The organism is Akkermansia massiliensis (assembly GCF_023516715.1).
Lineage (GTDB): Bacteria > Verrucomicrobiota > Verrucomicrobiia > Verrucomicrobiales > Akkermansiaceae > Akkermansia > Akkermansia massiliensis.
This window is the reverse complement of record NZ_JAMGSI010000001.1, coordinates 456,402-687,087: the sequence shown is the minus strand read 5'-3', so window position 1 is coordinate 687,087 and position 230,686 is coordinate 456,402. Positions and strand designations below refer to the sequence as shown.

At 58.6% G+C, this 230,686-nt stretch carries 177 protein-coding genes, 4 tRNA genes, 1 other RNA gene, 1 pseudogene, 1 CRISPR repeat array and 2 riboswitches (2 of these 186 only partly in view); of the genes and pseudogenes, 91 read left to right on the top strand and 92 right to left on the bottom strand.

Features of this window, described 5'->3' with window-relative positions; genetic code table 11:
* From M8N44_RS02880 to hisD, 5 genes are all read right to left on the bottom strand, one after another.
* A protein-coding gene (locus tag M8N44_RS02880) for a tetratricopeptide repeat protein (protein WP_102728361.1) crosses the window boundary here: on the bottom strand, window positions 1–533 show its beginning. Its footprint begins 1,060 nt before the window's first position; the window shows 533 of its 1,593 coding nt (coding positions 1–533); it begins with the start codon at window positions 531–533; its stop codon lies beyond the left edge, outside the window.
* 78 nt (window positions 534–611) lie between these two features.
* Window positions 612–2,279: a tetratricopeptide repeat protein gene (locus tag M8N44_RS02875; protein ID WP_102728360.1), complete on the bottom strand. Its 1,668-nt coding sequence runs from the start codon at window positions 2,277–2,279 to the stop codon at window positions 612–614.
* Window positions 2,280–2,505: 226 nt separating this feature from the next.
* Window positions 2,506–3,402 (bottom strand): bile acid:sodium symporter family protein, encoded by an 897-nt coding sequence (locus M8N44_RS02870; protein WP_102727485.1) that lies wholly within the window; start codon window positions 3,400–3,402, stop codon window positions 2,506–2,508.
* A 23-nt stretch (window positions 3,403–3,425) separates the two neighbouring features.
* Window positions 3,426–4,070, bottom strand: coding sequence for a TetR/AcrR family transcriptional regulator (locus tag M8N44_RS02865; protein WP_102728359.1), 645 nt, complete (start codon window positions 4,068–4,070; stop codon window positions 3,426–3,428).
* A gap of 21 nt (window positions 4,071–4,091) precedes the next feature.
* Window positions 4,092–5,390 (bottom strand): histidinol dehydrogenase, encoded by a 1,299-nt coding sequence (gene hisD, locus M8N44_RS02860; RefSeq protein WP_102728358.1) that lies wholly within the window; start codon window positions 5,388–5,390, stop codon window positions 4,092–4,094.
* A 202-nt stretch (window positions 5,391–5,592) separates the two neighbouring features.
* Between hisD and sucC the strand changes: the two genes are divergently transcribed.
* The 4 genes from sucC to M8N44_RS02840 all read left to right on the top strand — a co-directional run bounded on the left by sucC (window position 5,593) and on the right by M8N44_RS02840 (window position 9,876).
* Window positions 5,593–6,774, top strand: a complete 1,182-nt coding sequence (gene sucC / locus M8N44_RS02855) for an ADP-forming succinate--CoA ligase subunit beta (RefSeq protein ID WP_102728357.1) — start codon at window positions 5,593–5,595, stop codon at window positions 6,772–6,774.
* Window positions 6,775–6,795: 21 nt separating this feature from the next.
* Window positions 6,796–7,683: a succinate--CoA ligase subunit alpha gene (gene sucD, locus M8N44_RS02850; RefSeq protein ID WP_022397860.1), complete on the top strand. Its 888-nt coding sequence runs from the start codon at window positions 6,796–6,798 to the stop codon at window positions 7,681–7,683.
* A 298-nt stretch (window positions 7,684–7,981) separates the two neighbouring features.
* Complete coding sequence (locus tag M8N44_RS02845; RefSeq protein ID WP_022397859.1) at window positions 7,982–8,974, top strand: hypothetical protein; 993 nt, start codon at window positions 7,982–7,984, stop codon at window positions 8,972–8,974.
* 62 nt (window positions 8,975–9,036) lie between these two features.
* Entirely contained in the window at window positions 9,037–9,876 is an 840-nt protein-coding gene (locus tag M8N44_RS02840; RefSeq protein ID WP_102749497.1) for a hypothetical protein, read from the top strand.
* Between the two features lie 1,454 nt (window positions 9,877–11,330).
* On the opposite strand, the gene M8N44_RS02835 is transcribed toward M8N44_RS02840, so the two are convergent.
* Window positions 11,331–11,423 (bottom strand) — tRNA-Ser (locus tag M8N44_RS02835).
* 327 nt (window positions 11,424–11,750) lie between these two features.
* Window positions 11,751–13,901, bottom strand: coding sequence for a RecQ family ATP-dependent DNA helicase (locus M8N44_RS02830; protein ID WP_102728355.1), 2,151 nt, complete (start codon window positions 13,899–13,901; stop codon window positions 11,751–11,753).
* 214 nt (window positions 13,902–14,115) lie between these two features.
* Here M8N44_RS02830 and M8N44_RS02825 point away from each other — a divergent pair.
* Together M8N44_RS02825 and ssrA are read left to right on the top strand one after the other, a co-directional pair.
* A tRNA-Arg gene (locus M8N44_RS02825) sits at window positions 14,116–14,192 on the top strand.
* 81 nt (window positions 14,193–14,273) lie between these two features.
* Window positions 14,274–14,633: a transfer-messenger RNA gene (gene ssrA, locus M8N44_RS02820) on the top strand.
* A 312-nt stretch (window positions 14,634–14,945) separates the two neighbouring features.
* Here the strand turns inward: ssrA and M8N44_RS02815 are convergent.
* The 19 genes and pseudogenes from M8N44_RS02815 to M8N44_RS02725 form a co-directional block, all read right to left on the bottom strand.
* Window positions 14,946–16,568: a hypothetical protein gene (locus M8N44_RS02815; protein WP_102728354.1), complete on the bottom strand. Its 1,623-nt coding sequence runs from the start codon at window positions 16,566–16,568 to the stop codon at window positions 14,946–14,948.
* Window positions 16,569–16,934: 366 nt separating this feature from the next.
* Window positions 16,935–18,899 carry an alpha-L-fucosidase gene (locus M8N44_RS02810; protein WP_102728353.1) on the bottom strand — a complete coding sequence of 655 codons (1,965 nt, stop codon included), beginning with the start codon at window positions 18,897–18,899 and terminating at the stop codon, window positions 16,935–16,937.
* Between the two features lie 441 nt (window positions 18,900–19,340).
* Window positions 19,341–20,471 (bottom strand): acyltransferase family protein, encoded by a 1,131-nt coding sequence (locus M8N44_RS02805; RefSeq protein ID WP_180975177.1) that lies wholly within the window; start codon window positions 20,469–20,471, stop codon window positions 19,341–19,343.
* A 25-nt stretch (window positions 20,472–20,496) separates the two neighbouring features.
* Window positions 20,497–21,588: an adenylyltransferase/cytidyltransferase family protein gene (locus M8N44_RS02800; RefSeq protein WP_102728350.1), complete on the bottom strand. Its 1,092-nt coding sequence runs from the start codon at window positions 21,586–21,588 to the stop codon at window positions 20,497–20,499.
* 50 nt (window positions 21,589–21,638) lie between these two features.
* Window positions 21,639–22,790, bottom strand: coding sequence for a WecB/TagA/CpsF family glycosyltransferase (locus M8N44_RS02795; RefSeq protein WP_215443074.1), 1,152 nt, complete (start codon window positions 22,788–22,790; stop codon window positions 21,639–21,641).
* Between the two features lie 2 nt (window positions 22,791–22,792).
* Window positions 22,793–24,031, bottom strand: a complete 1,239-nt coding sequence (locus tag M8N44_RS02790; RefSeq protein WP_102728349.1) for a glycosyltransferase family 4 protein — start codon at window positions 24,029–24,031, stop codon at window positions 22,793–22,795.
* A gap of 61 nt (window positions 24,032–24,092) precedes the next feature.
* A pseudogene (locus M8N44_RS14090) lies at window positions 24,093–24,263 on the bottom strand (DapH/DapD/GlmU-related protein); the annotation flags it as partial.
* A 344-nt stretch (window positions 24,264–24,607) separates the two neighbouring features.
* Complete coding sequence (locus tag M8N44_RS02780) at window positions 24,608–25,714, bottom strand: glycosyltransferase family 4 protein (protein WP_102728348.1); 1,107 nt, start codon at window positions 25,712–25,714, stop codon at window positions 24,608–24,610.
* Between the two features lie 3 nt (window positions 25,715–25,717).
* Entirely contained in the window at window positions 25,718–26,578 is an 861-nt protein-coding gene (locus M8N44_RS02775; RefSeq protein WP_102728347.1) for a hypothetical protein, read from the bottom strand.
* The gene (locus M8N44_RS02770) at window positions 26,560–27,408 is read right to left on the bottom strand and encodes a glycosyltransferase family 2 protein (RefSeq protein ID WP_180975176.1); all 849 of its coding nucleotides are present in this window, start codon (window positions 27,406–27,408) and stop codon (window positions 26,560–26,562) included. Before M8N44_RS02770 ends, M8N44_RS02775 begins: the two co-directional genes overlap by 19 nt.
* Window positions 27,405–28,649 carry a hypothetical protein gene (locus tag M8N44_RS02765; RefSeq protein ID WP_180975175.1) on the bottom strand — a complete coding sequence of 415 codons (1,245 nt, stop codon included), beginning with the start codon at window positions 28,647–28,649 and terminating at the stop codon, window positions 27,405–27,407. Before M8N44_RS02765 ends, M8N44_RS02770 begins: the two co-directional genes overlap by 4 nt.
* 76 nt (window positions 28,650–28,725) lie before the next feature.
* A complete protein-coding gene (locus M8N44_RS02760; protein ID WP_102728345.1) occupies window positions 28,726–29,400 on the bottom strand; it encodes an acyltransferase in 675 nt (224 codons plus the stop codon).
* Window positions 29,388–30,719 carry a glycosyltransferase family 4 protein gene (locus M8N44_RS02755; protein ID WP_102728344.1) on the bottom strand — a complete coding sequence of 444 codons (1,332 nt, stop codon included), beginning with the start codon at window positions 30,717–30,719 and terminating at the stop codon, window positions 29,388–29,390. The genes M8N44_RS02760 and M8N44_RS02755 overlap by 13 nt, the downstream gene beginning before the upstream one ends.
* Window positions 30,720–30,724: 5 nt before the next feature.
* Window positions 30,725–31,711 (bottom strand): hypothetical protein, encoded by a 987-nt coding sequence (locus M8N44_RS02750; protein ID WP_102728343.1) that lies wholly within the window; start codon window positions 31,709–31,711, stop codon window positions 30,725–30,727.
* Window positions 31,712–31,724: 13 nt separating this feature from the next.
* Entirely contained in the window at window positions 31,725–32,585 is an 861-nt protein-coding gene (locus M8N44_RS02745; protein WP_102728342.1) for a hypothetical protein, read from the bottom strand.
* Between the two features lie 4 nt (window positions 32,586–32,589).
* Window positions 32,590–34,086: an MATE family efflux transporter gene (locus tag M8N44_RS02740; protein WP_146021117.1), complete on the bottom strand. Its 1,497-nt coding sequence runs from the start codon at window positions 34,084–34,086 to the stop codon at window positions 32,590–32,592.
* Window positions 34,087–34,223: 137 nt separating this feature from the next.
* The gene (locus M8N44_RS14030; RefSeq protein WP_180976222.1) at window positions 34,224–36,548 is read right to left on the bottom strand and encodes a GumC family protein; all 2,325 of its coding nucleotides are present in this window, start codon (window positions 36,546–36,548) and stop codon (window positions 34,224–34,226) included.
* A 36-nt stretch (window positions 36,549–36,584) separates the two neighbouring features.
* Window positions 36,585–37,382 carry a polysaccharide biosynthesis/export family protein gene (locus M8N44_RS02730; RefSeq protein ID WP_102727461.1) on the bottom strand — a complete coding sequence of 266 codons (798 nt, stop codon included), beginning with the start codon at window positions 37,380–37,382 and terminating at the stop codon, window positions 36,585–36,587.
* Window positions 37,383–37,418: 36 nt separating this feature from the next.
* On the bottom strand, window positions 37,419–38,081 hold the full coding sequence (locus tag M8N44_RS02725; RefSeq protein WP_102728339.1) for a sugar transferase: 663 nt from the start codon (window positions 38,079–38,081) through the stop codon (window positions 37,419–37,421).
* Between the two features lie 272 nt (window positions 38,082–38,353).
* On the opposite strand from M8N44_RS02725, the gene M8N44_RS02720 reads away from it, so the two are divergent.
* A complete protein-coding gene (locus M8N44_RS02720) occupies window positions 38,354–38,563 on the top strand; it encodes a hypothetical protein (protein ID WP_146021116.1) in 210 nt (69 codons plus the stop codon).
* 234 nt (window positions 38,564–38,797) lie between these two features.
* Here the strand turns inward: M8N44_RS02720 and M8N44_RS02715 are convergent, their stop codons facing one another.
* The 5 genes from M8N44_RS02715 to M8N44_RS02695 form a co-directional block, all read right to left on the bottom strand.
* On the bottom strand, window positions 38,798–39,448 hold the full coding sequence (locus M8N44_RS02715; RefSeq protein WP_102728337.1) for an NUDIX hydrolase N-terminal domain-containing protein: 651 nt from the start codon (window positions 39,446–39,448) through the stop codon (window positions 38,798–38,800).
* Between the two features lie 241 nt (window positions 39,449–39,689).
* The gene (locus M8N44_RS02710) at window positions 39,690–40,388 is read right to left on the bottom strand and encodes a SanA/YdcF family protein (protein WP_180975173.1); all 699 of its coding nucleotides are present in this window, start codon (window positions 40,386–40,388) and stop codon (window positions 39,690–39,692) included.
* Between the two features lie 31 nt (window positions 40,389–40,419).
* Complete coding sequence (locus M8N44_RS02705) at window positions 40,420–41,334, bottom strand: ankyrin repeat domain-containing protein (RefSeq protein WP_180973749.1); 915 nt, start codon at window positions 41,332–41,334, stop codon at window positions 40,420–40,422.
* Window positions 41,335–41,777: 443 nt separating this feature from the next.
* A tRNA-Leu gene (locus M8N44_RS02700) sits at window positions 41,778–41,860 on the bottom strand.
* A gap of 71 nt (window positions 41,861–41,931) precedes the next feature.
* Entirely contained in the window at window positions 41,932–42,393 is a 462-nt protein-coding gene (locus M8N44_RS02695; RefSeq protein WP_102721838.1) for a RidA family protein, read from the bottom strand.
* Window positions 42,394–42,547: 154 nt separating this feature from the next.
* Here M8N44_RS02695 and M8N44_RS02690 point away from each other — a divergent pair, with 154 nt between their 5' ends.
* The 15 genes from M8N44_RS02690 to sucB all read left to right on the top strand — a co-directional run bounded on the left by M8N44_RS02690 (window position 42,548) and on the right by sucB (window position 58,637).
* Window positions 42,548–44,212, top strand: a complete 1,665-nt coding sequence (locus tag M8N44_RS02690; RefSeq protein WP_102728334.1) for a hypothetical protein — start codon at window positions 42,548–42,550, stop codon at window positions 44,210–44,212.
* Between the two features lie 98 nt (window positions 44,213–44,310).
* Complete coding sequence (locus tag M8N44_RS02685) at window positions 44,311–44,820, top strand: ferritin (protein ID WP_180970932.1); 510 nt, start codon at window positions 44,311–44,313, stop codon at window positions 44,818–44,820.
* Window positions 44,821–44,919: 99 nt separating this feature from the next.
* Entirely contained in the window at window positions 44,920–45,387 is a 468-nt protein-coding gene (locus M8N44_RS02680; protein WP_102728333.1) for a GNAT family N-acetyltransferase, read from the top strand.
* A gap of 27 nt (window positions 45,388–45,414) precedes the next feature.
* Complete coding sequence (locus M8N44_RS02675) at window positions 45,415–45,918, top strand: hypothetical protein (protein WP_102728332.1); 504 nt, start codon at window positions 45,415–45,417, stop codon at window positions 45,916–45,918.
* 135 nt (window positions 45,919–46,053) lie between these two features.
* Entirely contained in the window at window positions 46,054–46,209 is a 156-nt protein-coding gene (locus M8N44_RS02670) for a hypothetical protein (RefSeq protein ID WP_180971497.1), read from the top strand.
* A 379-nt stretch (window positions 46,210–46,588) separates the two neighbouring features.
* On the top strand, window positions 46,589–47,023 hold the full coding sequence (locus M8N44_RS02665; RefSeq protein ID WP_102721794.1) for a MarR family winged helix-turn-helix transcriptional regulator: 435 nt from the start codon (window positions 46,589–46,591) through the stop codon (window positions 47,021–47,023).
* A gap of 367 nt (window positions 47,024–47,390) precedes the next feature.
* Entirely contained in the window at window positions 47,391–48,614 is a 1,224-nt protein-coding gene (gene trpB, locus M8N44_RS02660; RefSeq protein ID WP_102728438.1) for a tryptophan synthase subunit beta, read from the top strand.
* Window positions 48,615–48,704: 90 nt separating this feature from the next.
* Entirely contained in the window at window positions 48,705–49,643 is a 939-nt protein-coding gene (locus M8N44_RS02655; protein WP_102728329.1) for an aminoglycoside phosphotransferase family protein, read from the top strand.
* Between the two features lie 18 nt (window positions 49,644–49,661).
* Window positions 49,662–51,131, top strand: coding sequence for a CHASE2 domain-containing protein (locus tag M8N44_RS02650; protein WP_022396761.1), 1,470 nt, complete (start codon window positions 49,662–49,664; stop codon window positions 51,129–51,131).
* Window positions 51,128–51,583 (top strand): low molecular weight protein arginine phosphatase, encoded by a 456-nt coding sequence (locus M8N44_RS02645; RefSeq protein WP_102728328.1) that lies wholly within the window; start codon window positions 51,128–51,130, stop codon window positions 51,581–51,583. The genes M8N44_RS02650 and M8N44_RS02645 overlap by 4 nt, the downstream gene beginning before the upstream one ends.
* Complete coding sequence (locus M8N44_RS02640) at window positions 51,580–52,071, top strand: L,D-transpeptidase (RefSeq protein ID WP_146021115.1); 492 nt, start codon at window positions 51,580–51,582, stop codon at window positions 52,069–52,071. Before M8N44_RS02645 ends, M8N44_RS02640 begins: the two co-directional genes overlap by 4 nt.
* Window positions 52,072–52,223: 152 nt before the next feature.
* Entirely contained in the window at window positions 52,224–53,603 is a 1,380-nt protein-coding gene (locus tag M8N44_RS02635; RefSeq protein ID WP_022396758.1) for a cytochrome ubiquinol oxidase subunit I, read from the top strand.
* A gap of 21 nt (window positions 53,604–53,624) precedes the next feature.
* A complete protein-coding gene (cydB, locus tag M8N44_RS02630) occupies window positions 53,625–54,662 on the top strand; it encodes a cytochrome d ubiquinol oxidase subunit II (RefSeq protein ID WP_102721798.1) in 1,038 nt (345 codons plus the stop codon).
* Between the two features lie 66 nt (window positions 54,663–54,728).
* Window positions 54,729–57,494 carry a 2-oxoglutarate dehydrogenase E1 component gene (locus M8N44_RS02625; protein ID WP_102728327.1) on the top strand — a complete coding sequence of 922 codons (2,766 nt, stop codon included), beginning with the start codon at window positions 54,729–54,731 and terminating at the stop codon, window positions 57,492–57,494.
* Window positions 57,495–57,509: 15 nt separating this feature from the next.
* Window positions 57,510–58,637, top strand: coding sequence for a dihydrolipoyllysine-residue succinyltransferase (sucB, locus tag M8N44_RS02620; protein WP_102728326.1), 1,128 nt, complete (start codon window positions 57,510–57,512; stop codon window positions 58,635–58,637).
* A gap of 87 nt (window positions 58,638–58,724) precedes the next feature.
* On the opposite strand, the gene M8N44_RS02615 is transcribed toward sucB, so the two are convergent.
* From M8N44_RS02615 to M8N44_RS02600, 4 genes are all read right to left on the bottom strand, one after another.
* Window positions 58,725–59,075, bottom strand: coding sequence for a nucleotidyltransferase domain-containing protein (locus tag M8N44_RS02615; protein WP_102721801.1), 351 nt, complete (start codon window positions 59,073–59,075; stop codon window positions 58,725–58,727).
* Window positions 59,033–59,440, bottom strand: coding sequence for a nucleotidyltransferase substrate binding protein (locus tag M8N44_RS02610; RefSeq protein ID WP_102728325.1), 408 nt, complete (start codon window positions 59,438–59,440; stop codon window positions 59,033–59,035). Before M8N44_RS02610 ends, M8N44_RS02615 begins: the two co-directional genes overlap by 43 nt.
* A gap of 53 nt (window positions 59,441–59,493) precedes the next feature.
* Entirely contained in the window at window positions 59,494–60,882 is a 1,389-nt protein-coding gene (gene lpdA, locus M8N44_RS02605; RefSeq protein WP_102728324.1) for a dihydrolipoyl dehydrogenase, read from the bottom strand.
* Between the two features lie 146 nt (window positions 60,883–61,028).
* On the bottom strand, window positions 61,029–62,351 hold the full coding sequence (locus tag M8N44_RS02600) for an amidohydrolase (RefSeq protein WP_180975172.1): 1,323 nt from the start codon (window positions 62,349–62,351) through the stop codon (window positions 61,029–61,031).
* A gap of 147 nt (window positions 62,352–62,498) precedes the next feature.
* Here M8N44_RS02600 and M8N44_RS02595 point away from each other — a divergent pair, with 147 nt between their 5' ends.
* Window positions 62,499–63,101, top strand: coding sequence for a porin family protein (locus tag M8N44_RS02595; protein ID WP_022396750.1), 603 nt, complete (start codon window positions 62,499–62,501; stop codon window positions 63,099–63,101).
* A 249-nt stretch (window positions 63,102–63,350) separates the two neighbouring features.
* Here M8N44_RS02595 and M8N44_RS02590 read toward each other — a convergent pair whose 3' ends face one another.
* From M8N44_RS02590 to M8N44_RS02580, 3 genes are all read right to left on the bottom strand, one after another.
* Entirely contained in the window at window positions 63,351–65,693 is a 2,343-nt protein-coding gene (locus M8N44_RS02590; RefSeq protein ID WP_102728322.1) for a beta-galactosidase, read from the bottom strand.
* A gap of 99 nt (window positions 65,694–65,792) precedes the next feature.
* Window positions 65,793–67,910: an extracellular solute-binding protein gene (locus tag M8N44_RS02585; RefSeq protein WP_102728321.1), complete on the bottom strand. Its 2,118-nt coding sequence runs from the start codon at window positions 67,908–67,910 to the stop codon at window positions 65,793–65,795.
* A gap of 146 nt (window positions 67,911–68,056) precedes the next feature.
* Complete coding sequence (locus M8N44_RS02580; protein ID WP_102728320.1) at window positions 68,057–70,063, bottom strand: TonB-dependent receptor plug domain-containing protein; 2,007 nt, start codon at window positions 70,061–70,063, stop codon at window positions 68,057–68,059.
* A gap of 35 nt (window positions 70,064–70,098) precedes the next feature.
* Window positions 70,099–70,238: riboswitch (cobalamin riboswitch) on the bottom strand.
* Between the two features lie 343 nt (window positions 70,239–70,581).
* On the opposite strand from M8N44_RS02580, the gene M8N44_RS02575 reads away from it, so the two are divergent.
* From M8N44_RS02575 to M8N44_RS02550, 6 genes are read left to right on the top strand one after another with little or no spacing between them, the layout of a single operon-like run.
* Window positions 70,582–73,158 (top strand): cobyric acid synthase, encoded by a 2,577-nt coding sequence (locus M8N44_RS02575; RefSeq protein ID WP_102728319.1) that lies wholly within the window; start codon window positions 70,582–70,584, stop codon window positions 73,156–73,158.
* A gap of 3 nt (window positions 73,159–73,161) precedes the next feature.
* On the top strand, window positions 73,162–74,145 hold the full coding sequence (gene cbiB, locus M8N44_RS02570) for an adenosylcobinamide-phosphate synthase CbiB (protein ID WP_102728318.1): 984 nt from the start codon (window positions 73,162–73,164) through the stop codon (window positions 74,143–74,145).
* Between the two features lie 5 nt (window positions 74,146–74,150).
* Window positions 74,151–75,191, top strand: a complete 1,041-nt coding sequence (cobT, locus tag M8N44_RS02565) for a nicotinate-nucleotide--dimethylbenzimidazole phosphoribosyltransferase (protein WP_102728317.1) — start codon at window positions 74,151–74,153, stop codon at window positions 75,189–75,191.
* Window positions 75,192–75,210: 19 nt separating this feature from the next.
* Entirely contained in the window at window positions 75,211–75,951 is a 741-nt protein-coding gene (gene cobS, locus M8N44_RS02560) for an adenosylcobinamide-GDP ribazoletransferase (protein WP_102728316.1), read from the top strand.
* A complete protein-coding gene (gene cbiR, locus M8N44_RS02555) occupies window positions 75,948–76,763 on the top strand; it encodes a cobamide remodeling phosphodiesterase CbiR (RefSeq protein ID WP_180975171.1) in 816 nt (271 codons plus the stop codon). Before cobS ends, cbiR begins: the two co-directional genes overlap by 4 nt.
* Entirely contained in the window at window positions 76,738–77,325 is a 588-nt protein-coding gene (locus tag M8N44_RS02550; protein ID WP_102728314.1) for a bifunctional adenosylcobinamide kinase/adenosylcobinamide-phosphate guanylyltransferase, read from the top strand. Before cbiR ends, M8N44_RS02550 begins: the two co-directional genes overlap by 26 nt.
* 7 nt (window positions 77,326–77,332) lie before the next feature.
* On the opposite strand, the gene M8N44_RS02545 is transcribed toward M8N44_RS02550, so the two are convergent.
* Window positions 77,333–78,343 (bottom strand): acyltransferase family protein, encoded by a 1,011-nt coding sequence (locus tag M8N44_RS02545; protein WP_102728313.1) that lies wholly within the window; start codon window positions 78,341–78,343, stop codon window positions 77,333–77,335.
* A 144-nt stretch (window positions 78,344–78,487) separates the two neighbouring features.
* A riboswitch (cobalamin riboswitch) is annotated at window positions 78,488–78,635 on the top strand.
* A 104-nt stretch (window positions 78,636–78,739) separates the two neighbouring features.
* Here M8N44_RS02545 and M8N44_RS02540 point away from each other — a divergent pair.
* Both M8N44_RS02540 and M8N44_RS02535 read left to right on the top strand, forming a co-directional pair.
* Window positions 78,740–82,630, top strand: coding sequence for an autotransporter domain-containing protein (locus tag M8N44_RS02540; RefSeq protein ID WP_180975170.1), 3,891 nt, complete (start codon window positions 78,740–78,742; stop codon window positions 82,628–82,630).
* Between the two features lie 135 nt (window positions 82,631–82,765).
* Window positions 82,766–82,848, top strand: a tRNA-Leu gene (locus M8N44_RS02535).
* Window positions 82,849–83,048: 200 nt separating this feature from the next.
* Here M8N44_RS02535 and M8N44_RS02530 read toward each other — a convergent pair.
* From M8N44_RS02530 to M8N44_RS02505, 6 genes are all read right to left on the bottom strand, one after another.
* The gene (locus M8N44_RS02530; protein WP_102727038.1) at window positions 83,049–83,618 is read right to left on the bottom strand and encodes a hypothetical protein; all 570 of its coding nucleotides are present in this window, start codon (window positions 83,616–83,618) and stop codon (window positions 83,049–83,051) included.
* 293 nt (window positions 83,619–83,911) lie between these two features.
* Window positions 83,912–84,337 carry an RHS repeat domain-containing protein gene (locus M8N44_RS02525; RefSeq protein ID WP_102721817.1) on the bottom strand — a complete coding sequence of 142 codons (426 nt, stop codon included), beginning with the start codon at window positions 84,335–84,337 and terminating at the stop codon, window positions 83,912–83,914.
* A 63-nt stretch (window positions 84,338–84,400) separates the two neighbouring features.
* Complete coding sequence (locus tag M8N44_RS02520) at window positions 84,401–85,312, bottom strand: polysaccharide pyruvyl transferase family protein (RefSeq protein WP_102749503.1); 912 nt, start codon at window positions 85,310–85,312, stop codon at window positions 84,401–84,403.
* Window positions 85,305–85,487 (bottom strand): hypothetical protein, encoded by a 183-nt coding sequence (locus M8N44_RS02515; protein WP_146021113.1) that lies wholly within the window; start codon window positions 85,485–85,487, stop codon window positions 85,305–85,307. The genes M8N44_RS02520 and M8N44_RS02515 overlap by 8 nt, the downstream gene beginning before the upstream one ends.
* 218 nt (window positions 85,488–85,705) lie before the next feature.
* Entirely contained in the window at window positions 85,706–86,116 is a 411-nt protein-coding gene (locus M8N44_RS02510) for a hypothetical protein (protein ID WP_102727035.1), read from the bottom strand.
* Between the two features lies 1 nt (window position 86,117).
* A complete protein-coding gene (locus M8N44_RS02505) occupies window positions 86,118–87,209 on the bottom strand; it encodes a hypothetical protein (RefSeq protein WP_146021112.1) in 1,092 nt (363 codons plus the stop codon).
* Between the two features lie 418 nt (window positions 87,210–87,627).
* Here M8N44_RS02505 and M8N44_RS02500 point away from each other — a divergent pair, with 418 nt between their 5' ends.
* Both M8N44_RS02500 and M8N44_RS02495 read left to right on the top strand, forming a co-directional pair.
* On the top strand, window positions 87,628–88,734 hold the full coding sequence (locus M8N44_RS02500; RefSeq protein ID WP_102727033.1) for a GntR family transcriptional regulator: 1,107 nt from the start codon (window positions 87,628–87,630) through the stop codon (window positions 88,732–88,734).
* A 374-nt stretch (window positions 88,735–89,108) separates the two neighbouring features.
* A complete protein-coding gene (locus M8N44_RS02495; RefSeq protein ID WP_102727032.1) occupies window positions 89,109–90,353 on the top strand; it encodes a 6-phosphofructokinase in 1,245 nt (414 codons plus the stop codon).
* Between the two features lie 98 nt (window positions 90,354–90,451).
* Here the strand turns inward: M8N44_RS02495 and M8N44_RS02490 are convergent, their stop codons facing one another.
* Window positions 90,452–90,784: a hypothetical protein gene (locus tag M8N44_RS02490; protein ID WP_146021111.1), complete on the bottom strand. Its 333-nt coding sequence runs from the start codon at window positions 90,782–90,784 to the stop codon at window positions 90,452–90,454.
* An 847-nt stretch (window positions 90,785–91,631) separates the two neighbouring features.
* Between M8N44_RS02490 and M8N44_RS02485 the strand changes: the two genes are divergently transcribed.
* Complete coding sequence (locus tag M8N44_RS02485; protein WP_146018126.1) at window positions 91,632–92,618, top strand: hypothetical protein; 987 nt, start codon at window positions 91,632–91,634, stop codon at window positions 92,616–92,618.
* Between the two features lie 77 nt (window positions 92,619–92,695).
* A complete protein-coding gene (locus M8N44_RS02480; RefSeq protein ID WP_022396729.1) occupies window positions 92,696–92,983 on the top strand; it encodes a putative quinol monooxygenase in 288 nt (95 codons plus the stop codon).
* A gap of 107 nt (window positions 92,984–93,090) precedes the next feature.
* Here M8N44_RS02480 and M8N44_RS02475 read toward each other — a convergent pair whose 3' ends face one another.
* From M8N44_RS02475 to M8N44_RS02465, 3 genes are all read right to left on the bottom strand, one after another.
* Window positions 93,091–94,986 (bottom strand): amidohydrolase, encoded by a 1,896-nt coding sequence (locus tag M8N44_RS02475; protein WP_102721824.1) that lies wholly within the window; start codon window positions 94,984–94,986, stop codon window positions 93,091–93,093.
* On the bottom strand, window positions 94,973–95,584 hold the full coding sequence (locus M8N44_RS02470; protein ID WP_102728306.1) for an antibiotic biosynthesis monooxygenase: 612 nt from the start codon (window positions 95,582–95,584) through the stop codon (window positions 94,973–94,975). Before M8N44_RS02470 ends, M8N44_RS02475 begins: the two co-directional genes overlap by 14 nt.
* Window positions 95,585–95,665: 81 nt before the next feature.
* The gene (locus M8N44_RS02465) at window positions 95,666–96,349 is read right to left on the bottom strand and encodes a hydrolase (RefSeq protein ID WP_102714102.1); all 684 of its coding nucleotides are present in this window, start codon (window positions 96,347–96,349) and stop codon (window positions 95,666–95,668) included.
* A gap of 57 nt (window positions 96,350–96,406) precedes the next feature.
* On the opposite strand from M8N44_RS02465, the gene M8N44_RS02460 reads away from it, so the two are divergent.
* Complete coding sequence (locus M8N44_RS02460) at window positions 96,407–96,745, top strand: hypothetical protein (protein WP_146021110.1); 339 nt, start codon at window positions 96,407–96,409, stop codon at window positions 96,743–96,745.
* Window positions 96,746–96,751: 6 nt separating this feature from the next.
* Here M8N44_RS02460 and M8N44_RS02455 read toward each other — a convergent pair whose 3' ends face one another.
* Window positions 96,752–98,392, bottom strand: a complete 1,641-nt coding sequence (locus M8N44_RS02455; protein WP_102728304.1) for a beta-N-acetylhexosaminidase — start codon at window positions 98,390–98,392, stop codon at window positions 96,752–96,754.
* Between the two features lie 172 nt (window positions 98,393–98,564).
* Between M8N44_RS02455 and M8N44_RS02450 the strand changes: the two genes are divergently transcribed.
* A complete protein-coding gene (locus tag M8N44_RS02450; RefSeq protein WP_343207013.1) occupies window positions 98,565–99,950 on the top strand; it encodes a replication-associated recombination protein A in 1,386 nt (461 codons plus the stop codon).
* Here M8N44_RS02450 and M8N44_RS02445 read toward each other — a convergent pair.
* The 3 genes from M8N44_RS02445 to M8N44_RS02435 all read right to left on the bottom strand — a co-directional run bounded on the left by M8N44_RS02445 (window position 99,945) and on the right by M8N44_RS02435 (window position 108,710).
* Complete coding sequence (locus M8N44_RS02445; RefSeq protein WP_180975169.1) at window positions 99,945–102,530, bottom strand: glycoside hydrolase family 2 protein; 2,586 nt, start codon at window positions 102,528–102,530, stop codon at window positions 99,945–99,947. The two genes, M8N44_RS02450 and M8N44_RS02445, sit on opposite strands and share 6 nt — an antisense overlap.
* A 149-nt stretch (window positions 102,531–102,679) precedes the next feature.
* Complete coding sequence (locus tag M8N44_RS02440) at window positions 102,680–106,549, bottom strand: glycoside hydrolase family 2 TIM barrel-domain containing protein (RefSeq protein ID WP_102728301.1); 3,870 nt, start codon at window positions 106,547–106,549, stop codon at window positions 102,680–102,682.
* Between the two features lie 22 nt (window positions 106,550–106,571).
* On the bottom strand, window positions 106,572–108,710 hold the full coding sequence (locus tag M8N44_RS02435; RefSeq protein WP_102728300.1) for a glycoside hydrolase family 2 protein: 2,139 nt from the start codon (window positions 108,708–108,710) through the stop codon (window positions 106,572–106,574).
* A 351-nt stretch (window positions 108,711–109,061) separates the two neighbouring features.
* Between M8N44_RS02435 and M8N44_RS02430 the strand changes: the two genes are divergently transcribed.
* The gene (locus M8N44_RS02430; protein WP_180970937.1) at window positions 109,062–110,129 is read left to right on the top strand and encodes a tyrosine-type recombinase/integrase; all 1,068 of its coding nucleotides are present in this window, start codon (window positions 109,062–109,064) and stop codon (window positions 110,127–110,129) included.
* Between the two features lie 71 nt (window positions 110,130–110,200).
* On the opposite strand, the gene speA is transcribed toward M8N44_RS02430, so the two are convergent.
* Together speA and nspC are read right to left on the bottom strand one after the other, a co-directional pair.
* Window positions 110,201–112,138, bottom strand: a complete 1,938-nt coding sequence (speA, locus tag M8N44_RS02425) for a biosynthetic arginine decarboxylase (protein WP_022396718.1) — start codon at window positions 112,136–112,138, stop codon at window positions 110,201–110,203.
* Window positions 112,139–112,161: 23 nt separating this feature from the next.
* Window positions 112,162–113,364, bottom strand: a complete 1,203-nt coding sequence (nspC, locus tag M8N44_RS02420; RefSeq protein ID WP_102728299.1) for a carboxynorspermidine decarboxylase — start codon at window positions 113,362–113,364, stop codon at window positions 112,162–112,164.
* A gap of 224 nt (window positions 113,365–113,588) precedes the next feature.
* Between nspC and M8N44_RS02415 the strand changes: the two genes are divergently transcribed.
* A complete protein-coding gene (locus M8N44_RS02415; protein ID WP_146017735.1) occupies window positions 113,589–114,332 on the top strand; it encodes a hypothetical protein in 744 nt (247 codons plus the stop codon).
* A gap of 709 nt (window positions 114,333–115,041) precedes the next feature.
* Here M8N44_RS02415 and M8N44_RS02410 read toward each other — a convergent pair.
* Window positions 115,042–116,727 (bottom strand): sulfatase, encoded by a 1,686-nt coding sequence (locus M8N44_RS02410; protein WP_249852996.1) that lies wholly within the window; start codon window positions 116,725–116,727, stop codon window positions 115,042–115,044.
* Window positions 116,728–116,911: 184 nt separating this feature from the next.
* On the opposite strand from M8N44_RS02410, the gene leuS reads away from it, so the two are divergent.
* Both leuS and rpe read left to right on the top strand, forming a co-directional pair.
* Complete coding sequence (leuS, locus tag M8N44_RS02405; RefSeq protein ID WP_102728436.1) at window positions 116,912–119,485, top strand: leucine--tRNA ligase; 2,574 nt, start codon at window positions 116,912–116,914, stop codon at window positions 119,483–119,485.
* A 23-nt stretch (window positions 119,486–119,508) separates the two neighbouring features.
* Window positions 119,509–120,162: a ribulose-phosphate 3-epimerase gene (rpe, locus tag M8N44_RS02400; protein WP_022396713.1), complete on the top strand. Its 654-nt coding sequence runs from the start codon at window positions 119,509–119,511 to the stop codon at window positions 120,160–120,162.
* Between the two features lie 98 nt (window positions 120,163–120,260).
* Here the strand turns inward: rpe and M8N44_RS02395 are convergent, their stop codons facing one another.
* The 5 genes from M8N44_RS02395 to M8N44_RS02375 all read right to left on the bottom strand — a co-directional run bounded on the left by M8N44_RS02395 (window position 120,261) and on the right by M8N44_RS02375 (window position 127,688).
* Window positions 120,261–120,947 carry a PEP-CTERM sorting domain-containing protein gene (locus M8N44_RS02395; protein ID WP_180975168.1) on the bottom strand — a complete coding sequence of 229 codons (687 nt, stop codon included), beginning with the start codon at window positions 120,945–120,947 and terminating at the stop codon, window positions 120,261–120,263.
* 618 nt (window positions 120,948–121,565) lie between these two features.
* The gene (locus M8N44_RS02390) at window positions 121,566–122,462 is read right to left on the bottom strand and encodes a phosphatidylserine decarboxylase (RefSeq protein ID WP_102728296.1); all 897 of its coding nucleotides are present in this window, start codon (window positions 122,460–122,462) and stop codon (window positions 121,566–121,568) included.
* Window positions 122,463–122,522: 60 nt separating this feature from the next.
* On the bottom strand, window positions 122,523–123,182 hold the full coding sequence (locus tag M8N44_RS02385) for a tetratricopeptide repeat protein (RefSeq protein ID WP_180970939.1): 660 nt from the start codon (window positions 123,180–123,182) through the stop codon (window positions 122,523–122,525).
* 330 nt (window positions 123,183–123,512) lie between these two features.
* Window positions 123,513–124,583: a CRISPR direct-repeat array (repeat unit 31 nt; unit sequence GTTTCAATCCACGCACCCGTGAGGGTGCGAC).
* A 491-nt stretch (window positions 124,584–125,074) separates the two neighbouring features.
* Complete coding sequence (ilvB, locus tag M8N44_RS02380) at window positions 125,075–126,928, bottom strand: biosynthetic-type acetolactate synthase large subunit (RefSeq protein ID WP_102728295.1); 1,854 nt, start codon at window positions 126,926–126,928, stop codon at window positions 125,075–125,077.
* Window positions 126,929–127,079: 151 nt separating this feature from the next.
* A complete protein-coding gene (locus tag M8N44_RS02375) occupies window positions 127,080–127,688 on the bottom strand; it encodes an HAD family hydrolase (protein ID WP_102728294.1) in 609 nt (202 codons plus the stop codon).
* Between the two features lie 161 nt (window positions 127,689–127,849).
* On the opposite strand from M8N44_RS02375, the gene rpsT reads away from it, so the two are divergent.
* Window positions 127,850–128,113: a 30S ribosomal protein S20 gene (gene rpsT / locus M8N44_RS02370; protein ID WP_022396707.1), complete on the top strand. Its 264-nt coding sequence runs from the start codon at window positions 127,850–127,852 to the stop codon at window positions 128,111–128,113.
* A gap of 79 nt (window positions 128,114–128,192) precedes the next feature.
* The gene (locus tag M8N44_RS02365; RefSeq protein WP_022396706.1) at window positions 128,193–128,414 is read left to right on the top strand and encodes a hypothetical protein; all 222 of its coding nucleotides are present in this window, start codon (window positions 128,193–128,195) and stop codon (window positions 128,412–128,414) included.
* A 161-nt stretch (window positions 128,415–128,575) separates the two neighbouring features.
* Here M8N44_RS02365 and M8N44_RS02360 read toward each other — a convergent pair whose 3' ends face one another.
* Window positions 128,576–129,775, bottom strand: a complete 1,200-nt coding sequence (locus tag M8N44_RS02360) for a 4-hydroxy-3-methylbut-2-enyl diphosphate reductase (RefSeq protein WP_022396705.1) — start codon at window positions 129,773–129,775, stop codon at window positions 128,576–128,578.
* A 70-nt stretch (window positions 129,776–129,845) separates the two neighbouring features.
* Here M8N44_RS02360 and M8N44_RS02355 point away from each other — a divergent pair, with 70 nt between their 5' ends.
* Genes M8N44_RS02355 through M8N44_RS02345 form a run of 3 tightly spaced genes read left to right on the top strand, consistent with a single transcriptional unit; the run spans window position 129,846 to window position 132,910 of the window.
* Complete coding sequence (locus M8N44_RS02355) at window positions 129,846–130,904, top strand: tRNA dihydrouridine synthase (protein WP_180976225.1); 1,059 nt, start codon at window positions 129,846–129,848, stop codon at window positions 130,902–130,904.
* A gap of 12 nt (window positions 130,905–130,916) precedes the next feature.
* A complete protein-coding gene (locus M8N44_RS02350; protein ID WP_102736288.1) occupies window positions 130,917–132,056 on the top strand; it encodes a transglutaminase-like domain-containing protein in 1,140 nt (379 codons plus the stop codon).
* Entirely contained in the window at window positions 132,053–132,910 is an 858-nt protein-coding gene (locus tag M8N44_RS02345; RefSeq protein ID WP_102722802.1) for a diacylglycerol/lipid kinase family protein, read from the top strand. Before M8N44_RS02350 ends, M8N44_RS02345 begins: the two co-directional genes overlap by 4 nt.
* 46 nt (window positions 132,911–132,956) lie before the next feature.
* On the opposite strand, the gene M8N44_RS02340 is transcribed toward M8N44_RS02345, so the two are convergent.
* The 12 genes from M8N44_RS02340 to M8N44_RS02285 all read right to left on the bottom strand — a co-directional run bounded on the left by M8N44_RS02340 (window position 132,957) and on the right by M8N44_RS02285 (window position 151,266).
* A complete protein-coding gene (locus M8N44_RS02340; protein ID WP_102749507.1) occupies window positions 132,957–133,409 on the bottom strand; it encodes a hypothetical protein in 453 nt (150 codons plus the stop codon).
* A 151-nt stretch (window positions 133,410–133,560) separates the two neighbouring features.
* Entirely contained in the window at window positions 133,561–134,343 is a 783-nt protein-coding gene (locus M8N44_RS02335) for an enoyl-ACP reductase FabI (RefSeq protein ID WP_022396700.1), read from the bottom strand.
* 66 nt (window positions 134,344–134,409) lie between these two features.
* The gene (folD, locus tag M8N44_RS02330; protein WP_102728290.1) at window positions 134,410–135,285 is read right to left on the bottom strand and encodes a bifunctional methylenetetrahydrofolate dehydrogenase/methenyltetrahydrofolate cyclohydrolase FolD; all 876 of its coding nucleotides are present in this window, start codon (window positions 135,283–135,285) and stop codon (window positions 134,410–134,412) included.
* Window positions 135,258–135,986, bottom strand: coding sequence for a lysophospholipid acyltransferase family protein (locus M8N44_RS02325; protein ID WP_022396698.1), 729 nt, complete (start codon window positions 135,984–135,986; stop codon window positions 135,258–135,260). The genes folD and M8N44_RS02325 overlap by 28 nt, the downstream gene beginning before the upstream one ends.
* 15 nt (window positions 135,987–136,001) lie before the next feature.
* A complete protein-coding gene (locus tag M8N44_RS02320) occupies window positions 136,002–137,645 on the bottom strand; it encodes a hypothetical protein (protein WP_102728289.1) in 1,644 nt (547 codons plus the stop codon).
* A gap of 21 nt (window positions 137,646–137,666) precedes the next feature.
* Window positions 137,667–140,180, bottom strand: a complete 2,514-nt coding sequence (locus M8N44_RS02315; RefSeq protein WP_180970941.1) for an Amuc_1098 family type IV pilus outer membrane protein — start codon at window positions 140,178–140,180, stop codon at window positions 137,667–137,669.
* 135 nt (window positions 140,181–140,315) lie between these two features.
* Window positions 140,316–142,085 (bottom strand): alpha-amylase family glycosyl hydrolase, encoded by a 1,770-nt coding sequence (locus tag M8N44_RS02310; RefSeq protein ID WP_102728288.1) that lies wholly within the window; start codon window positions 142,083–142,085, stop codon window positions 140,316–140,318.
* A gap of 26 nt (window positions 142,086–142,111) precedes the next feature.
* Window positions 142,112–143,494: a CCA tRNA nucleotidyltransferase gene (locus M8N44_RS02305; protein WP_218957708.1), complete on the bottom strand. Its 1,383-nt coding sequence runs from the start codon at window positions 143,492–143,494 to the stop codon at window positions 142,112–142,114.
* An 8-nt stretch (window positions 143,495–143,502) separates the two neighbouring features.
* Window positions 143,503–144,804, bottom strand: coding sequence for a TlpA family protein disulfide reductase (locus M8N44_RS02300; RefSeq protein ID WP_102749508.1), 1,302 nt, complete (start codon window positions 144,802–144,804; stop codon window positions 143,503–143,505).
* A 518-nt stretch (window positions 144,805–145,322) separates the two neighbouring features.
* Entirely contained in the window at window positions 145,323–147,563 is a 2,241-nt protein-coding gene (locus tag M8N44_RS02295) for an inorganic phosphate transporter (RefSeq protein WP_102722810.1), read from the bottom strand.
* Between the two features lie 114 nt (window positions 147,564–147,677).
* Window positions 147,678–150,263 carry an ATP-dependent helicase HrpB gene (gene hrpB, locus M8N44_RS02290; protein WP_102728285.1) on the bottom strand — a complete coding sequence of 862 codons (2,586 nt, stop codon included), beginning with the start codon at window positions 150,261–150,263 and terminating at the stop codon, window positions 147,678–147,680.
* Between the two features lie 37 nt (window positions 150,264–150,300).
* The gene (locus tag M8N44_RS02285) at window positions 150,301–151,266 is read right to left on the bottom strand and encodes a phosphatidate cytidylyltransferase (RefSeq protein WP_180975166.1); all 966 of its coding nucleotides are present in this window, start codon (window positions 151,264–151,266) and stop codon (window positions 150,301–150,303) included.
* Window positions 151,267–151,834: 568 nt separating this feature from the next.
* On the opposite strand from M8N44_RS02285, the gene M8N44_RS02280 reads away from it, so the two are divergent.
* Both M8N44_RS02280 and rpiB read left to right on the top strand, forming a co-directional pair.
* Window positions 151,835–154,048 (top strand): carboxy terminal-processing peptidase, encoded by a 2,214-nt coding sequence (locus M8N44_RS02280; RefSeq protein WP_249852995.1) that lies wholly within the window; start codon window positions 151,835–151,837, stop codon window positions 154,046–154,048.
* Between the two features lie 174 nt (window positions 154,049–154,222).
* Window positions 154,223–155,911: a ribose 5-phosphate isomerase B gene (gene rpiB, locus M8N44_RS02270; RefSeq protein WP_283938714.1), complete on the top strand. Its 1,689-nt coding sequence runs from the start codon at window positions 154,223–154,225 to the stop codon at window positions 155,909–155,911.
* A 134-nt stretch (window positions 155,912–156,045) separates the two neighbouring features.
* Here rpiB and M8N44_RS02265 read toward each other — a convergent pair whose 3' ends face one another.
* The 7 genes from M8N44_RS02265 to dnaG form a co-directional block, all read right to left on the bottom strand.
* Entirely contained in the window at window positions 156,046–157,065 is a 1,020-nt protein-coding gene (locus M8N44_RS02265; RefSeq protein ID WP_146021107.1) for a hypothetical protein, read from the bottom strand.
* Between the two features lie 5 nt (window positions 157,066–157,070).
* Window positions 157,071–157,484 (bottom strand): hypothetical protein, encoded by a 414-nt coding sequence (locus tag M8N44_RS02260; protein ID WP_102722817.1) that lies wholly within the window; start codon window positions 157,482–157,484, stop codon window positions 157,071–157,073.
* A 225-nt stretch (window positions 157,485–157,709) separates the two neighbouring features.
* A complete protein-coding gene (locus M8N44_RS02255; RefSeq protein WP_102728280.1) occupies window positions 157,710–158,114 on the bottom strand; it encodes a hypothetical protein in 405 nt (134 codons plus the stop codon).
* Between the two features lie 182 nt (window positions 158,115–158,296).
* Complete coding sequence (locus tag M8N44_RS02250) at window positions 158,297–159,349, bottom strand: TQO small subunit DoxD (RefSeq protein ID WP_215451193.1); 1,053 nt, start codon at window positions 159,347–159,349, stop codon at window positions 158,297–158,299.
* 95 nt (window positions 159,350–159,444) lie between these two features.
* The gene (locus M8N44_RS02245; protein ID WP_022396683.1) at window positions 159,445–160,176 is read right to left on the bottom strand and encodes a M15 family metallopeptidase; all 732 of its coding nucleotides are present in this window, start codon (window positions 160,174–160,176) and stop codon (window positions 159,445–159,447) included.
* A gap of 38 nt (window positions 160,177–160,214) precedes the next feature.
* Complete coding sequence (gene rpoD / locus M8N44_RS13875; RefSeq protein WP_102728279.1) at window positions 160,215–162,308, bottom strand: RNA polymerase sigma factor RpoD; 2,094 nt, start codon at window positions 162,306–162,308, stop codon at window positions 160,215–160,217.
* A gap of 59 nt (window positions 162,309–162,367) precedes the next feature.
* Complete coding sequence (gene dnaG, locus M8N44_RS02230; RefSeq protein WP_102728278.1) at window positions 162,368–164,170, bottom strand: DNA primase; 1,803 nt, start codon at window positions 164,168–164,170, stop codon at window positions 162,368–162,370.
* 232 nt (window positions 164,171–164,402) lie between these two features.
* Here dnaG and M8N44_RS02225 point away from each other — a divergent pair, with 232 nt between their 5' ends.
* Both M8N44_RS02225 and rimO read left to right on the top strand, forming a co-directional pair.
* Window positions 164,403–165,839, top strand: a complete 1,437-nt coding sequence (locus M8N44_RS02225) for an NfeD family protein (protein WP_102728277.1) — start codon at window positions 164,403–164,405, stop codon at window positions 165,837–165,839.
* A gap of 26 nt (window positions 165,840–165,865) precedes the next feature.
* The gene (rimO, locus tag M8N44_RS02220; protein ID WP_102728276.1) at window positions 165,866–167,224 is read left to right on the top strand and encodes a 30S ribosomal protein S12 methylthiotransferase RimO; all 1,359 of its coding nucleotides are present in this window, start codon (window positions 165,866–165,868) and stop codon (window positions 167,222–167,224) included.
* 110 nt (window positions 167,225–167,334) lie between these two features.
* On the opposite strand, the gene M8N44_RS02215 is transcribed toward rimO, so the two are convergent.
* Window positions 167,335–167,952, bottom strand: coding sequence for a hypothetical protein (locus M8N44_RS02215; RefSeq protein ID WP_146021105.1), 618 nt, complete (start codon window positions 167,950–167,952; stop codon window positions 167,335–167,337).
* A gap of 291 nt (window positions 167,953–168,243) precedes the next feature.
* On the opposite strand from M8N44_RS02215, the gene M8N44_RS02210 reads away from it, so the two are divergent.
* The 3 genes from M8N44_RS02210 to M8N44_RS02200 all read left to right on the top strand — a co-directional run bounded on the left by M8N44_RS02210 (window position 168,244) and on the right by M8N44_RS02200 (window position 171,947).
* Window positions 168,244–170,103, top strand: coding sequence for a 4-alpha-glucanotransferase (locus M8N44_RS02210; protein WP_215709546.1), 1,860 nt, complete (start codon window positions 168,244–168,246; stop codon window positions 170,101–170,103).
* Window positions 170,104–170,262: 159 nt separating this feature from the next.
* Window positions 170,263–171,117: a 50S ribosomal protein L11 methyltransferase gene (locus M8N44_RS02205; protein ID WP_102728434.1), complete on the top strand. Its 855-nt coding sequence runs from the start codon at window positions 170,263–170,265 to the stop codon at window positions 171,115–171,117.
* A 26-nt stretch (window positions 171,118–171,143) separates the two neighbouring features.
* Window positions 171,144–171,947 carry a hypothetical protein gene (locus tag M8N44_RS02200; RefSeq protein WP_102728273.1) on the top strand — a complete coding sequence of 268 codons (804 nt, stop codon included), beginning with the start codon at window positions 171,144–171,146 and terminating at the stop codon, window positions 171,945–171,947.
* 125 nt (window positions 171,948–172,072) lie between these two features.
* Here M8N44_RS02200 and M8N44_RS02195 read toward each other — a convergent pair whose 3' ends face one another.
* Together M8N44_RS02195 and M8N44_RS02190 are read right to left on the bottom strand one after the other, a co-directional pair.
* Window positions 172,073–172,681, bottom strand: a complete 609-nt coding sequence (locus M8N44_RS02195; RefSeq protein WP_102728272.1) for a riboflavin synthase — start codon at window positions 172,679–172,681, stop codon at window positions 172,073–172,075.
* A 24-nt stretch (window positions 172,682–172,705) separates the two neighbouring features.
* Complete coding sequence (locus M8N44_RS02190; RefSeq protein WP_022396674.1) at window positions 172,706–174,319, bottom strand: putative Na+/H+ antiporter; 1,614 nt, start codon at window positions 174,317–174,319, stop codon at window positions 172,706–172,708.
* Between the two features lie 226 nt (window positions 174,320–174,545).
* Between M8N44_RS02190 and M8N44_RS02185 the strand changes: the two genes are divergently transcribed.
* The 14 genes from M8N44_RS02185 to M8N44_RS02120 all read left to right on the top strand — a co-directional run bounded on the left by M8N44_RS02185 (window position 174,546) and on the right by M8N44_RS02120 (window position 190,993).
* Window positions 174,546–175,985 (top strand): polysaccharide deacetylase family protein, encoded by a 1,440-nt coding sequence (locus tag M8N44_RS02185; RefSeq protein WP_180975164.1) that lies wholly within the window; start codon window positions 174,546–174,548, stop codon window positions 175,983–175,985.
* 677 nt (window positions 175,986–176,662) lie between these two features.
* Complete coding sequence (gene nuoD, locus M8N44_RS02180; RefSeq protein WP_102722830.1) at window positions 176,663–177,907, top strand: NADH dehydrogenase (quinone) subunit D; 1,245 nt, start codon at window positions 176,663–176,665, stop codon at window positions 177,905–177,907.
* A 49-nt stretch (window positions 177,908–177,956) separates the two neighbouring features.
* On the top strand, window positions 177,957–178,538 hold the full coding sequence (locus M8N44_RS02175) for an NADH-quinone oxidoreductase subunit NuoE family protein (RefSeq protein WP_022396671.1): 582 nt from the start codon (window positions 177,957–177,959) through the stop codon (window positions 178,536–178,538).
* A 29-nt stretch (window positions 178,539–178,567) separates the two neighbouring features.
* Window positions 178,568–179,968: an NADH-quinone oxidoreductase subunit NuoF gene (nuoF, locus tag M8N44_RS02170; RefSeq protein ID WP_102726997.1), complete on the top strand. Its 1,401-nt coding sequence runs from the start codon at window positions 178,568–178,570 to the stop codon at window positions 179,966–179,968.
* A 51-nt stretch (window positions 179,969–180,019) separates the two neighbouring features.
* Window positions 180,020–181,756, top strand: a complete 1,737-nt coding sequence (locus M8N44_RS02165) for an NADH-quinone oxidoreductase subunit G (RefSeq protein ID WP_218957709.1) — start codon at window positions 180,020–180,022, stop codon at window positions 181,754–181,756.
* Window positions 181,757–181,791: 35 nt separating this feature from the next.
* Complete coding sequence (locus M8N44_RS02160) at window positions 181,792–183,060, top strand: complex I subunit 1/NuoH family protein (protein WP_102726996.1); 1,269 nt, start codon at window positions 181,792–181,794, stop codon at window positions 183,058–183,060.
* 32 nt (window positions 183,061–183,092) lie between these two features.
* The gene (locus M8N44_RS02155) at window positions 183,093–183,656 is read left to right on the top strand and encodes a NuoI/complex I 23 kDa subunit family protein (protein ID WP_022396667.1); all 564 of its coding nucleotides are present in this window, start codon (window positions 183,093–183,095) and stop codon (window positions 183,654–183,656) included.
* 36 nt (window positions 183,657–183,692) lie between these two features.
* Complete coding sequence (locus M8N44_RS02150) at window positions 183,693–184,493, top strand: NADH-quinone oxidoreductase subunit J family protein (RefSeq protein ID WP_102728271.1); 801 nt, start codon at window positions 183,693–183,695, stop codon at window positions 184,491–184,493.
* Between the two features lie 27 nt (window positions 184,494–184,520).
* Window positions 184,521–184,838, top strand: a complete 318-nt coding sequence (gene nuoK / locus M8N44_RS02145) for an NADH-quinone oxidoreductase subunit NuoK (RefSeq protein WP_012420642.1) — start codon at window positions 184,521–184,523, stop codon at window positions 184,836–184,838.
* Between the two features lie 23 nt (window positions 184,839–184,861).
* Window positions 184,862–186,694 (top strand): NADH-quinone oxidoreductase subunit L, encoded by a 1,833-nt coding sequence (nuoL, locus tag M8N44_RS02140; RefSeq protein ID WP_102728270.1) that lies wholly within the window; start codon window positions 184,862–184,864, stop codon window positions 186,692–186,694.
* A 21-nt stretch (window positions 186,695–186,715) separates the two neighbouring features.
* Window positions 186,716–188,140, top strand: a complete 1,425-nt coding sequence (locus M8N44_RS02135; RefSeq protein WP_102726993.1) for a complex I subunit 4 family protein — start codon at window positions 186,716–186,718, stop codon at window positions 188,138–188,140.
* A 47-nt stretch (window positions 188,141–188,187) separates the two neighbouring features.
* Window positions 188,188–189,570, top strand: coding sequence for an NADH-quinone oxidoreductase subunit N (locus M8N44_RS02130; protein ID WP_102728269.1), 1,383 nt, complete (start codon window positions 188,188–188,190; stop codon window positions 189,568–189,570).
* A gap of 377 nt (window positions 189,571–189,947) precedes the next feature.
* Window positions 189,948–190,838 carry a DUF3472 domain-containing protein gene (locus M8N44_RS02125; RefSeq protein ID WP_022396661.1) on the top strand — a complete coding sequence of 297 codons (891 nt, stop codon included), beginning with the start codon at window positions 189,948–189,950 and terminating at the stop codon, window positions 190,836–190,838.
* 2 nt (window positions 190,839–190,840) lie between these two features.
* The gene (locus tag M8N44_RS02120; protein WP_022396660.1) at window positions 190,841–190,993 is read left to right on the top strand and encodes a hypothetical protein; all 153 of its coding nucleotides are present in this window, start codon (window positions 190,841–190,843) and stop codon (window positions 190,991–190,993) included.
* Window positions 190,994–191,364: 371 nt separating this feature from the next.
* On the opposite strand, the gene M8N44_RS02115 is transcribed toward M8N44_RS02120, so the two are convergent.
* Both M8N44_RS02115 and sufT read right to left on the bottom strand, forming a co-directional pair.
* Window positions 191,365–191,838 (bottom strand): hypothetical protein, encoded by a 474-nt coding sequence (locus tag M8N44_RS02115; RefSeq protein WP_022396659.1) that lies wholly within the window; start codon window positions 191,836–191,838, stop codon window positions 191,365–191,367.
* A 4-nt stretch (window positions 191,839–191,842) separates the two neighbouring features.
* Complete coding sequence (sufT, locus tag M8N44_RS02110) at window positions 191,843–192,388, bottom strand: putative Fe-S cluster assembly protein SufT (protein ID WP_102722545.1); 546 nt, start codon at window positions 192,386–192,388, stop codon at window positions 191,843–191,845.
* A 330-nt stretch (window positions 192,389–192,718) separates the two neighbouring features.
* Here sufT and M8N44_RS02105 point away from each other — a divergent pair, with 330 nt between their 5' ends.
* The 4 genes from M8N44_RS02105 to rsgA all read left to right on the top strand — a co-directional run bounded on the left by M8N44_RS02105 (window position 192,719) and on the right by rsgA (window position 198,329).
* On the top strand, window positions 192,719–194,494 hold the full coding sequence (locus M8N44_RS02105) for a peptidylprolyl isomerase (RefSeq protein ID WP_102728268.1): 1,776 nt from the start codon (window positions 192,719–192,721) through the stop codon (window positions 194,492–194,494).
* A gap of 157 nt (window positions 194,495–194,651) precedes the next feature.
* The gene (locus M8N44_RS02100) at window positions 194,652–196,010 is read left to right on the top strand and encodes a POT-type proton-dependent oligopeptide transporter (RefSeq protein WP_102728267.1); all 1,359 of its coding nucleotides are present in this window, start codon (window positions 194,652–194,654) and stop codon (window positions 196,008–196,010) included.
* Between the two features lie 487 nt (window positions 196,011–196,497).
* Window positions 196,498–197,277: a class I SAM-dependent methyltransferase gene (locus M8N44_RS02095; RefSeq protein WP_102728266.1), complete on the top strand. Its 780-nt coding sequence runs from the start codon at window positions 196,498–196,500 to the stop codon at window positions 197,275–197,277.
* A complete protein-coding gene (gene rsgA / locus M8N44_RS02090) occupies window positions 197,274–198,329 on the top strand; it encodes a ribosome small subunit-dependent GTPase A (RefSeq protein ID WP_022396654.1) in 1,056 nt (351 codons plus the stop codon). The genes M8N44_RS02095 and rsgA overlap by 4 nt, the downstream gene beginning before the upstream one ends.
* 106 nt (window positions 198,330–198,435) lie before the next feature.
* Here the strand turns inward: rsgA and M8N44_RS02085 are convergent, their stop codons facing one another.
* Window positions 198,436–198,993, bottom strand: coding sequence for a pentapeptide repeat-containing protein (locus M8N44_RS02085; protein ID WP_022396653.1), 558 nt, complete (start codon window positions 198,991–198,993; stop codon window positions 198,436–198,438).
* Between the two features lie 556 nt (window positions 198,994–199,549).
* Here M8N44_RS02085 and M8N44_RS02080 point away from each other — a divergent pair.
* Window positions 199,550–200,173 (top strand): hypothetical protein, encoded by a 624-nt coding sequence (locus M8N44_RS02080; protein ID WP_146023803.1) that lies wholly within the window; start codon window positions 199,550–199,552, stop codon window positions 200,171–200,173.
* A 255-nt stretch (window positions 200,174–200,428) separates the two neighbouring features.
* On the opposite strand, the gene M8N44_RS02075 is transcribed toward M8N44_RS02080, so the two are convergent.
* The gene (locus M8N44_RS02075) at window positions 200,429–201,439 is read right to left on the bottom strand and encodes a polyprenyl synthetase family protein (RefSeq protein ID WP_102722541.1); all 1,011 of its coding nucleotides are present in this window, start codon (window positions 201,437–201,439) and stop codon (window positions 200,429–200,431) included.
* A gap of 201 nt (window positions 201,440–201,640) precedes the next feature.
* Between M8N44_RS02075 and larC the strand changes: the two genes are divergently transcribed.
* The 8 genes from larC (at window position 201,641) to M8N44_RS02035 (ending at window position 210,986) form a co-directional block, all read left to right on the top strand.
* Window positions 201,641–202,861 carry a nickel pincer cofactor biosynthesis protein LarC gene (gene larC / locus M8N44_RS02070; RefSeq protein ID WP_022396650.1) on the top strand — a complete coding sequence of 407 codons (1,221 nt, stop codon included), beginning with the start codon at window positions 201,641–201,643 and terminating at the stop codon, window positions 202,859–202,861.
* Window positions 202,833–203,648, top strand: coding sequence for an ATP-dependent sacrificial sulfur transferase LarE (gene larE, locus M8N44_RS02065; protein ID WP_102728265.1), 816 nt, complete (start codon window positions 202,833–202,835; stop codon window positions 203,646–203,648). Before larC ends, larE begins: the two co-directional genes overlap by 29 nt.
* The gene (gene larB / locus M8N44_RS02060; protein WP_022396648.1) at window positions 203,645–204,400 is read left to right on the top strand and encodes a nickel pincer cofactor biosynthesis protein LarB; all 756 of its coding nucleotides are present in this window, start codon (window positions 203,645–203,647) and stop codon (window positions 204,398–204,400) included. Before larE ends, larB begins: the two co-directional genes overlap by 4 nt.
* A 105-nt stretch (window positions 204,401–204,505) precedes the next feature.
* Entirely contained in the window at window positions 204,506–205,966 is a 1,461-nt protein-coding gene (locus M8N44_RS02055; RefSeq protein WP_102728433.1) for a glycoside hydrolase family 10-like protein, read from the top strand.
* A 96-nt stretch (window positions 205,967–206,062) separates the two neighbouring features.
* Complete coding sequence (locus tag M8N44_RS02050; protein WP_249852994.1) at window positions 206,063–206,827, top strand: superoxide dismutase; 765 nt, start codon at window positions 206,063–206,065, stop codon at window positions 206,825–206,827.
* 150 nt (window positions 206,828–206,977) lie between these two features.
* Entirely contained in the window at window positions 206,978–208,069 is a 1,092-nt protein-coding gene (locus M8N44_RS02045; RefSeq protein ID WP_022396645.1) for an adenylyltransferase/cytidyltransferase family protein, read from the top strand.
* A 13-nt stretch (window positions 208,070–208,082) separates the two neighbouring features.
* Window positions 208,083–209,648, top strand: a complete 1,566-nt coding sequence (gene murJ, locus M8N44_RS02040) for a murein biosynthesis integral membrane protein MurJ (RefSeq protein ID WP_102728263.1) — start codon at window positions 208,083–208,085, stop codon at window positions 209,646–209,648.
* Between the two features lie 171 nt (window positions 209,649–209,819).
* Window positions 209,820–210,986, top strand: coding sequence for a pyridoxal phosphate-dependent aminotransferase (locus tag M8N44_RS02035; RefSeq protein ID WP_102722538.1), 1,167 nt, complete (start codon window positions 209,820–209,822; stop codon window positions 210,984–210,986).
* Between the two features lie 160 nt (window positions 210,987–211,146).
* Here M8N44_RS02035 and M8N44_RS02030 read toward each other — a convergent pair whose 3' ends face one another.
* Both M8N44_RS02030 and M8N44_RS02025 read right to left on the bottom strand, forming a co-directional pair.
* Window positions 211,147–215,583 carry an autotransporter outer membrane beta-barrel domain-containing protein gene (locus M8N44_RS02030; RefSeq protein WP_102728262.1) on the bottom strand — a complete coding sequence of 1,479 codons (4,437 nt, stop codon included), beginning with the start codon at window positions 215,581–215,583 and terminating at the stop codon, window positions 211,147–211,149.
* Window positions 215,584–216,568: 985 nt separating this feature from the next.
* Window positions 216,569–218,050 (bottom strand): glycosyltransferase family 39 protein, encoded by a 1,482-nt coding sequence (locus M8N44_RS02025; RefSeq protein ID WP_215709548.1) that lies wholly within the window; start codon window positions 218,048–218,050, stop codon window positions 216,569–216,571.
* 318 nt (window positions 218,051–218,368) lie between these two features.
* On the opposite strand from M8N44_RS02025, the gene M8N44_RS02020 reads away from it, so the two are divergent.
* The 8 genes from M8N44_RS02020 to M8N44_RS01985 all read left to right on the top strand — a co-directional run bounded on the left by M8N44_RS02020 (window position 218,369) and on the right by M8N44_RS01985 (window position 227,756).
* The gene (locus M8N44_RS02020) at window positions 218,369–218,884 is read left to right on the top strand and encodes a YlbF/YmcA family competence regulator (RefSeq protein WP_022396637.1); all 516 of its coding nucleotides are present in this window, start codon (window positions 218,369–218,371) and stop codon (window positions 218,882–218,884) included.
* 383 nt (window positions 218,885–219,267) lie between these two features.
* Window positions 219,268–220,278 carry a tRNA dihydrouridine synthase DusB gene (gene dusB / locus M8N44_RS02015; RefSeq protein ID WP_102726974.1) on the top strand — a complete coding sequence of 337 codons (1,011 nt, stop codon included), beginning with the start codon at window positions 219,268–219,270 and terminating at the stop codon, window positions 220,276–220,278.
* Between the two features lie 211 nt (window positions 220,279–220,489).
* Window positions 220,490–222,136 (top strand): GspE/PulE family protein, encoded by a 1,647-nt coding sequence (locus M8N44_RS02010; RefSeq protein ID WP_022396635.1) that lies wholly within the window; start codon window positions 220,490–220,492, stop codon window positions 222,134–222,136.
* Between the two features lie 28 nt (window positions 222,137–222,164).
* Window positions 222,165–223,823 (top strand): GspE/PulE family protein, encoded by a 1,659-nt coding sequence (locus tag M8N44_RS02005; RefSeq protein ID WP_022396634.1) that lies wholly within the window; start codon window positions 222,165–222,167, stop codon window positions 223,821–223,823.
* A gap of 66 nt (window positions 223,824–223,889) precedes the next feature.
* Window positions 223,890–225,158, top strand: a complete 1,269-nt coding sequence (locus tag M8N44_RS02000) for a type II secretion system F family protein (protein ID WP_022396633.1) — start codon at window positions 223,890–223,892, stop codon at window positions 225,156–225,158.
* 19 nt (window positions 225,159–225,177) lie between these two features.
* Entirely contained in the window at window positions 225,178–225,846 is a 669-nt protein-coding gene (locus tag M8N44_RS01995; protein WP_022396632.1) for a prepilin-type N-terminal cleavage/methylation domain-containing protein, read from the top strand.
* 135 nt (window positions 225,847–225,981) lie between these two features.
* On the top strand, window positions 225,982–226,926 hold the full coding sequence (locus tag M8N44_RS01990) for a glycosyltransferase family 2 protein (protein WP_102728432.1): 945 nt from the start codon (window positions 225,982–225,984) through the stop codon (window positions 226,924–226,926).
* An 8-nt stretch (window positions 226,927–226,934) separates the two neighbouring features.
* Window positions 226,935–227,756 carry a glycosyltransferase family 2 protein gene (locus tag M8N44_RS01985; RefSeq protein WP_022396630.1) on the top strand — a complete coding sequence of 274 codons (822 nt, stop codon included), beginning with the start codon at window positions 226,935–226,937 and terminating at the stop codon, window positions 227,754–227,756.
* Between the two features lie 162 nt (window positions 227,757–227,918).
* Here M8N44_RS01985 and M8N44_RS01980 read toward each other — a convergent pair whose 3' ends face one another.
* Window positions 227,919–228,374 carry a nucleoside-diphosphate kinase gene (locus M8N44_RS01980; RefSeq protein WP_022396629.1) on the bottom strand — a complete coding sequence of 152 codons (456 nt, stop codon included), beginning with the start codon at window positions 228,372–228,374 and terminating at the stop codon, window positions 227,919–227,921.
* 103 nt (window positions 228,375–228,477) lie between these two features.
* Window positions 228,478–229,254 (bottom strand): hypothetical protein, encoded by a 777-nt coding sequence (locus M8N44_RS01975; RefSeq protein WP_146021104.1) that lies wholly within the window; start codon window positions 229,252–229,254, stop codon window positions 228,478–228,480.
* 105 nt (window positions 229,255–229,359) lie between these two features.
* Here M8N44_RS01975 and M8N44_RS01970 point away from each other — a divergent pair, with 105 nt between their 5' ends.
* The 3 genes from M8N44_RS01970 to smpB all read left to right on the top strand — a co-directional run.
* Entirely contained in the window at window positions 229,360–229,926 is a 567-nt protein-coding gene (locus M8N44_RS01970) for a pseudouridine synthase (protein ID WP_102728258.1), read from the top strand.
* Window positions 229,927–230,001: 75 nt separating this feature from the next.
* Window positions 230,002–230,223 carry a DNA-directed RNA polymerase subunit omega gene (locus tag M8N44_RS01965; RefSeq protein WP_022396626.1) on the top strand — a complete coding sequence of 74 codons (222 nt, stop codon included), beginning with the start codon at window positions 230,002–230,004 and terminating at the stop codon, window positions 230,221–230,223.
* A gap of 114 nt (window positions 230,224–230,337) precedes the next feature.
* Window positions 230,338–230,686, top strand: partial view of an SsrA-binding protein SmpB gene (smpB, locus tag M8N44_RS01960; RefSeq protein WP_022396625.1) — the 5' portion only. 110 nt of this gene lie beyond the right edge of the window; only the first 349 of its 459 coding nucleotides appear in the window; its start codon is at window positions 230,338–230,340; its stop codon lies beyond the right edge, outside the window.

Here is a 230,686-nt window from a genome sequence, read left to right as displayed (position 1 = left end):
GGCGTATTTTTCAAAATCACTTCATAAAGCTTCTCCGCCGTGGCGTCATGCTTGCGGCCTGCAAACTCCCGCGCCCAGTTCAGGCTGACGCCCAGCAGGCGGTTCCTGTCCTCCGCCGGCATGGAGGCGGAATCGGCCAGCTTCTTTTCCAGCAGGGCCGCCAGCATCGGTTCGGACTCCTTCAGCATGCCGCGCCTGTCCATTTCCACCGCCAGCAGCCACGCAAAGGAATCCCGCGCTTCCGGGGAATTCATCCATTCCACCTGCTTGTCCACGGAGGAAGCCATCTGCGCCAGCTCCGCGTCGGAACCGTTCCAGGAGGCCAGCATGCCCTGCAAATGGCCCATGGCCTGCGTCTGGCTGTGCACCTCGTGAATGGTCGGCTTGAACCACCCTTCAATCGTGGGCCAGTACTGAATGTAGCCGAACCAGAGCCCCCCCAGCAGCACCAGAAAGAGAACCGGCTTCCAATAAGACTTCTTCTTGCGTGAGGGGCGGTAGGGCTTGTTGGAAAAATGGCGCTCGGAACTCATGCAGGCATTGAGCCAAAAAGGCGGCACAAATCAAGCAAAATAAACACCTCGCAACGTCTTACGAGGACCGCCCGAAGCCTACCGCCGGGAGGATCTGGCGTTCCCGGACGGCCTGCGCCCGGGAGAGGCCATGCGCACGCGGGGAAAACCGGATTCCTTCCAGCAGGCATCCGCCTTTTCCTTCATTCCCAGTTCATCGTAACAGCGGCCAAGCTGCTTGTAATTCTCCGACCGCTGTTCCCCCTCCAGCATGGGGAGCACCGCTTCAAAAGTTTCCACGGCCTCCTTCCACTGCTCTCCGTCGCACAGGGCGTATGCCTTGCACAAATAGGACTGCACCAGCAGACTTCTGCGCTCCGGCCCCTCCCCGCATTTCAGCAGGGAATCCACTGCTCCGGCATAGGCGTGCAGGGCGCTTTCCCGGTCCCCCGCCATATCGCTGGCGAGCCCCAGGGAATAATAAACCCGGCCCAGGGACAGGACATCCGAGGCAAAGTGGGATTCCCGCAGTTGAAGGGCTTTTTGCAGGTTTTCTCTGGCCTTGTCCCCCTCCCCGGCATCCAGCCACGCTTTGCCTAGCCCTTCCAGGGACTGGGCGGAAATGACGGGGGAAGCCGCGCTGTTGGCAATCGCCTTCAGGAAATCCGCGCGGGCTTCCGGAGCGGCCTTGCGCATGATGTTCACCCACCCCCTCTGATCGTACAGCCCGGCCCAGAATGCATGGTCCGCCGGCAGCACGCCGCGAGCGGCGCCCTCCGCCTGGTAAAGATAAGCCAGGGCTTCCTCATAATTCCCCTGCTCCGTGGAAATGCGCGCCAGCCCGCGCAGGGCGTTAAGGCAGTCATTCAACAAGTAGGAGGCGTTCTCCGAACCGGTAAGGCCCTTTAAAAACAATTCCCGCGCCTCATCCTTCCTGCCGGCCTCCAGCATGGCTTCTCCCATGCTGATGCTCGCCAGGGCCAGGTCACCGGTCGTCTTGTCCGGCTGGGGGCACAGGGCCAGGGCCTTCTTGAAATAGGCGCGCGATTCCGGAATGCGCCCCGTGGCGCGCGCCAGCCGGCCCTGGGCGGCCATAAGCCTGGACCTGACCGGGAGGGCGTCCGTCCCCAGATGGGCGGCGGCGTCCACCGCGTGCTGGAGCAGCACGTTCGCCTCCTCATTCCTGTTCAGCATCTGGTCAATGGAACTCATGGTCTGGAGGGCCCGCACCAGCGGCTCGGCCATTCCCTCCTTCTCATACCCCTCCACGGCGGTTTTCAAATAACCGTAGGCCGGGGAATACTGGTGCTCCGCCAGAAGGGCCTTGGCCACGGCGTCCGCGCGGGGGGCCCACACCCGGTAGCGCCCGGAGGCATATCCGGCGTCAATCAATTCCCTGGCCGCAGGAAGGGCGCGGTCCACGCCGTCCCGGCTGATCAGCTCACGGGTGAGGCCCCAGGCCGTCTCCGTCCGCAACTCCGGATCCCTGATCCATGCCAGGCGTTCCTCCCGGTTGTCCAGAATGCCGGCCAAGCTCTCGCGTGAAGCGAAAACATCCGCCATGAAGCGGGATAAATTCTGCATGGCCTTTTCATCGCTCTTCTGCACCACCACCGGCGGTGTGGTCAGCATCCCTTCATCATAACCGATGCGGTACGCCATATGGTACGTCAGGAACTCCAGCAGCATCACGAGCGCGCACAAGCACAGGGCAATCAGCCACTTGGTGCGCGGAGACAGGGGTTTCAAAGGAGAAGGGGCCTGCATAACAAATGCATAACGTTACCCGGCGCTCCCTGAATTTCAAGCTTTTTGCATGGGGAGGAAATCTCCGCTGCACCTGAAGGCGAACAAACCAGCCGACGACAACCGTTTCCCCGCCAGTCCCCGGGACCGGCCCGGGAAAGCTTTTTCCTGCCTTTTTCCCACTTTCCGGCCCTTCTCTCCGCCTTCCGCCGGGCGCTTTTCTCCGGGCCATGCGCGGCAATTTACGTCAGCCGTTCCTGCGCTTCCGTTCGGACGCCCGGTACAACTGCCAGGCATTCCATAAATTATGCCACAGCACGTAAAACGTAGGCCCCAGCGCGGCGATGGGGCTGGCATACGTCAGCGCCAGGTAAATGGACAGCGTGGTATTCTTCTGCCCCAGGGCCTGGCTGCACTCCGCGGCACGGGTACGCCCCCCCAGCAAATGCCCCAGTCCAAAATTGATCCCGCACACCAGCAGGGAAACTGCGCCGATCTGTTCCAGCACGCGCTCCGAAATGCCGTCACGGGAGGAAATATCATAAGAGGCGTTCGCCGCGATCAAAACCAGAATCACCACCCAGATGCCGAAGGTGACGTCCTTCAGCTTCCGCGGCCACGCAATGGCCCGCGGATAAAAACGCCGCGCCGCCAGGGCCAGGACCAGCGGCAGCAGCATCACCAGGGAAATATTCTGGGCCACGTTCAGGTAAATCTCAAAGCCGCCCTGCCCCACGACCGCCGGCAGAATGAAAGGCAGCAGAGCGCAAATAATGCCGTTAAGCAGCAGGAGGGCCGTCAGCATGAACTCCACGCTGCCGCCCAGCAGCCCCATCACCACGGGAGCCGCCGTGGCCGTGGGCATGATGCCCACGAAGAAAGCGGCCTCCGCCAGGTATCCGTCTCCGAAAACGAGGCGGCACGCGCCCCACGCGGCCAGGGCGATCAGCAGGTTGGCCCCTACCAGGAGCCAGTGCGCGCGCTCCGGCTTCATCCGCTTGAAGCGGATGCCCAGGAACGTCACAAACAGCATCACGATCAGCATCCACTTGAACGTCCAGCTGTAGACGTGCAGACCGGGCATCATGTACCCCGCAATAAAAGCCGCCACGATGGCAAACGTGCGGATGAGGGATTTGAACATGGGGTACGGAGGCAGTAAAACGGTTATGAGGGCTGCCCGCACAAATGGATCAGCCCGTCCACCTGGCGGACAATCAGCTCAAACAAATCCTGCACGCTGCCCTTGGGAACCCGGTTGTTCTCCATCAGCTCCACAATCATCCGCAAACGGGTCAGCAGGCCGATCATGATGCTTTCAATAGCCAGCACCGTCCAGAAAACCTGGTAAGTGGAAGCGCCCGGAAACATGGTGCGGATGCAGTCATGCAACCGGCGGCGGATGGGGGAATACACCTCCTTGATATACTCCACCGCTATCTCCGGAGTCTGCACGTGGCAGATGCCCAGCAGGCGCAGGTAATGGGGGAAATTGCCCAGTTCTTCCAGCTTCACATGCAGGAGGCCGTGGAAGGAAGGGTAAACATAGGCGTGGGCCAGCGCCCGCACCGTGCCTTTCTCCATGGCCTCATTCATCATGGAAATCCGGAAATCCCGCGCCTGCGGCGCATACTTCATCATGACCGCCTTCCAAAGCCCTTCCTTGCCGCCAAAATAATAATTGGCGGAGGCGATGTTGACGGATGCCTGCTGGGAAATCATGCGCAAGGAAGTGCCTGTATAGCCGTGCTCGGCAAACAGGCACTCCGCCGCGTCCAGCAATCGTTCCTTGGTTCCTTGCTGTCGTTTCATGGGGGTGGGGGAAGTTTGGAATTACCGGTCAACGCGGGCGGCGCGGACCTGGAGGGAGTGGTTGTGGGCGTCCAGCCCCTCCACTCTGGCGAACTCCGCCACGTACGGGGCGGACTTGAGCACGGCGTCCCGGTTCATCCGCACCATGCTGGTGCGCCGCTGGAACTGGTCCGCCCGCAGGCCGGAAAACGACTTGCCGGCCCCGCCGGTCGGCAGGGTGTGGCTGGGACCTGCCAGGAAATCCCCGCAGGCCACCGTGGAAAGAGCGCCGGCATAAATGGCGCCCGCCGTGCGGATGCCGTCCAGTACGGCGTCTTCATCCCGCGTGACGAGCACCAGATGCTCCGGAGCGAAGGCGTTCACCAGGTCCACCCCCTCCTGGATGGAGGAAACCAGAAAACCGTAAGCGTGCTTGTCCAGCACCTCCCGGATGATGGAACCGCGGCTCAGCAGGGCGGCCTGGCGTTCCACCTCCGCTTCCACTTGTTCCAATAACGCCTCCGACGTGGTAACGAACACCACCACGCTGTCCGGACCGTGTTCCCCCTGCGCCAGCAGGTCGGCGGCCAGGAACTCCGCGTCTGCGGTCTCATCCGCCAGCACCATCACCTCACTGGGTCCGGGGAGCAGGTCGATGGCGACGGCTCCCACCAGCTGGCGCTTGGCCTCCACCACAAAACGGTTGCCGGGGCCGAAAATCTTCTCAACCGGCTTCACGCTCTCCGTTCCCAGCGCAAGGGCGGCAATCGCCTGCGCTCCGCCTATCTTGACAATCTCCGTAGCGCCGGAAGCCTTCAATGCATATAAAAGAGCGGGATTCACCCGCCCGTCCGGCCCGCAGGGCGTAGCGGCCACAATCTCCCGCACGCCGGCGGCCTGGGCAAAACCGCCCGTCATGATGGACGTGGACACCAGGGGAGCCTTCCCGCCTGGAATATAAATGCCCACGCGGTCATACGGAAGGAAGCGTTCCGCCACCTCCACACCCTGGGCGTTCACGCCGGACCAGTCCTGCCTGCGGCTGCGGTCTGAAAAATAATGGATGTTGGCCAGGGAGACGGCAATGGCCTCTTTCACGGAATCCTCCACGGCGGCTTCCGCCTCCGCCAGCTCCGCCTCCGTCACGAACAGGGAGGAAGGATCCAGATGCACCCTGTCAAACCTGGCGGCATAATCAAAAAGGGCCTCGTCCCCGCGCGCGGAAACGTCCTGGATAATAGCGTTCACGGTATCCCTTACGGAATCCTCCGGGAGAGCGCGGCGGTTCATCCGGCTCTTCATTTCGTCAAAGCAGGTGTCGGAAGGACGGTAAATTTTCATAAAAGATATAATACGGAAAAATGAGAAGGAAGTTTCACAATCTTTAAGCATGCAGTCAAGCCTTCTGTCCTCTTTGATTTCCAAAGGCACTCCATGAATCCCCCGAACAAAAAATCAAAAGACCAAACCATTCTCCCTTGACCGGCACAAAAAACAGGCATAGCTTTTCTTTCGCAAACATTTGGCCGAACGGCCCACTGTCATGAACATTCACGAATATCAAGCAAAACAACTCTTTGAGCGCTTTGGCGTGGCTACCCCCAAGGGCATTGCCGCCGCTACCGCCCAGGAAGCAGCACAAATAGCCCGGAACATGGGCCTCTCCCAATACGTAGTTAAGGCACAGGTACACGCTGGCGGCCGTGGCAAAGGCACCTTCAAAAACGGCTTCAAGGGCGGCGTGCACGTCGTTGACTCCGTGGAGGAAGTGGAAGACGTAGCCGGCAAGATGCTCAACCAGGTTCTGGTCACCAAGCAAACCGGGGAAACCGGCAAGCTGGTCAGCAAGATCATGGTGGCGGAAGCCGTGGACCTGAAGAAGGAATGCTACTTCGCCATTCTCCAGGACCGCGCCCGTGAATGCCCCGTCATCGTAGCCAGCACGGAAGGCGGCATGGACATTGAAGAAGTAGCCGCCACCCGTCCGGAAGCCATCATCCGCGAACACATTGACCCGGCCTTGGGCATCCTGCCCTTCCAGGCCCTCAAGATCGCCGTGGCCCTGGGCCTGACCGGCCCCCTGCTCCGCCAGGCCACCAAGCTCATCACCAACGTTTACAAGCTCTTCACCGCCCTGGACTGCTCCCTGGTGGAAATCAACCCCCTCGTGGTCACCACGGACGACCGCGTGTGCGCCCTGGACGCCAAATTCAACTTTGACGACAACGCCCTGTACCGCCACCCGGAAATCATGGAAATGCGGGATGAAACGGAAGAAGACCCCCGTGAAGTGGAAGCCGGCAAATATGACCTGAACTACATCGGCCTGGACGGCAACATCGGCTGCATGGTAAACGGCGCTGGGCTGGCCATGGCCACGATGGACATCATCAAATACTACGGCGGGGAACCCGCCAACTTCCTGGACGTGGGCGGCTCCGCCACGGAGGAAATGGTAACCAACGCGTTCCGCATCCTCACCAGCGACAAGAATGTGAAGGCACTTCTGGTCAACATCTTCGGCGGCATCATGCGCTGCGACGTCATCGCCCAGGGCATTGTGGCCGCGGCGAAAAACATTGACATGAAAATCCCGCTCGTCGTCCGCCTGGAAGGCACCAACGTGGAAATCGGCAAGAAAATCCTCGCAGACAGCGGCATCGCCATCATCCCTGCCGACAACCTGGACGAAGCTGCCCAGAAAGCGGTCGCAGCAGTCAAATAACCCTCACTATTTATTACGACAATGACATCTCTCATTGACAAGAACACCCGCCTGGTCGTGCAAGGCATCACCGGCAGCGCCGGCGCGTTCCACGCCAAAAACTGCATGGACTTCGGCACCAACGTGGTCGCCGGCGTGACCCCCGGCAAGGGCGGCCAGCTCTTTGAAGGCAAGGTCCCCGTCTTCGACACCGTGGCGGAAGCCAAAAAAGCCACGGACTGCAACGCCTCCATGATCTTTGTGCCGCCGCCCTTCGCCGCGGACGCCATTATGGAAGCCGCTGACGCTGGCGTGAAGCTCATCGTCTGCATCACGGAAGGCATCCCGGTGCAGGACATGCAGAAGGTGAAAGCCTTCCTGAAGGATAAAGACGTGACCCTCATCGGCCCGAACTGCCCCGGCATCGTCAACCCGGCCGCCAACTGCAAGATCGGCATCATGCCGGCCTACATCTTCAAGCCCGGCAGAATCGGCATCGTCTCCCGTTCCGGCACGCTCACCTATGAAGCCGTCTGGCAGGTCACCAACATGGGCCTGGGCCAGAGCATGTGCATCGGCATCGGCGGCGACCCCGTCCACGGCATGACCCAGCAGCAGGCCGTTCAATTCTTCACGGAAGACCCCAACACGGACGCCTTCATCATGATCGGTGAAATCGGCGGTTCCGAAGAGGAAGAAGCCGCTGAATGGATCAAGAACAACTGCAAAAAGCCCGTCGCCGCCTTCATCGCAGGAGCCACGGCTCCCAAGGGCCGCCGCATGGGCCACGCAGGCGCCATCGTGGCCGGAGGCAAAGGCACCGCCGCCGCCAAGCAGGAAGCCCTGAAGGAAGCCGGCATCGTGGTGGCCAAGACGCCCGCCCAGATGGGCGCCGCCCTGGCGGAAGCCATGAAAAACAAGGGAATGTAAGCCCTCATTTACACACTCCCAATCAAATCCTAAAGCGCCTCCTGTTCAGGAGGCGCTTTTTCTTGGAAGGACACGGCATCAATCCCATGATGCTGATTGGACCTGGATATAAGAAGACAGACATCTTTCAGGTATCTAAACAGGAGAAGCTTTCTAGTAATGCACAGAAACATTCCTATTATGTATTTTCCATATTACAAATTCACTTATATAATAATTATAATAAATATCATTATTAAAAATTAAATCATTTTTCTTTACAAAAGATTCAATTTAAAATACGTATTTTAGCATATTTATGAAATATCTCTCTCATCTTGTTTGCTTTTTAGGAATTCTGTACAGTTGCAACAATTTATTAGCAAACGATAATAATGACGATCTTGAAGAAACGGAGCAAGAAGCTTCTGCTTCTCTTAAGATCAAATCTCAAACACAATTATGTTCAGCAGATTATTATATTAAGAAAGGATTAGATAAGGAAGAAGATCGAAAAAGAACAGATATCGGTATCGGAGAAAAAATCACATTTTTACTTGTTGGAAAACCTAAAGGCGACATCAAGGAACTTACTTGGAATATTAAAGGAAACGGCTTCGAAGAAACAAAGGCCGACTTATTAAAAGGATCACAAAAGATTAGTCTAATTGCAAAAAAATCATTAACAAAAGATACGAACGTTCAAATTGTTGCCCAAACCAGTGAAGGGAAGGAAGCAAAGATTTCAATTAATATCAAAGTTCCTACAAAGATAGAGGCAAAGAAATTTAGTGGAGAAATTGAAACAGAAGATGGCAACGATAAAGTTGATACCAAAAAAATTAAATTCCCGAAAGGAAAGTATGGTCTCATAGGATTCATTGAATTAACCTTATTGCCCACTAATGTAAGTTTTAAAAAAATTAACGCTGTTGAGCGAGACGGAGGTCTTGAATGGCCTGAGAGAGACAATAATTCAAAAAAACCGGTACTAGCATCAGCACATACAGGACACGGAGTTAATAAAATTGTTAGAATAAGAGATAAAAATAATCTTTATGACATGGTTGCTGAGACAGGAGATACAGTAGTTAACCTTAACGCAATTCGCAAGTCGGGAGTGAATCCACAAAATTTCTGGTGGATATGTAAAAAATATATTAATTTAAAAGAAGAAAATAAAGATACCATTTCATTAGGGAAAACAAACCAAATATTCAATATAGAAGCAATAAAAATGTCTATAACTATAACTATTGTAAAATTTGGATTAGAATTTAAAAGAAACTCTGATGAAGGTGAAATTTTATGAAAGTACTATCATTTATGTATATATCTATCATTAGTCTACTCATTTCGTTGTGTCCTATTGTTATGGCTGATTCTTCTCTGAAAAGTCCTGCCTGCTTAGATCAATTTAAACAACCATCTGCCACTATCCAGAAACTTTCGGATTTGCTAGAATATCAGCATTTTAAATCCTTTTATAAAAATGCCGAAAAACATACATTTACCTTCGGTTTAACGACGCAAAATAATATTAATACTGAATTGAGCGACAAAATATGGCATTGTTATCTTGTCGCCTCAGCTCCGTTATTTTCCTTTAAAACATATCAGAAAACCGAACCGGAAGTTGAGATTGATGAAATGGCCGATATCAATCAAAAATCCGAGATTTGTCTATTCCTCGATAAATATATAAGACTTATTAAGGATTCGAATGATATGAAAGAATCTTCTAAAAAACAGATTATCCATCATATATTTTTGCCTTATTATGCAAAAATATTAAAACAATTCAAAGAATCAAAAGAACATAATCCCTACAGAATCACGGAATATAAAGAAACAAACGGAGAATCTAAAAACTTAAAAGAAAATAAAACTATTTATATTGAATCTCAAGAACAAATTTCAGAGCTTTGGAATCTTCTCAACGAAGTTGCTGATGGTGAATCATTTATTAACTCTAGAAATCAAGTAATCGAAGACGAAACTAAAGACCTGGAAAAATCTTTTATGGAAATTCTTGTTTCCATCTTTCCTGGTAAATATTCCAAAGTCGAAGAGTTCCTTCTTCAAGCCGGCTATACCAAAGAGGAAATTCCTAATTTGATTGATCGCACCGTCGGCAGGAACAATAAAACTGACTTTCTCTACAAAGGAAAGCATCGCCTTGCACATGACCGGCTTCTTAAGAAAAAGAAATAACTTCTCTCTTTCCGAAACAATGCATTGCCGCAAGCACACAAAGAACATTCACAAACGGACATGAAATATCCGTCATCTTAGGACATTCCTACAAGCACAGTTTTAATGCAGCAATTGCCGCCACGGCAGTACATGTACTCAAGGAACAGGGCCACACCATCCGCTTTCATGACCTCTGCCGGGAGCACTCCAACCCCGTTCGGCCGGACATGGAACTGGTCAGCGACATCCCGGGAAAACGCCTGGACAGCTCTCCATCAGCCGGAAACCAGGGAAGTTGACGGCATTGTCATCATCCATCCTAACTGGTGGGGACAGCCCCGGCTTTTAAAGACTGCATCTTCGCTTTCTGCAGCGTGCATGTTTTTGAAAGAAAAATGTTCTGCATCCTTGTAGCCAGCACTCCGGACATCCGTGCCAAATGACTTGACGAAGTGCGGGAAACGGTATGCACCCTCTTTCCCCCCTGAGAGAGAACCCCGGTAAGAGCCCGCTTCGTGCCAAGATGAGCGAGCATGGGAATTCATGAAAGCCACGGACTACTCCCCTACCGTAAACCCGGCGGGAAGGAAACTGGTTTCCCTTTAAAGCAATTACGGCCAAATTGATTTTCATACTCCCCCGTTAGGAAGGATTTCCCTTAAGGAAGTCCTTCCGGATATCGATCCTTGATAAGCTTTGGCAAAGGGAAAGATACAACGTAAATGCCGCCAAGGAGCAAATCCACATACCTCAGTGGATGGCACAACTCAATCTTGAGACGTGGCATGTAATACAGCACTTTTTCTCCTCGTCATTGCAAATGATCCCTCTCAGAGAAAAAAGCTTTTCTTTCCCTACGTCAAAAAAGTCAAGAAGATAAATAGGAATCTTTCCCTGATTTTTAAACATAAAACTGGCCAAAGCATCCGGAGACAGGGTCCTCCCACCGTTCTCCCTGCATGGAAAGTGCAATGGGGCTATCCGGAACAACCCTGTTTTTTCCGCTTGTCCCATACCACAGGAACGGTGTTCCGCTCCCGTAAGAGAGGACAAGGTAAAATGCCCACAATAAAAAAGAATGGTTTTCATAAAGAGGATACATTATCCATTTTTAATAAAAGCTTCACAGAGAAAATCAATCAATAAAAAACCATATTCGCTGCAGCAAATAATGGAAAGGGACAGCATCGCCATTTTTTAATCCTCCCCCATTAATAATTTCAGAACAATCAGGCTTCTTTCATGCTCACCTCATTCCCCGGCCTTGCCATTCATACGCTGGAAGAACTCCGGCAGAGATAGCTTGCTGAACTGTATCTCCATGCAACTCTCCCTTGCCAGTTTCTAAACCAGTGCAGCCAGGCATTTGACTAAAAGGCAAATGATCCTTTCTCTCTTCTTGCAACACCTGCCAAAAAAGCAAAAAAGAGCCTGTATCGTTAAAATACAGACTCTTAAGAAGAAAAATGTTTTGGCGGAGCGGGAGGGATTCGAACCCTCGGTACCGGTTTTGCCAGTACGTTCCTTTAGCAAAGGAGTGCTTTCAGCCTCTCAGCCACCGCTCCGTCTTGGGTAATGTGTGGAAAAGAAACTACACACTTCCCAAAATGAAGTCAATACATAAATAGTACAGGCAGGAATTACTCCAGGCAGGCATATTGGCAGGTCAGTTCCTTTTCTTCACCGGGTTTCAGCGCCACCTCCCACTGGAATTTCCCGTCCGGATTCAAGAGACGGACAAACGTCCTCCCAACATAAAATCAACCGGAAGCCGTTTTTCACCTGCAAATATAACCCCGCAGGAACATTCAGCGGCCGGACCATGGGAAAACAAGGGCCATCAGTTCCCCCACGGCGGCGCGGACATGGTGCAAGCGGTCCGGAAAACCTTTTTAAACCTCGCAATGCTCTGCGATCACTTCCAGAAAATCATCCAGATACTTCGCGGCCTTCTGCTCCCCGATGCCGTGGACGTTCATGGCTCCCCGGCGGGTGGTGGGTTTCAGCCTGGCCAACCCTTCCAGGGTGGAATTGTGGAATACGGCATAAGCCGGAATTCCGGCTTCACGGGCCAGCTCATTCCTGAGCTCCTTCAATTTCAAAAACAAATCTTCGTCAAACTCGCCCAGGGCGGCCAAATCCCCCGTGGAGCGCACCCTAGTCTGTCCCGAGGGGGCAGAAGCTTTTCCTCTGCGGGCAAGAGGCCAAATCATGGAGGCCTCCTTCCGCCCCATCATCACTTCATTACCTTTCGGGCTCAGGGTAATCAGGGGGCGGTCCGCTTCTCCGCTCATTTTGGTCAGGCCCGCCATCTGCATGGCGCGGAACAGCTGGCGGATGTCGTCCTCGCTCCACCGGGAAAGGATGCCATACGTACTCAGCCGGGCCAGGGAAGTTTTTAAAATTTCCTGATTCTTCGCCCCCTTGAGCATCTGGATGATTTTCGTCCTGCCCCACCTTCCCTGCCAGGAACCGTCCGCCATGCGCACGGACGCGCGCGCAATCCCGCTCAGCGCCTGCCGGACAACCCTGGTTTCCTCCTCGCCCAACGATTGGCCTTCCTCCACCCCCAGCGTCAGGCACTGGTCGCAGCGGCCGCACGGGGCGCCATCCTCCTCCCCGAAGTAATTCAAAATCCACTGCTGGCGGCAGCCGGTGGAATAAGCGAACTCCGTTACCGCCTTCAGTTTTTCCCGGTCCCTTACCTCTTTTTCCCGCAGGGCCTGTTCGTCCAGAGGAATCTTCAAGCCGCTTACGGCGGGGTCCGTCACTCTGGTAAGCTTCACGCGCTGCCCCGGAACGTCATGGCGGCTGATCGCGCCATTGCGCATGAGAACGGACAGGGCGGCCCCCACCTGCATGGCATTCCGGCATTTGAGGCGTTCCCCCATCTCCTCCATGGACCACGCCACATCGTGGGTTTCCGCACTGCAATGCTTCCTTAACAACTCGTACAGTTCCACAATCAGCGGAACGCCCGGATTCACCCCCTCAATAAAAAACTCCTGGGTCCGCAAATCCGCGTGGTTGAACAAAAGCTCGCAATAGGCTTCATCCCCGTCGCGGCCGGCACGGCCAGCTTCCTGGTAATAGGCCTCCACACTGCCGGGAACCTCAAAATGGGCCACAAACCTGACGTCGGCACGGTCAATGCCCATGCCAAACGCATTCGTGGCAATGACGATGTCCGCATGGCGGTTCATGAAGGCGTTCTGAGCCTCTTCCCGCTGCTCATCCGTCATGCCCGCGTGGTAAGCCGTCACGTTCAGGCCAAGTTCGGAAAGAGCCTCATGGACCTGCTCCACCTTTTTGCGGGTGGAGCAATACATAATACCCGTCTTATGGCGCTTCACCAGCTCGTACAGCCTCTTGTACTTGTCCTTGTGCGTATCGCAAGCCGTAATGCGGAAATGCAGGTTTTCCCGCGCAAACCCCCGTACAATCGTCACCGGGTCGTCCAGCCTCAAATGTTCCAGAATATCCTCCCGCACGCGGGGAGTGGCCGTGGCGGTCAGAGCCGCTACCTGCGGGCGCCCCATCGCTTCAATAGCCCTGCCCAGCTTCAAATAATCCGGACGGAAATCATGCCCCCACTGGCTCAGGCAGTGAGCCTCATCCACGGCAACCATATTCACGTCCACCTCCGCCAGAGCACGCATGAACCCCTCATGGCCGAAACGCTCCGGAGCCACATACACCAGCTTGAACGCCCCGTCCTTCATGCCGGCCAGGCGTTCCCTTTGTTCAGGAAAGCTCAGGGAGCTGTTGATCATGGTGGCGGGAATCCCTCTGGCGGCAAGGGCGTCCACCTGGTCTTTCATCAGGGCGATCAACGGGCTGACCACCAGGCAGACCCCGTCCCGGCACAAGGCGGGAAGCTGGTAGCACAGGGATTTCCCTCCCCCGGTGGGCATCACCACCAGCACGTTGCGGCCTTCCATGATGGAAGCCACCACGCGGTCCTGTCCCTCCCTCAAACTGGAAAAGCCGAAGTACTCCTTCAATGCCTCCATCGGCGACCTGATCACCTTGAACTCGCTCATTTTCTCCGTTCAGTGTGCCACAGCCCATTCCGTGACGCAACGCCTTTCCCCTCTTTCTGCGCTCCGGAATCAACGGCCTGTCTTTGAAGGACTCCTCTCCCGGGAAGAGAAAAAATGAGATTTTTTTCTCAAATCATCTTACAAACATCTTGACTTTCCCGAAGAAAAACCTATATTCCTCTCACCGCTTACGCGGTACACGACGCAAGTCAAAGCGCCCGTAGCTCAATTGGATAGAGCGTCTGACTACGGATCAGAAGGTTTGGGGTTCGAATCCCTACGGGCGTGCCACTTGCATCACCACCGGTAAATAAAATAATTCCTGCCTGAACGCCATGGCGGGATTTTTTGTCTCTACCGGTAAATACATATGGGGGCGCCATGGTTTCGACTGGAAGTCTGAGGTGCTGGCTGCATGTGAAGGTTAATCGGCTGGCCTTCTAAAAAGCCGATTAAAAAAATAAATGCAGAGTCTAACGACCTTGCTCTGGCTGCCTAATTAGTTCAGCCGCGTCAGAACCTCAACGCCTGCTAGAGGGGACGACGAACATTCAGCAGGCTGGTGCAATGCGGGGTTGCCGCGCAACGCACGAGACTTCCACAGGCAACTAGCGAGCCTGCCTAGTTGGCGCATGACGAAGCGGCCGCGAAAGCAGCAATATGCGTCTGAACATGGAGATGCCGGCATCAACGGCCTTCAGGACACGGGTTCGACTCCCGTCGCCTCCACCATTTATTTTAATCGCAAGTGCTTGAAATACAGTACTTGCGATTTTTATTTATCCAAAACTTCAGTACAAACAGTAGTACACTGTAAATCATTTTGGAAACAATGTACTGCGGGAAATTGCCGTGCACTGCGGGTATAAAGAAGCCCTCTCCTGCGGTGGGCGGGAGAGGGCTTCGGTGAGAATGTTGTCCTGGGCGTAACGGTTAGTGTGAGTGTAGCCGTCCGCGTCCCGGTACACGGCTGTCATCGTGAACTTGTCCCACTCTCCGAGACATGGAAACTGTAGCTGTAACTATCTATCTGCAATCATGGTATCAGGCTTGATCTTGAGTATCCGGATCAATAAAATCCTCTATCGTCTCGGACTTGATCGCGTTATACTCGATGGCCGAAAATCCATAATACGCAGGGTTATAACCGTCCATGTATCGCTGCATAATGCGCGGAGCGCCTATGTCCACAGTTGTGGCGTTTGTACTGTTGTAGATGTCCAGGTGGCATGCGTTAAATCCTACCGAGTTGTAGGTATGTATGCCCCGCACATTGGCGATGCGTATGCAGCAGCGATTATCGTAGCCGCCTGTCATTAGCCACAACGTCCCATAATTGTCAGTATCCCAGCCACCGTCACGGTACTGGTGATACACCAGCCCGCTGATGGATGCGGGCACGGCTGTGTTGCCGTCAAGGGGTAATAATGCCCTCGTAGTCTTGACAAACTTCCTCCCCGCTGAACGGGAGTAATAAATCTCTCTGACTCTGACCCAGTACCCTCTGGACTCAGAATCTCTTGTGTCAGATATAGTCACATCCAGCACCTCGCCAAAGTGCTCAGCGCTAGTGTGCACCCTAGTGTAATCGTCAACGTCTCTATCCGTCCTCACCGACACCTGTCCGTCACCCATGCCTAGCGTTATCTTGATAGTGGCTTTATAGGCTGACATCCGGACTGGCAGGGTAAATCCGCCAAATTTGCTGTAATTGGCGCGGCCTATAAGAGAGTGATCCAGGCCCATATTGACAGATGACGACTGTCTGGCCGGCACGGTAACCCTCATGAGCTGCCCCGACACCCGCTCCGTCACGGCAGCATTATTGGTGGTGGTAGTAATCGCGGCATCAAGGTAAATCTGCAGGTTGTATGTCTCGGCCACGGCGGCAAGCCCGGCAGCATATATCCGGTTGACGGCCGCAGTATTAGTCACGGCTCCCGCGGCAAGCGGGATGTTGATGCCTCCGTTAGCATTAACCGCATCGGAAAATGTTCCGCCCTGAGCCGTTAGTCCTCCGTCCAGCGTCATATTGCCCGCTTCATCTGTCAGTTTGTCCTGCTTGCCGTTCCACGTTTCACGTTCTTTCGCTGTTATGTGGACTACGGCATCATCCTTGTGCACATTGAAGGAAGACGCGTCGGCTTTTGCAGAAAGAGCGGCAGCATCCGCCTTGGCGTTCCACGCGGCGCGTTCGTCTTCCGTCACATGGATGGCCTTGTTCCCGGTATGCTCGTCAAGGTCTTCCTGGGTGGCAATGAGAATCCCCTTGGCCTTGACCGTGGTTTGATTATTCCATGCAGTACGCTCTTCCTCTGTAACATGGGCAGTTCCATTCTCCACATGTTCATTCAGTTCATTCAGAGAAGCTATGAGGGTTCCGTTGATAGAAGTAATTTTATTCATGATTATTTCTTGTTGTTTGTTGCGAAGTGGCTGAACAACGCCACTGCCATCCCGTCCACCATCGTGAACTCCGAAATTCTGGCTGGTGAAAAACCCGCTCCCTTCCTGGGCGGTGGCTGCTTCCACGGTCAGAGCAACCGCATCCCTGGATTCCAGAGATATTTCCCTTTCCTCCAAAGGCGAGCTGATGATCTGATCCAGCCGCACTCGGACGTGAAGCTCCTTCCATTCATCGGATAAAACGGCAACGTGTGCTACCACTTCGTTGAAAGTTTCTACCTGTTCCTGGAAAATATCATCCTGTGAAAAGCGTCGAGACTGAACGAAGCCGTTCCTGTCCGGGAATACGGCCGTCAGGATAATCTTCCTATAGAAGTTGAAGTGTCCCTGCCCCTACCTCCCACGCGCCACGATTGCAGAGCCGGCGGATATGTTAGCCGTTAATGCAAGCATGGTAAGCGGAAAAACATTTGGGGCGCTTCCTTTTTACATGGGCCGCCTGGTTGCTTCATGGAGAAACCTAGCATCCTTCTTCCTGTTGAAGCACACCGGAGCAAGAACCAAATTTCCATTTGCCTGGTTTCCCTTTCCCTCTTTTTCCTCGTAGAAAGGCCCTTATAGGCCATATTAAAGCAAATCCAACTCGGCAACAGCCGCTTTACGTGCTCCGTCGGCACCCTTTTTAGCGCTGAATTTGACGAATCTAGCTTCAACGGGAACAAAATTGACCTCCTGTTCCACCGGGTTGTTGACGATATTGCCGAAACGGCCGGAAGCCACCGGCTTTCCCCATGTTTTGCCATCCCTGCTGAGGCGGATATCATACATTTCAATATGGCCCGGCCCTCCCTCCATCACAGGCGTATATATCAACCCGGCAATTTTCTGCACTTTTCCCGTATCAATAACAATGTCGCATCCCTGGGGAGGCAGTCCCACTTCCACATAAGTATCCGTTTTCCCGTCTTTCAGCCGCTCCAACTGGGCCGCGGGAAGGTTTTTCCCGGCAACGGTTATTTTCCATTCCTTCCTGTTCAGTTTCCGGACGCCTTCCACGTTGTCCTCCGTTGAGAAAGGAGCCAGGTAATACAACGAGAAATTGCTGAATGAAATGGATTTGCGGGAATCCAGGAAGCGTATCCTCAATTGATCAGCCTTCACCGCCTTCGGCAGCCTGATCATTTTACGGAATCCGATGGTGGTACTTTCAGCCAAGGGTTTCCACTGGCCGTCCAGCCACGCATCCACGGCAAAGCGCTCCACACGCTGGCCGTAATCACGAACATTTTCCTGTAGCTTGATGACGTTGAACTCCTGTTTTCCAGACAATCGGATTTCTACCTCCGCCCGGGTGGTGCCATCAGGAGTGGCCCAGCCTGTAAAGGGGCTGCCGTCAAACAAAAGCCCGGATTCCGGATTTCCGGCCCACCCGGAAAGAGCTTTCGCCCGGGCTCCCCTGGCCAAGTCATTTTTTTTCATCTTTCCAATCACCCTGCCAAATTGGATCATCCTCCTGGCATCCGCCTCCGGAATGATTCCTTCCTTATTGGGAGAGAGGTTGGGAAGAACGTTGGAGTTTTGTCCCACGGTTGAAAAGTAACAGTCCACCAGGTAATCAAGAGATTTGATGGTTTTGTCGTCGCGTTCATGGTAAAACCAGCCTCTCCGTATGGGGAGGCCTGCACGTGAAGGGTACCAGACGAGCCGCTTTTTCCCTGCCAGGCTATCAATGGAGCCCAGATTCCTGTCTTTAGCCCGAATCCCCACATCATTTCCGCCAAACAGGCGCGACGAGGCCGTAACCCCCTGGACGCACCATTCCGTTTCCCGTCCGCGTCCCATCTCGTTTCCTCCCCACCGGACATCTGGAGCCGCCCCGGAAAGCAGAACGTCCGGCTGCAATTCCCTGGCCTTTTTAAAGATCCTCTCCCAGTCGAAGGGAGTCTGTTTCCCATTGACTTTGCTATCCACCCCGGCTCCGTCAAACCATAGAAGATAAACAGGGCCGTAATTGGTCAGCAGCTCTTCCAGTTGTTTGACGTAGAAATCATTGTACTTTTCCGTCCCAAAGCTTTTTTCATGCATGTCCCACGGGGAAAGGTAGATGCAGAATTTCATGTCCAGTTCCCGGCAGGCCGCGGAAACTTCCCGAACCAGGTCTCCTTTTCCTCCCTTGTAGGGAGAACGGGAAATGTTGTGATCCGTCCATTTGGTGGGCCACATGCAGAATCCGTCATGATGCTTCGCTACAAAGATCACTCCCGTTACACCGGCATCCTTGAACGTTTTTACCCAGGAACGGGCGTCCAGCCGGGAAGGATTGAAAATTGCAGGCTCCTCCTTTCCGGTTCCCCATTCCGCTCCGGTAAACGTGTTCATGCCGAAATGGATGAAACCCAGCATTTCCCGCTGCTGGTAATCCAGTTGCCGGCCGGAGGGCCTTACCTTGACCGCCATCTCCACCAGCTCTCCGCGGGAAGCCTGTTCCGGAACCATGACGGACACGCCTTCCTTTCCTTTTCCACACGCGACAGCCGGGTACCCCAGCAAACCACAGAGCAACAGGGCGCGAAGTTGAATAAAGGCAGTCATTTTTTTAAATCAATAAGGGGTATTTTTAGCCGTATATTGATAATACTCTGTTAACAATAATATTCTTTCATCTCCCTCCGGGCCATTCCATCATCCGGGCTGAAATGGGCATGTCTTCTGGCATCCAGACGGCGGCGGTTCCGCACGGGGTTGCCGTCAAAGATTGCCCGGGAACGTGCAGGCATCATTACGCCGTTTGACGAGTGCCGGAGGCCCTTCGGAATTGGAATCTCAAATTGCCGTTCGAATAAAAACTCCACTCTGAATGAAGCCATGAAGCGGGCCGCCAGAAAAGGTTTGTCCATGGAAGAAGGGATATTGAGCGCGGCAAAGGAGAAATGGGAAAAGGGTTGTTAACAGAGGTTCATCTGAAAAGATAATGGCGGCTCAAGCATGGAGAAACCGTTTTCCCATATAAGCCACAGAAAAATCGGAAGACCTCTAAAGAGGGGGCTCATTGATGGAAGCGGACCGGGAAAAGGCGGCGGCAACTATCTCCTTTTCCTGCCCGTCAGTCACCGGCTTTCTCCGCTTTTGGGCAAAGATCAGGTATTCCCAGCCGGGGTAATGCCGGACCACCTGCCGATGAAGAAAGAATGCTCCCGCAAATACCAGGACCGCCGCAATCATGGGAGAAGGAAGTTCTTCAGGAAGGATTCTCGAGAGGAGCGGCATCAACCAGGGAAGGATCAGGCAATGGACGGCATAAATGAAGAAAAAGAGGGGAGCGCATGCCTGAGCGATTTTACGAAAGAACGTCTTTTCCGCCAGCAGAACGCACAGGGAGCCCAGTCCCAGAATCCCCGGAATCCAGCAGGGGATGGTGTGCAGGGTTTCCGTGGAGATGACGCCGCCATGGTTCATCCACGCTATTGCCGCCCACGCGGGAAGGGAAAAGTAACTTATTTTTTTCAGGAACAGCTTAATCTCGCCCAGCGTCAGGGAGGAAAGGCAGAACCCCAGCATGAAAAAAGCCAGGGAGTCCGCCCACGGAACCCGGGGAGGGTCGGAAAACAGCGCGTTGATCTCCGGAAACAGCACTACGGAGAAGAGAACGGCTATCGTCGCGGGAATCAGCAGCTTCCTTTTTCCCAGGGCAAATAAAAGCGAAGAGAGCAGGCTCAGCGCCATCACGTATTTCAGGAACCACAGGGGGCCGTCGTAGGGGAAGGTGGTTCCCACTCCCGTCAGTTTCCAGGGCAGGCTGCTCCAGTCCCACGTGCTTGAATGGCCCAGGCTTAAATAAATCCAATGCCTGAAGAACGCTTCCAGAAAAGCCGCGCCGTTCCATGCCAGATAAAATAAAACGTACCTGCACGGGGAATGACGCCAGTCGAACATTTTCCTGCGTCCCACAAAGTAGGCCGCCGCCATGAACAGAAAAGGCACCCGCTGGAAGAAGAGAGGGAATTCCGCTCCGCTTCCCCCAGCATGAAAAAGGACGATGAAGAACAGGCCAACCACCCTGCCCAGGTCAAGCCAGCATTCCCTCGGCGGCGTCCCGGGAACGGCCCCCGGACGGGTAGCCTGCGCCTTTTCCGGCTCCGTGTCCGGAGAGTATTCTTCAACCATGGACATTTTCATTCCGGCAAAAGAATCAGAAGGGGCTTTTGCAATACGGCTCCACAGCCCTCATGCCGTCATGAAGACGCACCGCCCCGTCCCTGTCCTCCTGGGAAGCGAACAGGTACAGGGCATATCCGCCGAACCCGCCTCCCAGGTATTTCTTCGCCAGCTCCTCCCCCAGTGCTGGAAGGGGGGCCATCCCCTCCTGGAGCTGCACGCTATGGTACAGCGCCACTCCGGCAGCCAGTTCATGAATGCTGCGCTCCATCACTCCGGCGCGGGCAATCAGGGAAGACTGGGCGATGCGGGCATAGTCCCTGCACCCGTCAGCCATTCCCGGCGTATCATGGTCATGCCCGGTGTGGAAGACCGCCATTTTCCCGGCCAGAAAGTCACCGGTGCTCTTGATGTCCAGCACGGGAACGGCGCCGGAACGCCAGACGCACAGCCCCGTTTCCGCAATCACGGCCGGATCCTGCCAGCCAACCCCCAGGGCAAGTTCCGACTGGACGGGGTCCCGGCCCTGCAGCATGGCCCAGGCTCCGCTGCCTCCCAGTCCGGACCGGAGTTCATAGGGCCAGTGGTCCAGGGATACAAACGGACTGATGGCGCAGTTGACAATGTACGCCCCCTGCCGCGCATGCCTGGGAACGTCCAGCCAGCCCCCCGCAAAGTCCACGCGCAGGGGAACGCTAAGCGGGGCCTTGATTCTGTTCACCAGCTGGGTGGTGGAAATCTGTTCGGAACAGGGAGGCGTTTTGGGAAGCACCACATACCGCGCTCCAATTCTTGCGCACAGTTCCCTTTTAAGGTCGCCGTAACAGTCATCTTCCGTAACAGCCAGGATATCGGGCCGTTCTTTCAGGAAAACGTGTTCAAAATCCATTCCCGGCTCCAGATGTTCTCCGCAGACCACCTTGTCCACCATACACAGGCTTTCCAGAATCACTTTTTTATGGTCGTCCGGGATGGATGGTTTTCTGCGCTTGCTTTTCCAGAGCACCTGCCCGGAGGCGAAGGAGACGATGAGGAAATCCCCCAGCGAACGCGCTTCACGGAAGAACTGGATATGCCCGGCATGAATGATGTCGTAAAAACCGGAGACGAATATTTTGGTAGCCATCGTTGAAATGTATTAAGGTGTGGATGTTGCTGTATGGAGAGGGGTAAGCATTAAACCGGAGCGGCGGGAACCGGTGCATGGGAGGAACCGGCCTCCCATTCCAGAGCTATTGTTTCCAATTCCCGGTTCCCTTCCACATAGTCCTCAAAGAGAACCGGATATTGCGGCAGAAGCAGCGGGAGGTCCTCCGGAACGTTAATTTGATGCCGTCTTCCCAGTTTTTTCCTTACCAGGGACTGGAGTTCGCAAAAAGCCATCGGCACCAGGCTGGCGTTGAAGGGCAGGTTCCAGAACCTCGCATCGTCGCTGACAATGATGAATTTCCTGCCTTCTTCCCTGCCCCAGTCAGCCAGCAGGTCATCCATGTTGCCGGGAAGCCGGCCGAAACATGAAACCAGCGTACAGGGAAGAGGGGGCGCTTTTCTTTCCCTTCCGGAGGCGGCAGCCGGCCTGGCCGCCTTTTGCCGTTGTTTTTCACGGATAAAAATCCAGGGCAGGACAGAGATTATTTTCCAGCAGCGTTTCATTTGCTTGCGGGGTTCATTAAAAATGCGGTAGAGAAATTCCAGCCTGCAGTCCACCATCCAGGCAGGGGCCCTTCTGATATGCCGCCCGGAGGCGAAGTTAAAGACGGCGCCCACGGCCACCATAACCCCCCGTTGAAGATGGGGGCACAGCCTGTTCATGAATATTTCCTGCTTGGGAGCGCCCAGGGAAACCCAGACGATGTCCGGCAGGTATTCATTGATTCTCCCGGCAATAGCCGCGTAGTCAAATTCATCCACAGGGCAGAACGGCAATTCCTCAAAAGGCATGTGCTTCACGCGGGGATCTTCCCGTTCCAGGGTCCGGCGAAGGGCATCCAGCGTCTCGCGGTTTCCTCCCAGGAACATCATTCTGTATTTTTTCATGCCGATGGCGTCGCTGAAAATCTGGGCGCCGCAGTATTGGGGCCTGTCCGCATGCAGCAGCCATTTCAGGTAGACGGGCACCCAGCCGCTGTCGCAAATGGTCAGGAGCGCTCCATTCAGCACATTCCTGTATTCCCGGTTGCGCTGTACCTCGGAAAGTACATGGCCGTCCGCCACGCAGATGTATCCGGCGCCCCCGGAACGGAGCACTTCGTCCATGCGCCGGAAAACGCGTTCACGGTCAAATTCGTATCTGATGTTGAAATAGGTCTCCATACGGTTTTCACTCATGGTCAATGTTGACGGGCCTTCAAAACTTCGCGGTAAATGCCGGCCATCCTTTCCGCCTTGCGGTTCCAGTCCAGTTCCCTCTGCCTGGCGTAAAACGCTTCATCCATATCCCGCAGGACCTCCCTGTGATGGAAAAAGAAACGGATGCGTTCCGCAAAGTCCCGGGCGGACCGTCCGGGACGGGTCAGGGGTATCTTGCATCCCACGGTTTCATCCACGATGGTTCCCATGCCGCAGGTATCAAAGCAGAGCACGGGCAGGCGGTTCATCAGGGCTTCCACAAGCACGGTTGAGGTTGCTTCCATGATGCTGGTAAAGAAAAAGAGGTCGCTTTCCCGCATGAGTGATTGAACCTTTTCATTGGAGACTGTGCCGTGCCACACGCATTGCCCCGCCACGCCCAGCCGTTCCGCAAGGTTCCGGTAGCCCCGCCCCCTCTCCCCTCCCCCGCAGATATGCAGCTTCAGCTCCGGCAAATCCCGGAGATGGGTGAGGGTTTGTAATGCCAGGGCCAACTGCTTGCTGGGTATCATGCGGCCTGCCCACAGCAGCCTGAATTGTCCGCCGTCCGTTGCCCTCCGCACTTTCTCCTTCGGCGCGGCGCAGCCGGTTTCGCTCATCAGCAGCGCTTCCCGGCGATGGTACCGTTCCATTTTCTCCCGCACTCCCTGAACGGAAGCCAGCACGGCGTCAGCGCGCTTCATGGCTTTCCGCACCCTGGGCTGGAACCTGGCCTGCACGGTATTGATCACGTTTTTCAATGCCGTCTTCCCCACCTGCCCCCAGCCGCTTTCCCGCAAGTAGGCCACCGGCGTATTTTCCATTCCCCCCACCGGTCCCCATATGTAGGGAATTCCCCCGATTTTCCACAGCATCCCCGGCTCCCGGAAGCCTATCATGTTCAACTGGTGAATGACGTCTATGCGGTTTTCCGCCATGATGCGCCGCGCCAGCGCAAGCGCCCGTTCCTGCCATTTTTTGTAATGGCGGTAAAAACGCCAGTCCCCCTGGTCCCAGCACATCCGGCGAATTTTTTCCGGTACGGGAAGATAATGGAACACGATGTTGCCGGCCTGGGGAAGGCGGGCGAGCTCCCGTTCTATGTTTTCCCTCCATTCCCCCTCCGTAATCACATGCACCTTGCAGTGCATGGCCAGGTGGATGACCCAGTTCCACCCCATGCCGGGTTCGCTGCCCCAGTCCGGGTTGACGGCATAAGCGTTAATCAGGATTTGCATCATGGCTTGTCTATTTGATGGAATTAAGGTAGTTCCGGTGCCTTTCCTCCTCTTCCGGGGCGGCAAAGCGGCGGCGGATGACCCGGGCAGGATTGCCGCCCACCACGGTCATGGGCGGCACGTCTCCGGTCACGACGGCGCCTGCCGCTACAATGGCCCCGTCCCCTACGCAAACGCCTCCCAGGATGACGGCGCCGTGCCCAATCCACACGTCGCTGCCGATGACCGTCATGCCGTCCTCCCAATTCCGGGGAGAATCCCAGATGGCGCAACCGGGCCTGTTAAAGGAATGGTCCCTTTTTCCGATGAATGAAACGCGGGCGGCGCACAACACGCTGTTTCCAAAGCGTATATCGCAGGAGACATGGCAGTGTGGCCCCAATTGCACCCTGTTCCCGAAAATGATCCGTTTGTGAGGGGAATTCAGATGCACATGCCTTCCTATCCTGGTCATTCCCTCCACGGTGACCCAGCGTTGAAGCAGGCGGAACCGTATGAAACTGCGCACTCCGTTAGCCAGGGAACGCAGAAACAGGATGGGCCGGGACCTGCCCGGGGCGGCATTGGCGGAAGCATTCATCATACAATATGTTCCATGAGATGGTTGACGTATTCCCGGAATCCCGCAGGCATCAGGCATTCTTTCAGGCGCGGAGGGGACGGACTGCCGCCGCGGTCCAGGCAGGTTTTCCGGAGAAGAGAGGCCAGCCCCTTTTCATCTTCCGGATCGAACAATTCCCCGTTCCAGCCCCGGCGGATCAGGCAGGCGGAGCCGCAGCGCCCGGAAACCAGGCAGAAGCACCCGGCGGCCAGCGCATCATTGACAACCGCCCCAAACGGTTCCACCAGGCTGGGCAGGACAAAAACGTCGGCCAGATTGTACCAGGCCGCCAGGCGCTCGCCTTCCAGCCAGCCGGTAAAAATGGCGCTGACTTTCAGCCGGACGGCCAAATCCTGCAATTCCGGTCCCAGGCTTCCCGACCCCGCTATTACCAGAACGGCGTCCTCCGGAAGGGCCGCGGCCGCCCTGACCAGGCATTCCAGATTCTTCTCCGGGGCCAGGCGCCCCACATACAGGACCACCCGTTTTCCGTGCAGGCCGTATTCCCGCTGCATGGAATGGCTCATGGAAAGCGCTTCCCGGCATTGTTCCCGGAATGCCCGTTCATCCCTGACAATCGGAAAAAAGACGCCCTTTCCATAATGTTCCCGGTACCAGCGGCATGCCTCCCTGTCCGGGAGAATCACATCGTCCATCACCGGCATCGCCGCCTTCCGCGCCAGCGCATGCATGCGGGACAATTCATTTCCGCGGATCATGTCCATGCTGTCATCGCAAATGCTGACGATTTTGAATTTCCAGCGGCAGACCGCGCGCAGCAGGCATACCTCCAGAGCCAGAATGGAAAACTCCGGAACGATCACCAGATCGGGCTGTCCCTGCCGCAGAATGCGCGCAAGGCCGGAGGGAACGCGCCGCCCGGCCACGCGGACATGGTTCAGGTATTGGGGGCGGAACGCGCAGCGGGCTTCCATTTCCGGCCTGTTGTAGTGGTGGTCCGGAGAATTTTCATATTCGAAAAACACCTCCATCTCTCCAATCCGGGCCAGCGCATTGAAAAAATCAATGCGGTAAGGCGCCAGGTATTGATGAAAGACCATCAGTTTCCGTTTGTTGCCGTTCATGATTCAGTGCCTTTTCCTGTAATATTGCCACGCTTGCCTGAAGAAGCCGGAAACCGTCTTCCGGACGCCCGCATACCGCAGGGAAAACCGCAAGGGCCGTTGAATTGAGCCGCACAGCTCCAGCAGCTCCTCATCGGTACTCCGAAAAAGGCGGCTTAAACAGCATTTGAGGAAGGGGATTCCGTGGCGGCGGGAATGAAAGGGGATGACGTGCACTCCCCGGCAGCCGCCCAGAAGCTCCCTTTGCCTGCGGTCAATGGGAGAAAACAGGGAGTGGAAATAATAAACGGGGGTCTCCGCATGCAGAAAAGGGGCCAGGCGGTAAAAAGGCGCCCGTTCCGGGTCGTTCCCGTACCGTACCAGCAGGGGATTGATTCTGGCGGCGTCTTCCATTTCCGTTTCCGGCGCAAGGTCAAAATAGCCGTTGAAGGAGAAAACGCGTTCCGCATGCAGCAGGGAGCCGAAGAGAACGGCGGCATAGCCTCCCGAGGAACTGCCCACCATCGTTACCCGGCAGCCTTTCGTCTCGTTTTCAAGCCACTTCAGCACCTTTTCCGGAGAATTCAGGCGGCTGTTGATGCCGCCCAGGTACCATTGCTTGAAAACGTCCCGGATGAAGATGTGCCTTCCGCAGCCCGGAACCCTGGTTCCGAACCATTCAAACGTATTCCGCAGGGTGACCCGTTCATGGAACCGGGCGCGGTTGTTGGGAAAGTACAGGTCGTTGCTGCTGAAATAAACGGCGCACCGCGAATCATCCCCCTCCGGAGTGCGCTCCATGAGGTAATTGTCACGGGTCCTGTACGTCTCCAGCACCTCTTCGTCATCCGTCTGGAACACCCAGTCTATTTCGTTGCTGTCCATAAGAAGGGGAGAAAAACTCGTACATGCATGCAGATCATGGCCTTGCACGCGGCCAGCAGGCCGTCGTGCCTGCGGACGTAGTGGAAGTAATACCTGGGCTGGGCATTCCCCAGCGGGGAATACAAATTGCGGAGCCTGCCTGCCAGGGGCACCTTCCGGTCCGTCCAGGCTACGGCCTTGTCATGCCGTTCGCAGGTTCCCAGGCAGGCGGGGGCCACCCGCAGCTTTATTCCGCGTTCGCGCGCCGTACGGGAATAGTCGTAATCCCCCAGCGCGTGCAGGTAGAACCCGTCCAGAATGCCTATGCGCTCCACCACCCGCCGCGGCACCCACAGAATGTTCCCGTGGCATAATTCGCACTCCCTCAGGGTTCCATCCGGAATAACGGGCTTCCCGCCCGCCGTGCCTCCATAAGTCCACTCATCCGTGCCGGGATGGCAGGTGGAGCCGCAGATGACGGCGGCGTGTTCCATCCGGAGGGAGGCTTCCAATAGATGGCTTACGGCAAACGGATGAAGCACGGTATCATCATTCAGCCACAGGTAGAAATCCGCATCCTTCTTCAGGGCGTCCTCCCATGCCGTCCTCATTCCCCGGTTCCAGAACAGAGTTCCGTCCCCCGTGATGACGGAAACGGAGGGGTAAGCCTGCCGCACGGCGTCTCCGGTGCCGTCGGAGGAACCGTCATCCACCAAATGCACGGAGGCGTCCAGCTCCGCTTCCGGCAGTGCGGAGAACAGGGCGGCAAGGGAGCGGAACGTTTTTTCCCTGCGGTTGTGGCACGTCATCAGGACCGCAAGTTTTTTTCCGGAGGTATCATCAGTTTTCATGGAATGCGTATGGAGGGGAGAGGGTTGGAGGAACGGCGGCGGAAGATGCTTTCCACCCATTCGTGAAGCTCGCCGTCCGTCATGGCCCGGAAGCGGCTGGAATAGCACATGGCGATCATCATCCACAGGGAGATGTTCATGATATCCAGATTGAAGTTGGTATCCTCCAGCCATCCCCAGAGCCAGCGGAAGGCCACGAACACTCCCAGCAATTTCATCCAGCGGTTGTTGGAGCGGTAAATGGCCAGATAGGAGGCCTGCCAGTAAAATCCCGTGTAAAGGAAGAGCCCAACCACCCCCGTCCAGGCGAAAATATTGAGGAGGACGGGTTCGCACCAGGCGCGGCGCTTCTGGTCATGGTAGGACTGGCGCTCATCACTGGACATCTGGAAACTGGTTTCATACCCCTGCGCCGGGGTGCGCCCCAGCAAAATGCAGCCGTCCTTCAGGGAGGAAGAAGCCACCTCTTCAAAGACGATGCTGCGGGAATCCGCCAGCAGGTCGTCCTCCACGGAATTTCCCGGCGCTCCGGCGTAGGAGCCGACATCCAGGACATTGAAGACGCCGCCCAGCCCGAGGGCGAGAAAGAGGGAGGGAATTAAAAACAGGGCGTGCCGCATCATCCTGTAAAAGCAGTCCTTGAGCAAATCCCTGCCGCAATAGACGGCCAGCAGGGACAGAGCCACCAGCGCCTTTAAAATCTGGCTCCTGGCTCCCATGCTGACGCACACCATCAGGCATGCCATGACCAGCACCACCAGCTTCCATTTCCGGGGCAGCAGGGGCAGCCACGGCACCAGCATCAGCAGGGGATTCAGCAGGGAGGCGTAAAAGTCCGGATTGAGGGTGAACATGAACAGGAAAAAAACGGGGATGAACACCTTGAACCAGACGGACAGGACCTGCCGCGTCACCTCCGGCAGGCTGAACACGTAAACCAGCACGGGGATGAAAAGCGTGGGGGCATTCGTCACCAGGGCCCGCGCGGACCAGTAGCCGTCCACGGCGAAGACGCCCCGCAGGCAGCAAATGAATACCCACAGGAAATAAATGGAAAAGAGGGGATAAACGGGGGCGTCCTCCCTCCGGAAATACTTCCGCATGATGACGAAGGACACCGACAGCAGGAGGGCGGAGGAAAGGGAAATGGCCTGTTCCGTACAAACCGGGTGAAGGACGGCGGCGGACGAGTACATGGCCAGCATGATCATGGCCTTCACCAGGATGATGAAGGGGAGCACGACCCGGATGCTTGAAGGAAGGCGGGATTTCCCATCAAGGGGCGGCCTTCCATTCGCCTGACATGAAAGGGCCGTATTACGCATGCGCGCTCCTTTCCATCACCTGGGGAGCTTTCCCCTCCTCCGCCCGGCGGATGCGGCGCGCCGGATTTCCCGCCCACACCTCATTGGAAGGGATGGAACGCGTTACCACGGAACGTGCTCCCACGACGGCGTTGTCCCCGATGGAAACGCCTTTCAAAATGAAGGTTCCGGCACCCAGGAAGACGTTGTTCCCAATCCTGACGGGAGCGGACCGGCGCAGAAGCCTGTCCTCCGCTCCCCGCCTGGCTTCCGGGTCCAACGCGTGGAAATCCGTATCCATGATGTGGACTCCGAATCCGGCCTTTACATCGTCTCCGATCGTCACCGACTGCGTGCAGATAATCACGGTATTGCTGATGCCCACCCGGTTGCCGATGCGCAGCACGCCGTCCCGGTCCACGGAAATCAGGCAGCGCTGGGAGGAACGGGAGACGCCGTGGGAGCCGTTCCGCATGGTAAATTCCCTTCCTATGCGGCACGGCACGGATCGGCGGCGGCTTCCCCTGGATATCCTGACGTCCGGAATGCCGAACGAACAGAGGCCGGGGCCGTAAACCGCGTTGCCGGCATACAGGAGCCACCTGGCATACCAATTGTGGAGGGGATGCAGGCAGACGGCCCAGCAGCGGAGCACGGCTTTCCTGGCAAGATAAATCAATTGCTGCATGCGGCCCCCTCCCTTCCCTTTCCTTCATGTTCCTCCGTCCCGTTCCCGGCCTCTCCGGCGATGCTGCCGTAGATGCGCTTCAGTTGTTCCGCATTCGCGGAACGGTCATGGCGCTCCAGAGAGGCCTGCCTTCCGCGGAAGGAAAGACGCCTGCACAAATCCATGTCCCCGAACAGGCGGCACACCAGCATGGCCAGCATTTCCGTCTCTTCAAACCGGTACAGGAAACCCGTTTCCCCGTCGGACACGGAATCCATCATCCCCCCGGCATAGGACGCGATGCAGGGAGTGCCCACCATCTGGGCTTCCCCCAGTGAATTGGACTCATTTTCAATCATGGAGGGGCAAACGAAGACATGCGCCTTCCGGAATTGGCTGCCCATCTGTTCCGCGTCCAGGCGTCCCAGCCAACGAAAACGGTCCCGGACTCCCAGCCGTTCCATCAGGTTTCCCAAATAACGGGCGTAGCCGTTCCTGCGCCACGCAGGGACTGACAGGATGTCCGGTCCGGCCACCTTCACCCTGGCGTCAGGATAATGCCGCAGGACCAGGGGAAGAGCCTCCACCACTTTGTGCAGCCCTTTCAGGGGGTAGTGGGACTGGCTGAGAAAAACCGTATGCTTTTCGCATGTTCCGGCATCCCATTCATGACGGTAAAAGGGTTCCCTGAGCGTGGGCTGGAGAACATGGTACCGTGCCGCGGGGTTCATGGCCCATGCGTGGGAACGGTCCCAGGCGGTACGCCCGATCACATGGCGCACCCTGCCGAACAGCTCCCGTTCGTATTTTCCGCGCGCCTTGATTTTCCGCTGCTGGGCAAAAAGCGTGTCGCGGCGCAGCAGATCGCGGAAGGTAACGGATTTCACGAGTTCCCGGATAGGAATGCCGCCCAGATAGAACCCGGCGCAGACGGAAGACAGCCCCTGGATGGAAACGGCCGTGCGTTCCGCCCCGCAAGCCTGCACCCAGGCCAGGGAGTGCGGATATTCGGAACCGTGGATATGGACCACGTCCGGGCCGAACATGTCCCTGATTTCCCGGAAACAGGGTTCCAGTTCCTTCCTGTACCCCCCCATGTCCGCAGGGGCGGGAACCAGGTAATAGGTCATGGCCTCCCCGTCCAGGCGGCGCAGGGTGCGCCCCGGATAAAACATGACGGCGGCCAGCTTTAAATCCGGGGCGGCTTTCATCAGCTCCTGCGCTCCCGCGTACATCCAGCCTCCCAGAACCGGTTCCGGAAGCCCAAGCATCCGGCACGGTTCGGGAAACAGGATATTGGACAGCCAGAGCACGTTCATCCTTTTTTCCGGAGGGTTCATGTTCTTCACCAGTAGCACCCCCCCTCCACACGGCTGGCGTGGCCTACCGTCTCCTCTCTCCCCGGCCTAGCCCACGCGTCATTGAAAAGCCGGGAATAATCATATTTGGGAGCGCCGGGATCCGCCCCGTAGGCCGGGTCTTCCCAGCGCCTGCCCCGCAGGCCGAACAGCAGTTGAAGAGCCCCGCCGAGATGCACGGCCTGCCTGCCCCTCCTCTTGGCATGGGCCGCCAGATGAAAGCCGTAAGCCCCGCATCCGATGAGGCAGACATCGTAATCCCGGCGGTCCATCTCCCCCTCCATCCACGCCAGGGCTTCAAACCAGTCGGCAAAACGGTCCGGCCCCGCGCCCAGGCTCTGGACGGCGGCCAGCGTCTCCAGGGAAAAGGAAGGAAGGACCTCCGGGTTTTCAAAAATCCTTTCCCTGTTCCGTTCATATTGGAGCGTGATGCTTTCCGCGAAAGGATGGACCACCAGCACCTTCCTTCCCTCCAGGGCCCTGCTCCATGGCCGGGAAGACCAGTAAGGCTCCAGATTCAGCAGGCGCACGCGGGGAACGTCCCGGATCATGGGCATCACCTCCCGTTCATATGGAAGCCAGCTTCCCAGGATATCCAGTTCCTTCATGTCGCAGAGCATCAGCTCGCAGAAACGGGCCAGATACTCCGGCGCGGCCGGGAAAAAGCCGGACCACTCCCTCATCTGCCTCATGATGCTTTTATTCCACCACCACTGGTCCCTCCGGCCTGTGATGTAGTCCAGCGGATTCCTGCCCGCCTTCCCAATTTCCAGATAATTATGCAGGCAGGACATTTCCGTGCAGCCAAACCGCCCCACCATGGCGGGACGGCCGGAGCGGAGAAGGTCCTCAATCATCGCGGAAGCCGCGTCCGCGTCCAGTTCACAGGAAGGGGGGTTCAGTTTCTCCCTGCCGGAACAGCGGTCAAACATGCGGCGCAGCAAATGCAAACCCTGGTGCGTCAGTGAAATCATGGCATGGACAAGTTTAATTACCTCCGCAGGCATTCTCCTCCCGAAGGAAGCGGCGCTTCATGGACCGGAGCTCCAGCCGGCTGCGCCACGTCTTCCAGTTCCTGGCGGCATTCCTGATTCTCGCGGAGCAAGGGGGCTTTTCCTCCGGATCAAAAAAACCCCTCCTGGAAAAATCCATGGAGATGCCGTGCCGTTCAAACAGCTCCGCCACCGGCCCGTACCATTTGCCGTGGATGATGCCCGTGAAAATGTAGGGAATGATCTGGTACCCCTCCCGGGAAAACAGGGAGGGGTCCACCGTCAAAAACTCCATGCGGGAATACTTCGCCCTCCGGCTGCCGAAGCATTCGAACTTCCAGGCGGATTCTTCCTTCCTCAACAGGGAAAGCAGCGCCTCCCTGCGCCACAGGGAGCCCTGGCAGCACGCGTACCAGGGATAATCCGGGTCACTGGTGAAAAGGCCTTCATACCGCGAAGGCTCGCGGGCCGGAATTCCCTCCGGCGTCAACTGGATGCAGGGAATTTCCGGATGGGCGCGCATCTGCTCCGCATACCTTTCCACCGCCCCGCCGTCCACCGGCGCCGTCAGGAAGTAATCCTCCTGCATGTAAAGCACCGTATCCGTTTCCATGGCCTCCAGGGCCCATTTCAGGCATTCGCTCCACGTGGCCCTCCCGCGCCCCGGAATGGTGCGGCCTGCGCAGCTCCTCAGGGAAACGACGTTTTTTTCCGGACCGGAATAGGTCTTGTACTCCGTATTCAGGTAGACGCGGGCGGGGCAATCGGGCCAATAGAGGGACCAAAGCCTGAAAAAAGGCTCCCAGCAGTCTTCAAAGGAATCACAGGTATTGACGAGAATGGAATAGGATTTCATGGAATTATTTGGAAAACTGAATTTTCCTCCAGGCGCTTTTCAGGAAAAAAACAAGGGTGCCGCGCTCCCTGCCGTCCAGAGAAAAAAACCAGAGGAAAAGGAGGAAGACGACCAGGAGCGAGCAGGTGCGGAACAATACCGGAACGGGAGAAAGCGACGCATCAATCCGGGACAGGAGGATGCCCGCGGCAAACGTAGCCGCGCTGGGGACAAGGCACGGCGCCAGCACCTGGAAAGAAAAATCCCGCAGGCTGAGGCCAAGGCGCCGTACGCAGATGGAAAGGGCCAGCAGCCCCCCCGGCACGGTGACGAAGAGAATGGCGGCCACATACATCATGCAGGGAGGCGATCCCATGCGATAGAATCCCCAGGTAGCGCCCAGGAAAAGAATCCCGGAACCCGTTTTCACCAGCGTGTACAGGCGGATGTTCCCCTCCGCGTAAATGGCGGACCCCAGGCTGAGGAAAAGCTGTTCCAGCAAGGTTCTGGCAAGCTGGAGCCTGCAGAACAGGACCGCCCAGGCGGGGACGGAATGAAGCCAGAGGCCCAGGAGTCCCGGAGCCTCCAGAATCAGGGGAATGGCGAAAACCGCCATGAGCAGGTAGGCGAATTTGCAGCCGGACAGGGAGGCCCGCAGCATGAGGCCGCGGTTGCCCGCCCCCTCGCTTTTTGAAATGACCGGATTCAGGGCCTTCAGCATGGTCCCGGAAAAAGCCATGGTTTGCCCGTTGATCTGCTGGGCGACGGCCTGCGCCGCATTGAGGGCAACGCCGAAAAAGTGGTTCAGGACGATGCCGACGCCGTATTCCGACAGCATGCTGCTGGCGGAAACCGTGAAATTCCACCCCGCAAAGCTGCCCATTTCCCGGAAAACGCCGCGTTTCCAGTAACGCCGCGGCGCAATCACGCACTCCGCATAGTTCCTGCGGCAATAAACAAGCATAGCCGTCATGGCAAGGATGGAAATCCCGGCCATCAACACCCCGTACAGAACCAGCTTGTCCGCCAGCACATGAACGACAAGCAGGGCCGCCCCCAGCTTCAGGAAAGATTCCAGAACGCCTATGACGGCGAAATACAGCATATTTTCATGGGCGTTCAGCATGGCTTCACAGGGAACGCCCAGAATGCCGAACACGGTGCTGGCGATCATGGCCCAGTAAACGCACCTGGCGGCAAAAACCCGGTCCTCCGGAATATTGAGAACATGCCCGAACAGGATGGGGGCCGCAGCGTACAGCAGGATTCCGACCATCACGGCAATGGCAAGATGGAGCACCACGCTGATATTAAACACGATTTTCTGCTTCTCCGGGTCCCCTTCCCCCTCCGCGTAGCTCATGAAGCGCTGGGTAGCCGCCGCCATGCTGGCGTTGAGAAAAGCCAGCATGGCAATCACGCCCGCCACCATGTTGAAAATGCCGAAGTCGTCCACTCCCAGGGCATTCAGGACCAGGCGCGTCGCGTACAGGGAAACGAACATGGTGACGCCCATTTTCATATACAGGAATCCTGTGTTCCTTATCACTCTGGAGACGGTGTTCATGAAACGGTGGAAGAAGAAAATACCGGGAAAAAGGCTATGGGGCTAATGCTGAAGAAAAGGGAGTGATCAACGCAGAGGACAGTTCAACGACGCTATCCGTCAGTTTCGGAATATTCGTTGTAGTAATGAAAACGGGAGTTTTTGAAATTCTCCGCATTGAGGATAATAGCTCCGGAACGGAATTCGCCCTTGTCCGCCAGCCCCTGGATGGCGGGGACGTACTGCTTCTCGATCATGCCGCATCTGATGACATAAAGGACCAGGTCCGCATGGCGCGCCATGAGGGAGGCATCCGCCACGGCCTCATACGGGCAGCCGTCCAGAATGATGCGGTCATACCGGGCGCGCCAGTACCGGAGCAGTTCTTCCAAACGGCCCCGGGTCAGCAGCGCGACGGGATTGGGGGGAACGGGACCTGCCGTCACCAGGTCAAATCCCGGGAACCTTTTGCCGGATTGCAGGACGGAATCCGGAGAGGCCTGCGGATTCATCAGCAGGTGCACAAGGCCCCTGGTATTCTTCCCTCCGTAAAAGGCGGAAAGACTGGCCTTGCGGAGGTCTCCATCAATGAGAAGGACTTTTTTCCCGGTCTGGGCATACGCGGCGGCCAGGTTCAGGGCCGTAAACGTCTTCCCTTCCCCCGCCCTCGTGGACGTCAGGAACAGGACGCGGGGCGCTTCCTCCGGATTGGGCAGCAGCATAAGTTCCGCATTGTTGCGGAGGATGTGAAAGCATTCTTCCATGAAGGAACGGCCATTCGTGACGACCAGGGGCAGCTTTTTCCGCTCCTTTCCGGAAAGCAGGGGCAGTTCCCCTGCCAGCGGCAGGTCCGTCACTCCGGCAAGGTCCTTCTTATCCCGCACCTTCGTATTCAGGGCGTTCCCGGCCAGCAGGACCAAAAGGCTTGCAAAGGCGCCTCCGGCCATGCCGCCCATCGTCATCAGGGACAGTTTGGGCGCTACGGGAGCATTGGAGCCGAACGCAGGTTCCAGAATGCGGGCGCTTGGTTCCGTCGTGGCCAGAGCCAGGGCGTTTTCCTCCCTCTTTTTCAGCAGCATCAGGTAAAGTTCCTCCATGACCTTCTGCTCCCGGAGAAGAGGGACCAGGCCTTCATCCTTGGAGGCCATGTCCGACAAAAGCCGGTTGAGTTCATTCCGCTCCTTTTCCAGTTCACCCATCCTCACTTCCAGCGCGTTGCAGTAATTGGCGATGGAACGGCCAATGGATTCGCGCATCTCCTTCATGTTCTCCGCCAGCGAGGAAACCATGGGATTCTGCCTTCCCGCGCTGGCGAACAACTTTTTATGCTGGAGGAAATTGTCATTGAAAAGTTCGATCTGCTTGGCAATTCCCGCATCCTGAATGCCTATATTGGCGGGGATCATGTCCTGCTGGCGGCTCCGGTCCGCCAGCAGCCTGGCGAGCACCTTCACCTGGATCAACTCCGTCCTGGTGGAGAAAAGTTCCGTCCCTATTTCCTGCACCCTGTTGAACGTGGCATCCAGCGTCGTATCCATATCCTTGACGATCCGGCTGTTGCGCTTGTAGTCAATCACCTGCTTGTCCACGCCGCCGAGCTGGCCGCCAAGCTTTCCAATGCGCTTGACGATGAACTCCTCCGCCCGCGAGGCGGCCATTTGCTTCTCCCGCCTGGAATGGTCATTGTAAACCTCAATAAGATAATTCAGGGCGTCTTCCGCCTTTTGCGGATGGGAAAGCCTCAACGTCAGCTCCAGCAGGCTGCTTTCCTTGGAATCGGGCCGCGTTACGCTCAGCCGGCCCAGCATTCCGTCGGTGGCCTCCTTCACGGAAACGCGCTCCACGAAAATGGTCCTTCCCATGCTGCCTGAAGAAAAATAAGAAGTAGGGCATACATTCACCGTGGCGAAGGGAAGCTTCAGCGGAACGCCGAACTTTCCGTGCAGAACGTTTTCCCCGCTCTCCTTCGCCCGGTAAGACAGGGAAAATTCCCGGCCATTCAGCGGAGTAACCGCCAGGGAACAAGGCTGAAACGCCACCTCTTCACTGAACTCCGCCTTCAGGGGAGTCGTATGGTAAAGATCCACTTCCCGGATATTCCGCTTTTCCCAGTAGGAGACGTCGAGCCCCAGCCCCTTCACCACACGGCTCATCACCTCCGAGGACTTGACCACATAGCTCTCGTTCGCCAGGTTGGCCTCCCCCGGCTTGAACCCCAGATCGGAAAGAATGATTTCCGAGACCTGGGCATTCTTCTGCTTGTCATCCCTCAGCATGATGCGGGCGGTCTTCTGGTACAGATACCCCTGCCGGGCGCAGATGAAATAAGCCAGCCCCGCGCCCAGCAGGGCGCACGCCAGAATCCAGGGCCAATACCTCCTGGCCGTGGAAAAAATGAACCGGAAGGAAAAAATATCGTTGTCCTCAGGCTGTATCACTGAAACGGGCATGGAAGGAAAACAGGATGAAGCGTCTTACAGGCTGATGGCGATGACGGCGATAAGCAGGGACAGGCCCGAAAGGCCCCAGGCGTAATACTGGGCGCTTTCGCTCCTCATGTTGATCTTGCGGTCTGACGGAGTGACATAAATAATATCATTCTGCCGGATATAGTAATAAGGAGAGGAGAAAATGGACTTGCTGCGCAGGTCCAGCTTGACGATCTTCCGGTCACGCTCCATTTCCCGGATCAGCACGATGTCCCGGTTGCCGTCGATATTCAAATCTCCCGCCCGGCTGATGGCGTCAAAAATGGTGACGCGCTGACCGTCCACCTGGTAGGAGCCGGGATTATTCACCTCTCCCAGAACGGAAAATTTGAAGTTCATGATCTGGACATTGACGGAAGCATCCTTGATGTAATCACTGTTGCGGAGCTTTGCGGAAATGTCGTGGGCAAGCTGGGAACACGTCTTCCGGGCGGCCTTCATCTTCCCGATGACCGGCAGGACAATATATCCCTCGTCGTCCACCAGGTACCCTTTGGGCCGCGAATTGCCGGTGTTGTTGGAGATGGAATTGCCCATTTCCGCCATGATGAAGGGGGTAGTCAGTTCCGGCTGCTTGCTGCTGACGGAAATATAAAGCTGATCGTCTTTTTGAATAGTCGTCTGGTATTTGGTGACTATATCCTGCCGGGTCTCACCCGTAATGTCCTGGATATAGAGAACCTCTTTCGGATTGACGCAGGAGGCCAGCAGCAGGGAGCAGACAGCCAGGGAGGCCAGCCGGAAAATTCCGGGAGAAAAAAGAGAGGGGCGGTTTATCATCATTAAGGTATAAGGTTATGGTTTTAAATGGATAAATAATCAGGATTCTTCCTGCTTGGACGGAAAAGGCATAGGCACGGAAAGATCGTTCCTGATGAGCATGCTGCCCGAGATATTCCTGAAAGCGTCCTCGCACTGCCGGACGTCCTTATGGGCCAGCAACCGGACAACGGTTTGGAAAACGATCCTGGCGTCCATGAACAGGGACACATTCCGGGCGTAAACGATGTCGTAGCACAACCGCCTGTAGAACGGGATTCCGTTCCTTCCGTATACCTGGGCCATGCCGGTCAATCCGGGCCGGACGGAACAGCGCGCCATGCGGCAGCGGCCGGGAAAAACATCCAGCTGATCCGGAATCCATGGCCGGGGGCCTACAATGGACATGTCTCCCTTGATAATGTTGACCAGCTGGGGCAGTTCATCCAGGGAATAGCGGCGTAAAAAAGTTCCCAGCGGAAAAGACCTCAAGTCATCCGGAAGCAGGAGCCCCTCCGAATCACGGGCATCCGTCAGGGTCTTGAATTTAAAAACCCTGAACAATTTCCCGCGGTACCCCACACGCGTCTGGAAAAAAAACGGAGACTTCCGCGTATGAACCAGGAGTATTATGGATATAACGGCCAGAAGAGGCGATACGATTATCAATGTCCATAAGGATATGGCAATATCCAATACGCGTTTTCCAAAAAACTTATACATGGCTCCGCGCGCAAACTACCGGATTTCAAATCCGGCATCTGACTTTCCGGAGAAAAACGCTCATCATCAATGATGATAAATAACTTGCATGATTCTAAAATTTCCTTTCACGCCGCCTTGCGGAAGCGCTGCCATTTATATATTCAACCACAAGTATCTGATCCGCATGAAAAAATATTAATTCGTCATTGACGACGGATTTGAAATCCGCACTTTTCATGAATGCAACAACAACAAAATGGAAAAGCGAAAAACGCCGCCATTCCTGAAAAATGAAACCGCTTTCCACGCTCACAGGAACAACCAGAATATTCCGGGTTCAAAATGCCGCAATTGAAGAGGACCGCAATGAAAAAACAGGAAAATTAAGGAAAAAGAAACCTGAATTTCCGAGGGCTGGAAAATTCTTTCGGAAAAGGAGGCATTCCGAAGAAATGCGCCTGGGGCATGCGCCAAAAAGCGCACATCTTCACGGACAATGAATTGCCGGCAACAGGCATCAAGACAAAAAACCGGTTCCTATGATGCCATAGGGCGGATGGCATTCCCTGCCGGAGTTGAACCGAGCCTTTGCCGTTGGAGAGACGGCCTTCCTGACCGCTAGAAGAAGGGAACGTTACAGCCGGAATAAAACAGCCCGCTTTTCGCAAGCCGCTGGGACTGGCATAGCACTTTCCCGGAAAGAGTCAATGATTTTGCCGTATATGTTCCCTTTTTTAATCAAACACGGGATTCCAGCAGGGATCGTCCGCCGCATCAAAGCACAGCAGCGCCTGTTCCGGCGTGTTCTTTTCCAAAGCCATGGGAGGCAGTTCATCCCGTCCGAACCAGCGGCTTTCAGACGTTTCCAGATTGGGCTGGAAGGAGCCGCCCTTTTCTTCACATAATACAAAGACCTTGCAAACCCCGTACGCATAGGGGGGAGGGTTGTGCCTGTTGCGGTCATGCAGGGCTATCAGCCGTACCGCTTCCACTTCCAGTCCGGCTTCTTCCCGCACTTCCTTGATCGTGTTATCCCGCACGGACTGGTTCACATCCACCCAGCCGCCCGGCATGGACCACAAGCCGGAACCTTTTTCTTTCACCAGCAATATTTTACCTTCCCGGAAAATAGCCGCGCGGGTATCCATTTTCGGCGTTTGAAATCCGGTCTCACTGCAAAACAGCCCCCGGACCGTACCCATATCCAGCCCGGATTTGGCGCTCATGATTTCCGCGGCGATTTCCCTCAACCGCTGGAAACGCTCCAGATCATAGGGGTCTTTCGCATACGTTATCCCCGCCTGGGCCATAAACTGAAGTTCCACCGCCCATTCCAGCCATTGCGGAGGCAGCGCATTACGGACCGTTTCACCAGCGTCATCCATGCGTCCACGTTACCACAAGGAGCTATCCCGGCGAACCTTATTTTCCATCCGGCCGCCTTCCGTGGCGGATTGTTCACTCAGGCCTTCTGGACCATTCCCCATCCCCATGGCAGATTTCCCCGCGTAACCGGCACGATTGATTCATCCAGTCTTAATGGACCAAGGTACGGGCACTCCCCAGGTTTGCCCTTCCGCATGAAAAAAGACGCCTCATGACGCTCCAGGCCGCATGAGGCGTTGATCATTTTTCCCCTTTTACTTCCGGCACTGCCACGGGTTCCCCCAGGAACCGGGGTTCACGCCCCCACAGCCACAAGTCCAGCATCATCCATACGCGCGCCGCGCGCTCCCTGAACCAGCTTTTAATGCGTGAACTGCGGTTGGGAACATCCGGGGCGCTGACGGCCCACGCGTCCATTTCCTCATGTGCAGCGATGGCCAGGGCGCGTTCATTGTGAAATTCCTGGGAAACGACGATCATGGTTGAAACGCCAAAGACCTCCTTCATCCTCACGACGGAATCCAGCGTCCGCAGCCCCGCAAAGTCACACACAATCCGGTCCTCCGGAACGCCGCGCTCCACCAGGGCCTGCTTCATCCATTCCGGTTCATTGTAGGCGTGGGAGCTATTGTCCCCGGAAACGACAAAAACCGTCGCCTTCCCGGCCCTCCAAAGTTCCGCCGCCGTATCCATTCTATTATAGAAATACCCGTTGGGGCCTCCCATGAACGCAGGGGAGCACCCCAGCACCAGGGCAGGCGCGCGAACGGGAACATCCGCGGAATGCTCAAAAACCCTGCCTCCGGAAGCGGAAGCTATGTACCACTCCGCTCCCGCCGACAACAAGGCCAGCGCCAGAAAGGCGCCTCCCGCCGCTTTCAAAATGAAAACGGCTATCCTGCCCTTCCTGTTCCAGCCACGGTCCAAATGCTTTCCCATCCAATAAACGGCTCCTGCCAGCATAGACGCTCTATTTCACTTTAAGCTTTGAATGTAAATAGTTCTTAACCGCAGGATCCACCGTTTTGATATCCAGCACCGTATCACCCCATTTATTTTTTGCCTTAATGTCCGCTCCGTGATCCACCAGAAATCCCGCCACGTCCAGATAACCGCCCTCCGCGGCATAGATCAGCGCGGTTTTTCCATGCCTGGTCTTTCCCTTTACCTTGGCTCCCTTTTTGACGAGGTACTTGACCATATCCAGGCATCCCCGCTCGGAAGCCTTCATCAAAATGGAGTGGCCTTCCTTGTCCGTGCCATTCAAATCCGCTCCTTTAGCCACCAGCATTTCCATTCCATCCATATTCCGGCCATCAGCGGCATACGCCAGCACATTCCGGCCTCCCTTGTCCCTGGCTTTCACGCTGGCTTTCCTGTCAATCAAGTAGGCAAGAATGTCATTGCGCCTGCACGTTGCGGCTCTCATCAGGGCGGTCGTGCCGAATTCCCGGTCCTTTTCATTGGCGTCATATTTGCATTCTTCCATCAAATACTTGACAATGTCCATATTGCCCCCTTCCACGGCTCTCATGAAAATGGAAATGCCGTACTGGTCCACAGCCTTGGGGTTGGCGCCTTTGGACAGCAGGTAATCAAAAATCTCCTTATCTCCCACATACGCCGCCCAGGCGAGTGGAGACCAGGTCATCGCGTCCCTGCCATTCACGTCGCTTCCCTTTTTCAAGCCTTCCAGCTGCAACCCGAGATTCACCCAGTTCTTCAGCCTGTTTTTTGACTTTAAGGGGTCGAGGGCCGCCTTCACTTCCTTTACCTTCTTTAAAGCGGCATCGTAAGAGTCAATTCCAGCGGCAGCGGCGTGAGAAATGGAAGCCGCACACAGGCAGGCGCCCACCGCCCAAACGGAGAGTTTGTTCAAATTCATGGTCATCATAGGGTGTGGGGATGGGTACCGGAAACCCGGCAGGGAGACCCCCGGAATGGGTTCCAATATAAAATGGAAAAACCTTTTGGTCAATAAGAGAAGGAATGGGCCAACACCGGACCTCTAACAAAAAATGGCTCCTACCCAAAATTCCATGTGCCCGGCTGTCCGGGACCCCGGACAGCGTCACTACACAATCCTGCAAGGGACGCTTGAACATAAATGCCCCGGGGCCTTTTACGGAAAACCAGATGATTTCATCGCAAAACAGGGAGAATACCCCACCCGGCAGTACTGGGGGAGGCTCCTTTCAACACATTCTTCAGGTAACTATTGTTGACCGGAGATACAAGTAAAAGCGGTAATTTCCGTATGCTTGAAGACGGAAAAGGCCCGCCAGAAGCGAGCCTTTTATCTACATAATTTATTGTTATTCAGCGAAGTACCCCCGACCGGACTCGAACCGGTACGTCCTTGCGGACAACAGATTTTAAGTCTGCAGCGTCTACCATTCCGCCACGAGGGCATTGACCGGACGGCACTCTACAGGAATGCCGCGGGGATTCAAGCACGAATCCCCTTCCGGTTTTTAAATCCCTAGCCGCAGACTTCCACAACCATGCTTATTTCCACCGCCACGTTGAGCGGCAGGGCGGACACGCCCACGGCCGTGCGGCTGTGGCGGCCGATTTCGCCAAAGGCTTCCACCAGCAGGTCGGACGCGCCGTTCAGCACCTTGGGATGGTCGTAGAAATCCGGGCCGGCATTCACAAATCCGTTCACGGCCACAATGCGGGAAACCTTTTCCAGGGAGCCCACGGCCTGCACGATGACGGCCAGGCGGTTCAGAACGGCGGCTCGCGCGGCGGCCTGCCCTTCTTCCACCGTCAAGTCCTGCCCTACCTTGCCGAAGTATTTGTCCTCCCCGTTCACGGAGATGCCGCCGGAGAGGTGAAGCAGGTTGCCCGTACGCACGCATTGCACGTAGGAACCCACGGGCGCGGGCGCATCGTAAATGGCGTAACCAAGATCGGAAAGGCGTTGACGTATTTTATCCATAATAGAGAATTTGACAAAGGTTGGATTGGAAGAATGCACCGGAAATATTTGCGTTTCCAGATGCATTTCATGACATTTTGAACAATTTTCGGCCTGTTTGCACGTAAAATGATTGCCATCTACCTCATTTAGTTGCTATTGAAACAACCCGTACATGATGACCGAAGAAACTCCTTCCACAGACCCCAAGCAGCAAATTCCGGACCTTTCCGGCTTGGCCGACTTCCAATTCGGTCCGGCCTGGGCGAGACCGGGAGCCCGTCAGGAACGTTCCGCGTCCTATCCGGAACGCAGGTCCGGCGACAGGCAGGGAGGCGACCGCCGTCCGCGGCGCGACAGCCGCGAAGGACGCCAGCCCCGGGGGGAACGCCGTTTTGACGGTCAGAATGGTGAAAGAAGATTCAACCGGGAAGACCGCACCCGCGGTTCCTTCCGCCCGCGCCGCGACGGAGACCGCCGCGAACAGGCGCCCCGCCCGCCCATGGCGGAACCGGCCGAAGGCCTGCGCGTGGAGCTGCGCCCCGTGGATTCCGGCCTGGCCGCCCTGCACCAGGAGGTGCAGAAGCACCGCCGCACTATTTCCCTGCTGGACCTTGCCAAGGTGGTCATGGGTTCCTACGACCGTTATGACCTGGTGTTCATGAAGCAGGAGAACGGCCCGGACCTTTACCACTGCAAGCACGGCGACGGAGCCTGCTTCATTTCCCGCCAGGAGGCCGTCAAGCATCTCTGGCAGTCTTCCTGGATGCCCAAGTATTACGAGTCCGTGGAACAGGAAGTGGAAGCGCCCAAGGGCGATTTCAAGGCGATTGCCAAGTGTTCCCTGAACAATGAACTGGTGGGCCCCGTCAACTGGCACGGCTACCAGTCCGCCCTGATGAACCTGCACCGCACCAAGTTTGCCAGCATGCCCTTTGAGGCATTCCGTTCCAAGATCGTGACGGACAAGAGCGAGGAAGCCGTGCAGGCATGGCAGGAAGCCGTTTCCAAGCGCACCGCCTGGAAGCCCGTCCGCGAAGGCGCCTCCGAGGTTCTTCTGGAATCCCCCGCCGCCGTGGAACAGGATTTCGAGTCCAACCACTTTGAAGAGTGCTATGACGTCACGGACAAGGTGTTCGTCAACGGAGCCGTGAAGAAAAACCATCTTTCCCCCGGCCTGTGGGCGCACCTGATCCAGTTGTCCGGCACCACGCGCCGCCATCCCAGCATGCTGATTCCGAACCTCTGCCACGGGCTGGCGCGCCACCACATGCCCATTTTCAAGTGGAAGGGCAACCATTACACCGGCCCGGCACGCCCCAAGGCCATGGAAGAAGGCACCGTTCTTTCGGATTCCCTGATGTCCATCGCCACCTGGGCGGCCAACAATCCGGGCAAGGGCGTGGACGCCATGCTCAGGGAGCTGGCCCCCGTGCCGGACCCGGAAAAGGCCACGGAAGAGGAAGTGGCCCAGGCTACGGAAAAACAGCAGAATCTGGTCCGCGACCTGTTCTGGCTGTCCGAACAGGGCTACATTCTGGTTTTCTCCAACAACACCGTCAGCCGTCCGAAGGCCGTTCCGGCCCAGGCCCCCTCTCCCAAAAAGGCTCCCAAGGAGAAGCAGAAACCGGAAGAGAAGGATCCGGACATGCCGGTGGCGGAAGCCGCCGCGCCCCAGGAGCAGAAGGAGGACACCCCTTCTTCCGAAGCCCCGGCAGCCCGGGAGGAACCCGCTGAAGAAACTGACACGGCAGCCGAGCCTGCGGAAGCAGCCGCCCCTCCCGTGGAGGAAGAGCTTCCTGCGGAAAATGTTCCAGAGACGGTTGCCGCAAAAGCCTGACGCCTTTCCCGAATTCCCCCGTCATACAGTCCGCAGGATTATCTTGATTCTGCGGACTTTGTTTTGTAGAAGAAAAGGAAATCAACAGGATTTTACATATGATCAGTACAACAATGGCAACCGCTCTTAATGAGCAAATCAAATGGGAAATGTATTCAGCCAACCTTTACCTGGCCATGTCCGCCTACCTGCAGGACGCCGGCCTGACGGGGTTCGCCCACTGGATGCGCGTCCAGTACCAGGAAGAAACCGCCCATGCCTTGAAATTTTACGATTTCCTTCTGGCGCGCGGAGGCCAGTTTACCATGTTGTCCATCGATGCCCCGGCCGCGAGCTGGTCCAACATTCTGGAAATGTTTGAAGAAACGCTGTCCCACGAACAGGAGGTCACGCGCCGCATCAATGACCTGGTCCGCCTCTCCAAGGAGGAAAAGGACTTCGCTACGGATATTTTCCTGCACTGGTTTGTCAGTGAACAGGTGGAAGAGGAAGAAACCGTCAAGGACATCATCAGCAAACTGCGCATGATCAAGGGAGAAGGCCAGGGAATGCTGCTCATGGACAAGGAGCTGGCGGCCCGCACCTTTACCCCTCCCCCCGCCAATTAACTTATTCAGGAACTTTTCCGGCCATTCTCCGGCACGTTTTCCCCATGAAAACACTTTTCCGGAGAATGGCCGGCAGAACAGTTCGGCTATCAGGAGCGCATGAACATCAAGATAAGGTCGGCTGCAAGGGAGGATGTCCAAAAAACAAGCGCTCTATACGATGATTTTTTTGCCTGTAATGCTGCCCAGCTACCGGAAAATTGCGTTGCGGCAACTGAAACGGGAGATTGCCCGAATCCTGTGATTGAAAGCGGCAGCGGCGATATCATGATCGCGGAAAGAGACGATGCCGTTATCGGATTCGTGCATGTTGAAGAAAACGCGCCACCTCCCTATCCTTCCGTAGTTCCTCATAAATATGCCTGCATCATAGACTTTTTCGTCATGCGGGGATGCAGGAGGAATGGAACAGGACGCCTGCTTTTGGATAAAGTCAAACGCTGGACAAAATCACGAAACCAGGAATACCTGGAACTCATGGTATGGGAGAATAACGGCAGCGGCAGAAGATTTTACGAGCGTGAACATTTTACAACAGCATCCCGGACAATGCGCCTGGACGTGTAACCGACTTTTTAAATGGAATTATTAAAGATGAATGATTTTGAAACAGCCTTGGTGAGCCCGGGGAAAAACAGCCTCATTCCGGAGAAGGACAACTGGTTCGGCCCCCTCGTCGGAACCTGGGATATTGAATGGGTTGACGGGCACGGCACGGAGCATGAACGCCACGTGAAAGGGGAATGGATTTTTTCATGGGTCCTGGAAGGCATGGCCGTCCAGGATGTGTTCATCTGCCCTTCCCGGGAGGCCCGGAATATCAAAACCTGGCCGGACGCCGCCTACGGCACGACGATCAGAATTTACAATCCCCAGCAACGGACATGGGACATTTTTTACGGTGTGGCCGGAGAAGCCACGCGGCTGGAAGCGAGAAAGGAAGGCAGCCGGATTGTCCTGACGGAAATTACCGGGCAAAAGATGAAATGGATTTTTTCCGAACTTACGGAAAATACGTTCCATTGGAGAAACATGGCCACGGAGGACGGGATGCACTGGTTCCTCCAGGGGGAAGCATTCGCCGCCAGACGTATCTAGAACACGCTTGTTCATCGGCATGGCAGGCAACCCGCCGTCTTTCCCTTTCTGCACCCTTCCAGGCCCGTTTAAAGGGGGTTTCCCTGCCTTCATTCCTGTCCAGCAAATAAAGCAGCCCGGACTCAACAATGAGCCATGCCTGCCGATGCCCGCCAGGCATCCATAAGAATTTCCGGGGGTAGAACCGGCTTTTTTCTCTTCTCCGGCAGTCCAGAACTGATGACGGGACCTGCCTCCAAAGGCGGCAGCATCCTGTTTTTCCTGGCGCGCACCCGTATAAAACTTTTCTGAAACAGGCCTCCCTTTCCCATGGAGAGCCCTTGCATGAGGCCTCTTTCCTGTCCGGGCTTGTCATGCTGACGCGCCCTTTTATGCCAGATTTATGCCGGTTTCCCGGCAGTTCCGGAAAAAACTTTCATTCATCAACAGCTTACGACTATTTTTAACATGTTATTCACATTCTATCCTCAAAATACAATCATTCTATTAACATTCAACATATTGTATCCGGAATACCATCAAAAGGCTTATTATCTGCAAATGTAAAATTTTAATAAAAATTTATATTTTTGACTTGCTCGCGGAAGGCGGCGGCGGTAGGTTGGCTGAACCGCCGCCAAGCCTCCGGACGGCACCGTTACCAAACCTACCCCAGACATTCACCACGACCATGAGCTCCATTTCCGAAGAAGCAAACAAGCTGGCGGATTTCATCCTGTTCACGCAACGTTCCTGCATTCTGAATCTTTCTTCAGAATTGAATGAGGGCAAGGTTTCCTATCCCCAGTTTTTCCTGCTGACCTACCTGGCCAGCGAGGACTTCCTGAGCATGTCCAGCATTGCCCTGAAGATGGGGCATTCCACGGCGGCGGCCACCGGCATGGTGGACAAACTTCAGGAGATGGGCTATCTGAAACGCATGAGCGCGGCCAAGGACCGCCGCAAAATCATGGTCGCCATCACCCAGGAAGGGCGCGACCTGGTGGACCGCATGCGCCAGAATATCGTCCGGGACCTGGCCGCCCTGATGGCCGGAGCGGACCCCGACGCACGGCAGACGCTTGCCGATACCGGAAAATCCATCAGGAAGCGCCGCCTGGCCTGATTTCCGGCCTTCTTCCCTCCGTTCCTTTCCGGGTAAAAAAGTCCGGAAGCCGGATCTCCGGCAACGCCTGCCCTTTTTTTACTATTTATTCAGGAGCATGGTGAACAGGGAGGAGCTTCCTTCCCTTGCAGCAGGAGCAGGCCGCGTTCTTCACGGCCTCAAAACGGAGATTCCCCATGAACCGGCCATCCCCGGCATCCCTGTCCGGTCCCATCCCGATTTCCGGCCTTCCGGACTGGTCCGTTCCGCTCCCCCCTGCGGATGATTTTTCCCTTCCCCGCTTTTTTAAAAGGGCTTCCTGCGGAGATTGTTTTTGCCTGAACTGGGGCATCGTGCTAAATACTGGCAGTCACGAATGCAACAGACCATGGATCTCCATACCTATTTACGCAATTTTCCGGACGCCCAGGGCCGTTTTGGCGAATACGGCGGCGTTTACCTGCCGGACGAGCTTGTTCCCGCCTTTGAAGAAATTACGGAAGCCTACCAGACGATAGCCCACTCCGCCCAGTTCATCAATGAACTGCGCCGCATCCGCAAGCAGTTCCAGGGACGCCCCACCCCGGTTTACCACTGCGAACGCCTTTCCCGCCACCTGGGCACTTCCCAGATTTACCTGAAACGGGAAGACCTGAACCATACGGGCGCCCACAAGCTCAACCACTGCATGGGTGAAGGCCTTCTCGCCAAATACATGGGCAAGAAACGCATCATTGCGGAAACGGGCGCCGGGCAGCATGGCGTGGCCCTGGCTACGGCTGCCGCCTTCTTCGGCCTGGAGTGTGAGATTCACATGGGAGCGGTGGACATTGCCAAGCAGGCCCCCAACGTCACCCGCATGAAAATCCTGGGCGCCAAGGTGGTGCCCGTCACGCACGGCCTCCAGAGCCTGAAGGAAGCCGTGGATTCCGCCTTTGATTCCTACCTGAACAGTTATCAGGATTCCATTTACTGCATCGGTTCCGTGGTAGGCCCCCACCCCTTCCCGCAGATGGTGCGCGATTTCCAGATGTGCATCGGCGTGGAAGCCAGGGAGCAGTTCATGGAAATGACGGGGCTTCTTCCGGACGCGGTGTGCGCCTGCGTGGGCGGCGGCAGCAATTCCATGGGCATGTTCACCGCCTTCCTGGGAGACCCGCTGGATATTTACGGCGTGGAACCGCTCGGCAAGGGGCCCAGGCTCGGGGATCATTCCGCCTCCATCTCCTACGGGAGCAGGGGCGTCCTGCACGGGTTCGAGAGCATCATGCTCCAGGACGAGGACGGCAATCCGGGACCGGTCCATTCCGTGGCCAGCGGGCTGGATTATCCTTCCGTGGGTCCGGAACACGCCTACCTGCACGACATCGGCCGCGTGAATTACGTTACCGCCACGGATGAGGAAGCCGTAGACGCCTTCTTCAAGCTTTCCCGCTATGAAGGAATTATTCCCGCCCTGGAAAGCTCCCACGCCATCGCCTACGCCATGAAGTGGGCCCGGGAAAACAGAGGAGGCGCTATCCTGGTCAACTGCTCCGGCCGCGGAGACAAGGATGTGGATTACGTCGTGGAGCATTACGGCTACGGGGAAGACCGCCAGTTCCCCTCCTGATTTCATCCCCTTCATCGTTTCCGGCGGAGGGAGGATTTCCCTGCCCTCCGTCCGCCCCCTTTCCGCAAGGCCCTTCCGCCACGCCTCTCCATGAAAGAATTGTCCAGCCTGGTTCAACGGAGTTTCCACGTCGTTCCGCGGGAAGAGGATTTCCATACCTTGGCTTTGGGCGCGTCCGGCCGCACCATCGTCCGCATCCGCCTCGGCTCCCGCACATGCATCGGCATCCGGTGGGGCAATGACCGCGCGGATAATGATTCCTTCATCCCCGCGGACCGGCACCTGCACGCCCACGGCGTGAACGTGCCGGAGATTTACGACTACGAACCGCTCGGCGCCGGCTGCGGGGCTGCGCTGGTGGAAGACCTGGGAGACGCCAGCCTGCTGGCCTTCCGGGGAGAGTCCTGGCCCTCCCTGCGCCTGCGCTACATCCGGGCCATGGAGCAGCTCCATCTGCTTCACTCCTGCCCGTTTCCGGAGGAGTTCCCCCTCCAGCCCGCCTTTGACGAAGCCCTGTACCGCTGGGAGCAGTCCTATTTTGCGGAACACCTGCTGGGGGCCCACCTGGGGCTGGAAACGGATTCCTTCCTGAACCATCCGGCCCTGGAAGAGCTGGCGCAATTCCTGGCCTCCCTTCCGGAATGCCCCGTGCACCGGGACAGCCAGTCCCAGAACGTGCACATCCACGCGGGTAAGACCTGGCTGATCGATTTCCAGGGCATGCGCGGCGGACGCCCGGAGTATGACCTAGCCTCCCTGGTTTATGACGGCTATGCCCGTCTGGAACCGGAGCAGGCGGAGGAATTGCTCAGGGAGTGGGAAAAGATTTCAGGGCAACCCCTGGATGACCGCATCTTCCGCGCCTGCGCCCTGCAACGGCTCATGCAGATGCTGGGCGCCTACGCCAACATCGGCCACAACCAGGGAAAAACCTGGTATCTGGCCCAGATTCCCGCCGGGCTGGAACACCTGCGGAAGCTTCTGCCCGGCTCCACGCTTGCAGAACCGCTGGCGGCCATGCTAGCATGATCTTTCTCCCTGCTCCTGATGACGCTGACCCCCAGATTCCTGCTTGTGCTGTCCCTGTTCCAGATTTCCCTGGGGCTGGGCTGGATTCTGGGGTACGTGTTTCTTCCGCCCACCATTTTCTGTTATGAGCGGGCGGCGGAACGTTCCCTGGCAGGAGAGTACCGGACCGTGCGCCCGGAAGGTCTGAATGCGGAAAGCAGCATCGTCCTCCAGCCTTACGATTATTTCAACAAGGGGCAGACGGCCCAGCTTCCCGTGGTTTCCCTGCACCGGGAATCCTCCCTGAACAGCTTTGCCGCCTATCCTCCCAATCCCATGGATTACACGGTGCTGTTCCGCCACCTGTACGAGCAGGGGGCCAGGAATGTTTACGTGATGGCTCCCATGGCCTGGGAGGAAGAGCCGGACAGCATCGTCAAGGCCGCCGTGGGGTATGAGCTGGACCGCTTCCGCCACAAGGCGCTGGGACGGCAGATGAGCGAGTCCTCCCGCCACGCCCCCCTCCCGCCGGACTGGAAAGGCCTGGTTATTCCCGCTGCCAACATCGTGGGAAAGACGGACCTGTTCCCGCGCGCGGACAGGCTGGTGGGGGAAGCTCCGCAACTGACCACGGCAGCCCCCGCCCTGGGAACCGTCGTGGAAAACAACGAACTGTTTTCCCCCTCCCCGGAGAACAGGGTTTCTCCGCCGCTTTTCATCCGCTGGGGTGAGGAGATCATCCCCACCCTTCCGCTGGCCGCCGCCCTGAACGCGCTGGACCTGAAACCCGGCGACGTGAGAATCATTCCGGGCGACACCCTTTTCCTGGGCGGCAAGCGTTCCGTTCCGCTGGACAAATACGGCCGCATTCCTCTGGCGGAACACAGCAGCCCCACCATGCTGGACACCAAGGAGGTGATCGTCCCCGTCATGTCCGGCCTGCGGCCGCCGGATACCACCGCCGTCAGAAAACTGCTTTCTTCCGCGGACGCGGTTCTCGTTTCCGAACCGTCCGCCCTTTCCGACACGCCGGACGCACAGGCCCTCCTGGCGGCGCAAACCATCCGCACCCTCATGGGGGCGCTGGCTCCGGCCCCGGCCGTCCTGATTCCGGTAGCCCCCGTATGGGTGCAGTGGGTCATCGTGCTGGACGTCCTGCTCCTGGCAGTCTGGGCCCTCCGTTTCCAGCGCCGGGGGCGTTTCATCATCTGGGGGCTCTGCATCCTGGCGGCCCCGGTCATCGCGTGGTACCTGTTTTCCGTCCATGACACCTGGTTCCCCGTCATGACGCCCGTGGCGGCGGTGCTGTGCGTAGTGCTGGCGGGCTGCCTGTTCCCCTGGCTTTCCCCCCCCTCCCGCGATGCGGACGAAGAGGAGGAGGAAGACGCCGGAGCCCCCCCGCCGGAGGGGAATGGAGCCGGGCACGTGCTCCCCCCGGACAACCTGTACCAGGAACCCAACGAGGTGCCTATCCCCCACCATTCCAAAAGAGAACATCCCGACTCATGACACAGCGCAAGCACATCCTTTTCATCTGCACCGGCAACACCTGCCGCAGCCCCATGGCGGAAGGCCTGTTCCGGAAGCTTTCAGCGCATCATCCGGAATGGCGCGCCGGTTCCGCGGGAACTTCCGCATGGCACGGGCAGGAGGCCAGCCCGGAAACGCTCCACATCCTCCAGGCGCACGGCGTCAACCTCTCCTGCCATGAAAGCCGCCCCGTCACGGAAGAACTGATGGAAAACGCCACGGACGTCTATGCCATGACGGAGAGCCACCTGGCCGCCCTGCTTGCCAATTTCCCCGAGCATGCGGACAAGATCAGGCTGGTCACCTGCTACACGGACAACCGCAGCATTGCGGACCCCATCGGCTGCGGTCAGGCTGCCTACAACAGCGTGGCGCGGCAGTTGACAGCCGCCATCCAGGCCATCATCGCCCGGATGGAACAGCAAGCGTGACAACTCTTTCCTCCCCCATGGCCGCCCCTTCCATACGCATTGACCTGTCCCGCCAGGAGCTGGTGCTGGAAGAATCCGGAAACATCCTGCTCCGGTGCCCCGTTTCCAGCGGAAAAGCTGGCACGGGCCATGAAGAGGGCTCCGGAAAAACGCCCACCGGACATTTCCGCGTCTGCCAAAAAATCGGGGACGGAGAGCCGGAGGACACCATTTTCATCTCACGCCTTCCGGCAGGCCGCTACCCCGCCGCCATCCCGGAAAGCCTGGATGAACATTCGGACTTTATCCTGACGCGCATCCTGTGGCTGGACGGCCTGGAACCGCACAACGCCAACACGCGGAGCCGCTACATCTACATCCACGGCACCAATGATACGGACCTGCTGGGCGCCCCGGCCTCCCATGGCTGCATCCGCCTTTCCCCCCGCGACATGCTGGATCTTTTTGCCCTGGCGGAAGAGGGGATGGACGTGTTCATTCAGTGCTAAACCGTTCTTTTTTAGATACAATCTAAAAAAGTTATTCAGGGAAAAGGAAAATAATTGAACAAAGGTCCTCTTGGGATGTATAAAGTATGAAGGTACCGGTATTTGGCTGCCGGCCTCCTGTTCCATAAACATCCACTCATCCCCAAGCAATCATGGACGATCCGGTCTTATTATCCCGTCTTCAATTCGCCGTTACGATCATGTTCCACTACATCTTCCCGCCGATGACCATCGGCCTGGGGGTGGTTCTGGTCGCGCTGGAAGGCCTCTGGCTGAAAACGAAGAACGAACTCTACCACAAGCAGGCCAAATTCTGGACCAAGATATTCGGCATCATCTTCGCCCTGGGCGTGGCCTCCGGCATCGTGATGGAATTCCAGTTCGGCACCAACTGGGCTGACTATTCCCGCTGCGTGGGCGACATCTTCGGCAGCCCTCTGGCGGCGGAAGGCATCTTCGCCTTCTTCCTGGAATCCGGCTTCCTGGCCATCCTGCTCTTCGGCTGGGACAAGGTGGGCCCCAAAATGCACTTCTTCTCCTCCTGCATGGTCGCCCTGGGCGCCCATTTCAGCGCCATCTGGATCATTGTGGCGAACTCCTGGATGCAGACGCCCGCCGGGTACAAGCTGGTGGAAGTGAACGGGAAAATCCAGGCCCATATCACCAGCTTCTATGACGTGGTGTTCAACCCGTCCACCGTGGACCGCCTGACGCATGCGCTGGCCGGCTGCTGGCTGGCGGGGGCCACGCTCGTCCTCAGCGTCTCCGCCTGGTACATCCTGAAAAAACGCTTCACCGGAGGAGCTGAAAAAAGCTTCAAGGTGGCCCTGGTCATCGGCCTCATCGGCGTGGTGGGCATGGGCATCACGGGGGACTCCAGCGCACGTGAAGTCTCCATCCACCAGCCCGCCAAATTCGCCGCCATGGAAGGCGTGATGGAAACCGGCGCTCCGCTGGCCCTCCACCTCGTCGGCTGGATGAACCCGTCCACCCATGAAGTGACGGGCATCTCCATCCCGTACATGCTCACCTTCCTGACCCATCATGACCTGGATACGACCATCACCGGCATGAACGACATCCCGCAGGACGAACGCCCCCCCATCCTGCCCGTCTTCTACTCCTTCCACATCATGATCCTGATCGGCTGCGCCCTGGGGGCCCTGTTCCTGGTGGGCCTGTGGGGCTGGAAAAAAGGCTGGCTCTTCCAGAAGCGCTGGCTGCTCTGGTGCTTCGTCTTCTCCGTGCTGGGCCCCCAAATAGCCAACCAGGTGGGCTGGGCCGTGGCGGAAATGGGGCGCCAGCCATGGATCGTGTACGGCATCCTGAGAACGGAACATGCCGTATCCCCCACCCTCACCGCGGCGGAAGCCCTTTCCTCCCTGGGCATGTTCTTCGTCATTTATGCCCTGCTGCTGGCCCTCTTCCTCTATCAGATCACCCATAAAATCCACAAGGGTCCGGACCAGGAAGCAAACGAAGACGACGGCACCGGGGAAGGCAAGCTCCAGGTCCCCTTCGTCAAAGACTAACCTTCAGCCCCTCTTAAAACCATGTTGGACAATCTTACTCTTACAGACCTGCAAATCATCTGGTTCATCCTCGTCGGCGTGCTCTTCTCCGGATATGCCATTCTGGACGGCTTTGACCTGGGCACCGGAGCCCTTCAGCTTTTCATCAAGGGTGATGAAAACAGAAGGCTCACGCTAAACGCCGTGGGCCCTGTATGGGACGGAAACGAAGTCTGGCTCATCACGGGGGGCGGCGCCCTCTTCGCCGCCTTCCCGTACGTGTACGCCTCCGTCTTCTCCGGGTTTTACCTGGCCTTCATGCTCCTGCTGCTCACCCTCATCTTCCGCGCCGTCTCCATCGAATTCCGGAGCAAGCAGCCCATGAAATGGTGGCGCAGGGGGTGGGACACCACCTTTTCCATCAGCAGCCTCCTGGCCGCCCTGCTCATCGGCGTAGCCATGGGGAACGTCACCAAGGGCATTCCGCTGGACGATCAGGGCAACTTCACCGGAACCTTCCTCAGCCTGCTGAACCCCTACTCCGTTCTTCTGGGGCTGACGACGGTGGCCCTGTTCGCCATGCACGGAGGCATCTACCTCCTGATGAAAACACAGGGAAGCCTGCAGGAACAGATCAAAAAACTGCTCAGGCCCTGCGTCATCATCTTCACCGTCCTGATCATCCTTCACGGAGCGGCCACCCTGCTGTACGTGCCGCACGTAGCGGCGGCCCTGCACCGCTCCCCCTGGATTTACGGCATCGCGGTGCTGGCGGTCATTTCCATCACCGCCATCTGGATCTTCATCCACAGGAACCGTCCGGGCTGGGCCTTCGTCGCCTCCTGCTCCACCATGGGCTGCATGATGGCCCTCTTCGGGGCGGCCATGTTCCCCAACCTGCTCTATTCCATGCCCAACCCGGAGAACTCCCTGACGCTCGTCAACGGCTCCTCCACGCGTGAAAGCCTGGTCGTGATGACGTACATCGCCATCCTGGGCGTGCCGCTCGTCCTGGCCTACTCCGCCGCCATCTACTGGGTCTTCCGCGGGAAGGTCCAGCTCAACGAACACAGCTATTGACGCCCTGCGGGCAGAGAATAGCGATTAGTGAACATGGAATAGCCCCGTATCAACCCATCTTTCGGCATGAACGCCTCCATCTTCTCCAGACTCCCGCCTGAGGAAATCATGGCGCTCCACCAATCATGGAAAAACGATCCCCTGTCCGTAGACCCTCTCTGGGCCGCCTGGTTTGAAGGCTATGAACTGGGGAGCGGCAACGCTCCGCAGGAAAAAGCAAACGCAGGGAACTGCACGGACGCCTCCCCCTACACCGTCCCGCCGGAAAGCGCGGAATGCCGGGGGCGCGTCAACCAGCTCATCCGGGCCTACCGGGTCATGGGCCACCAGTGCGCGCGCTTCAATCCCCTGGCGTCTCCGGACAAGACCTGCACCCCGGTCAATCTGGAAGAAATGGGCTTCCGTCCGGAAGACCTGGACCAGCCCGCCAACATCGGCACCTTCATGGACGGCGGCACGTTCACCCTCCGTGAAATCATCAGCCACCTGCAAAAAATCTATTGCGGCCCCATCGGGTTTGAATACCACCACATAGACAATCTGGAAATCCGCTCCTGGATTGAAGAAAAAATCAAGCTCCGGGCGAACGGCGTGGACTACGGCCCGGAGGTCCGGCGGGACGCCTTCTTCCATCTCTGCAAGGCGGAATTGTTCGAGGAATTCCTGGGCAAGCGCTTCATTGGGGAAAAACGCTTCTCCCTGGAAGGGGGGGAGGGTGCCATCGTCCTGCTGGACGCCATCGTCAAGCGCTGCCCCGCCGCCGGCGTCTCCCACATTGAAATGGGCATGGCCCACCGCGGGAGGCTGAACGTGCTCGCCAACATCCTCCACAAGCCGCTGAAAACCATCTTCCGAGAATTCACGCCGGACTACCTGCCGGAATCCCCCATTGGCAGGAGCGACGTCAAATACCACCTCGGCTACGCCACCACGCGCCATGTGGACGGCCGCGACCTTCACGTCCGCCTCTCCTCCAACCCCAGCCATCTGGAAGCCGTGTATCCCGTGGTGGAAGGCAGGGCCAGGGCCATGCAGCACAACCTGGAAGACGCGGAACGCAAGCATGTGCTGCCGCTCGTCCTCCACGGGGACGCCGCCTTCGCAGGACAAGGGCTCGTGGCGGAAGTGCTCAATCTTTCCCTGCTGAAAGGCTACCGCACGGGAGGCACCGTGCACCTCATCATCAACAACCAGATCGGCTTCACCACCGGACCGGACGAGGCCCGTTCCTCCCGCTACGCCACGGACGTGGCGCAGATGCTCCAGTCCCCCATCCTGCACATCAACGGGGAAAGCCCGGAGGACCTGGTGTGGGCGGCGGAATTCGCGCTCCAGTTCCGCCAGAAGTTCGGGCGGGACATCATTCTGGACATGTACTGCTACCGCCGCCTGGGCCACAATGAAACGGACCAGGCCGCCTTCACCGCGCCCATGCAGACCAAGCGGATTGAGGCGCGCCCCACCGCCGCAGCCCTGTACGGAACGGCGCTCAGAGAGCGCGGGGAATTGACAGAACAGCAGGAGCAGGACATCCGGAAAGACCTTTGGGAAGGCATGGAACAGGCCTACCTGCAAATGAAGGAAAACCCCGCGGACTACATCCTGCCCGCCACCGCGCAGGATGCGGATGAAACGCCCATCCCGCGTACCAGCGTACGGACGGGAATCAGCCCGGAGCTGTTCCAGCGCATCGGAGATATCCTTACGGAACTGCCGGACGGCTTCACGCCCCACCCCACGCTGGAAAAACGCTTCCTGGCCCGCCGCCGGGAGGCCTTCCGGGAAGGCGGACTGCTGGACTGGGCCATGGCGGAAGCCCTGGCCTGGGGCAGCCTGCTCGCGGAAAACCACACCGTGCGCCTGTCCGGCCAGGACTGCCAGCGCGGCACCTTCTCCCAGCGGCACGCCGTCCTGCATGACTTCAATGATGGCTCCCTGTACACTCCTCTGGAAAAGCTGAACCACGGCACTACCGCGTTCCGCATTTACAACTCCTCCCTGTCGGAAGCCTCCGTGCTGGGCTTTGAATACGGCTATGCTCTGGAAAGCCCGGACGCGCTGGTCATGTGGGAGGCCCAGTTCGGGGACTTCGCCAACGGAGCGCAGGTCATCGTGGACCAGTTCATTGCGGCCGCGGAGGCCAAATGGCACCAGAAAAACCGCATTGTGCTGCTGCTGCCCCACGGCTATGAAGGGGCGGGCTCGGAACACTCCAGCGCCCGCATGGAACGCTATCTCCAGCTCTGCGCGGACGACAACATGCAGGTCATCAACCCCACCACCCCGGCCCAATACTTCCACGCCCTGCGCCGCCAGGTGCACCAGAACGTGCACAAGCCGCTGATCGTCTTCACGCCCAAAAGCCTGCTCTCCCGTCCGGAGGCCGTCTCCCCGCACCGGGAATTCCTGGTTCCCTCCCGCTTCCACGAAGTGCTGCCGGACCCGGACGCTCCCGCGCCGGACCAGGTAACGCGCGCCGTCTTCTGCACCGGGAAAGTTTACTATGACCTGGCCGCCTACCGGAAGGAACGGAATATTTCAGACACAATCATTATCCGCCTGGAACAAATCTACCCGCTGGCCCAGGAACAGCTCACCTACCTGCTGGCCCCCTACCAGAAGGTGCGCGACTTCGTCTGGTGCCAGGAGGAACCCTCCAACATGGGGGCCTGGGGCCACCTGCGGAACAGGCTGGGGCGCCTCTTCGCCACCTCCTTCCGCTATGCGGGGCGGCCGCCCATGGCCTGCCCTGCGGAGGGCGCCAAGGCCCTGCACGCCGCCGCGCAAAAAAGACTCATCGCCACCGCCTTCGGGCCGCGGGCGCAATCCTGAACCCATCTTCCTCCCATGAGCGACATCCTGATCCCCAACTTCGGAGAATCCATCACCACCGCCACCGTAGCCGCGTGGCACAAGAATGCCGGCGACCCGGTAGCCAAAGGCGACACCCTGGTGACGCTGGAAACGGACAAGGTTTCCACGGACCTGGAGGCGGACGAAAGCGGCGTGCTGGAAATCCTCGTCCCGGAAGGAGCGGAAGCCCCCATCGGCGCGGCTCTGGGCCGCATTTCTTCCGCTGACGGAACCGCAGCCGCACCGGAAAAGGAAGAGGCTCCCGTACCGCCGGAACCGGAGAAAACCACAGCGCCGGGAACACGGGAGGAACCCGCTTCCACCCCCCCTCCTCCTGCGGCCGAATCCCCGGAACAAAAGCCGGAAAAGGAAACGTCCGCCCCGGAACAGCCTCCCGCCGGGAAAAACGGGAAGTCTGACAAGGAAACCGCCCCGCGTTTCATCAGGAAACCCATGAGCCCCCTGCGCCGCACCATCGCGGCCCGGCTGGTGGAGGCCCAGCACCAGGCGGCCATCCTCACCACCTTCAACGAGTGCGACATGTCCGCCGTGATGGAGCTCCGCAAACAATTCAATGCGGCGTACCGGGAACGGTACGGCACCAAGCTTGGTTTCATGAGCTTCTTCATCAAGGCGGTGGTCAAGGCCCTTCAGGAAGTGCCCCAGGTCAACGCCAGAATTGACGGCACGGACATCGTGGAAAACCTGTATTACGACATTTCCGTAGCCATCGGCACGGACAAGGGACTCGTGGTCCCCGTGCTGCGGGACTGCGACCGGAAAACGCTCCCGGAACTGGAACTGGAACTCGCCGCCCTGGCGGAAAAAGTGCGCGGCGGAAGCTTGTCCATGCAGGACCTGCAAGGGGGCTGCTTCACTATCTCCAACGGGGGAACCTACGGTTCCCTGCTCTCCACCCCCATTCTGAACCCGCCCCAGAGCGGCATTCTGGGCATGCACGCCATTCAGGAACGCCCCGTGGTCCGGGACGGCCAGATCGTCGCCCGGCCCATGATGTACCTGGCCCTTTCCTATGACCACCGCCTGGTGGACGGCAAGCAGGCCGTGCAGTTCCTTATTGCGGTGAAAAACGCCGTGGAGAATCCGGTGTTTGAGCTATGAGGACCGGGGAGAAAAAGACTAAATACTAAAGAGGAAAGACTGAATGTCTTTCCTGTTTTACAGGGGTTCTCCGGGATCAAAATCCCTTCATTCCATGGAACGGGAAAACCACTCCTTGCCATAAGCATGGATATGACGCTCCAAATCAGGATTGGTGATTCTGTTACGAATAATCAAGTCTACCTCCACAGGCAGGTTCAACTCCGTGAGACGCGCTTGGAGAGTCAAAAGGACGGACAAATCCAGGTCCTCGCCCTCCAGGGCAAGATCGATATCGGACGCAGGCTTCCACGTGCCCAGGGCGCGGGAACCGAATAAAACGGCTTTCCTAATCTGCGGAGTCTGTGAAAGAATTTCCCGGATGCCTGAGCGCACCTTGGCCGTCAGGCCATCGTTCAGTCCTCTTTCTCCGCCATCATGTTCAGATTTTCCACACATGGGGCCAGCATGGAAAAGAATTTTCCCTTAATCAGGGAAACCGCCTCTTCCGCGCTGGAATCATCATAAGTATGTACAAACAAATTGCGGCTTTCCAACGCCTGAAACCAGCAATCAATATGGCCTATCAAGCCTGCGCCAAACGCCTGCCTGATGGCTTCGCGGGGGCTGTTAACGCTGTAGCCGTCATAGACCAGTTTATCTTTCAACGTTTTCCAGCACAGCTCAAACGTAAATTCATAAGTCTGCACCAGTCCGGCCATTTCCAATTCATTGTATTCCGGCAACGCGCAAGCATGGCGCAACCGGGAAAAAGCCTTATTCAGGTTTTGAAGCCTTTGTTTCCAGCGCAGGTTACCGTTCATCTTTTTTAACGGAGAAAAAGAGCCCCGTTCCGGGGCTCTTCCCGTGAAAACCGTTACATGTGGATGGCGATTCCCTCGGAAGCCAGCATGGATTCATGGATGGCTTCCGACAGCGTGGGATGGGCAAAGATGGTGGCGTGAATATCCTCGTCCGTCAGTTCCGCCTGAATGCCGACGCCCAGCGTGGCAATCAGTTCCGTGGCTTCCGGCCCCACGATGTGGGCGCCCAGCAGTTCGCCGTGTTTGGCGCCGTACAGGGTTTTCACGAAGCCGTCCGTTTCTCCGGCGGCCACAGCCTTGCCAATGGCCTGGAAGGGGAATTTGCCCACCTTGTACTCCACGCCCGCTTCCTTGAGGGCGCGTTCCGTTTTACCCACGGAAGCCACCTGCGGGTAGCAGTACGTGCAGCTTGGGAAGAAGCCGACCTGCCTGGGCTGGTAGTCCGGATTAAACATGCCTTCCACGGCCTGCACGGCTTCAAAGGTGGCCGTATGCGCCAGCAGCACGCCGCCGATCACGTCGCCCGCCGCGTAAACGCCGGGAATGGATGTGGCGTAGCGGTCATTCACCTTGATGAATCCCTTTTCCGTCAGCTCCAGGCCGGGAGCGGCGGGAACGACCGGCTTCACGCCGATGGCCACCAGGCAGACGTCCGCCGTGATTTCCTCTTCCTGTCCCTTGCTGTTTTTCACGCTGGCCTTGACCTTGCCGTCGCAGGTTTCCGTGACGGATTCCACGGAGGCTCCCGTCATGACCTTGATGCCCTGCTTCTTGAACGCGCGTTCCAGCGTCTGGCAGGAATCGTCGTCTTCATTGGGAAGCATGCGCGGGAGCGCTTCAATGAGCGTTACCTTGGTGCTGAAGGAGTTGTAAATGTAGGCGAATTCCGTGCCAATGGCGCCGGAACCGATGATGATCATGCTTTCAGGCCGCTTTTCCAGCACCATGGCTTCCTTGGAACCGATGATGGTGGCGCCGTTGAGGGGCAGGCTGGGCACCGTGCGGGTGACGCAGCCGGTGCTGATCAGGATGTTTTTTCCTTCCAGAACGCTCGTCGTTCCGTCGGCGGCCTTCACTTCCACCTTGCCGGGGGCGGTGATGGAGGCTTCCCCCGTGACGGAGTCCACCTTGTTTTTCTTAAACAGGAAACCCACGCCGCCGGCCAGGCGGTCGCTGACCTTGCGGGAACGGCCGATCACCTCGCTCCAGTCCACGCTGACGCCTTCCACCGTCATGCCGAATTCCTTGGCCCGGGCCGTCACGGTCAGGTAAGCCTCCGCATTTTTCAGAAGCGCCTTGGTGGGGATGCATCCCCAGTTCAGACAGGTGCCCCCTACCCGGTCGCGTTCCACGCACACCACGGATTTTCCCAGCTGGGCGGCGCGGATGGCGCCCACATAGCCGGCAGGGCCTCCACCAATGACGATGAGATCATATTGCATGAAATTACTATAAAGGCATCCCCCCTTGCGGGTAAAGAAGGAATATGAGCATGCGCCGCCTGAACGGCGCCCCAATGACAAAAGATTAAATAGAGGGGAAATGCCTGTTAAAGACTATTTTCTCTTTTGTATTTAGTCTTCCGTCTTTATTCCTTCCCCTTCACCCACTCCACCAGGTCCCGCATTTCCGCGGCGGTGTCTGCGTACAGGCCGTCCGTGTAGGTTCCGCGGTCGTACAGGATGTTCCCTTCCACCATGGTGAACACGCAGTCCTTGCCGGAAGCGGCATAAACGGCATGGGACGCTTCGTTGAAAATCGGGCAGAGGTTCGGTTCATCCAGGTCCAGGGCAATCATGTCCGCGGGAGCTCCCGGAGCCAGCGTTCCCAGCCCCGGCGTCCGGAAGATGCGGGCGCCCTCCGCCGTGGCCATGTTCAGCGCCTGCGTGGCGGGCACCGCGGTAGCGTCCCCGCTGCATCCCTTGGCAAGAAGGGCGGCCAGCTTCATCGTTTCAAACATGTCCAGGCTGTTGTTGCTGCACGCTCCGTCCGTTCCCAGGGAGACGGAAATGCCGGCCCGCGCCATGTCCCGCACGCGGGCGAAGCCGGAAGCCAGTTTCAAATTGCTGACCGGGTTGTGGGCGATTGCCGCTCCGGAAGAGGCTACCAGTTCCAGTTCCTCATCCGTCACGTCCACCATGTGGGCCAGCACGGTGCGTTCATTCAGCAGCCCCATGTCCCGGGCATAAGCCACCGGGCGCCTGTCCCCGTGCAGGGAGCGGCACTGCTCCACTTCTCCGGCGGATTCGGACAGATGGATATGCAGCATCAGGTCCAGTTCCTCCGCCAGCTTCATGGAACGCCGGAGCACGTCGTCACTGGTGGTGTATACGCTGTGCGGCATCAGGGCCACCTGCACCCTGCCGCGGCCCGCAAAGCGCGCCGCCTGCTCCCGGTACAGGGCTTCCGCCGCATCCCATCCGCCGTACGCCGGAGAGGGAAACGCAAAAAGAGCCTCCCCGCCCACACAGCGCATTCCCATGCGCTCCGCCTCCCGGAGCACGTTGATTTCCAGCAAATAGGAGTCCACAAAAGCCGTCGTGCCCGTCCGCATCATTTCATACATGCCCAGCCGCGCCCCCAGGGAGACGATTCTGTCCGTCAGGCGGGCTTCCACAGGGAAAATATGCCCGGTCAGCCATTCCATCAGAGGCAGGTCATCCGCAAAGCCGCGCAAGAAGGTCATCGGAACGTGCGTATGGGCATTGACCAGCCCCGGCATCAGCAGGACATTTCCCAGGTCCCTGCGGGCGGTGGGCTTCCACCGGGCTTCCAGCTCTGCGGCACTCCCCGTTTCCAGAATTTTCCCGTCCCGGACGGCGACGGCCGCATTTCCGGCGGCGCCGGCCTGCCCCGCGCCCGCCAGCATGCGGGAAGCGGTCACCAGCAAATCACACGCTTGTTGTTCCATGGCGCAGAATGTACCCCACCGGGCCCGTTCTGGCAACTTCATCTCCCGGTGCCCGGGGATTTCATGCAAATTTGACATTTCATGTTTGACTTCAAAAGAGAAAACTGCCAAGAATGAACCACAGTTAAATTCACCATTTATCCCCATATGAACAAGACTATACTGCTAGGTTTGGCCCTTGTGGCCTCCGTGTCCGCCGCCAATGCCTACCACGCCGACAAATACGACGGCCAGTTCGGCATGTCCCTGGAAGGAGCTTACGGCATCGCCACCAAGGATGCCATGCCCAACGTGGCCGGCGGCAATCTGAGCATTTTCAATTACATTGAAACCGGCAGCATTGTTCATCAGATTTCCCTGAACGGCGGCATTCTGGCAGGCTCCCACCATCCCAGCGTGCATGACCTGGGCATCAGCGGCCCCTATACCGCCAGCGTCCGCTCCACCTACGTTCCGATGATGGCCGGTTATACGCTGAACCTCCCCATCGGCGATTACACGATGTTCTATCTGGGCGGCAAGGCGGGCGCCACGTACGGAGACATTAAAACCACCATCCACGGGCTGGAAGACGGGAGCCGTTCCCACACCATCTCCACCACCAAGTTTTCCTGGGCAGCCCAGGCCGGGTTCAAGTTCAGCATCTCCAAGAGCGCTGACTTCCTGATCGGCTATGAATATTACCAGATTCAGGGCTACAGTGATCCCGGCTACCACACCATCAAGCTGGGCTTCTCCTGGAACTTCTAACAATTAATCATTGAGTTCATTACTGCCTCCCGGCGGCTCCGTACACCACGGAGCCGCCTTTTTCATGCCGGGGGGAGGAGACGCATGCCATGCGGTAACCAAGGCATCAGCAAACACGTGCTCTTAAAACCAGCGCATGCCGCGCTCGCGTGAAGATTCCGTTGCCTCCAAAAGTGCTCCAAAAGGAAAAAGGCCGCTCCATCCCAAAGGATGGAGCGGCCCCGGAAAGATCAGGATTTCCGGGAATCCCTATTTGACAGGCTTGAACGGCTTGGGAGACGCGTAGACTTCATAGTCCTTGATGCGGCCGTTTTCCCGGTTCTGGCGCGGCAGGTAGCGGAAGCCGGAGAGCTTCTGTACCTTGCCCAGGTCCAGCACGATCATGTGCGGGTGCGTGGGGTTGTCTCCCTGCCACTTGGTGTGCCAGTAGGTGGTGGGCTGGTTGTCCATCACCAGGCCCGCCTGGGCGGCTTCCCCCGCCGTTTCATGGGAATCCGCATAGACCACGGACCACTGTTCGCGGGGAAGCAGGTTGCCGGAGGCATCCAGGAAATTCAGCTCCGCAATGGCGGCGTGCGGGCCGTTGTCATGGGCGTTCTTGCTGACGAGGGCGATGTAGCGGGCCTGGACGGGAGCGCGGAATTTGATTTCCTGCTGGTCCGCGCCCTTGGCGAAGGTTCCCTTGTGCACGAGCTGGCTGGCAGCGGGAGCTACGGGCTTGCCCACACGGAAGACGTCCGCCATGGCAGGGTCCCTGTTGACTTCGTAAATGGCTTCCTTCACGCCTTTCACCGTGCCGGAGCCGCCGTCCACGTCCAGCACCACGATTTCATTTTTCCCCGGTTTCAGGTATTCGCCGGGGCAGTAAAGCGCCTGCTGGGAACCGATGAACCAGAAGCGGCCCAGATTGTGGCCGTTCACCCACACGACGCCCTTTTTCCAGCCGTCCCGCATGTCCAGGTAGGTATCCTTGGGGTTGGAGACGTTGAAATATCCACGGTGGAACACGGGCTGGTCGCCGCCCGGCTTCTTGCCGGAGAAGGACAGAAGCTCCACGCCCTTGCACGGGAGGTTGTAGATGAGGAAGTTTTCCAGCTTCTTCCCGTCCAGCGTGATGGGGCCGCGGATTCCCTTGCGTTCCCCCTGGATTTGGCCGCCGAAGTTGATGCGGCCCATGTTTTCCACAAAGATATCCACCGTATGGAGGCCCGCGGGAATAACCACGTCACAGGCGTCCTGCTTGTAGCGGCGGTCTGCCGCACCCTGCCTTTTGCCGTCCACGTAAACGATGGCGCGGTCCTGCATGTTGTTCATTTTCAGCTCTCCCTTCACCGGGCCGTTCACTTTCGTCCGGTACAGGATGAAGCCCAGGCTCTGCCCCAGGGCTTCCATGTGCACGGGCTCCTTGCGGATGACAGGCTGCGGGAGCCGGTTGAACATGCCGGCTTTCTCCGTGAACGTGATGGGCGGCAGCTCCATCATTTCCGGCTGCGCGGGCGGTTCGGGGAGCTTGTACGTATCACCGTAATAGTCCTGAATGGTCTGGCGGAAGGTACGGTAGCGGTCCGTCAGGGTTCCGTTTTCAGAGATGGGCGCGCCGTAGTCGTAATTGGTCACGTCCGGCGTGTAGGCCCCTTCCCAGTTCGCCCCGTTCATGAAGCCGAAGGAGGTGCCCCCGTGCGCCATGAAAAGGTTGGGGGAGACATTGTTTTCCAACATCCACTTCAAGTCGCGGTTGAAGCCTTCCGTACTGCCGCCGTTTTTGGGCTTGCCCCAGTGGTCAAACCAGCCTACCCAGAATTCGCCGTTGATGCGGGGAGTCTTGCCCTTGTGCTTTTCCAGGTTGGCAAAGGCGCCCTTGGCTCCGCCGCCGAAGTTCATGGCGGGAACGATGCCGGGCAGCGTGCCGTTGTTGATCATCCAGTCGTTCGGGCCGTCCGAGGTAAAGGGCACCACGCCCGGAAGCTCCTTTTGGATGACTTCCAGGTGTTTTTTCACGTAGTCCTTGTCGGAGCCGTAGGAGCCGTATTCATTTTCCACCTGGGCCATGATGATGGGGCCGCCCTTGGTGATCTGCAGCGGTTCCAGCATGGAGCAGACTTTCTTGAGATAAGCCATGGCCGGTTCCAGGAAACGGGGGTCCTGGGAGCGGACCTTCAGGTCCGCATCCTTCAGCAGCCAGCCGGGGAACCCGCCGAATTCCCATTCCGCGCAAACGTAAGGGCCCGGACGCACGATGACCCACAGGCCGGCCTTCTGCGCTTCCTTGACGAATTCCACAAAGTCCAGGTTGCCGGAGAAGTCCCACTTGCCGGGTTCCGGTTCATGCACGTTCCAGAACAGATAGGTGCAGACGGTGTTCATGCCCATGGCCTTCATGCGCTGGAACCTGTCCTGCCAGTGCTCACGCGGCACGCGCGGGTAGTGCATTTCCCCGGAGATGATTTTGACGGGCTTTCCGTCCATCAGGAAGTTTTCCTGGTTGGTGGCGAAGACATGCTTGGCGCCGTCATTGGATTCCGGCAGGGGCATGGGAGCGGCCATGCAAAGGTGGCCTGCCAGAAACAGGGCGGAAAAAAGTGATATTTTCATGATAATGGAGTCAATAAACGGTTCTAGGGAATAATAAGGGGAATTATGATGAAAAACCGCCTCCTTTCAATTTAAAAAGGAGCCGGCGGGCTGGTTTTATTACGGAGCGGCGTCATCCGGTCTTTCAACACGTATCACCTGATGCCTTTCCTCAAACGGAACGCCCCGGCGCCGGGCCTCCTGCGTTTCCTTCTTCATTTTTTCATCCACCCAGTACAAGTGGGATTCCAGGGGGTTGTAAATCCGGGGGGAACAGAACCGCGTGGGGGATTCCGGCCAGCGTATCCAGCGCCAGCAGGCGACGTACGTGTAGGGTTCCCGCCAGCCGGGAATCCAGACGCAGAGTTCATGAATGCGCTTTTGGGCGCGTTGAAGGGCTTTTTTCAGGGCGGCGCCATCCGGGGCATTCCGCTCCGCGTCCAGGGCCGCATCCAGTTCCGTGTCCGCCACGGCAAAGATATTGTTCGTGTTGCCCACGGGGTTGCCGCGGGCATCGTACGCCAGCTCGGAAGCAAAGGTTTCATAAAGCCGGGGGAACGGCGTCTGGAGCGGCCACGCCCACAGGGCGGCCTGGTACCGTTTTTCAAATACCTTCCGGGAACAGACATTATAGGTCAGGGGGTCCAGGCGCAGGTCCACCCCGCATTTCAGGGCCTCCTGCCGTAGGATGGAACAAACATTGGTCATCAGGGTGGAGGAGTCCGCGAAGGTCAGTTCCACCACCAGCCGTTCCCCCCGTTCATTCTTCAGCACGCCGTCCTCCCCCATTTCCCGGTAGCCGGCGCGGGCAAAATGTTCCATGGCTTTTTTCTTGCTGTATTCCGGCGCTTTCAGCGGAAGCGTCAGATCGCCGTACCCCTCCATGTAGGAGCCCAGCCTTCTCATATTCCCGCGGAACAGGGTATCAATCACCATGCCCATGTTCACGGAATGCGCCAGCCCCCTGCGAATGCCGGGGTTTTTCAGAAGCTTGTCCGCACAGTTCAGGTACAGGCCGTACGGGGGGCAGGCATAACCGGCTTCCAGGCTGTACTTGTCTATGTAGCCCCGGTGCACTTCCGGCAGTTCCAGCCTGTTTTCCCACACTTCCGGCTTGCGGACGTTCATCATGTCCAGCTCCCCGCGGCGGAACATTTCAACCGCCTTGTTTTCCAGGTTTACAAATACATGCTCCACCTGGTCCGCATTGCAGGAATAGCGGTAGTATTTCCTGTCCTTCGCCCACCAGTCCTTCACGCGGGCCAGGGTGATGCGCTCGCCTATCCGTATTTTACCGGGAACCACCACGTAGCCCCCCGTATTCGGCGGAACCTTCCACTGGTAGCGTTCCAGAAACAGGGAGTTGAAATCATGGTAAAAACCGGGATGGGCCGGATGGAAATCCACGCAGGCCATGTAAGGCAGCAGCGGCCCGGGTGACGGAAGCGTCAGGGCAATGACGGAATCCCCGTATACCGTAATCTGGTCATACGTGGAACGGAACAGGGTGGTCCAGAAGGGGTCCCGGGCAAAGCCGGACGTGCGGAGGCAGATATTCAGCAGGAAGTCCTGCGCCCTTACGGGGCGGCCGTCCGAGTACGTCGCTTCCGGGTCCAAATGGTAAAAAACGGTTTTCCCGTCCGCGGAGACGGCCCAGCGGTCCGCTAGCCCCGGAATGGGCCGGAAGGTTTCCGGATGCAACCCCACCAGGGGAAGCCACACGTTGTCAATGGCGGAGTAGTTGAAAAAGGTCTCGCTTCCCGGTCCGAACGCCCGCAGGGTTCCGGGAAACGGCGTATTGATCCACAGCCGGACCAGCCCCCCTTTCACGGCCCGGGGGTCACCCACTTCCGGTTCCTCCATTCCGGTCTGCCATTCCAATCCAGCAGGAACCTCCTCCAGGGGAAGCTGGCGGATATGGTCTTTCAGCTCCAGCCTTCTGCCGATGCGTTCCACGGAACGCTCCTGCTCGGCCAGACGCCGCCCATCCCCATCGCCACGGGAGACGGACAGCAGGCTTTTCTTCCGCTCGCCGCCTGCCAGTTCCCGGAGCAGTTCCCGCTCCACAGATCTGTTCCACCGTTCCACGAAGCCGTCAAACACGGCAGGCATGCCCCTGCCGTCCGTCCGTCCGGAGGCCTCATGCCAAACGTCCGCTTCCCGCTGGGCGAAGTAAAGGACTCCTCCCAGAAAGACGGCGAGGACCAACGCCCCCAGAATGTACAGCCAGCGAAACACAGCTTAGATTACCGCCGCATGTTAACCGATTCCGGAACCACCGGAAAACAAAAAGCCCATCTTCCGCCCGTGGCTGTTCCCTTCGCCTGAAACAGCCCGCAAGACGGAAGATGGGGGTGCAATCAACAATTAGTCCTGAAAAGCAATTAGAATTCGACCGTCACGCCGCCGAAGACTCCCAGCCCCCGGGCCTGGCGCGGTCCGAAGTTATAGTCATTCGTGATGATGAAATTCTGGTCAAACAGGTTTTCCACACGCACATGAAACGCCACATTGTCCGTCACCTGGTACCTGGCGAACAAACGCGCCGTAAAGAAGTTGTCCAGACGGGCATAGTTGTAGTCCGTACGGCCCATGGCGGATGTTACGCCGAAGCCGACCGTCAGTTTTTCAACCGGAGAGGTATAAACCTCCGCGTTGATGGTGTGGCGGGCAGTATTGGCCATCTGGATGGTTTCATATTTGCCGATGGAGTCGCGCTTGGGCATCGTGAAGGTGTAGTTGGCATAATAGCCGCTGTTCCACGCATCCTTGAACTGCCCCTTGAACGCTACTTCCACGCCATAGGAAGTGGCGTGGGAGAAGTTGTCGTAAGTCGTGTAGGAGTTGGGCCACGTGCCTACGCTCCTGGTGCCGATTTCATCGTTGATGCGGGTCCAGAATCCCGTCACGGAAGCGTAATGGTTGTCCGCCAGGCGCTGTTCCACGCCCAGGTCTCCGCCCAGGGATTTGGACACATCCAGGTCCGGATTGCCCACGTAGCCGTAATTGGCGGCGTACTGTTCAAAGTAGGTGGGGGCGCGGAATCCGGAACCCACGGAACCGAAAATACGGGTGGGGGAATCCTTGCCCGTCACCTTCCAGGAATTGGAATAACGCCACGTGAAGTGGTTGTTCCAGACGGAATCATGCTCCAGGCGCAGGGCCACGCTGGCGTCAAAGTTGTCCGTGGGCGCCCACATCTGCTCCGCAAAGAAGGCAAGCGTGCTCTGCCATTCATCCTTGGCCACGTAATTGTTTTCGCTCATGTAGTCGGAGCGGTCCCAGGCCATGCCGGCGACCGTCTTCCATTCCTTGTTCCACGTAAGTGCATTGCGCCATTCCGTCTGGAAGCGGCGGTTGCACATCACGTTGGGCTGGAAATCGAAGCCCGGCGTATGCGTGGAATAGTCCATGTTGTAATGCCCGATCATGAAGCTGGTGGACCACAGCTTGGTAATTTCCGCATCCACGCGCCCCGTCACCAGGTTGCTGCGGTTCTTGTCTTCCGTGTTGTACAGGTGGGGGTCCGTCACGGCGGGCCACTGGTCGTAATCCACATACGGCGTGGGGTATTCAAAGTAGGAATCCAGGCGGCGGTAGGTAAAGCCCACCTTCACCTTGTCATTGACGTCATAGCCCAGGCGCACGGCTTCCTGCCACTGGCGGAAGTCGTTCATGCCTTTCCGGTTGTCATAAATGGCCGGATAAATGGTGGGATCGTTTTCCGTGGATTCAAACCCCACGCCCACAAAGTAGGAAAGCTTCTTGATCTTGCCTGAGGAAGTCGCGTAGCTGTTGAAGGAATGGAAAGAACCGGCTTCCGCAAAAATCCTGGTCACGGGATCGCCTTCCCCTTCCGGGGTGTCCATGGCGACAACGCCGCCAATGGCGCCGGAACCGAAGACGGCGCCCTGGGCGCCCTTCACCACTTCCACATTGTCCACCGTAAAGAGATTGGTGATCCCCAGCAGCTTGTTGCCGGACATGTTGACATCACTGATGCGCATGCCGTCAACCATGGTCAGGGTGTAGGTTTCCTTGTTCATCCCGCGGATGACGGTGTTGCTCACGGAACCGCGCTGCCAGGTGCCGCCGCCGTCCAGCGTGAAGACGCCGGGAGTCTGGGAAAGGGCTCCTGTCAGGGTTTCAATGCCCGCTTTCTGGAATTCTTCCGGATTGATGATGGAAACGGATACCCCGGACCGGTTGTACGGCACGCCCGTAAAGTGGGACGCCATGGTCAATTCCGGCATGACCTGCATGGTTTCCGAACTGGCGGAGGGCTTGGAGTCTTCTTTTTTAGCAGACTCGGCAAGAGAGGACTGGCCTGCGAATGCGGCAAGGCCAACGGCAATAGCGCCCATCTGAAGGGCTTTCTTCGTATAAAGCATGGTTGTGGTGCCTTACGTTCGGTAACTCGCCGAACAGTTGGACAACCCCACAGGCTGGTCTTCTGGCTTGCGAGACAGGCTCGCTTACAGTGGCGGTACCGCTCCGGATTCACACCGGTATTCCCCAATCTATTTCCTGCCCGGCTACGGGCGTCCCTGAGGTCTGTAACCCTTCCCATGAGGGTTCATGAGACGGATGAAATACCAAAGAGACCGGTATGACAAGCCAAAAAAATTTTTCTTTGAACATTCCGCCGCTTTATGGACGCTTCCTCTTTTCAGCCGCCGCGCGCCATCCCGTTTTTCCAACCGGAGTTCTCCATTTTTGTCTTGTCACCCCCGGCGCGTACAGGACATGATGCGCCCATGACACGCCTTTCACCCTCCTTCCCGCAGCGGGGAAGGATTTCCGTTTTCAGAGGAGTTCCCAACTTCCGGAAAAACCGTTTCTTCAAGGCGTTTCCTTCCTTTTTCCGGAACAGGCGCCATCCTGGAACGCCGGTCTTAATTACTACGGCATGAACAGTTTTTCACACGGAGGGGATTTAAAATCCCTGGCGGCGGACGCCGGACGGCCCGAACGGGAGATTCTGGATTTCAGCGTCAACCTGAGGCCGGAGGGAATGCCGGAGTTCATTGCCTCCGCGCTGTGGAAGGCCATGGATGCAGCCGTTCCCTACCCCTCCCCGGACATGGCGGAGCTGCGGGAACTGGCGGCGGTTCATTACGGGCTGCCTTCCGGTTGCTTCACCTTCGGCAACGGAGCCAACGAACTGATTCACGCCCTCCCGCGCGCGCTGGAACTGAAACGGGCCGTCATTCCGGAACCCGCTTTTTCCGAATACAGGCTGGCCTGCCTGCGCCACGGCACGGACGTTCTTTCCATCCGGACGGAGGAACGGGATTCCTTCATTCCGTCTTCCCTCCTGCCGGCGGAACAGGCCGCAGACGGAAGCGCCGTTTTCCTGGCTAATCCCTGCAATCCATCCGGCGGGCTGCTGGACGTTCCGGCCCTGCGGCAGGCCGTGCGGAACCGCCCCGGAGTCGTCTGGATTATTGACGAATCCTTCATTGACTACGCGGACGGAACGGAATCGCTTCTCCGTGACGCGGCCCTTCTGCCCAACCTGGTTGTCCTGCGTTCCCTGACCAAATTTTACGGCATCGCCGGCGTCCGGTGCGGCTTTTCCGTCTGCGCCGCTCCACTGGCGGAACGGCTGAGGCAGTCCCTGCCCGCGTGGAACGTGAACGCCTTTGCAGCGACTGCGGCGCGGGCCGTGCTGGAACAGCCGCCTTCATGGGCGGACGGGGAACGCGCCCTGAACCGGGAACGCCGGGAAGACCTGTTCCGCAGGCTTTCTGCCCTGCCGGGCGCCGCCGTGCTGCCGTCCGGGGCCAACTTCCTGCTCTTCCGTCTGGCGGGGGCGCCTTCCGGCCTGGCCGCCCGGCTCCTGAAAAACCACGGCATCGCGCTGCGCGACTGCTCCAATTATCCGGGGCTGGAAAACGGCGGCTGGTTCCGTGCAGGCGTCCGCACGCCGGAAGAACACGCCCTGCTGGCAGAGGCCCTGCGGGCCGAGCTGAAGGGAGGCGGCCCCGCCATTCTCCGCAAACTGCCCAAACCGGCCCTGATGATTCAGGGCACCTGCTCCGATGCTGGAAAAAGCGTGCTCACGGCGGCCCTGTGCCGCATTTTTCTTCAGGACGGCCACCGGGTGGCCCCGTTCAAGGCGCAGAACATGGCCCTCAACTCCGGCGTAACCGCGCTGGGGGAGGAAATGGGCCGCGCCCAGATGGTGCAGGCCCAGGCCTGCCGCATCGACCCGGATGCCAGGATGAATCCCATCCTGCTCAAGCCCCATTCCAACACCGGCTCCCAGGTGATCGTGATGGGGCGTGCCGTAGGCCACATGGAGGCGCGGGAATATTTTACGGCCAAAAGGCGCTTCTGGCCGGACGTGCGCCGGGCGTACGATTCCCTGGCGGACGAGTATGACGTCCTCTGCCTGGAAGGGGCCGGAAGCCCCGGAGAAATCAACCTGAAATCCGCAGACGTGGTGAACATGAACATGGCCCGCTATGCGCGCGCCAAAGTTCTGCTCACCGGGGACATTGACCGGGGCGGCGTGTACGCCTCCTTCCTGGGGACGTGGATGACGTTCGCCCCCTGGGAAAAAGAGCTGCTGGCGGGCTTTGTGGTCAACAAGTTCCGCGGAGACCCGGAGCTGCTGGCCCCGGCGCACAGCTACATGCTGGACCGTACGGGCAGGCCCGTGCTGGGCGTCATCCCGATGATACGGAACATCAGCATTCCGGAAGAGGACCGGGCCGCTCTGCCCTTTGAACAGGACGAGCAAGCCAGGCACGCGGACTGCCTGGACGTGGCCGTAGTGATGCCCGCCCACGTCTCCAACTTCACGGACTTCGCCCCGCTGGCGGCGGAGCCGGACGTTCGCCTCCGCCAGGTGCGGACACGGGAGGAATGGGGGAACCCGGACCTGGTCATCCTGCCCGGCACCAAGAGCGTGGCGGCGGACCTGGCCGGACTGCGCGCCGCAGGGCTGGAAGAACCCATCCGCCGGCACGCTGAACAGGGAAAGTGGATGCTGGGCGTCTGCGGCGGCCTGCAAATGCTGGGAACGGACATTCTGGACCCGCTGCACATGGAATCCGCGGAGGAACGGACGCCGGGGCTTGGCCTGCTGGAGCTTTCCACCACTTTCGCCGCCGCCAAAACCCTGCTCAACGTGCGCCGGGCAAGCACGCCGCTGGCCCCTCCCGCGGCGGGCTATGAAATCCACCACGGCGTCACCCGCCATGAGGGAGCGAGCGTCCCCATCATGTTCCGGGAAGACGGCTCCCCCTGCGGCTACGGCAAAGGCCGAATCTGGGCCACGTACCTGCACGGCATGCTGGACGGCGACGAGTTCCGCCGCGCGTTCATCAACATGGTCAGAGTGGATTCCGGTTTGTCCCCCAATCCATCCCTGCACGCCTCCTATGACCTGGACGGCGCGCTGGACCGCCTGGCGGACGTAGTCCGGGAGCATCTGGACCTCAAGGCCATCTACCGTATTCTTCAACTGAAACGCTGACCCATGCTTCCGTGCCCGTTCATCCTGCCTGCGGCCCTTCTGCTGGATATTCTGGCGGGGGATCCGCCCAACAGGTTCCATCCCGTCTGCCTGATCGGCTGGTGCGCGCGCCGCGCGGAAACCCTGGCACGGCGGCTGTGGGGAGGGACTTTTACGGCGGGAACGGCGGCGGCTTTAGGAACCTGCGCCGCCGCATGGCTTGCCTGCGCGGTATTCTGCCTTCCCTTTTCCGTCTTCCCCTCCCCGTGGATTCCCTGGATTCCGGCCGTTCTGGTCATTTACATCTGCATGGCCCCGCGCGGCCTGGCGGAACATGCGCTGCGGGTGGCGAACGCCCTGCGCAGCGGGAAGGACGGCGAGGCGCGGCACGCCGTTTCCATGATCGTAGGGAGGGACACGGAACGGCTGGACCGTCACGGCATGGCCAGGGCGGCTATTGAAAGCGTGGCGGAAAATCTGACGGACGGCGTCTTTTCCACCTTGTTCTGGGCTACAGCAGGCTGTTTGGCAGGAGGTCCTTTCGGCGCGGCCTTCGCCGCGCTGACGCACCGCGTTTTCAATATTCTGGATGCCATGTGGGGGAAAAAGAACGACCGGTACAGACGCTTCGGCACCTTTGCCGCCCGCACGGACGATGCGCTCAACTTTATCCCCGCGCGCCTCATCCTGCCGTGCATTTCCCTGGCGGCCCTCTTCGTGAAGGGAACCTCCGCCCGGAGGGCGCTCACTACGGGCTGGGCCTTCCGCCGCGCCCATGCCAGCCCAAACTCCGCCTGGAGCGAGGCGGCCTTCGCGGGCGCGCTGGGCCTCCGCATCGGCGGTCCGGTCTCCTACAAGGGGATTCCTGCGGACTATCCGTGGATAGGAACCGGGCGCACGGAAGCCGCCGTCAGTGACCTGGCCCTGGCCATACGCCTCATGTGGATGACCGCCGCCGCGGGCACGCTGGTCTTCTCCCTCATCCTTTTCTTCATTCCCCGCTTCTGACCATCATGAACAAACTGCATATTCCCCCGCTGGACGAACAGGCCGCCAAAACCGCCCTGGAACATCAGAAAATACTGGCCAAGCCCCCCCTCGCGCTGGGGAAGCTGGAACCCGTAGCCATCCAGATTGCCGCCATGACCGGCAATCCCGCGCCGCGCCTGAAGGACAAAGCCGTGGTCCTCTTCGCCGCGGACCACCACATTGCCGACCACGGCCTCAGCCTGACGTCCACGGACGTCACTTACATCCAGACCCGCAATTTCCTTCAAGGCGGCGGCACCATCAACGCCTTCACGCGCAACGCGGGAGCCCGCCTCTCCGTGGTGGACGTGGGCGTGAATTACGACTTCGGCGACCTGCCGGGGCTGGTGAAAAGAAAAGTTATGCACGGAGCCAACGATTTCAGCAGGGGCCCGGCCATGACAAGGGAACAGGCGCTGGAATGCCTGCAAGTGGGAATCGACATGGCCCGGGAGGAAAAAGCCAGGGGGCTGGACATCGTGGCAGCCGGAGAAATGGGCATCGGCAATACCACGCCCTCTTCCGCCATCGTGGCCGTGCTCACGGGAACCCCGGTGGAAACCGTGACGGGGCGCGGCTCCGGCGTCAAGGGGGAAGTCATCCGTAAAAAAATAGAGCTCATCGAACAGGGAATCGCCCTGAACAACCCCGACCCTTCCGACGCCATCGACGTGCTGGCGAAGGTAGGAGGACCGGAAATAGGGGCCATGGCCGGACTGATGCTGGGCGCGGCCTCCCTGCGCGTCCCCATCGTCATTGACGGCTTCATTGCCGGGGCGGCGGCAGCCATCGCCCAGGGCATACGCCCGGAAGCGGCTCAGTACTTCATCGGTTCCCACAACTCCGCGGAACCGGGGCACAAGCTCATCATGGACCACATCGGCGTCACCATGTACATGGACCTGGGCCTCTGCCTGGGGGAAGGCACGGGGGCGGCCCTGTTCTTTCCTCTGCTGGACGCCGCCACGCGCGTGCTGTCTGAAATGAAAACCCTGCCGGAACTGGACATCACCGTTCCGCGCTAACTCCTCCTTTCCCTGCGCCATGGCCGTCATTACCACCATCCGCTCCGCCTTCGGCTTCCTGACCCGGCTGCCCGTAGGCCCGTGGCCGCTGCAAAACGACCTGAACGGCATCTCCGCATGGCTCCCGCTGGTCGGTCTCGTCGTGGGAGGGCTGGCAGGCGGCCTGACCTGGGCGGCCACCCTGCTCTTCCCCTCGCTGGTCTGCGGCGTCATCGGCTGCGCCTGCTGGGTAGCCATCACGGGCGGCCTGCATCTGGACGGAGTGGCGGACTGCGGGGACGGACTGCCCGTGGAAGTGCCGAGGGAACGCAGGCTGGAAATCATGAAAGACTCCCGCCTGGGCACCTTCGGCGGCACGGCCCTGTTCTTTAACCTGGCCTTCAAGGGCGCCGCGCTGGCGGCGCTGGCGGCCTGCGGTTCATGGGAGCTGCTGCTCACGGCGTGCGCGCTGGCCGGGCTGCTGGCCCGCAGCCAGATCTTCATCGCCATGCGCTTTCCGGGCGCGCGCCCCGGCGGCATGGGGGAAGCCTTCAAGCAAGGGACGCGCCCCGTCCACGACCTGATAGCCGCCGCCGTCACCCTGGCTGCCTGCGCGCTGGCAGGATGGCACGGGCTGTACGCCCTGCTCACGGCCCTGGCCGGTTCCACGGCCCTGCTCCTGTATGCCCGCCGCCGCCTGGGAGGCGTCACCGGGGACGTGTTCGGCTGCACCGTGGAATGCACGGAATGGCTCGTCCTGCTCACCTTCTGCACCTTATGAAAACTCCGCACAAATGCCGCGTTCCGGGCCTCAACATCGGCTGCACCTCCTTCATCATCCCGGACTACTACGTCCCCGCCATCAGGGAATGCGTCCATTACGCGGATGACATCGCCCTGCTCCTGCTGGAAGCCGGAGAGCACGGGGAGGGACTCATTACCCCGGCGGAAATCCGGGAGCTGGCCGGAATCGCCGCGGACGCCGGGGTCAAGTGGAACGTCCACCTGCCCACGGACGGCGGCTTCGCCACGGAGGAATCAGGGCGCCGCTACACGGAAAACATCATCCGCGCCATTGACCTGACCCGGGAACTGGAGCCCCACACGTGGGTCATGCACGTGGTTACGGACCACATTCCCGGCCCGGACATGCGCCCCCATCTTACGGAGCGTGAAACGGAACGCATCCTCCGCAGCCTGGAGCAAATCACGCCCCATCTGCCCGCTCCGGAATGCCTGGCCCTGGAAAACCTGGAACGCCACCCGACCGACTACCTGGACAAGCTGGTCTCCGCCACGCCCCATTCCCGCTGCTTTGACATAGGCCATGTCTGGAAGGAAGGCCTGCGGCCGGAAGAACTGCTGCCGCTCTGGCTGCCGGACATACGCATGTGCCACCTGCACGGGCTGGAAAAACGGGACCACAAATCCCTGCACCACATGGCCGCCGCCACGCTGGACGCCATCCTCCACCCCATGTGGGACATCCGTTTCTCCCCCCTCATCACTCTGGAAGTCTTCAGCCTGGACGACTTTCTGAACTCCCACCAGGCCATGCTGGAATCCCATGAACGCTACATCTCCAAACACTGACGCCAATCCCGCACGCATGACGCTCGTCCTGGGCGGCATCAGAAGCGGCAAAAGCCAATACGCCGAACAGATAGCCGCCGGATTCGGGAAAAAAATCCTGTACGTCGCCACGGCGGAGGTGTGGCCCGGAGCCGGATCCATGGAATACCGCGTGCGCAAGCACCGGGAACGGCGCCCGGCAAGCTGGCTTACGCTGGAATGCCCCCGCCATGTGGCCGCCGCCGTCCGGGAATCCGGCCTGCTGGATCAGGTGGACGGCGTCATTCTGGAATGCGTAACCCTGCTCACCTCCAATACCCTGTACGCCCAGAAGGACCCTACGGACTACGAACCATTCCAGGAAGCGCTGATTGAGGAAATAGAGGCCTTGAAGGAACTTATCCCCCAATCCCCCGTGCCCTGGGTTCTGGTCTCCTCTGAAACCGGCATGGGCATCAGCCAGGCGGACGCGGAAACGCGCCACTACTGCGACGGGCTTGGCATCGCCAACCAGCTTCTAGCCAAAAGCGCGGACGAAGTTTACTTCATGGTTGCGGGGCTTCCCGTAACCGTAAAAAAATAGCAGACGGTCAATTCTTCAGCGCAATATACTTCAACACTGCCGGACACATCCGCGCCAGTAAAAAGTACAGTCCGCTCAGAGCCAGAAAAACAAGGGGTACGGCCATTCCCCATATCCAGAAGCTTCCCCTTGGAAAACCGAGCCTGAGCATGCCCTCATAAACCAGGGCATGCGCGGCATATACAAAAAAGACGGAGGGAGCCAAACGGGCGCAGAAAGAGGAGATTCCCGGAAAATACCGCATCATCAAGAAGGCGCAGGATGCCAGCCACAGCACGCCCATGCACAAGGATAACGCAGACTCCTGAACGGTGCTGTACATTTCCCATATAAAAATAACGGGAAACACCATCAGCACGTACAGCCACGCTTTACCGACTGCATTCTTCAACTCTTCAAGGGAATAACGGCACAAAAACATGCCAAGGGCAAATGCTCCAAAACCCCTGGGATGGATAACGCAGAAAACCTTGTCCATGTATTCGAAGGACAAGTAAAGGGAATTGCTCGTACTGAAAAGCACCAGGGAGGCCATGGACAGAATGAGCAGACAGGCCCGCGGCATCCGGAATAACGCTCCTGAAACCAGCACAAACACCATTAAATCCCGCAAAAACCATAAAACAGTTCCCAAAGGAGGGCGCCCTATTCCCAGACCGATCATCCATTTTACAATGTCCGCGGGAAACCCGAACAAGGCCATGGAAACGAAAATCCAAAACAAATAGGCACACAGAATCAGAAACGCTTTTCTCCAGTTAAGCCAGGGCACCGGGGCCGGGCTGCCCCCATACTTCCGGGCCAGGAAGTAACCCGCCGCCATGAAAAAGAAAAATACGCCCGCACGTGTTGCATACACAGTGAAGCCATGAGAAGCGGGAGTATGCTGGATCATGATAAGCAACATGGCCAGCACACGGATAATATCTACCCACGGGTCACGGCACTTCTCCGTCAGTTTCCTTCCCCGGACGATGCCCGGCGCATGTGAAGGAGAGTTCGTTAACGCTTCATACATATGCCAAATACAATAACGAACATCCGGGGCGCCATGATAGCATGGCCGTCCTTCATGGCAATACGAAACAGGGAGCCAAACGCAAGAAAAAGTTCCAATTGACAGGGTCCGGAGGATATGTTAGGCATGCCATGCCTCCCTCACCAACCGGAGGCGCTTCCGGGAAGCCCGTGGTACGGGCAGGAAATAGATGGGGAATCCGGTGTGAATCCGGAGCGGTACCGCCACTGTATATTGCACGGCTTAAAAACCTGCAATGAGCCAGATCGCCAGCCCCGAAGTATTTTATGAACCGCCGGCGAGTATTCCGGCATTCAGACCATACACATGCATTCATCCAACACGCTCCGCTTGAACGGAGCAGACTATGATGGTCCGGCCTCCTTGAAGTCCGGAATGTTCAACACTCCTGAAAAAACACCGTGCCACGCCAGGCACCGGATGCAGGCTGTGGCTATGACCCTGGCCTGCCTCGGCATGCTGGGAACGGTCCATGCCCAGGATACTGCCAGGGAAGACCTGGCCGGCGCTTATGACGCCACTGTAGCCAGAACCGCCTCAGATGCGGCCCTGGGAACGGTCTCCGCCACATTCAACGTGACAGGCTCCAGCAACGTGCGCGGAATCTGGGGAAAATCAGGCACCCTCAGCATTGGCGCGATTGCCGGGGATGCCGTATTCAACGTCTCCTCCACGGCAAACAACGCCTTCGGCATTGACACCTCCTCCGGAGTCAATGTGGACATCGGCACCCTAGCAGGAACATTCAACATCTCCGCAGCCAGAACGAATGCCACCGGCATCCGGAGCTACGGGAAAATACTCTCCATCGGAACGATCACGGAAGACGCCCTCATCTCCATCACGGCCAATTTCTCCTCCAATGGCATTTACGCCTATCAGGGGCGCCTGGACATTGGAACGATGGCCGGCAAAATCTCCGTGGACCTGGGAACAGGAAACTATGCGAGGGGACTGTATGCCTACGGAAATACCATGGACTACCAGGGCCCGCGCTACAAGGACGTCAACATCGGCACCTTTTCCTCCACCGGCAGCATTTCCGCGGCGACGGCCGGCGGCTACGGAGCCAGAGGCATCCAGTCCAACTACGGGCAGGTGAACATTACCCGGCTGGACGGTCAAATCACCGCAGCCTCCGGCTCCAATGATGAAAGCGAGGACTTTTCCGCCATCGGCATTGAAGCCAGGGAAAACATCACGCTGGGCGACATGGGAGCAACGGGAAGCGTTACCGCCACGACCAACGGCATGGACGCCTACGGCCTCTTCGCCGGAGAAGAAGGGGGTTACCAGACCCATTCCAATATTACCATCGGCAATGTGGGCGGCTCCATCCGGGCGGAAGCCATGGCCGGAACGGCCGCCGGGGCACGTTCCACGGGCTCCCTGTCCGTGGGAAACATCAGCGGTTTCATCTCCGCCTCCTCCACGGGAGCTGCGGAAGCCTACGGGCTGCTGGCGGAATTCTCCCTGACCACCGGCACTATCAACGGAACCGTCAGAGCGGCAACTGCCGGCAGCACGGCGGCGGCCCTGATGGGAGGAGCCGGCATCACGACGACCATCGGTTCCACCGGCGTCATTGAAGCAACGGCGACGGGGGACGAAGCAACGGGGTATGCCCTGTACAGCGGGTCCAATACGGGTTCCGGCTTCTCCACGGAAAACACGGCGGACAACGTCACCGTCCACGCCGGAGCTTCCATCAGCGGCATCTGGGAACTGGGCGGCTCCGGAGCGGAAGGCTCCGTGGATACCATTACGCTGCTGTCCGGAACGGACGCCGCTCCGGGACTGTTTGACTATACGGTGAGGACAACCGTCAACACCAGCAAGTCCGATACGGCCACCCACCATTCCTCCGTCACGCTCAACGTGGGCAGTGCGGACAACGAAGCGAACTGGACCATCTCCACGGAAAAAACTGCCGGCCTGTTCAACCGGGTCAACGTGGGCCACGGCTCTGCCGTCACCTTGACCGGGAACTCCCAGATACTCCGTGACGGGGCCGTCGTCAACAACCAGGGCTCCATCTCCGGCAGCGGCACGCTCACCATTGCGGAAGGCATGACGCTGCTCAACGGGACCCTGGTGCAGAATGCGGCGGGAACGGCCCTGGAAGTGGGCTTTGACGGCCTGAACGTAACTCTGGACCTGGCGCAAAACGCCACGGTAGGCGCCACGGTGCTCAACGCCACGGATTCCGCCTGGGTCGTCACGCTGGACCAGATCAAGAACGGCATCACCGCCATGTACGGAGCCAGGGTGGACAACTTCCAACTGGAAAACTACCGCATGAGCTACCGCCTCCAGGGCCAGGTATTCCTGGGTGAAGGCGCCCCCATCGTCGTCAACCCCGGAGAAAGCATCCATGTGGGGGAAGGCTCCAAGGTCATCATCGGGGAAAACCTGCCTGAGCACGGCATCGTGCTGGAAGGCGGGGAGGCTGACTTGAGCCAGTCGGACGCCGTCATTTCCTCCGGAGCCGTCAGCGGCGTTTCCGGACAACTGACGCTGGCGGGCAAGGATGAAAAGGAACAGACCCTGAACTGGGAACACTCCGGCACGGCAGGCTACAGCGCCTCCGCCGCCGACGGAGGCGCCTTCGCGAACCTCAACGTCACGGCACAGGATGTGAAGGTTGTCGCCAGGGGTTCCTATGCGGCGGAAAACGTCGTCATCAGCAACAACGCCACCCTCGTTCTGGACGGCTGGGACGCCAGTCTGGGCGTGGAAGGCGGGAGCATCCGCCTGGGTGAGGCATTCGCCCATCCGGCTAATCCGGGGCATCTGGTGCTGAACGGCTCCACCGTTCTATCCGGCGTGGAAACCAACAGCGGTTCTACCGTCTCCGGTTCCGGCGCCTTCAAGGGAGAGGTTACCTATTACGGCAGTGAAATCGTGATCGGCTCCGGCTCCTCCGCAGGCTACCACAACTATGAAGGCGGCCTGAACGCGTGGGGGGGAGTGCAGGAACTCACGTTCATCGTGAACGGAACGGCGGCGGCGGACGCCGCCCATACCGGAGCGGACACCTATTCCCAAATGAACGTCTCTTCCTCCTACCATGTGGATGGAGCGCACGTCAATGTGGTCATTGGAGACAACCTGCTTTTCAGCAAGGAACAAAGCTTCTCCCTCTCCCTGGTCAACCTGGACCCCGATACGGTCATTGATCCGGACGGATCCCTGTGGGACCTCACCGGCATCGACCCCACGCTGAAGGGCCGCACGGACCTGGTCACGGATACCGGCTTCACGGTTTCCGACGACGGCCTGCACCTGATTTTCAGCGGCAAGGTCAACATCAACGCCGTGAAGGCCCTGCGCGGAGAGGAAGCCTCCCGCATCGCCAACACGCTGTGGTCCTCCGTCCGGGTGGTGGACAGCTTCGCCCATACGGCGGCTTCCCAACTGGATTTCCGCGGACCGGGAGCGCGCAACATCTGGTTCTCCGGGCTGGGGGACTTCATGAACGTCTCCTCCGCCACGGGAGCCTCCGGCTTTGACTACAAGGGCGGCGGCTATGCCGTGGGCATGGACTACGCCTGGACGAAAAACTGGATATCCGGCGCGGCCTTCGGCCAGACCTTCGGTTCCTTCCACTCCGCGGACAAGCAGTTCAAGGCAGACCAGGACGGCCTGATGCTGGCCCTCTACCAGCGTTACCACCGCGACCTGCTCCGTGGAAACAGCGTGGACATTGACGGCTACTTCACCTACGGCCGCATGGACAACGATGCGGACGGCACGCTGGGCGGCAGACCCGCCACCGCCTCCTGGAACGATGACGTGTACGGCTTCGGCCTGAAGGGAACCTGGAACATCCGCCTGAGCAGCACGGATGTGCTGAAACCCTTCGCAGGCATTGAATTCCTGCACGGCTCCCAGGGTTCCTTCGGGGAGCGTTCCGGTTCCGGCACCGCCTGGTACCAGGACGGCTCCGTGCAGAACTGGAGCATCCCCGCCGGCGTCACCTGGCAGAAGCAGATCGCCGTCGGCAGGGGCCAGTACCTGCTGCCGCAGATGACGGTTGCCTACGCCGGAGACGTCTCCCGCCGCAACGCTTCCGTGAAAACGGACGCCTTCGGCACGCCCTTCCGGGTAGACGGCGTCCATCCGGGACGCCACGCCCTGATCGTCCATGCGGGGCTGAACTGGGTCATTTCCAGCGCCTGGAGCGCCGGAGCCTTCTACCATCTGGAACAGAGGGAACACATGACCAACCAGAGCGTTAACGCTACCGTGCGCTACTCGTTCTAAACGTTCTTCCCATTCGGAAACATTCCGGAGGGAATCCACTGTGGATTCCCTCCGTTTTTTCGGCAGGCTTCCCACATTCCACAGGAAATTCTTGACTCCACAGCCCTCTTGCCGCTTAATTCTTCCACTTCACGTGCCGTCGTGGCGGAATGGTAGACGCGCTCGACTCAAAATCGAGTTCCAAAAGAGTGTGGGTTCGAGTCCCACCGGCGGTACCAATAAATAAACCCTGAAAGCTTAATCCTTTCAGGGTTTTCTTTTATCAGTTAACAGCTCTCGGTTAAGAAGCAGAAAACTGAAAGCAATAATTTCCAGAAGAAACACTCGTGTGTTTATATAGATATAATTTCTGAAACTTTTTCCGGAACACTATATCTATAAATAAAATCATCAGTAATTACATACTTTATATTAAAAATTATTCTACTGTAATTTTCCAATATTCGCCCTCGCGATGTAATTTTACATGCAACAAATGAACTAGTCTTTCTGCTTCCCTGCAAAAATCTCCTACAATATCGTCATGGGATTCTCCTTGTTGAAGATGCCACCAATGGTATTCCATTTCCGGAATCAATCCAAATTCATCCACCCCTGTATAGTTTCCAAGTAAATCTGATAAATGCTGAAGCATGTCTTTTTCAGATTCTACTCCTCCTTTCAAACCACAGACAACATCTTGAAGACATCCAAGACAATAAAGCCTAACGGCATCCTTGCCTTTTGGAGGAATTATTCTGGCGGCTGAGGCAAATGCTCGGAGATCGTCCTGCAACTCAAAATAATTAATTGAAAGCTCTCCAAAATGCGAACTCAACAAAAGCAGGGCTTCGTCCATTTCTTCGCCCAGGGAATTATGTAAAGAATCAATTGCCCATTTCACATAATCATTTAAATCTTCCAAAAAGACTCCTTCAAAGGCCAGTACCTGCTTGCTTGTTGGCCGTGCAAGGAGAGCTTCAATCATGTTTTTTTCAATCTTTGCCATTAATTAATTCTTTTTATTATAAAGCCATAACTCCTCCTACAATAGCACCAATTGGGACAGTACCGATTTCCTCCGGTAATGCAATTTGAGGCCCCAATTGTCCACCAATGAAAGCAGCTAGCGCTCCTGCTAATGCACCTTCCCAAAATGCATCCCATCCACTGCCAACCGGTTCTTGCACAGGCCCAGAATCCGAAATTAGAACTTGAAATGGTCCAGGACCAGTAAGCAACGCCACTTCGTCTATCCATTCACGTACTACTTCCAATTCAGGATGTATCGTAATGAATTAATTATTTTATAGAAATAATCTTAGTGCAGTTCACTGCATTTAACCTAGCTTTCAAAAATTCCGTACGATGATTATCCCATGATTCTTTTGTACCATACTTTCTCCAATAATCTGTAAAATCTCTTTCACGACGTGTTTTGGATGCCGTGAACCATTGGAAAAATCTTTTTATATTCTCTTGACAACACTCTCCAAAGGAACACGATTTGACAGTAGGATGTTTTCCATCAAATGGACCTCTTTCTATTAAACCAAGTAAATCAACAAGCTTGACCGGATTATTGAGAATCATTCTATAAACATTATTCCCTATCTTTTCAGCAATAGGATCTCTATTGATCCACCTGCCGTCAGCTGAATTGTAATGACGATAATTGTAATAGACGAGAGTAAGTTCCTCATCACAATATTCGCTACTCCACTGCATAGGTTGAATCACATCTCCTGCCCATGCCTTTTCCCTGGAGAGGAGCTTATGGACGGAAACAGACTATTCGCGGACAAGGGAAAATATCTCGGGAAAAAGTACGGAAAGTTCAGAGTGAGGAAGGAGATTCGCTCTTGGATGATCGGACAGGGATTGACGATAAACTCCGGAAAGTTTTCCGTAGTTGTTGTCCAGGAAGTATACCCGGCATCCGGCAAGCAGACCTGCAATGCAGATGTGCAGGCGGTCTGAAATGACGATGTCCAATTCCTTCAGAATAGAGAGAAGGCCCCCTATTAGAAAAGCCTGCTCGGCAGAACCGTCACCCCAGCCATTCCAAAGATCGGAAATATCACGTCCCAGGATCAATTCCGCAGGCAGAGCGCTCTCCTTGCCCCGGCGCGGCAGAAAAGCCCCCTGCTGCCAGTAATTTTCGCGGAATGCGCAGAAAGAAGATTCCTGCACGGATTCCCGGATTTTTTCCAGGAGGGAAACCGCCCATGGTTCCGGACAAGCGGGAGTTCCCTTTTCTTCCAGGATAAAAGACGGCAAGGAATTAGGGCAGAAGTAAAGAGCCATGTCGTCCGCCGGGAGAAATTGCGCCCGATCATTGAGCGAAAGGCAATAATCCAGGGAACGCTGTTCCCGGCAAAAGACCAGGTGCCTTTCATCAAAGGAACGAATAAGAGAATCTACCTGATAAAAGCTGTGCGGAAGGATAATGCACCGTTCCACTGAGCGGGCCGTCAGTTCCTCTTTCTGCTCATCCAGAGAACCGTAAAAGGACACGAACCTTCCGCCACCGCCATACACCACATGCCGATGAGGTTTTTCCTGCGCCGGCAGATGATGGCGACGGAAAAACTGCCGCGTGGCGATGTCAATAAGCAAATCTCCTATGTTGCCATGGTTGGCGCAATATTGAAATCCACCCAGTTTAATGAGAGCAGGAAGAATGGAAATGGATTCAGGCATGCGGTATGATTTCACAAAATTCGTTAAGAGTGCCCAGGCAATCCCTGGAAGAAACGTGTGGCACTTCCAGTCCCATCTTGCGCCAGACGCAGATCTGGTGGAGAAGCTCCGTTCCGGAGCCTTCGCAGATGTTATGGAACACGTTGACGAATAATCGTTTAATTGGAATATTCATAATTGTATAGGGAATTGCAATGAATAAGAAAAAGAGATGGTCCATGCTCCTGACGAATATGGCGAATCCGGACGTGCTGAATCTCTCGTTGTGCGGTTAAAAAATGAGCTGCATGCAGCGACGCCTGCTCCATTCGGAGCATCCATGCCTATTGGCGTAAAACGGAAAGCTCCCGCCTTTGGGCATCCCCCCTTGAACGATAACGGATGGGCTGCCTGCTATTGACGGCTATCCGTAAAATGTTTGAAAAATGCCACCGCCCCCGCTTCCGGAATTGTAAATTCTGGATAATTTGCGTTGGTGAACAGTTTACGGGCTCCCCGGCCATTGACAGCTTCCACGGTCAGGGTAACCGCTTCCACTGTTTTGACCATGTCTTCGCTACCCTCCGTGGATGTGCCGGTCATGCACATATCCAGCCTCGCCCATGCCTGAACGGCCTTCCATTCGTCAGACAGAACGGTAAGGGCGGACACTACTTCGGAAAAAGCCTGCAACTGTTCCGGCGTCAGCTCCCGGTGCCTGTAGCGCTGATTCTGAACAAACCCCGCCATATCCGGGAAAACGGCAGTCAACGTGAATTCATCCCACTTGCCGGGTCGCGGGAAATAAAATTGTAATTCTTTCATGTTAAATTGTTTCTATTTTAAGATAGTCAGCCGGATTAATCCCTTGGATGACGCTTACCCTGAACATGGCCATCTCTGCGGAGCAAGTATCTATAATAGCGTAGTGGACGTCATTGCTGACGAGCCCCAGAGAAACTTCCCCCAGGTAATAAGCTTGTGGATTAAGATGACGGCGGTTGAAATTGTAGTGGTTCCCGTGCCCGGAGCTTATCCCCGTATGCCGGGCCAGATAAATACTGCAGGTACCGGATGAAGAGGGAACCGCAATCAAATCAAGCCGGGATACCCAGTCCAGGCTCAAGGCAGCCCAGGAAAGCTCCGTTACAACCTGTCCGTCTCCGGACCTGGCCACTACTTTTCTGCTGGCTGCATCCACATAAAAAAGCGGTCCGGGAATATTCTCCACCGTTGTGGCGGTGACGGTTCCGGAATACCCGGTCCAGCCGAATTTAGTTTGAGTCGCGGCCAAATTCACACCGGAAAGCAGAGACATCACCAGCGCATAGCTGCCGGTTCCGGCAGGGCTGATGGCTCCTCCGTAATTGGTATTGGTGACGGCAGACTTGACCAGGACGCATTTGTGCGCCGTCAGCGTGCCCGCCCAGGACAGCCCGCACCAGTCCGCCAAGGAACGCTCCATCTTGACGTTGCTTCCCTCCAGGGTGGTAACGGTTCCGTTCGCGTGGTCCAGATGGTACACATTCCTCAGAACGGACATGACGGCGTGGCTGCCCGCGTTGAGGCCGGTTGTGGAGGCTCCGGCCGCAAGCGCGGATACGGCATTGATACCGCCGTTGGCATTGACGGTTCCGGAAAAGGTGGACGCCTCCGCCGTCAGATTTTTCAAAACGGCATCTTCTCCCAGCCGAATGCCGCCCTGGGCAGCCAATCCCAGAGCGGCTACTTTAAAAGTCTGTGTTACCAGTGCATGTTCGTCGGACACCTCCACCGCATCCGTAGGGGCCACAAAGATATACTGTCCGGAGTTTTCCGTTTCCAGAACAGTCAGGCAAGAAGCATCGGAGAGAAGAGCCTGGACAGAGCATGCTGCCGTACATGTCAGCGCATAAGCCGCGCCCGGTATGGTATTCACTTTCATTGAGCAGATTTAGCACCGGAAAAGAGACAGGAATCATCCATGCTGATACGTGCATGCCTCCTGCCACTTCCCCGGAGGAAGGCACGCCGCATGCGGAGCCAACCGACATGAAAAAATGACACCGCTTGACAGAAAAGATAAACCAAGATGTTTATTATGAATATTTTATAAAATAATCACAAACCACTCACCTGCGAACGCGGGAAACATGTAATCCATTGATAATAATATATCCTTTACCCATGATTTCTCCACTTTCCGACATTAAAAAAGACCAGGGACTCATATTTTTATCTAGATTACAGAATTCCAACAACTTACCGCAACAAGGACATTCACGCTGAATTTGGCTGCGGAACCAATCCCTACAATTGACTCGAATTCACGCAAGGCAGTACGTATATAAAAGAGTATGACTTCGTTGCCCGCATCTTCATTGGTTGAAACCGTAGCCAATAAAATCAAACAGATGATCCTCAGCGGCAGCCTGGTCAACATCCTGCCCGGCGAACGGGAGCTCGGGCACAGATTGTCCGTAGGAAGGGAAACCGTCAGAAAGGCTCTGGCTCTTCTGGAGAGGGAGGCATGGATCGCTCCCGCGCGCATCAAGGTTCCGCGGCGCATCCTGAAAACTACGGAGGAAGGAGCGGGAAAAACCATCCCCTCCCATCCTGTTCAGGAAAAAAGGGGCATTATCGGCTTTCTGACGCCCCAGCCCCTCAAGAGGCTGGCGCAAAGCGTGCTGGCGGAGGTGTACACCATCTCCAAGATTCTGGAGGAAGACGGCATCAGCGTCCGCATTTTTGAAGCTCCCTGGATTTTAGGCAACAACCCGGACAAGCGTCTCGCCAAGCTGGTGACCAAATCCGAATGCGTCTGCTGGATACTCCACCGCTCCTCGGAACAGACCCAGCTCTGGTTCAAGACACACGGCATTCCCTGCATCGTGCGCGGCACTTCCTACCAGAGCAGCAACCTGCCCTATCTGGACCGCCATTGGGCGGCCACCACGCACCATGCGGCGCAGCACCTCTGGAACAAGGGGCACCGGACCGTCGGCCTGTGCCTCCCCCCGGACCCGTTGAAGGGCCACCAGTTAATGCAGAAGGGCTTTTTCAGCTTTGCGGAAAAGGGCTGGAACCCCGTGCTGATTCCCACCCCGTTTGAGACGCCCCTTTTCTTTGAATACCTCGCCAAAGCGTTCAAGGAACATCCGGACATGTCCGCCCTGGTAGCTACGCGGGGCAACCAGATCGTTCCCCTCCTTTCCTGGGTGGAAGCCCGCTCTTTAAGCATTCCGGACCAGCTCAGCCTGATCAGCCTGACGTATGAACCCTTCATGGAGCGCCTGCTGCCCACCATCACTTATTACGAGGAGAACCAGACAAAAACGGTTCACAAGCTCATCCGGATGCTCCGTGCCCTGACTGCGGGCAAAAACATCAAGAGCATCTCCGTCATCCCGGAAATCTACCCCGGGCAGTCCGTCTCCGTGCGCCACACGCCGCCGTCCGCATAAATACGCTTTCCCGGAAGAAACAAGGGACGCCATGGGCATAAAAAGGCGCGTAAACGCCATCTGTGCCCTGGTAATAAGCCCCAGGCTGTACAGCACGGATTTCCGCATGCCTCTTCCGCACACAAAACCCACCGGACCACCGGCGGCGCCCGCCTTGGGAGAACACCTGGCCGCCATCCCGGAAAAGCATGAAAACCGAATAGCGGATGCCCGGCGTTTCCCTCTCTTCCGCCCGGGCTGCGGGAGTCCCTCCGGCAGACCAATAATGTTTGACATCCCTCCGGGCTCCAGATAGGTTCGACTCTGATTTCATCCCCCGGCCCCCACGCTGCGGAACGGGGCTCCACAGAACTCTCCCATCCACCATTTCCCCCATGAAGCCATTGAAAGGAGCATGCATCATCGGCCAGTCCGGCGGCCCCACCGCCGTCATCAATGCCAGCGCGCTGGGGGCCATCCAGACGGCCCTGCAATGCGAACCGGTCACCCGCGTGCTGGGAGCCGCCAACGGGATTGAAGGAGTGCTGAAGGAACGCCTGTTCGATATGGCGCAGGAAGACCCGGAGGAACTGGAATTGCTGAAATACACCCCGGCCTCTGCCCTGGGCTCCTGCCGCTACCGGATGGCGGATCCCGCCGTGGATGATACGGACTACCGCCGCCTGCTGGAGGTGTTCCGGAAGTACGATGTACGTTACTTTTTCTACAACGGCGGCAATGATTCCATGGATACCTGCAACAAGATATCCAAATTCATGCAGCAATCCGGCTATGAATGCCGCGTGATCGGAATCCCCAAGACCATTGACAACGACCTTTACGGCACGGACCACTGCCCCGGCTTCGGTTCCGCCGCCAAATTCATCGCCACCTCCTGCATGGAGGTGCACCAGGATCTCCGCGTGTACGACAAAGGGCGTGTCACCATCGTGGAAATCATGGGCCGTCACGCCGGATGGCTGGCCGGTTCCGCCGCCCTGGCCACTTATGCGGGCGCCGGACCGGACCTGGTTTACCTGCCGGAAGTCCCCTTCCGCATGGAAGAATTCTGGCAGGATGTGGACCGGATTTACAAGCGTAACGGGAGCTGCATGGTCGCCGTCTCGGAAGGGGTGCAATATGCGGACGGCCGCTTTGTCGCGGAATCCGGGGACAGGGACGTCTTCGGCCATACGCAGCTGGGCGGACTGGGCGCCATGCTGGCGGAATCCGTCAAGCGGCAGACCGGGGCCAAGGTCAGGAGCATTGAACTTTCCCTCCTCCAGCGCTGCGCCTCCCACGTGGCCTCCAAAACGGACATTGATGAAGCCTACATGGCGGGGAAAGCCGCCGTGGAAGCGGCCGTTTCCGGCCAGACGGACAAGATGGTCGCCTTCGAACGGAGCACGGAAAACGGCATCTACTCCTGCAAGACCAAATTGACCAGCCTGGGAGACGTGGCCAACGTGGAAAAACTCGTCCCCCGTGAATGGATCAATACCCGCGGCAATGGAGTTGAACAGCCGTTCATCGACTACGTTCTGCCCCTCATCCAGGGAGAAACGGCCATGCAGAAGGAATGCTCCCTGCCCCGCTTTGCGAAGCTCAAAAAAGTGCTGGCGGACCCGGTACAGGGATAGCTTTTTTCTGGCAGCACCTTTTTCTCCATTTTCCATAACAGAGAGGAATTCAGCCTACCCGGAACTTCTCCCGGCCAGGTAAAACACTCGGCCAGCCACTAGCCCAACCCCTTTTCCGGCTCAAGGCAAATACGCGGGAAGGAGATTGCATAATTGACCGCAACTGCGGCATTCACGCTGTTTCCATAAGGTATGTACAACTTCTTGAAAAAGAAAAATCCCGGCAGGAAACAGGCTGAATGGCACGGCAGGGGCGGAAGAACATGAAAAAAGAGAAGGCGGATGCAACCCATGACTGCTTTTTCTCCAGTCCAAGAGGCCTTCCGTGCCGGCTTAAAAAGAACACCGTAATAACAGGAACGATAGTTCCCTTCATCATCCGGAAGAGAAAAATAAATTCGGGAAAGGAATCGGCCTGTTTCCTCATCCATGAACTTTATTTTCTCCATTCAATTTCTTCTCCGCGCCCGGATAATTATGGAAAAAACCGGCTTCCCGTTTAATCCCCAGATAAACTTTCCCCTATCATCTTTAACGAATTTATTTGCACTTTCTTAGAAATGTTTGAAATAAAGTTTTAAATTCCATTTTATTCATTTTCCGGTCTTATATTAGCGCGACAGAGGAACATTTTTCCCGATATTTCTGCAAGTGCCCTCATAAAGTCAGCTTCCTTTTCTTTTGAATATAATCCGGCCCTCAATCACCTTTCCCCCAGGGAATAAAACGGAACAACAAGATAAACTTTTGGTTCAGAAATCACCTGCGCCAAAACTCCACATCAAGATAAAAAACACTCATTGCCAACAAGTTTAAAACTTTTCTTCCCGTTATCATTTATCTTTCAATAAAAGTGAGCTGGACCCGAAGAAAAGGCTCCCCTGGCAATCCGTCCCCCCCAAGGAGGAGCCGGAACGGAGACGGTACAGAACTCCGGGACGGGGATATGAATCACTTTTCGGCTTCACGGGGATGGGAAACTCCTTTGTGCCGTTTCCCGTTGTTTTGTAACCCGCAATTCCGCAACACCCTTTTCTTCCGCTAGCCCTGCGCCCTGTTTCCTCTCTGGAAGATGATGGAACCGGCTTTTCCTCCATATTCAATTGTAGAATAATTCTTTTCCGGCATATTAAATTCAAATAGCGGGAAACAAGGAAATGAAAAATCTTGCAAGCAAGGGTGAAAAAAGGCTAAAATGATAAAGAGCTCCAAAATTCGACGCCTATCATTTCATCATGTAAAAACGGCTTGTTTCCGGATATTTTTTCGGAAACTGGCATGAAATCGGTCCCCGACCAGCTACTATCCAAGTTTTCCCCGCATGCCATGCTCGATTACCTGTTTCAACATTTTTATTCTACGCTGGCAATTGTTGCTTTTTTTATTGCCATCCTCATTCTGCGCGCCTGCGGCAAGCGCGGCAGGCGCTGGATTCCCGTCTCCACGGCGCCCTTCGGCTGCATGGCCTTCCTGGTCGTCTTTCTCCTGCTGACGGCCTTCATCATCTGGTTATTCAGCTTTTTCACCACGGGTCCCATGGTGGAGGACCTGGCCTTCACGCTTGCATGGCTGGCAGCCATGGCCTGCGCCCTGGCCGTCATTTCACGCCTGACCGAATACTGCCTGCAGCAGGACAAATCCGCCAGCAAGCTTTATCCGGGGGAATCCCGGAAGTTGCTTCCCGTCCAGCTCCGGAACAAGGGCATCCTGCTGTTCGTGCTGATCGGCGTCATCAGTTGCGTTATTGACATCATCACCGTACCCTTCCCGGTTCCGGAACTCCCGCCGGGGTCCGCGCTGTCTGCTGCCACCCTTGTTCCCCTGCCGCAGGAAGTGCCCGTGGAGGTCCATATCTCCTCCCGTGTCACCAACAGGTTTTTCGGAGAATGCGACTTTGACCTGACCGTCCGGGAGAAAGGCGGGAACAAGCATGTTTTCCCCGCCATCCTGATCAATCCCGGCGGGGAAAGCGCCATCACCATTTACAGGCTGCGGCCGGAGGAAAAACAACGCCAGGGCAGCTTGATATTCACCAATGGCATGCAAAGCTGCCTGTTCAACATGGATACCATGCGGATGAAGTCCCTGAGCGGTCCCGCCTCCAATTATCCCCCACCCACCCGGGAGGATCTGGATGGACAGGATATGGACCTGCGCCTGGAAACGGTGGGACTCTACCAGGGGCTTTCCTGCATACGCGGCGCGGAGCATACGGATACAACGCGCGCCTATGTTCTGAAAATCCTGAAGGATACGCAGCCATGACCGGAACGCCTCAAAAGGGTCGTTGACACGGGCTCTCCCGCTCCCTTACTCTGGATACGGCCAAAACAGCCATAGCCATGATTAAGATTACAGCCAAAAGCATCGTCAAAGCAGGAGCCAGGGAAGAATTCATCGCCACCGCCCGGGAACTGGTGGAAAACAGCCGTGCGGAAGCCGGCAACGTTTCCTACCACCTGTATGAGGACATTGATGACCCTAATATCCTGACATTCATTGAAGAGTGGAAGGACCAGGCAGCCGTGGACGTTCATGCGGATTCCGAGCACTTCCAGCGCATCATCCCACTCCTGAGCGACATGACGGAGGAAGCCATTGAAATTTCCCTGTACCGGGAAGTGCTGTAACTCCGGCAGGAAAAACCGCAGCCTTATTCCCTACCCCTTCCGGGAAAGGAAAAAGCGCCCCGTCCCACCAGGGAGACGGGGCGCAGGAAGCTTCGCATCATTTACCGTCAGAATGCGAAGCAACCACACCCGGAGCCCCAGAAATCGGAATACCTGGGCCGCGACGCATTCGCCGCGCCCTCCATCAGCATGAACGCGGAATGCATGCAGCCGTGTTCATGGCAGTGTGAGGAATGCCGGTGCTCCTGCTGGAAAGGCACGCCGGCCCTGGCCGCCTTCTTCGGGTCCAGGGGAGCGCCGTATCCGCCGAACACGGCAATGGGGGACCACTCGGGCAGCACCGGAATGGGCGCCGGGTCCAAATCCTTGAACGGTCCCGCGGCATAAACGATTTTGCCGTCCATGACGGTCAGCACGGATTCTATTCCCTTGATCTCCTCTTCCGGAACGGAGAAATAATCTTCGCTCAGCACGACCATGTCCGCCAGTTGACCGGGAACAATCGCTCCTTTTTTGCCCGTCTCGGAGGAAAACCAGGTGCTCCCCTGCGTATAAAGCCGGAGGGCTTCCTCACGGGAAAGGCAGTCTTCCTCCCGGTACATCGGTTCTCCGCCCACGGTCTTCCCGGTGGTCAGCCAGTACAGGGAAACCCATGGATTGTAGCTCGCCACGCGCGTGGCATCCGTTCCGGCCCCTACGGGAATGCCCATTTCCAGCATTCTGCGCACGGGCGGCGTATGTTCCGCCGCCTCCTTGCCGTAGCGGTCCATGAAATATTCCCCCTGGTAGGCCATGCGGCACTGCACGGCAATGCCTCCGCCCAGCGCCTTGACGCGTTCCAGATTCTTCTCGTCAATGGTCTCGCAGTGGTCGAAGAACCAGTGCAGGCCGTCAAAGGGAATCTCCCGGTTCACTTCTTCATACACGTCCAGAAAGCGGGAGATGCTCTCATTGTACGTGGCGTGCAGCCGGAAAGGCCATTTGTTGGCGGCCAGCAGGCTGACCACCCCCTTGAGTTCGGATTCCATGTCTCCGGGGAGGTCCGGACGCGGCTCCAGAAAGTCCTCAAAGTCCGCGGCGGAAAAGACGAGCATTTCACCCGCTCCGTTGCAGCGGTAATAATCGTCCCCCTCTCCCGGCCTGGTCATCCTGATCCATTTGGCAAAGTCCTCCTTCTCTTCCTTGGGCCTTTGGGTAAACAGATTGTAGGCAATCCGCACGGTCATTTCCCCGCGCTTGTGCAGCTCTTCAATCACCTGGTAGTCCTCCGGGTAATTCTGATAGCCGCCTCCTGCGTCAATGATGCTGGTCAGGCCCAGGCGGTTAAGTTCTTTCATGAAATGCCGGGTGGAATTGATCTGGTGTTCCAGGGGCAGTTTGGGCCCCTTGGCCAGCGTGGCGTAAAGAATGGTGGCATTTGGCCGCGCAATCAGCAGGCCGGTGGGATTGCCCTCGCTGTCGTGCTGGATTTCCCCGCCCGGAGGGTTGGGCGTATCCTTCGTATACCCGCAGGCGCGCAGGGCGGCCTTGTTGAGCATGGCGCGGCAGTACAGGTGAAGCACAAAAACGGGCGTATCCGGCGCCGCCTCATTAATCTCCTCCAGCGTAGGCATCCGGCGTTCGGCAAACTGGAACTCGCTCCAGCCGCCCACCACGCGCACCCACTGTCCCGGCGGCGTTCTGCGGGCCTGCTCCTTGAGCATGCGCATGGCGTCCGCCAGGGAGGGCACGCCGTCCCAGCGCAGTTCCATATTGTAATTCAGGCCGCCGCGGATCACGTGCAAGTGGGAATCGTTCAGGCCGGGAATGACGGTCCTTTTCCCGGCGTCGATCACCTGGGTATCCGGCCCCTTGTACTGGGCAACGTCCTCGTCGGACCCCACGGCCAGTATCTTTCCATCCTTGACGGCGACGGCGCGGGCCATCGTTCCGCGTTCATCCAGCGTTGCTATGTTGCCGTTTGAGATCATCAAATCGGCGTAAACCTTATCATTGTTTTTCATTGTTTTCATCATGGTTCGGGGTTGTTCCCGGAATGGTTCCGGCCTGCGCCCTGAAAAGCCAGGGAGACAGAATGCTGCTGATCAGCGGCATGAATACCCAGGTCAGCAGCGCCACCACACAGGCGTTGAACAGGAAAAAGGAGAGCCATGCGGGCAAAAGGGCGCGGATGGGCCCTCCCACGGTAATGTTCAGAAGAAAGATGACCAGGCACACGCCCAGATAAGTAGCCGCCGCCGTCTTGTAGCGCGGCGGCGTCATCATCGGGGTGCCCGGCTGGTTCAACCAGGCGTCCAGGCCGTTCATCTCCTGGATATGGGCCTCCCCTTCCGTATGGGCTCCCAGCAGCTTCATCCAGCGTTCGTACTCCGGGGAGGAAACCAGGGCTTTTCTGGCGGCGGCGCTCGCGAAACGGTCCACCACCACATACTCCCCGTTTCCGTCGGAGGGCCGCAGGACGCTGATGCCCACATGCCCGGGGCAGCTCAGCACAAAATTGACGAAATCCCGCATGGCGTGCTCAAACTGGCCTTCATGCCCCGGCAGAATATGCCGGCGCACCACAACGGTCACTTCCTCTGAAGGATTGATGGCGTTCATGCCTGATGAATGTTCAGGTTTTTTCTTCCGGCGCGCACCCCCGTGTTAACGGAGGGAGCGCCGGAAAAACTCTGCGGGCAATCAGGCGTCATGCTTCACCACCTGCGGGGACAGGGCGGACTGGGGAGCATGGTGAACCATCGTGTAGGCGTACTCCACGCCCACGCCGTAAGCGCCGCCCTGCTGCTTGAGCAGATTCATCAGGGCGTCGTAATGTTCCTTGTTCTTCCAGTCGCGCTGGAACTCCAGAAGGGCGCCGATGGTCGTCAGCCGCGTGCCGCCCGCCTGGACGATGCGGGAAAGGGCCGCTTTCTGGGCGTCCTTGGAGGTGGCGCCGCAGCAGTCCTCCACCACGTAAATGTTATAACCGTCGCCGATCATCTCAATAGCCGGCCACGTGACGCACACTTCCGTCCAGAGCCCGGTAAGGAGGATATTCTTGCGGCCCGTCGCCTTGATGGCCTTCCGGAACTCGTCGGAATCCCAGGAATTCATGGACGTGCGTTCAATGACATGCTGGCCTGGAAAAATATCCAGGAGCTGGGGCCAGACATAGCCGGAAAAGCCCTCCGTTTCCACGGCCGTAATCACGGTGGGCACCTGGAACAGCTTGGCGGCCTTCGCCAGCAGGGTGACGTTATTGATCAGATCGGCACGGTTGATGTTGGCTACGCCAAAGGTCATTTGGGGCTGGTGGTCAATGAAAACTACGGCAGCGTCTTCCGGCGTATACAGCTGATGATAATGCGAGGATATCAGGGACATCGTCTTATTCTCCTTATTAATCTATATTTAATTGCTAAAAGCGGGCATTGGCAGGTTTTGAAACTGCTGGCCCATGGTTGGTTGGAGGCCGGTTTCCCCGTTTTTGTTGACACTATGCCAAAGTGTGACCAACCGTTAAAAATGGCTGGCCTCCTGAAAAAACGCTCCATCCCCCACCGACCGGAGCTGAAAGCGAAAATGGCCTCTTCGGAAAAAGACAGTCATCGCCTCATGCAAGGCGCCCGCATCTCCGGAGATCACGCCCTCGCCTTCGCGAACACTCGGAACGACATAAAACAATCGCCCGGGCACAGCCCCGCCGGAAAGGAAAATCCCAACACGCCCCTGCCGGAAGAAACGCCGCTGCGCAACGGGGCGTGGACCGCTGCGGGGTGATTTGGATTACTTCCCTTCCCCGTGCTTGATGTTCAGGACATCCAGAATCTTCTCATACCCCGGCAGACGCCTCTGGAAATCCTTAAAATCCTTGTCCTCCTTCCGGCTCCAGCCCGTCTCCGCATAAGCGGCTATGCGGGGAAAAACGCGGCGGTGCAGCTTTTCCACATCCGCAATCCACTCCGTCCAGACCTGGCAGCCAAGACCGATGACATTCTTCTGCTCTTTCGGCTTCAACCCCGCAAAAACGGGTTCAAAGGAATAGGATTTGGACAGGGGAAGCTGGCCGTAATCCTTATTCATATAAGTCATGCGGGAAGTGGAATTGACCACCTGGTGGCCTTCCCGGATCGCCTTGGCGGCTATTTTGTCGGCCCCGCACCAGAAATGAATAATGGCCTTACCGTCCAGCTTGCCCAGAGCGGCCCCCTGGCCGCCGTCATTGTGCACGTCGGACCCCAGAATTTCATTCCATCCGATCATCCGTACTCCCTTCTTTGCCAGCATGCCGGAAATCCGGTTCGTAAACATGATCTGAAGATCAGGGAATGTCTTGATCCCCTTCTTCTTCATGAACTGCTCAATGTGGGGTACGTCGGCCCAGTACTTCTTATAGCGCACCTCGTCCCCGCCGATGTGGATGATGCCGCCGGGAAACAGGGCGACCAGTTCCGTCATGACATCTCCCAGAAACTGATAGGTCCGCTCGTTGGTGGGATCAAAGGCAGTTCCGTCATTGAAGCTCACGGGAATCTCCGTCACGGGCTTGGCGGACAACTTCAATTCCGGATAGGAAAACGTAGCGGCGGCGGAATGCCCCGGAATATCTATCTCCGGCACAATCGTTATGTTCCGGTCGGCCGCGTAGCTCACAATACGCCTGATCTGCTCCTGCGTATAAAAACCTTCATGGGGCCTGCCCGCATACTTGCCGCTCCCCCACGTCTCTATCTCCGTGTCTCTCCGCTTGCTGCCGATGGAGGTCAGCTTGGGATACTTTTTAATCTGGACGCGCCATCCGGCATCGTCGGACAAATGCCAGTGCAGGATATTCATTTTCAGAAGCCCCATCTGGTCAATCAGCCTCTTCACCTCCTCCTCTCCAAAAAAATGCCTCGCTTCATCCAGCATGAAGGCGCGCCACGCAAACCGCGGGTAATCCAGCATGGAAAAAGGCTTCTCCGCCACGGTCCAGCTTACGGCGCCCTTGTCCGCTCCACCGTCAAAAAACGCGGCAGGCAGCATCTGCGCCAGGCTCTGCCCGGCGTAGTACACCCCTTTTGGAGCAGCGGCCTTGATCACGATATTTCCAGGCGCCGCCTCCAGCCGGTAAGCCTCCGGTCCGTACTGTTTCAGGGAAGCATCCTTCTCAATGCGGATAGTTTCTGCGCCCCCCGCCCCTGCCAGGGACAGTCCTGTTCCGCGTGATAAAAACTGCTGCAGCAGCCGGGCCTGCCGCTGGAACCCGGCGTCCTTCTCCCGGCACACGATGCGCGTGCCTCCATCCAGCTTCACGGGCTTTGCCGCGTTCCCGTCCGCAACCTTGACGGATACGGGCCGGGGAATGATCTGGTCCTGCGCGTTCACGGGCATGCAGCACACTCCGGAGAGCAGGAAAAGGAATACAGGGGAAACATAGCGGAACATCGTATTCAGTATACACCACTTCTCCCGGGAGTCTTTCCTTTTCTTCCCGCCTTTTCCTTAATCCCGTTAAAAGAGTCCGGAAAACACCCGCTCCATGACACGCCAGCCCGTCCGCTCCGCCTGAAATGCCATGATGCGCCCCTTGCCTTCCTTTTTCCCGCGGCGTATGATGATGAGCATGAAAAAAGACGACACGCCGGGCCTGTTTGCCGCCTTCGCGGACCGGCCCCTGGCGGACCGCCTGAGACCGGCCGCCCTGGAGGAAATCGTGGGCCAGGACCACCTGCTGGGGGAGGGAGGGCCCATCCGGCTCATGGCGGATTCCGGCAAGCTGACCAGCTTCGTCCTGTGGGGGCCGCCCGGCTGCGGAAAAACCACGCTGGCGCGCATCCTGGCTACGCGCACGTCCATGCACTTCGTCGCGCTCTCCGCCGTCTTCTCGGGCATGGCGGATCTGAGGAAAGCCTTTGACGAGGCCGCCAAACGGCGGGAATACGGCCAGGGAACCCTCCTCTTCGTGGATGAAATCCACCGGTTCAACCGCGCCCAGCAGGACGGCTTCCTGCCATACGTGGAAAACGGAACCGTCACGCTCGTGGGCGCCACCACGGAAAACCCCTCCTTTGAACTGAACAGCGCCCTTCTCTCCCGCTGCAAGGTCTTCGTCATGCATTCCCTGGACGCTCCGGCGCTGGAAAGCATCATTGAGCGGGCGGAATCCCTTCTCCAGCGCAAGCTGCCGCTCGCCCCGGAAGCGCGCGCCACCCTCATTGAACTGGCGGGCGGAGACGGCCGCTACCTCATCAACCTGATGGAAAGCGTCTTTGACCTCTGCAAGCCTGACGAGACGCTGGACACGCCGGCCCTGCTGAAAATCGTCCAGCAGCGCGCCCCGGTTTACGACAAGGACCGGGAGGGCCACTACAACCTCATCAGCGCCCTGCACAAGTCCCTGCGCGGCTCTGATACGGACGCCGCCCTGTACTGGGCCGCACGCATGCTCCAGGGCGGGGAAGACCCGCTCTACCTGCTGCGCCGCCTCACCCGCTTCGCCATGGAGGACATCAGCCTGGCGGACCCCGCCGCGCTGCAAATGGCCATTGCCGCATGGGACACCTATGAACGCCTGGGCTCTCCGGAAGGAGAGCTGGCGATCGCGGAACTGGTCATCTACCTGGGCTGCGCCCCCAAATCCAACAGCGCCTACACCGCCTGGGGAGCGGCCCGGAAGGCGGCCAGGGAATACGGCTCCCTGATGCCTCCGGCGCACATCCTGAACGCTCCCACCAAATTGATGAAGGAGCTGGGCTACGGAAAAAATTACGCGTACGACCACGACGCGCCGGACGCCTTTTCCGGGCAGAACTACTTTCCGGACAAAATGCCCCGCCGCCAGTTCTACAAGCCGCCGGAACGGGGCTTTGAACGGGAAATCAACAAGCGGCTGGCATACTGGGACAAACTGCGCCGCCAGCGGGCAGAGGAGGATTCCGGAAGCTCCGGCACGCGGAGGAGCCGGAAAAAGCCCCCCGCTCCGGAGGAACAGGCCCCCTCATGAGGCATCCGCCGGCCACACGGCCACTTCCGCAATCCCCTGCCCCGGCGACAGCCGGATGCGGACATACCTGGCCTTCGCCTCCCCGGAACACGCGGCGGTCAATCCGGCCCCGTCCTTCAGAAGAACGGTTTTCACATCCTTCCAGGTTTTGCCGTCTTTGCTGACCTGCACCACGGGAGGCTGCCCTTTCCATATTCCGGCGGCTTTCGCCTCCACGCGGTCCAGGCTGAACTCAAACTCCATGTCCAGCCTCCACCATGGCTCCCTGTCTTCTGCGGACGGCACCCATGCGGAAGCGCCGTCGCCATCGGACGCCTTCATCGCGTCCTGAAGATTGGAGGAAGCGGAACAAGGCCTCAAAACCGCCAGGTTCGCCTTCTCTCCGGCTCCGGTTCCGGACTGCCCGTACCGCGCCACCTGGGCGTCCCTCTCCTGCGCGGTAAAACGCTTGTAGGGCCTCTCCCGGGTTTCCGCGCTCCTGCCCGCCACGTACGCCGGGGCGTTCCGGGAAACAATCTGGATGCTGTCCCCCTTCAATCCCGGGGAAGACGCCTTGATGACCGTTTTCCCGGCGTAATAAGACCGGAACTCAATAGCCGCGCAGCCGTCAATGAGGTCAATGTCCGTCCCGGGCGTGAACGTGATGCTCTTGCCGGTGGGAAACTCCCCGGGGCCGGACTCCACCGTGAGCGTTACCGGAACGGCATTGGCTACCTGCCTGCCGGAGGCATCCGCCACCTTCACGGTCACGTGCACGTCGTCCGTGCCGTCAGCCGGGCTGATGGCCTTCTTGTCCGCGGACAGCTTCACCTGCGCCGGAGTTCCCTTCACGGGCCATTCCGGCGGGGGAATGTTCCTGAACTCATTCCTATACCAGTACCAGGCCCGCTTGGGAATGCGGAAATAATCCACAATGCCCATGCGGCCGCCGGAGGGCCAGATGCTGCCGTGGTCAAAACCGCACCAGACCGCCTCCCCCACGCGCCAGGGATAGCGCACTCCCGCCTCCTTGTCCTTCTTCATATCCCCCCAGCCCGGCGCATACGCCCCCGGCCTCTTGCAGCTCACGGAACCGTACTCCGTCACCATGCTGGGCCTGCCGGGCGTCTTCACGTGGGAGCCGTCCCCGTTAAAGGCGGCCATGTCCCCCAGCTGGTCGAATTTTCCGCGCTGGCCACCTCCCGCGCACACGGGGCGCGTCGGGTCCAGCTCCTTCACCAGGGCAATGAGCTTGCCGCACAGGGCCCTGGCCTCCGGCGTATGCCGGGTAAAAAACGGTTCGTTGCTGATGCTCCAGATGACGATGGAAGGGTGGTTCCGGAATTGCAGCACCATCTCCCTCACCTGGCGCATGCAGCTCTCCTCAAACGCGGCGCGGTCCTTCTCGTCCGTGGGGTAGGCGTCGCAATTCCAGTACCTGTCGTGCTCCTTGAAACCGCCCATGCCCCAGAAAATGCCTTCATTCAGCATGCACATCCCCTCCCGGTCGCAGGCGTCCAGAAAAGCCGGGGAATGGGGGTAATGGGAGCCGCGGATGAAATTGAACCCGGCGTTCTTCATCAGCAGCACGTCACGGCGCGCTCCGGCGTCCGTCACGGCATCCCCCCATCCTGCGTGGTCCTGGTGCACGTTGGCTCCTTGCAGGTAAACGGGCTTCCCGTTAATCAGCATGCCCCGGTCCGCCGTCAGCTCCAGGGTGCGGAAGCCCAGGGGATTCTCCGCCCGGTCCAGCACTTTTCCCCCTTCGCCCACCAGCTCCGTCGTCACGCGGTACATGTTGGGGGCTGACGGACTCCACAGCCTGGGAGCGGCCAGCGGGGGCAGGTCCGTCTGAACACGGGCTTCCTTTCCCGCGCCCAGCTCCACGGGCTTCTCCCCGCGCAGAACCACACGGTCGCCCTTCTCCTCGCGCACCGTGTGGCGCACGGAAAACTTCTTCATTTCCGGGGAATCATTCTTCACCTCCGTCAGGATGCGGACCTTCCCGCAGGAAGGAGTCACTTCCGGCGTCTGCACCCAGACGCCGTGCGCGGGAAGATGCACGGGAGAACACACGTTCAGATGCACGTTCCGGTACAGGCCGCCGGAAAAGGTATGCTCTCCCGCCCGCGGGGCGATGCGGGGACTCCAGCGGTTGTCCACGCGCACCTCCACCCAATTCTCTCCGGGCTTCAGGAAAGGCGTCAGATCCGTCCGGAACGCCGTATACCCTCCTTCATGCGTTCCTGCGGCCTTTCCGTTCACCGTCACCTCCGCCACCTGGAAGGCTGCGCCGCAATCCAGAAAAACCTTCTGCCCCACCCATTCCTCCGGCATCACGAGCTTCTTGCGGTAGGAGCCGCGCCCCGTGTAAAAGGAATCGGACATGAAATAGGGCAGGCTGAACGTATGGGGCAGATGCGCCGTCTGCCAGCCGCTCTTTCCGGGCTCGTCTTCCAGCCGGAACTCCCAGCCGCGGTTCCAGACCATCCTCTTGCAGGGGGCCGGAGCTTCCCCAGCGACGGAAACGGGCGTTTCCGCTCCGGCTGCGGAGAGGCACAGAACGGCGGCGCCCAGCATGTAAGCAATCATCTTGCGCATGAGCATACTACCAGACCGCGGCATTCTTTCTTTCAATCAAAAAACATTCCCGCGCCTTGTAGCCCCGCAACGGCAAAGCCGTGCACCCCTTCCGGGCTGCACGGCTGGAAAAAGCCTTCCTTCAGGAAAGCGGCGCTTGCGCCGGTCCGCTACTGGGTAATGATATTCAACTCCGCCACAGTGGCGCTCTGCTCGCCGCCCTTCACCGGGGAGCGGGCGTCCAGCTTGAAATAGCGGGCCTCCACAGGCTTGCCGAAGTCGATGCGCTGAACGGCGGGATCCTTCCGGATGTAATGGTAGGTGAACTGGCCTTTTTTCACTTCCTTCCAGTTCTGCCCGTCATCGGAAACGGAGAACGTGTACTGGCTGATGAGGCCCTTGTCCTTGTCCATTCTGGGCGTGTAGATGAATCCGGTGAACTTCATTCTGGTTCCCATGTCCACGGCAATGGAGTGGGGGAAGCCCGGCAGGCCGTTCGTATAGGACGTGTGCCAGCAGGTATCCGGATTCCCGTCAATGGCGAAGTGGGCGAAGCCGGTATCCGGCTCTTCCGAGGAAGCGCTCAGGATCTTCCATTCGCCCTGCCCCTTGACGAGGGGGAATTTCCGCTCGCCGGGAGACGTGGGAGGCACCTTGCCGGATTTTCCGGCGGCAGCCCAGGCCCTCACTTCCCCTTCGGGAAGCTTGAAGGGTTTCCGGTACGTTTTTTCCGGTCCCTTGTTGACGGAATACTTCATCTCCGCTCCGGGCGTGGAGGAAACCAGGCTGACCATGCCGTCCCCGTCCCGTTCAATCACGGGGGAATGGGGCACGCCCAGTCCCGCGCGCGCCAGGTTCAGCAGGGCGGACGTGGGGGCCAGCACAAAGCCCAGGGGGGTGGCTTCGCTCAGCGTCTGGTACTTCGCCAGGGGGCGCGGCCCGCAGGAGGAACCGCCCAGCCCCATCTGGAAGGCGTCCAGATTCACGACCACCTTGTCCTTCTCCGGCAGCCTGTCCAGGCTTTTGGCGTTGTTGAGCTCCTTCGGCGTATAACGCAGGATGGACACTTCCAGCGGGGCCCTGGGAGAGGCGGAGCCTACCCACAGCGCCGGAGCCGCCTTGGGTCTGGACAGGGCCACCCAGTCCGTCTCCATGCGGTTGCCCATGTCCTGGGGGCGGGAATAGGCAAAAAACATGTCGTCCACGGAAGTGCGGAACACGTCCTTCCAGCAGCTCGTGCGGCGGTCCCGGTAATTGTCCCACGGCCCCAGCCCCAGGTATTCCACCTGGTCATAGGCGGCAGGCATCCCGAAGGTGACGCCCAGCCGCAGGAGCTCTTCCCCCTTGGCGGAGGGATACATTCTGACGGAGGCATTGATGACGCCGTTGCCGAACACCGTCCAGGCAACCTCCCCGGAGAAGGAAAGGCCGGAGCCTTTCGTCCGGAATTGCGCCGTAATGCGGGCCACGCCGGGAGAAATGACGGCGGCCTTCACATCGGAATACTCCGCCTTCATGGTCTGCATCTTCATCTTCCCCTCAACCTTGCTCCTGATCCAGGCGTCGTTGTCCACCGGGGAACGGTACGCCTGGAGCGCCACCGGATAGCCGGGCAGAATCAGGTCCTGGCTGCCGTACCGGAGGGCGGAAAGCATGCCGTCCTTGAAGGAGGCGGAAAAGCCCTTCCCCTGCACCACCACGGGATCGCCCTGGCGCACGGAGACGGCGGGCAGCGCCGCCGGAGCCTTCACGGAAGCCTCCTTCTCCACGGCCGCCGGGAACCACTCGTAAGCTTCGCACTCGTCCGCCACATGCTCCAGTTGTTTGGCGGAAAGCTCCTTCACGTCTTCCGGCAGCTTGAACCGGGCGTCCGCCAGAACCATCAGGGAGCCCGTCTGCATGGCGGCGGAAGGCAGTTTCACCGTCACGGACTTGCCGGGGGCCGTCTCCGGCAGAGCCATGCGCTCCACGGCATGCTTGCCGCCGGGCGCGAGGGACACCAGGTAAAGCGTATAGCCCTTCAACGGCTTGTGGAAATACTTGTTGCGAACGGTCAGGGAACCGTCCTTGCGGTCAAAGGCCATGTACTGGTACACCTTCTTTACTTCCTTCGTCTTGGCCGTGGTGTTCCGGTTGCCCAGAATGATGCCGTTGTCGCAGAAATTGGCCTGGTTGGGCCTGTCCCCGAACATGCCGCCGTAGGCCTGCGTCACGCCCTTGAAGGGAGCGGGCTTGTAAATGCCGTTCCCGGCAGGGTTGGCGCGGAGGGACTGGTCCACAAAATCCCAGATGGCCCCGCCCACCATGCGAGGGGAGGACTCAAAGGCTTCCATGTACTCCTTGAAATTGCCCAGGGCATTCCCCATGGAATGGGCGTATTCGCACACGAAGAAGGGGCGGGAAGTCTTCTGCCTCCCCCAGTTTTCCACCCGGTCCACGGGCGGATACATGGCGGAATCCATGTCCACGGCCTTATGGCCGTGCGGGAATTCGCAGTAATGGAGGGGGCGCGTATCGTCATAGGCCCTGATGGCTTCCGAGGCCGCTTCAAAATTCGGCCCGTTGCCGGACTCGTTGCCCAGGGACCAGAACACGATGGAGGGATGGTTCTTGGAACGGTGCACCATGCTCATGTTGCGTTCCACATGCGCCTTCTTCCATGAAGGCTTCCGGGAAATATCCATGCCGCTGTTGCGGATGCCGTGGGCCTCGCAGTTGGCTTCATCCATCACGTACAGGCCGTAGCGGTCGCACAGTTCGTAGAAATAGGGATGGTTGGGATAGTGGGAGCAGCGGACGGTGTTGATGTTGTGCGCCTTGATGATCTGCACGTCCTTTTCCATCACCTCCCGCGGGATGGCGCGCCCGTAGTCCGGATGCGCTTCATGACGGTTGACGCCCTTGAACTTGACGGCCTTTCCGTTGACCAGCACCGCGCCGTTATCGGCGATTTCCACGGAACGGAAGCCGATATTGACGGACCGGGGGTCCTTCCCGTTCAGGGAATAGGTCACCTTGTACAGGTTGGGCGTTTCCGCCGTCCACGGCTTCACGCCGGGAAACTTCCTGTCCAGAGCCACCTGAACCTCGCCTCCGGCGGGAATGGCGGGAACTTCCAGCGTGCCGGAATCCAGCCTGCCCCTGTTGTCCGTCTGCACGCGGCCGGAGCCGCTCGCGCCCTCCCAATTTAAATTGGTGGAAATCCCTTCAATGGAATAATCCAGCTTCATTCCGGCGGGAATATCCTTCTTGCCGGAATTGCGGATGGTGAACGTTCCGTCCAGCACCCCGGTCGTGTAATCCTTCCTGTCCAGCCCCGCCTTCAGGAACAGGTCGCGCACGTGCACCTGCGGCTGGGCGAACAGGGTCACGTCCCGGAAAATGCCGGAAAGGCGCAGGAAATCCTGGTCCTCCAGATAGGAGCCGTCGCTCCAGCGGTACACCTCCACGGCAATCGTGTTCCTGCCCGGCTTCACATAGGGAGTCAGGTCGAACTCGCCGCCCGTATAGGAATCCTCGGAATAGCCGACTTTCCGGCCATTCACCCACACGTAAAAGGCGGACTCCACCCCGTCAAACCGGATCATTACCTGCTCCCCCTTCCAGGAGGCGGGGAGATTGAAATCCCGTCGGTAGGAGCCCACGGAATTGCGCTCCTTGTATGCCGGCCAGTTCCTGGGCGGCTCTCCCATCACCTTGGGGGGATTCGGCTTGAAGGGATACGGGACGTTCGTGTAAATGGCCGTTCCATAGCCCGCAAGCTGCCAGTTGGAAGGCACCTTGACCGTATCCCATCCGGAAACGGAATAGGAAGGCTTGAAGAAATCGGCAGGCCTCCCGTCCGGCGTCATGGAAAACTTGAACTTCCAGTCACCGTTCAGGCTCAGCGTCTTGTCTCCCGCCGGGAGAACGGAGGCGCGGGGAGCCTCCTTGTTGATTCCCGTCACCTCTTCATTCTCCCAGTCCGGGGCTTCCCCCAGCAGGGGAAGCGCCGGAGCCAGGCACATCACGGAAAACAGGAATGCTCGTACCGTCTTCATCTCGGGTCAGGTGCTGGATTGCTTACTTGTACTTGTTGATGGAAGGGTCCTGATAGCGCTCGGAATCCTTCTTTCCTTCCTCCCCCCCGGAAGGCTTCAAGGTCCATTTGCAGGAATCCGTGTACGTTTTCCCGCCCACGGAGGCCGTGGCCGTGATGGTGTTGACACCGGGCTTGAGAGTCACTTCAGGCCAGACGGCGCGCTTCAATTCATCCGGCTTGACGCTTCCCACGGCCTTCCCGTTGACGGCCAGCTTCACCGCAGGGGCATTGCTGTAAACCTTCACGGGCACCGTCTTTTCCGTGCGCTCCGCAAACCTGCGGGACGTAATGTACACAGTCGGCTGGGGACTCCAGTTGGCCTTGTAGAAGAAATAGGCGTCCTTGGGCGTCTTGCGGTCATAGGTCACCAGCCCCTTGTCATTGATGCCGGGGCTTTCCCCCTCAAAGCGGGAGGCGGAACCGAAGTCAAACATGTTCCAGACAAAGGAGCCCCACACCTCCGGCCTCTCCCTGATGCACTTGTAATTGATCTCATGCGCCTGGGACTGCCATTCCTCCGGATGCCAGAACCCCGTGGGGGACGGCCTTTTGGCCGGATTCTCATGCATGCCCGTGCTGGCGCCATGGCCGTATTCGCTGACGGCGATTCCCATTTTGCCGCCGTAATCGCGGATGTAGCCGTTCAGGTTCCCCTTCATGGTTTCCGGGCCGCCCCCGTACCAGCCGGGATACGTATTGAACGCGATGTGGTCCGGAATATTGTTCAGCTTCTTGCGGCCCGCCTGGTTGCTGGCCGCCACTGTCATGCGGGAGGGGTCCGTCTCCTTCACGAACTTGTTCAGTTCCGTCAATTCAGCCTCCATGTCCACCCCTTTGGAGGAAGCCTCCGGCTGGTGGCCGATTTCATTGAAAATGCCCCACATGCAAATGGAGGGGTGGTTCCAGTGCTGGTAAATCATTTCCCGGGCCTGGAGGCGGTTGTTCTCCCGGAACTCCGGCGTATCACGCACCAGGTTGACGTTGGGCACCTCGGACCAGACGACCAGCCCCGTCTTGTCGCACAGGTCGTAAACATTACTGGAGGCGGGATAGTGGCCCGTTCTCAAGCCGTCCGCTCCCATGTCTGCAATCAGCCGGATGTCCCGCGCCTCATCTTCCGGAGAAAGCGCCCAGCCCTTCCCCTTCATGTCCTGGTGGCGGCTGACGCCCTTGACCTGCATGGGCTTCCCGTTCAGGACAAAGCCCTTCCCGGGATCGACGGAAACGGTCCGGAGGCCCAGAGGCTGCACTATTTCGTCCGTCTGGCCGTCCGCCGTCCTGATGGAAGTCTTCACCTGGTAGAGGTAGGGATTCCTGACTCCGTTCCAGAGCACGGGCTTGGCGATCGCCAGCGTTACGGGAACCTCCAGGTTCTTCTTTTCCCCGGCGGCTTTCACCGTCTTTCCGGCCACCTTCCTGCCCTTCATGTCCAGGATTTCCACGGCTACATCCACGTCCCGCGCCTTCCCGTCCGAGTTCAGCAGGGTCTTCACTTCCACCTCCGCTTTGGACTTATCCAGGGACTTCGTCGTAATGAAGACGCCGGGGGAGGCGTAAAAGAGGGGGTCAATGCACACGCCGTCCGTTTCAATCAGCTCAATGGGCCGGTACAGGCCGCCGAACATGGAAAAATCCCCGCGCTGGGGCGCTATATGTTCCCGCTGCGTATTGTCCACCAGAACGGAAACCGTGTTGGCGCCTTGTTTCAGGAGGGGAGTGATTTCATAACAGAAAGCGGTAAACGCCCCCTCATGCCTGCCGGCAGGCTTCCCGTTGACGGAAACCTCGGAAACGATGCTGGCGCCTCCGCCGCGGATGAAATACCTCTTGCCCGGCCTGGGGGCCACCGGAAGAGTGCGGGAATAAACGGCGGAGCCGCGCCGGTAGGCGTCGCTGTTGACGGACTTGGCGTCTCCGCGCTGCCCCTTCACGCCGTCCGCGGCATCCTCCGCATTCCAGGTATGGGGAACCGCCACCTTCCCGGAAGAGCCTCCGTTGAAGCTGTAATCCCAGGAGCCGTTCAGGGAATGGACCTCACGGGCATCAGCCGCCAGAAAGGAGCCCAGGGCGCAGCACAGCCCGGCACACGATACGTTGAAAGAGTGAATTCTGATGTTCATGGTACAGCGGAATAATTTATCTCATACGTTCAGGCATGTAAAATACTTTCATCCTGCGGGGGAGTTCTCCCCTTCTTCTAACAAGAATTTATTGGCGTCAAATGGATAGTGTTCAATTTGACATTCATGAACATAACCATGCTTTCTAACATTTTCGGTTCCTGCACTACCAGAAACTTTGATTTTCCGATCGGATCAAAGAAAACATAAGTAACAACATATCCTTTACGGTTACGCGTTTTCCGATGGAAAGCATAAGTTTTCTTTACTATAAGGATGGCCTTTTTCATTAAAACCGTGTTTGTACAAACACGAGGAATGAGTATGAGAAAAGCACCGAATACAAATAAGTTGAAATACGTTGGAGCCGCGCTTCTGGAAGGGGAATCAGTCACCCTGATCCAGGCTGCAAGGCTGGTATTGGAAATCAAGGAGGCCCTGGGAGATGAAATCTGCACCATCACCCGGTGCAGGGAAGTCGTCTCCCTGGGACTGAACGCCATCAAGAACAAACACCATACCGTCAGCTTCGGTACGGCGGCCGTGGAATGCCTGCGTTCCAAAAGCCATCGCCGTCCCCGGACGCTGACGGACATCAGGAGCATCATCCACAAGCTCAAGAAGAGCAACCCGGAACTGGAGCACACGCCCCTCCGGAACCTGAGCGTGGAGGAATGCCAGAGCATCCTGATGAACACCTTCACCACGTCCCGTCAGAGGCACAAGGCGAGGCTCATCCTGAGCGGCATCTTCTCCTTCTCCGTCAAGCGCGGATGGTGTGATGAAAACCCCATCCTCCGCGTGGATACGCCCTTCCTGCGGGAGCAGGAAATTCCCGCCCTGACGCTGAAAGAAGTGACCCAGCTTCTCAAGGCGTGCATGGATGAATTTGACGGAAGCTGCGTGGCTGGAGCGGCCCTGATGATCTTTGCGGGCATCCGTCCGCAGGAAGTGGAACGCCTGCTCTGGGAAAACATCGCCATCCGCGACGGCTGCGTGATCCTGAACTCCAAGCATACCAAGACCGGAGGCGCCAGACACGTCACCATCCTGCCCGTGCTTGCCAAATGGCTCAAATTCTGCCGTGACAAAAGCAAGCCCGGACCCGGCACGCCCATCTGCCCGAAGGGCTGGACGATCAAGTGGCGCAAAATCCGCAAAAAAGCCGGCTGGGGCGGAAGAAAGAAATCATGGGTGCCTGACTGCCTGCGGCATACCTATGCCAGCTATCACGCCAAGCACTTCAAGGACTACAACCTGCTGCAAATGGAAATGGGCCACCGCTCCTCCTCCCTGCTCCGCACGCGGTACCTGAACATGAAAGGCATTTCCCCGCAAACGGCCACGCGCTTCTGGGGGCTGACGCCGGCCAAGGTCATTGCGGAGACGGAACCGCCGGAAGAACCGCCGGCGGCCTGATGGGCAAAGAGAAAAACGCTTTGGAACGGAAGGCCCTTTTCCCTGCCGGGGCATGGAAAAAAGGCCGTTTCCTACAGCTCGTAATAGGTATATCCGTTCAGGCCGGAACGGAACACTTCCAGAGCCCTCCGGCGTTCTGACGGCGATATTTTCCCGTCGGCTACGGCCTGTTCCGCAAACGTGCGGAACTTGTTGATCAGCTCCTTGGGGTCATACTCCACGTAGGAAAGGACGTCAGCCACCGTATCGCCCTCCACTTCATGGGTGTAAACGGGGCGGCCGCCTTCCAGGTGCACGCCCACCACGTTCGTATCCCCCAGCAGGTTGTGCAGGTCTCCCAGGGTCTCCTGATAGGCCCCCACCAGGAACACGCCTATGTAATAATCGTCCTCTCCGGGCTTGATGGCATGGAGGGGGAGAGCGGTAGCCACGTCCTCACGGTCGATGAAATGGTCTATCTTCCCGTCGCAGTCACAGGTAATGTCCGCCAGCACGGCCTTGTTCGTGGGCCGTTCGTTCAAACGGTGCAGAGGCATCACGGGGAAAAGCTGGCGGATGGCCCAGGAATCCGGCAGGGACTGGAACAGGGAGAAATTGCCGTAATAAAAGTCCACCATGGAGCAGGAAAGCTCCCGGAGGTCTTCCGGAATGGTTTCCATCTCCGCCAGCATGCGGGAAATGCGGCTCAGGATGTGCCAGTAATAGGCCTCTCCCAGCCCGCGCTGGCGCAGGGTGGCGTTCCCGTAAAAAAACTGGGCGCGCAGCTGGTCCCGGTAATAGCAGGCGTCATTGTAGCACTCCTGCATGTTCTTCCTGGCCAGGGTCCGGTCCGTATCCGCAAAAGCCTTCAACAGCTCCGGCGCATCCTCCGGCAGCTCGGGCGGCGGTTCCTCGCCCGGCGCGCTCGTCACGTCCAGCACGTTGAACACCAGCACGGAATAATAGGCCACCACGGCACGCCCGGACTCCGTCACCAGCGTGGGATGGGGCACCTCGTACTTGGTGCACATATCCCCCACCACCTCCACCACGTCACGGGCGAACTCCGCAATGGAATAGTTGCAGGAGGAATGGAAATTCGTCTTGGACCCGTCGTAATCCACGGCCAGGCCGCCGCCCATGTCCAGCGTGCCCAGCGGCGCTCCCTCCTTCACCAGGTCCACGTAAATGCGGGCGGCCTCCGTCAGCCCCTCGCGCACCACGGAAATATTCGGAATCTGGGAACCCTGGTGGTAATGGAGCAGCTTCAGGCAATCCAGCGCATCCACCTGCTTCAGCTTATCCACCACGTCCACCACCTGGGCCGCGTTCAGGCCGAACACGGACTTGTCCCCCGCGGACTCCTGCCACAGGCCGGACCCCTTGGCCGCCAGCTTGATACGCACGCCCAGATTGGGGCGGATGTCCATCCTCCGGGCGCGTTCCAGAATCACGTCCAGCTCGGAAGGCATTTCCAGCACAATGAAAATATTCAGCCCCATCTTCTGGGCCGTCAGCGCCAGGTCAATGAACTCGTCATCCTTGTACCCGTTGCAAATCAGGTAGGCATTCGGATTGTGCATGTGGGCCATGGCGGCAATCAGCTCCGGCTTGGAACCGGCCTCCAGACCGTAATCATACTTGGTGCCGAACTCCGCGATCTCCTCCACCACCTGCCGCTGCTGGTTCACCTTGATGGGGTAGACACCCTGGTACTTGCCCTGGTAATCCGCTTCCTTGATCGCCTTCCGGAAGCTGTCGTTCAGCTCCGCAATGCGGCTGCGCAGCAGGTCCCGGAAACGGAACAGCACGGGAACGGTGGTGCCGCGCTCCTTCAGGCCTTCCAGCAGGTCGCACAGGCTGATATCCTTCTTCCCGCCGTCCTCGTCGTTCAGGCGTACGGTCACCTCCCCTTTCTTGTTGATCCGGAAATAACCGTTCCCCCAGTCGTCAATGCCGTACAAATCTGCGGAATCATGATGACTCCAACCCCGGACTTTCTGCTTGATGCCTTCTTTAGCTGCTGCCATGTCAATCTGTCTGGTCAAATGTTCTAGCCCAGGCGGGCTTCAAAATCTTCATAAGTAAAGCGGCGCACCGTCTCCACGGAGCCGTCCTTCCTCTGGACGGCGATGTCCGGGTGGCGCACGCCGTTGAAAAACGTGGTCTTCACCATCGTATAATGCGCCATATCGTCAAACACAAGTTCGTCGCCCGCCGCCAGGGGCTCCGCAAAGGAATAATCCCCTATCCGGTCTCCCGCCAAACAGGTGGGCGCGCCCAGGCGGTACGTATGGGAGCCCTCCCCGGCGTTCCCCGCCAGCGCGTAGCTCTCCCCGGCCATCTGCACGGCGGGCTGCCGCGCGGAACGGAGGGAGGCGTCCCGGACAATCTGGAATACGTCCGGGCGGTAGGGCATTTCCAGCGTATCCGGCATGTGGGCGGACGCGGAAACATCCAGAACGGCGTGCTCCACCCCTTCCGAGGAAAAAATATCCAGCACCCTGCACCGCAGCACGCCGGTATGAATGGCTGCGGCCTCTCCCGGCTCCAGCCAGACCTCCACCCCGTAGCGCTCGCGAATGCGGCGGACGAGCTCCGCCAGCAGCTTCCGGTCATAGCCGGGCTTGGTAATCCAATGGCCCCCGCCCATGTTCAGCCACGTCATCTCCGGGCGGGACAGGATGTGGCCGAAGTGCCGTTCCACCGCGCCCAGCGTAGCCGCCAGGTCATCCGCCCCCTGTTCGCACAGGGTATGGAAATGAAGGCCGGAAATACCGGCCAAATCCGCCCCCTGCATGACGTCCGGCGTGACGCCCAGGCGGGAGCCGGGCGCGCAGGGGTCATACAGGGGCGTGTGGCCGGTGGAAAACCGGGGATTGACGCGCAAGCCGCACTTCAGTTCCCCGGAAAGAAAGCGGGGATGCCGCATCACCTCCTCCCGGAAGCGGCTCCACTGCGTCAGGCTGTTAAAATCAAGGTGGTCGGAAATCTCCGCCAGCTCCGCTATTTCTTCCGAAGCATAGCCGGGAGAATAGGTCAGCACATGCTTCCCGAACCTGCGCCGGGCCAGCCGCGCCTCCCACAGGCCGGACGCGCAGCAGCCGTCCAGCCAGGGGGACAGGGCATCAAAGCAGGGCCAGCAGGAAAAACCTTTCAGAGCCAGCACGATACGGCACCCGGCGGCATCCGCCACATCCCTCAGGATAAGGGCGTTGCGTTCCAGGGCAGACTCGCTGATGACGAAGGCGGACATAAAGCAACGACAACCTAAGCGATTCAGAACGATTTGCGAGAAAAATTTGAGTAATCTACCATCATACCCTCAAGGCGGCACGCATGAAAGGCTTCCGCCGCGCCTGCGCGGTTCCCCTCATCAAACGGAAACGTCAAAAAACGCCACAAATCGGCACTTCCTGCATTCTTTTCCTTGAAATGGGATGTGTTTTCCTCTTTTATAACGTAACCATTGCGATTGCCATGACTAACATTCATCCCTTCACCACTGCAGCAGCCTGCATCCTGACCGCCGGAGCAGCGCTCTTCACCAGCTCCTGCCAACCTACCTCTCCCGAGAGCTACGCCCGTCAATTCGCTACTGCCCAGCACGTTTCCGTACACGGGTACAACGGCCGTGAAACGCTGACCACCAGGGTTTACGCCGACTGGGGCGGCATGCCGGCCAATGCGCGCCGCGCCATGGAGGAATACATCAAGGGAGCCGAATGGAAAACGATGGACTACATCCGTCCGCAGTACTTCATCCAGGTGGACCGCTCCTACTGGGCGATCTGCATTGACAATGACGGCAACCTGGTGGGCATCATTCCCTTCCGCAATGGCAGGGACGCCCGCAAGATGTCCGTCAACAACCACTTCAAGATGCTGGTCAACACGACGGACCGCGCTCCCGCCCTGGGCTATGCCATCCTGAAAAACCTGGCCTATGCGGACGGCCTCCGCGTCAGCACACGCAAGGCTGACGGCCTGGAAACGCCCGTTCCGGCGCCCCCCGCCGTGAAGGTGGTCGTTCCTCCCAAGGAAACCGCTCCGGCTGCCGCCCCCGCCGCCAAGCCTGCCGCAGCTCCGGCTGCCGAACCCGGCACGACGGAGGAAACTCCTGCGGAAGACGCTACCGGAACGGAAGAAACTCCCGCTGCGGATAACGCGACTGAAGGCGGCGACGCCACGGCGACGGATGACGCCGCTTCCGACGACTTTTAAGATGCCTCCCCTTCCGGGGATGCCATCGCCTTAATTTCCATCACGCTCCGCCGGCACGTACGGCGGAGCGTTTTTTATCCCCGTTCCTCCGGAACAAAAGCAAGTTTGCCGTTATTTTCACCTTCTCCCCATCCTGAAAAAAGAGAATGGAAAAAATGCGTTTTTAAGCGGGACCGTATTTCCGGGAAGGGGAAACTTCCTCCGCTGAATATCGGAAAAGCTACCGCAGGAAAGGCAGGGAGGCTCCCTGCCCGGATGGGGGCAGAATGGCCGTCCCGGGGAATACGCCGTTTTCCCGTGTTTTTCCATGGACAGCCTGCGGAAAAATGGCTTGCCTGAAAAGCCCGGAGGATTCCACGCGGACCGCATGGAGCGCCGCAAGCCTTTGCGGCAGATGAAAAGAAACTGAGGGCCAGCGAACGGATATTGAAAAAAGTCCGTTAATCAAAACAGCGTACGCCCTCCGTCCGCCTGTTCATGCGGAAGCCGCAGAAATTGGCGGCTCTTACCGCAAGTCTTTTCAGAACAGGAACGCGGCGCGGAGAAAAGCGCCTGTGAACAGCCCGTTTCATGGGGAAACTGCCCTTCCGGCAAAGGCGGTCACAAGCTGAATGCCCTGCCGGAAGCAGGGCATTCCCATTCACCCGCCTTCACCAGAGGCACATCTGCCGGCCCTGATGGAAAAGAAACCGGAAACTGCTGCGGAATCTCAATTCCCGCCCTTCTTCACCTGGTCGGGCCACGGAACGGAGCTTCCTTCCGGCGCGCCCAGTTCATTACCCTTCTTGTAGGTGGGCATCTGCGCCTTCCGCTCGCGGAGCAGCTTGCCCATCAGGCCGGCCATTTCCTTCAACTTCCGCGGTTCCCTGGCAGCCAGGTTTTCCTTTTCACCGATATCCTTCTTCAAATTGTACAGCTCAAAGCTCTGGTTCCCGTGACGGTAAATCAGCTTCCAGTCCCCGTGGCGCAGGGCGGTGGAAGCGCCGTACTGAGGAGCCTGACGATTGTTTTCCCCCCAGTTGTTGGGCTGGTGGAACAGCAGGGGACGGTCCGCAGGGAACCGGCCTCCCTTGAGCAGCGGGACCAGGCTCAGGCCGTCCAGCTTCTGCGGAACCTTGGCGTTCCGGCATCCCGCTATATCCAGAAGGGTCGGGAAAAAGTCGTCAATCACCACCGGAACAGCGCACCTGGAACCGCCCTTCGTCACGCCGGGCCAGGAAACGATCATGGGCTCCCGGATGCCGCCCTCCATGCACGATCCCTTGCCGAAGGAAAGGGGATAATTGGCGTCCTCATTGCCCAGCCTGCCGGAAATGGCCAGGCCGCCGTTGTCCGACATGAACACCAGCACCGTGTTCTTGTCCATGTCATGCTCCTTGAGGTACTTCATGATATCCCCCAGGCTCTTGTCCATCCCCTCGATCAACCCGGAATAATGCTTCTCCACCGGAGACCACTTGTGCCCGTCCTCCGGATTCTTGTAGGAATCCGCAAACCTCTTGTCGTAGGCGCGTTCATCCAGCGGGGCGTGCAGGGCGTACTGGGCCATGTACAGGTAAAAGGGCTTGCCGGCCTCCTTCGGATTGGTCCTGATGGCTTCCAGCCGCTTGAGGGCCTCAAGAGTCAGCGCCTCCGTCAAAAATACGTCGTCCTGGTAATAATTATTCTCATCCAGCCCGCGCACATGGTTGAACCCTTTTCCGTAATGCTTGGAACCGCGGTAATCTGCCGGGTGACCGATCTCCGTACCCGCAATATTGTAGTCAAACCCCATATTCAACGGGTTGGATCCCGGCGTTCCCTGGGTGCCGAAATGGGCCTTCCCGCAGTGCACGGTGACGTAGCCGCACTTCTTCAGCATCTCCGGCAGCGTGGCCGCTGTGACGAAGGGGCGCGTCATGTTGTAATGCATGTCTTCCCCGGAAATGGGGCGTTTCGTCGTCCCCCGGGCGGGAATCCCGACCGGCTGGAGGCCGTTGAGGGCCCAGTCCGGCGGCTGGAGATTTTTGTTGTTGCGGTCCGTCGTTCCGTTCTGCTCCCTCACCCAGCAGGTCACGCGGTGCCGCGCCGGATTCATGCCGGACATCAGGCTCACGCGGGAAGGCGTGCAGAGGGGATGGGCGTACGCATCCGTAAACGTCATGCCCTGCGCGGCCAGCTTCTCCATGTTGGGCGTGCGGTAGCGCTTGTTCAGGAACGTCTTCTTCGGGTTGCCCCGGTCGTCGGACCAGAACGGGTGGGACGTATCCTGCCAGCCCATGTCATCCACCAGGAAAACGATGATATTGGGCTTCTTTCCGGAAACGGGGTGGGAAGTATTGCTCTGGGCGGACGCCCCGGCAAGCAGGGAAAACGCGCCGCAGGCGGCGGACAGGAGACAGGCGGAGAACTTCATGGTCGCAGCATATTTAATATAATCGTCAAAATCCTTTCAACCTAAAAATACGCACAAGCAACCTCTGGTCTTTCCTCTTTTTTCCGGAAAAAGGCATCATCCTCCGGGAAGCGGCGGAAACGCTTTTGCGCCACCGGGTTTAGGCTTGATTGGCCAGCAGGCGGAGTATACATTCCTCCCCATCATGTCCGAGCGCAAGAAACCATATCCCTTTGACGTTTTTGAACCCAAATGGCAGCAGATCTGGGACGAAAGGAAAACCTTTAAAGTAAGCAATCCCGGAGAAGGGGGCTTTGACGCGTCCAAACCCAAATACTACGTGCTGGACATGTTCCCCTACCCCAGCGGCGCGGGCCTGCACGTGGGCCATCCGGAAGGGTATACCGCCACGGACATCGTGGCGCGCTTCAAGCGCATGAACGGCTTCAACGTCCTTCACCCCATGGGGTGGGACTCCTTCGGCCTTCCCGCGGAGCAATACGCCATCAAGACCGGGCAGCACCCCTCCGTCACCACCTTCCAAAACATTGACAACTTCCGCCGCCAGCTCAAGATGCTGGGCTTCTCCTATGACTGGGACCGGGAAATAGCCACGACGGACCATGAATACGTGCGCTGGACCCAGTGGATCTTTCTCCAGCTTTACAACTCCTACTACAACAGGGAACTGAAAAAGGCGCGCCCCGTCTCCGAACTGGAGGAACAGGGGCTGAGCCGGGAGGAAATCGACCAGCGCCGCCTGGCCTACGTGGCGGAAGCGGCCGTCAACTGGTCCCCGGACCTGGGCACCGTCCTGGCCAACGAGGAAGTGGAGGAATGGAAATCCAAGGGCCACCGGGTGGAACGCCGCCCCCTGCGCCAGTGGATGCTGCGCATCACGGACTACGCGGAGCGCCTCATTGACGAACTGGAGCCGCTGGACTGGCCGGAATCCATCAAACTGCTCCAGCGCAACTGGATAGGCAAATCTGAAGGGGCGGAAGTGGACTTCACCCTGAACGGGAAAACCATCACCGTTTACACCACCAGGCCGGACACCCTCTTTGGAGCCACCTACATGGTCCTCTCCCCGGAACACCCGCTGGTGGACACCATCACCACGCCGGAACAGAAAGACGCCGTGGAACAGTACCGCGCCCAGTGCGCCTCCAAGAGCGACCTGGAACGCACGGACCTCTCCAAGGAAAAAACGGGCGTCTTCACCGGAGCCTATGCCGTCAACCCCGCCAACGGGGAACAGGTCCCCGTCTGGATTGCGGACTATGTGCTGATGGGTTACGGCACGGGAGCCATCATGGCCGTTCCGGCCCATGACGAACGCGACTTCGCCTTCGCCCAGGTATTCGGCCTCCCCATTCTCCAGGTGGTCCAGCCGCCCAGTGAAGACATTGACTGGCGCGGCTTCTGCGGTTATGAAGGCGCCAGCGTGAACTCCGGCTTCCTGACGGGGCTGCCCACTCCGGAAGCCAAGGAAAAAATGATCCTCTGGCTGGAGGAAAACGGCAAGGGCCGCCGCAAGGTAAACTACAAGCTCCGTGACTGGCTCTTCTCCCGCCAGCGCTACTGGGGGGAACCCTTCCCCATCGTCTGGGAAGACGGCCGCCACCGCGCCCTGCCGGAAAGCGAACTCCCCGTGCTCCAGCCCGATCTGGACGACTTCGCCCCCACGGGCGACCCCCGCGGCCCGCTGGTCAGGGCCACGGAATGGATTGCGTACACTCCCACGGCCCACCGTGAAACGAACACCATGCCCCAGTGGGCCGGCTCCTGCTGGTACTACCTGCGCTACCTGGATCCGGAAAACACGGAACGCTTCGTCAGCCGTGAGGCGGAACAATACTGGATGGGCTCCACCGGCAACCCCGGAGGCGTGGACCTGTACGTGGGCGGCACGGAACACGCCGTGCTCCACCTGCTCTATGCCCGCTTCTGGCACAAGGTTCTCTTTGACCTGGGCTACCTCACCACCAGCGAGCCCTTCCAGAAGCTCGTCAACCAGGGCCTCATCCTGGGGGAAGACGGCCAGAAAATGTCCAAGTCCCGCGGCAACGTCGTCAACCCGGACGACATCGTCCGCGAATACGGAGCGGACTCCCTGCGCCTGTATGAAATGTTCATGGGGCCCCTCAAGGACGTGAAGCCCTGGGCCACCAAGGGGGTGGAAGGCATCTCCCGCTTCCTGGCCCGCGTCTGGCGCGTGGCCTTCCGGGAAAACCAGGAAGGCGAATGGGAAATCAACCCCAAGCTGGCGGCGGACGCTCCGGAAGCCGCCGTGCTCCCCGTGCGCAAGGAACTGCACAAAACCATCAGGAAAGTGACGGAAGACATCAATGACATGTCCTTCAACACCGCCATCGCCAAAATGATGGAATGCACCAACGCCATGACCTCCGCGGACGTGGTGGACGTACAGGACTATGACGCCTTCCTGACGCTGCTGAACCCCTTTGCCCCCCATCTCACGGAAGAAATTCACAGCCGCCTGCAAGCGAAATTCCCCGCCCTGGCGGAAACGCAGCTCTGCCAGAAAAACTGGCCTGTCTGGGAGGAAGCCCTGCTGGTGGAAAACACCGTTCCCATGGTCATCCAGGTGAACGGCAGGCTGCGGGACAAGCTGGAAGTGCCCAGGGACATCTCCCGGGAAGAACTGGAAAAGCTGGCCCTGGCCTCCGCCAAGGTAAAAATCTTCCTGGACGGCGTCACCGTGCGCAAGGTAATTGTCGTGCCCGGCCGCCTGGTCAACATCGTAGCCAACTGACACCCCGGAAAGACTCTGCCATCATGACCATGATCGCCCCGTCCCTGCTGGCCGCCGACTTCTCCCGCATCGGGGAGGAAGCGCGCCGTGCCTTTGACTCCGGAGCCGACTGGCTACACCTGGACATCATGGACGGCCACTTTGTGGACAACATCTCCTTCGGCCCGGAAATCTGCGCCGCCGTCAGAAAAGCGGTGGGGCCGGACCGTTTCCTGGATGCCCACCTGATGATTGAACGGCCGGACCACTACTTTGACCGCTTTGTCAAAGCGGGCGTCAACCTCATCTGCTTCCATGTAGAGCTGGGGGACCCCCACTACATCCGCGACACCCTCAGGCGCATCCGGAAAGCCGGAGTGAAAAACGGTCTGGCCGTCAACCCGGCCACGCCCTTTGACGCCGTAGTTCCCTACCTGGAGGAAATAGACCTGCTGCTGGTCATGTCCGTGGTGCCGGGCTTCGGCGGACAATCCTTCATGCCCTCCGTGCTGGACAAGGTGGAAAAAGCCGCCGAATGGCGCACGGAGCACCAGGCCCCTTTCCTGATTCAAATGGACGGAGGAATCGGCAAAGACAATGCCGCGCAGTGCGCCCTGGCCGGGGCGGACGTGCTGGTGGCGGGCTCCTCCACCTTCAAGGCTCCGGACATGGCCCGCGCCATTGCGGAAATGAAGTAACCTGCGAACGGTCCTTACCCAGCCCGTTATTCCGGAAAATCAAAAAATCCGGCATTCCCGGGAGGAGTGCCGGACTCTTTCATTCATGGCTCCGTTAATCAGAACCTGCGGCGGCGCATCAGCAGGGCGGCCAGCCCCAGCAGGCCGAGGGAGGCGGAAGCCGGTTCCGGCACGGCGGCCAGCGTCACTTCCGCCCTCAACGCCGGTCCCCATACGGAACCCTCCGTACTGGTAAAGCCCGCATTCTTATACACATCCCCGATGTCCACGCCGTCGGCTTCCTTGCCAAGCCTCAACCTGGCGGAGGAAAAGCTCACATCACCCCAACTGGTGGCATCTGAAATCTGCGTCGTCGTAAAAGCCACGTAATAAGTTACGCCGCTATCAAGCTGCAAATTATTGAACACGGCCTTCTCCCAGGAGGCCGCTCCGTCTCCGGCGCCATCTCCGGCCATGTCAACGGTGGTCGTGGACTGCCCCACGAACGTCGTTCCGTCCTTGGTAGCGGCGGAGGAAAAAATCGTCACGTACAGCCCGTCGGTGGCATCCGTTCTGTTCGTCGCCTTGGCAATATCCAGTGATTGCAGGAACACCGTGGAATTCGGTGAAATCCCTTCCCCGGAGGAAAGAAGCATGTGGTCCAGGTCAAAGGAAAAACCGTAATAGGCTCCGTATCCCCCGGAAGTCAGGGTGGAAGGATCGTCCTTGGTCGTCGTGCTCAACACAGTAGCCGCCTGTGCCGTTGCCAGGCTGGCCAGAACACCAAGAATACATAGGCACTTCATAAATTTATTCTTATTAATGGGTGAAATACGGAATGGAACCCGTTGCCCAAGGAAATAGCGGATTATGAATCCGTTAAAGATTCTACAATCCGGAAAAGCTGTCTTTCTCCAGGCTCCGGCTTGGCTGGAAAAAACTCCAAATGGACATTCCATCAACATTTCCCACATTCACTTTTTACGGCCGCATATCGTCTGGTAGTCCAGGACCTCCCGGCTCTGATGGATGCCCTCACCGGAATGCAGTGACGGCTATTAAAAAAAACTTCCGCTATGCTCCAGAAAGAGTTTCAACAACGAAAAGCAGGAACTCTGCCGCTTTCAGGCGCCAGTGCCGCAAAGCCACAATCCATCCACACTTCCACCGTCCCCTTTCACAGCCGCATATCTCCCGGGAGCCAGGGCCTCCCGCCCTGATGGAGGGCGCCGCCGAAGCGTAAAGACGGTTATTAACCATTACTGGAACGAAAAGAAAGCCCATTACATCAGGAACACCCTCTGACAATTCCCATGATATGGACAAGCTCAAATTCTCCAAAACCTTTTTCTTTCAATTTTGTAAGCTTGACTCCGGATTCATAATCCGGAGACATCATGGCCGCACCCCTTCCCGGACCGCAGCTACTCCGCAGAGACGCCCATCATATCTCCCTGACGGGCAAACAACTCCATGCCTTCCGCCGTCTTTTCCAGCAGGTCGGGAGCCAGGCGTATTCTGCCCGGTTCAAAAAAGCACATCACCGTGGAGCCTCCAAAGGCAAAATACCCCTTCTCCCCCCCTCTTGCGGCGGGAACGTCCGGAACATACGTCTCCTCAATCAGCCCCACCCCGGTGGCGCCCACCTCCAGCATGGCGACCTCTCCCCACAACTCCGACCGGATCAGGGTCAAATTCCTTTTATTAGTCCATAGCCACGCCAGCCGGCGGCGCAGGCAGTACGGAGACACGCTCGCCAGCGGACCGCCCAGCCTCGTCCACGGGCCGGGCACCCCGGACACCGGAAAATGAAAACGGTGGTAATCCGTGGGGCACAGGCGCGACAAAACGACGGCGCCTTCCGCATACCGTCCGGCCAGCGCTTCACTCCCCATAAGGGCGGGCAGGTCAAAACTCTGCCCCTTCACGAAAACGCTCTTGATTCGGTCAGCGCGTTCCCAGCCCATGTGCCGGGCATCCGCGGGAAAAACGGCCGTATCCTCCCCACCGGCCAGAGGGCGAGCTCCCGGTTTCAGGCGGCGGTAGAAAAAATCGTTGAAATGCTTGAACTCTCCCATCCCCTTGAGGGAATCCTCCATATTGATGCCGTACTCCTCCACAAAAGAGGGGATGGACCGCGCGCTGGAAGAACGGTTCTTCAACCACCCCAGCAGACGGGAAAAAACGCCGCGCTTGATCAGGACATGCAGTGCAGCCCGGCCTGTGGAAGTGCCGTAAATCCATTGCAGGTACTTCTCCCCCAGCACCTGTTCCCGTTCTTCCCTGCCCGTGTAGCGGTTGTAATAGCGTATGCCCTCCATGAAACGCCTAGAGTGTCGCCCGCTTCCCCATTTGTCCAGCCGAAAGAGGCTCGCCGCCTCCTATTTCCCCTGTGCGCGCTCCGGATCCTCCTCCGTACCGGAATCCTTTCCTTCCGCCGCGCGGTCATACCATTCCCGTGCAAGATTCAAATCCTGCGGAACTCCATTGCCGTGTTCATAACAGGCGGCCAGCAGGTACTGGGCGTCCCTCTCGTCCGCTTCCGCAGCCTTACGCAGCCAGTACATGAACAAATCCTCATTCTTCTCCACCAGGCCGCCTTCCCGGTACTCCAGGGCCAGGTCAAACATGGCCTCCGGCTTGCCCTGCTCCGCTGCAAGCTGCAGCCAGTGCAGGGCCTGCGTATCGCTCTTCTCCGCGCCCAGACCTTCATGAAAACAATCATACAGGTCAAAGGCGGCATCCGCATCTCCCGCATCCGCCTTCTGCTTCAACCCGGGCAACGCCCTGTGAAACCAATCCTCCGCCCGGTCCGGGTCCTTCTCCACGCCGTCCCCCTCCTGGTAAATGCGCCCCAGACGGAACTGGGCGGAGGGATTCCCGGCTTCCGCCTGCCGGACGATCTTACGTTTCCACTCCTCCAGAAACTTCTTCATCCTGCCGCTTCTCCATTTCAGCGCCACCAGAAAAACGACCGCTACCAGCACCATCAGCAAAATAGGCGTCCATTCCAAAAAATCATTCAACCAGTCTATATGCATCTTATCTTTATATTGGATTGCTCCGGCTTCATCCATCACAAACTGTGAACGCGGAAAAAAATCCCATGCCGCAGGAAATGCACCGCTTGCCTGCTTCCCTTTTCCGGACAGGCTGTCCGGAAACCATAATAAACCATCCGGAAAGTTGTTCATCCGGCGTCCTCCCCAACATAAAAATCCTCCTTAAAAGAATATTCAATAAATAACCATTTATCATAATAATCACCTCCCTTACCATGCAGACATCATTAAAAACAACTGCACTATTCATTCTACGCACCCCGTGAGGGTGCGACTGACATGGACAAGCCGCTTTGTCTTGGCTCCCGGGTTTCAATCCACGCACCCGTGAGGGTGCGACTCCTTGGCCGCGTTACAAAGAGCGGAGTTGACGAGTTTCAATCCACGCACCCGTGAGGGTGCGACCAAGGGTTCCGGCGGCCTGAAGGGGTTTAACTCTGTTTCAATCCACGCACCCGTGAGGGTGCGACGGTCGCCCAACAGGAGACCAGAATCAAGGAGCTGGTTTCAATCCACGCACCCGTGAGGGTGCGACCTTCCGTCACTCGGATGCGCTTCAGAAGGAACGGGTTTCAATCCACGCACCCGTGAGGGTGCGACCTACGCGGGGGCGGACCCCCCGGGTGTCGTGAAGAGTTTCAATCCACGCACCCGTGAGGGTGCGACAAAATGTCGATAAAAAAAGTATGTAAAAGTTTTTAGTTTCAATCCACGCACCCGTGAGGGTGCGACTCCTGAAAACGGAGACCCATATTCGAACCTTGAAGTTTCAATCCACGCACCCGTGAGGGTGCGACCAATAGAGGTTTCCGAGCTTACGGCCACCCAGAAGTTTCAATCCACGCACCCGTGAGGGTGCGACGGCAAAAGAGCTGGGACTCTCCGGCGAGGTGACGGTTTCAATCCACGCACCCGTGAGGGTGCGACGCAGGTTTTGGGCCGGTTCAGCCTGCGAATGGTCGTTTCAATCCACGCACCCGTGAGGGTGCGACGCCCAGTTTATTTCCTATGGGCTTCTGGAGATGGTTTCAATCCACGCACCCGTGAGGGTGCGACACTATAAAATTTATAGTAACGCAAGAGAAAAAATGTTTCAATCCACGCACCCGTGAGGGTGCGACCAATTTCTTCGCCCGTCATTTGTTCAAAGACCACGTTTCAATCCACGCACCCGTGAGGGTGCGACCTATTGTCCCGGCGGCGTCGCCATCGTAGCAAAGTTTCAATCCACGCACCCGTGAGGGTGCGACATTCCGCTCCTGCATGTTGTCATCAACAACATAAGTTTCAATCCACGCACCCGTGAGGGTGCGACGTGTCGCTGACCAGGGCCATGGCATCCGACTCTTGTTTCAATCCACGCACCCGTGAGGGTGCGACGGCCTGAAGGATACGGGTTGAGCATCAAGGGCGCAGCAAGGGGTTTGCGCCAACCTGATGCGGAAGCCGGATACGGTCAGGTCCGATAAGAGGTGATTCTTTTGTCAATATCCATTTCCCAATCACTTGCAGCAAGCGCCGGTCTCCCGGGAATTTTCTGTGAGCTTGGGGTTGGCGCAAGGCGGCATCAGACGCGGCGTTATTCCGTAATATTCCATCTTCGCCGCGTCCGGTCCGGCTTGCATTCAACTTGGTTCATTGATGCTAGCCGTTCCCCTCTGCCGCGTCCAGCAACATCTTCCATGTTCCTTCAAACAGAACCGTGCATCCCCGGAGCCGCCAACATGGAGACACAAAAACAACAGGCCTCCCGGGCGGCGTGCCGTTTTCCCCATTGCCGGAAGCCGAATTCCCCTCCGGTTTCCGCTGCCATTAAAAAGGAGCCGCCCTTGCGGACGGCTCCCGTTAACGAATGAATGACGGAATATTCCTTACAGGGCCGTCGGAATTTCCTTGCCCAGTTCGGACGCCTTCTTGGCGGAGCCGTCCCCGGCAATGCGTTCCAGAATCACGTCCTTGTAGCTCATGCCGCCCAGGATGATCGGCAGCACATGCACGTCGTGAGGAACCATTACGTCCAGCACGTACGCCTCCGGGGATTCAATCATGCGGGTGATGGCCGCCGGAAGTTCCTCTATGCGGAGCACGCGCTCGCACTTGACGCCGAATCCGGCGCAGATGAGCGGGTAGTTCGGGTAGATGACGTCTTCCGTCTTGTGGGTGGGGTCATAGCTGTCGTGCGGGTCCGCCAGGAAGGTCTGGGCCCGGTTGGAGTCATACTTCAGGTCTTCCCACTGCACCACCATGCCCAGGTGCTGGTTGTTCAGGATGATGCATTTGACAGGCAGGCGCTCCACGTGAATGGTAGCCAGCTCCTGAATGTTCATGAGCATGGAGCCGTCTCCGTCAATGTTCACCACCAGCTTGTCCGGACAGGCCAGGCACACGCCCATGGCGGCGGGAAGGCCGTAGCCCATGGTTCCCAGGCCGCCGGAGGTAGCCAGACGACGGGGCTTGTCGAATTTGAAGAACTGGGCGGCAAACATCTGGTGCTGGCCCACGCCCGTGCAGATGATGGGATCCTTGTCCGCCGTCTGGCGGTAGAGTTCCTCAATGACGGCCTGCGGGGAGATATAGCCCTTGCGGTCTTCATAGGAGAAGGGGTACTGCTTCTTCCAGTCTTCAATCACTCCGAACCATTCCGGAGTGCGGGTAAAGCCGGAGGATTTGCGTTCCCAGCCTTGAGCGGCCAGAGCGGCGTTGAGAACCTGGAGGGCGTCCTTCACGTTCGCGCGGATGGGGTGCGCCACCTTCTTGTTTTTGTTGATCTCGCTGGCGTCAATGTCAATGTGGACGATGGTGGAGTCCGGGCAGAACATGTTGACGGCGCCGGTCACGCGGTCGTCAAACCGGGCGCCCAGGGCGATCACCAGGTCCGCTTCATTCACGGCGTTGTTCGCAAACACGGCTCCGTGCATGCCCAGCCAGCGCAGGGAAAGAGGGTGGGTCTCCGGCATGGCTCCTATGCCCATCAGGGTGGTCGCCACGGGAATCTGGGAGCGTTCCGCAAATTCCAGCAGGTCCGCGGAGGCTTCCGCGGAGATGATGCCGCCGCCGGCGTAAATGACGGGACGGCTGGCGCCTTCAATCAGCGGAATGAGTTCTTCCAGCTTTTCCGTGGGAACGGGCAGCACGGGGTTGTAGCCGGGGAGGTCCATCTCCATGTCGAAGTCCGGCGCAAACACGGCTTCCTGCACGTCCTTGGGCATGTCAATCACCACCGGGCCGGGACGGCCCGTGGAGGCGATGTAAAAGGCTTCCTTGATGATGCGGGGCAGTTCTTCCGGTTCCGTCACCAGATAGCTGTGCTTCACGATGGGGGCGGTCATGCCGAACACGTCCGTCTCCTGGAAGGCGCCGCGGCCGATCAGGGAACGCATGACCTGCGCCGTAATCGCCACCAGCGGAGTGGAGTCCAGATAGGCGTCCGCAATGGAGGTGATCATGTTGGTGGCGCCAGGGCCGGAAGTGGAGATGCAGACGCCCACCTTGCCCGTAACGCGGCCGTAGCCTTCCGCGCCGAACGCGCCGCCCTGTTCGTGGCGGGGCAGGATGGTCCGGATTTTGGGCTGATGGCTCAGGGCCTGGTGAATCGGCATGCTGGCGCCGCCGGGATAGGCAAAGACGACGTCTACACCTTCACGCACGAGGCATTCCACGAGCACTTCGGCTCCTGTCATGCGGGTTTTCGTCGGGGCGGATGATGTTTTGTCGTTTGTGCTCATGTGCAAATAATATTTTATTTGTTCAATAGGAAAAAAGGTTCTAGCGCATTCCGGGCGTAATGTGAAGCCTTTTCATTAAAATGCAGGCGTGCATCCCGGGAGGAGGGGAAGGCCGGAAAGCGCCCCTCTGCGGAAGCCGCTGGAGAGGGAATCAGGCCAGGGACGCGCGGCGGACGTGCACGCAGTCCATTCCGGCGGCTGCGGCGGCCTCCATGCCGGGTTCCGCGTCTTCAAAAACCACGCAGCGGTCCGGGGATGCCCCCAGAAGTTCCGCCGCTTTCAGGAACATGTCCGGCGCAGGCTTGCCATGCTCCACTTCATCCGGCGTCAGAATCACGTCAAAGAGACCTGAAAGTCCGGCGGCGGCCAGCGTCCGGGACGCTCCCGGCATGGCGCTTCCCGTGGCGATCGCCTTGGGGGCGTCTCCCAGGGAATGCACGAATTCCACCACCTCCCGGATGGGCTGCATGCCCTCCTCTTCCAGCATTTCCAGATAAATTCGGCGCTTGTCCGCAGCGGTAGAAGCAGCATCCATGTGCATGCCGTACCGTTCATTCAGAAAACGCACCACGTCGTTGGCGGATTTACCGCCGCAGGAATAAAATTCATCCGCCAGGAACACGCGGTCCGGCGCCCCCGCACGGGCCAGGGCCTTGCGCCATGCCTTGTAATGGAGCGGCATGCTGTCCACCAGGGTGCCGTCCAGATCAAAAATATATCCTTCATATTTTTTTTCAGGCAAATCCACGCGTTTCTTCATAACGGAGGCACAGGATGCCACAAACCCTTTTTCCGGTAAAGCCCGCAGTCTGCCCGCGCTTAGGAGGAATGCCTTAAAAAATATATCAAGAGCTTGACATTTTGTCCTGTTATTCTAATGTTTCTGCCACCTCGAAACGGAAACCGAACCTCTTTTAAAACATGGCCAATACCAAATCCGCACTCAAGCGCATCCGTCAGACAGAAACCCGCACCGCCCGCAACCGCGCTGTGTCCTCCAAGCTGAAGACCCTCCGCAAGAAGATTGCCACTGCGGTGGAAACGTCTGACAAGGAAGCCGCTGCCGTTGCCTATAACACTTTCTCCTCCGCCGTTGACAAGGCCGCCAAGGTGGGCACCATTCCCGCCAACCGCGCCGCCAACTACAAGAGCAAGGCCGCCAAGGCCATCGCAAAAATCGCCTGAGTTTTCACTTCGGTTTTCTGACGATCTTTATGGCAAGCCGCTCTGTTCTGCTGAGCGGCTTGTTTTATTTTCCCCTCCCATGCAGCAATCCCGCCTGGATAAAGCCAAACTGATTATTGACCGTCCCGGGGACTTCAAGGTTTGCGAAGCCTGCGGCTCCATCGTGTCCCTGACCACTGCCGTGTGTCCCAACTGCAACGCCTACCGTTTCGACTCCAATACGGAGTACGTCGTGGAACAGGCCGTACTGCTTGCCTCCCGGGAACAGCGTTCCGTCACCCCGGAAGACCTGGAAAATTAAGGAGTCCCGCCCGGCGCCGTTTTCCGCCGTATTCCTGTTTCTCTGTTTTCCTCTCCCGCGGGTTCGGCCACCGCTCCGTTTTCGTGAGAAAAACGGCAGATGCCTTCCCGGTGGAAGGCGTGCCCATTTCTCCGCATCCCTCCAGCTCCGGATGCGCGCCGCTACTTGCGCAATTCTGCAATGCGCAGGATAGTGGCCTCAATCAGGTTGGCCGGGCATGAAGCGCCCGCCGTAATCCCCACCTTCAGGGATTTGCCCAGATTCTGCACCACCGGTTCCGTGGTCATGCGGCGGACTTCCCGCGTTTCCGTGTCAAAGGCATCCACGTACTGGATGGATTTGATGCTTTCTGCGGATTCAATGAAATACGTGGGCACATGCTCCTTGGCGATATCCACCAGGTGCGTGGTGTTGGAACTATTGTAGCCGCCCACCACGAACATGACGTCCAGAGGGTTCTTCAACAGCTCGTACAGGGCGTCCTGGCGGTCCTGGGTAGCGCCGCAAATAGTGTCGAACACATAAAAATTATCATCGTCCCCGTCCCTCTGGACGACGGCGTCCTTCACCATCCTCTGGAGCGTCTGCGTCTCCGTCTTCAGCATGGTGGTCTGGTTGGCGATGCCCACTTCCTCCAGATCCCGGTCCGGATCGAATCCCGGGGAATAACAGCCTTCAAACCGTTTCAGGAACGCCTCGCGGTCTCCGCGGCCCAGCATGTAGTCGCACAGGATGCGGGCGTCCTCCAGATCGTAAACCACCAGGTATTTCCCCTTTCCCCGTTCCCCCAGGGCCCGGGAGGCCGTGGCGCTGGTTTCCTCATGGGTGGCCTTGCCGTGAATGATGGAGGTAATCCCCATGGCGGCGTAATTCTTCACCCTTTTCCAGACCTTCATCACGTCCCCGCAGGTCGTGTCCACAATCTGCACGCCCTTTTCCTCCAGCGCATCCATGAAGGGAGTGGGCACGCCGAACGCGGGAATAATCACCACGTCGTCCGCGGCAATCCGGTCATAGGAGGAATCAAGCTGCTTCCAGGGAAGCTTCTGAATGCCCATTTCCTCCAGCTGCCGGTTTACCTCCGGATTGTGGATGATGTCCCCGATCAGGAAAATCCGCCGGTCCGGGAACACCCTGCGGGCCGCATACGCTATGTCTATGGCGCGGCGCACGCCGTTGCAGAATCCAAACTCCCTCGCCAGGAAAAATTCCGTGTGGCCCAGGTTGTACACGTTGCCCGCAGACCGGATATGGGAAATCAATTCACTCTGGTAATGCTGCTGGATTTCCTTCTCCACCTGTTCCATCACCTCGGCTCGTCTCACATTCACTCTGGCTTTGCGGGTTGAGTCCTGATTCATGCTCACAGCTTCCACACTTTCCTTCTTTCGTCAAGACAATCACAGCTTGCCAACCGGGGCTTTTCACGGTATGCACAGGCGCATGCTCCTGGCCCTGGCCCCCATGAAAGATGTGACGGATCTGGCTTTCCTCAAGACGTTGAAGGACTTGAATTCACTGCCGGATTATTTCATCACGGAGTATTTCAGAACGGTGGCCCATCATAAAAAGATGTCGCCATACATCCTGCGCTCCATTGATGAAAATCCCACGGGGCGCCCCATTTACGGCCAGCTCGTGGGCCATGAGCCGGAGTACCTGGCGAGGGACGCGCTGGCCCTGATGGAGCACGACTGCGCGGGGGTGGACCTGAACATGGGCTGCCCCGCCCCGATGGTGTGCAGGAGAAACGCCGGAGGGGGCATGCTGCGCTCCCTGAAGGCCATGGACGCGGCCCTGGGCGCGCTCCGGGACGTTCTTCCCGCCGGGGCCTTCACCGTCAAATGCCGCCTGGGATACGAGAATCCGGACGAGTTTGAACGCATTCTCCCCGTGATTGCCGCCCACACCCCGGACAGGGTGTGCATCCACGCCCGCACCGTACGGGAAGGCTACCGCTCCCCGGTGCATCCGGAATGGGTAAAATGGGCCGTGGAAGCGCTGGACTGTCCGGTGGTCGCCAACGGCAACATTGTGGATGCGGCCACGGCGGACGCGTGGGTGCGGCTGGCCCGGCCCGCAGGCCTGATGATCGGGCGCGCGGCCCTGCGCAATCCATGGATATTTTCCCAGCTTCACGACCGTTTCCAGGGTAGAGTCCCTGCTTCCCCCACCTTCCGGGACGTGCTGCATTACATCCGCCGCCTCCATGAGCGCACGCTGGAAATGCAGGAGCGTTATGTGGAGGAAAAACACATCCACCGCATGAAAAAATACCTGGTTTACACCGCGCGCGGGCTTCCCTATTCCTTTGACCATTACATGAAAAGGGCGAAAACCTCCCGCGATTTCATGCGCATTTGCGAGGATATCCTGGACAATGACGCCCCGTTTGCCCCCACGCCGCCGGAAGACACGCACCTGTTCGCCCATTTCCATGCCCTACTTGCGCAAGAGGAAGCTTGTCTCCCTCCCGGAATTCAGGTATGAATTCCGGTGTTCATGAATCCGCTGCCTTCCGCCCTTCTCCTGGGCCTGACCGCCGCTCTCTGCGCCGCCCATGACGCCATTCCGGACGGAGTGGAATTCCTGCGCGCCTACATGCCCGCGCAGGACAGGGAAACGATTACGGAAGAACGGCTGGACCGGGAAGTCCGCCTGGCGCTGGACGCCCGCAGCCAGTTCCCCTGGGCCGGCAAGGTTCCGTGGGAGCTTTATGAAAACAACGTGCTCCCCTATGCCGTGGTCAACGAGCCGCGCGACGAATGGCGGGAACAGTTCCACAACCTCTTTGCGCCGCTGGTTTCCGCATGCAAGACGGGCCGGGAAGCCGCCCTCACGATTGCCTCCTGCATCCAGAAAACCCTGAATGTGCGCTATTCCACGGAAAGAAGGGTTCCTCACCAGGGGGTGAAGGAATCCCTGCAATCCGGCAAGGTTTCCTGCACGGGCCAGAGCATCCTGCTCGTCTGCGCGCTCCGCTCCGTGGGCATTCCGGCCCGCATGGCCGGCGTCCTTACCTGGAACCATGTGCGCGGCAACCACAACTGGGTGGAAGCCTGGTGTGACGGGGAATGGAAAATGCTGGAGTACAACGAGAAGGATTTCAACACCCCGTGGGTGATGTCCGCCATCAGCATGCTGGACCCCCGCAAACCGGAGAACGCCATTTACGCCACCTCCTGGAAGAAGGAGGGCGCCGGAGAGTTCTTCCCGCTGATCTGGGAAGCCCGCTACGACGAAAAAAGGCGCGCGCTGACCTTCCCTCCGGAAAGCCGGACCGTCCCCGCCGTCAGGATCACGGACCGTTATATGAAACTGGCGTCGGACTGGGTGGCGGCACAGCCGGAGTACCTGCCGGGCAGCAGGCTGATGCTGGATATCAGGGATGGGAAGGAAGGCAGCGGCAGAAGACTGCCCCTGCGCGTCGTTCTCAAGTCGGAAGAAGGGAAAGTCCTGGCGGAAGGCACCACCCCCGGCCCATCCGACGACATGAGGAAGTTTCTGGAAGTGCGCCTGCCGGACAACGTCTCCCGCGGCATTCTGGAATTCATGCTGCCCGACGGAACAGTGCGCCATGAACCCGTGGCCCATACGGAAGCCCCGGTGCAGATTTTGAATTTCTCCGTGACCGCTCCATGAGGATTCCCCTGTTTTTCAATAATACGGCGCGCAGCGCCAGGGCCGACCGCTTCCGCCGCTGGCTGGACGGCCACCGGGATCTTTTTGACGTCATTGAGCCGGAAAGCAGGGAAGACATGCTGCGCCACCTGGCCGCCCGGGCGGATTCCGGAACTCCCGTCGTGGCCGTGGCGGGCGGGGACGGCACGCTGGGCGTGGCGGCCAGGGCCCTCTGCAATACGGAAACGGCGCTGGCCCCCTTCCCCGCGGGAACCATGAACGTCTTCTCCCGTGAAATCGGTATCCGGCAGGATTTTGACCATGCTCTGCATGTTCTGAATGCGGGACGTCCCAGGGACGTGGACCTGTTCGCCTTCAACGGGCAGCCCTTTCTCCAGATGGCGGGCATAGGCGCGGACGCCCGTGCCGTGGAACTGACCACGTGGGAAATGAAAAAGAAATGGAAGGCCTTCGCCTACGTCATTGCCGGCGCCCGGGTTTGCACGGAGCGGCAGCCCCGGCTGACCCTGTCCACGGATGACGGGCGGGTGGTGGCAGGCCGTTCCATCCTCTTCGGCAACGGGCGCAGGTACGGCGGACCGCTGAATTTCTTTGCGGAAGCGGATAATGACGACGGTCTTCTGGACGCCGTGGTTTTCAAACATTCCATTCCCTCCATCATCGGGGAATGCCTGATGGCCGCCGTCCACGGAGGCTTCCATTCCCGGCGGAACGGCTCCTTTGAATATATCCGGATGACGGGGGGAACCGTCATTTCCGCCGGACAGGCCGCCTGTGAACTGGACGGCGATTATATGGGCAACGCCCCGGTCCGCATCACGCGCCACGGCACGCTGAAGGTACTCGCCCCCTGAAGAGGAGCCGCAAAAGGCTTCCTTCAACAGGCCGCCCCTGCGCGCCTTAACTGAGCAGAAAACGGGTAAACGTATCCAGCATGCAGGAAAGATGGACGGTGTGGCCCTCCGGAAGCCCGATGAAGGCCAGTACAATGGCGGCATCCATCAGGGCCGCGACGCCAATCCATTTGACCATCGCCGGAAGCGGGGAGGCGGAAGGTTCGTAAAAGCTCCAATCTTCCTTCACAAAGGAGAAATCCTCCCCTGAATCAAAACGGCGGAATTGTTCCTCCAATTCCTCAACCGGCATTTCATGGGGGCAGACGTAGCCATGGGCGTCATCCCCCACCTCGCAATAATAAAGGCCGTTACCCACCGGAACGGACTGCATGTGCATTCCGTCCCCGCCAACAAGGGAGATATGGGCTTTATGAGAAGAGTTCCCGTAGCGGAGGAACAATTCATCCAAGCTGCCGCACGTTTCTCCGTTAAACAGATAACGAGGGGAGGCTGTCATTTTCTTATTTATAAAAATGAGACACCGGAACACAAGAATTTTTGACAGGAGAGATGGCGCATCCCTGTCATACCCGCGGAAACAGCGCAAAAAGACCGTACCGACAAGCGGTACGGCCTGAAACAAAGGGGAAATTTTCCCGGAGGGAATGCTACATGCCCATGATCTGATAGCCGCCGTCCACGTAAATCACCTGTCCGGTGATCGCGGCTGCGCCGTCGCTGGCCAGGAAGACGCCGGTAGCGCCCAGTTCCTCGCCCGTGCAGGAACGGCCCAGGGGGGCATGTTCCTCATACACCTTGAACATGGTGTTAAAGCCGGAAACGCCGCGTGCCGCAAGCGTCTGCATGGGGCCCGCGCTGATGCAGTTGACGCGGATGCCGCGGGCGCGGCCCAGATCATACGCCAGATAACGGGTGCAGGCTTCCAGGGCGGCCTTGGAAACGCCCATCAGGTTGTAGTTCGGCACCACCTTTTCGGAACCCAGGTAGGACATCGCCAGAATGCTGCCGTTGTCGGACATCATGGGCTCCACGGCGCGGGAAAGGGCCACCAGGGAGTAGGCGGAGATATCCAGGGAAATCTTGAACGCCTCGCGTCCCGTATCCAGGAAACTGCCGCCAAGGGCTTCCTTCGGGGCAAAAGCCACGGAATGCAGCATGCAATCCACCTTGTCCGTGTGTTCCCGGACTTTTTCAAAGAATGCATTGATGGATTCATCATTGCTGACATCCAGATCGTAAACGGGGACGTCTTCGCCGAAGTTTTCATGGACCAGCTTGAGCACGCCGTCCTTGAGGCGTTCGCCCTGATAATTGAAGATGAGCTTTGCGCCCGCTTCATGCCATGCCTTGGCAATTGCGAACGCGATGCTGCGCTTGTTCGCCACGCCGATTACGACACCAACTTTGCCTTCGAGTAATTTACTTGACATAATGGTAAGTGAATACTGCCCTACTTTCCTTCATTTGACAAGAAAAACGGACGTCACGGCACTCCGTCAGGCCCCCGTCTGCTGGCGGCAGGCCTTGACCGTGTTAGCCATCAGCATGGCGATGGTCATCGGCCCCACGCCGCCGGGCACGGGGGTAATGGCCCGGCACTTGGGCACCACTTCATCATAGGCCACGTCTCCAACAATCCGGTAGCCGCGCTTGGCGGAGGCATCTTCCACGCGGTTGATGCCCACGTCCACCACCACGGCGCCGTCCTTCACAAAATCAGCCGTCACAAATGCGGGCCTGCCTATCGCCGCCACGATGATGTCTGCGGAACGGCAAAGCTCCGGCAGGTTCTTCGTGCGGGAGTGGGCCACCGTAACGGTGGCGTTCGCCTGCTTGGACATCAGAAGATGGGCCATCGGCTTGCCCACGATCATGCTGCGGCCGATGACCACGGCATTCGCGCCCGCCGTTTCAATGCCGGCCGCCTGCAACAGCCTCATGCAGCCCAGCGGGGTACAGGGCACAAAACCGGTTTCATCCTCCAGCACCAGCTTGGCGACGTTCTCCGGGTGGAAGCCGTCCACATCCTTGGCGGGGTCTATTTCCAGGACCACGGCCGCCTCGTCGATATGGGGGGGAGGCGGGCTCTGCACCAGAATGCCGTGGATGGAGGGGTCCGCATTCAAGTCACGGACGACCTGGAGCAGTTCTTCCTGGGAGGCATCCGCGGAGAGAACGATTTTACGGGAGTTCATTCCCAGCTCCGCGCATTTTTTCACCTTGGAATTCACATACACCTGGGAGGCGGGGTCCTCCCCCACCAGAACCACGGCCAGGCCGGGCGTTATTCCCTGTTCCCTGAGCCGGGCAATGTCCTTTCCAACCTCTTCCAGCACCTGGGAGGCTACCTGTTTTCCGTCGATGATTTGCATAATAATGATTGATTAAGTGGCGGGAAGTCCGGAAGCCCCTCGCTCAGCAGCCCGGCCAGAAGGCGGGCGTAGTCCGCTACCTGCTCATCCGTTGCGTCCGGAGGAATGAACAGGCGCTTTTTCCATAGAATGTTCACGTTGGAACACGGCTTGGGAATGGCGTAGCGGTCCCAGGCCTTGTTCAGCCTCCAGCAGCTTTCATATTCGATGCACACGGGAACGATGGGAAGCCCGGACTGGGAGGCCATCTTGATGATGCCGTGGTGCACCTGGTAAATGGGGCCCTGCGGACCGTCCGGGGTGAGGCAGAAGCAGACGTCCCCCTCCTGCACCTTCCTCATCATTTCCATGTAGGCCAGGGCTCCCCGCCGTCCGGAGGAACCGCGGACGGAATCCAAGCCGAAGTGTTTGCATACGGCCTCCACCAGGGCGCCGTCCTTGCTGGCGCTGGTGAGCACGCACATCTTGAGCGGCTTCTGGGCCAGGGACCAGGCGTAGCCGGGCACCGTCGTGCGGTTGTGCCAGAGGGCCACCAGGAAGGGCGCCGTGTAAACGTCGTCGTGCTCCTCCTTGATGGAGCGGATATTCAGGCTCATGCAGATGGGCTGGAGCAACGACCACAGGCCGAAGCCGGCCAGCTTGGTCCACCAGCGGGAACGCTTTTCGGACGTTTTTCGGACAATGGGGTTGAGCAGCAACATGAATCCTCGGCAATATCACATGAATCCGTCCACCGTAATGCGGGCGGGCGGGGTACTTGACGGAGCGGGAAGAGCCGTTCCGCGGGAGGGGGCAGTCCCCATTCCCGGACGGTCCGCGCGCGGCTCCACTTCCTGGAGCATGCCGGCGGAGTTGTCCTGCGGGGATGCCGGCGTACCGGAAATTTTCACGGGGAGAATGATTTCATGCCCCTCCTGCGTAACGCCGGACGGCAGGCGTCGGCTATCCACCATGTAGGAGGGGATTTTAAAGACCAGCTCTCCCGTCACGGCGGAACCGTTGCTGTACAGAACCCCGGTCACTCCCAGGAAGCCCTGCTCAAACAGGGAAATCTCTTTCAGGGAGGCGGAACGGTCCGTTCCGTCGCTTTCCAGCAGAAAGGAGCCGGACGTAAAGACTGGGGAAGAGTAAGGCAGCCTTATTTCCGTGTTCCGGGCGGTCATGGCCGCCAGCAGGCGCAGGACGGGCAGCCTGAGCATGGTCGCCTTGATGACGGAACCGCTGTACCCTTTTACGGAGGGCCTTTTCTGTTCGTCCGTCACGGGCAGCGCAAAGTCCAGCTTCAATTCATGCTTTTCATCCACTTCCTGTTCCCCCATCTGTACCTTGAGGAAGGAAGCGAAGTCATCCCCCACCAGGGAGAGGAGGTCAAAATTCCTGCCCGTCAGGGTCCAGGCCTGGTGGCGGAAATCCGTACCCAAGAGGAAATTCCCCGTAATCATGAAGGGGCTGAGGTCCGTAGGCTTGTTGAGCAGGCGCCCCTTGTCCAGAAAACCGGAGAAGGTGAGCTGCTTGACGCCGTTTCCGTTTAAAATGATGGAGCCGGAGTCGACGCCCATCAGAGGCCAGCCCTTGATTTTCAGCTTTTGCTGTGACAGGTCCAGCACGTATTCCGGTTCCGTACCGTTTCCGGACGTGCGGATGTAGGCTTCCGCCGTCATGTAGAAGGGGCCGTCATTCCGCTCCAGGGTAAGTTCCTCCGTCTTGTGGGCGTAACCTACCTCCAGGCGCGGAGAGGTGTACCGCCGGAAGACGAACGGGAGTTCCCGCTTCGTCTGCGGCACGGCAAATTTGGAGAATCCGGGACGCAGGCCAATCGTGACCTTGGCCATGTTCAGGCTTTCCCCCTTGATTTTTCCCATGAACAGGGACGTGGCGGAGATTTCTCCGGAAACGCCTTCCATCATTACAAAAGACAGGCAGGAATCCTGCGGGAAAGTGACCTTGATGCGGGCGGCCTTCATGGAAAGGCCGTCCATCGCCATGCCGGAGGCTTCCACCTTCCCGCCCCAGGCGGCGGAGAGGTCCGATTGCAGCCGCCCGGCGAATTCCTCCGTATTGAAGGAAGTCAGGCGGTACATGTACGTTCCCGCCAGGGCGCCCACAACCAGCAGGACCAAGATGCAGAGGCCAATGAGGAAACGCTTGTTTTTCAGCACGGCCTGCTTGGCGTCCCCGTGGTCGTCATTGTAGGTCCGCCGGCGTTTTTCCACACGGATGACCTTGCTGCCGTCCGGGCGCACCACTACTTCCCTCTTTCGCTCCACGCCCTGGGAATCCGAGGCATGCAGCTGGCGCATGATATTGTCCGCCCCCTGGGAGGAAGAAGAGGACTCAGGATCGGAATCACTGTTCTTCAATAGTCTTAATCCGGTTAAAGGTTACTGGGCATTGCTGAGGGCGGGAAGAGGCGCGAGCCCTGCCGGAGCTTCCTCATCCGGAACGGCGGTGCCCGGCGTGTAAAGCTGCTTGCCGCCCGGGTCCACCACTTCCGCCTTCACCATGATGATGATGGCCTTGCGCTCTTCCTTGGATCCCTTGGAGCGGAAAAGGCGGCCCACCCAGGGAATATCCCCCAGAATGGGGATTTTATCCTCATACGTGATGGAGGTGGATTTTTTCAAGGCGCCGATGACGAGCGTGCTGCCGGTGGCAATGCGTACCGGAGCGGTCAGGCGGCGCGTGGAGAATACGGGCTGGAGAATGAAGTTGTCGGAAGCTTTCACCATGACGATGTCTTCCTTCGCATTTTTCTCCTGGGAGGCCACGGGGACGAAGAGCGGCGTACCGTAGTTGATGAAGCCGTCAAAGTCCACGATTTCCGGCACTACGGTCATTTCCACGATGGATTTGTCATCGCTGATGCCGGTTACCTCCACGTTGAATACCGTGCCGAGCTGCCTGGTTTCATAGGCGGATGGGTGGGCGGGCGTGATGGGCATGACCGGCAGGCGGTCTCCGCCATCGTCGTCATAGTCGCCCCAGTCGTCTCCGTTATTGTTGTTGCCCGTGCTGTTGGGAACTTCGGGCGGATCGTATTCCGTGGGGTAAATCAGTTCCTTGCCGCTGAAGAAGGTGGCTTTTTCCCCTGGGCGCACAATCACGGAAGGATGCTGCATGATGTCCGTGCCTTTCTTCTGGCTCAGGCCGCGCATGATCATCGTGATGTCCGCCTGGCTCCACATGCCGCGCATGGTGACGATGCTGGGTGCACCGCCGGGAACGTAGGCCACGCCGGTGCTTCTGGCGGAGGAACCGCGCTCAATCATGCCGTCAATGCTGTCTTCCGTAAAAACCTGGTTGCCGGACCTCAGTCCACCCACCACCCCTGCCGGGACGGCGGCTCCGACCACGCTGGCGGCGCTGTCCAGCACAGTGTTGTTGTAGTCATTCTTGTTGGTGCCCGCACCGCCCATGAACCACTTGGAGGGGTCCAGGTTCAGGTTCACGATCCAGTTGAAGCCCAATTCTTCCAGGTCCGTCTGATTGACTTCCAGGAACGTCGCGCTGACAACCACCTGCAGGGGCTGTTCCGCCGTCTTGGACGCCACCAGCTCCTCCAGCATGCTCAAGTCCTTGGGCGTGCCGTGGAAAAGGAGGGTGGAGTTGCCCGAGTTGTATTTGATGAAGCTGCCTTCCGGGAATTTCACGCCCAGGGAGGCCAGCGCCTTCTGCGGGTCCACCCGTTTCAGGGTCATGCCGGAAGAACCGGCATCCCCGGAACCGAAGGGATCGGCATTTTCCGAATCGGAGGATTCCGACAGGCCGGAGAAGAAACCCGGAGGAAGGGCAATGGCCTTGGTCACCATGTAGGAGGTGCCGTCAGAACTGGATACCAGCTCCGCGCCAAAGGCGTTCGTGCGCAGAATGAGGCCGGAAGCGCGCGCCACGTATTCCAGGGCGTCGCGGAGCGGCACGTTTTGAAGATTAAGCGTAATTCTCTTGCCGGCGGTCTCCTTGGCTGAAACGCTGTCCGCAGGACCGGGGTCCACGGAAATGTTCACGCCGCGCTCTGCCGTCGTCATGGCCGTTGTATCATGCGTCCTGGCCAGGCTGCGCAGATAGTCCACGGCTTCCTGCACCGTTGCGCCGTCCAGCTGCACGCGGGGCAGACGGATCATGCCCAGCTTCTGGTCCACATTCACCACCGGATTGTCCAGCGGCTGGGAGAAGGAAGCGGGTTCCTCCGGCGTTTCCGTCAGCGGAACGGGCATCTCCCACAGCTTGGAGACGTCCGCCAGGGCGCTGCTCCGGGTTTCATCCCTGGCAGCGTCAAAGTAGGCGGTTCTGGCGCGGTTGACCAGCTCCATGCCGCGCCGCGCCGCCGTGTTGTAAGGGTCCGTCTGGAGGACGGAGGTAAATTCCTTCAGGGCCGCATCATACTGGCCCAGTTCATAATAGCCGTAAGCCAGGCGAAGCAGGCGGTTGACTTCCTCCACGTTCTTGACGTGTTCCGGGGATAGGGCCGGATTCGTGCGAACCGGGTCCCGGGCTATTTCCAGCGTGCGCTTGGCCAGGGCATGGTCCGGCGTGGCTTTCAAGGCATCTTCCAGCAGCTTGACGGCCTCGTCGTAACGCCCCACCTTGATGTATTCCTGCGCCACGGCCACGCTGGCGTCCGCAATGCTGGTTTCCAGAAAACGGCGCCGCTTCTCCATGTTGGGGGACTTGGGCAGCGCGGTCAGGCTCCTGCGGTAATTGTCCAGGGCTTCCTGGTACTTGCCCTCGGAATACAGCTGACGCGCCTGCCCCAGCAGCAGCATGGAAGCCTGGGCCTGCTCTTCCATCCGGGCCGCAGTCCGGCGGGCGGCCCCTGCTCCTTCCTGGGCCAGCCCCTGGCCGGCTCCAATACCGGCAACGGCAAGCGCCAGGGCAATTTGCTGAATGGCAGACATGGAGTGAGGGAAACGTCTAGTCATAGGAATTTCCGGGACTATACCGAATTAAAAACCGCCCGTCATTATAAAAACGCCCAGCAGAGCAAAAAATATCGGAAAGAGCAGCCGCACCCCTCCGGAGGGAATGCGCCTTTAAACGGCAGAGAGTTCCAGCACGCCCACATGCCCCGGTTTCAGGGGATGGGGAAGCCCGCGTTCCATCAGTTCCTTCCGGTCAAAAACCCGGTCTTCCCCCTCTCCGGCCATCAGGTTCCTGACACGCACGCGGTCCGTCTGGATGCCGCACCAGCCGAAGGCGTGCTGGGCAATGGAAATGCGGAGGTTGTAGAAGTTGATCTCCGGGGAAAGGTTCCCCACCACCAGCACGGTGGCCCTGGCACGGGCATCATGCCGGAGCATGGCGTACACCCAGTGGCCGGAGGTGTCTTCCGCAGGTTCCCTGCCAAAGGTGGTGTTTTTCATGTTGGCCCAGTTCAGGCCGTAAAAATCCCCGCGGTCCAGTGCCGGATGCTGCATCAGGGGAAGCAGCCGCTGATGAAAGTTCCTCAGCTCCGCGGAGTCCTCCGGCAGCAGAGAGGCGTCAAACCGTCCGTCCGCCACCCAGGGCTGGAGCTGGGGCAGGCAGGTGTAGTCAAAAATGCTGGTGCGGCCGTCATGGCCGCCATAGCCGCCGGGGCTTTCCGCCCGCTCCCCTACTTCCTGCCCGTTGTACACCAGCACGGGACCGCGACCGGACGCGTACACCAGCGTCATGATGGCCGGCAGGACGGTACGCCCCACGCCGCCCCAGGAGAGCGGGGAGCACACGCGCGTTTCATCATGGTTCTCCACATAGCGGACGCCGTTGGTCATGTACTTGGGGTTGCTGCGGAAAAGACGGTCGAAATCGTTGGCCCAGTTATTCTCCGTGTACATGTGGAGCGCCAGATGGTAGCAATCGGAATCGTAAACGGCATTGAACCCGGCTTCCAGCAGCGCGGCGCAGGGATCGCCGGGAGTGGTCTTCATGTGGTCGTTGTACGCCTCCGCCATGAAAAACACGTCAGGCAGACGGACGCGGGAACGGGAAATGGCCCATTTCCAGAAGGCCATGGGGATCATTTGGGCCATGTCGCACCTGAAACCGCCGATGCCCAGGCCCTGCCAGAAGGAAAGGATGTCGTCCATGATGCGCCAGGTCTTGGGCACGTGCTGCTTGGGGCTGGTCCAGTCCGGCAGCAGGCGGAGGGTCGGCAGTCCGGCCAGGAAGTTATAGCCGTAGTTGAGCTTGACCGTTTCATACCAGTCATACCTGGTGGGGTTCCACGTAACGGCATTGTTGCCCGTGACGCGGCCGAAGGTCATTTCCCCTTCAAACAGGCCGTCCGGCAGATGCAGGGGGGGGCCGTCCCCCGGGCTGTTGGAGGTCAGGTAAAAGTACCCCTGCTCCGGAGAGAAAAACGTATGGTGGTCGTCCCCTTCCCCGAAATCGTCATGGCCGTCCCAGTCCGCCAGGTAGGCGCGGGAAACATGGTTGGGGATGAAGTCGATCATCGGCAGCAGTCCCACCGTCCGGCAGCGCTTCACCAGGGCCTTGAATTCCTCCATTCTTTTTTCCGGCGTGGAGGCCAGGTCCGGGTCCACGTCAAAATAATCCACTACCGCATAGGGACTGCCGGCCAGGCCTTTTACGATGGATTCCGGCTGGGCGGGCAGCTCGGGATAGGCCGTCTGCGTGGCGTGCCTCAGCACCCCGGTCAGCCAGATGTGGGTAAAGCCCATCCGGGCTATTTCCCTCAGGGCCTTGTCCGTCACGCCGTTAAAGGTGCCGCACCCGTTCGTCTCCCGGGTCCCCCAGTCCACCCCATGGGTTTCCATGTTGGAGAAATGGCGGACAAACAGTTGATAAATGACCGGGCGCATGAGCTGAAAGGATGAGGTCTTGCGGCCTATAATGCTAACTTTTCCAGGTACTCTGCAAGTGTATTCTGTTCCACCGGGGCAATTTGCCCCAGCATCAGCAGGGCCTCCTTCCTGGTCCGGAGCGTTCCTTCCAACTGGAGCTCCTGCAAACGGGACAGCCATTTCCTGAAATCGGGACCGGGGGGCAGTCCCAGGTCCAGCAGATCGCGCCCGGTCACCAGGGGCGGAGGCACCAGGGGTGCGTCCCGGTAGGAATCCATGGCGTCCCTGACAAACTGCCAGTTGTCCATCAATCCGTTGGAGGAAAGGCAGTCCAGGCGGTGAAGCTCCAGCTCGTCGCTGAAATGCGGAGCGCTCATGAACATCCGCAGGGTGGACTTCTTCATCTGCTGCACGTTCATGAAGCGCATGTGGCGCTCCACCATGGCGCACACCGCATCAATCACGGCATTGGAATATTTCAGTCTCCTTAAAATGTCCCGCGCCATGGAGGCGCCCTCCTTGTCATGACCGGAAAAACGGATGCGCCCCGTTTCATCCACCTGGCGGCAGGGAGGTTTTCCGACATCATGCAGCAGCACGCCCAGGGCCAGCTCCAGAGACACGGGGGCGCCGTCCTTCCCCAGCGCGTCCAGCATCATCAGCGTATGGGCATACACGTCCCCCTCCGGGTGCCACTGGGGAGGCTGCGTGCAGCCGATCATGCCGTATACCTCTGGAATAACATGCTTCATCAGCCCCGTTTCCACCAGCATTTCCACGCCCCGTTTCCTTCCTGGAGACAATAGAATCCGGTCCAGTTCCTCCCGGATGCGCTCCGGCGCGATGCGGGCCAGCAGCGGGGCGTTCCTGCAAATGGCGGCATAAGTTTCCGCTTCCACCCGCACTTCCCTGGTAACGGCGAAACGGACGGCGCGCATCAGCCGGAGGGAGTCCTCCTCAAAACGGCGGTCCGGCTCCCCGATGCACCTCAGCACGCGGGCCCGGATGTCTTCCACGCCGCCCACATAATCCACCACATAACCCGGAGGAACGGAAAACGGATCTTCCAAGAGGCCGTTCATGGTAAAATCACGGCGCCGGGCGTCCTCCTCCGCATCCGTGAAGCAGACGGATTCCGGGCGCCTGCCGTCCCTGTAGCAGCCGTCCCTGCGGAACGTAGCCACTTCAAAGGAGAAACCGCCACGGCGCACCAGCACCACGCCGAAGGCGGCGCCCACTTCCCAGGCGTCCGGGAACAGGCGCAACACCTCGTCCGGACGGGCGGAGGTGGCAATGTCAATGTCCTTCACGGGATATCCCAGCAGCCTGTCCCGGACGCAGCCTCCCACAAAATACACCGTGTGCCCCGCTCCGGCCAGCAAGCGCGCCACAGCCTCCGCGGCCTTTCTCAATGGAATATTTTCCATGGAACAGGCTATTCGGGCATGGGCCGCAAGGGGGGAGCGGAAAGAGAAGAGGGCTGCTCCACACCGGAGGAAGCAGGCGGGGCCGCTGGCCGGGGCGCGGCAGGCTGCGGAACGGAGGGAATGCGCGTATCCGGAGAGTTGATCCTGGCCGGCAGCGGAGCCGGCTTCACGGCAGCGGGGGCGGCCGGGGCCTTTTTCTCGTCCGCCTTTCCATTCTTTTTCCCTTCCAGCTTGCCCATGACCGCGTACAGATTCGCGTCAAACAGCATGTCCGGCGTGCCGCGCATCAGGATTTTCCCCGCAGGGTCCAGCAGGTACACCCGCGGCGTGAGCATCACGCGGTAATCCTTGAACGCCGCCGCCTTTTCATCTACCAGGGAGGGAGTATCCATCTCCAAATTCAGCAGGGCCTTTTTCACGTCCTCACTGTTTCCGGGGGCCACCGGCATGACCGTCAGGCCCGGAAATTCCTTCCGTAGGGAAACGGCCTTTTGCAAAAACTGGACAGAGCGCACATCCCGGGGATCCCAGAAAACCAGCAGCACGGGCTTGTCTCCGGAGGGGACCGTCACTTCCGCGCCCGTGGCGGTGGAAGGCAGGCTTATTTTGGGCCCGGTCTGTCCAATGTTGAGATTGCGTATTTCATACAGCTCTTCCTTCACCAGATTCCGGACCGGAACGGGACCGAAGCTGGAATCATAGCATTTGATGATGGCGTCTTTCAGCAGCTTTCCGCGTGCCGCCACCAGCCTGACGTCATCCTGGAGCATTCCCGTCGTTTCCTTCATCACCATGGCCAGCCCCAGGGCGGACAGCCCCTGGTCTTCCGGAAACTGGTTGTAATCCTTGATTTGTTCCAGAATAACGCGGCAGCGCAGGTCGCGGGAGTTGCTCAACGCATACGCCGCTTTTCCCGCTCCCTTTTCCCGGAACAGGGTATTTTCCAGGGAGTCCAGGCAAAGCACGACAATTTTCCTGGCAACGTCTCCGTTGGGGAAAGCCTGCGCCACGGCCTGGGGATGGTCCAGAAACCAAATGACAGCCGGGAGAAGGTAGGGTTTTTGAGTCTCGGGCTTTTGAAGGTCCCTCCCCACCTGCCTCCACAATTCCTGCGCCACCGGAATGGCGTTCGGACGGCTCTCCATCAGTTCCGCTCTTTTTTCATCGCTTTCAGCCGTTTTGAATGCGGATTCCCAGTCGGACTGCCTCATTTGCCAGTCCGCCAGCGCATTCTTCATGCCAGCCTCGTCCGCCGGAGCCCATCCAAGCAGGCTGCATGCACCGGCTATCACGCAAAACGCTCTCTTCATACCCTGCCACTATGCCCTGATGCGTCCCGCTCGTCAATCAAACCCCGCGGCAAAACGCCTCCTATTCTTCCTTCCCCGCTTCTTTCCAGCCGTTTACGGCGTGGAATGCGCCATCCGGAGACGAACAAACCCCGGCGAATCCCTTCGCCGGGGCTGCTGTTCAACTAACTACCTATGAAGACGGTTGAGTCCTTAAGTGGATGAAGTGCTCTCTCTTTCACTGCATCCGGATCATAACCGTTATGGGTGAGACAGCCGGGCGGGAAATATGTTCAAACATTCCTTCTTTTGTATGACACAAGGTCCGCCCCCCTCCTGCGGGGGCAAAAAAGCGGCTGCGGAATTCCTTCCGCAGCCGCTCCAACTAACTACCTATGAAATCAGGGTCGTTCCTGGTGATTCGGAAGGCTCTCGTTCCTTCTTTATCGAACACCCCTGTCCATTCAGCATACTTGCATGAACCAAACGCTCAAGATTTTTCTTTCCTTTTCATGCAAAAAGCCCGGTTCCCCGCCGCCTTACGCCGCCACGAAGTTCCGTTCGTCATTGGTCAGGGCCCGCACCTGCACGGCCATGAACCTCATTTCATTAAGCATGTTCAGATAAAGGAGGGAGGAACGGGTGCGCGTCTGGTTGCGCTGGGCGCGCTTGATCTGGCGCTTGGTGGCCTTTGCCACCAGTTGAAGGAGCTGTTCCTGGGCCACCATGGTATAGTCGAACTGGATGTACGTTCCCGTCTGGAGCATCTTGCAGTATTCATCCAGAAGCTTCATTAGAGCGGTATGCACCTCCTTCAAGTCGTCCACCTGGTCAATCGTGAACGGCGTGTGGTTATTGTCCACATACGTGAAGATGGACTCGGAAAACTGCGCCAGGCTCTGCGTGGCTTCGTTCAAATGCTCCAGGGCCTGCACGAAGTGGTAGCCCATGTCCAGGGAACGGGACTGCATCTTGTACAGGATGGGGAGAATGTCGTACTTGTGGTGCTCGCTGCTGGTCAGGGCCAGGCGTTCCGCGGCGTCCGCCAGCTCTTTCAGGGCCTTCCGGTCCCCCTGGAAGAAGTTTTCCACGGTGTCATTGTAGATTTCCCGCAGCTTGAGCGTGCTGTCCACGACCTGGTGGCTGCACACGTCCAGAATGTTTTCCTCCGTAATCTGGTCAAAACGCTCTACGGAAAGCTTGTTCTCCCGCTTGCGGTGCATGATGGTGGATTTCACCAGGATGACGACCACCAGGGCCAGCAGCCCGAAGATGGCGTACACCTGCCCGTAGTGCAAGACGGTCGCCATGACGGCGGCCAGCGTGAAGGCGGCCAGGCCGGTCATGAACCAGCCGGAGATTACGGTCAGTACGCCGGTCACGCGGTAAACCGCGCTTTCCCTGCCCCACGCCTTGTCCGCCAGGGAGGAACCCATGGCTACCATGAACGTCACGTATGTGGTGGAAAGGGGGAGCTGCTTGCCCGTGGCCCACGCGATCAGCAGGGAAGCCACCGTCAGGTTCACCGTGGCGCGGATCAGGTCAAAAGCCACGCGGTCCTTGGGGTTCAGTGGCTGCGGGGCAGCATCCCACTGATGGTTCATGCGCACCAGCATGCGGGCGGGGATAAGCTTTTTCACCCCGCGCCCCAGCGCGATGGCGCTGCGCACGATGGCGCGGGCGGGGGGAACGGAGCCGAAGCGTTCAATGCCTCCTTCACCCTGCCGGGAAAGCTCCACGCCGGTGGCGATCACCGTCTTCGCCTTCTTGGAGAACCACAGCGCAAAAATCATCATGCATCCGGCGGCAAAAAGAATGTAATGGTTCACCGGAACGCCCTGCCCGGGCATCAGGCATTCCATGGCGGTGATGGAGGAGGCGGAGCCGCCGGCCTCCACTACGCCTGTGGCGTACTGGAAGGAATCCAGGCCGCCCATGAACACGCCGATGAAGTTCACGAGGTCGTTGCCCGCAAAGGCCAGGGCCAGGGAGAAGGTGCCGGCCAGCACGGTCAGGCGCAGGATGTTCGTCATGAACAGGTGCTGGAGCAGGAACATGAGCACGGAAAAACCGCCGAAGGCCACCAGCAGGGCCATGCCCAGGTTCTGGTCAATGTATTGAATGAAGGAAGGCTCCATCAGGGTGGATTCCTTCAAGCCCTTGAACACGGCAAAGTAGGCCACCGCCGTCATGGCGATGCCGCACCAGAAGCAGCCGAACCACTTGAAGCGGGACTGGTATTTGAACGTAAACGCGAGGCGGGAAACCCACATGACGATGGTGCCCACCGTGAAGGCGATGGCTACGGAAAGGAGAATGCCGGTGACGATTTCAAACGCCTTGTCCGTATTGATGAAGTCCCACACGGACTGCGTCATGTGAAGCTTGGAAATCTTGAACAGGGCCGTCGCCACGGCGGAGCCCAGAATGCCGAACACCAGGGAAACGGTGGTGGACGTGGGAAGGCCGAAGGTATTGAAGGTATCCAGGAGTATCACCTCGCTGATCATCACCCCCAGGAAGAGCAGCATCACTTCGTGGTAACTGAACATGTTCGGGTGAAAAATGCCGTTGCGGGCCACCTCCATCATGCCGCCGGAGAAGCAGGCGCCCACCAGCACGCCGATGGAAGCCACGGTCAGGATCACCCGCACGGGGGCGGCCTTGGAACCAATGGCGGAGTTGAGGAAGTTGACGGCGTCATTCGCTACGCCGTTGATCAGGTCAAATGCCGCCAGAAGCAGCAGGGCTACGATGATAATCCAGTAAATTGAGTCCATAACTGTCTCTTGTGAATGGTGGGCGGAGGGCGTCCGCGAGCTGCACCACCGCCTCTTTACACGGAAACGGACGATTTTGCTACTGTTTTGTTACAGAAAAATCCTTTCGCCTTCTCAACGGGAACGGGGGAGGAAATCCAGCTCTTCAGGATCGGGCCAGCGGTGCCGGGGATAGCGCCCCGCCAGGTCTTTTTTCATCTGGCCGTAGCCGTTCCGCCAGAAGCTTTCCAGGGAGCCCGTCACCTGCCAAGGCCTCTGGCTGGGGGCCAATACCTCCACCTTCACGGTCACGGAGCCGTTGGCAATGCGCGGAGACGCCGCCACGCCGAACAGCCGCTGCACCGTAAGGCCGATCACAGGCGTGGAATCCTCCCCGTACCTCACTTTCGCGTGCTGGCCGTTGGTCAGCGTGAGGCTCACCGGAGCGTAATCGTCCAGCGCCTTCGCCTGCCAGCCGGAGAGCCAGTCCCGGAGCACGGGAATGATCTCCCTCTCCTTGATGTCCTTGTAGCCCACGGCTCCCTCGCAAACCAGGGAGATGGCAACCAGCTTGTCTTCCTCTGAAAAACGGGGGAGTTCCAGTTCCGGCATCCAGACGCTTAAACCGTTCAGGCGGCGTATCCACTGCTCCACGGCGTCATCCCATTTCACCAGCTTCAAGGTTCCGTCCACCACCTTTTCCGCCAGAATGGGGGCGGCCAGCTCCGGCGGAGCGTCCCCGCGGTCCCGGTCTTCCAGCACCAGGTCTTCATACATCAGTCTCCGGTGCAGGCGCACGCGGCGCAGCACGGCGTCAAAGACGGCCGCCTCCCCGCCGGAAAAACGCTCCGGCCAGACGGCGCGCAGCTCCTCCGGGTCAATGAGCGTACAGCGGCCCACACGGGTTTCCACCGCCTTTCCGGACAACTCCGCCACCTCCGCCGCCACAAAATGCTCCCCGTGGAACGCCACGCTGCCTTCCGCCAGCCTGCCCCCCACGCCGCCGGCCATGCGGCACGTGTTGGCGGCCACTCCGTTCCGGACGCCCACATGGTCCGCAAAGCTCTCCATCATGGCGCGGACCACGGCAGGCCGCGCCGCCGTGAAATCAGGCTCCGGCATTTCCCGGGATTTCCCCCGGCTGCCGATGGACAAAAGCTGCCGATACGCCATCCACACTTCCCGCGCCCCACGGGCGGAAATGCCCCAGCGGGTGCACGCCCCCGCCTCAAACCCGGCGTCCACAGCCTTTTCCACCGCGCGCCACTCCGCCTGAAAATCCGTATAGTCCGCAGAATCGCGCAGGTTGTCGTTCAAGCCGCCCTTCATCGCCACGCCCTCCCCCTGCATCAGGGCCGCAATGGCGGCAAGCTCCACCACGCACTGTTCATCCTGCCCGGCCGCCATCAGGCGCGCCAGCCGCGGCGGCAGAGGAAAAGCGGTCATCCTTCTTCCCACGTCCGTCAGGCTCCCGTCCGCCTCCGTAGCTCCCAGGGCGGCCAGCAGGTTCACGGCCCGCTGCATCACCAGGGGGTCCGGCGCATCCAGCCAGCGGAACCCTTCCGGCGCGGTTATGCCCCACGCGGCCAGATTCAGCACGGCCCCCGCCAGATCCACCCGGAAACATTCGGGCGGATCAAAATCCGCCTTCCGCGCCTGCTCCGCCTCACTCCACAACCGGAAGCAGCGGCCCGGAGCCACGCGCCCGGCACGGCCCGCGCGCTGGGCGGCGGACGCCTTGGAAATCTTCGTCAGGTGCAGCGTATCCATGCCCCTGTAGGGGTCCCAGCCGGACCGGCGCACCAGACCGGAATCAATCACCGTGCGCACCCCCTCAATCGTCAGGGAGGTTTCCGCTACATTGGTGGAAACGATGACGCGGGGATTCTTCCCCTGCTCCACGGCGCGATTCTGCTGTTCCGGGGTCAACGCTCCGTAAAGAGGAAAAACGTCCCGGCCGCCCATCCACGGCCTGCCGGCCAGCAACTCCGCCGTTTTCCGGATTTCATACACGCCCGGCATGAATATCAGCACGTCCCCGCAGCCGTCATCCTTCACCGCCTCCTTCACGGCGTCCGCCGCCTGCTCCCACACGGGAGGGGGAGCCACCCTGCCGCGGCCGTCGCTGACCAGCCGGGGAGCCCGGTAAACGGTTTCTACGGGATACTGCCTTCCGTGCGCCTCCAGCACCCGGCAGGAGGCGCCCATGTAATCCCGCAGGCCGGATATTTCCAGCGTGGCGGACATCACCGCTACGGCCATGTCCGGGCGCGGGCCTTCCTGCAAGTCCAATACGCGCCCCAGGGACAAATCCCCGGAGAGGCTCCGTTCGTGAAACTCATCAAACACCACGGCGCTCACCCCTTCCAGGGCGGGCCGCTCCGTCAGCCAGCGTTCCAGCATGCCGTCCGTCACGTACGCAATGCGGGTGCGGGGGGAAATGTGCCGTTCAAAGCGCACCACATACCCCACTTCCTTCCCCAGCTCCACTCCGCGCAGCCGGGCCACGTGGCGCGCCAGCAGGCGCGCGGCCATCCGGCGGGGCTGAACGACGACGATCAGGCCGCGTTCCCCCAGCCCGGCGTCATCCATCATGGGGGGAACGCCGGTAGACTTGCCGGAGCCCGTGGGCGCTTTCAGCAGGATGCGCGGAGAGGGGGCTTGCAGCGCGTCCAGCAATTCTCCGCGGATTTCCTCAATGGGAAGGGAGGGGGAATCCATACCGGGTTACAGGGGAATCCGTTCATGCCCGGGCCGTTCAACCGATGCAGGCCAGCAGGAACCAGAAGAACGGCACGGTAAAGGAAGGACTGTCAATCAAATCAAAAATGCCGCCTATCCCCGGCAGCAGGGAGCCGGAATCCTTGATGGCCAGGCTGCGCTTCACCAGGGAGCCCGCCAGGTCCCCGTAAACGGACAGCAGGAAAATGAAGGAGACGCAGCCCACCAGCACCAGCATCTGGGGCATGGACAGGACGGAGACCCTGAACATCGGGAAAACCAGCCCGATGGCCGCCGCATTCGTCAGCACCCAGGAACCGAGGATGCCCTCCCACGTCTTCTTGGGGCTGATGTGGGGAATGAGCCTGCGTGAAAAAATGCGGCCTCCCAGCAGGAACCCGCTGACATAGGCAAAAATGTCCGCCATCTTCGTCACCAGAATGACCCATAGCACGCACATGACGATGGACGGATAAACATACCCTACCCTCATATAGGCCAGATGCAGGGCCAGAATGGCAAAGGCGAACAGCCAGCCGGGATAAATGAAGGAAAGCAGCGTGGTCCCGACGGAACGGAGCGCCCGGCTTCCCACCACCGGATACTTCATTTCACGGATAAAGGAAATCACGACCAGAAGGACCGGGGCGGCAAGCGCCACCAGAAGAGGAAGGGGAATCAGGAACGGGGCATTCTCCGTAGGGGCGATTTCCCAGAACTTGGTCACGTAGCACGCCCAGGACAGCAGCACGGGATACGCCGCGCCGAAAAGAAAGCTCAGGTTCGGCTGGGAGGCTTTTCTGGAACGCAGCAGCATGTGCCTCCATTCCCAGGAGGCCAGGATGCAGAAGATGCAGACCAGCCCGTAATACCCAAGTTCACGGTCCCACCACAGGGCCCCCGCCAGCAAACCCAGCAGAACCACGGTGCTGAATGAACGCTGCAGCAGAACGCCCATTTTGCTTCCGGAAGGCTTCTTGTCCTGGTTCGGTGTTCTCATCATCACGCGAAGTGTACAGAAAACCTCCGTGACCTCAATCCTGAAATGTTCCCCTCCCCGCGGCGGCCATACTGGAAACATCCGCGCCCCGTCCGGCCCTCCCCCGCCGCTGACAAGGAAGGAATGCCTTCCCCGCTCCGGGAGAAATGCGGCGGCGGAAAAAGAAAAAGGCTGCCGTCAAGCGGGCGGCGCTACGGCGCACGGGAAAAAGTCTCCGGAAACCGCGTTCTCCTTCCTGTACGGCCCCAATATGACAAATGCCGGACTTCCGCACAGAATTTCAAACTTTATGGTGTATTTGTCCACTAATGAATTTGCCTCTTTCTTCCTCTCTCCCGCGCCCTGCATTCGCAGAGGATTGCAACCCCGCCGGATGCCGTTCCTTCCGGACGGACGGGGGTTCTTCCGCCCTCCGGCAGTCCCTTTCCCCCTTCCGGAAACCCGGCGCGTAAAATAGCGTCATGTGGACGTTTTATAAGATAGACAATCACCTACAAATCAGTAACACTCACATCCCAGCACTAGCTTTTTTTCCCTGATGGAGAAAACCGCACCCTTTTCCGTTATGAACATGCACTCATTCCGTTGGATTCGACTTACAGCATTCTCGGCCCTGGCCGCAGCCGCCATCACCTCCTGCGCCTCCGCGGCCACGGACTTCAACCAGGTGGGCAAGCAAATGTCCCTCCTGCTCCAGAACTTCCACTTCTCCCGCAAGGAATTCAGCGACGAACTGTCCGGAAAATTCTTGGAAACCTACCTGCGCAAGGTGGATCCCAACAAGATATTTTTCACCCAGCAGGATGTGGACGCCCTCAAGAAGAAATACGGCAGGGAACTGGACGACTACCTGATGTCCGGCCAGATGATGGACGCGGCCCAGGCCATGCACGCCCTGTACCGGCAGCGCGCCATGCAGCGCATCGCCTATGCGCGGGACCTGCTGAAAAAGGGCGGCTTTACCTTTGACAAGGACCGGTCCATTGAACGCTCCCGCCGCAAGACCGCCGCGTGGCCCAAGGATGAGGCGGAAATGCAGCAGGTCTGGAAAGACATGGTGGAGGAACAGCTCCTGTCTGAAATCCTGCGCCGTGAAACCGTGGCGCGCCTGGCGAAGGAACAGAACAAGCCCGACCCGCTGGCCAATGAAAAGCCTGCGGAGGAAAAACTGCTCATGCGTTATGAACGCATCCAGCGCAACATTCAGGAAACGGACCTGGAAGACGTGGCGGAAACCCTGCTCAGCGCAGTAGCCATGACCTATGACCCGCACACGGACTACATGGGCGCCCGCCAGGTGGACCGCTTCAAGATTTCCATGGGCACGGAGCTCACCGGCATCGGCGCCCTGCTGGGCAGTGAAGACGACGGCTCCACCAAAATCACGGGTATCGTCGTGGGCGGTCCGGCTGACAAATCCGGAGAGCTCAAGCTGAACGACCGCATCGTGGCCATTGACTCCAACAACTCCGGAGAAATGGTGGACATCCTGTTCCTGAAGCTGGACAAGGTGGTGGACATGATCCGCGGGGCTGAAAACACCCAGATGCGCCTGAAGGTGGAACCGGCGGACGCTCCCGGCCAGGCCAAGATCATCACGCTGACCCGCTCCAAGGTGCCGTTGAAGGACGAACTCGCCAAGGGCGAAATCATCGAACTCACCGGCGCGCCGGAAGGGCAGAACCGCATCGGCGTGCTGAGCCTTCCCTCCTTCTATGCGGACATGGAAGGCGGCGACCGCCGCTGCGCCAAGGACGTCAAAAAAATCCTGGAACGGATGAACAAGGAAAACGTGGACGGCCTGGTCATTGACCTGCGCAGCAACGGCGGCGGTTCCCTGGAGGAAGTGCGCCTGATGACGGGCTTCTTTACCGGGAACGGCCCCGTGGTGCAGATCAAGGACACCCGCGGCAACGTGGACATCAAATCCGCCCACAACCGCCAGAAGCTTTTCAACGGCCCCATTGTGGTGCTCATCAACAAGCTCAGCGCCTCCGCCTCTGAAATTCTGGCCGCGGCCCTCCAGGACTACGGCCGCGCCGTGATCGTGGGGGATGACTCCACCTTCGGGAAGGGTTCCGTGCAGCAGCCGGTGGACATCGGCCAGTACCTGCCCTTCTTTGCAGCCAGGGACCGTGCCGGCCTGCTGAAAGTCACCACCCAGAAATTCTACCGCGTGGCAGGCGGCTCCACCCAGCTCAAGGGCGTGGAGAGCGACATTCAGCTTCCCACCGCTACGGCGGCGTTTGAACTGGGGGAAGACATTCTGGACTACGCGATGCCCTATGACCAGATCACGCCCTGCACCAATTACAAAAAGGACTCCTCCATCACGGCCATGCTGCCCGCATTGAAGGAAGCCAGCGCGAAGCGCGTGGAAAAAGACCGCGACCTCCAGATTGCCAGGGAAGACATCGCCATGATGAAGCAGCGCATTAAGGACAACAAGCTCTCCCTGAACAAGAAGACGCGGGAACAGGAAAACTCCACGCTGGAAGAGCGCCGCAAATCCATCAACAAGGAACGCAAGGGCCGCTTTGCGGAAATGGCCAAGGAAGACGCCACCAAGTACAAGATTTACCGCCTGACGCTGGACGACGTCAACGCCAGGGAGCTTCCCCTGGCGGACCCGGACAAGGACAACGAACAGTTCATGCACCTGGCGGAAGACCCCACGGCGGAACTGGACGACTCCCCGGAATATCCCTCCGGCCTTGACCCGGAACTCCGCGAAGGCATCAACATCGTCCAGGACATGTTGAAGCTGGAATCCTCCGGAAAATAACGGTCCCTTCCCCATTCCTTCCCACTCGCCCCGGTTTCCTCCAGGAACCGGGGCCCTTTTTTCCGGGGTAAAAGGCGGCCGCCGCTCCTTCCGGAACGTGCCGGAATGAATCCGGGACTTGCCAGCCGGGGTGAAATAAGGCAGTATCTTTGCCCGTCAGCAATGAGCACCATCATGAATACGACATATAAAATTGCCATCGGCGCGGACCACGCCGGAGTCGACCTCAAGGAAACCGTAGTAGAACTCCTCAAGGCATGGGGCCATGAAGTGACCGACATGGGTACCATGACCAAGAATTCCTGCGATTATTCCGACTACGCCAATGAAGTCGCAAGCAGCATTGCTGACGGTACCAACGACCGCGGCATCCTCATCTGCCGGTCCGGCATCGGCATGAGCATCGCCGCCAACCGCTGGGTGGGCGTGCGCGCCGCCCTCTGCCGCACGGCCCCCGCCGCGGCCCTTTCCCGCCAGCATAACGATTCCAACCTGCTGTGCCTGGCCTCCGCCTATGTGGACAATGAAAGCGTGGAAGACGTGCTGGACGCATGGCTGCACGCGGACTTTGAAGGCGGCCGCCATGAACGCCGCGTCGTCAAATCCTCCGGCAGCCCCCTGCAATGGACGGACCCCGAACTGGCCGCGTTCATCCAGGAGGAAGGCCGCCGCGAAAGCAACAACATTGAGCTGATCGCTTCTGAAAACTTCGCCTCCCCCTCCGTCCGGGAAGCCCAGGGCTCCCTGCTGACCAACAAATACGCGGAAGGCTATCCCGGCAAGCGCTGGTACGGCGGCTGCGAGGTAGTGGACAAGGTGGAACAGCTTGCCATTGACCGCGTGCTGAAAATCTTCGGCGGGGACCATGCCAACGTGCAGCCCCACTCCGGCTCCCAGGCCAACATGGCCGTTTACTTCTCCGTATTGAAGCCCGGCGACACCATTCTTACGATGGACCTTTCCCACGGCGGCCACCTCACCCACGGCCACCGCGCGAACTTCTCCGGCAAGCTGTACAACGTAGTTCACTACGGCGTATCCCAGGAAACGGAAGCCATCGACTATGACGCGCTGGAAAAACTGGCCCTGGAAGTGAAGCCGCAGATGATCACGGCCGGAGCCAGCGCCTATTCCCGCACGATCGACTTTGAACGCATGGGCCAGATCGCCAAGGCCTGCGGCGCCTACCTGTTCGTGGACATGGCCCACATCGCGGGCCTGGTGGCCGGCGGACAGCATCCGAACCCGGTTCCCTATGCGGACTTCGTCTCCTCCACCACGCACAAATCCCTGCGCGGCCCGCGCGGCGGCTTCGTGATCTGCAAGGAGGAATACGCCAAGAAGCTTGATGCCGCCGTCTTCCCCGGCATGCAGGGCGGCCCCCTCATGCACGTGATTGCCGCTAAGGCGGCCTGCTTCGGGGAAGCTCTGAAACCCGAATTCAAGGACTATGCGGCCCAGGTCGTGAAAAACGCCAGGGCCATGGCGGCCAAAATGGCGGAACTCGGCTTCCGCGTCGTCTCCAACGGCACGGACAACCACGTATTCATGGTGGACCTCCGCAACAAGGGCATCAACGGGGCGGACGCGCAGGAAGCCCTGGACCGCGTGGGCATCACCGTGAACAAGAATGCCATCCCGTTTGACACGGGTTCCCCCATGAAGCCCTCCGGCATCCGCATCGGCACGCCCGCCGTGACCACCCGCGGCATGAAGGAAAAAGACGTGGAACAGGTAGCGGAATTCATCGCCCGCGCCCTGGCGCTGTACGTAGGCGACCAGGTCTGCCCGAACCCGGACGGCTTCGCCCAGCTCAAGAAGGAAGTCTCCGCCTTCAACCGCAACTTCCGCCTGCCTCACTAATCAAATTGCTCTTTCACGTTCAAGCCGTCCCATTGCCAGCAATGGGACGGCTTGCGTTTTTCACAAGAAAAGAGGGAAGTGCCGGGAGCTGCTTCAAGGGGCTCCCCTTTCCGCGTTCAACTCCCTCCGGTACACTAGCGAGGATCTGCCGGGATGTTTCCCCCACCCCCTGTAGCCGCCATATAACAGGCGGCTACATCGGCAATGCCATGGCCGTTGGAAAGGGGCGCATTCTGCCTGGGGATGCGGTACCGGCCGCCCACCAATCCTCCGCCATACGTACTGACCGGATCACAGCAAGTGGTTATATGGTCCAAGACGCCGGCAGCGGCCGCCAAACGGTCTGCACCCAGCGCCTGCAAGGAATTACCGGACAATCCCGCAGCATTCACCGCGACACCGCCAACCGGGAGAGGTGACCCTACATTGGCCGCCACCCCGAATTGGACCATGCCGCCGCCCAGGGAATGCCCGGTGGCCTGCAAGGACACTATTCCCGGCACATGATTCAACAAATGGCGAATCAGTCCCGCCGCCCTAATGTAGCAAATGTCACAGGAATACAACTGGAAAATATCCGTCAATACATTGGGAACAAAGACACGCACATGTCCCGTATCCGTTCCGCGAAACGCCACATATACGTTGCAATCACCGTTCTCGGCGACCTCCTGCTTGATGTAGGCATTAAACCCATGGCGCACATGGACATGTCCGCTGTCGGGATCGTAGCCGGGTGCACCTCTAAAGGGAGAGAAGGCATGATCCAGGGAGGCCAATGGAACGCCTGGCAGAAGGGCTGCGTCAGGGTGCGGCGCCATTCCCATCAGATACCCTCCGGCTCCCGGATTAAGGTAGGCATACCGGGAAAAAGTGATCCAAGTGGGAATGAGGGCAGGATAATGCGTATTGTCCCTGTAATGAAGGCGACAACTTATCCTGGCCGTCATAATGCCGGCCAATATCTGGACCAGAGCGGAATGCCGGGTCAGAGGCAACCCCGAAAGTCTTTCCATGATATAATTATAATGAGGAAGCGCCGCATGGCCTTCCTGAACGAGAAAGGCATCCAGCCTGCGCTTTCCATCCTGGCGGGAAAAATACCTGGTTGCTATAAAGTCAAACAAGTGCCTGAGATGAAGTAATGGAGTCATGGTATTTATCGAATTGAATTTTGAATATAATTCAGCACATCACGTTCTTCATCCGTCAGCGTGCCGCCCAATTGCTCTTTTCTGGACAAAATCTCCCGGGAGAACAGGAGGGCGTCCTGGTATAGAGACGCGATCTGGTTCTGTTCCAGTTGGTCCAGGGCTTCAAACCCCTTCAGCTTGCCCAATTGGGTTTCCACCCACTTCCTGATTTCCCGTTCACCGGATTCAGGCGCAGAGTTCGTAAACTTCTCCCATTCCTCCAGCCAGGTATTCGGGATTTCCACTTCAGACAGAGCCTGGAGCACTTGCTGCTCCAGATCATCCAGCTTGCCTTCCAGCCGTTCCATTTTTTCCAGGAACTGCTTTTCATCCGATTCCGGAAAATGGAAGGATGAATCATTATTTTTCTCGTCAGACATGATGTTTCAACATGGGTTGCGGTTTGCCGCCGCATCCGGAAAGGACGCGTCCAGCGGCAAACGCTGCACGAATACCCTGGCCTCCCGCGTCCGGAAAGAAAACAGGGGCTTTCCCAATACGGGGAACCATCATTCACAACAGCCATGCGCGCCTTTCAGCGGCATGGAAAAACCCGGCATGAACAAATGCCGTTTATACCGCCACCGTGCGGCCGCAGCTTCCGGCTACTTCCCTTCCCCTCCCAAACGGCTCTCCATGGACAACAGGGTGCACTTGGCGGCAAGCCATGCGTCCCGGCCCTTGAGAACCATCATTTTATCTCCCACGCTGGAAGCATAGGCCTTTTCCGCATCCCGAAAGAGCTGCTCCAGATACTTGACCAGTTCCTTCTGGACGGCGATGGCTTCTTTCAGAGATCCGGCGTTGTTTCGGCGGAATTCCAGCAAGTTCAAGTTGGCCCGCGTCACTTCCTCCCAGGGAACCATGCCGGACTTGTACTGTTCCTGCGCCAGTTCAGCCATGCTGGATAAAAGCCGTTCCCTTTCCTTGAGAAGGTATTTCAAGGTTTCTTCCGCCGGGGAAACGGCCGAAAAGCAGACGAGACAGAGTATGATCAGGGTAGTTTTCATTACTCCCCTTTTATCCCCTCCCTTTATTCTGTCAAGATGGAAAGGAACGTATCGCTTTGAAACAAAGAAGCTCTCGAAGATGAAAAACAGCGCAGCACGGACAAACATAGCCACCTCCGGAAAGAATCCCCAGCCGGGAATTCTTTCCTTTTATCCTGCCTTTCTCCTTCTTCCGGGGCCGCTCATACGCCGCCGGCCTTCCGGACCGGGGCGGACCATTCCTTGCCGCTTACATCCGTCAGCACTACGGAAAGCGGACCTTCCGGAACCGCAGAAAGCGCGGCGGGGAGTGTTACGCCGGCCCTGGCCCCCAGCGGAACGACCAGCCCGAAGGCGCCCGGCTTGACCTTTGCCAGATAAGCGTTCTCCATAGCGGAGGGGGGAAGCGCGGAAAGCTGGTCCGCCTCCATTTTCCACAGGGTGTTGCCCTGGCCGTCCGTCAGCCTGATGCGGACGAGGAAGGAGCCGTAGGTATCCACGCCTTCCGTGCGGAATACGTTGAAGCGCAATTCCTGCCCGGACAGGGAGGCCCCGCTGACTTCCAGCAGGGGCTTCACGGATTTGTTATGGAGCGGCCCCCATACGCCGCCATGAAAGAACTGGTTGGTTCCCAGCGTGACCAGCATCATGAACACGGCTCCCCAGATGGAAACGCGGGCCATGCGGCCGTATCCCAGCGGCAGCGGACCGGACCCCACCCAGGCAAACAGGGAGGAACGGCGCGCGCAGCACGGAAGTTTGGAAAGCCTGCCGTCCAGCGAACAGGAACCGCCCCCGGTCAGGAACAGGAGCAGTCCGGCGCACATGCCCAGAATGCCTATCTGCCATTCGTCCAGGCAGGTGGTTCCCAGCCAGCCGGAACCCAGCAGAATGCCCAGCGCCAGGCAGAAAACGCCCACGCTCGCCAGGCGCGTCAGCAGCCCCAGCATGAGCATCAGCCCCACCAGGAATTCAATGATGGTAAACGCCACCATGAACCACCAGAGTTCGGACGGGTGCGTCACCAGATATTCAATGACCGGCTTGATTCCCAGCGCATTGGGAAGGAAGTGGTTGAATTTGACGCCGATGTATCCCGGATCATCCGGAATCAGCTTGTTTTCCAGCACCAGGCGGCGCCAGAACGCGGAGAAGTACGTCCAGCCTACTACCAGACGCAGAGGGAGGGCCATTACGGCAGCCCAGCGGTAGGCTTCGGGCTGCATGGCGGAATCATGGGAATGTTCTTCTTTCATCTGGTCAAATTCTTCAGTATTCCGCCATCCTATTTCCGTCGGAAAAAAATCAAAGGATAAAATGCCCGGTCCGTGACAGCGGACGCGTCAAAGATTTACCGGGAGGCCATGCCGTCCCACACCGGGAAGTAATAATGCAGGGAGGGCGCGGGTTCATTCAGCAGGCGGTAGTGCCACCATTCCGGAGAATAGTTGGCGAACCCCTGCTTTTCAAAAGCCTTTTTCAGAATCATCCGGTTCCGGTGCTGGGCCGGGGTCACCAGTGCGGTGTCCGTAGCGGAACTGGGGTCCAGCAGGTCATGATGGCCGCCCATGTCCACGGGCTTTCCAGTTTTGGCATACAGCAGGGAGACGTCCACAGCCACGCCGCGTGAATGTTCCGAGAAGTCGCGCACGTAGTGGTCCCCGAACACCTTGGCCTTGTCAATGTTCGGGTAATACCGGGCTTTCATCTTCTGGTCTCCGGCGTCCGCGCCCCATTTGCAAATGTCCAGCACGGCGGTGTGGGGGCGGTAGGCGTCATAGATTTCCAGCAGGTAGCCCTGCCTGTACAGGTCTTCCGAGACTTTTTTCAGGGCGTGCGCCGTCTGGGTGCGCAGGATGGCGCGCCTGCCGTGGTAGCCGTCCAGCGGACGCCCCACGAAATTGTCATACCCGGCATACTTCAGGTTGGTCTTCACCAGCGGGGCCACCTGGTCCACGTACACAAAGCCCGGCTGCATCACGGGCTGGAGGGGCTGGTTGAAAGAGGGCTTGAATTCCCCGCTGCCTGAGCAGGAAGCCAGTAAAATGAAAATGCCGCATGCCGCGGCCACGCAGGTCTTCATGACCACGGAGCGTAGCACGGCATGCGGCGCAAATCCGGTCAGGATTCCGTCATTTCCAGGAATCCCTTGATCTTGCTGATGCGCGTGGGATGGCGCAGCTTGCGGAGGGCCTTGGCCTCAATCTGGCGGATGCGTTCCCGCGTGACGCTGAACTGGCGCCCCACTTCCTCCAGGGTGCGGGGGCTGCCGTCCCGGAGGCCGAAGCGCTGTTCAATAACCTCGCGCTCGCGGTCCGTAAGGGTGTCCAGCACATCCTTGATTTTCTCTTTCAGGAAGGAGAAGGAGGCTTCCTCCATGGGATTTTCCGCCGCCTTGTCTTCAATGAAGTCACCAAAGGAGGTGTCGTCGGAATCCCCTACGGGGGCTTGCAGGGAAATGGGCTGCTGGGCCATTTTCAGCACGGAACGCACGCGTTCCACGGGCAGGTGGATTTCCTCCGCGATTTCCTCCGGCGTAGGTTCACGGCCGTATTCCTGCACCAGCTGTTTCTGAACGCGCATCAGCTTGTTGATGGTTTCAATCATGTGCACGGGAATGCGGATGGTGCGGGCCTGGTCCGCAATGGAGCGGGTGATGGCCTGGCGGATCCACCAGGTGGCATACGTGGAGAATTTGTAGCCGCGGCGGTATTCGAACTTTTCCACCGCCTTCATCAGGCCCATGTTGCCCTCCTGAATGAGGTCCAGGAAGGAAAGGCCGCGGTTGGTGTACTTCTTGGCAATGGAAATGACCAGGCGCAGGTTGGCTTCCACCATCTCGTCCTTGGCCCGGCGGGCTTCGCGGAGCCACTTGCGGAGCTCCTGATAGGCTTCCCCCATTTCATCCGCAGTCATCCACATGCGCAGTTCCAGTTCCGCAAGGTGTTCCTTGAGCTCCTTGTTGGACGGGTCCTGGGCTACCTTCTTCTGCATGCGGAGCACGCGGTCGCGGGCCTCGTCAATCATGGAGCAGAAATCCTCAATCACCTTGTGCTTGAAGTACAGGCGGCCGAAGAGCTTCACCAGAACGCCGGTGATCTTGTCAAACTCCGCCTGGCGGGCCTTCACGGACTTGGCGGCCTCCTTGCTGCGGTACAGCTTGCGGAAGGCGCTGGAAGCGTCCTGATGGGTCTGCTGGATTTGGGCGCAGAGCTGGGCCAGCCCCTTCATGTAGCGTTCGCGGGAGTCGATCTTCTTGTCAAGGATGACGCGGTCAAAGCGTTCCTCGTTGTCCAGCAGGCGGTAGGCCACGTCCAGATAGGCGTTCGCAATGAAGCCGAAGCGGTGCACGCAGCGCTGGACGTTCTGTTCCGCATCCTCAATCCTCTTGGAGATGGCCACTTCCTCTTCACGGGTGAGCAGGGAAACCTGGCCCATCTGCTTCAGGTACATGCGGACGGGGTCGTCCAGAATGTCCATCTTGGCTTCAAGCTTTTCCTCCTCGTCTTCTTCCTCCGTGTTGATGCGGGTGCGGTCCGTGTAGCTGTCCACGTCGGACGCGTCAATGATGTCAAACGCCATGCTGCGCAGGCGGTCCATGATGGCCTCATAGTCCTGCTGGTCAACGATGTCGTTGGGAAGGGAGTCATTGATGTCGTCAAAAGTCAGGTAGCCCTGCTCCTTGGCGAGCTTGATCAGTTCACGGATTTTTTCCTGGATTTCCGGGGCGTCAATCGGATTCGTGACCTTGCGGCTGGCGGCCCTCTTGCGTTCCTCTTCCAGGATTTCGCTCAACTTCTTGGGAGCTTCCGCCTTAGCGGCAGGCTTGGAGGCCTTCTTTTCGGCGGGTTTCTTTTCCGCCGGCTTGGCAGGAGCCTTCTTGGCGGCGGGAGCGGCGGCTTTCTTGGCCGGTGCGGCCGCGGGCGCCTTTGCCGGAGCCTTTTTGGCGGGTACTGCGGCCTTCCCGGCGGCAGGGGCCGGAGACGCCTTTTTCACCGGGGCTTTCTTTTCCGCTGCGGGCTTGGCGGCAACGGGCTTTTTAGCCGCCGGAGCGGCGGCCTTGGCGGGGGCTTTTTTGGCAGGGGCTGCCTTGGAAGTGGTTTTGGAAGTTTTTGCGGCAGGCTTGGATGCTACTTTTTCCTTGGATTCAGAAGCTTTTTTGCTGGCGGAAGTCTTCTTGGGAGAAGAGGAGGATGGGTCACCGGATTTGGACATATCTTGAAAAGAAGAGGGCACAATTCACCATTATATCAATACCCGGAGGTATCGAGGCACTACATTGTACCCAGCAAACGCTTCAAGTCAACACTAAGTTTGGATAATTCCAGCCTTCTGGCGGCGTCCGTGGAGGGGTCCGCCAATTCCGCCATCAGGGACGCGATATGCCTTTCCAGGGCCGCCTTAGCAATGCCGGAGCAGGCTTCCTGGACGCTCCGGTCCACATCGGGGATGGGCACCGGGTCCAGGTTCAGCAGGTTCAGGGCATCCCGTTCCGGCTGTGGCAGGGACGCCAGAAAAGCCTGAATGGCCGCGGGACTGTCCGGAGAAGGAAGCCGTGCCAGGATTTTTTTCAGGATCCCCCCCCCTTGCAGCATCCGCATCGGCTCCAGCAATTCTTCAATACGGTCCACGATGAGCCCCTGGGCACGGGCGTTCTGGAGGGACAACTCGCAAAGCACGGCCACGGCACGGTCCATCTTCACGGGGGGCTGCGTCTGAGAAACTTCCGCAGCCGCCGCACGGTCCGCGGACTGTGCCTGTTCCCTTCCCTTGCGGCGTCCGGCCGTCCTGACGGCACTCCGCAGGTCATTCACGGTCGTGCGCATCCTGGTGGCGACGTCCGCCGTTGCCAGGTCGCGGGCCACGGGGTCGCTCATGCAGGCCAGCAGAGCCGTCATCTCACGGGCAAAGGCGGCGCTGGCGGCGGCGTCAGTCAGCAGGCCGCGTTCCTTGGCGCGTTCAATGCGGACCTCAAAGAAAGGACGGGCCTGCTCCACCATCTCTGAAAACGCTTCCTTCCCTTCCCTCTTCATGAAGGAGTCCGGATCGTCCCCCTCCGGAAGATTCACCAGGTAAACATCCTTGCCGAATGGGGCCAGCTCCCGGAAGGCGCGGTCCGCCGCCGCCATGCCCGCCTTGTCCGCGTCAAAACAAACGACAATGCGGGAGGCATAGCGTGAAAGCGTTCTGGCGTGCTCCGGCGTGAACGCCGTTCCCAGGGGAGCCACGGCAAAGGAAATGCCGGCCTCATGGCAGGCGATGACGTCAAGCTGCCCTTCGCACAGCAGGGCCTTGCCGCTCTTCCCCATGGGACCGCGCGCCCTGTCCAGGGCAAACACCACATCCCCTTTCTTGAAAATGGACGTTTCCGGGGAGTTGACGTACTTGCCCACGTTTTCCTGGGGCCGCAGAATTCGTCCGGAGAACGCCACGCATTCCCCGTACACATTGTTAATGGGGAACATCAGCCTGTCCCGGAACCGGGCGTACAGGTCCCCGCGCTCTCCGCGGTTGGCAAGGCCGGAATCTATCAAAACCTGGTCCGGAAGCCCCTCCTTACGCGCCCAGGCCAGGAACTCCCGTGAAGAATCAGGAGCCCAGCCCACCTGCCAGCGCTTCGCCATGTCCGCCCCGTATCCGCGGGAATTCAGGTAGGCCCTGGCCTCCGCCGCCTTCGGGGAGCGGAGCAGGAGCCTGTGAAAAAACTCGGCCGCCTTCTTATGGGCCACCAGCAGGGCCGTGCGCGCCTTGCGCCGCTTTTCCTCCGCGGCGTCATACACTTCCTCCACCAGGGTAATGCCGGCTTTTTCCGCCAGCCGCCGCACGGTATCCGCAAAGCCCAGGTTTTCCATCTTCATCACGAAGGTGATGGCGGATCCCCCTTCCCCGCAGCCGAAGCATTTGAAGTTCTGCCGGGTCTGGTCCACGATGAAGGAAGGCGTCTTCTCATTATGGAACGGGCAGCACGCCTTCCACCGGGACCCGGCCCTTTTCAGGGAAAGATAGGAACCCACCACATCTACAATGTCAGTGGCTTCCAGAACGCGCCGGATGCTGTCTTCATCAATCCTTCCCATAAGGCGCGGCCAGTCTATCACAGCCCCGCCGGGTGCACAAGAAGACAGAATCAGGACGCCATTCACAGGAAAACAGGGGGAGGAAACAACCGGGCGCGCACTGGAAAAACAGAGGAGCTCCCGTGTTCCTCAGGAAAACCGGGTGAAACGGCGCGGCGGCATCCGGCCTCCCCGTCCGCACGGAACGCATTTCCCCATTGAGCGCGGGCGCGGAACGTGTTAGCCTGTCTGCATGAAGCACATTCACCTTCTGTTGCTGGCTCTGCTGGCCCTGTTCGCCGGCTCCCCGTTCCGGGCGGCCGCGGAGGAATCCTTCCGCGACCGGGTAGTGGTCATTCCGGTGGGGGAGGACTCCCTGACCAGCAAGCAGAGCTTCGGCTTCATGAACCGCATCCTGAAGCGGGCGCAGGAGGAACAGGCGCGCGCCGTGGTGTTTGACCTGAACACGCCCGGCGGCCTGGCCTGGGAAACCAGCGAGATGATGATGAAAAGCATCCAGCCGCTGACCATCCCCACTTACGCCTACGTGAATCCCAAGGCCATGTCCGCCGGGGCGCTCATCTCCGCGGCGTGCGACAAGATTTACATGGCGCCCGTCTCCTCCATCGGCGCGGCGGGCATCATCACCTCCTCCGGGGAGGAGATGGACCCCGTCATGCGCAAGAAGGCGGAAAGCGCCTTCTGGGCCTTCACCCGCTCCGTGGTAACGGAAAAGGGCTACCGCCCGGAAGTAGTGAAGGCCATGATGATCCCCTCCGACCAGGAGCAGCAATTCGGCCCCGTCAAGCTGGAAAAAGGCGCGCTCCTGACCCTGACGGGCAAGGAGGCCGCCACGCGGCTGGAAGACGGCAGGCCCCTGCTGGCCCAGGGAACGGCCACCTCCGTCACGGACCTGCTGGCCCAGGAGAAGGTGGACGCCCCCACGGTCACGGCGGAACCCACCGCCTTTGAACGCATCGGCCTCTGGATTGCGTGGGCCTCCCCCATACTGATCCTGCTGGGAATCGGCGGCATCTACATGGAATTCAAGACGCCTGGGTTCGGCATCGGCGGCATCGTGGCCATTGCCGCGTTTGCCCTGTTCTTCTTCGGCAACAACATCGCTGGGAACCTGGCCGGGTATGAAACGGCGGCCCTGCTCATTCTGGGCGTGGTCCTGCTGTGCGTGGAATTCTTCGTCATCCCGGGCACCTTCATTGCGGCCATTGCGGGCGGTATCTGCATCTTCCTGGCCCTGTTCGGCGGCATGATCAGCTCCTGGGAATGGGACCACATCATCCGGAACGGACAGTGGGACGACGTCAACACGCTGGCGATGGTCCTGGGCATCCCCCTCCTGAAACTGGCCCTGGGCCTGACCGGGGGCGCCATCCTGATCGCCGTGCTGATGAAGTACCTGCCGGACTCCGTCCTGATGCGCCGCGTCACGAACGCCACGGTCAGCGGCGGCCCCGCCGGGGAAGCCGTCAACATTGCGCGCGTGCAGGTAGGCGACCGGGGGAACGCCGTCACGGAGCTGAAGCCCAACGGCAAGGCCATGATCCATGGCGAAATATGCGAGGTTTTCTCTCGACAAGGCATACTCATTAAGGGTACCCCTGTGCGCGTCGTGGACATCCGTCCGTTCGACCTCGTCGTCGTCAGGGACGACTCCCCCTCCGGGGACTGACGCCATCACGCTTTTCACTCACTGCCATGCCTCTCACCGTTGGACTTATTTCCCTGGGCTGCCCCAAGAACCTGATTGACTCTGAAATCATGATCGGCCACATGCAGAAGGCCGGCATGACCATGACTCCGGAACCTGAGCTGGCGGACGTGATGGTAGTCAACACCTGCGCTTTCATTGACCAGGCCAAGCAGGAAGCCATCGACGCCATTCTGGACGTCGTGCGCGCCCGGGAGAGCGGAGCTTATCCGGAAAACCAGAAGCTGATTGTAGCGGGCTGCCTGTCCCAGCGCTTCCAGAAGGAACTGCCCGCCCTGCTGCCGGAGGTGGACGCCTTCATCGGCCCGGACCAGGTCACCAAACTCCCGGAAATCATCACGAAGGTGATGGAGCGGACCGCTCCGGATAAAAATTTTATTGAAGGCAAGTGCAAGTATGTTCCGGACTGGGACACGCCGCGCTACCGCCTTACTCCCCCGCATACGGCCTACATCAAGATAGCGGAAGGCTGCAACCACGGTTGCGCCTACTGCATCATCCCGATGATCCGGGGACGCCACCGCAGCCGCTCCCAGCAGGACGTGGTGCGTGAAGCGGAAGCCCTCATCCGGTCCGGCGTGAAGGAAATCTGCCTCATTGCGCAGGACATTACCTACTACGGCATGGACAAATGGACGGATGCGCGCCCGAACCGCCGCAGCGCGGTGGACTCCTCCCGCGGGGAATCCCTGGCCTCCCTGATCCGCGCCCTGAACGCCATTGAAGGGGAATTCTGGATCAGGCTTCTTTACACCCACCCCGCCCACTGGAGCGACGAACTGACCGCCGCCATCGCGGAAAGCCCCAAGGTGGCCCGCTACGTGGACATCCCCCTTCAGCACATTTCCGGCAACATGCTCAGCGCCATGCAGCGCGTGACGGACGGGGACTACATCCGCAACCTCCTGCGGGACATCCGGAAGGCCGTTCCGGGAATCGCCATCCGCACCACCTTCATCACCGGATTCCCCGGAGAGACGGAGGACGACCATCAGGAATTGATGGAGTTCATTGAGGAGTTCCGCTTTGAACGGGCCGGCATCTTCACCTTCTCACGGGAGGAAGGCACGAAGGCCTACAAGATGCCGAACCAGGTGCACCACCGCACCAAGGCGCGCCGCTACAATGAAGCCACCATGCTCCTGACCCGCCTTGCCTCGGAAACGGGCCAGGAACAGATCGGCAGGAAAATCCGCGTGCTGGTGGACGCTCCCGGCGTTGCCAGAACGGAATGGGACGCCCCGGACATCGACGGCACCGTTTCCGTCCCCCTGACGCTGCCTGTCGGCGAATTCGCCACCGTCACCGTAACGGATGCCGTGGCGTATGAACTGACGGCGGAATAGGCTGCCGCCATTGGTCAGGCAGGGAGGAAACAGGATTCAGGGAAACCAGCACGGCGCGAGCCGAAATATATCGTCCCATCCCTGCTCCCCGGCATCTGCGCCAAAGGCGCTTATTGTTTCACGCTTGATTCCGGGAGAGGCGCACTGACCGGAGGGGCTTCCTGCGGCGCGGCTCCCGAAGGTGACGGGGAAGCGGAGTCCGGCACAGGAACCAGGGAGGTGTTCATGCGGGACATATCCAGCTCACGGGAAGCCGCTGCGGCTTCCGGGCTGACGGCGCCCATATTGGCGGGCAGCGGAAGCAGGGCCCCGTCCGGCCCTGCCATGTCGGGAGCGGTGACGGGATAAAAGCCCATCATTTCCTGCGGATTGACTACTTCTGACAGGCTCACGTATCCCTGGCTGCCGTCCTCAAATTCAACCTTGGCGAACAAATCTCCGCAAACCAGCACCTTGGCTGTTTTCACGCCCCCCTTGACGGTTCCGCTCGTGGAAAAATTATTCTCCGGATTCTGTTCGAACACCATCAACTTTTCCTTCTTGAACGTGACGGATTCCCCCGGCTTGTAAGACGCCTGGTCCGCCCTGTGTTTGGCCGCCATTTTCTTGGACGTGATGCCCACGGGATCCAGCGCCGAACTCTGCCGCTCCCAGGCATTCATATGCTTGTTGGGACCGCAGGAAGCCAGAAGCGCCAGCAGGGCGGAAGGGAGAAGTGCCAATTTCATTTGCGTATGATTTTAACTGGCACAGATTGCGGATGGAAGCAGAATTTGCGCCTGTTTATTCAGGATGCCATTTCAAAAAGAAAAATCCTGTCTTTCCTGTCCAAGCGCCTTCCATTCATGCCGGACAGGCGGGAAAACTACCGCGCGTTTTTCCTGCGCCAACCCCGAATCATGGCGCAAAGGCAACGTATTAGGCTTGCCGCATTCCTCCGGGGAATGCTATTCTGCCTCTCACGGTTTCCACGGCTGGCACAGGTCCATCCGGGAAACCGTTCAAGCATGCGTTCTGATATGGATGAAAAGAGATTAGCCGGCGTAGTTCTGCCATTGTTCTCCCTGCGCCGCAACAACGACCACGGCATCGGGGACCTGACGGCCCTGCGCCAGTGGATTGACTGGGCGGCGGACGCCCACGTGGGATTTCTCCAGCTCCTGCCCGTCAATGCCCTGGGGCGGGACGAATGCCCTTCCCCCTATTCCGCCATCAGCTCCATCGCTCTGGAGCCCCTGTACCTTTCCCTGGAACCCTGGACCATTCCCGGCCTGGAAGAACGCGTCTTCAATGAAACCGGGGATACGCTGCCGTGGGAACAGCCCTCCGGCCCCAACCTGGTGGACTACCCCAAGGTCAGGTTCTGGAAAATGTGGATTCTGCGGGATGCATGGAACAATTTTAAGACCAAGCCGGAATATGAAGGCATCATGCCCAAGTTCCGGGAATGGGTGAGGGAACAGGGAAGCTGGCTGGAAGACTTTGCCTGCTTCCAGGTCCTCTGTGACCTGTTCGGCACGGAAATCTGGTGGCACTGGCCGGAACAGGACCCCGCACGGGCCAAGGCCATCGCCGCCGATTACGAGGAGGAAAAGGACTTCACCCGCTGGCTTCAATGGCTCTGTGAAAAGCAGTGGGAATTCATCCGGATTTACGCGGACGAACGCAACGTGAAACTGATGGGGGACATCCCCATCGGCGTTTCCCTGAGCAGCGCGGACGTCTTCTTTGAACGCTACCTGTTTGATACGGACTGGTGCGGCGGTGCCCCGGCGGAAGGCAATTACGCGGAGGACCCGTTCACGGGAAAATGGGGGCAGAACTGGGGCATTCCCCTGTACAAATGGGACGTCATGGCCCAGGACAACTTTGCCTGGTGGAGACGCCGGGTGAAATACTGCACCAAGATTTTCAGCATGTACAGGATTGACCACATCCTGGGTTTTTACCGCATTTACTCCTTCCCGTGGAAACCCACGGAAAACGAGGTTTTCCTGCCTCTTACCCTTGAGCAGGCGGCCCAGAGGACGGGCGGCAGGCTTCCCGGCTTCAAGCCCCGCGGGGATGACAACGCCGTGGACCGCAACCTGAACCTGACGGACGGAGACCTGTACCTGCGCCTCCTGCTCTCCGCCGCCCCCGGGGTCAGCGTGGTGGGGGAAGACCTGGGCTGCGTGCCGGATTACGTGCGCCCGAACATGCGCCAGCTTAACATTCCCGGCTTCAAGATACCCCACTGGGAAATCAGGACGGACGGCACCATCACCCCCGGAAAGGAATACCATGAATGCTCCTTTGCGGCGTTCGGCACGCATGACTTTGAAACCATCATGCAGACCTGGAATGACAGCTACGCCAAGATTGAGCGTGCGCAGAAACTGGGCCTGTGGGACGGCACCTCTCCCAAAACGCCGTCCGGCCCGGAGCAGGAAAGCATTGTGCACCAGGCGGAAGACGGAGCGCGCCTGCTGAAATGGTTTGCGGACTTCGCCGGCATGCAGCCGGAAACATGGCTCTCCTGCTGGAACCTGGAAATCAAGACGGCCATGTACAATGCCCTGTTCCGTTCCAACTCCCGTTACGCGGCCATCCTCTGGCCCGCCCTCTTTGACGTCAACAAGCGCCTGAACATTCCCGGCACCACGGGAGGCGCCAACTGGCGTGAACGCATGCCCTTCAAAGCCGTGGAAGCTTATGACATGCCCCAGACCGCATGGCTGCGCGCCGTCATCGGCGGTTCGGACCGCACGCCGCTGCAGGGCGAAGACGCCATCAGGGCGCTCAAGGAATCCAGCAGGCGCCTCTTCCCGAAGGTCACCGTCAACAATGAACGCTTCCTGAAACGGATGCTGATGTGGCCCAACGGAAAATCCCTGTAAGTTCCGGCCAGTTTCCGGAGCGCCGCAAGCCCCTGCGCCGCTTCATGGCCTTTATGGGAATAACCCCCTGGAATGGATAACCCATTGCAGCTTTCTTCAACTTTTCCTTCCGTTGCATCCGTCCTTGCCTCCTGCCGGAAAAGCTTCCATACTCCCCGCATGACCTGGAGCTGGAACAAACTGTCCCCCGCCAAATGGGAAGACGCGTGGAGTGAGCGCATTGCCGGAAATCCCAATGCCTCCATCACCATCATCAAGGGAGGCAAGACCATCAGGATTACCGTTTACTGTGACCGGGAAGAAGACGCCCTGACCCTGAAGCAGTATTTTGGCGGCACTGTCCGGGAAATCAAGACACGTGACTGGGTGGCGGCCCAGAACCGGGAGGAACGCGCCCCGCTCAGGATAAGGAATTCCCTGGTCATCACGGAACAGAGCTCCGCAGAAAAGCTTGCCGCCCTGCAACAACAATTCCCCGGACGCCGGATCCTGAGCGTTCCGGCGGAAATGGCCTTCGGCACCGGAGACCATGCCACCACGTCCACCTGCCTGCGCTTCATTGCCGACTTCGCCCAATCACGCAAAGAAACAGCCTGGACCATGACGGACATCGGCTGCGGAACCGCCGTACTGGCGATTGCGGCGCTGAAGCTGGGGGCGGAACACGCCACGGCCTTCGACTTTGACCCCATGGCGGTTGAAGTGGCCCGTCACAACATGGAACGCAATGCCGTCACGGCGGAACAGCTGGATTTATTTGTAGGGGACGTCTTTGAATGGACGCCCGCAGCCCGGCAGAAGGGCAACCTGGTCGTCGCCAACCTGTTTTCCACCATTCTGCAAAAGGCTTTTCCCCATATCATCGCGGCGATGAAGAAGGATGCCGTGCTGGTCATTTCCGGGATTCTGGCCTCCCAGTGGGAAGAAACGAAGGCGGCAGCGGAACATCACGGCCTTTCCTTTGATCGGGTCATCAAACGCGGCAAATGGGTCACGGCTAAAGGTTCCCTTTAATCAACTTAATCATTTTAATATAATTTATGTCAAAAAGCAAAGAACATATAAAACGTGAATTAGAATATCTATATGAATACGGCAACATGATTCTTATAGACGAAGCCATTAAATATAAAAAGATTCCTAAAGAAACAGAAAATATAATAAAAAATAAACCGAGCTATCAAGAATACAAAAACAAAAATCTCTCGCTGCTTTCCTCCTATCAAGATTGGTTTACAAAATCCTACAATATCGTACGGCAGATATTACCTGATAGACATCAGGAATTTTACGATTTATATAAAACAGAAAAAAGAAAAAGTATCGATTCTTTAACATATACAATAAGTGATTATTTTTTAGGATTAGTCGTTAAAAAAGGATCAGAGGAAATTGTAGATCGTATTAGTATATTTTCTTCAAAAATGTCTATACAAATTTCAATATTAGAAGCTTGTTTAAAACTTATAGATTCTAAATTAGAAAATATTGAAGAATTGTTACAATATGAACTCTTTGAAAATGAGTTGCAAGCTGCACAAAATTTACTTAATAAAAAGTACATAAGGGCAGCTGGAGTACTAGCAGGAGTAACTCTCGAAACTCATTTATTAAAAGTGTGTAAATTTCATAACATTATATTCCGGAAACAAAATCCAACAATATCTGATTTTAATGAAGAATTAAAAAAATTAGAAATCATTGATCTCCCAACTTGGAGATTAATACAAAGGCTCGGAGATATTAGAAATATGAGCGCTCATTCTAAAGAAAGAGAACCTACTCCTGATGAAGTTATGGATCTTATCAGGGGAGTAGAGAAGTTAATCTCAGAAATAAATTAACAGAATTATTTACTTTAATCTTGCTCCGACCAACATTCTTCTGTAGCTGTCATTCAAATACCATCGGCAGAAAAGAAAAACGACGTTACAAGATTATTCTATATAATTCCGTAAATTAATTTATTCTAGAACGATATTCTTGTATTTCCCCGGGAGGCGAACAGTTTTTCCACATACTTGGCCAGCATGTCCACTTCCAGGTTCACCGGCTGGCCGGGAACGGCGCGTTGCAGGTTCGTGCGTCCGAAGGTATGGGGCGTGATCCAGAATTCAAGCAGGGAGCCGTTCAAATTCGCAATCGTCAGGGAAATGCCGTCAATGGTGATGGAGCCCTTGTCAATGCAGTAGCGGGCCAGTTCATCCGGAATGCGCACTTCCAGGCGGTGGTCCTGCCCCACGGGCTCCAGGGCCGTAATAGTTCCGGTATTGTCCACATGCCCCATCACGAAGTGGCCGCCGAAGCGGTCCATGGCGGACATGGCGCGTTCCAGGTTCACCAGCCCCCCCGGCTGGAGGTTTCCCAGGCTGGTGACGCGGAGGGTCTGGGAAAGCAGGTCAAAGGAGACGCGCTCACCGTCCAGGGCGTCCACCGTCAGGCAGCAACCGTTGACGGCGACGGAATCCCCCAGGGAAAGTTCATGGCCGAATGGAATAATCAGCGTCAGTCTGGCTCCGCCGTTGATGGGCGTAAACCCTTCCACGGTTCCTGTTGTTTCAACGAGTCCGGTAAACATAAGAGTAAGCTCCGGTTCCGGCCCTTAATGGCCGAAGCAGGTGAAGAAGATGAACACGATGGCGGTGGGAAAAGCCGCCCAGGCAAACAGCCACAGGGGATTGATGCCCTTGAAGTACTTGCCCAGAATGGCCTGCCCCGCCGGGTTGGGGGCGTTGGCGATTACCGTCAGGCCGCCGCCCGTCACGGCGCCGGCCACCACGGAATACTTGACGGCTTCCGGCAGGTTGGGAACCGTGGACGCCAGGAAGGTGACGGCGGCATTGTCGTTGAACGCTGTCAGCAGCGTGGCCCCGATCATGGCGTAGTCCCCCAGCCGCGTCAGCACCGGTTCCAGCCACCAGGCCTGGACGCCGCCCAGAATGACCAGGCCCGCCAGGAAGAAGCCCACCATCATGGGAACGCGCAGGGACATCTGGTTCTGGTACTGCGGGGTAGCCACCGTAAAGCCAATGAAGAAGAGGAAGCTGCCGATGAACATGACCGGCTCATGGGCGAAGAGAACCGTCCAGGTCAGAAAGCAGACGTGCGCCAGCGTCACCCACGCCGGTATCTTGTCATTGCGGTCTTCCCAGGACTGGGGAACGGCGTCGTCAAACTCGTTGAACTCGCGTTGCTGGGCGGCCAGGCGGGCGAATTCCTTGCGGAAGAGGAAAAAGTAGGCCAGGTTGGAAATGATGATGGCTGAAACGGCCTTCCAGCCGAAGTGCTGGATCATGTGCGCAAGACCCCAGTCCCACTTTTCCGCCACCATCACCACGGGGGGGGCGGCAAAATGCGTCAGGGTGCCCCCGATGGAAATATTCACAAAAAGCAGCCCCAGCGTTGCATACATCAGGGTCTTCTTCGGCTTGAGGTCGTAAAACTTCTTGCTCAGGATCAGGGCGCCGATCGTCATGGCGGCAGGTTCCGTAATCAGGGAGCCGAGCAGGGGGGCAAGGGTCATCACGGAAATCCACCAGGCCCCGGGCGAAGATTTTCCAAGTTTGGCGCCGTAGTTGACTACGGATTCCGCCAGCTTGAAGATGGGGCGGGAAGAGGCGATGATCATGATAATCATCACGAACATGGGCTCCGTGAAGGAGCAGTCGTAATTCAAGTAGGCCGAGAAGTCCTCAAAGGAATAATACTTCCAGCACACGAACATGAAGGGGATGATCCAGATGCCGAACACGGCTTCCACTTCCCCCAGGAAATGGAAGATGGCGGACGCGAAGGAGACCGGAAGACGCTCCTCCGGGTGCATCACGCGGAAGTTGGTTTCCTTGAGCTTTTCCTTGTAGCGCAGGGCCAGCTTGTGGGAATAGCGTTCAAACCGCCCGGCCAGGAACGTATGGATAATAGCCCCCAGGAACACGAGCGTCACGGCCAGGTTGAACCCGCCGGACTGCTTGTTGCGCTCCGTGAGCACCTGGGACAGGCTGGCATCCGGCGGCGCGGGCTTGTACTGGTTCAGGGGAATGGGAAAATGGCTGTACTGTGATTCCCCCCCCACTTCCGTAGCGGGATAGGCAGGTTCCGCCGCGCGAGCTGAAGCTTCACCGGCAGGAGCCCCCAGGAAAAAGGCGGCGGCAGCCACGGTAGTGAGCAGACCCGCACGGCGCGCCAGAACTTTGAAGAAATGACAAATACAGCTCATGTCTGCGGACAGACTAAACACCTCCCCTTTCTTCCGCGAGCTGAAAATGAGTCTGTATGCTTTTTAACGGGAACGCGTTCAGGCGGGAAAAGCCCGCACGGACCTGAAAAGGAGCGCGCACGGCAGGGAAAAGGCTGTCATGCCTGCCTGAGTTTAAGGTTGAACAGGAAACTTAAAAATAGTAGTTGCAGGTATGCGCTCCGCCCCAGGCCTCCTTTCCATTTTCTTGATTGCAGCCGGTGTCGCGTGCGCGGAGCTTCCGCCCGACCTGCCGCCCGCCACTCCCCTTCCCCTCGCGCCCGGACCGGTCATCGGCGGCACTATCAAGGGGAACCCTGCCGCCGGCGTTGTCCCCGTCAGGGAACTGATTGAAGCCAACCGCAGGAATGAAAACATTCCCATGGCGGAACCCATTCCCGGAGAAACGGTTTCCTCCATCCCCCAGGCGGAGCCCATCCCGAATGCGGAGCCTATTCCCGGGGAAACGAACCTGCATGCCCCGGTGCAGCCCGCAGGCCCGGTCCCGGTCATTCCTCCCACGGCCTTTTCCCCCGTTCCGGTTCCCCAGCATGAAACCCGCGTTGCCATCCTGGGCTATCATGATTTCAGCCGTACCCTTCCCGCCACGGAAATGCGCATGAATACGGACGTGTTCCGCGCCCAGATGCAGGCCCTGAAGGCCAGCGGCGTGCCCGTCATTTCCATGAAGGAATTCCTGGAATGGAAACTGGGAAGCAGGCAGCTCCCCGCCAAATGCGTGATGATCACCATTGACGACGGCTGGAAGAGCGTTTACACGGATGCCTACCCCATCCTGAAGGAAACGGGATTCCCGTTCACCGTTTTCCCCTATACCAAATTCATCACGGGCCGCGGCTCCGCCATGAGCCATGACCAAATCCAGGAAATGCTGGATAACGGCGCCACGCTGGGCAGCCACTCCGTCAGCCACCTGTACCCCAGATCATGGCGCGCCGCCCAGCGGAAGGGAACCCAGGCGGTTCTGGACCTGGCTACGGCGGAAATAAGCAATTCCCGGAAAATCCTTCAGGAAAAATTCCCCGGTTCCGCCGTGGAAGCCTACTGCTACCCGGGCGGATTCGTCCTGCCGGACATGATCACCAAGGCGGAGGAAGCCGGATTCCAGGCGGCCTTCACGGTGATTCCCAAGAAAGTAACCAAGGACACGGACCGCTGGCGGGTTCACCGCTACATGGTTTTTGGCAAGGATCCCAAGACATTCACCAGAGCCCTGAATTTCAACGTGCCCACGGCTCCGGAAACGCCGTCGGCCACTCCCGGCAACAATAGCAGCAGCGGGAACAGCCTGAATTCCTATCCGGCCCCGGCCCAGCCTGTCTACCCGGCGGCCAATACCGTGGTGAAAAACCAGAACCCGGACATCTCCATTTCCCTGGCCCGTGAACCAGCCTTCGATCCCAAACAGGTGGAAATGCGCGTTTCCGGCTTCGGCCTGGTGAATGCCCAGTATGACCCCAAGGAAAAAATCCTGAAATGGACGCCTTCCCGCCCCCTGCGCCTCAGCCCCGTAACCGTCCAGGTGCGCTGGAAAAACCTTGCCGCCAACCTGTGGCAGACAGCCACCTGGCAATTCGGCATCGCGGAGCAGGAAATGCACTTCATTCCCCAGAATGTAGTCAAATAATTCCGGCTGCTGTCGCAGCCATCGTCCCTCCGGAGCGCGGGTAAACGGGCAACCGGAAACTTCATACCCGTGTTTTCCGCCATAAACTCCTTCCTGGGAACAAGGGTCTCCGGCCCCTTGTAAAAACTCCGAACGGAAAAAGAGATGGCACTCTCCCTCCGCAATGTGGCGGAAAAAGCTCCTAAAAACCCGCAAGTCTCAAAACCCCTGAGAAACCAGGGCTCTTTCCAGCAAATTGAAGGGAGCGCTGCAAGCTCTTGCGGCAGCTGAGAGCATATGCGGCCAGAAGCCGCATCTTTTGCAAAACGTGAGAAAATGGAGAAAATCATTAACACCCTCTCCGTTCTCCTGCGGAAAAGTTTTATGCCGGAAAATCCGCCGCCCTCTCTTCCCGGACATGGGGTCCTCCGGACAGAAAAATATATCCCCGGTTCATGTTTTTCCTGCCGTTGCAGACGGCATGGGATTCCAAATGCATTCCTCCTCCCATTCCTCCTCTCCCACATGGGGGCTCAATGTTAGAATAGCCTAACATTCATAAGTTGAGGAGACTTCCGCATCAACGTGGAAAGCTCCCCCGGAATGCCAAAAAAACTGACATTTGGCTTGCCCGCATGGTGTGAAGTGGCATAATCATTCGGCACCATTATCAGGTTCAGCCAGGCACGGACATCCACATGAAGACGAGCACTAAAACTTTCGCCATTGCAGATACAGCCGCTAACGCAGACTATCTCACCAATACTTCCGAACCGCTCGGAGAAACGATGACCCTGAACGTGGGCCCCTCCCACCCCGCCACCCACGGCGTGCTGCGGCTGGTGCTGGAACTCGATGGTGAAGAGATCATTAGCTGCGATCCGGTGGTGGGCCACCTGCACCGCGGCATGGAAAAAATCGGGGAGACCATCCAGTACAACCAGTTCGTCCCCTACACCGACCGCTTCGACTACCTGGCCCCTCTTTCCAACAACATCGCCTATGCCTGCGCGGTGGAAAAACTGCTGGGCTGGGAGCTGCCGCCCCGCGGGCAGGCCCTGCGCGTGCTGGCCCTGGAGCTTTCCCGTTTTTCCTCCCATATCCTGGGCGTCGGCGTGTACGGCATGGACGTAGGCGCCATGACCGTGTTCCTGTACTGTTATGAGGAACGCGAAAAAATCCATAACTTTTACGAACAGCTCACCGGAGCGCGCTTCACCTCCTCCTACACCCGCATCGGCGGACAGACGCGCGACGTCCCCAATGAAATGCTGAAGGAAGTGCTCGTCTTCTGTGACGAAGCGGGCAAGACCCTGGATGAAACGGAAGCCCTGCTGCTCAAGAACAAAATCTTCATCGACCGCCTTCAGGGCGTGGGCGTCATCAGCCGTGAAAAGGCGCTCTCCTGGGCCATTACCGGAGCCAACCTGCGCGCCAGCGGCGTCAAGCGCGACCTGCGCAAAACCAACCCCTACCTGGGTTATGAGAATTACGAGTTCGACGTTCCCGTGGGTGAACACGGCGACTGTTACGACCGCTTTACCGTGCGCATCGAAGAAATGCGCCAGTCCCTGCGCATCATCCGCCAGGTCATTGAAACCATGCCGGACGGCCCCATCAACATGGTGGACACCAAGGGCACGCTGCCTGAAAAGAAAAAGGTCATGACGGACATGGAATCCCTGATCCGCCAGTTCATGGCCACCACCATGGGCGTGAACGCCCCCGCCGGGCAGGTTTACTTTGCCGCGGAAAACCCGAAGGGCGAGCTGGGCTTCTTCCTGGACTCCAAGGGCGGCGGCCTTCCCAACCGCCTGCGCATGCGCTCCCCCTCCTTCTGCAACCTGTCCATCCTGCCGGAACTGCTGAAAGGCCACCTGGTTTCCGACGTTCCGGCCATTCTCGGCTCCTTCGACTTCGTGATGGGCGAATGCGACCGCTAAACACACGCTTCCCTTTTCCTTTCCAACTCAAACACCAAATTTCCTCCCCATGTCCGATTACGCTGAAAACGCCATCGACGCGACTATCGCCCACCAGCCCAGCCCGGGCGAACGGTTCTACCCGGCCTTTGAAGTAACGCCGGAGCTTGACGCCGCCGCCAGCGAATACGTCACGCATTATCCGGAAGGCAAGCAGAAATCCGCCGTGCTTCCCATCCTGCATGAAATCCAGAAAAAATTCGGCTTCATCAGCGCAGACGCCATCACCTGGGTGGGTGAAAAACTGAACATCTCCGCCGCCCACGTGCTGGGTGTGGTCACCTTCTATCCCGGCCTGCGCCAGATGTGCCCCGGCAAGACCCACATCCGCGTGTGCCGCACCCTCTCCTGCGCCATGGCGGGAGCGGACAGCCTCTTTGACGCCATCTGCGCGCGCCTGGGCATTGACAAGAGCGGCATTGACCACCACCACCCCATCGGCGTCAGCCCGGACGGCCTGTGGAGCGTGGAGGGAGTGGAATGCCTGGCCAACTGCGGATTCGGCCCCAACATGATGGTCAACGACCTTCTGTATGAAAAAGTCACTCCGGAACTGCTGGAGGAAGTGATCGCCAAGCACCAGAACGCCTAACCCTTTCCACCCCGCACCAGATTTTCGCCATGAGCATCACCTATCTTCCCGGTAAAGAACCCCACCCCAGGGAAACGCGCCGCATCCTGAAAAACGTCAACCGCGAAGGATGGAACACTTCCATTGACTGCTATCTGGCCGACGGCGGCTATGAGGAACTGAAAAAGGCGCTCGGCATGGAGCCGAAGGCCGTCATTGACGAGGTGAAAAAATCCGGACTGCGCGGCCGCGGCGGCGCGGGTTTCCCCACAGGCGTGAAGTGGACCTTCATTCCGCCGAACAACACGAAGCCCGTTTACCTGGTCTGCAACTGCGACGAATCCGAACCCGGCACCTTCAAGGACCGCTACATCGTCCACCAGGACCCCCACCAGCTCATTGAAGGGATGGTCATCTCCAGCTACGCGGTAGGCGCGCACCTGGCTTACATCTACATGCGGGAGGAATTCCCCATGGCCGCGGAAATCATGCTCAAGGCCCTTCAGGAAGCGCGCGAACGCGGCTTCCTGGGCAGCAACATCCAGGGTTCCGGCTACGATCTGGAAATCCACGTGCACCGCGGCGCGGGCGCCTACATCTGCGGTGAGGAAACGGCCCTGCTCAACTCCCTGGAAGGCCAGCGCCCCTACCCGCGCATCAAGCCTCCCTTCTTCCCGGCCGCCATCGGCCTGTACGGCTGCCCCACCATCGTGAACAACGTGGAATCCCTCTGCCAGGTGAAGCACGTCATCGCCATGGGCGGAGAAGCCTACAGCCAGGAAGGTGCCCGGCGCTCCCCCGGTACCCGCATCATCGGCGTTTCCGGCGACGTGAAACGCCCGGGGTTCTATGAAATCGTTTCCGGCTCCATGACCTTCGGCGAACTGCTGTATGACGTCTGCGGAGGCCCGCGGGACGGCCGCGAGTTCAAGGCCGTCATTCCCGGCGGCTCCTCCTCCAAGGTCATGCGCACGGACGTGGAATACAAGGTGCAGAACCCGGACGGCACCATGGGCAAAATCTCCTTCTTCGACATTCCGCTGGACCTGGACAGCATCTCCCAGCACGGCTCCATGTCCGGCTCCGGCGCGGTCATCGTCATGGACGACTCCCGCTCCATGCCCTGGGCCATGAACAACATCAACCGCTTTTACGCGCATGAATCCTGCGGCCAGTGCACCCCCTGCCGGGAAGGCTGCCCGTGGATGATGAAGCTCAGCACCCGCATTCTGGAAGGCAAGGCCGCTCCGTCCGACGTGGACCTGCTGATTGAAGTGGCCAACCAGATTGAAGGGAAAACGGTCTGCGCCTTCGGTGAAGCCGCCTCATGGCCCACCCAGGCCATGGTCTCCAAGTTCAAGGAGGAATTCGTGGCCCTGACGGACCCTTTCAACGCCTGCCTGCCCCATACCAGGGAAGGCCGGGAACAAACCCGTTTCCTCACCCGCTAACAGCAGAACGCAACACCACTTTTCAATACCATTTCCCTCCCATCCGTCATCATGAGTGAAGAAGCTTCCAAACTCCCCAAAGACATTGCCGCCGAGGAAGGCAAGGTGAACGTCCAGATCAACGGAACGTGGCACCGGTTCCCGCGCGGCACGCGGATTGCAGACGCCTGCCGTTCCGTAGGCGTTCCCATCCCGTGCTTCTGCTACCACCCCAAGTTGGCCGTCGTCGGCTCCTGCCGCATGTGCATGGTGGAACAGGGGATGCCGCCCCGGCTGGCTCCGGGCCAGACTCCCTCCTATGATGAAAACGGCTACCAGCGCATCCAGTGGATGCCGCGCCCCATCATCTCCTGCGCGAACACGGTGGCGGAAAACATGGGCATCCGTACGGACAGCCCCCTCGCCAGCGAGGCGCGCCGCGGCGTGATGGAATTCCTGCTTACCAGCCACCCGCTGGACTGTCCCATCTGCGACCAGGCCGGGGAATGCAAGCTCCAGGAATACTCCAACGACTACGGCCAAGTGGAAGGCCGCTATGAGGAAAAGAAGACCAAGAAGGGCAAGAACCTGAGCATCGGCCCGCGCGTGAACCTGGACCAGGAGCGCTGCGTGCTCTGCGGCCGCTGCGTGCGCTTCATGCGCGACATCATGCATGACGAAGTTCTCACGATGGCCCAGCGCGGCACCTTCAACGCCATCACGGTCTATCCGGGCCGTGAGCTGGACAGCAACTACTCCCTGAACACCGTGGACCTCTGCCCGGTAGGCGCTCTTACCTCCAAGGACTTCCGCTTCAAGATGCGCGTCTGGTTCCTGAAGGAAACCAAGACCATTGACGTGGACTGCGGCACGGGCACCAACATCATCCTCTGGACGCGTGAAGACAAGGTGTACCGCATCACCCCGCGCCCGAACGACGCCGTGAACTCCTGCTGGATGCCGGACTCCCACCGCCTGAATTACAAATACATCAACGCGGAAACGCGCATTCCCCAGCCCGTCATACGCACGGACGCGGGAGCGCCCCACCGCCCGTCCACCTGGGAACCCGCCCTGGCCTCCGTCACGGAAGCCGTCAAGCGCGTCTCCCCGCACCAGCTCGCCATCATCGCCTCCGGGCGCATGACCAACGAAGAACTTTACATGGTCCGCCACCTGGCCGCGCAAATCGGCACGGACATGGTGGACATCGTCCCCCGCATGGGAGAAAGCGACGGCATGCTGATTGCCGCGGACCGCAACCCGAACACGAACGGGGCCAAGCTGGTGCTGGGCATTGAACCCGGCTCCAGGCTGGCCGCCATCCGCGACGGCGTGCGCAACGGCTCCATCAAGGGCATCCTCACGCTGGGGGAAGACCTCACCGCCCCGGAAGCCGGCTTCACGGCGGAAGACCTGAAAAAGCTGGATTACCTGTTCATGACCGCCCACAGCGTGAATGAAACGGCGCGCCACGCGGACCTGGTTCTGCCAGGCGTCACGTATGCTGAAAAATTCGGAACGATGATCAACGTCACGGGCCGCATCCAGCGCCTGAACCGCGCCATCCAGCCCGTGGGCTACGCCAGGGATGACTGGCAGATTCTCCGGGACATCACCCTTCTGCTGGGCGGCAACCCCGCGCTGAAAGACTTCAACTCCGCCCTGGACATCCTCACCGTCATGAGCACGGAATACGGCGCCCTTAACGGCGTCACCTGGGGCTCCATAGGAGACGGGGGCCAGCCCATTCTGGAAACCGGCGTCACCATTCCCGTGGTGGAACATGAAAAAAGCCAGGGCCGCTAATCACACTTCACACGCACACAACCTGTTAATCCGCCATGATTGATTCGATTCTAACCTTTTGCGACGAAGTGCTCAGCAACCCTGTGTGGTTCTACGTCATCACCCTGCTGATCAAAATCGTCATCTGCTTCGCCATCACCATCCTGTTCATTCCGGTCTGCGTGTACATTGAACGCCGGGTGGCCGCCTGGATTCAGGACCGCGTGGGGCCCAACCGCGCCGGCATCCCGCTGAGCATCTTCCGCCGCTTCGGGGCGAAGTCAGACCTGCCGTTTAAAAAGACGCTGGACTACTTCGGCCTTCCCCACGACGGCAAAATCGCCAACCTGTGCCGCTTCTTCCGCCTGGACCGCGACATTCCGATCTTCGGCCTCGTGCAGCCCATGGTGGACGGCGGCAAGCTGTTCCTCAAGCAGGACTTCACGCCTCCCTTCGTGCGCCGCGTGTACTTCTGGATCGCCCCCATCCTGGTGCTGGCCCCCCCGCTGATGACGGCGGCCGTGGTCCCCTTTGCCGGAGACCTTCACACCTCCTACGGCAACGTAAACATGGCGGTGGCCAACCTCAGCGTAGGGCCCCTGTGGATGTTCGCCATCTCCTCCCTCTCCGTATACGGCCTGGTGCTGGCCGGATGGTCCTCCAACTCCAAATTCCCCTTCCTGGGCGGCGTGCGTTCCTCCGCCCAGATGATCTCCTACGAAATCAGCATGGGCCTGTCCATCATCCCCGTGCTGATGATTTACAGCACGCTGGACCTCTCCAACATCGTGGAATACCAGGCCGCCAACGGATGGCTGCTGCTTCCCGTGTGGGGCGAGGGCCTGAGCTGGCAGCGCTGGATCCTGCTGGTTCCCATCGCCATCAGCTTCATCATCTTCCTGACCTCCATCTTCGCGGAAGCCAACCGCACGCCCTTTGACATGTCCGAATGTGAAACGGACCTCGTGGGCGGCTACCACACGGAATACTCCTCCATGAAATTCGCGCAGTTCTTCATGGGTGAATACGCCGCCATGGTGGTAGGCTCCTCCCTGGTCATCACGCTGTTCCTGGGCGGCTGGTCCATCGGCTTCGGCCTGGACGGGTGGCTCAACGAACACGTAGCCAACTGGGTGGCGGTCATCTGCCAGCTCATCGCGTACGTGCTCAAGCTCCTCTTCTTCGTCTTCTTCTTCGTCTGGGTGCGCTGGACGCTCCCCCGCTTCCGTTACGACCAGGTGATGAAGCTCGGCTGGATGGTCTTCTTTGAACTGGCCGTCATCAACATCTTCATCACGGCCGCCATCCTGTACTTCGTCAAGTAATCAACCTTCTTCATCCCGACAACATCACTATTATGGCCTTCAAAACGATCAAGCGCCCGAAGATTTCCCTCGGAGAGCGGTTCTACTTGCAATCCATCCTTGGCGGTCTCTGGATCACCATCAAGCACCTCGTTCTGGCTCTGCTGGGCAAATCCCGCAACAAGAAGGAACTGGCCGGCTCCGGCATAGGCGTCACGATGCAGTACCCGGAATTCCGGTGGGACAAGCACCTGCCGGAATACTACCGCGGGGCTCCCGTCCTGGTGAAGGGGGAAGACGGCCGCGAACGCTGCGTGTCCTGCCAGCTCTGCGAATTCATCTGCCCTGCCCGCGCCATCACCATCACCCCCGGCGCCATCAAGGAAGGCCCCTGGGGCAAGGTGGAAAAAGCGCCCAGGGAATTCCAGATCGACATGCTCCGCTGCATCTACTGCGGCATGTGCGAGGAAGCCTGCCCGGAACAGGCCATCTTCATGAGCCAGGACTACCTGTTCACCCCCACGGACAAGGCCCAGGCCATCCACAACAAGGCCAAGCTCTACGAAATGGGGGGCACCCGCAAGGGACTGGTCAACAAGTGGAACCAATACAAATAAATCACCCCGAAACATTCACTCCAATTTCCGTACGTTATGAACATTTTTGCCAGTGACATACTCTTTTACGTCTTCGGGGCCCTGGCCGTGATCCTGTCCCTGATGGTCGTCTTCATGCGCAACCCCGTTTCCTCCGCCATGATGATGGCCCTCTCCTTCGGAGCCACGGCCGCCGTCATGATCGGGCTGGGCGCCCACTTCCTGGGCATTCTCCAGATTCTGGTATACGCCGGAGCCATCATGGTGCTCTTCGCGTTCATCATCATGCTGCTGAACGTGAAGCGGGAAACCTCCCCCTTCCGGCGGCCCGTCTCCGTCGCCATCGGCGTCATCATCGCCGGCCTCTTCCTCGGCCAGCTCATCGGCATCATCTACTCCCTGCCCGGCGCGAAGGAAACGCACCGCTGCCCGATGGCCACCGCGGAACAGGCGTGGAACGATCTGAAGATCGGCCAGGACAGCGCCAATTCCGGGAAAACGGAAACCAACAACCTTTCCGGGGAATGCGCGCAGAAACCCTGCGTTGCTTCCGGCGGATGCACACGAGGATCGGACTATGCCATCACCAAGACATCTCTTGACCAATTGCTCCATTCCACCTGCGGCATAGCACCGTCCATCACCCTCCCTCCCCTCTCCCCCCAATGTTCCGCACACCTCTATCCGGAAGGCACCACCATCCGCGCGGAAATAGACAACGGGGAATTCCCGGATACCGCCCTGCTGGGCCGCACCCTGTTTGACAAATACAACCGGAGCCTGGTCATCGCCGGGCTGGCCCTGCTGGTGGCCTCCATCGGCGTCGTCGTGCTGAGCCGCCGCCCCTTCGGCAAATAACCCGAACCCCTTACCACAGCCATCATCATGATACCTCTTACGCATTACCTGATCCTCTCCGGCGTCCTGTTCGCCATCGGCCTGATGGGGGTGATTGTCCGGCGTGACATCATCGTCATCTTCATGTGCCTGGAAATGATGCTCAGCGCGGCCAACCTGTCACTGGTGGCGTTTTCACGCGCCCAGGGCACCATGGGGCTGCCCAATTACGACGGACAGGCCCTCTCCATCTTCATCCTGACCATCGCCGCGGCGGAAGTAGCCATCGGGCTGGCCCTCATCGTCTCCCTGTACCGGGCCAGGCGCACGGCCAGCACGCAGGACCTCAACACGCTGAAAGACTAAGAGCAACATACCACTTCAAGAACATGTTTAATATTGATATTCAATACACCTGGCTCCTGCTCTTCCTGCCGCTGGTCGTAGCCGCCTTCAACTGGTTCCTGCTGACCCGGCGTCCGAACGTCGCGGCCCTCACCTCCACCTTCTCCTGCCTGGCGACCTTCGTTCTTTCCCTGGGCCTGCTGGACCAGACCGGCTCGGACTCCTTCTCCTGGCTTCCGATCTCCGACGTCTTTTCCGTTGACCTGGGCTTTGTGCTGGACCCCCTTTCCACCCGCATGATGCTGGTGGTCACGGGCATCGGCCTGCTGGTCCACATCTTCTCCCTGAGCTACATGGCGGACGACAAGGCGAAAACGCGCTACTTCGCAAGCCTGAGCCTCTTCATGTTCTCCATGACGGGCATCGTCCTGGCGAACAACATCGCCATGACCTTCATCTTCTGGGAGCTGGTGGGCCTTTCCTCCTACCTGCTCATCGGCCACTGGTACACCAGGGACGCCGCCGCAAACGCTGCCAAAAAGGCCTTCATCTGCAACCGCGTGGGGGACTTCGGCTTCCTGATCGGCATCCTGACCCTCTGGGCGCTGACCAACACGCTGGACTTCAGCCTGATGGAAATGCCCGCGGGCCTCAGTGAAACCCTGCTGAACATCACGGTGCTGTGCCTCTTCTGCGGGGCGGTGGGCAAATCCGCCCAGTTCCCGCTGCACGTGTGGCTTCCGGACGCCATGGAAGGCCCCACCCCCGTCTCCGCCCTGATCCATGCGGCCACCATGGTGGCCGCCGGGGTGTACATGATGGTGCGCGTCCAGTACTCCATCGGCGTGGAAGCCTTCCCCGCCCTAGCCTGCAACGTCATTGCCGTCATCGGCGCCGTCACGGCCGTCATCGCCGCCTTCATGGCCACCCAGCAGAATGACATCAAGCGCGTGCTGGCCTACTCCACCCTCTCCCAGCTGGGCTACATGGTCATGGCCCTGGGCCTGCTGGCCGGGGAAGCGGCCATGTTCCACCTCTTCACCCATGCCTGGTTCAAGGCCCTGCTCTTCCTGGGCGCGGGCGCCATCATCTTCGCCTGCCACCATGAACAGGACATCTGGAAAATGGGCGGCATCATGAAGCGCATGAAGCTGACCTCCCTTACCTTCATCATCGCGACCATGGCGCTGGTCGCCATTCCGTTCACGTCCGGCTTCTTCTCCAAGGAAGCCATTCTGGAAGCCGCCCTGCACAAAAACCCGGTCTTCTTCTGGATCGGCGCGGGCGTGGCCCTGCTGACCACCTTCTACATGATGCGCGTGATCTTCGTGGTCTTCTTCGGCAAGAGCCGCAGCCACAGCTCGGAACACGCCACGGAAGTGGGCGGCCTCATGCTGGTTCCCCTGCTGATTCTGGCCGTGCTGGCCCTCATCTCCGGCTACGGCTTCATGGCTGACAGGCTGGTGCCCTTCAACGGGTTCGTTTCCGAAAGCTTCCATATCGGCATGCCCTTCTACGTCTCCATGGGCGCGCTGGTGCTCGGCATCCTGCTGGCGGCCGTCTTCTATGCGGGCTCCCCGGCCTCCGACAAGCTCTCCGGCAATGCCGTCTCCCGCGCCCTCGCCAACCGCCTCTACATTGACTGGTTCTATGACAAGGTGCTGGTCAGGGGCATCCAGGGCTCCCTGGCCGCCATCATCGACTTCATGGACCAGTTCATCATCTCCGGCCTCATCGTGGGCGGCCTGGCGCGGCTGACCGCCGCCGTCGGGTCCCTGCTGCGCCGCCTCCAGTCCGGCAGCATGGCCGCCTACACGGCCCTCTTCGGCATCGGCCTGCTCCTGGTCATCTACTTCACCGTCTTCTATTCCTGCTAACCTACCAACCAATCACACACCATGCTTATCTGGCTTGTTCTCATTCCTCTGATTGCCACGGCCCTCATCGGTCTGTGCAAGGCGCCCGCACGCCCGACAGCCCTGCTCAGCGCCGCGCTGACGCTGGCCCTCGGCATCTGGGCCCTGGTTAGCTTTGACGGCTGCTCCTCCTGCTGGTCCCGCTTTGAAGGGATGGACCTCCAGCTCACCTTGGCCCCGGCCCTGGCCAAAGTGATGCTGCTGCTGACCATCCTGGTGACCTTCGCCACCGTGCTGGGAACCAACCCGCCCAAGGGAGGGGAAGCCTCCTGGTACAACTCCGCCCTGCTGATTTCCGCGGGCGCCACCGGGGCCTTCCTGTCCGACAACATCATCTCCTTCTTCGCCTTCCATGAGCTGGCCCTCATCCCCACCTTCGTGATGATCGGCCTGTACGGACGCGGCGACCGCCGCACCACGGCCTGGCGAGCCACGCTTTACCTGGGGCTTGCCTCCATGGTGCTGCTGGCCGCCCTGCTGATGATCGGCACGCAGGCGGGCTTCACCTTCTCCGGATTGAAAGACTTCATGGCCGGCGGCCGTGAGCTCGCCCACGCGGAACTCATCGGCGCCCTGCTGATCGCCGGGTTCGGCACGCTGATTTCCCTCTTCCCCTTCCACTCCTGGGCAGCCCCCGCGTATGCCTCCGCCCCCGCTCCGGTGGCGATGATGCATGCGGGCGTGCTCAAGAAGTTCGGCCTGTACGGACTCTTCATGTTCCAGCCGCTGATGGAAACTGGCTTCCTCCCCTGGACGAACATCCTCCTTGTCCTGCTCGTCTGCAACGTCATCTGGGTAGGCTACGTAACCGTCAACCAGAAGAGGCTGGATCTGCTCCTGGGCAACTCCTCCGTGATGCACATGGGCTACATCTTCCTGGCCTTCGCCGCCCTGGTGGCCTCCGGTTCCGCGGAAGCCAACCCCTGGGCGCTGAAAGGGGCCGCCCTGCTGATGCTGGCCCACGGCCTGACCATCGCCCTGCTCTTCCTGCTCTGCGGACAGATTGAAAAGCAGACCGGCACGCTGGAAATCAACTCCCTGGGCGGCCTGAGCACCAGACTGCCGCGCATGGCCTTCGTCTTCGGCCTGGCGGGCATGGCCTCCATCGGCCTCCCCGGCCTCGCCAACTTCCCGGGGGAATTCATGGTCTTCTTCTCCGGCTTCGCCGGATTTAACGACAGCTTTGGCCCTGTCCAGATCGCCACCATTCTGTGCCTCTGGGGCCTGGTCATCGGCGCGGTGTACATGCTGAGGGCCTACCGCAACATCTTCCAGGGGGACCTCTCCAAGGCCGCAGCCTACGCCACGGAACTGCTGCCTTCCGAACGGGCGGCCAACTACTTCCTGACGATCACCCTGGCGGTCTTCGGCTTCTTCCCCACGCTGGTGCTCCAGTTCTTCTCCTGATTCCCCTTCCGAATACAATCCAAGTTTAACCCGATCTTCTTTTACCCATGCAAGCGTATATTCCGGAATTCATCCTGGCCGGCCTGGCGATGCTTATGCCCCTGGCCGAGACCTTCTGCAAAAAGACGCCCAAATTCGTCTTCGGGCTGATTGGCGCGGCGGGTGCCCTGGCGATGCTCCCCTTCTACATGGGGGGACTCTATGACAACGTCTACATCATCCTGGCGCTTGTCGCCACGGCAGTCACCCTGCTGCTGTCCGTGGACTTCCGGGCCGTCATCAACCTCTCTTCCAACGACTCCAAGTCCCAGGACGGCACGGGGGAATTCTACATCCTTCCCCTGCTGGCCTGCGTGGGCATCACCTCCCTGTGCAAAGCCTCCAACCTGGTGGAACTGTTCGTCTCCCTAGAAGTGCTTACCCTGAGCTCCTTCATCATGGTGGGCTACTTCCGCCGGAACCTGGGCTCCACGGAAGCGGGCATCAAGTACCTGATTCTGGGCGCCGTCAGCACGGGCTTCCTCGTCTTCGGCCTGGCCTGGTACTTCGGCGTCACGGGAACCTTCATCTATGACGGAGCCATCGTCAGCCACGCGCTGGCGGGCCAGACGGCCCCCGCCATGTACCTGGCCCTCGCCATGCTGCTGCTCGGCACGGCCTTCAAAATCGGCGCGGTTCCCATGCAATTGTGGATTCCGGACGTATACCAGGGCGCACCCACTCCGGTGACGGCTTTCCTTTCCGTAGCCTCCAAGGTGGCCGGCTTCGCCCTGCTCAACATCATTCTGGCTCCCTTCGCCGCATTGCCCCCCGTTGAATTCGTCGTGGCCCTGATGGCTGCGGCTACGCTGCTGGTGGGCAACCTGGGCGCCATTCCGCAGACCAACCTGAAGCGCATGATGGGTTATTCCTCCATCGCGCAGGCCGGCTTCATCCTTCCCCTCTTCATCGGCACCGTGGATGGGCGGCTTGCCCCGAACGCCCCGTTCTACCTGGCCGTGTACCTGGTCATGACCTTCGGCGCCTTCTTCGCCCTCGCCATGATCCGCATCCAGCGCGGGAGCGAGGAAATCTCCGCCTTCCGCGGCCTGGGCAAGACCAATCCCCGGCTGGCCCTGGCCATCACCATCATGTTCGCCTCCCTGGCGGGCGTGCCTCTGACGGCCGGCTTCTTCGCCAAAATGATCTCCTTCGTGCACGTCATCAACACGGGCCTGTACCTGAGCTGGATGCTCCCCGTCATGATCATCTGCGCGGCCTCCGGCTTCTATTACTACTTCAAGGTCATCCGCTCCATGTACTGGGACAAGCCCGCAGAAGACGCGGACCCCGTACAGGTTCCCGTCATTTCCGGAGTGATGCTGGCGGCCTTCTCCATCTTCATCGTGCTGGGAGGCCTGATGCCCCTCTTCCTGAACCCCATCCGGTAGAACGACACTTCCCGTTCATCATCCCGAAGGCCGTTCCCGCATCCGCGCGGGACGGCCTTCTTCATTCCGGAAGCGCCGCGGGCCTTTGCGGCAGTTAAAGGAATCAATCAGCCGCATTGAACGAAAGCAAACAAATGGAAGACCACATCATGGGGGCGTCCTTCCGGATATGCAATTCCGGTTGCCGTAAAGGCTTGCGGTTCTCCCCCAGTTTCATGAATTTCTCCGGAATGCTCATGCCGAAAAAATCTTGAAAAAAGTGCAGTTTCCATGCGAGATTTCCCACAGGGCAAACGTAATTAGCCCGTACTAATTATTTGCTAGCCTCCATCCCTCCGGACGGAGAGCGGCCAACCATCAATCAATCATTCAAAACCATGCGTCTTTTCTCCGCCACAGCCGTCGTTTGCGCCGCCCTGTTCTCCGGAACCACTCTCCTGCATGCCCAGGAAGACCCGGAACTGCTGGCAAAACGCCAGTGCCGTTCCGTCCATGTCATGCAGCAGGGCCACCCGGCCCAGGCGAGCGCCCTGTACAATGAAGTGAAAGCCAAGACATCCGTTCCGGGCACCTACTTCTGCGCCATGAATTTTGACGACGGCTACATCGGCTTTCAGGAACAGTCCAACGGTAAAAAAGTCATCATCTTTTCCATCTGGGACCCGGTGGCCCATGGGGACAACCCCAACAGCGTGCCGGAAGAAGAGCGCACCAAACTGGTAAAGCTGGGTGAAAACGCGCGCTCCGGCCGCTTCGGCGGCGAAGGAACGGGCGGCCAGAGCTTCGTGGACTATCCCTGGACCGTCGGGGAAAACATGCGTTTCCTCGTCTGCGTCAAAAAGATGGGGAAATTCAAGGAAATCAGCGGCTACTACTTCAACAACAAGGACAAGTCCTGGGACCTCATTTCCAAATGGAAAACGCATTCCTCGGAAAAGGAACTTTCCTTCTCCGTCGGATTCGTGGAAGACTTCATGCGCAACTTTGAATCCGCCAAGAAAGCCCGCGGCGCCTTCTTCGGCCCCAGCTTCGCATACAAGGACGGCAAATGGCACCCCAACACCAGCGTGACGTTCACCGGCGATCCCACCCCCTCCACCAACGTCATGGCAGACATCCAGCCCAACGGTTCCGTTCTGCTCCAGACGGGCGGAGAAACAAAAATGACGGATTTCAAACTGTTCCAGAACCGTCCCCTGCCCCAGGATGCCAATCCTGTCCAGCCTGATGAAGTCGTCACCAGGCTCGTTCAGGAGAACATCAAATAATCATGTCCCTTACCGGCTGGCTAACCATGATCGTTTCCATCGGCGGCGTATTGACCGCCGCCGCATGGGCGTATTACAAGGTGCTCTCCACTCCCAAGGAGACGGAACACCTGGGCAGCCCCACCCCTCCCATGCCGGAGGACCCGGAGGAATAAGGCTCCGGCCCGGCGCATGAACAATTCCCGGTCCGCGGAAACTGCCCGGATTTGTCCTGCCCATCCGGGGATTGCCGCAGCCCCCCGCGGCCCTCAAGGTAAAACTGAGCGCCAGCGGACTTTTTATCCTGAAAACCAGTACCCCCTGCCGGACGTTTTTCATTTCAGCTGACGCAGGGCTTGCGGCGCTTCCGCAACGCGTGCCAGCCAAAAACCTGGAACAGGATAAATACGCCGTCCATCTGCTCAATAGCCACGCAAACGCACGACGCACGCGCCAGCCATCCCCAGCGCATCCACGCATGCAGTCCGGGCCGTCCGCCATTCAGGCAGTATCCGGTTCACGGATATTCCTTGAACAATTTTCCCTTTTAACCGTCCGACGGGGGAAGGATGAAACCCAGCCGGTCAATGCCGTACCTGGCGCATTCCTGCCACAGGGATTTTTCCAGGGCTTCCGCCGTCCGGCGGCGTTCCTCCTCCGGCATGCTTTCAAAGTACTCCGGCCCCAGGTGTTCGCTGATGGCCTTGTCCGCCATGCGCGTCACCAGGTCCGCCCAGAAAATGTTGTCCCGGTACTCGTCCAGGCAGTCCTGGAAAAAGGCGTTTTCCTCATATTCCCGGGTGAAGGCGTAACCGCCCAGATCGTCCGCGTAGGCAATGCGGCCCTTCAGTTTGGGCGTGGCGGATAGTTCCTCCATCAGCCGGGAGACCAGCTTTCCCCACGCCACCAGGCGTCCTTCCGCCCCATCCTGCTGGTTGGAGGCGGCCACCGTGGCGGCGGTGGAAAGCATTTCCGCCAGATCGCGCGCCTCGTCGTCGGATAATTTCAATGTCACCGGCATGGAGTCAGATCAATCCGAGTTTCATCCTGCCTTCCTCACTGACCATGTCCTGGTTCCAGGGGGGGTCCCACACCATTTCCACATCCGCGGCCTCCACGCCTTCCAGCGCTTCAATGCGGTCCTTGGCCTCCATCACCAGATGGGGTCCCATGCCGCAGCCGGGCGCCGTAAGAGTCATTTTGACCGCCACGTGATGCAGGCCGTTTTCCAGCTCGATGACGGTCACGTCGTAAATCAGGCCCAGGTTGACGATGTCCACGGGGATTTCCGGATCGTACACGCATTTCAGCGTATCCCATACCCGTTCTTCAAGCGTGGCGTTTTCATCCAGTTCAGCCGCCTCCGGGGAGGCTTCCGCCGCTTCCGCTCCCAGGGCGTCCGCATTTTCCCTGGAGATGCGGGCCAGGCCATGGTCCGTAGCCACGGTATAGGAGCCGCCCAGTATCTGGGTGATATACACGCGTTCCCCCTCCGGCAGCGTGAGCACATCCCCGCTGGGGATCTGGACCGCCGTCACTTCTCTTTTGAGTTCTACTACCTGGTTCAGCATAAATCCTTGCGATTAAAGGAACATCCGGCTACGGACATGCGCGGGAGGGAACAGGCCCCACGAGGCCGGACCGCCCTGCGGCATCCGGAACCTTCCGCGCAGGAGCAACATAAGGGGTATTTGCATCACCGTCGAGGTCAAAAACTGTTCTGCCGTGACCGGAAACGCCCTTCATGACAGGAAAGCGCATGCCGCAATGTTTTGGAAAAGCCGCCGGAAGCGGAAAGCTTCGTTCTTGCCTAGCGGCGGGAAAAGGTGTAAAAGGTCCGGGCTGTCCAGGCTGCCGTCAGTCCGGGACCGGCCACACGCGCATCTTCAACTTAACATTCCATGTTAGATTACTTACGTAAACATACAATCGTCATCATGGCAGCCATGGCCCTGGTGTTTGTGGGCCTCATGTTCATCGGCGGGGACGTAAGCGGCGGCTCCCTGACCGGCATGTTCAAGCAAACCTTCGTTTCCGTGGACGGCAAGTCTTACGGAGAAAAGGATTACAACAGCATGGGCAGAACCGGCCTGTCCGTGGCTTTCTCCTTCCCTTCCACCTTCGGCCCGCTGCTCCAGGACAATTTCAGCTCGGAAGAAAGCCTGCGGGAACTCTGCCACCTGCTGAAAACGAATAATCCCAACGCCGCTTTCCTGGCCTACCGCGGCATCATCCGCAGGGAGGCGAGCCGGCTGGGCCTGACGCCCAATACTACGGAGATTGACGACGCCATCTGCAACATTCCCGAATTCCAGGATGAGAAGGGCGTCTTCGACCCCCGGAAGTACGACAATTTCATTTCCATGCGCGGCAACATGGGCAAGAAGCTTCAGGAGGAACTGCTGCGCGGCCTGATGGAAGACACCATCAGCCTGGTGCGCATCAAGGATGTGCTGACCGGCGGCATTTCCGTGGAATCCGGCTTTGCCGAAGCCGTGGCGGAGTCCAACAGCCAGCAGATCACGGTCAACACCGCCTTCCTGGAAAAGAGCGCCTTCCGTCCCAAGACGGACCCGGGAGAAGAGGAAATCAAAACCTTCTGGGACAAGCACAAGGAAAATTACAAGAACGAGGAAGCCCGCTTCTTCACCGTGTACACCTTCACCCCCGCGGGCGATGCCCAGGCTCCCAAGCCCGGCGATATTTCCAACGCCACCATGGAAACCATGAACCTGGTGGAAAATGACATCTGGGAACCGCTGAACGCCACCAACGGCAGGAACATGGACCAGGCCATCAGTGAAGCCCTGGCCAAGACTCCCGACGTCTGCAAGATGGAGAAGAAGTCCTACACGGCCGTGACGCGCAAGAATGCGCCCCAGGAAATCAACCAGCCGATCAACCAGTCCGCCTCCGACGGACGCAGCGCCACCCTGCTGGACGTGGCCTTCTCCCTGACGGGAGCCCCCGCCCTGAATGCGGATGCGGACGCCAAGGCCATTGAAGAAGCGCGCGCCAAGACCGGAGCCGAACAGATCAGCACCATGCAGGTGCTGGAAAACGGACAGGTCGTCCTGGTCCGCCTGGAAGGCGTTACCCCGGTAAAGGCGCTGCCTTATGAAACCGCCCGCAACAGCGCCCGCGCTGACCTGCTGGAAAGCATGACCGTGGAATCCATGAACAAAGCCGCCGCCGAACTCAACACGGAATTGCAGAAGGCTGAAAAGCCCGTGGAACAGTTCAACGCCATCGCCGGGAAGGCCGGAGCCAAGACCGCCGCCTACGGTCCCTTCATCAATCCGAACGCCCTCCTGAGCAGCGTCAACCTCCAAAACGCCAGAAGCCAGGAAGAACTCCAGGCCCTTCTGGACCGCGCCATGAATTCCCGCCTGGCTCCGCCCAAGGAACTCCCGGTCCCTGAAGAAGTATTCCAGGCGGTTTCCGTCATTAACCCCGGCCGGATGGCCCAGCCCATCAACACGGGGGACGGCATCCTGCTGACCCAGCTCGTCAAGCGCGAACTGGAGGATACGCCGGAGTTCCAGATCAAGGCCACCCAGCAGATTGCCCCGGCCCTGACCGCCCAGGCCAAATCCATGATCATGCTGGACTGGCTGAAAGCGTGCATCGCCCAGTACAAGGTGGAGATCGCCCCCATCCTGAACCAGGAACGCTAACACCCTTCCTTTCCATGGCAGCCGTCATTACCCCCGTGTCCCGCCGCACAGGGGCGGAATGCCGCCAAAATGCCTTCCTATGATGGCCCCCGCACCGGGGCCATCATTTTTATTGCCCTTGTTCCGCCATCCCTGACCCCCTCCCCCCTCATCATCCATGAGCGCCCTCCCTGCCCAGTCCAGGTACATCATCGGAACGGAAGCCTGCGAACGCTTCAGCTTCTACGGCATGAAGTCCATCCTCATGCTGTACATGACGGGCCACCTGCTGATGAGCGAAAACTGGGCCACCGCCACCCTCCACGTCTTCGCGGGAATGGTTTACCTGCTTCCCCTGGCGGGCGCATGGCTGGCGGACAAGGTATGGGGCCGGTACAAGACCATTCTTTACATTTCCCTGCTTTACTGCGTAGGGCACGGAGTCCTGGCCACGGCGGACCTCTTCCATACCATTGAAGCGCGCCGTTACATCCTGATGACGGGCCTGTTCATCATCGCGCTGGGCGCGGGAGGCATCAAGCCCTGCGTCTCCGCCTTCATGGGGGACCAGATTCCGAATAAATCCCCGCAGTTGATGACCAAGGCCTTCAATGCCTTTTACTGGGCTATCAACCTGGGCTCCTTCTTCTCCTTCCTGGTCATTCCGGCCATGGAACAGCATTACGGGTACAGTTGGGCGTTTGCCGTTCCGGGCATTTTCATGGGCATCGCCACCTTCGTCTTCTGGCTGGGCCGCAAGAAGTACCACAGAACGCCGCCTGAACGCAACAACGGCCGCGCCGGCTTCTGGAAAGTGCTCTTCATCGTCCTGTTCCACGGGGGCTGGAAGAATGCGGAGCAACGCTGCGGAGCTTCCGCCGTGGAGGACGCCCGGCACATCCTGAAAATCCTCTCCATCTTTGTCTTCATCATTCCCTTCTGGTCCATCTTTGAACAGACGGCCTCCTCCTGGGTGGCCCAGGGCAGCAGGATGATTCCCCTTTCCATCCCGCTCCCGGGCGGCGGAGACTGGTCCATCGGGCCGGCGCAAATCCAGGCGGCCAATCCCATTTTCGTGATGGTGTTCATTCCACTGATCACCGTATTCGTCTATCCGAAGGTGGTGACGCTGGCGCGGCCCCTGGTGCGCCTTGGAACGGGGCTGGCCCTGAGCTCCGTGACGTTCCTGATTGTCGCTTTCCTGCAATACAGGCTGGAGGGAGGAGCCTCCATGTCCATCGCGTGGCAATTGATCCCCTACTGCGTACTCACCATTTCCGAGATCCTGCTCAGCACCACCGGCCTCGAATTCGCCTACACGCAGGCTCCGCTGCATTTGAAAAGCGTCATCACCAGCTTCTGGAACCTCACCATCTTTGCAGGCAACATGCTGGTGGCCGCCATCACCTTTTTCCTGTCCAACGGAGAATCCGCCAACGCCATCTCCACGGACCGCTTCATCCTGTACGCCATACTCGCCGCCGTGGTGGCGGTGGCCTATTCCTTCCGGGCGCGCAGGTACGGAAAGACGGAGTAGAGGAAGCATCCCCGACGCGCGGGAATGACGTTTTTTCCGGCTCCGGAGAACAGCAGACATAATAATGTCTTGAAAAAGACAGCCGGACCGTGCGAAATTCCGGCACGGCCCGCACATCCTGTACGCGGGCATACTTTCGGGAAAGTATTGGAAATACAAATTACAGAGAAGATATGAGGCGAACGGGGATTTACCCCTGTTCCCCGCCGCACCGGAAAAGTTGCTTCTGAAACAATCTTATCGGCAGCGCATTTCCAGTCCGGCACAAGACGATATATCTTTGCTTCATGTTTAATACTTCATTTAAATCGGCCTCGGCCTTGTAAACAACCGGTACTTTCCGTAGCGGTTGTCCCCTTTTGTTTGCTCCCGGATGATCCCTTCCGGGAGGAAGTTCCGTATTATTGGAATTTCAACGTTAATCTATCTGCCACGATGACGGCGCCGCTGTGCCGTGCCCTCATGGCATACAACATTTACTAAATTAATGAGTAATAAAAACAAAACAATTCACGAATTCGATTTCAATTTCATCTGCGAATATTTCTCGCGCCTGGAACGGCAGGGCCCCGGCAGCCCGGAGGCTACCCTCAAGGCCCTCGGCTTCATTGACAATCTGACCGGACAATCCTGCATCGCCGACCTCGGCTGCGGCACGGGCGGACAGACCAGGACGCTTGCCGCACATGTTCAGGGAAGCGTTACGGGGCTTGACCTGTTCCCGGATTTCATCCGCATCTTCAACCGCCAGGCAACGCAGTCAGGCTTGCAGGACAGGGTAGAAGGCATCGTCGGTTCCATGGACAAGCTCCCTTTTGCAGAAGAAGAACTGGACCTGATCTGGTCGGAAGGGGCCATTTACAACATCGGCTTTGAACGGGGGCTGAACGAATGGCGCAAGTTCCTGAAACCGGGAGGCTACCTGGCCATTTCCGAAAGCTCGTGGTTTACCGCGGAACGTCCGGAAGAGATTCACCGCTTCTGGATGGACATGTATCCGGAGATAGACACCATACCCAATAAGATAGCCCAGATACAGAGGGCCGGGTACGTGCCTGTCGCTTCCTTCATTCTGCCGGAAAGCTGCTGGACGGAGCATTATTACGCTCCGCAGGTTCCCGTGCAGGAAATGTTCCTTCATCAATATCCGGGAAATGAAGCCGCCGCGGAATTAGTCGCATCCCTGCGCCATGAAGAGGAATTATACCGCAGGTACAAGGAATTCTACGGCTACGTGTTTTACATCGCAAAAAAGATGGAACAATGATTCATTTAAATGCTTACGGCTGGAATGAGAAGTTAAGCCGGCTCAAACGGGAATCTACGTACAGCGCCCTGCCCCATGGCCGCATCGCCATCGTGCACAGGACGTGTTATGAGATCGTGGCGGAGAACGGAGTGTTCCAGTGCGAATTAAGGGGAAACATGATGTATGAAAAACCAGCCTTTGAACTGCCCTGCACGGGCGACTGGGTGATTTTCCAGCCCTTTGATGAAACGAAAGGAATCATCGTCGATGTGCTGCCCCATGAACGGACCCTGTACCGCAAGAAAAGCGGAACGGTTTCCGACAGGCAGGCCATCGCCTCTTACGTGGACAAGGCATTCATTGTCCAGAGCCTGGATGATAATTTCAATATCCGCAGAGCCGAGCGTTTCATGGTTCAGATATTGGAAGAGGGAATCAAACCCGTACTGGTGCTGAACAAGGCCGATCTAGGGTTTGACAGGCAGGGCATTGAAGAACAGGTCAAACACCTGGAGCGCCGGATGCCTGTATTTTTTACAAGCATTCATGAACCCCAGTCGATTCTACGGCTACGGGAGTCCATTCCGGAAGGGGAAACAGTGGTGTTTGTCGGTTCCTCAGGCGTCGGGAAAAGTTCCCTGGTGAATGCGCTGTGCGGAAAACCGGTCCTGTCCACCTCCCATATAAGCTCCTCCACGGGCAAAGGACGGCACACGTCCACCCGCCGGGAAATGGTATTGATGGACGGTTCGGGCGTTTTAATAGACACTCCGGGCGTCCGGGAATTCGGCCTGGCGATCGGCCAGCCCGGTTCCCTTGCAGAAGCGCTGGATATTTCCGACTTCGCGGCGGCATGCCGTTTCAAGAATTGCGGGCATATCCATGAGCCCGGATGCGCCGTCCTGGAAGCAGTGAACACCGGCCTGCTGGACCGCGAGGTTTATGAAAGCTATCTGAAGCTCCGGCGGGAAGCGGAATACTTTTCCGCTTCGGAACATGATAAGCGCAAAAAGGGAAAATCCCTTTCCAAACTCGTAGAGGAAGTGAAGAAGCGGAATTCCAAATTCTAACCTGCGTTGAAACGGTGCGGGCATTCCTGAAACGGGAATGCCCGCATTCTTGTTTTACCCGCTATAACGGCCTATTCCGTATTCCAGTTAAACCGTGGCCGCGCTCCTATCCCCTGATGTCAATGTCCAGATGGGCGAGCAGCCCTTCCAGCCCATGCCGGGAAAAGACCGCCTTTTTCAGCTTGCACATGGCGGGATTGATCGAAAAGTTGAAAGAGGTTGAAAAATCGGCTTTCTCCAAATTGGTTCCGACGAAAGAAACCCGTTCCAGGTCACAGCGGTCAAAAACGGATTCCGCCATGTCGGCGTCATTGAAGTACCCCTCATACATCTTGCAGCCGCGAAAAACGGTTTTCCGCAACCTGGCTTCTACAAAGCTGGCATAATCAAGATGCGAGTTTTCAAAGACCAGGCCGTCCGAAAACCTGTCGATGTCCGTAAAGTCTGCGCCAGTCATCTTGCAGTCGGCAAAGGCAACATCCCGGAGGGCTCCCTTGAAGCTGGCCAGCGTGAAATTGCACGCCCTGAACTCGCACTTCTCAAAATCGGTATTCCGGATGACCAGCTTTGAAAAATCACACGCGACGAATACGCAATCATAGTATTCATCATCCAGCTCCATTTCATGGAAATCCACTTTCTCAAAGGTCTCGTTTTCAGTCATATCATGTTGATGGGAGTTGCCGCTCCGTGTTTGCTTCAATGTTCCGGAATCACCGTTTTCCGGGAAGCAGAACGCAGGAGAAAACTTTCCTTCCATACCCGCCGAATTATTCTACTTTCCTTCCCTGCCTTTTAGCATGGAAGCTGGCTGTCTGCAAGCCGTCCCGCCTCCGCGCATGCTCGCAGGCCCGGCTGACGCCTGAGGAAAAAGATAAAACCATTCCGGATGCTCCCTGCCGCCGCCAAAAAACGCGTTGCCCCTCTCCATTTGCTATCTACCTGTTCCCATCCGTATAGTTCCAAACGAGCCAACGCTACACCCCGAATCCTGAATACGGCGCCCTTTTTCAACATGGTTTAGGCGCCTTTTAAAAACCGGATGCCTCCTCCCGCCAAGCCAGCCTTTCCGGAATTTTCCTCCAGCCGTATATCTTCATTCACCGGCTCCATGAACCCCGGTAATCAAGATGACACGGAACCAAAATATACTCGCCTTCTCCTCAGCCCATTACGCAGGCTACGTCATGTGTACCGTTCCCAATACCTATCGGGAGGAGATGGACCGGCAGACGTCCCACCCCTCCTGCGGCTTTTACGCAGCCTCCTATGTCCTCAATTGCTTCAATCCTGATGCCGCATGGACGAATATGGAGCTTTTAAAATTGGCCGTTCAATATCCCCTCACCAATCGTGCAGAGGGCTGTTTAAGCGAGGTAGGGGAAGTTTTCCATCCCCACGATTTTGCCCGTTTCATCCATGCGAGAGCCAACGGAAGCTGCTCCGCCGCCTGCCAGTTATTTCATGAACAAACCATCCGGGACACCATTGATCAGGGAGGGTATGCCCTCGTTCCTTTTCAAGTTATCAATGATAAGCAAAACGAAAAACACGGTTTCCCCCGGACTGGCGTCCAGTGGACGGACCTTCCGCATGCACATTGGTGCGTTATTGCCGGATATGCAACAACGGATAACTCCAAACTGCTCGCCAAGCACTGGGGAGAAAACCGGTTATTTGATATAGATGAGCTCGGTAACAGCAATCAAGGGTGTTATCCCCTCCAGCAAACCAATAACATCACAGCACAGCGCGCCTCCAAAGTGCAGTTGCTGCAGAACCAAATCATCACCATCCTGCCCGCACAAGCTTCGCCAGGCCGCCGGAGAGGCTGCGCCTGCTGACCTGCAAGGCATCTTCATCGGTCTCCCGCTCTAAAAAAGCCAGCCCATGGAAACGGATTTTCCGTCCAGTGAAGCAGGGAGGCACGCAGGCCCGGATAGAGGGACCGTTTCATGAGGAAGGAGCCCTGGGAAACGGTCCCGGTTTAAAAAAATGCCACGGAGCCTGCCTTCGTGAACAGCGTTCTGGATTCCAGACAAGTTGCCGAAGTCCATTTCCGGAAACCGTCCTCCCTTTTTTAAGGATGTGAATGAAGCTCAGGAGATACGGCAGTCGTTGAGCAACTCGTCCATGTAGAAGGTCATTTCCGCCAGGGCCTCACGGTATTCCGTCTGGGGAAGGAGCCACAGGATTTCACGGGCAGCCTCGTTTTTCTCCAGAGCCACCTGGATCGACTTGTCCAGGGCCTCCGCAAAAACGGGGTTATCCTGAAAGGCGGAGTAATCCACCACTTCACGGTTTTCAATGGCGTCTCTGAGCGTGGCTTCCACGTTCCTGTCCCCGCATTCCAGCAGGTTGAAGATGGGGAGGGTCAGCTTGCCCTTGGTGGCGTCCGTGTGGAGCGTTTTGCCGGCATCGTCTTCATCGCCCACCATGTCCAGGCAGTCGTCGTAAATCTGGTAGGCCACCCCCAGCAGGTCTCCCAGCTGGTAAAGGGATTCCTCCACTTCCGGGGCCACTCCGGAGATCCACGCCGCGCCGCCCGTAGCGGCGGAGAACAGGGAGGCGGTTTTTTTCCGGATGATTTCAAAGTATTCCTCGCGGGTCATGCTCAGGTCATACAGGCGGCTGGACTGGGCCACTTCCCCCTGGCATACGTCCCTGACGGTGTTCGCCAGCCTGCGGCAGAATTCCGTGCTGCCGAACTCGGTACCAAGCACCATGGCATGGGAAAAGAGAACATCCCCCAGCAGTACGGCCAGGCTGTTGCCCCACAGGGCGTTCGCGGTGGCCTCGTCACGGCGCTTGTCGGCCTCGTCAATCACGTCATCATGCACGAGGGAGGCCAGATGCACCATTTCCAGCAGGGCTCCCAGCCGGATGTGGGCTTCCTTGATGCCGCCCGTGGCGCCGGCTACCAGCAGAACCAGGGCCGGCCGGAGCATTTTCCCCTTGGACTGGCACACTGTTTCCATGTAGTCGGTGACTTCCGGGTCAAAACAGGATGCCTGGGCTTCCACAAACTCAGAAACTTGCTTCAATTCCGGCTTGACCAGTTGAAGATAGTGCTTCTGGGATCGTAATTTCGAAAAGAACGGGATGGACATGATATGGACGAGGGCCGGCGCTGGTCAGCGCCGCAGGAATTGTGGCATATTTGAAGTTCTCTAGCAATGTATTTCACAGGCCATCTTTGCATGGCCGGGCGGCAATGAGCCAAACCCGCGCTGCCGGACGCCGGGAACCCTGCGGAGATAAGGCTCACTTTGACCTTGAGCCGGGATGTTTTCCTTCTACACTGGCCTATCATGAGAGCCTTGGTCTATGATTGCAGCGCGGGCATCAGCGGAGACATGAATCTGGCCGCCCTGATTGATTTGGGCGTGGACAGGGAAAGCCTGGAACGGGAGCTGTCCAAATTGCACGTGCACGGGGAATGGAAACTGGAATGCCGCCGTGCGCAGCAGTCCGGCATCCAGGGAACGCGGATTGACGTACTGACGGTGGAAGAAGGCCATTCCGGCCACGGCCATGCACACCATCACCGGACCATGGCGGATATCCGCAGGCTTATTGGGGCAAGCGGCCTTTCAGACGCCGTAAAGCGGACGGCCCTTTCCATTTTCTCCCTGCTGGCGGAGGCGGAGGCCCAGGTGCACGGCACCACGCCGGAGGAAGTCCATTTCCATGAAGTGGGAGCGGTGGACTCCATCATTGACATCACGGGGGCCGCCATCTGCCTGGAGCTGCTCCGGGCGGACGCCGTCTTCACTGGACCGGTGGAACTGGGCTCAGGCACCGTGACCTGCCAGCACGGAACGATGCCCGTTCCGGCCCCGGCCACAGCCCTGCTGGCGAGCCGCTTCCAGTCCACCCTGAACGGAACCACCCATGAGGCCACCACTCCCACCGGAGCAGCTTATATTGCCGCCCTGGCGCGGCCTGTCCCGGCCCCGCTGGCGGGCCGCATCACCGGAACCGGCTACGGCATCGGCCACCGCCAGGGGCTCCCCCTGCCTAATATCCTCCGGGTGATGCTGGTGGAAACGGAGGAACAGGAGAGTTCCCCGGAATTGCTGACGGAGCTGTGCGCCAATATAGACGACATGACGCCGGAACAGACCGCCTACCTGGCGGAAAAGCTGATGGAGGCCGGCGCGCTGGACGCCTGGCAGGAGTCCATCTGCATGAAGAAGGGGCGCCTGGCGGTCAAAGTCTGCGCCCTGTGCCTGCCGGAACAGGCGGACCGCGTGAGGGAAGCGTTTTTCCTGCACAGCAGCACGCCGGGGATACGCCAGCATGATACGTGCCGCCACATCCTGCGCCGGGAGAGCGCCTCCGTATGCACTCCCCACGGAACGGTGCATGTAAAAACCTCTTTCATGAACGGACGCCCCCATCACCGGAAGGCGGAATTTGAAGATTGCAGAACCCTGGCGGAAAACACCGGACTGCCGCTGGAACAGTGCCAGTTGATGGGGCTTTTCCCCACCCCCTCCCATGACTCCTCCTCCACAGACTCCGTTTGAACGGCTGCGCGCCGTCCTGCTCCCCAGGGAGCGCATCGCCGTCGCCCTGTCCGGCGGGCTGGACAGCAGCGTGCTGCTGGCTGCTGCCGCCAAGGTTCTGGGGCCGGAACACTGCCTGGCCCTGACCGCGCAAACTCCCTATGTAATGGAGGAGGAAGTGCGGGACAGCGCGGAGCTGTGCCGCCGCCTGGGCATTCGCCAGGAGACACTGGCGTTCCCCATCCTGCCTTCCCTTGCGGATAATCCGCCACTGCGCTGCTACCTGTGCAAGCATGCCCTGTTTTCCGCCCTGGCTGCCAGAGCCGCGGAAGCGGGCTTTCCCCTGCTGGCAGACGGCTCCAACACGGATGACCTGGGCGACTACCGCCCCGGGCGCAAAGCCTTGCAGGAACTCGGCATTCTGAGCCCCTTTCTGGAAGCCGCCATGGACAAGGCGGACATCCGCAGCGTGGCCCGCGGACTTGGCCTGCCGGAGTCCGTCAGCGGCAAGCCGGCCTATGCCTGCCTGCTGACCCGGCTGGAGCACAACCGCCCCGTGACGGAATCCCTGCTGCGGCGCGTGGATGCGGCGGAGGCCTTCCTGCGCTCCCTGGGGCTGAAAGGCTGCCGCGTCCGGGTTCACGGGGACGACCTGGCCCGCATTGAACTGCCGGAGGAGGAACGCGGACTGTTCCGGAGCGGGGAGCTTGCCGCTCCCGTAGCGCACCGCCTGCGGGAGCTGGGCTTCCGCTACATCACCCTGGACCTGGAAGGATATTCCAGAGGCAGCATGAACGAACCATCATGAATGACATTACCGCCATCCTGCATCAGCTTGAGGAAGGCCGCCTTTCCACGGAGGAAGCGGCGGAAAAAATCCGGGCCGCCACTGCGCCCGCATCTTCCCATACGGATATTGATTACGGCCGCCTGGAGCGCACCGGATGCCCGGAAGTGATTTACGGCGCAGGAAAAACCCCGGACCAGATTGAAGAGATAGCCCGCGGCCTGCTTGCCGCCGGACAGAACGTGCTGGCCACGCGCCTGAACGTGGAGGCGCTGGACTACCTGAACCGCGCCTTTCCGGAGGCGGACATGCACCCGGAAGCGCGCCTCATGCGCATCATGGCGAACCCCGTTCCGCAGACGGAGGGCTTCGTCGGCATCGTCAGCGCGGGCACCTCGGACCAGTCCGTAGCGGAGGAAGCCGCCCTGACGGCGGAATTCCTGGGCAGCCGGGTGCTCCGGTACCGGGATTGCGGCGTGGCGGGCCTGCACCGCCTGGTTTCCCATCTGGATTCCATCCGCCGGGCCACCGTGCTGGTGGCTGTGGCAGGCATGGAAGGAGCGCTTCCCAGCGTGCTGGCCGGGCTGGTAAAAGCCCCCGTGATCGCCGTACCCACCAGCGTGGGCTACGGAGCCAATTTCCGCGGAGTAACCACGCTGCTCGCCATGATGAACTCCTGCGCCAACGGCGTGTCCGTCGTCAATATAGACAACGGTTTCGGGGCCGGATTCAACGCTCATCTGGTCAACAGCCTGGCGTCCCGGCCCCGCTGAATGCCGCGGCCGCCGCCCTTCCATGACGGAACCGCCGGCATCCGCCATGGACAGATTCACCGAATGGGCGTTAAATGTCCCGGAAGCATTCCTCACCATCCCATCATGACCAGATTTCCCTTTTTCCATGCCCTTTCCTGCTCCCTGCTGGCCCTGGCCTCCCAGGCGCTGGGGTGGCAGCCCTCCGGAGAATCCGTCCCCGCCGCCCCGCAGGAATTCCGCGCGGCGTGGATTTCCACCGTCCATAACATTGACTGGCCCTCCCGTTCCGGCCTTTCCGGCGCTGCCCAGCGTGCGGAGCTGCTGACGATCCTGAATACCTGCGCTCAGTTGAAGCTGAATGCCGTCTTTCTCCAGGTGCGCCCGAACGCGGACGCCCTGTACCAGTCCTCCCTGGAGCCGTGGAGCCAGTGGCTCTCCGGGCCCGGCGTCAATCCGGGGTATGACCCCCTGGCCTTCGCCATTCAGGAGGCCCACCGCCGCGGCATTGAACTGCACGCCTGGTTCAACCCCTTCCGGGCAAAGGCCAATGTGAAGCACGCCGTGGGGCGCAACCACATTTCCCTCACCCGTCCGGACCTGATGAAACGCAACGGCTCCGTTCTGCTGATGAACCCCAGCGCCTCCGCCTCCCGTGACCACGCGATGAGGGTTATCCTGGACGTCGTGCGCCGCTACGATATTGACGGCGTGCACCTGGACGACTATTTCTACCCCTACCCCACGCCCGGCCGCACCTGGTCCCCCGCCAGCTTCAGCGACGGAAAGTCTCCCTCCCAGCGCCGGGCCTGCATTGACGACTTCGTGCATGACATGTACAAGTCCGTCAAATCCTCCAAACCCTGGGTACGCGTGGGCATCAGCCCGTTCGGCATCTGGCGTCCGGGCGTTCCCGGCGGCATTGAAGCGGGAGTGGACGCTTACGAGCACCTGGCCTGCGACGCCCGCAAGTGGCTTTCCCGCGGATGGGTGGATTACCTGGCCCCGCAGCTTTACTGGCGCTGCAGCCCGGCCAAGCAGAGCTTTCCGGTCCTGATGCAGTGGTGGGCCGCCCAGAACACGAGCCGCCCGGTGTGGCCCGGCATCGCCACCGCGCGCATCATGAGCAGCGAAGACCCGGGGCGCCCCGCCTCTGAAATAGCCGCGCAGGTCAACTATTCCCGCTCCCTGGCCAGAAGCGCCCCCGGGCAGTGCTTCTGGAGCGTCAAATCCATCATGCGGAATGCCGGAGGCATCCAGAAATACCTGAACAGGCTGTATCCCTCCATGGCCGTCCCTCCCGCCATGCCCTGGTGCGGAACCGGAACGCCAGGCCAGCCGCAGAATTTTTACGTGGCGGACAACGGTTCCACCGTAACCCTTTCCTGGCAGCCGTCCGGCAATCCCTCCCGGAAATGGGCCGTCCAGGCGCGCTACGGCAGCCAGTGGGCCACGCGCATCCTTCTGCCGGGCAGCCAGACCCGCGTGACGCTGCCCAAATCCTTCCTGGGGGATGCCGGGTCCGTCGCCGTCAGGGGCGTCAGCGCCTACGGAGCCCAGGGCCCCGCCGCGGCGGCCAGAAGGTAGGAAGCTTTTTCCGGCAGCCTCCGGCGGGAAAGGAAAAAAATGCCCGATGTTCTAAGTTTTTTGAACAACTCCAAATCCATCCATGTCCAAACTTCCATGAATTCCCGTGGCGCGGACATGAACAGAAGGCGTTTCATCGCCCTTTCCTCATTGGCGGCGCTGGGAACAATCAGCCAGGCCCGGGCAACAGGGCCGTCTATACAACCACAGCACAAGATGACTAAAAAGCAAGATCCCTCCACGGTCGGCTATGCCGACGGCAAGTACGTGTTACCGCCCCTTCCGTACGCCTACGACGCACTGGAACCCATGCTGGATGAAAAAACCGTGCGCATCCACCATGACAAGCACCATGCGGCCTACGTCGCCGGCGCGAACGCCGCGGCTGAAAAGCTCCGTGAAATCGCGGACGGCAAGCTGGACGCCTCCGCCACTACCAACTGGGTGCGCAACCTGTCCTTCAATGTTTCCGGCCACGTCCTCCACACCATTTACTGGACCAACATGACGCCCGATCCCAAGAAGGAACCGCAGGGCCCCCTGGTGGACGCCATCAAGGAAAAATTCGGTTCCCTGGAAGCCATGATGAAGGAATTCAAGGCCGCCTCCCAGGGCGTGGAAGGTTCCGGCTGGGGCATTCTGGGAGTGGACCCCATGAGCAAGACGCTAGTGATCTGCGGCGCGGAAAAGCACCAGAACCTGGAAATTCCCGGTCTCGTCCCCATCCTCGTCTGCGACGTCTGGGAACACGCCTATTACCTGAAGCACCAGAACCTCCGGGCGGATTATATTGAAGATTTCTGCCGCCTCATCAACTGGGACGACGTGGAACGCCGCTACCAGGAAGCCATGGCGTCCTGACCGGTTCCGGCAGACATTGATTTTTCTTTTTCTTCAACGGCACGGGCCTTCTAAGGTCCGTGCCGTTTTTTGGCGTACTTCCACCCGGCTCTTGCATCCGGCGGAGCAATAGGGCATACTGCCGTGGACTAATTATCTATCACCACGCGCATGAAAAAAGTTTTCGTTTCAGGCTGCTATGACATCGTTCACGCCGGTCACATCCAGTTTTTTGAAGAAGCCCGGGCCCTGGGCGACTATCTGATCGTCTCCTTTGCCTCGGAACCCGTGCTGTGGCACCACAAGCAGCGCAAACCGTCCATTCCGGACGAACACAAGAAAGTGCTGCTGGAAAGCCTGCGCATGGTGGACAAGGTCATTCTGGGCACCGGCATGAAGAAGGGCCTGGACTTTGAAGAGGAATTTCTTCAGGAAAGGCCCGACGTCCTGGCCGTGACGGAGGACGACCTTTACAGCGGCATCAAGAAGGAGCTGTGCTCCCGTGTGGGCGCGAGTTATGTGGTGCTTCCCAAGACGCCTCCCAAATTCGCCCCCGTTTCCACCACCATGCTGGTGAACCGGATCAAGGCCCCGTCCACCGTGCCGCTCCGCGTGGACTTTGCCGGAGGATGGCTGGACGTTCCCCGCTACGCCAGAAAAGGCTCCTATGTGGTCAACTGCGCCATCACCCCCATGGTGTCCCTCTGCGAATGGCCGTATGAAAAGCGGTCCGGACTGGGCGGCAGCGGCGCGTGGGCCATGCTGGAAGGACGCGACCCGGTCGCTTCCGAACTCGCTCTGGGCGTCGGCTGGCAGGACCCCGCCGTCATTGCGGAAACGGGGCTGTGCGTCTGGCGTTCCGGCAGTTCCCCCGTGCTGGACGTCAAGGGCACGGGCGACTTCCTGGAAGGAAGAATGGCCATTCTGTACACGGGGGAGGAACACGACACTCCCAGAATGGCGGACGAACAGCGCGATTACGTGCGCATCTCCCAATCCTCCCTCATTGCCCGCACCGGAGTGCTGGAACGCAACATCAACACCCTGGCCGCAGGCGTGGCCCTGTACTACAGCGTTCAGCTTGACGAAGGAATGCAGCCCCTGCCGGACATCCCGAACGCCCTTGCCAAAAAATACCTGGGCGGCGGCTACGGAGGGTACGCCCTGTATCTCTTCCCCTGCCGGGATGACCGCGACCAGGCCGTCAAGGACAATCCGGCCATGAAGCGCGTGGAACCGTACTGCCGCCAACTGTTCAAGTAAGCCCTTCTCTTTCATGTCCCTGATGCGGAACAGCCTGGTAGCCTCCGGCGCCATCTTTGCCTGCCGCCTGACAGGCATGGCCAGGGAAATCGTGTACACTTCCCTGTTCGGCGCTACGGGGGTGCTGGATGCCTTTTATACGGCCTTCCGAATCCCCAACCTGTTGAGGGACCTGTTTGCGGAAGGGGCTCTCTCCCAGTCCTACACCAGCGTAGCCTCCAAAACACGGGAGGCGGAAGGCGACGCGGCCGCCTGGGAGCTGACCAACAAGGTAGCCACCCAGCTTTCCACGCTGATGGTCGCCATCGTGACGCTGGGCATCCTGTTTGCCGGCCCCGTCATGGAGGCCCTTTACAGCGGGGACCATTCCCTGACGGACCAGTTGTTCGCCACGGACCTGAGCCGCATCATGTGGCCATTCATCGGCTTCGCCTCCCTGTCCGCCCTCGTCATGGGGGCCCTGAACATGGTGGGGATCTTCGGGCTGCCCATGCTGGCCTCCGCCGCCTTCAACGTCACCTCCATCCTGTTCGGCCTGCTGATCGGATACTTCATTGACCCCACTTTCGGCCCCAGGGCTTTGTACGGCTTTGCCTGCGGCGTCACGATCGGAGGGGCGGCCCAGATTGCCGTGCAGCTCCCCAAGCTGCGCAAAACCGGCTTCCGGTGGAAGCCCAACTTCCATTGGGACGATCCCCGCGTGCGCAAAATCTGGGGGCTGATGCTTCCCTCCGTGCTGGCTTCCGGCGTCACGCAGTTCACCATCTTCATCAATACGGGTTTCGCCCTGGACCTCCAGAAAGGCTCCGTCACCGCCCTGACCACGGCGTTCCGCCTCTGGCAGCTTCCCGTGGGTCTCTTCGGCGTGGCGACGGGCATGGTGGTCCTCCCCGCGGTTTCCCGCATGATGGTGGGAGACGGCAGGAAGGAAGTGGCTGCCCACATCGCCAAAGGGCTGCGGCTGGTGGCGTTTTTTGCGGTGCCCGCGTTCCTGATCCTTTTCATCCTGGGAACGGAATTCGTCTCCTCCGTGTACCAGTGGGGCCGCTTCAACCAGGAGGCGGTGCGCTATACCGGGGAGGTGCTGGGCGCCTACTCCCTGGGCCTGCTGGGCTACGCCGGGACCAAGGTGGTGCAGCCCGTCTTCCTGGCCCTGGAAAAACGCTGGGTTCCCCTGATCGCCGCCGCCGTGGCGCTGGCCATCAGCATTGGCCTCAACTACTACTTTGTCTACGGCCTGCATAAAAATGCGGCGTGGCTGGCGCTGACCACCTCCGTGGTCACCACCTTCAACTTCCTCTTCTACTTCCTTTACCTGCGCCGCCAGCTGGGCGGCGTGGACGGACGGACGCTGTTCTCTGGCCTGGGCCGCATTCTGGCGGCGGGAGTCCTGCTGGGAGCCGTGTGCTGGGCGGGTAAAACGTGGTTCCTCCAGGGCTTTCTGGACTGGTCCTTCCCGGCCAGGCTCCTGGGCATCTCCCTGGTCTGCGGCTGCGCCGGGATCGTTTACCTGGCGGCGGCCTTCCTGTTCAAGACGCCGGAACTGGACGCGGTACGGGCCAAATTCATGAAACGCTGACATTGAAACTTCCCTTCCGCGAGGGGAGGCGCGCTCTCCGCAAGAAAAAGAATGGTCTTCACAAGCATTCTCCTTGCCAGGGGTGCGCTCAGTGAGTAAAGTTTTTCCGCCTGTGCGGGGAATAGCCTGTTTTCCGCCAGGGCATCAAAATTCTACGATCGCACCACAACAATGGACATGATTTCCCCCAGCATTGCTGCATTGACCCCTTCCCTGACCCTCAAGGTGACCAACCGGGCCAAGGCTATGAAGGCCGCCGGTGAAGAAGTTTACGGTTTGGCAGGCGGTGAGCCGGAAATGGACACTCCTGACAACATCAAGCAGGCAGCCATCACGGCCCTGAATAACGGAGCTACCAAGTACACCCCTTCCGCCGGTCTGCCCGCACTCCGCCAGGCCATTGCCGACAAGCTCAAGAGGGAAAACAATCTGGAATATGATCCCAGCCAGATCACCGTGGGCGCCGGCGCCAAGCACGCCTGCTTCAACGCCATCATGGCGACCGTCTCCGAGGGAGACGAAGTCATCATCCCCTCCCCGTACTGGGTCAGCTATCCGGAAATGGTCCGCATGTGCGGCGGCATTCCCGTCATCGTGGAAACCACGCCGGAAAACGGCTGGAAGCTCACTGCGGAACAGTTTGAGGAAGCCATGACCCCCCGCACCAAGATGGTCATCCTCACCACGCCGAACAACCCGACCGGAGCCGTTTATTCAGAAGAAGAACTGCGCGCCCTGGGAGAAGTGGCCCTGAGCGAAGACATCCTCATCCTGGCTGACGAAATCTACGAACACCTCGTGTACGGAGACACCAGGCACGTCAGCATCGCCTCCCTGAGCCCGGAACTGTACGACCTGACCATCACCATCAACGGCTTCTCCAAGGGCTACGCCATGACCGGCTGGCGCATGGGCTACTCCGCCGCTCCGGCCCCCATTGCCAAGGCCATCCAGATGATTCAGGACCACACCACCTCCAACGTCTGCACCTTCGCGCAGTACGGCGGCATTGAGGCCCTCACGGGAGACCAGAGCTTCATCAGCGACATGCGTGACGAATACGACATGCGCCGCCAGTACGTCCTCTCCCGCCTCAACGCCATCCCGAACGTCAGCGTCGTGGAACCGCAGGGAGCCTTCTACTTCTTTGTGGACACCAGCAAGCTGGGGCTCACCTCCCTGAACCTGTGCGACAAGCTTCTGGAACGCTACAAGGTGGCAGCCGTCCCCGGCATCGCCTTCGGCAATGACAAGGCCATCCGCATCAGCTACTGCACCACGCTGGACATTCTGAAAGAAGCGCTGGACCGCTTTGAAGAATTCTGCAAGGCGCACTAAGCGTCAAATACTGATTTTTCCAATCTTCAGGACCGCTTCATTCATGAAGCGGTCTTTTTTTATTCCTCATGAGAAGACTTTCCGGCAGGACCGGCAGAAACAAAACACCCGGCAAGAGTGAACTTGCCGGGTGGAGGAAGAGATATGAATTCCTTTGTGCCTAAAAGCTCCGCGTATATCCCAAATTGATCGTCCAGGGACGATCATATTTGTCTCCGTAGACATATTCGTAGTCCAGGTGCACCTGATCGCGGGCGCTGAGCTGCCATGCTACGCCGCAGCCAACCATGCCGCGGGTTCCATCCGTATTCGGACGCCACTGATTGCCGGCGGCCTTTACTTCACCGCCATTGCTTGCCTGCTGCGTAACACCAGTTTTCACGTAGCCCTGCACCAGCTGCCTGCCTCCGTTGACGCTCCATGTGCGTCCGGCTCGCAGGCGTCCGGCAAATTGCCAGACGTCGGCTGCGCTTCCCGCCACCTCCAGGCCCTGGTTCGTGACGATATGCGTGGAACCGGAATGGAGCCATGCGATTTGCACGGAGGGTTCCAGGAACCATCCTCCGGCGCTGCTCCACTGCCGCCCGGCTTCCATGCTCATTCCCAATCCCCAGTTGTCATAGCCGCCACGTTCCGTGCCCCCGGGCTGGACCGCGCTCCATGCGGCATTGTAGCTCATTCCCTTGAGAACCGCGTCCGCAAACCACCCCCTGCTGTGCAGCCATGAGGCGTAAAGGCCTCCGTAACCGCTGTCCGTGCTGCCCTTGCTTCCCCAGCCGTCATGGAAGCGGCGGTCACTCCGGCGATATCCTCCGAAGAGACCGGCAGCCAGCATGCTGTTTCTCCCGGATGCAACAATCCAGTCCGCGCCGCTGTCCGCCCCATACTGGTATTCCGTAAAGCCGCATACTCCGGCGATGCCCAGGTCCGTGTCCGTGCGTCCGGAAGCCGTGCGCGCCCAGTAGTGCCCCCTGGGCGCCTCTCCGGCGTTCCTGGCCTGTTGGTCCTGCTGCCTGTAAAAGTCCGCTCCCATGCGCAGCTCTCCCATGCGTTTGGAGAGGGTGTCAAGCTGTTCAAACCATCCCGTACTCATGCAGCCAAGCACATTGAGCAGTACGCCGCCCAGGTTGTTGTAGCCCTCCGGCGACAGGTCGTATCCATTGCCTGCTGCGTTGAGTTTAAGGCCGTAGGAGTAAAAACCCGCATCAAGCGTTCCGGTAAAGAGCGTTGCCGCATTACTGTCTTCCGCCAGACTGTCCCATGTGATCATGTCGTGTATGAAGGACGGGGAGGAGGGAATGCCGCCTTGCAGGATGAAATGAACCGTGTGCGTGCCGGAAGCCTCCCCGGCGATGGCGATGCGGTCGCTTGTTCCGGCGGCCAGGTTGATGTTCATGGTAAAGGCCTGCGATCCGGAGAGGGAGCCGAGCTTCAATGTGTCACGGCCGCTTCCTTCAAAGGCTACATGCCCTCCGTCGCCCTTCAGGCCTCCCGAAAGCTGGAAGTCCTGCCCTGTGCCCGATGTATTGGCCAATAGGAGCGTTCCGGTGTTGGCAAGCGCCGATTCCACCTGCGCGCTGGTGAAGACATACATGGCGTCCGTGTTGGAGAATGCCTGGCCGCCCTTGAGCAAGCCTTGCAGAATAAACCCTTTACTGTTGGTTTGTGCGGTGGCGGCCGTGTCAAATGTTGTACCTTCCTTGACCTCCAGGATTCCGGCGCTGAAGAGGTTGTCCGCTCCGGCAGTGACCAGGCCGGAATTGATGAGGGTTCCCCCCGTGTGGCTCGTGGCGGAGGTGATGGTGATGCCGGCCGCGTCACTATTCAGCTGCAGCGCGCCGCCGCCTGTAATCCGGGCGATGAGCGTCCGGTCGCTGTCCGGATCGGCCGGAGCGTCCAGAACCCAGGTTTTCCCATCATGGATGTTCAATTCCTTGAGTCCGTAGGTGAGATGGATCCCCGTCTGGCCGCTGTGCTCATTGGTGCCGGCTACGGCAATGTAGCTGTAGGTCGCGGTAACGGTATCCTGATAGGTAACTTCGCGTTCCTCGCCGCCGGTGATGGCTTCGCCCGTATCGGCATCCACCAAGTCCAGAAGAGTTGTATTCGCGACGTTCCCGGCTTGTACCACCAGCAGGGCGTCCGCGTTGATGGTGCCGTCCAGAGCCAGTTCCTGAAGATCGCGGTCCAGGAAGCCCGGCTGGGGAGCTATGTGGTCCAGACTGTCTTTCAGACCGGAGACGGCCAGCGTGGATGCCGACGTGATGTCAAGACTGCCGGAGACGGAGAGCTGGTGTTCCAGCCGGGAAGCGTCACCATCCACCTGGACGGTAAGCGTTCCTCCGGCCAGATGCAGCTTGCTGATGGAAAAATTTTCCGCGACGGAGAGTTCGGAGCCGCTTCCGAGCCGCAGGGTTGCGGTGCCGAGCACGGTTTGTCCTGTGGCGTCCGGACGGAGCCGGGTATCAGTCAGGGCAATGGTTCCGCCAAATCCGGCCAGCGAATCCGGGAGGGTTACGGTGCCTGCGGACCGGATGTCCAGTGTGCCGGAACCTGTGATGTACGCGCCTGAGCCGGTCCGAATCTGTTCCATGTCGTTAATCAGGATGCTGCCTTCGTTGAGCGCAACTCCGTTCGTGAACAGATTGGTTCCGGTATTCCTCAGGTCAAGGACTCCCTGTCCGGTTTTGAGCATTGCGTCGGAAGCTGTGACGTTTCCGTTCAGCAGGAGCGTGCCTTCGGTGTCTACCGTGCCGTTGAGAACGATCGAGGCGGCATTGATCTCGCTGACGGCGCCTTTGCTTCGAAGAGTGGCTCCGGCATTAAGCGTAAAGGAGGTTCCCGTGTCCGTCATGCTCCCCGTGCGGCCGAAAACGACCCCGTCCCTGAGTTCCAGCGTACCTCCGTATACAGTGGTTTTTCCCCGGAAATTGTTGTAACGGCTGGCAACCAGATGGGCGTCCGTACCCTGATAGCGTGTTCCGCTGAAGACGACCGTGCCGGAGGTGTCGTGATCAGTCCCATTGTCATCCGTATACCGGTTGATCGCGAGCGTTATTGCGTAGTCCGTTCCTGAGGTGATCGGGTCGTCAAACTGGATGTTCCGTCCTTCTCCGGCCGCCAACTGCAAAGAGCCTAACCTTTCAACATGGATGGCGTTGGCTGTTCCCCCGTCTACGGTAAACGTTCCGTTATCGTTGCGCGTGAAGGTTCCCCCTGTCATATTGCCGCTGAAAAGAACGTCGTGGGTCTGCGCCAGGAATTGCTGGGCGGCGTTGGTGCCGAAATTGTTGATCAGGATGGCTCCCCCTGCCGTGGGCGCGTAATTGTTCGTGAAATTCGCCCCGTCCCGAATGGTCAGCTGCTGATTCTTCAGGTAAATCGCTCCGCCACTTCCGGAAGACGCCTGAATGTAATTTCCGGTGAAGGAAACGTTGGCTCCCAGAGTGCAGGCCCCCCCTGAAGACATCCAGATGGCACCTCCGTCACCGGATGACGCGGAGATATAGTTGCCCGTGAAGCTTGCACCCGCCCCAACGGTGAGGGATGCAGGGCCTCCATTTGCCCGCACCGCAACCGCCCCGCCGGCCCCTTTTCCCGTTCCGGCGGCCAAGATGTAATTCCCGGTGAAGACGGCTCTGTCTCCCAGTGTGACGGAGGCGTCTCTAATCGTGATGTAGGTGCTGATCGCCCCCCCTTCACTGGCTGCTCCGTCTGCCGAGGTGGAAATATGGTTGCCGCTGAAAGTCGCGCGGTCTCCCAGGGTAATGGAGGTGGCGTTTCTATCGGCGCCTATCGCTCCTCCGTAGCTGGACTTGCCAGCCTGGACATAGTTGTCCGTGAATGTGGCGTCATCACCTATTTCAATGGAGGAGGAACCGCCCTTGGTAAACATTGCGCCGCCCCCGCCGCCTGCTTTGTCTGACGCCAAAACATGGTTGGCATGGAAAACGGCGCCGTTGCCCAGAGTGATCCGGGCGTCGTTGGAGAACGCCAGAACTGCGCCTCCTCTAACCTCTCCGCTTGCGGAAGATGCGTAATTTCCGGTGAAAACGGCATTGTCATCCAGCGAGACTGAAGCGAGACCTTGACCCTGAATGGCAATCGCGCCGCCGCCCGGAGCGGTGGAATCATCATAGATTCCCGTATTGTTGCGGAACGTGACCGCTCCGGTAAGATTCAGAGTGGCATTGCTGCCAAATCCCTCCACACGCAGAACCCGGTTGCCCGCATTCTCCCAGATGATGGAATTCATGTCAGCGCCATGGTCTCCTTTCTTCAGGAAAAACATGGGAGTTGTTCCCAGCCCAGCCAGATCCAGCGTGCGCGCTGCCGCCGTGTTGTCGGACTGAACGTTAATGAGAAGATTCAGGCCTCCTGTCAGCGTGGAGTCGTCGTTATGCAGGACAACCGTGTCGTTGGCACGCAGCAAACCGGACGCCCTCAATTCTTCCAATGTGCCGTACAGGTTGCTGCCCGGCATGGCGGACTGGGTGTTGTTCACCGTGTAGTCCGCACCGGATGCGGCCGGGAAGGTGCAGATGAACAGGCTCGCAAGCACGTAGCGGAGCAAAGAGGAAGGAAGATGTAGTCTCATGGTATTGAATGGATTTGGAAACGGATTAGTCGATTTTGAGCAATTTTCAGAAGTTATACGCTTGAAAGGCTATATTAGGCTATGACTGGGGAATCGGCAGCTGCGCGCGCAGCAAAACAGGATAAGTTTAGCAGGAGATAAAATCGTGACGCTGAATGGTTCATGGATATAAATGTCATGTTTTCCAGTAGGGAATGAATGCAAATTAGCGGATTTCCAATCCGGAGACAGGGCCCATGCGCCAACGGCTTGAAAGAAGGCTCCATCCCTGGAACGGGAAATAATATCAATGCAACTAACCTATAACATTTTGACGACAAGCTTTTTGGTTCCTTGAAAAATCCTGATGGCAACAGGAAGAATAGAAAAATTCCCATCTGTTTCTTTCCCGAATGCACGTCTTCCGTCCATTCAAATTTTCTGTCTATGGTCCAAATAATTTTGTATTAAATGCTTTTTTTCAAATTTATAGCTTGTCTCCGGATTGGAAATCCGATTTTGATACAAATAATTGATTGTGAGATTCATAGAAATCGCTTCAACACTGAGGCAGAAAGAAACAATGAAAATGAAAGCAAAAGGGAAAGAAGGACTTACAGCGCAAACCCGGCGGCCGCGCCATAGCCCTAAGCGTAAAATCAACGAAGAACTCATCAAACTGGTTATGGAGCTCCGAAAGGTTCGCAACATTGGAATCCGGCTGCTCAATGTGAACTTCTTTTGAAGCAGGGGAAGAAAAGTCATTCCCCATTCAGCCTATTCAGACAGACCGTTCTTTGCAGAACCGGAGCTTCCCCGGCTCAAAAAACTGATGGATTGAAGGACAAATTATCCCGTTCTACCAGAATGCAGACAAGATACGGAAAGAAGCCGGACGTGCTGAAGGAAGCGCTGGACCGCTTCGAAGAATTCTGCAAGGCGCACTAATCGCCGACTCAGCTACTTCCCACTTTCCAGGGACCGCCTCATTCATGGAGCGGTCCTTTTATTCTTCGGGGGAAGGCTCGCCGTCCCCCTGTGACACCCGGCACCAGAATCCCCCGTCCAGCTCCGGCATCAAAGGCTTATAGCCGTGCTGCCGCAGAAAAGAATCATCATCCCGTGAACTGGTGTGGATGATGTCCGGTATACCCTGCTCAATGTAATCATACTGCTCCCTGACCATTTCCTCCGACGGGAAGTTTTGAAGGAACCAGTATCTTCCGCACGGCTTCCAGTCCCAGGTAATGCCGAAGCCCCTGTCCAGCCAGCCCAGATACAGGACGGAGGCTTCGGAAAAAGAGGCCAGCCGTTCCCGGACGGCGGGGGAATAAAACTCCCTGCCATTCCAGACAAAGTCTCCTTTCCGGACGGCGCCCGTCAGCCCGGCAGCCACTCCGGTCCCCGTGAGGCAGGCGATTGCCAGCGTTGCGGCCGCCATCCGCGGCATGCACAGGGAAAAGCGCCGTTCCGCCCGGGCCACAAAGAAGATAGTCACCCAGATCATCATGGGTGAAAGGATGGAATTGTAATAGTAGTTGTACACGCTGAACATCTCCACCTTGAAGAAGATATACAGCAGGGCCGTAAAGAGGAGCGCCTTTTGCGTTTTTAATTGACGCCAGCCCGCTATCGCCAGAGCCCAGATGACGGCCACCCACATCAGTACGTCGGACAGGCAGCGGACCGGAGCCGGCCTGAGCAGCCTGGCCCACCATGTGGTATCCTGGGACACCGTTCCATAACGCACGGAGCACAACAGGTACTCATTCATCGCTTCTTTCCAAACACCGTTGGATACCAGCCAGGCCGAACAGGGGACAACCACGGCCAGGAAGCCGGCTAGCGCCACCCCTAAAGCCACCGCCGCTTCTTTTCTCCGCCCGTTCCACCACAGCCACAGGCACAGAACCCCGCCTAAAGCGCACACGGGAAAGGCTATGGAGAACTTCATCATGGAGGCTGCCCCGGCAAATACCCCGGCCGTGCCGAACAGAAACAGCAGGCTGCGCCTGTCCCGCATCCGGAAATACCGGACCAGCCCGTAAACCACGGCCGCCATCCCCGGCCAGCACAATTCCTCCACCCCTCCCCCGCGCTGGAAGGGAAACGAATCAAACAGAAACAGGCACAACAGCATGGAAGCCAGCAGGCTGCCGCGTTGTGACAGATAAAAACGCGCCGTCCCGCAAGCCAGCAGAAGCGTCGTAAAAAGGGTTACGCACTGAATGAGGAATATTCCGGCAAATGAATGCCCGTCAATCCACGCGGCGGCATAATAAATCCAAACCAGCAGGGGCCCCTTGCTGTCCGCCATTTCCACATAGGGGAGAAGCCCGTGAAGCAGCCCCCGCCCGAACATGAAAAAAATGGAAGGGTCCGGAGATGGATAAAAGGAGTACAAGGGAGAGGTATCCGAACACGCTCCAATCACGATAACGGACCAGATAAGAAGCGTCAGCGGGATTTTCCACCCCAGCATAGCCATGGAATCATTTTTCCCTGTCATAGGTTGGGTAGCAACAAGTGGGATTGTGCGGATTACAAATCCGAACTAGATAGGCAACAATGCGAATGTAAGAAGAATATTCATCATATTCAAGCATATATGACAATTTCTAACAAATATTCTTCTTGTTAAGAATATCCGGGGAAATAATGGGTAGAGTTGGAGAAATGCATTTGATATGAAAAAGTAGTATTGACTTCGGATTTGTAATCCGCAACAGGCCGTGACACGGAAATGTACGCCATGCCTCGCAACCGGGTTGCCCTGTCCGGAAAGGCATGATTAAATGAATCTTATATGAATACCCCCGTTCTCAATGACAACCTGCGCGCCGCCACGGAAGCCCTTTGCAACCTGCTTGCCAAGGAAGACCAGGTTGTGGCCTCCAAGGCAAAAATCGGCCTCTTTTTCCAGAATCCGGAGGCAACCAAGCTTTTTGAAGAAGTAAACGCCTACGGAGAAGAACTGCGCAACAAGCACTTGGCCGGCATGCCCCCCACGGAAGAGGAAATCTCCAAGTTCGATACCCTGCGTGAAAACGTTGTCAAGAACGATGCCGCCCGCGGCTTCCTGGAAGCCCGCCAGACCATCGATGAACTCCTGAACACCATCAATCATTATCTGGGCATGTCCATCGACCTTGGCCGTGCGCCCACTCCGGAAGAAATCGAGGAAGCCCGGCAGCGCGCCATGAGCGCCCAGACTTCCTGCTCCTGTGGCGGCAGCTGCGACAAGGAAAGCTGCGATTGCGACGGCAATTGCGACCACGACCACGATCACAAGGACGGGGGCTGCGGCTGCGGCAACCACTAAAAAAGCGATCTTTCAACCTTTCGTCAAACGGCTTCACTCCCAGGTGAAGCCGTTTTTCATTGACGGCATGCGTCAACGCCGCCCTTCCAGGACATGTACGTATCCAGTCCGGCACACGCCCTGGCCTGAAAACCGTCAGGGGCTTCACAAGCCTTTGCGGCAACCGGAAAAACTGAGCGCCAGCGAACCAATATCAAAAATTGCGGCCCATGACCGCATATTCTCTCAGATGCCGCAGAAGCCTGCGGCGTTCCATAAAGGCTTTTTCAAAAGAGGGCCGCATTTGCACGCCGCCTGCATTTTCCCCACCCCGCTTTCTTCATCAGGACGGGCAAGACGCTTGAACGGGAGATGGGCCCATGTTAGCCTCATTCTAAGGAATCATGACTTTTTCCAACCGCCCAGCTTCCGCTTCCCTGCCGTTTATCAAAACGGATTTCCCGTTGTTCCTGGCTCCGATGGCCGGAGTAACGGACCCCATTTTCCGCACCATCTGCAAGGAACTGGGGGTTGACGTCATGGTGACGGAGTTCGTCTCTGCGGAAGGCATTCTCCAGGCATGGGAGAGAAACCGGAGGTACACGAAGATAGAAGACGCGCACCGCCCCATAGGCATTCAGCTTTTCGGCGCGGACGGGAACCACATGGGAGAGGCCGCCAGAATAATCCTGGACCATGAGAAACCGGATTTCATCGATATCAACTTCGGCTGTCCGGTCCCCAAAGTGGTGGGCAAAAATGGAGGGTCCTCCCTGCTGAAAGACCTTCCCCTGCTGGCCTCCGTGGCCGGAGGCGTGGTGAAAGCCGTGGGCGACCGCATCCCCGTCACGGCCAAAATACGCATTGGCTGGGATTTCCAGAGCCTGTGCGCCATGGACGCGTGCCGCCTGCTGGAGGATGAAGGAATTTCCATGATTACCATTCACGGGCGCACCCGTTCCCAGCAGTATTCCGGCACGGCCAACTGGGACATCATTGACGAATGCGCACGGGCCATGTCCGTGCCGGTCATCGGGAACGGGGATATTTCCACCCCGCAGGCGGTAGCGTACGTGAAGGAAAACACAGCCGTCAGCGGCGTCATGATTGGCCGGGCGGCCATGGAGAATCCATGGATTTTCGGAGACGCCAAATATTATCTGCTGCACGGCGCCATGCCTCCGGCCAGGGATCCGCAGGAAAAGACGGACCTGATCCTGCGTCATGCCCGGATGGCCCTGGAGTCCCGCCATTACGGGGACGAACTCCACACCATGCGCCACATGAGGTCCCGCATTCTGGCTTACACGAAGGGGTTTCCGGGAGCCAAGGAAATGCGCTCCCGCCTGGCTCGCGTCTCCAGCATGGCGGAGCTGGAAGACCTGCTTTCCACCCTTCCCCGCCGGCGCTCCTGAGAGCGGGAAAAATCCCGCCCTCCGGGAGATTCCGCAGGCCCGGCAAGCGGCATGGGAGGAAGGCCGTCTTCCCCTTCCCCCTCCGCACCTGAAAAAAAATGCCCTTTTGAGGGAAGCTAAGTTGACTTTACGCCTCGAACCTGTCAGAAATAGGGGAGTATCCTGCCGTCCCGTTTCGGCAGACTTCCAACCATAGACTCCAGAGATCGACGTGTACTCCAACGAATCATATCTCATCGAACTTCTTACGCAGGCCGGCTATCTGAATGAAGAGATTCTTCAATACGCGCGCAGTCAAAAATCTCCCACCCAGGACCTGGTCGATTTCCTGATCCAGGCCAATTATCTTACAGAAGACGTCATCGCGCAGGTGGCGGCTTCCACATCCCTGCTGCCCGTCGTGGACCTGGGCTCCATGCACATTCCCCAGGAGGTGCGCGAACTCATCACGCCGGAGCTCGCCAGGCGCTTCCGGGCCATCCCCATTTCCGACGACGGCTTTTCCGTCAACATCGCCATTGACGACCCGCTGAATCTGGAAACCATGGACAGCCTGCCCCAACTGATGGGGCGCGACGTGATTTTCAGCGTCGCCACCCACAGCGCGGTGGAAAGCCGCCTGAAAGAATTTTACCGTGACCTGACCGTTCCGGCAGACGCCGCCGGCCTGGATGGGGACGACGGAGACGCGCCCATCATCCGCCTGGTGCAGCAGATGCTGACGGACGCCTTCAAGATGCGGGCGTCCGACATTCACATTGAGCCCATGGAAAACCGGCTCCGCATCCGCTACCGCGTGGACGGCAAGCTGGTGGAGGTGGCCACTCATCCCAAGAAGCTGCTCAGCCCCATCATCGCGCGCCTCAAAGTGATGAGCACCACCATGAGCATCGCGGAAAAGCGCATGCCCCAGGACGGCCGAATCCAGATGAACATCGGCGGCAAGCAGATTGACCTCCGCGTGTCTTCCGTGCCCAGCAACCATGGGGAAAGCATCGTCATGCGTATTCTGGACAAGTCAGCCCTGGTGCTGGGTCTCCCCCAGCTCGGGTTCTTCTCGGATGATGAAGCCGTGTTCGACCGCCTCATCACTCTTCCGGACGGCATCATCCTGGTAACGGGCCCCACCGGTTCCGGTAAGACCACTACCCTTTACGCGTGCTTGAACCACATCAACCGCCCGGATAAAAAGATCATCACGGTGGAAGACCCCGTGGAATACGAACTTTCCGGCATCAACCAGGTGATGGTAAAGGCGGACATCGGCATGACCTTTGCCGCCGCCCTGCGCGCCATGCTCCGCCAGGCCCCCAACATCATCATGATCGGGGAAATTCGAGACATGGAGACGGCCAGCATCGCCATCAACGCCTCCCTGACGGGTCACCTGGTATTTTCCACCCTCCACACCAATGACGCCCCCAGCGCCGTGGCCCGTCTGGCGGACATCGGCATCAAACGCTTCCTGATCGCCTCTTCTGTCCGGGCCATCATGGCCCAGCGTCTTGTCCGCAAGCTGTGTGACCGCTGCAAGGTGGACGGCGTGCTGACGGAAAAGCAGGCGCATACGCTGAACATTGACATGTCCCGTCTCACTCCGGGCCAGATCAAGGCCCCCCACGGCTGCGACTTCTGCCGCGGCGGCGGGTTCAAGGGACGGATGGGCCTGTTTGAAATTTTCGAGATCGACGACGAAGTGCGACGCATGATCAACGAGAACCTGACCTCCCCCCAGCTGCGCCAGCGCGCCCGGGAACTGGGCATGAGAACCCTGAGAGAGGACGGCGTGCGCAAGGTGCTGGCCGGCCTCACCTCTCCGGAAGAAGTGCTGAACGTCACCATGGGAGACGCCAACTGATTTTCCCCCGCAATTCATTCTGATTATTATGGACACCAATCTTACACTGGAACTTTTTATCGGCCGGGGAATGATCGACAAATCCCTGGCGAAGGACATCAAGGAGGAAATGACCGTCTCCGGCAAGGAGCTGCCGGAAGTGCTGGCAGACTTCGGCATCATCGGCAGCAAGGACGATATCTGGCAGATGATCGCCAGCGACCTGGGGACGGAATTCATTACGCTGGACAACTTCCAGCCGGACCCGAACGTGCAGAACATGATGCCGGCCACGCTCGTGCGCCTGCACGGCGCCCTGCCCGTGCGGCACGGCCCGGAAGGCCTGTACGTCTGCCTGGTGGACCCCCTGAATCCGCAGACGGTGGAGGACCTGCGCTTCGCCCTCGGCCAAGACATCCACGTCCTCATCGCTCCGGATTACCAGATTTCCGAACGCATCAACGAACTGTACGGCGGGGAATCCGCCGCCATGACGGACCTGATGCAGGAGCTCAACAACATGCAGGTCAACAATGAAACGGAAGATTCCGCCGCCGCGCCCGTCATTCGCTTTGTGGACCTGGTCATCACGCAGGCCATTAAGGAAAAAGCATCCGACATTCACTTTGAACCCTTTGAAAAGGAATTCAAAATCCGCTACCGCGTGGACGGCTCCCTTTATGAAATGCAGCCGCCGCCCGTTCACCTGTCCGTCCCGGTTATTTCCCGCGTCAAGGTCATGGCGAACATGAACATCGCGGAACGCCGCGTTCCGCAGGACGGCCGAATCGTCAAGCAGATAGGGAACCGGGCGGTGGACATGCGTGTTTCCTCCCTGCCCACCCAGTACGGTGAATCCGTGGTGCTCCGCGTGCTGGACCGCTCTTCCGTCAACCTGAACCTGGACAACCTGGGGCTCCCCCCGCATATTCATGAATATATTCTGGATACGGTCCACAAACCCAACGGCATTTTCATCGTCACCGGTCCCACCGGCGCCGGCAAGACCACCACGCTGTATGCCGCCCTGCGGGAAATCAATACCATTGATTCCAAGGTGCTGACGGCGGAGGACCCCGTGGAATACGACATCGACGGCATTATCCAGATCCCGATCAATGAAGCTATTGGCCTGGATTTCCCGATGGTGCTCCGCGCCTTCCTGCGACAGGACCCGGACCGCATTCTGGTGGGGGAAATGCGAGACATGGCGACCGCCCAGATCGCCATCCAGGCATCCCTGACGGGCCACCTGGTGCTCTCCACCCTGCACACGAACGACTCCGCCGGCGCCATTACGCGACTGGTGGACATGGGCTGCGAACCTTTCCTGGTGGCAGCCTCCCTGGAAGGGGTGCTGGCCCAGCGCCTGGTGCGCACCATCTGCCCGGACTGCCGCACGCCGTATGAACCCTCCTCCACCATCCTCTCCCAGCTTGGCGTGTCTCCCTATGAACTGGGAGACAAGCATTTCTTCACGGGCCGCGGTTGCGACAAATGCTCCAACTCCGGCTACAAGGGCCGCAAGGGGATCTACGAGCTTCTGGATATCAACGATACCCTGCGGGACATGATTACGGACCGCGCGCCCTCCGTGGTGCTGAAGCAGAAGGCCATTGAAATGGGCATGTCCACCCTGCGTGAAGACGGTCTGAGAAATATTTACGACGGCAATACCACCATTGAAGAAGTGCTGAAGTATACTTAATGGACAGCCGGATACCGCACCCACCATTTCAACCACCAAGCAGAAAACACTTAAAACACCACATATATGCCTAAATATCAATATACAGCACTTGACCATAAAGGCGACCAGAAAACGGGTACCCTGGAGGCCAATTCCGAAGCGGAGGCCATGGAATCCATCCGGGCGCATGGCCTGTACCCCACCCAGATCGTAGAAGCGGGAAAAGGCAAGATTCAGCAAACGCCCGCCGCCAAGAAGAAGGCCAAGGGAGGCAAGAAGCAAAAAGGCAGGCTGGGCGGCAGAATCAAGGCCAAGGCCCTGATGATTTTCACCCGCCAGCTCGCCACCCTGATTGACGCAGGGCTTCCCCTGCTCCAGAGCTTGAACGTGCTGGCCAAGCAGGAGGCGAACCCCAACCTGCGCGTGACCATTGAAGCCCTGGGCGATTCCGTGCAGGGCGGCTCCACCTTCTCCGAAGCCCTGGCCCAGCATCCCAAAATCTTTGACCGCCTGTTCGTGAACATGGTGAAGGCCGGTGAACTCGGCGGTGTGCTGGAAGTCGTGCTGAACCGCCTGGCGGAATACCAGGAAAAGGCGCAGAAACTGAAGAGCAAGGTGATCTCCGCCATGGTGTACCCCTCCATCGTGCTGTTCATTGCGGTGGGCATCGTGATCTTCCTGATGCTGGTCATCGTCCCCAAATTCAAGGCGATGTTCGCGGAACAGAACCAGGAGCTTCCCGCCATTTCCGAATTCGTGTTCGGCATCAGTGACTGGTTCATGGCCGCGCCCTTATTCGTGCCCAACGCCGTCATTCTGGCCGCCGTCGTCGCCATCCTGTATGCTATCTTCACGGCCATGAGCAAGACGCCCAACGGCCGCCGCAAGATTGACTCCGCCCTGCTGACCATGCCGGTCATCGGCAACGTGCAGAGCAAGAGCGCCATCGCCCGCTTCGCCCGTACCTTCGGCACGCTGGTGACCTCCGGCGTTCCCATCCTCCAGGCGCTTACCATCACCAAGGATACCGCCGGCAACATGATCGTGGGAGACGCCATCGGCCTCATCCATGATTCCGTGAAGGAAGGTGAATCCGTGGTAACGCCCATGTCTTCCTCCAAGCTCTTCCCGCCCATGGTGATCTCCATGGTGGACGTGGGTGAAGAAACCGGCCAGCTTCCGGACATGCTCCTCAAGATCGCGGACGTGTACGATGATGAAGTGGACAATGCCGTGGGAGCCATGACCTCCATGCTGGAACCCATCATGATCGTATTCCTGGCCGTGGTCGTGGGCGGCATCGTGTTCGCCATGTTCCTGCCCCTACTGCAGGTCATTGAAAAAATGGGTTAACCTCCCTACGCAGAACCAGATGAAGATTCGATCCGCATACAGCCGCCTCCGGGCGGCAAAGGGCTTCACCCTCATGGAAATCCTGGTGGTGATGGTCATCATCGTGGTGCTGGCCACGCTGACCATCTCCATCTACACCTGGCTTGAAACCAGAAAGAACGAGCAGGCCACGGAATCCATCGTCCGCAAGATTGAAATGGGGCTGGAAAGCTACCACAGCGACCATGACCGCTACCCCTACGGTACGGAAGCCCCTTTCAACAATCACGGCGTGGCCGTGGCAAACGGTGAGGAATACAGCTCCAACGTCGTTTACATGGCCCTGTTCGGGGACCACAAGAATGAAGGCGTGCCCGGCAGGGATACCACCATTTACAATGACGAACTGAACCCCGCCACCCAGCCCAAGAGCAACCCGACCGTCCGGGAAGTCCACGTGAAAAGCAAGGACGGGAGGCCGGTCACCCTCTACATTCTGGCGGACCCGTGGGGCTCCCCCTACCGCTACCGCCTAGGCAGCGAGCAGGCCATCCCCACCAAATCCGCCAATGCCAAGAACCTGAAAATGGGCAACGGCCTGAATCCGGATTATGATTTCTGGTCCTTCGGCAAGGACGGGGACAGCGATCTCAAAGACCCGCATGCCCCTGAAAACGAGGACGACATCGGCAACCTGCCGAAGTTCTGATCCTTCCTTTTTCTCCGCGAACGGCCCTTTTTTCCGGCAGCCTTCCTCCCTCTCCGGCGGAGGAAGGCTGCTCTGCGTACAGGGCACTATTTGCTGGCATCCGGACAGGTTCTGGCGTATGATCCGGGCATTGCCATGAAACGCATTTCCCTGATTGTTCCCTGCCTGAATGAAGAACAGGCCATTCCGGCGTTCAAGCAAGAAGTAGACCGGGTTTTCAAGGAACACCTGGCGGCCTATGCCCTGGAACTCATCTTCGTGGATGACGGTTCCACGGACCATACCTTGGAAATGGTCAAGAAACTGGCAGAGCATTCCCCGGAGGTGAAATTCATCTCCTTTTCCCGCAACTTCGGGAAGGAAGCTGCCATCTATGCGGGGCTGGAAGCTGCTACGGGAGATTACGCGGCCGTCATGGACGTGGACCTTCAGGATCCTCCCTCCCTGCTTCCGGAGATGGTGAAAGCCATCGAGAAGGAAGGATACGACTGCGCAGGCACGCGCCGCGTCACCAGGCAGGGGGAACCGCCGCTGCGGTCCTTCTTCGCGCGCGCCTTTTACAAGACGATTCACCGGATATCGGACACGCACATCGTGGACGGGGCCCGGGATTACAAGCTGATGACGCGCCCCGTGCTGGAAGCCCTGCTTTCCCTGAAGGAATACAACCGCTTTTCCAAGGGGCTGTACGAATGGGTGGGCTTCCGCACCAAATGGTTTGAATACGAGAACGTGGAACGGGTAGCCGGAGAAACCAAGTGGTCTTTCTTCAAACTGTTCCTGTATTCCATTGAAGGCATCGTGGCCTTTTCCACCGCTCCCCTGGCGCTGGCTTCCATCATGGGGGTGCTCCTCTCCTTCATTTCCTTCCTTTCCATCATTGTCCTGACGATCCGTGAATTGATCTGGCCCCATTCCGCCTACGGCTGGACTTCCATGGTGTGCGTCTTCTGCCTGATGGGAGGCATCGTTCTGCTGTGCCTGGGCATCCTGGGCCAGTACCTGGCCAAGACCTATACGGAAGTTAAAAAGCGCCCCATTTACATTGCCAGGGAACGCTCCATCGCTCCTTCCAACTAGCCCTCCCCATGGATACCGAACCGGATTTCAGCATCGTCACGCCCAGCTATAACTACGCCAGGTACGTGCGGGAGTGCATTGAAAGCGTCAAGAATCAGGAAGGAGCCACCTTTGAACACATCATCCAGGATGCGGGCTCCACGGACGGAACGCTGGACATCCTGAATTCCTATCCGCACCTGAAACTCCATGTGGAAAAGGATTCCGGCATGTCGGAAGGCATCAACCGCGGATTCCGCAAGGCACGCGGCAAGTGGGTCATGTGGCTGAATACGGACGACCGGCTGCTGCCGGGCGCTCTGGCTGCGGTCAAGGCTTTTGCGGATTCCCGGCCGGATGCGGACATCGTGCACGGCGCCTGGAACTTCATCGGCCCGGACGGAGCCCTCCAGCGGCCCATGAAAGCCCTTCCCTACAGCCTGAACATGCACATCTGGTACGGAACTTACCTGGCCTCCACCGCACTGTTCCTGCGCCGGAGCACCACGATTGAAGAAGGGTTTCTGCTGGACGAACGGTTCCGCTACGATATGGACGGGGAATATTACGCACGCCTGGGCCGTGCCGGAAAAAAGTTTGTCCATTACAACAGGCTGCTGGCGGATTTCCGCTGGCACGGCGACAACCTGAGCGCCCCCAATGTGGAACGCCGGGACATGGACGCCGAATTAAAACGCCAGAAACAGCACAGCGAAGACGCCGCCATCAAGCGCGTTTACGGCTATTCCTTTTCCAAGCAGAGCTGCAACAACATCCTGGACGGCTTCATGCGGGAGGCCTACCGCATGAAAAAGGCCTTCCTTTACCTGACCACTCCCTGGGAAAAGTAATCCGCTGCTCCCTCTCCTTCCCTCCTCCCCGGAGCCTCCGGCCCGTCCTCCCAATCTCCGGCACTCCCTTCCTTTCCACAAAGGCGCTTCCCGGTACGGCAAAGGCCGCAGCCGTTTTACAGCCGCGGCCCGTCACAAACCGGATGGAAAAAGGATAAAACCTTAGTTAAGGCTGTCAAACAGCTCTTCTTCCCGGAAGAATCTCACCAGTTCCACGGCGGCGGATTCCCGGCTGTCGGAAGCATGGCAGATGTTCATCATGCTGTCCGTTCCGTAATCGCCGCGGATGGTGCCTTTCTGCGCCTTCTGGGAATTGGTGGGCCCCAGCAGTTCGCGCACGCGTACAATGACGCCGGGCCCCTTCAGGGCGATGGCGATGACCGGAGAGCTGGTCATGAAATCAAGCAGTTTCGGGAAAAGCGGTTCCCCATTGACGACAAGGTCCAGAATATGGGCGTAATGTTCCCGGAGCACCGGCTCGTCAAGCTGAATCATCTTTATGCCGCGCAGGCGAAACCCTTCGGACAAAAAACGTTTCAAAATGGTGCCGGAAAGGTTTTTCCGCACGCAATCGGGTTTCAGCAAAATCAGCGTTGTTTCTTCTTGAGTGTTTGGCATAAAATTAGCGAAGTTTCAGGATGAAGTGAGGGAATTACACCCTAATCCCCGGCAGGTCAAGGATAATTGCGCAACTGGTCTTTTCCGCCGGGAAAGGAATTCGTCACAGGCTTCTCTTATAGGAATCACACCGGTTCCGCCATCCGGCAAGCCAGCGCGCCTCTCCGCGGGCCGGCGGGCTGTTGTCCACGCGACGCTGGAGCACCCTTTTGGCCGCCTCCGCAAACTCAACCGCCGCAGGCTGTCCGGGAGAGGCCGGGCGCATCTCCTCCAGCACCTGCCTGAGCCCCCAACCCTGCCCCCGGTATTGTTCCGCGGGGTTGGTTCCCTCCCCCTTGAAATTCACGTAGTCAATCAGGGCATACATGCCGTTGGGCGCCGTCGCCACGGCATTGTAGCGGGCAGCCATTTCCGCCGGACGGCGGGACTGGCTCTTGATGCGCCCCAGGGCAGCCACGGACCTGGCAATAATGAAATCCGCCTGCATTTGCAGAGCCGCCGGGCTGGACAGCCACTGGCGCATCCGTTCAGGAAGGCCGCCCCGTACGTCCGCCGCTTCAAATTCCGCCCTGGTGCGCCACGGGGCCGCGCCGGAAAACCATTCCGGAACGCGTGCTCCCCTCTTACGGCAAAACTGGACAAAGGAGGGAAAGCTTTCCTCAAACATTTCCGTAATCCCGGCGGGGAACCAGATGAAATGCCCAATGCCCAGGGAGGGGAACGCCTCCCCCCGGTTCCAGGAAACCAGCCCCTTTACTGTTCCGGCGCATTCATTCTGCCAGATTTTCCGCGCGATCTTCGCCTTCACTTCTCCTGCATCCGGAGCCGCCTGAACCCAGCCGGGCGCGCCGCACGCCAGCATCAGGATAAAACCTGCCATTTTTCCATGCATGGGGTTACTTTCCTTCCCCGGCGCGGGCAAGTCAAGCCGCTTCAATTTCTCGTGCCAAAGACGGCGCCCCATGCTACGCTTGCCGCGCACGGCATGATTCTGGCGTTTAACAAACCTTACGGGGTCCTTTCCCAATTCACGCAGGAGGCTCCCCACCACCGGACACTGGCCGAATTCGGCTTTCCTGCCGGCGTGTATCCCGTCGGCAGGCTGGACGCGGATTCGGAAGGGCTGCTGCTTTTATCCGATGAGAAAGCCCTGGTGGACCGCCTCCTGAACCCCTCCAACCGGCATCCCAGAACCTACTGGAGCCAGGTGGAAGGCGTTCCGTCCGCCACGGACCTGCTTCCTCTGGAACGCGGCGGCCTCTCCATCCAGGGGTACCGCACGCTGCCCTGCCGGGTGCGCCCCATGCACGGAGAGCCGGACGTACCGCCCCGCAATCCTCCTGTCCGCTACCGCGCAGCCATTCCCACCTCATGGCTGGAATTGACGCTCGTGGAAGGAAAAAACCGCCAGGTGCGGCGCATGACCGCCGCCATCGGGTTTCCCACGCTCCGGCTCCTGCGCGTCCGGATCGGGAGGTTCACCCTGTCCGGCCTGGAACCCGGCGCGTGGAAGGAGCTGGACTCCCGTGAACGAAGGGAGCTCATGCCGTAATATAGGCTTGATTAGGGGGAGGCACAGCCTGTATATGTCTTTCCGCATCAGGAGATCCTACCTAGACCTTTTTACATGAAAGCCGAACTCGTCGAACAAGCCGCCAAAATCATTCCCGAGCCCCAGATGCTGATCAACGTGGTTTCCCGCCGCGTTGCCCAGCTCAACAATGGCCGCGCTCCCTTGGTCCCCACCACCCCCCACATGGGCAACGCGAACATTGCCCTGACGGAGATTGTTGAAGGCAAGCTCGTCTATCATGCGGAATCCGACAGTCTCCAGGAAGACAGCCAGTAAAAAGCACGTCCCCCTTATTGCCGTTCCGGCCCGGATTTCCGCACGGAACATCCCCTCTTCAACCAGGCCCCCGGCTCTTCCAGCCCGGGGCCTTTTCATCCCTCCCCTCCAGTCATGAGCTCCGACATCTCCACCAACAAGAAAGCCCGCCGGGATTACGAAATCCTGGACACCTACGAATGCGGCATGGAACTCAAGGGAACGGAGGTCAAATCCATCCGCGCCGGCAAGGTGAACATCGCCGATTCCTTCGCCAGGGTGGAAAACGGCCAGATGCTCCTGTACGGCTGCGACATCCAGCCGTGGGAAACTGCCGGAGAGTTCTTTCAGCACCAGTCGCGCCGCCCGCGCCGCCTGCTGCTCCACAAACGGGAAATTTTCAAACTGGAACAGCAGACCTCCCAAAAAGGCTGTTCCCTGGTCGCCCTCAAGCTGTACTGGAAAAACGGCAAGGTAAAACTGG

Bases quoted from the DNA above. Each gene is read 5' to 3' on its own strand.
- M8N44_RS02875 (WP_102728360.1), bottom strand. From the start codon at position 2,279: ATGCAGGCCCCTTCTCCTTTGAAACCCCTGTCTCCGCGCACCAAGTGG.
- M8N44_RS02870 (WP_102727485.1), bottom strand. From the start codon at position 3,402: ATGTTCAAATCCCTCATCCGCACGTTTGCCATCGTGGCGGCTTTTATT.
- M8N44_RS02865 (WP_102728359.1), bottom strand. From the start codon at position 4,070: ATGAAACGACAGCAAGGAACCAAGGAACGATTGCTGGACGCGGCGGAG.
- hisD (WP_102728358.1), bottom strand. From the start codon at position 5,390: ATGAAAATTTACCGTCCTTCCGACACCTGCTTTGACGAAATGAAGAGC.
- sucC (WP_102728357.1), top strand. From the start codon at position 5,593: ATGAACATTCACGAATATCAAGCAAAACAACTCTTTGAGCGCTTTGGC.
- sucD (WP_022397860.1), top strand. From the start codon at position 6,796: ATGACATCTCTCATTGACAAGAACACCCGCCTGGTCGTGCAAGGCATC.
- M8N44_RS02845 (WP_022397859.1), top strand. From the start codon at position 7,982: ATGAAATATCTCTCTCATCTTGTTTGCTTTTTAGGAATTCTGTACAGT.
- M8N44_RS02840 (WP_102749497.1), top strand. From the start codon at position 9,037: ATGGCTGATTCTTCTCTGAAAAGTCCTGCCTGCTTAGATCAATTTAAA.
- M8N44_RS02830 (WP_102728355.1), bottom strand. From the start codon at position 13,901: ATGAGCGAGTTCAAGGTGATCAGGTCGCCGATGGAGGCATTGAAGGAG.
- M8N44_RS02810 (WP_102728353.1), bottom strand. From the start codon at position 18,899: ATGACTGCCTTTATTCAACTTCGCGCCCTGTTGCTCTGTGGTTTGCTG.
- M8N44_RS02805 (WP_180975177.1), bottom strand. From the start codon at position 20,471: ATGGTTGAAGAATACTCTCCGGACACGGAGCCGGAAAAGGCGCAGGCT.
- M8N44_RS02800 (WP_102728350.1), bottom strand. From the start codon at position 21,588: ATGGCTACCAAAATATTCGTCTCCGGTTTTTACGACATCATTCATGCC.
- M8N44_RS02795 (WP_215443074.1), bottom strand. From the start codon at position 22,790: ATGAGTGAAAACCGTATGGAGACCTATTTCAACATCAGATACGAATTT.
- M8N44_RS02790 (WP_102728349.1), bottom strand. From the start codon at position 24,031: ATGATGCAAATCCTGATTAACGCTTATGCCGTCAACCCGGACTGGGGC.
- M8N44_RS02780 (WP_102728348.1), bottom strand. From the start codon at position 25,714: ATGAACGGCAACAAACGGAAACTGATGGTCTTTCATCAATACCTGGCG.
- M8N44_RS02775 (WP_102728347.1), bottom strand. From the start codon at position 26,578: ATGGACAGCAACGAAATAGACTGGGTGTTCCAGACGGATGACGAAGAG.
- M8N44_RS02770 (WP_180975176.1), bottom strand. From the start codon at position 27,408: ATGAAAACTGATGATACCTCCGGAAAAAAACTTGCGGTCCTGATGACG.
- M8N44_RS02760 (WP_102728345.1), bottom strand. From the start codon at position 29,400: ATGCAGCAATTGATTTATCTTGCCAGGAAAGCCGTGCTCCGCTGCTGG.
- M8N44_RS02755 (WP_102728344.1), bottom strand. From the start codon at position 30,719: ATGAACCCTCCGGAAAAAAGGATGAACGTGCTCTGGCTGTCCAATATC.
- M8N44_RS02750 (WP_102728343.1), bottom strand. From the start codon at position 31,711: ATGATTTCACTGACGCACCAGGGTTTGCATTTGCTGCGCCGCATGTTT.
- M8N44_RS02745 (WP_102728342.1), bottom strand. From the start codon at position 32,585: ATGAAATCCTATTCCATTCTCGTCAATACCTGTGATTCCTTTGAAGAC.
- M8N44_RS02740 (WP_146021117.1), bottom strand. From the start codon at position 34,086: ATGAAAATGGGCGTCACCATGTTCGTTTCCCTGTACGCGACGCGCCTG.
- M8N44_RS02730 (WP_102727461.1), bottom strand. From the start codon at position 37,382: ATGATGATAAACCGCCCCTCTCTTTTTTCTCCCGGAATTTTCCGGCTG.
- M8N44_RS02725 (WP_102728339.1), bottom strand. From the start codon at position 38,081: ATGTATAAGTTTTTTGGAAAACGCGTATTGGATATTGCCATATCCTTA.
- M8N44_RS02720 (WP_146021116.1), top strand. From the start codon at position 38,354: ATGAAACCGCTTTCCACGCTCACAGGAACAACCAGAATATTCCGGGTT.
- M8N44_RS02715 (WP_102728337.1), bottom strand. From the start codon at position 39,448: ATGGATGACGCTGGTGAAACGGTCCGTAATGCGCTGCCTCCGCAATGG.
- M8N44_RS02710 (WP_180975173.1), bottom strand. From the start codon at position 40,388: ATGGGAAAGCATTTGGACCGTGGCTGGAACAGGAAGGGCAGGATAGCC.
- M8N44_RS02705 (WP_180973749.1), bottom strand. From the start codon at position 41,334: ATGAATTTGAACAAACTCTCCGTTTGGGCGGTGGGCGCCTGCCTGTGT.
- M8N44_RS02695 (WP_102721838.1), bottom strand. From the start codon at position 42,393: ATGGATAAAATACGTCAACGCCTTTCCGATCTTGGTTACGCCATTTAC.
- M8N44_RS02690 (WP_102728334.1), top strand. From the start codon at position 42,548: ATGATGACCGAAGAAACTCCTTCCACAGACCCCAAGCAGCAAATTCCG.
- M8N44_RS02685 (WP_180970932.1), top strand. From the start codon at position 44,311: ATGATCAGTACAACAATGGCAACCGCTCTTAATGAGCAAATCAAATGG.
- M8N44_RS02680 (WP_102728333.1), top strand. From the start codon at position 44,920: ATGAACATCAAGATAAGGTCGGCTGCAAGGGAGGATGTCCAAAAAACA.
- M8N44_RS02675 (WP_102728332.1), top strand. From the start codon at position 45,415: ATGAATGATTTTGAAACAGCCTTGGTGAGCCCGGGGAAAAACAGCCTC.
- M8N44_RS02670 (WP_180971497.1), top strand. From the start codon at position 46,054: ATGCCTGCCGATGCCCGCCAGGCATCCATAAGAATTTCCGGGGGTAGA.
- M8N44_RS02665 (WP_102721794.1), top strand. From the start codon at position 46,589: ATGAGCTCCATTTCCGAAGAAGCAAACAAGCTGGCGGATTTCATCCTG.
- trpB (WP_102728438.1), top strand. From the start codon at position 47,391: ATGGATCTCCATACCTATTTACGCAATTTTCCGGACGCCCAGGGCCGT.
- M8N44_RS02655 (WP_102728329.1), top strand. From the start codon at position 48,705: ATGAAAGAATTGTCCAGCCTGGTTCAACGGAGTTTCCACGTCGTTCCG.
- M8N44_RS02650 (WP_022396761.1), top strand. From the start codon at position 49,662: ATGACGCTGACCCCCAGATTCCTGCTTGTGCTGTCCCTGTTCCAGATT.
- M8N44_RS02645 (WP_102728328.1), top strand. From the start codon at position 51,128: ATGACACAGCGCAAGCACATCCTTTTCATCTGCACCGGCAACACCTGC.
- M8N44_RS02635 (WP_022396758.1), top strand. From the start codon at position 52,224: ATGGACGATCCGGTCTTATTATCCCGTCTTCAATTCGCCGTTACGATC.
- cydB (WP_102721798.1), top strand. From the start codon at position 53,625: ATGTTGGACAATCTTACTCTTACAGACCTGCAAATCATCTGGTTCATC.
- M8N44_RS02625 (WP_102728327.1), top strand. From the start codon at position 54,729: ATGAACGCCTCCATCTTCTCCAGACTCCCGCCTGAGGAAATCATGGCG.
- sucB (WP_102728326.1), top strand. From the start codon at position 57,510: ATGAGCGACATCCTGATCCCCAACTTCGGAGAATCCATCACCACCGCC.
- M8N44_RS02615 (WP_102721801.1), bottom strand. From the start codon at position 59,075: ATGTGTGGAAAATCTGAACATGATGGCGGAGAAAGAGGACTGAACGAT.
- M8N44_RS02610 (WP_102728325.1), bottom strand. From the start codon at position 59,440: ATGAACGGTAACCTGCGCTGGAAACAAAGGCTTCAAAACCTGAATAAG.
- lpdA (WP_102728324.1), bottom strand. From the start codon at position 60,882: ATGCAATATGATCTCATCGTCATTGGTGGAGGCCCTGCCGGCTATGTG.
- M8N44_RS02600 (WP_180975172.1), bottom strand. From the start codon at position 62,351: ATGGAACAACAAGCGTGTGATTTGCTGGTGACCGCTTCCCGCATGCTG.
- M8N44_RS02595 (WP_022396750.1), top strand. From the start codon at position 62,499: ATGAACAAGACTATACTGCTAGGTTTGGCCCTTGTGGCCTCCGTGTCC.
- M8N44_RS02590 (WP_102728322.1), bottom strand. From the start codon at position 65,693: ATGAAAATATCACTTTTTTCCGCCCTGTTTCTGGCAGGCCACCTTTGC.
- M8N44_RS02580 (WP_102728320.1), bottom strand. From the start codon at position 70,063: ATGCTTTATACGAAGAAAGCCCTTCAGATGGGCGCTATTGCCGTTGGC.
- M8N44_RS02575 (WP_102728319.1), top strand. From the start codon at position 70,582: ATGAACAGTTTTTCACACGGAGGGGATTTAAAATCCCTGGCGGCGGAC.
- cbiB (WP_102728318.1), top strand. From the start codon at position 73,162: ATGCTTCCGTGCCCGTTCATCCTGCCTGCGGCCCTTCTGCTGGATATT.
- cobT (WP_102728317.1), top strand. From the start codon at position 74,151: ATGAACAAACTGCATATTCCCCCGCTGGACGAACAGGCCGCCAAAACC.
- cobS (WP_102728316.1), top strand. From the start codon at position 75,211: ATGGCCGTCATTACCACCATCCGCTCCGCCTTCGGCTTCCTGACCCGG.
- cbiR (WP_180975171.1), top strand. From the start codon at position 75,948: ATGAAAACTCCGCACAAATGCCGCGTTCCGGGCCTCAACATCGGCTGC.
- M8N44_RS02550 (WP_102728314.1), top strand. From the start codon at position 76,738: ATGAACGCTACATCTCCAAACACTGACGCCAATCCCGCACGCATGACG.
- M8N44_RS02545 (WP_102728313.1), bottom strand. From the start codon at position 78,343: ATGTATGAAGCGTTAACGAACTCTCCTTCACATGCGCCGGGCATCGTC.
- M8N44_RS02540 (WP_180975170.1), top strand. From the start codon at position 78,740: ATGTTCAACACTCCTGAAAAAACACCGTGCCACGCCAGGCACCGGATG.
- M8N44_RS02530 (WP_102727038.1), bottom strand. From the start codon at position 83,618: ATGGCAAAGATTGAAAAAAACATGATTGAAGCTCTCCTTGCACGGCCA.
- M8N44_RS02525 (WP_102721817.1), bottom strand. From the start codon at position 84,337: ATGCAGTGGAGTAGCGAATATTGTGATGAGGAACTTACTCTCGTCTAT.
- M8N44_RS02520 (WP_102749503.1), bottom strand. From the start codon at position 85,312: ATGCCTGAATCCATTTCCATTCTTCCTGCTCTCATTAAACTGGGTGGA.
- M8N44_RS02515 (WP_146021113.1), bottom strand. From the start codon at position 85,487: ATGAATATTCCAATTAAACGATTATTCGTCAACGTGTTCCATAACATC.
- M8N44_RS02510 (WP_102727035.1), bottom strand. From the start codon at position 86,116: ATGAAAGAATTACAATTTTATTTCCCGCGACCCGGCAAGTGGGATGAA.
- M8N44_RS02500 (WP_102727033.1), top strand. From the start codon at position 87,628: ATGACTTCGTTGCCCGCATCTTCATTGGTTGAAACCGTAGCCAATAAA.
- M8N44_RS02495 (WP_102727032.1), top strand. From the start codon at position 89,109: ATGAAGCCATTGAAAGGAGCATGCATCATCGGCCAGTCCGGCGGCCCC.
- M8N44_RS02490 (WP_146021111.1), bottom strand. From the start codon at position 90,784: ATGGATGAGGAAACAGGCCGATTCCTTTCCCGAATTTATTTTTCTCTT.
- M8N44_RS02485 (WP_146018126.1), top strand. From the start codon at position 91,632: ATGAAATCGGTCCCCGACCAGCTACTATCCAAGTTTTCCCCGCATGCC.
- M8N44_RS02480 (WP_022396729.1), top strand. From the start codon at position 92,696: ATGATTAAGATTACAGCCAAAAGCATCGTCAAAGCAGGAGCCAGGGAA.
- M8N44_RS02475 (WP_102721824.1), bottom strand. From the start codon at position 94,986: ATGAAAAACAATGATAAGGTTTACGCCGATTTGATGATCTCAAACGGC.
- M8N44_RS02470 (WP_102728306.1), bottom strand. From the start codon at position 95,584: ATGAACGCCATCAATCCTTCAGAGGAAGTGACCGTTGTGGTGCGCCGG.
- M8N44_RS02465 (WP_102714102.1), bottom strand. From the start codon at position 96,349: ATGTCCCTGATATCCTCGCATTATCATCAGCTGTATACGCCGGAAGAC.
- M8N44_RS02455 (WP_102728304.1), bottom strand. From the start codon at position 98,392: ATGTTCCGCTATGTTTCCCCTGTATTCCTTTTCCTGCTCTCCGGAGTG.
- M8N44_RS02450 (WP_343207013.1), top strand. From the start codon at position 98,565: ATGAGCATGAAAAAAGACGACACGCCGGGCCTGTTTGCCGCCTTCGCG.
- M8N44_RS02445 (WP_180975169.1), bottom strand. From the start codon at position 102,530: ATGCGCAAGATGATTGCTTACATGCTGGGCGCCGCCGTTCTGTGCCTC.
- M8N44_RS02440 (WP_102728301.1), bottom strand. From the start codon at position 106,549: ATGAAGACGGTACGAGCATTCCTGTTTTCCGTGATGTGCCTGGCTCCG.
- M8N44_RS02435 (WP_102728300.1), bottom strand. From the start codon at position 108,710: ATGAACATCAGAATTCACTCTTTCAACGTATCGTGTGCCGGGCTGTGC.
- speA (WP_022396718.1), bottom strand. From the start codon at position 112,138: ATGGCAGCAGCTAAAGAAGGCATCAAGCAGAAAGTCCGGGGTTGGAGT.
- nspC (WP_102728299.1), bottom strand. From the start codon at position 113,364: ATGTCCGCCTTCGTCATCAGCGAGTCTGCCCTGGAACGCAACGCCCTT.
- M8N44_RS02415 (WP_146017735.1), top strand. From the start codon at position 113,589: ATGACTAACATTCATCCCTTCACCACTGCAGCAGCCTGCATCCTGACC.
- M8N44_RS02410 (WP_249852996.1), bottom strand. From the start codon at position 116,727: ATGAAGTTCTCCGCCTGTCTCCTGTCCGCCGCCTGCGGCGCGTTTTCC.
- leuS (WP_102728436.1), top strand. From the start codon at position 116,912: ATGTCCGAGCGCAAGAAACCATATCCCTTTGACGTTTTTGAACCCAAA.
- rpe (WP_022396713.1), top strand. From the start codon at position 119,509: ATGACCATGATCGCCCCGTCCCTGCTGGCCGCCGACTTCTCCCGCATC.
- M8N44_RS02395 (WP_180975168.1), bottom strand. From the start codon at position 120,947: ATGAAGTGCCTATGTATTCTTGGTGTTCTGGCCAGCCTGGCAACGGCA.
- M8N44_RS02390 (WP_102728296.1), bottom strand. From the start codon at position 122,462: ATGGAGGGCATACGCTATTACAACCGCTACACGGGCAGGGAAGAACGG.
- M8N44_RS02385 (WP_180970939.1), bottom strand. From the start codon at position 123,182: ATGCATATAGACTGGTTGAATGATTTTTTGGAATGGACGCCTATTTTG.
- ilvB (WP_102728295.1), bottom strand. From the start codon at position 126,928: ATGAGCACAAACGACAAAACATCATCCGCCCCGACGAAAACCCGCATG.
- M8N44_RS02375 (WP_102728294.1), bottom strand. From the start codon at position 127,688: ATGAAGAAACGCGTGGATTTGCCTGAAAAAAAATATGAAGGATATATT.
- rpsT (WP_022396707.1), top strand. From the start codon at position 127,850: ATGGCCAATACCAAATCCGCACTCAAGCGCATCCGTCAGACAGAAACC.
- M8N44_RS02365 (WP_022396706.1), top strand. From the start codon at position 128,193: ATGCAGCAATCCCGCCTGGATAAAGCCAAACTGATTATTGACCGTCCC.
- M8N44_RS02360 (WP_022396705.1), bottom strand. From the start codon at position 129,775: ATGAATCAGGACTCAACCCGCAAAGCCAGAGTGAATGTGAGACGAGCC.
- M8N44_RS02355 (WP_180976225.1), top strand. From the start codon at position 129,846: ATGCACAGGCGCATGCTCCTGGCCCTGGCCCCCATGAAAGATGTGACG.
- M8N44_RS02350 (WP_102736288.1), top strand. From the start codon at position 130,917: ATGAATCCGCTGCCTTCCGCCCTTCTCCTGGGCCTGACCGCCGCTCTC.
- M8N44_RS02345 (WP_102722802.1), top strand. From the start codon at position 132,053: ATGAGGATTCCCCTGTTTTTCAATAATACGGCGCGCAGCGCCAGGGCC.
- M8N44_RS02340 (WP_102749507.1), bottom strand. From the start codon at position 133,409: ATGACAGCCTCCCCTCGTTATCTGTTTAACGGAGAAACGTGCGGCAGC.
- M8N44_RS02335 (WP_022396700.1), bottom strand. From the start codon at position 134,343: ATGTCAAGTAAATTACTCGAAGGCAAAGTTGGTGTCGTAATCGGCGTG.
- folD (WP_102728290.1), bottom strand. From the start codon at position 135,285: ATGCAAATCATCGACGGAAAACAGGTAGCCTCCCAGGTGCTGGAAGAG.
- M8N44_RS02325 (WP_022396698.1), bottom strand. From the start codon at position 135,986: ATGTTGCTGCTCAACCCCATTGTCCGAAAAACGTCCGAAAAGCGTTCC.
- M8N44_RS02315 (WP_180970941.1), bottom strand. From the start codon at position 140,180: ATGTCTGCCATTCAGCAAATTGCCCTGGCGCTTGCCGTTGCCGGTATT.
- M8N44_RS02310 (WP_102728288.1), bottom strand. From the start codon at position 142,085: ATGCGCCCGGTCATTTATCAACTGTTTGTCCGCCATTTCTCCAACATG.
- M8N44_RS02305 (WP_218957708.1), bottom strand. From the start codon at position 143,494: ATGGAAAATATTCCATTGAGAAAGGCCGCGGAGGCTGTGGCGCGCTTG.
- M8N44_RS02300 (WP_102749508.1), bottom strand. From the start codon at position 144,804: ATGAAGAGAGCGTTTTGCGTGATAGCCGGTGCATGCAGCCTGCTTGGA.
- M8N44_RS02295 (WP_102722810.1), bottom strand. From the start codon at position 147,563: ATGGACTCAATTTACTGGATTATCATCGTAGCCCTGCTGCTTCTGGCG.
- hrpB (WP_102728285.1), bottom strand. From the start codon at position 150,263: ATGGATTCCCCCTCCCTTCCCATTGAGGAAATCCGCGGAGAATTGCTG.
- M8N44_RS02285 (WP_180975166.1), bottom strand. From the start codon at position 151,266: ATGATGAGAACACCGAACCAGGACAAGAAGCCTTCCGGAAGCAAAATG.
- M8N44_RS02280 (WP_249852995.1), top strand. From the start codon at position 151,835: ATGCACTCATTCCGTTGGATTCGACTTACAGCATTCTCGGCCCTGGCC.
- rpiB (WP_283938714.1), top strand. From the start codon at position 154,223: ATGAATACGACATATAAAATTGCCATCGGCGCGGACCACGCCGGAGTC.
- M8N44_RS02265 (WP_146021107.1), bottom strand. From the start codon at position 157,065: ATGACTCCATTACTTCATCTCAGGCACTTGTTTGACTTTATAGCAACC.
- M8N44_RS02260 (WP_102722817.1), bottom strand. From the start codon at position 157,484: ATGTCTGACGAGAAAAATAATGATTCATCCTTCCATTTTCCGGAATCG.
- M8N44_RS02255 (WP_102728280.1), bottom strand. From the start codon at position 158,114: ATGAAAACTACCCTGATCATACTCTGTCTCGTCTGCTTTTCGGCCGTT.
- M8N44_RS02250 (WP_215451193.1), bottom strand. From the start codon at position 159,349: ATGAAAGAAGAACATTCCCATGATTCCGCCATGCAGCCCGAAGCCTAC.
- M8N44_RS02245 (WP_022396683.1), bottom strand. From the start codon at position 160,176: ATGAAGACCTGCGTGGCCGCGGCATGCGGCATTTTCATTTTACTGGCT.
- rpoD (WP_102728279.1), bottom strand. From the start codon at position 162,308: ATGTCCAAATCCGGTGACCCATCCTCCTCTTCTCCCAAGAAGACTTCC.
- dnaG (WP_102728278.1), bottom strand. From the start codon at position 164,170: ATGGGAAGGATTGATGAAGACAGCATCCGGCGCGTTCTGGAAGCCACT.
- M8N44_RS02225 (WP_102728277.1), top strand. From the start codon at position 164,403: ATGAAGCACATTCACCTTCTGTTGCTGGCTCTGCTGGCCCTGTTCGCC.
- rimO (WP_102728276.1), top strand. From the start codon at position 165,866: ATGCCTCTCACCGTTGGACTTATTTCCCTGGGCTGCCCCAAGAACCTG.
- M8N44_RS02215 (WP_146021105.1), bottom strand. From the start codon at position 167,952: ATGAAATTGGCACTTCTCCCTTCCGCCCTGCTGGCGCTTCTGGCTTCC.
- M8N44_RS02210 (WP_215709546.1), top strand. From the start codon at position 168,244: ATGGATGAAAAGAGATTAGCCGGCGTAGTTCTGCCATTGTTCTCCCTG.
- M8N44_RS02205 (WP_102728434.1), top strand. From the start codon at position 170,263: ATGACCTGGAGCTGGAACAAACTGTCCCCCGCCAAATGGGAAGACGCG.
- M8N44_RS02200 (WP_102728273.1), top strand. From the start codon at position 171,144: ATGTCAAAAAGCAAAGAACATATAAAACGTGAATTAGAATATCTATAT.
- M8N44_RS02195 (WP_102728272.1), bottom strand. From the start codon at position 172,681: ATGTTTACCGGACTCGTTGAAACAACAGGAACCGTGGAAGGGTTTACG.
- M8N44_RS02190 (WP_022396674.1), bottom strand. From the start codon at position 174,319: ATGAGCTGTATTTGTCATTTCTTCAAAGTTCTGGCGCGCCGTGCGGGT.
- nuoD (WP_102722830.1), top strand. From the start codon at position 176,663: ATGAAGACGAGCACTAAAACTTTCGCCATTGCAGATACAGCCGCTAAC.
- M8N44_RS02175 (WP_022396671.1), top strand. From the start codon at position 177,957: ATGTCCGATTACGCTGAAAACGCCATCGACGCGACTATCGCCCACCAG.
- nuoF (WP_102726997.1), top strand. From the start codon at position 178,568: ATGAGCATCACCTATCTTCCCGGTAAAGAACCCCACCCCAGGGAAACG.
- M8N44_RS02165 (WP_218957709.1), top strand. From the start codon at position 180,020: ATGAGTGAAGAAGCTTCCAAACTCCCCAAAGACATTGCCGCCGAGGAA.
- M8N44_RS02160 (WP_102726996.1), top strand. From the start codon at position 181,792: ATGATTGATTCGATTCTAACCTTTTGCGACGAAGTGCTCAGCAACCCT.
- M8N44_RS02155 (WP_022396667.1), top strand. From the start codon at position 183,093: ATGGCCTTCAAAACGATCAAGCGCCCGAAGATTTCCCTCGGAGAGCGG.
- M8N44_RS02150 (WP_102728271.1), top strand. From the start codon at position 183,693: ATGAACATTTTTGCCAGTGACATACTCTTTTACGTCTTCGGGGCCCTG.
- nuoK (WP_012420642.1), top strand. From the start codon at position 184,521: ATGATACCTCTTACGCATTACCTGATCCTCTCCGGCGTCCTGTTCGCC.
- nuoL (WP_102728270.1), top strand. From the start codon at position 184,862: ATGTTTAATATTGATATTCAATACACCTGGCTCCTGCTCTTCCTGCCG.
- M8N44_RS02135 (WP_102726993.1), top strand. From the start codon at position 186,716: ATGCTTATCTGGCTTGTTCTCATTCCTCTGATTGCCACGGCCCTCATC.
- M8N44_RS02130 (WP_102728269.1), top strand. From the start codon at position 188,188: ATGCAAGCGTATATTCCGGAATTCATCCTGGCCGGCCTGGCGATGCTT.
- M8N44_RS02125 (WP_022396661.1), top strand. From the start codon at position 189,948: ATGCGTCTTTTCTCCGCCACAGCCGTCGTTTGCGCCGCCCTGTTCTCC.
- M8N44_RS02120 (WP_022396660.1), top strand. From the start codon at position 190,841: ATGTCCCTTACCGGCTGGCTAACCATGATCGTTTCCATCGGCGGCGTA.
- M8N44_RS02115 (WP_022396659.1), bottom strand. From the start codon at position 191,838: ATGCCGGTGACATTGAAATTATCCGACGACGAGGCGCGCGATCTGGCG.
- sufT (WP_102722545.1), bottom strand. From the start codon at position 192,388: ATGCTGAACCAGGTAGTAGAACTCAAAAGAGAAGTGACGGCGGTCCAG.
- M8N44_RS02105 (WP_102728268.1), top strand. From the start codon at position 192,719: ATGTTAGATTACTTACGTAAACATACAATCGTCATCATGGCAGCCATG.
- M8N44_RS02100 (WP_102728267.1), top strand. From the start codon at position 194,652: ATGAGCGCCCTCCCTGCCCAGTCCAGGTACATCATCGGAACGGAAGCC.
- M8N44_RS02095 (WP_102728266.1), top strand. From the start codon at position 196,498: ATGAGTAATAAAAACAAAACAATTCACGAATTCGATTTCAATTTCATC.
- rsgA (WP_022396654.1), top strand. From the start codon at position 197,274: ATGATTCATTTAAATGCTTACGGCTGGAATGAGAAGTTAAGCCGGCTC.
- M8N44_RS02085 (WP_022396653.1), bottom strand. From the start codon at position 198,993: ATGACTGAAAACGAGACCTTTGAGAAAGTGGATTTCCATGAAATGGAG.
- M8N44_RS02080 (WP_146023803.1), top strand. From the start codon at position 199,550: ATGGACCGGCAGACGTCCCACCCCTCCTGCGGCTTTTACGCAGCCTCC.
- M8N44_RS02075 (WP_102722541.1), bottom strand. From the start codon at position 201,439: ATGTCCATCCCGTTCTTTTCGAAATTACGATCCCAGAAGCACTATCTT.
- larC (WP_022396650.1), top strand. From the start codon at position 201,641: ATGAGAGCCTTGGTCTATGATTGCAGCGCGGGCATCAGCGGAGACATG.
- larE (WP_102728265.1), top strand. From the start codon at position 202,833: ATGACTCCTCCTCCACAGACTCCGTTTGAACGGCTGCGCGCCGTCCTG.
- larB (WP_022396648.1), top strand. From the start codon at position 203,645: ATGAATGACATTACCGCCATCCTGCATCAGCTTGAGGAAGGCCGCCTT.
- M8N44_RS02055 (WP_102728433.1), top strand. From the start codon at position 204,506: ATGACCAGATTTCCCTTTTTCCATGCCCTTTCCTGCTCCCTGCTGGCC.
- M8N44_RS02050 (WP_249852994.1), top strand. From the start codon at position 206,063: ATGAATTCCCGTGGCGCGGACATGAACAGAAGGCGTTTCATCGCCCTT.
- M8N44_RS02045 (WP_022396645.1), top strand. From the start codon at position 206,978: ATGAAAAAAGTTTTCGTTTCAGGCTGCTATGACATCGTTCACGCCGGT.
- murJ (WP_102728263.1), top strand. From the start codon at position 208,083: ATGTCCCTGATGCGGAACAGCCTGGTAGCCTCCGGCGCCATCTTTGCC.
- M8N44_RS02035 (WP_102722538.1), top strand. From the start codon at position 209,820: ATGGACATGATTTCCCCCAGCATTGCTGCATTGACCCCTTCCCTGACC.
- M8N44_RS02030 (WP_102728262.1), bottom strand. From the start codon at position 215,583: ATGAGACTACATCTTCCTTCCTCTTTGCTCCGCTACGTGCTTGCGAGC.
- M8N44_RS02025 (WP_215709548.1), bottom strand. From the start codon at position 218,050: ATGGCTATGCTGGGGTGGAAAATCCCGCTGACGCTTCTTATCTGGTCC.
- M8N44_RS02020 (WP_022396637.1), top strand. From the start codon at position 218,369: ATGAATACCCCCGTTCTCAATGACAACCTGCGCGCCGCCACGGAAGCC.
- dusB (WP_102726974.1), top strand. From the start codon at position 219,268: ATGACTTTTTCCAACCGCCCAGCTTCCGCTTCCCTGCCGTTTATCAAA.
- M8N44_RS02005 (WP_022396634.1), top strand. From the start codon at position 222,165: ATGGACACCAATCTTACACTGGAACTTTTTATCGGCCGGGGAATGATC.
- M8N44_RS02000 (WP_022396633.1), top strand. From the start codon at position 223,890: ATGCCTAAATATCAATATACAGCACTTGACCATAAAGGCGACCAGAAA.
- M8N44_RS01995 (WP_022396632.1), top strand. From the start codon at position 225,178: ATGAAGATTCGATCCGCATACAGCCGCCTCCGGGCGGCAAAGGGCTTC.
- M8N44_RS01990 (WP_102728432.1), top strand. From the start codon at position 225,982: ATGAAACGCATTTCCCTGATTGTTCCCTGCCTGAATGAAGAACAGGCC.
- M8N44_RS01985 (WP_022396630.1), top strand. From the start codon at position 226,935: ATGGATACCGAACCGGATTTCAGCATCGTCACGCCCAGCTATAACTAC.
- M8N44_RS01980 (WP_022396629.1), bottom strand. From the start codon at position 228,374: ATGCCAAACACTCAAGAAGAAACAACGCTGATTTTGCTGAAACCCGAT.
- M8N44_RS01975 (WP_146021104.1), bottom strand. From the start codon at position 229,254: ATGGCAGGTTTTATCCTGATGCTGGCGTGCGGCGCGCCCGGCTGGGTT.
- M8N44_RS01970 (WP_102728258.1), top strand. From the start codon at position 229,360: ATGATTCTGGCGTTTAACAAACCTTACGGGGTCCTTTCCCAATTCACG.
- M8N44_RS01965 (WP_022396626.1), top strand. From the start codon at position 230,002: ATGAAAGCCGAACTCGTCGAACAAGCCGCCAAAATCATTCCCGAGCCC.